The organism is Achromobacter aloeverae, from assembly GCF_004121055.1.
GTDB lineage: Bacteria > Pseudomonadota > Gammaproteobacteria > Burkholderiales > Burkholderiaceae_B > Bordetella_C > Bordetella_C aloeverae.
The window spans coordinates 170,476-396,941 of sequence record NZ_PYAL01000009.1; the positions used below are offsets into that span (position 1 = coordinate 170,476).

Genomic DNA, 226,466 nt, shown 5'->3' on the forward strand with positions numbered 1-226,466 from the left:
GCCTATGTCACCTTCGCCATGCTGGTCGTGTTCCCGGTGATGTGGCTGATCGATACGGGCATACCCGTGCTGTTCTGGCTGGCGATGGCGTTGGGACTGGGCGTGGCCAACTACGGTCAATATGGATCGGTGTCGGCGTACTTCGCCGAACTGTTCGATACCAGGGTGCGCTATTCCGGCGCCTCCATCGGCTATCAGTTCGGCGGCGCGATCTTCAATGGCACCGCTCCGCTGGTGGCCACGGCGCTGACGGCCTGGTCGGGTTCGATCTGGCCCATAGGCGGGTTTATCGCCTTGTCGGCGGTGGTCAGCCTGGCAACGGCCTGGCTGTCGCCGGAAACCGCTCGCCGCGACATCACCGTGGACGCGCCGGACGGCCCCGCACGGTCTGCCGACCTGGGGGCGGGCCATGTCCTTGGCCGTTGACCCGGTTGTCGCCGCGGGCGGCATTGCCGCCTACCAGCGCGCACTGCGAGCGGGCAGCCTGACCGCGACCGCGGCGGTGGCAGCCTACCTGGCCCGTATCCGCGCAGTGGACCGGCAAATCCGCGCCTACGAATACGTGGACGAGAAGGCGGCCCTGGAGGCGGCCCGCGCGGTGGACAGCGCCTTGGCGGCAGGGCGGGACCCCGGGCCGCTGGCGGGCCTGCCGGTATCCATCAAGGACAACTTCGCCGTCGCGGGGATGCCGGCATACGCCGGCACGCGCGTCGATATCGGCGATTTGATGCCGCGCGAGGAAGGCAGCTTCGTCCGGCGCTTGCGCGAACTCGGTTGCGTCATCCTGGGCAAGACCCGCAGCGTCGAGTTCGCGCTGGGCATTACCGGCTCCAGCACGCCGCGCGGCACGCCACGCAATCCCTGGGATTCAGGACTGGAGCGGGTCACGGGCGGTTCCAGCTCGGGAGCCGCCGCGGCCATGGCCGCGGGTCTTTGCGCGCTGGCCGTCGGCACCGACACGGGCGGCAGCGTGCGCGTGCCGGCCGCGCTGTGCGGGCGGGTGGGACTGAAGACCGGGTCGGGCCGTTGGCCCCTGGACGGTGTCCTGCCGCTTTCCCATGCCCTGGACACCATCGGGTTGATCACCGCCAGCGCCGCGGACGCCGCGCTGGCATATGCGGCGGTGCAGGGCGACGCGCCTCCCGCACCGCAGGCCCTGGCCGGCGTGGCGTTCGGCCTGCCGCGCACGTATTTCTGGCGCGACCTGGCGCCGGAGATTGCCGATGCGACGGCGTCCGCGCTGGATGCGCTGGTGCGGGGCGGCGCGGTGCTGCACGACATCGATGTACCCGAGGCCGCGGGCCGCGATGCCTATTTCCCCGTGGCCCTCCCGGCCAGCTTGATCCGCTTGCTGGGCGCCGCGCGCTTTCGTGCCGAACGTGGCCGCATGGACCCGCTGGTCGCCGCGCGGGGCGATGCCGGTCTCGATGTGACCGAGGCGCAAGTCGCGGCGCTGGAAAACAGGCGGACGGCGCATGCCGCCGCGGCCGCGCGGCGCTTCGCGAACTGTGCCGCATGGATCACGCCGACGACGACCGTGACGGCGCCCACGCTGGCGGAGCTGGGGGACAAGGAGAGGAACTGGACGCTGGCGATGGGCATGACGCAGTGCTCACAGCCGGTGAACTACCTGGGCCTGTGCGCGGTCAGCGTGCCGCTGCCACGACCCGGTGCCATGCCGGCGGGGCTGCAGGTGGTCGTTCCGCACGGCGAGGAAAGCCGCGCGCTGGCATTGGCGCAGGCGATCGAGGCCTGCCTGGGCGCGCAGCCCGGCGCGGATATGGAGGCCTACATTCATGGAGGCTTGCATTCATAGAGGCTTACATTCGCCCGTCGGAAGTAGGGCGCAAGCAGCGGGCAGAGGCGTGAGCAGAAGCGAAAGCGAAGGCATGACCAGGAGCGGCGGCGGCCGTTGCGGCAGCAAGGATATCAAGAACCATGGTACGCCGTGGAACCGGCGGCAGCGATCAGGAGAATCGAATTGAGCAGTGCACAACCCAAGACCGTTTATCGCCCTCGCCAGGAGGGTTTGTACTTCCCCAGGTATCCGGAGCACGCGTCCGTCGAGGCCGAAAGGCGTCACCGCAAGGAGCGCCTGGCCGCCGTATGCCGCGTGTTCGCGCGCTATGGCTATGAATACGGCTTCGCCGGCCACGTCACCGTGCGCGATCCGGAGCATCCCAATCTCTACTGGACCAATCCCTTCGCCATGGATTTCGGCCGGGTGCGTGTTTCGGACCTGTTGCTGGTCGACCATGAGGGAACGGTCCTGGAGGGCAGCTGGGCGGTCAATCGCGCGGGTTTCGTGTTGCATGCGGCGATACACGAGGCCAATCCGCAGTTGGTCGCATCGTGCCACGCGCATACCACGCATGGCATGGCCTGGGCCGCACTCGGTCGTCCGCTGGATCCTATCACCCAGACGGCGGCATGCTTCTTCGAGCAGCATGCGCTGATCACGGAGGAGGCAGGCGCCGTGGTTGTCGAGCGCGACGCCGGCCATGCGGTGGCGCAGGCGTTCGGCAACAGCAAGATCGCCATCCATCAGAACCATGGCCTGTTCTCGGCGGGCCGGGAAAGTGTGGACGAGGCTGCCTGGTGGTTCATCGCCGCCGAACGCGCGTGCGAGATCCAGCTGAAGGCGGAAGCCACCGGGTCACCCGTACGGTCGATGAATGAGGCTGCCGCGCGTCATTCCGCCAAGCACCTGGGCACCCCCTTCATGGCGTGGCTGCATTTCCAGCCCATCTACGATGCGGTGACGCGTTCGGATCCGGACCTGTTCGACTGAGCGCGGCATATGGGGGATAAGGGGCGGCCGCGGCCGCCACGGTTCCCGGCCGCTCGCATGGCGTATTATCGGCGGTTGTCACTCCAACCGATCGCCGGGCGGGCACCGCGCCCGGCGGGGGCTTATTCATGAACCCCGAAGACCTCAAGCTGCTCGTCACCTGGACCATGCCATTCGGCAAGTACAAGGGCCGCCTGCTGGCCGACCTGCCGGGGCATTACCTGACGTGGTTCGCGCGCGAGGGTTTTCCGCCGGGGCAACTGGGCCAGTTGCTGGCCCTGATGCACGAACTGGACCACAACGGGCTCAAGCCCTTGCTGGATCCGCTGCGCGCCGGCGGGGCGCCCAGGCGCCAGGCATGACGCCGCGCCCGCGCCGCGCCCGGGGCTGATCTTTCGCCTACGCGTTTCGCGGCGCCATGGCCTGCATGCGTGTTTCGAGCAGGGCCTGGAATTCGTCGGCCAGCGCCATGGGGACGGCGTTTTCCGGCCGCATGCAGGCATATTGCGAGTGCAGCCTTTCCTTCAGCGGCCTTTGCACGATGCGCGCATCATCGTTCGGCATGGGCGTCCAGGCCGACACCAGGCCGACGCCCGAGCCTTCCGCCACCAGGGCGCAGACCAGGGGCGATGTCGGGGTCTCCGCGACCACGTCCGGAGTAATGCCCTGGCGATTGAAGGCATCGTCGATCTGGTAGCGCAGATAGCTTTGCGGGGAGGGCAGCACAAGTCGCTCGCCGGCCAGGTCGCGCAATGCGATCCGGTCCTGTCCTGCCAGCCGGTGGCGCGCCGGCAGGACCGCGACGATGCGGCTCGCTGGCAGCGGCCGCACGCTGACCCCCGACTTGGACATGGGCAGTTCCACCACGCCGATATCGAACTGCCTGGTCGCCACAAGCTCGGCGATCTGGGTCGAAGGCAAGGTCTGCACGAAGACGCGGACCTTGGGGCGCGTTTCCAGGAACAGGGCGATCAGCCTGGGTATGAACCATTGCGCCAGGGCCGGCAGGGTGGCCACGCGCAGGGCGCCGGCGCGGTGATGGCCGATGTCGTAGGCGACCTGGGTGATGCGGTCGATGCCGACGTAGAGATGCTCCACCTCGCGATACAGCGCCTCGGCCTCCGGCGTCGGCACGAGCCGGCGTCCCTTGCGCTGGAACAGGGCGTACCCCAGCCGTAGTTCCAGCAGCCCGATCGTGCGGCTGACGCCGGGCTGCGTGACGTTCAGCAGCCTGGCTGCCCCCACGACGCTGCCGGAAATCATGACGGCCCGGAACGCCTCGATGTGGCGCATGTTCATTTCAATTTTCATCTATACCTCAAAGGCATAAGCAGGCATCGATTCTTCACTATTTCACAGACCAGGGCGTGATTAACATTTGAATACCCCGCCTTGCTTTCGAAGAGAAGTGAAGAATATTTCGGCCATGATGCCGATGCCAAATTATGCTGACAAGTAATGATTCGAGGTTTTCAGCGACTGAACCCGCGACTGAACCCGCCACTGGATCCGCAACCGCCCCGGCCACCCGGATGGCGCTTCGGCTTGGGCGCTACGTTGCCGACCTGGACCCTCGGGATATCGATGCTCGTACCAGGGAAGCTGTATTGCGCTGCATCCTGGACGCCCTCGCCAGCGCGGGCGCCGCGCTGGACCTGCCCGCCGTGAAGGCGACCCAAGAGGCCGCGCGCACACTGTATGGCGACGGCCGGACGCCCATGTGGTTTACGGGCCAGGCGGTCAGCACCGCCGCCGCCTTGTTCGCCAACAGCGCGGCGACGGCCGCGCTCGACCTGGACGACGGCTACCGGCAGGCGCGTGGACATCCTGGCGCGGCGGTCATTCCCGCCGTTCTCGGCTTGGCGGGCGAGCGCCCCGGCCACACGGTGGCGGACCTGGTCGCGGCGGTGGTGGCCGGTTACGAGGTCGGCTTGCGCCTGGCCATGTCCCGGCCGGCGTACGCGCCTTCCGGCGCGTGGTCCGGCTACGCCGTGGTGGCGGCCGCCGGAAAAATGCTGGGCCTGGACCCCGGCGTCATCGCGCATGCCCTGGCGATCGCCGCGCAGACCGCGCCCGCCCTGCCTGCCCTGGCCGGTCTTGCCGGGTCGGACGTGAAGGAGGGCATCCCGGCCGGCGTCGCCGGCGGGTGGGCGGCGCTGCGCCTGGCCATGGCCGGGTATGCGGGCCCGGTCGCCGTCCTGGACGACGCGCGGCTATTCGATCCGCGCGTGCTGCTGCAGGACCTGGGCGGGACGCCCTTGATCCATGGCGTCTACTTCAAGCCGTTCGGATGCTGCCGCCATATCCATGCGCCATTGGAAGCATGGCTGCATTTGCGGGCCCGGCACGGGCTGGACGCGCGGGACATCGTGGAGATGAAGGTCCGCACCTATCGCGCCACCTTCAACCTGGCCAACCGTCCGGCCCCCGGCACGCTGGTGGAGGCCCAATACAGCGTTCCCTACTGCCTGGCCTTGTGCGCGGTGCACGGCGGCGATGCCCTGTTGCCGCTGTCCGCGGACCACCTTGGCGACGCCACGGTGCGCGAACTGGCGGCGCGGATCGCGGTGGAGCACGACGCCGATATCGAACCGCTTTTTCCCGCCCGCTCGCCGGCCAGCGTCGCCGTGGTGCTCCGCAACGGCCGGCGCCTGGCCTCGCCGGTGATGGACCCCCGGGGCGACCCGGGCACGCCGCTGGACTGGGGCGACCTGGAACGCAAGTTTCGCGTGGCCACGCGGCTGCGGCTGTCTCGCGCGAGCCAGCAGGGGGTGCTCGACGCGCTCGGCGACCTGCGCGCCGGCGACAGCGGCCCCTTGCTGCGTGCATTGGGCATGGCCGGACTGGCCGCGCCGTGACGGCGCGGCGCCTACCTGGATTACTCACAACGACATTTCAAGGGATAGGGACCATGAACATCATGACCAACGATATCGACCCTCGCCGGCGCACGGTGTTGCGTTCGACCCTGGCGCTGGGCGCCTTGGCCGCGTCGGGCGCCAGCCTGGCTGGGGACTTTCCCGCCAAGCCCATCCGGCTCATCGTGCCGGCGCCGCCGGGCGGAGGCACGGATGCCATGGCGCGGTTGATGGCCAGTGCCCTCGCGGAGTCCGCCAAATGGAACGTGATCGCCGAAAATCGTCCCGGCGGCGGGGGGAATATCGGGTTCGACCAGGCCTTCCGGGCGCCGCCGGACGGCTATACGCTGGCCTTGGGCGAATCCAGCAACATGATCGTCAACGAGTTCCTGTATCACCGGATCCCGTACGATATCGAGAAGGACATGCAGCCCATCGCCTTGCTCGCCAAGGTGCCGCTGGTGCTGCTCACGTCGCTTGATGGCCCCCATGAGGGGGGGCCCTATGACAGCGTGGAGAAACTCGTGGCGGCGGGCAGGAAGGGGACGATATCGTTTGCCTCCTCCGGCAACGGGACCTTGGCGCACCTGGTCGGCGAACTGTGGAAAAGCCAGGCCCGCCTCAACATGCTGCACGTTCCCTATCGCGGTGCGGCGCCGGCATTGACCGACCTGATCGGCGGCCAGGTGGATATGTTCTTCGCATCGGTGCCGGTGGCGTTGCCCATGATACAGGGCGGCAAGGTGCGCGCCCTGGCGGTGACGGCGCCGGAGCGGCTGAGCGCGCTCAAGGATGTGCCCACCATGGCGCAGGCCGGCTACCCGGGCATGGACGCAAGCGTCGTGTTCGGGCTGGTCGGGCCCGCCGGCATCCCCGCCGCCGTCGCGGCTGAACCCAACGGGCAGGTGAACAAGGCGATGCAAAGCCCCGCGGTGGCCAGGCAGCTGCTGGTCATGGGTGTGGACCGCGCGCCCGGCACGTTCGGCGGCGACCCCGCGTCCTTTGCCGCCCTGCTGCGCGAAGAGCGCGCCAAATGGGCGCCCGTGGTCAAGGCGTCGGGCGCACAGGTCGACTAGCAGGACGTAGCGCCGTCCGCCTCGACGCACCCGTTTCCCTTCCCGTTTCCCTTCCCGCATCCCTGCCTTCCTGGAGCCTGCGCCATGCATGCCACGTCGACCCTCGCCCCTACGCCCGACCCGCGCCGCACCCACTGCCGCACCAGGCGCCGGCATACGCGCCTTCGCCTCGCGGCGAGCACGCTGGCGCTTGCCGGCCTCCATGCCACCGCATGGGCGGCGGGCATGCCGCCCGGCAAGATCGTGGCGATGAGTTTGCCGCAGTTGCGCGCCGCGCTGGACAGTGGCGCCCTCAGCGCCGAGGACCTGGTCGGCGCCTATCTGGCCCGCATCGAAGCCGGCGACCGTCGTGACCAGGGACCGCACGCGGTGATCGAAATCAATCCCCACGCCATGGCGCAGGCCAAGGCGTGGGACGCTGGACGCGGGCAGCGCGGCGCGGTCCAGCCGGGCGCCGCCCTGGGCGGCATCCCTTTCCTGGCCAAGGACAACTACGATGCCGCGGGCATGCCCACGACGGGCGGCTCCCTCGCACTGCGCACATCGGCGCCGGCGACGAACGCCTTCGTGATACAGCGCCTGCTGGATCAAGGCGCCATCCTGCTGGGCAAGACCAATTTGTCCGAGTTGGCGGCTTCCTATGGCTGGTATGGGTACAGCTCGGTGGGAGGCCAGACATTGAACCCCTACAACCCCCTGCGGACGGCGGACGGATCCAGCAGCGGCTCGGCGGCCGCCGTGGCCGCCGGGTACGCGCCCTTCGCGCTGGGGACCGACACGACCGGGTCCATACGCGCGCCCGCCAGCGTCACCGCGACGGTGGGAATGCGGACCACCCTGGGCCTGGTGAGCCGTTCGGGGATCATTCCCATGTCGCTCACCTCGGATGTGGCCGGCGTGATCACCAGGACCGTGGACGACCAGGCCATCGTGCTCGACGCGATCCAGGGCGAGGACAAGGACGATGGCGCCACGGTCGATGTCCCGCGTTCGCCGGGCCGCCTGTCGGCAGGGCTGGCCGGCGCCGTCCTCGCCGGCAAGTCGATCGGCGTGGTGGACAACTTCGACGGCGGCAGCGCCGACGTGGACGAGGTCAAGCGCAAGGCCGTCGCCGCGATGGAACGGGCTGGCGCCCGCATCGTCCATATTCGCCTTCCGGCGGACTATGCCACCTTGCAGCCGGACCTGCTGGGCCCCATCGGGCTGGCCGAATTCCGTCCGCAGTTCGAGGCCTACCTGGCGCGCCTGCCGGTCGGGCAGCCCCGCGACCTGCCGTCATTCCTGCGCGTGCTGGACGGCCTGACGGGGCAGGGAACGACGGTGATCAATCCGGGCCGCTACAAAGGGCTGGTGGAAAACCTGGAGACGCATACGACGGATTCGCCAGCCTACATCAGGATGCTGAGCGTGGTCATCCCCGCCTTGAAAGGCCGCCTGCTGGCGTTGATGGACCAGGGAGGCTACGACGCGCTGGTCTTTCCCACGCTCGCCTGCACGGCGCCCGTCGTTCCGGGCAAGGCCGATCCGACCTTCGTCTGCAAGACCTACGCCTACGCGGCGGGGAAGATCTCGTCCGCGACCGGTTTTCCCGAGATCACCGTGAACGGGGGCTGGGCGCCGGGCAATATGCCTGTCGGCATTTCCTTCCTGGGCCGGCCCGGCGATGACGCGAAGGTGCTGGCGCTGGCCGCCGCGTTCGAGCGCAGTGACGCCGGCGCGTCGGCCCGGCGCCAGCGTGAACGCAAGGCGGATCAGGAGTAGAGGGGTTCGGCTCAGGGTCGCTTGTGATGGGCGCGCAAGGTATCCAGGAAGGCCGTCAAGGCGCTGGACACGTAGGCATCCTGGCGGCGCACGAACTGCGTCTCGACCCTGGCCTGTTGCGGCGGCAACTTGTGCAGGCTTACCCGTCCCGCCTTGGCGGCGTCCGCCACCACCAGCCGCGGCAGCAGGGTCACGCCTATGCCGGCCGATACGCAGCTCACGATCGTGTCCAGCGACCCGAACTCCAGCGGCTGCGTGGCCACGATGCCTCTTTCGGCGAGAAAGGCCTCCAGACGCTGCCGATAGGAGCAGCCCGCCTGGAATACGATCGTGCGCAAGTCGGGCAGGCCCGCAAGGTCCTTCAAGGACTTCAGCGCGGGGCAGGCGACCATGACGAGCTCCTCGACGAAGACCGGCGTGGCCGCCAGGCCCGGATGATGGACGGGGCCGGCGACGAAGGCGCCGTCGTAGCGATAGTCGATGACATCCTGCACGAGTTGCGCGGTGGTGCCCGTGGACATCACCAATCGCACGTCGGGATAGGCACGGGCATAGGCCGTCAACGCGGGCGACAGCCGCAGGGCCGTGGTCGTCTCCAGCGCCCCCAGCGTCAACGTCCCTTGCGGCCGGCCGTCGTCGCGCGCCGCCGTACCCGCTTCCGCCAGCAACCGGGCGATACGCCCCGCATAGGGCAGCACGCGCTGGCCCGCGGCCGTCATGGCGACGCCGCGCGGGTGCCGCTGGAAGAGCGGCAGCCCCAATTCTTCCTCCAGCGCACGGATTCTCGCCGTGACGTTGGATTGGACGGTGTGCAATTCCGCCGCGGCCTTGTTCATGCTGCCGTGCCGCGCGACGGCTTCGAAGGTCTTGAGATCAGCCAGGTCCATGGTATTGCTCGTATAAAGTGCGTTGGTCCGCGACGGCCGCTACCGTCGCTGTTGTCGCTCACCGCTCACTGCTCACTGCTCACTGCTCGGCGCTCGGCGCTAGCGTCACCACGTTAACGCGCCGACGCCTGTCGCGGGCATATCATAAATACAGATAGCCACAATCAAATATATTCGCTTCTTCAGATAAATGATGGCGCGTAAGCTGCACCTATCTGATTTGAAGAAGGATGTTGACCATGGACGGGTCGACGACATCGCGCTCCACCGGGGCGGCGCGCAAGGGCCAGGCAGGTGCGGCCTGGGGCATCGTGGCGGGCTTCAGCGCCAGCCTGGTGGGAATAGGGTTGGCGCGCTTCGCCTATACGCCTTTGCTGCCGGCCATCATCGACGCGCACTGGTTCGCGCCTTCGGTGGCCGCGTACCTGGGCGCCGCCAACCTCGCCGGCTACCTGGCCGGCGCGCTGGCAGGCAGACCACTGGCGGCGCGCATGTCCAGCGCCGTCATCCTGCGCGCCATGATGCTGCTGGCGACCGCCGCGTTCTTCGCCTGCGCCTATCCGCTGTCTTTCGCCTGGTTCTTCGCGTGGCGCTTTCTTGCCGGCCTGGCGGGCGGTGCGCTGATGGTGTTGGCCGCGCCTGCCGTATTGCCGCTGGTGCCGCCGTCGCGGCGCGGGCTGGCGGGGGGCATCATTTTCACGGGAGTGGGCGCAGGGGTGGCCTTGTCCGGCACGTTGGTGCCGCTATGGCTGCGCCAGGGCGTGGGCGCGACCTGGCTGGGCCTGGGCGTGCTGTCCCTGGCGCTGACGGCGATCGCGTGGAAGGGATGGCCCGCGGGCGGCAGCCAGGCTGCGCCTTCAGCGCCCTCGGCGCCCGCGCATCATCGCGCCCCGGCGGCGCATGGGCGGACCTTGCGTGCCCTTTACGCCGAGTACGCGCTGAACGCCGCCGGCTGGGTGCCGCACATGATCTTCCTGGTCGACTTCGTGGCGCGTGGCCTGGGCAAGGGCTTGCAGGCGGGGGCGCAGTACTGGGTGTTGTTCGGCATAGGCGCGACCGTGGGGCCGGTCCTGGCGGGGCTGCTGGCCGACAGGGTGGGGTTCGGCTGGGCCCTGCGCCTGGCCTTCATCCTCGAAGCCTTGGCGGTCCTCGTGCCGGCCCTGGGCTGGAGCGAAGGCTGGCTGGTCGCTTCCAGCATGGTGGTCGGGGCCTTCGTCACGGGCACCGTCCCGCTGGTGCTGGGGCGCGTGCACGAATTGCTGGCGCACCATCCGGCGCAACAGGGGCCGGCCTGGCGCACGGCGACGGTGGGCTTCGCGCTCTTCCAGGCCGTGGCCGCCTACGGTCTGTCCTTCCTCTTCTCCAGCAACGGCCATGACTACGCGCAGCTTTTCATTCTTGGGACCGCGGCCATGGTGCTGGCCTTGCTGATCGACGTGGCGGTGGCTGCCACGGCCCGCCCCGACGATGGTGCTGCCTAGGCTGCGTCGGTGGGCAGCAGGCCTTCGATGGCAGCCCACAATTCCCCCGGATGGTCCGCGCGTGCGTCGGCTTCCCACAAGGTGATGTCCTCGTCGCCGCCAAGATAGCCATAGGCCGCTGCGATGGCGGGCATCCCGGCCGCGTGCGCGGCCTGCACGTCGCGCAGGTCGTCGCCGATATAGACGCAACGATCCGGCGTATACCCCGCCGCCTTGGCGGCATGCAGCAAGGGGTCGGGGTAGGGCTTGGCGCGGCCCACGGTATCGCCGCAGACCAGGACCGCCGTGGATTGCGCCAATCCCAGGTGGGCAACGACCGGTTCGGCCAGATAGGTCACCTTGTTGGTGACGATGCCCCAGGCATGGCCGCGCGCCTCGATGTCGCGCAACAACTCCGCGATGCCGGGAAAAAGCCGGCTATGCACGGTGGAGTTGGCGGCGTAGTCCGCCAGGAAGTCGGCGCGGGTGGCCTCGAATTCCGGATGGTCCGGCAGCATGTCCAAGGCGACGCGCAGCAGGCCGCGTGCGCCTTGCGACGCCACGGGGCGCAGGATCTCGAAGGGCATCGGTTCCAGGCCGCGGCGGGTGCGTTGCCGGTTGGCCGCGGCCGCCAGGTCGGGGGCGGTATCGGCCAGCGTGCCGTCGAAGTCGAAAAGAATCAGCGATTTCATTTGCGGGTCGCCATCAGGTAGTTGACCGAGGTGTCGCCGGACAACCCGTAGACCTTGGTGAACGGGTTGTACTGCATCCCGGCCATGCGCACCGCGGCCAGGCCGGACTGCCGTACCGCGGCAGCCAGCTCGCTGGGCTTGATGAAATTCTCGTAGCTGTGCGTTCCCCTGGGCAGCAGCCGCAGGACATGCTCGGCGCCCACGATGGCGTAGAGGAAGGACTTGGGATTGCGATTCAAGGTGGAGAAAAAGACCCAGCCGCCAGGCTTGGCCAGGTCCGCGCAGGCCCGCACGATGGAGGCCGGATCCGGCACGTGCTCCAGCATCTCCATGCACGTCACGACGTCGTAGCGTTCGGGTTGCTCGCGCGCCAGGTCTTCCACCGGCACGGCGCGGTACTCGACTTTCACGCCGGATTCGAGGCCGTGCAGTCGAGCCACCTTGAGGGATTTCTCCGCCAGGTCGATGCCGGTCACGGTGGCGCCCGCCGCCGCCATGCTCTCGGCCAGGATGCCGCCGCCGCAACCCACGTCCAGGACCTGCTTGCCGTCCAGGCTGCCGGCGATTTCCTGGATCCAGTCCAGGCGCAGGGGGTTGATCGCGTGCAAGGGCGCGAATTCGCTGTCCGGATCCCACCAGCGCGCCGCCAGGGCACTGAATTTGGCCAACTCGGCCTGGTCAACGTTCACGCGGGATTCAGTAGAGGTGCTCATCGCTATCCGGGGAATAAATCAGCCACTAATTATATAGAGCGTATATAGCGAGGCGCCGGGGCCCGCACCGCGCGCGGGTGTCGCGGGGGAAAAAGGGCCAGGCGGGCCAGAAGGGCCAACAGGAGCAGAAAGCATCTTCCTGGGGCGGCCCCCTGCCGCGCAATAAAAAAAGGCCTCGCAATCGCGAGGCCTTTGATTCGTAGCGACCAGCGCTACGGCGGTAGTCGCAATTACTTGCGGGTACCGACGATTTCGATTTCCACACGGCGGTTCTGAGCACGACCTTCCTTGGTCTTGTTCGTCGCCACGGGCTGGCTCTTGCCCTTGCCTTCCGTGTAGATACGGTTGGGATCGATGCCCTTGCTGACCAGGTACGACTTGACCGCGGCGGCACGGCGCTCGGACAGCTTCTGGTTGTAGGCAACGGTACCGATCGAGTCGGTGTGACCAACGGCAATGATGGTTTCCAGATCGATGCTGCGAGCTTGCGTAGCAACCTGATCCAGCAACTGACGGCCTTCCGGCTTCAGCGTCGCCTTGTCGAAGTCGAAGAAGGTGTCGGCGTTGAAAACAACCTTGCTCGCCATCGGGGTCGGAGCGGCCGGCTTGGCAGCTTGGGCGACCGGCACGCCATCACAACCGGGGATGCCGGTCGCGGGAGTCCAGAACGCATCGCGCCAGCACAGTTCGTTCGTGCCGTTCTTCCAGACGTTGCCGAAAGGATTGCGCCAGTTGTCCACGGTCTGGGCCGAGGCTGCACCGGAGGCCGTGACGGCGGCAAAGGCAAGCGCCAGAGCGAATTTGGAGGGTTTATTCATGTTTCTCCTCGTTGAGCTTGAAGCTGGATAAGTGACTCGCAGCGAACCCCCGCCGCATATCAGGAAAACGGGGCCAGTATAGCAACGCCAAGAACGACTTCAAAGGAATCGCGACTGGGTTTCCTGCGTGCTGGAAACAATCTTAAGGCATTTGTCGTGCCCTGGCAGGCGCATTCATGCCCTAGACGGCCATTTCCCCGCCCATGGCTGGCGCGATGTTGGTTTTAGACAACAGGAACAACGGGCAAGCGGCGGGCGGGCGCTGCGGTCATTTCGTTACAGATGCGGCCACGGCAGGGCGCGCAGTGTGACACGTCCGACAGCCGCTGGAAAGGGGGCGGGCGGGGCGCACGCGGTACGTCGCCGCCTCCGTCGAAGGGCGGCGGGAGGGCCGGGGACGAGGCGCGATTTTGGGGAGTGATAGAATTTCCTGTTTGCCGCCCCTCGGGCGCGCGCCCGCCTTTTACGCTTCCGTCCCTACGTATATATATATGGATTCCTTCGCCAAGGAGACGCTTCCGGTATCGCTGGAAGAAGAGATGCGCCGTAGCTACCTCGATTACGCCATGAGCGTGATCGTGGGGCGGGCACTACCAGATGTACGCGACGGCCTGAAACCCGTGCATCGCCGGGTCCTGTTCGCGATGCATGAGCTGAACAACGATTGGAACCGGGCCTACAAGAAGTCCGCCCGTATCGTCGGCGATGTCATCGGTAAATATCACCCGCACGGAGACCAGGCCGTCTACGACTCCATCGTTCGCATGGCGCAGGATTTCTCCATGCGCTACATGCTGGTGGATGGCCAGGGCAACTTCGGGTCCATCGACGGCGACAACGCCGCCGCCATGCGTTACACCGAAATCCGCCTGGCCAAGATCGCCCACGAGTTGCTGGCCGATATCGACCAGGAAACCGTCGATTTCGGTCCCAACTACGACGGCAGCGAAAAAGAACCGCTGCTGTTGCCGTCGCGCCTGCCCAACCTGCTGGTCAACGGCAGTTCCGGCATCGCGGTGGGCATGGCGACCAATATCCCGCCGCACAACCTGTCGGAAGTCGTCGACGGCTGCCTGTACTGCCTGCGTAATCCTGAGTGCTCCGTGGATGAGCTGATCGAACTGATCCCCGCGCCGGACTTTCCCACCGGCGGCATCATCTACGGCATGTCCGGGGTGCGCGAGGGTTACCGCACCGGCCGCGGCCGGGTGGTCATGCGCGCCAAGACGCACTTCGAGGACATGGAGAAGGGCAACCGCCAGGCCATCGTGGTCGACGCCATCCCCTTCCAGGTCAACAAGAAGTCCTTGCAGGAACGCATCGCCGAGCTGGTCAACGAGAAGAAGATCGAGGGCATTTCCGATATCCGCGACGAGTCGGACAAGGACGGGATGCGCCTGGTCATCGAGCTCAAGCGCGGCGAAGTGCCCGAGGTGGTGCTCAACAACCTGTACAAGAACACCCAGCTGCAGGACACCTTCGGGATGAACCTGGTGGCGCTGGTCGACGGCCAGCCGCGCCTGCTCAACCTGAAGCAGATGGTGGAGTACTTCCTCCAGCACCGGCGCGAGGTCGTCACCCGCCGCACGGTGTTCCAGCTGCGCAAGGCGCGCGAGCGCGGCCACGTGCTCGAAGGCCTGGCGGTAGCGCTGGCCAACATCGACGATTTCATCGAAATCATCAAGGCGGCGCCGACGCCGCCCGTGGCGCGCCAGGAGTTGATGGCGCGCTCCTGGGATTCGTCCCTGGTGCGCGAGATGCTGCAGCGGGCCGACGGCGACACCCCGGGAGGCATCGCCGCCTACCGTCCGGAAGACCTGTCCCCGTCCTATGGCATGCAGGCCGACGGCCTGTATCGCCTGAGCGACACGCAGGCGCAGGAAATCCTGAACATGCGCCTGCAACGCCTGACCGGGCTGGAGCAGGACAAGATCGTCGGCGAGTACAAGGATGTGATGGCGAACATCGCCGATCTGCTCGATATCCTCGCCAAACCGGAGCGTATCACCACGATCATCGGCGACGAGCTGCAGGCCATCAAGGCCGAGTTCGCCACTGGGGCCAAGGACGAGCGCCGTTCGGAAATCGAACTGAACGCAACCGAACTGGACACCGAAGACCTGATCACGCCCACCGACATGGTGGTGACGTTGTCGCATGGCGGCTACATCAAGAGCCAGCCCCTGTCCGAATACCGGTCGCAGAAGCGCGGCGGCCGTGGCAAGCAGGCCACGGCAATGAAGGACGACGACTGGATCGACCAGTTGTTCATCGCCAACACCCATGACTACCTGCTCTGCTTCTCCAACCGCGGCCGGGTCTACTGGCTGAAGGTATGGGAGGTGCCGCAGGGCACCCGTTCGTCGCGCGGCAAGCCCATCGTCAATATGTTCCCGCTGGCCGACGGCGAGAAGGTCAACGTGGTGCTGCCGGTCAAGGAGTTCAGCGACGATCACTACGTGTTCATGGCAACTTCGCGCGGTACCGTGAAGAAGACGCCGCTGTCCGACTTCTCCAACCCGCGCAAGGCCGGCATCATCGCCGTGGACCTCGACGATGGCGACTTCCTGATCGGCGCCGACCTCACCGACGGCAAGCATGACGTCATGATGTTCTCGGATGCCGGCAAGGCCGTGCGCTTCGACGAAAACGACGTGCGCCCGATGGGCCGCAACGCCCGTGGCGTGCGCGGCATGATGCTGGAGGACGGCCAGGCGGTGATCGCCATGCTGGTCGCCGGCGACGAAGCGCAGAGCGTGCTGACCGCCACCGAGAACGGCTACGGCAAGCGCACGCCCATTACCGAGTACACCCGGCACGGGCGCGGCACCAAGGGCATGATCGCCATCCAGACCACCTCGCGTAATGGCAAGGTGGTAGGCGCGGTGCTGGTCGATACCAGCGACGAGATCATGCTCATCACCACCGGCGGCGTGCTGGTGCGCACCCGGGTTTCGGAAATCCGCGAAATGGGGCGCGCTACCCAGGGCGTGACGTTGATCAGCGTGGACGACGGCAGCCATCTGTCCGGCGTGCGGCGCGTGGTCGAAAGCGATGCGGACGTGGATGTCGAGGCGGAAACGGAAGTGGACGCGGATGCTCAGGCCCCGGCGGCCGACGACGCGGCAAGTAATGCCGCGGACGGCGACGTGCCGGATACCGATCCTTCGGAACCTACGGAAGAATGATGAGTCGTCCCTGGAATTTTTCGGCGGGACCTTCGGCTTTGCCGGAGGCGGTGTTGCGGCAGGCGGCCGAGGAAATGCTCGACTGGCACGGCAGCGGCATGTCGGTGATGGAAATGAGCCATCGCGGCAAGCAGTTCGTGCAGATCTGCGACGAGGCGGAAACCGACCTGCGCGAACTGCTGGGCGCGCCCTCCGACTACGCCATCCTGTTCATGCAGGGCGGGGCATCGGGCGAGAACGCCATCATCCCGATGAACCTGATCAATCGGCGCGGCAGCGGCAAGGCGGATTTCGTGCTGACCGGCCAGTGGTCGGTGAAGTCGCAGAAGGAAGCCGTCCGCTATGGCGATATCGCCATAGCCGCCAGCGCCGGCAGCGAGACCACGCTGGACGGCCAGGTCTTCAAGCCCTGGACCTGGGTGCCGGCGGTCGACACCTGGAAGGTGCGCAAGGACGCCGCGTATCTGCACTTTTGCAGCAACGAGACCATAGGCGGCGTCGAGTTCAACGACTGGCCCACGCCGGAGAGCCTGGGCGCGCCCGACGTGCCGCTGGTGGTCGACGCCTCGTCGCACTTCCTGTCGCGTCCCATGGACGTCACCCGCGCCGGCCTGGTATTCGCCGGGGCGCAGAAAAACGCGGGGCCGGCCGGCGTGACCATCATGATGGTCAGGCGCGACCTCATCGGCCACGCATTGCCCATCTGCCCGTCGGCCTTCGATTACGTCAACGTGGCGGCCGACCATTCGCGCTACAACACGCCGCCCACCTACGCGATCTATATCGCGGGCCTGGTCTTCAAGTGGATCAAGGCGCAGGGCGGGGTGGAGGCGCTGGAAAAGGCCAATATCGCCAAGGCCGAGCTGCTGTACAACTACCTGGACAGCACGTCCTTCTATCGCAATCCGGTCCACGGCCCGGCGCGCTCGCGCATGAACGTGCCGTTCATCCTGCACGACGAATCGCTCAACGACGCCTTCCTCAAGGGCGCCGAGGCGGCCGGCCTGCTGGCGCTGAAGGGGCACAAGAGCGTCGGCGGCATGCGCGCGTCCATCTACAACGCCGTGCCGCTGGAGGCGGTCCAGGCCCTGGTGGCCTACCTGCGTGATTTCGAGCAACGCCATGGATGAAAACCTCGCCGCCAAGCTCAAGCCCCTGCGCGAGCGCATCGATGCGCTCGATGCGCAGATCCTGGAACTGCTGACGCAGCGGGCGCGCACGGCGCAGGAAGTCGGCGACGTCAAGCACGCCTTCCACGCCGACGGCCCGGTGCTGCGTCCGGACCGCGAGGCCGAAGTCATCCGCCGCCTGCAGTCTCTGAACCAGGGGCCCTTGCCCGCGGGCGCGGTCTCCGCCTTGTGGACGGAGATCATTTCGGCGTGCCGTGGACTGGAGCAGGGCCTGACCGTGGCCTTTCTCGGCCCGGAGGGTTCCTATTCGGAGCAGGCCGCGATGGAGCAGTTCGGCCATGCGGTCAACAAGCTGCCGTGTCCGTCGTTCGACGAGGTCTTCCGTGCCGTCGAGGCGGGGCAGGCCGATGTCGGCGTGGTCCCGGTGGAGAACTCCACCGAAGGCGCCGTCAATCGCACCCTGGACCTGTTGCTGAACACGCCGCTCAAGGTGATGGGCGAGCGTTCGCTGCTGATCCGGCATTGCCTGATGAGCCAGAGCGGTTCGCTGGACGGCGTGCGTACCATCATGGCCCATCCCCAGTCGCTGGCGCAATGCCAGGGCTGGCTCAACCGCAATTGCCCGCAACTGGCGCGCGCCGCCGCGTCCAGCAATGCCGAGGCGGTGCGCGTGGCATCGCAGGATCAGACCGTGGCGGCCATCGCCGGCGAGTCGGCCGCCGCGACCTGGGGCGTGCGCATCATCAGCGCCGGCCTCCAGGACGATGCGCAGAACCGCACGCGCTTCCTGGTCATCGGCAATATCGCATCCCTGCCCACCGGCAAGGACAAGAGCAGCCTGATCCTGGCGGTGCCCAATCGCGCGGGCGCGGTGTACGACATGCTGGCGCCGCTGGCCGAGAACAAGGTGTCGATGACGCGCTTCGAATCGCGGCCGGCGCGCACGGGGCAGTGGGAATACTATTTCTACGTCGATGTGCTGGGGCACGTCGGCGAGCCCCATGTGGCGCAGGCCTTCTCGGCCTTGCAGGCGCAAGCGGCATTCTTCAAGCTGCTCGGGTCCTATCCGGCGCAGTAGTGCCCTATTTGGTTCTGTCCGTTCCTCCCTACGCAGCAAGTCCATGACGACCGATAACAAAACCTACGACGCCCCCGCGCATGTCACCGCCATCGCTCCCTACCAGGCGGGCAAGCCCATCGAGGAACTGGCGCGCGAATTCGGGCTGGACCCGGCTCGCATCGTCAAGCTGGCGTCCAACGAGAATCCGCTGGGCATACCCGAGTCGGCTCGCCAGGCCATGCTCAAGGTGGCGGGCGGCCTGGGACGCTATCCGGACCCCAACGGCTTCGACCTGAAGTCCGCGCTGTCCCAACGCTACAACCTGCCGCTGGAATGGCTCACGCTGGGCAATGGCTCCAACGACATTCTCGAACTGGTGGCGCTGGCCTTGCTGGACGAGGGCACGTCCGCCGTCTATGCGCAGCACTCCTTCGCGGTCTACCGCCTGGCCACGCAAGCGCGCGGCGCCCGCCACATCATGGTGCCGGCACGCGACTATGGCCACGACCTGGATGCCATGCTGGCGGCCATCGAGAGCGATACGCGCGTCGTCTTCATCGCCAATCCGAACAATCCCACCGGCACATTCCAGCCGGCCGCGCGTATCGAGGCCTTCCTGGAGCAGGTCCAGGCGCGCCACGGCAACCATGTGGTGGTGGTGCTGGACGAGGCCTACAACGAGTACCTGGATCCGGAACTGCGCTTCGACAGCACCATGTGGGTCAAGCGCTTCCCCAACCTGGTGGTGTCGCGCACCTTCTCCAAGGCCTATGGCCTGGCGGGCCTGCGGGTGGGCTTCGCCGCCGCGCAGCCCGGGCTGACCGACATCCTCAATCGCGTGCGGCAGCCTTTCAACGTGAACTCGCTGGCGCAAGCCGCCGCGATCGCGGCCCTGGCGGACATGGACTTCCAGGCGCGCTCCTACCAGGTCAACAGGGAAGGCAAGGCGCAGCTTTGCAAGGCCTTCGATGCGCTGGGCCTGAAGTACGTGCCCAGCTACGGCAACTTCGTGCTGGTGCGCGTGGGCGACGCCGCGCGCATCAACCTGGAGTTGCTCAAGCGCGGCGTGATCGTGCGTCCGGTGACGGGCGACGGCCTGCCCGAGTTCCTGCGCGTGAGCATCGGCCTGCCGGAAGAGAACGAAACGTTCATTGCGGCGCTCAAGCAGATCCTGCAATCATGAGCAGCGCCGCCCAGCCGCCCGCGGGAGTCGCCATCAACCATGTCGCCGGCGCTGAACCGGAGCGAGGGCGGATAGTCGAACCCACGGGCGCGACCGCCGCCAAGGCCGCCACGGCCGCCACCGTCATGGGGCCGGCGATTCCGGTGCTTGCTGTCGTGGGCGTCGGACTGATCGGCGGCTCGTATGCCGCGGCCTTGCGCCGCGCCGGCCACGTCGGCCGGGTGCTGGGCGTGGGGCGCAACGCGCAATCGCTGGCGCGCGCCTACGAACTGGGCCTGATCGACGATACCGCCACGGCGGTCGAGGCGGCGGCGCAGGCCGACGTCATCATGCTGGCGGCGCCGGTCGGCGCCATGGCCAAGGTGTTGGCGGAAATGCGCCCCCATTTGAAGCCCGGCATCGTCATCACCGACGCGGGCAGCACCAAGGCCGAGGTCGTGCAGGCGGCGCGCGCCGCGCTCGGCGACCGCATCGACTGCTTCGTGCCGGGCCATCCCATCGCCGGCGGCGAGCGCGTCGGTCCGGACGCCGCGGACGCGGATCTCTATGCCGGCCGCAATGTCATCCTCACGCCCTTGCCGGAAAATGCGCCCCGCGATGTCGCCCTGGTGCGCGCATCCTGGGAAGCCTGCGGCGCCCACGTGCGTGAAATGGACGTGCAGGCGCACGATCGGGTCCTGGGTTCCATCAGCCACATGCCGCATTTCCTCGCCGCGGTCTACGTCGCGCAGGTCGCGCGCAGCGGGGACGCCGCCGAGCGCCTGGCGCTGGCCGGTTCCGGGTTCCGCGACTTCACGCGCATCGCCGCCGGCTCGACGGAAATGTGGCGCGACATCTTTCTTTCCAACCGCGAGGCGATGCTGACCGAGCTTGCCGCGCTGCGCGCGGTGCTGGACAGCGCCGAGCAGGCCCTGGAGCGGCGCGACGGCGCGGCCATGGAAGCCTTGCTGGAGGAGGCCGCGGTCTGCCGGCGCGGTTGGAAACTGGGAAATACGAAATGAGCAGTCAGTCTTATCTGGACCTGCCGCGTGCCGTCCAGGCCCGCGGCGTGGTCGCCATGCCGGGCTCCAAGAGCATTTCGAACCGGGTGCTGCTGCTGGCCGCGCTGGCGCAGGGTTCGACCGAGATCACGGGCCTGCTGGACTCCGACGATACCCGGGTGATGCTGGCGGCGCTGCGCGCGCTGGGCGTCGACGTGAAGGAGCAGGGCGGGGGGCAGGTGACGGTGCAAGGCGCGGGCCGCTTTCCGGTGGCGTCGGCGGACCTGTTCCTGGGCAATGCGGGCACCGCCATGCGGCCGCTGACGGCGGCGCTGGCCCTGATGGGTGGCGACTACCGCATGTCCGGCGTGCCGCGCATGCACGAGCGCCCCATCGGCGACCTGGCAGAATCCCTGCGCGGCCTCGGCGCCACCATCGAATACACCGGTCAGGAAGGCTATCCGCCATTGCGCATCGGCGCCGCCCATCTGCGCGCCGGCCAGGCCGCGCGCATGCCCGGCAACGTGTCCAGCCAGTTCCTGACCGCCTTGCTGCTGGCCGCGCCCATCCTGACCGCGACCACCGGCCAGCCCCTGGTCATCGACATCGTCGGCGACCTGATCTCCAAGCCCTATATCGAGATCACGCTGAACCTGATGGCGCGCTACGGCGTGCGCGTGGAGCGCGAGGGCTGGAGCCGCTTCACCGTGCCGGCCGAGGCCCGTTACGCCAGCCCCGGCCGCATCGCCGTCGAAGGCGACGCCTCGTCGGCGTCCTATTTCCTGGCCCTGGGCGCCATAGGCGGCGGTCCGGTACGGGTCACGGGCGTGGGCCGCGACAGCATCCAGGGCGACATCGCCTTCGCCGATACGCTGGAAGCCATGGGCGTGCGCATCGAGGCCGGTCCGGACTGGATCGAGGCCAGCGGGGTGCAGGCCGCGCGCGGCGGCAGGCTGCGCGCCTTCGATGCCGACTTCAACCTGATACCCGACGCCGCCATGACGGCCGCCGCGCTGGCCCTGTTCGCCGACGGGCCTTGCCGGCTGCGCAACATCGGCAGCTGGCGCGTGAAGGAGACCGACCGCATCCACGCCATGCAGACCGAACTGGAAAAGGTCGGCGCGACGGTCGAATCGGGGCCGGATTGGCTGCGCGTGACGCCGCCCGCGCAAGGCGCCTGGCGTGACGCGCGGATCGGTACGTGGGATGATCACCGGATGGCCATGAGCATGTCCCTGGCCGCATTCGGGCCGGCCGCTGTGCGCATCCTGGACCCGGGCTGCGTCAGCAAGACCTTCCCGACGTATTTCGACGTCTATGCCGCCCTGGTGGGCGGCGCGGCGACATCCGGGGGGCAATCATGAACGACGGACTCGTACCTGTCATCACCATCGACGGCCCGACGGCGTCGGGCAAGGGAACCGTGGCCCATGGCGTCGCGCGGCGCCTGGGGTTCGCCGTGCTGGACAGCGGCGCGCTCTATCGGCTGACCGCCCTGGCCAGCCTGCGGCGCGGCATCGTCGCCACGGATGAGCAGGCCGTGGCGGCCGTGGCCGAGGCGCTGGACGTGCGTTTCGACGGCGGCCACATCTACCTGGAGGGCCATGAGGCCGGCCACGACATCCGCCAGGAGCAGGTCGGCAACTTCGCCTCGCAGGTCGCCGCCTTCGGTTCCGTGCGCCAGGCGCTGCTGGCGCGCCAGCGCGCGTTTCGCCGGCCGCCGGGCCTGGTGGCCGACGGGCGGGATATGGGGACGGTCGTTTTTCCGGACGCCGTCTTGAAAGTGTTCCTGGTGGCGGACGTCAACGCGCGCGCGGAAAGACGGCGTAAGCAGTTGATGGAAAAGGGTATTTCTGCTAAATTGCAAGACCTGCTGCGCGATATGCGAGAGCGCGACGCGCGTGATACGCAGCGAGCCGTGGCCCCGCTGGCCCCGGCGGCCGATGCCCATACGCTGGATTCTTCCAGGATGACTGCCCAGGAAACCGTGCAGGCCATCATGGAGCTCTGGCAGGCGAAAGCCAAGGCCGAGGCCTGATTTTCCGGGCCAGGATTTTCAAGGCTTGAATAGCTCAAGCCCCGATTTTTGCAGTACATGGCAGTACCCGCCCCGTTCGCGGCATGTCCGGCATGGCCGGCCGCCAAGGATGGAATTGTTTAACTCCGCTGTCCCGGATGTTGCGTGACGGCGTGTTCTCAACCTGGCCCAATCCCGGGCCTATGGACCTAACCTTAATGTCTTCTCTTCCCAACACCACCGGCGGCGAAAGCTTTGCCGACCTGTTCGCTCAAAGCCTCCAGAACCAGGACATGAAGTCCGGCGAGGTCATCAGCGCCGAAGTCGTTCGCATCGACCACAATTTCGTCGTCGTCAACGCCGGCCTGAAGTCCGAAGCGCTGATCCCCCTGGAAGAGTTCCTGAACGACCAGGGCGAACTCGAAGTCCAACCGGGCGACTTCGTCTCGGTGGCGATCGACTCGCTTGAAAACGGCTACGGCGACACCATCCTGTCGCGTGACCGTGCCAAGCGCTTGTCGGCCTGGCTGCAACTGGAACAAGCCCTGGAAAATGGCGAACTGGTCACCGGCACCATCACCGGCAAGGTGAAGGGCGGCCTGACGGTCATGACCAACGGCATCCGCGCCTTCCTGCCCGGCTCGCTGGTCGACCTGCGTCCCGTCAAGGACACCACGCCGTACGAAGGCAAGACCCTGGAATTCAAGGTCATCAAGCTCGATCGCAAGCGCAACAACGTCGTGTTGTCGCGCCGCCAGGTGCTGGAAGCCAGCATGGGCGAAGAGCGCCAGAAGCTGCTGGAAACCCTGCACGAAGGTGCGGTGGTCAAGGGCGTGGTCAAGAACATCACCGACTACGGCGCGTTCGTCGACCTGGGCGGCATCGATGGCCTGCTGCACATCACCGACATGGCCTGGCGCCGTGTCCGCCACCCCTCCGAAGTCCTGCAAGTGGGTCAGGAAGTCGAAGCCAAGGTGCTCAAGTTCGACCAGGAAAAGAGCCGCGTCTCGCTGGGCGTCAAGCAGCTGGGCGAAGATCCGTGGGTCGGCCTGGCCCGCCGCTATCCGCAAGGCACCCGCCTGTTCGGCAAGGTCACCAACCTGACCGACTACGGCGCGTTCGTCGAAGTGGAAGCTGGCATCGAAGGCCTGGTGCACGTTTCGGAAATGGACTGGACCAACAAGAACGTCGATCCGCGCAAGGTTGTCACCCTGGGCGAAGAAGTCGAAGTCATGGTCCTGGAAATCGACGAAGACCGTCGCCGCATCTCGCTGGGCATGAAGCAGTGCCGCCAGAATCCGTGGGAAGAGTTCGCCACGAACTTCAAGCGCGGTGACAAGGTTTCGGGCGCGATCAAGTCGATCACCGACTTCGGCGTGTTCGTCGGCCTGCCCGGCGGCATCGATGGCCTGGTGCACCTGTCCGACCTGTCGTGGACGGAAACCGGCGAAGAAGCCGTGCGCAACTTCAAGAAGGGCGACGAGATCGAAGCCGTGGTCCTGGGCATCGATACCGACAAGGAACGCATCTCGCTGGGCATCAAGCAGCTGGAAGGCGACCCCTTCAACAACTTCGTCGCGACCTACGACAAGGGCGCCGTGGTTCCGGGCACCGTCAAGTCGGTCGAAGCCAAGGGCGCCGTGGTGACCCTGTCGGTGGACGTCGAAGGCTACCTGCGCGCCTCGGAAATTTCCTCGGGCCGTGTGGAAGACGCGACGACCGTGCTGAACGCCGGCGACAACATCGAAGCCATGATCATCAACATCGACCGCAAGACGCGTTCGATCCAGTTGTCGATCAAGGCGCGCGATAACGCCGAAACCGCCGATACCTTGCAGCGCATGTCGGATGCCAGCGCTTCGTCGGGCACCACCAACCTGGGTGCCCTGCTGAAGGCCAAGCTGGACCAACAGCGCAACGACGGTTAATGCGACGTGACCAAGTCGGAGCTGATCACCGCCTTGGCGGCCCGCTATCCGCAATTGGCCGCGCGTGACATCGTTTACGCCGTCAAGACCATGCTGGATGCAATGGCCCAGGCCTTGGCCTCGGGTCAGCGCATCGAGATCCGTGGGTTTGGCAGTTTCTCGTTGTCGCAGCGGTCGCCGCGGGTGGGCCGTAATCCGAAATCCGGCGAGCAAGTGCTGGTGCCTGGCAAGCAGGTGCCGCACTTCAAGGCCGGCAAGGAATTGCGCGAGCGCGTCGATCTGGTCGCCGATCCCTCCGCGTCGGACGACAAGCCTTCTTCGGAAGGCCCGTCCAATTCGGTCCGGTCGGACCTGGATCTTCACGTCATGCATTGAACAGGTGGCGTAGCCCTAACGGCTGGTCCGCCCCCGTCTTGTCGTCTAAAAGCCAAAAGACCCCGATGGGGTCTTTTGGCTTTTTCTTTTGGCTTTTTAAGCGCGTTCAATGCCCAAGTGTTTCAGACCCGGCCCCGGTATACCCGCTTCGCTTACAATCACGGGTTCCGCTGTTTCCTGGAGCATGCGTCATGCGCTACCTGGTCTGGGCCCTGAGATTGATCGTGTTCGTCGTGGTGCTGATGTTCGCGCTGAAGAACACCAATCCGGTCGCCGTCAATTTCTATAACGACTACGTCGTGCAGGGTGTGCCGCTGATCGTGGTCATGCTGATCACATTCGTCGTCGGCGCCATATTCGGCCTGCTGTTGACGGTGCCCGCGTCGATGCGCCGGCGCCGCGAGGCGCAACGCCTGCGCCGCGAGCTGGATCGTATCCAGGCGGCCGTCAACGGCCAGCAATCTCCGGCCGAGGTCGCGCCGGAAACCATTGCGCCGATGTCGCCGCTTTGATGGCGGCCAGCCCCGGCCTCGGCCTTTTCCCGCGGCGCACCGGCGCGCGCGTGGTCCTTTTTTGTTGCGAGAGCGCGCATCGTGGATTTTGAACCCTGGTGGCTGATTTTCGTCCCCGTCCTGTTTGCCCTGGGCTGGCTGGCGGCGCGGTTCGATATCCGGCAAATGCTGTCGGAAACGCGGGTGCTGCCCGACTCCTATTTCCGCGGCCTGAATTTCCTCCTCAATGAAGAGCCGGATCGGGCCATCGATGCCTTTGTCGAGGTGGCCAAGCTCGACCCGGAAACCACCGAATTGCACTTCGCCCTGGGCAGCCTGTTCCGGCGCCGGGGCGAAATGGAACGGGCCATCCGCGTCCATCAAAGCCTGCTGAATCGTGCCGACCTGCCCACGGCGGAGCGCGAGCACGCCCAGAACGAGTTGGCGCAGGACTTCCTGAAGGCGGGCATGCTGGATCGCGCCGAAGCCGGATTCAAGGCCTTGGCCGATAGCCGCTACGCCCTGGACGCCTTGCGGTCGCTCATCCGCATCTACGAATCCGAACATGACTGGCCGCGCGCGATCGACGCGGTCAAGACCTTGCGCGGCCTGGTCGACGAGCCGGTGCCCCAGCTGGTGCACTACCACTGCGAGCAGGCGCAGGCCGCGCTGGCGCAGAAGCCGTCCGATACCGATGCCGCGCAGGTGGCGCTGGATGCCGCCGATCACGCGGCCGGCCTTTCCGCCAAGGGCCTGCCCGCCAGCAAGGCGTCGCACGTGCGCATCGCCATGTTGCGGGCCGCCTTGGCGCGCCTGGAAGGCAACACCAAGCTCGAACGCATGCACCTGGAGTCGGTGCTGACCGACGAGCCGGACTACGCGGGGCTGGTGGCCGAGGCGCTGCTCGAGAGCTATCGCCAGGCCGGCGAGTCGGCCACGGTGCTGGACCTGCTGCAGAAGCAGTACGCCAAGCATCCTTCGCTGGACCTGTTCAACATCATCTTCCGCGAACTGCGGGCCCAGCAGGGCTCGGGTCCCGCCTGGGCATTCGCGCGCGGGGCCTTGCGCCTGCATCCCTCGCTGCTGGGCCTGGATCGCCTGCTGGAGGCCGAGCTGAGCGCGCCCGGGGATGACGGCGAGGCCAGTCCCGTGCCGGGCGCGGACCTGACGCTGCTGCGCAGCCTCATCCACAAGCACACCCAACGCCTGGACCGCTACGCTTGCCGCAATTGCGGATTCCAGGCGCGCCGGTACTATTGGCAGTGCCCCGGCTGCAATGCCTGGGAAACCTATTCGCCACGCAGGCTGGAAGAACTGGAATGAGCACGTTTCCCGTGGACGCCATAGCCCGCCGCCGCATCCTGGTGGTCGGCGATGTGATGCTGGACCGTTACTGGTTCGGCGAGGTCGACCGTATTTCGCCTGAAGCGCCGGTGCCCGTGGTGCGCGTGGCGCGCCGCGAGGACCGCCTGGGCGGCGCCGCCAACGTGGCGCGCAATATCGTGGCGCTGGGCGCGCAGGCGACCCTGGTGGGGATCGTCGGCGCCGACGAAGCGGGCGCCTGCATCCACAGACTGGCTGGCGAGGCGGGCATCCAGGCCGCGCTGGTCGCCGATGCCGGTCATCCCACCACGCTGAAAATGCGCGTGCTGGGCCGCCAGCAGCAGTTGCTGCGCGTCGATTTCGAGGAACATCCCGGCGCCGTCGCGCTGGACGGCGTCGACGCCGAGGTGGCGAGCCACCTGGCCGGCCACGACGTGGTGGTCCTGTCGGACTATGCCAAGGGCGCGCTGACGCGCGTCCAGGGCCTGATCGCGGCCGCGCGCGCCGCCGGCGTGCCGGTGCTGGTCGACCCCAAGGGCGACAACTACACCCCCTACATGGGCGCCACGCTGGTGACGCCCAACCGTTCGGAAATGCAGCAGGCGGTGGGGCGCTGGCAGTCCGAAGCCGACCTGGACGCACGCGCCCAGCGCTTGCGCGGCGAACTGCAATTGGAGGCCTTGCTCGTGACCCGTTCCGAGCAGGGCATGACCCTGTTTACCGGCGCGGGCCGCGAGCACGTGGACGCCCAGGCGCATGAGGTGTTCGACGTGTCCGGCGCGGGCGACACCGTGCTGGCCACGCTGGCCGTCACGCGCGCGGTAGGCATGGATTGGCCCGACGCCATGCGCTGGGCCAACCGCGCGGGCGGCATCGTGGTCGGCAAGCTGGGCACGTCCACCGTCAGCGCGCAGGAATTGGGAGAACTATCATGATCGTAGTGACCGGCGCGGCCGGCTTTATCGGCAGCAACCTGGTGCGCGGGCTGAACCGCCGCGGCATCCGCGACATCATCGCGGTCGACGATCTGACCGAGGGCGACAAGTTCGTCAACCTGGTCGATTGCCAGATCGCCGACTATCTCCACAAGGACGAATTCCGCCGTCGCGTCGAGGGCGGCGACCTGCCCGAGCTGCGCGCCGTGCTGCACCAGGGGGCCTGCTCGGACACCACGGAGCGCAACGGCCATTACATGATGGACAACAACTACCGCGTGACGCGCGAGTTGTTCGAGTACTGCCAGGGCCAGTGCGTGCCTTTCCTCTATGCGTCGTCGGCGGCCACCTATGGCTCGCCCCAGGCCTATGTCGAGGAGCCCGCCAACGAAGCGCCCCTGAACGTCTATGGCTACTCCAAGCTGTTGTTCGACCAGGTCTTGCGCACTCGCCTGCACGCGCTGACCGCGCAGGTGGTGGGCTTGCGCTATTTCAACGTCTACGGTCCCCACGAGCAGCACAAGGGCCGCATGGCGTCCGTGGCCTTCCACAACATGAACCAGTTCCTGGCCGAGGGGCATGTGCGCCTGTTCGAAGGCTGGGATGGCTACGAGAACGGCGGGCAGAGCCGGGATTTCATTTCGGTCGAGGATGTGGTGGCGGTCAACCTGCATTTCCTCGACAACCCCGACAAGTCCGGCATCTTCAACTGCGGCACGGGCCGGGCCCAGCCGTTCAACGACGTGGCGGCGGCGGTGGTCAATGCCTTGCTGGCCGAGCAGGGCCACGCGCCCCAGCCGCTGGAAGCGCTGGTGGCGCAGGGCTTGATCCGCTATATCCCATTCCCCGAGGACCTCAAGGGGCGTTACCAAAGCTTCACGCAGGCCGATACGTCGCGCTTGCGCGCCGCCGGTTTCACCCAGCCCATGCGCGATGTGCAGACGGGCGTGGCGGAATACGTGCGCTACTGGCGTGAGCGTGGCAAGGCCGGCAAGGCTGCGTAGTCTCCCGCATGGATGTTTTGCTGACCGGCGGCCTCGCGGACCGTCCGGCCGGCGCAAGATGGATGGACGGCGCGCGCCCGTGCGCGACGGTTTTTCTTCCACCCTTGCGGGGCATGCCCCAGGCATGCCCAGGAGACATTCATGAATCCCTTCCTGCACAATCCTGTCGCCAGCGCGGCCCCGGCTCCGATCCCGATCCCGATCCCGATCCAGGCCCCGATGCCCAACGCTATCGATACCCCCCGCCAGGAGCCCGCTGCGCGCCATTGGGGACGCCGGTTTGGCGCCCTGGCCCTGGCGGCTGGCCTGTCGCTGGCCGCCGCGCCCGTGGCGGCGCTGGACGTGAACACCGCGACCGCCGAGCAGTTGCAGACCTTGCGGGGCGTGGGACCCAAGACGGCTGCCGTCATCGTCCGGGAGCGCCAGCGTGGGGGCAACTTCCAGTCCCTGGAAGACCTGTCCGACCGCGTGCGCGGCATAGGTGCGAAAAAGGCGCGTGCCCTGCAGGACGCGGGCTTGAGCATCGGCGGCGGGACGGGCAGTGCCGGCGCCGGCAAGCCCGATGCCTCGTCCGGCGTCAACGCGGCCGGGCAGGGCAAGCCCGCCGGCAGGCCGGGACGGCAGGGGAGCCGGCGAGGCTCCGACCGTCCCTGAGCGCGCGCGGAGCCGGAGCGAGGGGCAGGGCCGGCGCCGCGGCCTTGGCGGCCGCAGGCCAAGACGGGCGGGGCAGGCGGGGCAGGCGGGACAGACACGACAGGAACGATAGCCGCGAACGCCCTGGCGACTGGCGGGGTATCCCTGGCCGCCGTGCGGCCATGTCTTGCGTCATGCCCGGAGGGCGTTATATTTCCGGCATGAACACCGCCACCTACCCCACTATCGAACAAACCGTCGGCAATACGCCGCTGGTTCGTCTGCAACGCATCCCGGGCGCCGACAGCGACGCGCGCGGCAACGTCATCCTGGCCAAGCTGGAAGGCAACAACCCGGCCGGCTCCGTCAAGGACCGTCCGGCCTTGTCCATGATCCGCCACGCCGAGGCGCGCGGCGAGATCCGTCCTGGCGATACGCTGATCGAGGCCACCAGCGGCAATACCGGCATTGCCCTGGCCATGGTGGCCGCCATGCGCGGGTATCGCATGATCCTCATCATGCCGGACAACCTGTCGCTGGAGCGCCGCGCCGCCATGACCGCCTATGGCGCGCAGCTCATCCTGACGCCCGCCAGCAAGGGCGGCATGGAATACGCGCGCGACCTGGCACTGGCCATGCAGAGCGAAGGCAAGGGCAAGGTGCTGGACCAGTTCGCCAACCCCGACAACCCGCGCGCCCACATCGAAGGCACGGGCCCGGAACTGTGGACGCAGACCGGCGGCCGCATCACGCACTTCGTCAGCGCCATGGGCACCACCGGCACCATCATGGGCGTCTCGACGTACCTGAAGTCGCAAAACCCGGCGGTGCAGGTTATCGGCGCACAACCGGCCGAGGGGTCGCAGATCCCTGGCATCCGCAAATGGCCGGAAGCGTATCTGCCCGCCATCTTCGACCGCAGCCGCATCGATGGCTATGAGTCCATCGAGCAGACCGAGGCCGAGTCCATGGCGCGTCGCCTGGCGGCGGAAGAGGGCATCTTCGGCGGCATTTCCTCGGCGGGCGCGCTGGTCGCCGCCCTGCGGGTGTCGGCACGCGTGGAAAACGCCACGATCGTGTTCATCGTCTGCGATCGCGGCGACCGCTATCTGTCCACCGGGGTGTTCAATACCTGAGCGCTTGCCGCGCGGGCCGCGCAAGTGGCGCGACCCCGCGACCCGCGAATCCGTTTCAGTCGGGTTTCTGATGCTGCCCATGCAGGCGCTCGACCGACTGGCGCGTCACCTGCGGCGCCAGGATCTCGATGAACGCGTAGGCATACGCACGCAGGTGGTGCTTGCGATTGAGCACGATAAACGTGGTGCTGGTGGAAAACAGGTGGTCCACGTTGATGGCCCGCAGGCCGCGATCGCGCTCGGGGTCGAACACCAGCTCCGGCAGCACGCACACCCCGAGCCCTTGTTCCACATAGGCCTTGACGACATCCGCATTGGTGGCCTTGAGCACTGACGGGGCCTGCTTGCCCAGGCGTTCCAGGGTATTGAGTACCACGGTGCCGGTCTGCGAGGGCTCGTACAGGACGATGGGGTAGCGCGCGATATCGTCGAAGCCGGGACGCTCCACCTTGAGCAGCGGATGGCCCGTCGCCACCAGCAATAGGCGCCTGTAGGTCTGGAAGGGAATACCGAACAGGTCCCCATGCAGGTCCTTGGCCGAACTGAGGATGCCGATGTCGGCCTGGCCCGCGCGCAAGGTGTCGGTGATCTGGCGCCCGCTCTCCGGCCGGATGGTGATATGCACGCGCGGATAGCGGTCCGCGAATTGGCGCAGGGCCGCCGGCAGGCGAAAGCGCGCCTGTGCATGGCTGGCGGCTATCGTCAGCGTGCCGCTGTCGTCGGCGCTGTGGGCGCTGGCCAACTGGCGGATCTCATCGATTTCCATCAAGGCGCGCTGCGCCCGCTCGATGATCTCGCCTCCCACCGGCGTGATGGCCGTCAGGCGGTTGCGCTGGCGGGTAAAGATGGTCAGGCCCAGTTCTTCTTCCAACAGGCGGATTTGCGTGCTCACGCTGGGCTGCGAGATATGCAGCAACTCCGCCACCCGCGACACCTTGAGATCGCGGCGGGCGACTTCGCAAATGAAGCGCAGTTGCTGCAGGTTCATGCTTTCTCCTTGCGTTCCGTCCATCGCCGCCGCCGCTGGCGGGACGCTGCGCGCGCGCGTCAGTATAGGATTTTCGAATACTCGATCATAAATAAATATTATGAGTTTACCGAGGTGCTTGCTACCTTCTCGTCATGCCCGCGTCACCTCCCCTTGATAGCGCGCGGGCAGCCAACCGGGCAGGACAGATATGGACGCCAGATTCGCAGCGCCGCGCCAGCGGGCCGCGCGCAAGGAAGACAGCGGTTCGGAGCGACGTGGTCCAGGCCGCGGCGATGCCGCGGCGGCGGACACGGCCACGCCTCAGTCTGCCGGACCCCGGACGGTCGGGCCGGCGCAACTGCGTGCCATGCTGGACGACGGCGGCGAGTTCGCCGTGCTGGATGTGCGGGAGGAGGGCGTGTTCGGGCGCGATGGCCATCTTCTGCTGGCGTCCAATCTGCCGCTCAGCCGCCTGGAGCGCCTGGCGCCGGCCATGCTTCCCCGCCGCGAGGTGCGCATCGTCGTCTGCGACGGCGGCGACCGTGACAATGCCTTGGCCCGCGCCGCCGCCGAACGCCTGGTCGCCGGCGGCTACCGCCGTGTCCATGTGCTGGCGGGCGGCACCGCCGCATGGCGGGGGGAGGGATACGCGCTCTACGGCGGCCTGAACACCTATAGCAAGGCCTTCGCCGAACAACTTGCCCATGCGCGAGAGCTGCCGCAGGCCACGGTCGCCGACCTGGCGGCCTGGCAGGCGCAAGGGCGGCGCGTGCATATGCTGGACTGCCGTCCCGCCGCGGAGTTTCGCCGGATGACCATACCCGGCGCCATCAACTATCCGGGCATGGAGCTGGCCTATCGCGCGGCGCAGTTGGCGCCGGCGGACGACATCGTCCTGGTGAACTGCGCCGGCCGCACCCGCAGCCTGATGGCGACCCGGACCTTGCTGGAGGTCGGCCTGCGCAATCCGGTCTACGCCTTGCAGGGGGGCACCATGGGCTGGGCCCTGGACGGCAGGGAACTGGCGCATGGCGCGGTTTCCGCCTGTCCGCCGCTGGCGCCCGCCGCGCGCGCGGCCGCGGCCGAGTCGGCGCAGCGGCTGGCCGACCGCCATGGTCTCTCGTACATGGACCTGCCCGGCCTGGAGGCGCTGCGCGCGGACGCCGGCCGCACGGTGTACTTGTTCGATGTCCGCACGCCGGAGGAGTACGCCGCCGGCCATCTTCCCGGCGCGGTGGGCATAGGGGGCGCCCAGCTGGTGCATGCGCTGGATGTCTGGGCGCCGGTTCGCAATGCGGTCGTCGTGCTGTCCGACGACGACGGTGCGCGTGCCGTCTTCACCGCCATGTGGCTGAAGCAGATGGGTTGGCATGATGTGCGCGTGCTGCGCGCCGCGGCCGCCGAGTTCAGCGAACGCGGCGCGGCGGCGCCCCATGCTCCGTTGAATATCGCGCGCGTCCGGCCGGCGTTGCGCACGCCGGGCGTGGCCGCCGCCCTGATGGCACGCGGCGACGCCACGATCATCGATATCGAGGACAGCATGACCTACAAGCGGTCGCACATCGCCGGCGCCTGGCATGCGGTGCGCGCGCGGCTGGCCGACAGCCTGCCGGTGATCGCCTCCGGCGCGCCGCCGCGCGAATGGATCCTGACCTGCGCGGATGGCCTGCTGGCGCGCATCGCCAGCGCGGAACTGCAGGCCCTCACCGATACGCCGGTGAGCGTGCTGGAAGGCGGCACGGCGGCCTGGGTCGCGGCCGGCCTGCCGCTGGCCGAGGGCGCGGAGCGCCTGAGCGGCGCGGACGACGACGTGTGGCTGCGCGCTCACCAGCGCGCCGGCGACACGCGCAAGGCCATGCTGGAGTACCTCGATTGGGAAGAGGGCCTGGTGGCCGCCGTCGCGGCCGACGCCGACTTCCGTTTTCGGGAATGCCTGCGTTGAGGGCGGGCCATCCCGGGCGGGCATGACCGTGCCGGGGTCGCCGCGCTCCACCGTCGACCGGACCGTGCGACGCCTGGCCTTCCGGGCGTGGCGCGTTCCCTGAACCTTATCGCTGTATTTGTCGTTTTCGCAGGAGATGGATCCATGGCAAGCCGGCAGTTCTCCCAGCATGGCGCAGCGGCCGAGAGCGCCGGCCGCGTCCTGCTGGCGGTCGATATCGGAGGCTCATTCACCGACGCTGTGCTGATGGCGGATGGGAAAATGCACACGACCAAGGTGCTGACCACTCCCGCGCAGCCGGAGTTGGGCGTCATGCAGGGCGCGCGGGAGGTCCTGGACCAGGCGGGCCTGCATCCGAGCGACGTGGCGCTGTTCATCCTGGGAACGACGTTGGCCACCAATGCGTTGATCGAACGCAAGGGCGCGCGCACCGCCTTGCTGACCACCGAGGGTTTTCGCGACGTGGTCGAGATTGGCCAGGAGAATCGCTACGCGCAATACGATATTTTCCTGGAGAAACCCGTCCCGCTGGTGCCGCGCGACCTCCGCTTCGGTATTCCGGAGCGCATGGACGTGCATGGCCGCGCGTTACTGCCGCTGGACGAGGATGCGGTGCGCCACACGGCGGGACTGCTGCGCGAGGCCGGCATCGAAAGCGTGGCGATTTCCTTTCTTCACAGCTATGTGAATCCCGCCCACGAAGCGCGCGCGGCGGCCATCCTGGCCGAGGCCTTGCCGCAAGCCTGGATCACCGTCTCCGCCGATGTCTGTCCCGAGGTGCGGGAGTACGAGCGTACCTCCACGGCCTGTGCCAATGCCTATGTGCAGCCAGTGGTCGCACGGTCGCTGCGCGAGTTGGAAAGACTGATGCGCGAGGCCCGCCTGGCTTGCCCGATCTACCTGATGACTTCGGGCGGTTCGTTGACCTCGCTGGAGCTGGGCGCCCGCCAACCGGTCAAGCTGGTGGAGTCCGGCCCCGCCGGCGGCGCCATTCTTGGCCGGCAGGTCGCGGAGCATTGCGGCGAACGGCATGTGCTGTCCTATGACATGGGCGGCACGACCGCGAAGATCTGCTTCATCGACGACTATACCCCCCAGCTGTCGCGCAGCTTCGAGTTCGGCCGCATGTACCGCTTTCTCAAGGGCTCGGGTCTGCCCATACGCATCCCGGTGATCGAGATGGTGGAAATCGGCGCCGGCGGCGGTTCCATGGCCCATGTCGATGCCTTGGGCCGGGTGCAGGTAGGGCCCGATAGCGCGACGTCCGATCCGGGGCCTGCCTGTTTCGGGCGCGGCGGCACGCGGTCCACGGTGACCGATGCGAACTGCATGCTGGGCTTGCTGGACCCGTCGCGCTTTGCCGCGGGCAAGGTCGCGCTGGCGCCGGACGCGGCGCGCGCGGCGATCGCCCGCGATGTCGCCGGACCGCTGGGCATGAATCCGGAGATGGGAGCGCTGGCGATCAGCGAGATAGTCGCGGAGAACATGGCGGGCGCGGCGCGCGTGCATGGCATAGAGCTGGGCAAGGATATCGAGCGCTACACCATGATCGCGTTCGGTGGGGCCGCCCCGCTGCACGCGGCCCAAATGGCGTCCAAGCTGGGGATAGACCGGGTTATCGTCCCGGTCGCGGCGAGCGTGGGATCGGCGCTGGGTTTCCTTTGGGCGCCGGTGGCCTACCAGGCCTTGCGCAGCTTCTACCAGGCGGCGGAGTCGCTGGATCCCGCCGCGGTCAATCTCATCCTGGCCGGGATGCGCGAGGAGGCGAGCGCGGCCGTGCGCGCGGCCGCGCCCAAGGGCAGCCGGCTGGAGACGCGGTGCGTGGCCTATATGCGCTATCGGGGCCAGGGGCATGAAATTCCCGTCGCACTGCCGGCCGCGCGCCTCACCGAGGCACTGGCGGCCCGCCTGCCCAAGCTGTTCGAGCGCGAGTACCGCAAGCTGTATGACCGCGTCATTCCGGGCGTGCCGGTCGAGATTCTCACCTGGACGGTGACCGTATCCACGCGTCGCGCCGCGGCCGGGGACCCGCCGCGCCGTGCCGCGCCGGCCCGCAAGCCAGTACCCAAGGCGCGCCGCCCCGTCTTCGACATGGCCCGGGCGCGCGCGGTCGACATCCCCGCCTACGACCGCCTCGACCTGGCGGAATCGGACCACATCGAGGGCCCGGCGCTTATCGTCGAGGACCAGACGACGACGGTCGTCCCGGCCGGTTTCACGGCCAGGGTCGACGCGCGCCATTATCTGGTGCTGGACCGCCGCGGTCGGACAAGGACGCAAGGAGGCAACGCATGAACGCTACGCGGTCGAACCAGTCGGCGACAGCCGTCATACGTAACCAGATCCTCTGGGATCGCCTCATCGCGGTGGTCGAGGAGCAGGCCCAGACCATCATCCGCACCGCATTCGGCGCCGCCGCGCGCGAGGCGGGCGACGTATCGGCCGGCCTGTTCCTGCCGGACGGCCGGATGATCGCGCAGGCGGTCACCGGCACGCCCGGCCACGTCAATTCGGTGGCCGAGTCCTTGCGCCATTTCCTCGCCGAGTTTCCCGCGGCCACCATGCGGCCGGGCGATATCTACATCACCAACGATCCCTGGAAAGCCACCGGCCACCTTTTCGATATCACGGTGGTGACGCCCGTATTCCTGGGACGCAAGCTGGTGGCGCTATTCGCGTCCAACACCCATGTGGTGGACATCGGCGGCGTGGGCGTGGGACCCGATGCCACGCAGATCTACCACGAGGGCCTGTTCATTCCCATCGCGAAGCTGGCCGACCGCGGCGAGATGAGCAAGACCGTGCTGGACTTCCTGCGCGCCAACGTGCGCGATCCGGTGCAGGTGGTGGGGGACGTCTACGCCCTGGTGTCCTGCAATGACGTGGCCGGCAGGCGGCTGACCAGCATGATGCGCGAATACGGCCTGAAGACGCTCACGCCGCTGGGCGAGCACATCATCGCGCAGTCCCGCGCGGCCATGCTCAAGGCCGCCGCCGCTTGGCCCGCGGGCACCTGGCGCCACGAAATGACCATAGACGGCTACGAGGCGCCCATCCACTTGAAGGCGGCGCTGACCGTGTCGGCGCGCGGCATCGAGGTGGATTTCGCGGGCAGTTCCGGCACCGTCCAGCGGGCGTTGAACGTGCCGAAGTCGTACACGGATGCCTACACGTCGTTCGGCGTGCGCTGCATCATCGGCGCGGACGTGCCCAATAACGCTGGCTCCTTGGGCGTGGTCAAGGTCAAGGCCCCCGAGGGCAGCATCGTCAATGCCTTGCCGCCTTGCGCCGTCACGTCCCGCGCCATCGTCGGCATGATGCTGCCGGACCTGGTTTTTGGCTGCCTGCGCCAGGTCCATCCCGACCGCGTGCCGGCGGAAGGGGCCTCCAGCCTCTGGAATATCCGCCTGGTGGGCGGACAGCCCATGGCGGGCGCGCCGTCCGAGGATTTCCTTGCCGGCCGGCGCTTCACGCAGGTGTCCTTCACCACCGGCGGTACCGGCGCGCGCCCGCGCCAGGACGGCTTGTCGACGACCTCCTTTCCCAGCGGCGTGCGCAATACGGCGGTGGAGATCTCCGAGACCATGGCCCCGCTCGTGTTCTGGCGCAAGGAATACCGACGCGATTCCGGCGGCCCGGGCAAGTACCGCGGCGGCCTGGGCCAGGTCGTCGAGGTGGCTCATGCCGGACACGTTCCCATGATCCTGGCCGCGACCTTCGACCGCATCAAGTATCCGGCGCGCGGCGCGCTGGGCGGACATGAGGGAGCCGCGGGGCGCGTGCGGCTGAAGTCGGGCCAGGTGCTCAACGGCAAGGGGCGGCAGCTGGTGCCGGCGGGCGACCGGGTCATCATCGAAACGCCTGGGGGCGGCGGCATCGGCGATCCGCGCGAGCGCGCGCGGGAGTACGTCGAGCGCGACGTGCGCCATGGCCTCGTCGGCGCCGATGCGGCCCGGGAAATATACGGACAGTCCTAGGAGGCCCATTCCCGCAGGCGTGGGGATGCGATGCCCATCCAGGCCAGGGGTGGCGGAGACAATGCCAGCCAACCTATGAACTAGCGGACCCGCATGGTCCGGCAGGAGTCGAACATGAGACGTTTGCCGTGGATGCTGTTGTTTTGCCTGAGCTGTTTTGCCGGCGCCGGACACGCGGCGCCTTTCCCGGATAGGCCGATCACCCTCGTCGTGCCGTATCCGCCGGGCGGCGGCGTGGATTTCGTCGGCCGCGTGCTGGCCACGGGTTTGTCCGCGCGGCTGGGCCAACCGGTGATCGTGGAAAACCGCGCGGGCGCCGGCGGCACGATCGGGGCCGCCTATGTCGCGCATGCGGCCGCGGACGGCTACACGCTGCTGGTCGGCGGGACGGGCCCCTTGTCGGTCGGTCCCCTGCTGTTCAAGAGCCTGTCCTATGCGCCCCTGAAGGACCTGGCGCCCGTGTCCCTGGTGGTCCTGATTCCGCAAATCCTGGTCGTGCGCCCATCGCTGCCGGCGCATGACGTGGCCAGCCTGCTGGCGCTGGCGCGCGCCAGGCCGGGTACGTTGACCATGGGTTCGGGCGGAACGGGCACGGGCCAGCACCTGGCGGGCGCCATGCTTGTCGCGCAAGCGCATGTGGATATCCAGCACATCCCGTACAAAGGCACGTCGCTGGCCATCAACGACCTGCTGGGCGGGCACATCGACATGATGTTCGCCGATCCTTCCGTGGTGCCCATGATCAAGTCCGGCCAGTTGCGCGCGCTGGGCCTGACCACGCCGCAGCGTTCGCCCATCATGCCCGCGGTGCCCGCCATCGGCGAGACCGTGCCCGGCTACGCCATGCAGAGTTTCTATGCCTTGACGGCGCCGGCGGGCACGCCGGCCGCCGTGATGGACCGGCTCAACGGCGCCCTCGCTGCCGTGCTGGCCGAACCGGACGTGCAGCAAAAATTCGCCGCCGAGGGCATGTCGGCTTCTCCCACCACGCCGCAGGCCGCGCGCGACTATATCGCCGGCCACACGGCGCATGCCGCGCAACTGCTTGGCCTGGCGTCTTCCTCCACGCAGTCGCCCGCTGCATCCCTTCCCTCCGCCCACGCATCGAAATGAAAAACGACACTTTGCTGGTACACGCAGGACGCGATCCACAGGCCCATGCGGGCATGGTCAACACCCCGGTCTTCCGCACGTCCACCGTCATCTTCCCGACGCTGGCGTCCTACCAGGACCGCAAGTCGCACGGCGACAAGTTCGTGCGCTATGGACGCCATGGCACGCCCACCACCTATGCCTTCGAGGAAGCCGTGGCCAGCCTGGAAGGCGGCTACAAGACCGCGGCGGTCCCCAATGGGCTGGCGGCCATCGTCGCCAGCCTCACCGCCTATGCGCGGCCTGGGGCCCACCTCCTGATGCCCGACTCCGTGTATACCCCCGCCCGCCGCTTTTGCGAAGGGCGCCTGGCCAGCTGGGGCGTGCGCACCGAGTTCTATGCGCCGCGCATAGGCGCTGGGATCGCCGGCCGCCTGACGCCCGACACCGTGGCCGTCTATTGCGAGTCTCCGGGCTCGCAGACCTTCGAGGTGCAGGATATCCCGGCCATCGCCGCCGCCGCGCATGCCCGCGGCATCCCGGTCATCGCCGACAACACCTGGGCCACGCCTTACTTCCTGCGGCCCTTCGAACTGGGCGTCGACGTCTCGATCCACGCGGCGACCAAGTACATCGGCGGCCATTCCGACCTGATGATGGGCGTGATCACCGCCAACGAGACGCACTGGGACGCCATCCACAAGGCCGTCGACGACCTCGGCTACAGCGTCAGTCCGGACGACTGCTACCAGGGCTTGCGCGGCCTGCGCACGCTGGGCGTGCGCCTGCGCCAGCAGATGGGCAATGCGGTCGAAGTGGCTCGTTGGCTGGAGCGCCAGCCTCAGGTGGCGGCGGTGAACTATCCCGCGCTGGAAAGCCATCCCGACCATGCCCTTTGGCGGCGGGACTTCGGCGGCGCCGCGTCGCTGTTCGCGGTGGAATTGCGGCCGGAGTGGGGCGGTCGCGTGCAAGCCCTGGTGGACAGCTTGACGCTGTTCGGCATCGGTTCGAGCTGGGGCGGCTATGAAAGCCTGGTGAACCTGGTCCAGGCCGGCGCGTCGCGCACGGCCACGGCGTGGACGCCCGCCGGGCCGGTGCTGCGCCTGCATGTCGGCATGGAGGATCCGCAAGACCTGATCGCCGATCTGAAGCAGGGATTTTCGGCGGCGGCGTCCTAACCTGCGCCATCGAACTTCCATTTTCTCCAGCCGTGTCCGTTCGCAGTCCTGCCGTTGTTCGACCTTCATTCCTGAAACAGGGGGCCCTGACATGCCTACGCCTTCGCACCACGCTTTCCTCCTTCATCGCCTTGCCGCGGCGGGACTGTGCGCCGCGGCCTTGCTGGCGGCCGCGCCGGCCCATGCCGACCGGCTGGCCGATATCAAGTCGCGCGGCACGCTGATCTGCGGCACGCAGAATGCATCTTCCCCGTATGCCTTCCAGGATCCGGACACGCGGTCCTACATGGGGTATGACGTCGACATGTGCAAGGCCGTGGCGCAGGGCCTGGGCGTGAAGCTGGAGCACAAGCCGCTGTCGACCGAGGCCCGGATTCCCGAGCTGAAGATGGGACGCGTGGACATGGTCGCCGGCTCGATGGCCTACCTGCCCGAGCGCGCCAGGCAGGTCGACTACAGCTTGCAGTACCTGCAGGACGACATCCGCCTGCTGGTCAAGAAGAAATCCGGCATCACCAAGCTGTCCGACCTGGATGGCCGCAAGGTGTGCACCAGCAAGGGGTCCAGTTCGTCGGCCGTGGCGCAGCGGGTGCTGACCAAGTCGCGCATGCTGAATTTCCAGGACGTGTCTTCCTGCTACCTGGCGCTGCAAAGCGAGAAGGTCGATGCCTTGCCGGGCGGCGACCTGGGCCTAATCCGCTTTCGCATCGAATCGGAGAAGCAGGGCGATCCCACGGTGATGCTGGACGAGCCCATTTTCACGGAGCATATGGGGCTGGTCGTCGACAAGGGCAATCCGGAACTGCTCGCCGCCATCAACAAGGTGATCCAGGACATGGACCGGCGCGGCGAGTTGAGCGCCATCTACGACAAATGGATGGGCGCCAATTCGCCCTACAAGCTGGTGCGCACGTTCAAGGTCGAGCCGGTGGACCTGCACCGCCAATAGCCATGGGGCGGGCCCGCGCGGCCCGGGACACGATGCATTTCGACTTTTCCTTCCTGACGTCCCCCGACGTGCTGGCGGCGCTGGCGCTGGGCGTGGCCACCACGCTGCGCCTGTTCGCCGGCGCCTGGGTGTGCGGCTTCGGCCTGGCGGTGGTGCTGGTCGGCCTGGGCGCCATACCCCTGAGACCCGTGCGCGCCGTCTTGCGGCTGTTCATCGAGTACCACCGCAACGTGCCCACGGTGGTGCAGATCATGGTGTGGTATTTCGGCATGCCCGAGATCCTGCCCACGGGCCTGCGCCTGTGGATCAATCATGGCAACAGCGAGTTCCTCTTCGCCCTGGTGGCGCTGTCGCTCAATTCCAGCGCCTACATGGCGGAAGACATCCGCTCCGGGTTTCGCGCCATTCCGGGGGCGCAGCACGAGGCCGCCCGCTCCGTCGGCCTGAGCGCCTTCGGCGCCCTGCGGTACGTCACCTTGCCGCAGGCCCTGCGCATAGGCGTGCCGCCGTTGGTGAACCGGTCCTTGATCCTGTTCAAGGACACCAGCCTGGCCATGGCCATCGGCGTGACGGAGCTGACCAACCAGGCCCGCGCCATCGAGAACCTTACCTTCCGCGCCTTCGAGGCATTCGCGGTGGCAACGGCCTTCTACCTGATCGTCTCGCTGTGCCTGATGACGTTCGGCAACTGGTTCGGGCGGCGCTATCCGCCCACGTTCAAGGGGTGACGGGGATGCTGGACATCATACGGAAGTACGGCATGCTGCTGCTGGTGGGGCCATGGCCGCACGGTCCCCTGGGCGGCATCGTGGCCACGCTCATCCTGGCCGCCCTGGGCCTGGCGCTGTCCTTTCCGGTGGCCTTGCTGCTGGGATTGGCGCGCACCAGCTCCTGGCGGTGGCTGCGCTGGCCGGCCAGCGCGTGGGTCCATGGCCTGCGCGGCATTCCGCTGGTCATGATCATTTTCTGGGCGTACTACCTGTTGCCCCTGTTGATCGGCGACACCATTTCGCCGTTCGCCACGGCCTTGTGCGCCATCGTCTGCTACGAGGCCGCCTTCATGGCGGAGATCGTGCGTGCGGGCATCCAGGGCCTGCCGGCGGGACAGGCCGAGGCGGCGCGAGCCGCCGGGCTGACCTATGCCCAGGCCATGGTGCATGTGATCCTGCCGCAGGCCCTGGTCAACATGCTGCCGTCCATCGTCAACCAGTTCATTTCCACCATCAAGGCCACGTCCATCGTGTACATCATCGGCGTGCAGGAGGCGACTTTCGCCGCCCAGGAGATCAATAGCGTGGAGATGACGCACGCGCTGCAGACCTATCTGCTGCTGGCATGCATCTATTTCCTGCTCTGCTACGGGCTGTCGTTCGCGGCCGCCGCGGTGGAGCGGCACTTCCGATTGCGTCAAGCGGCCGGCGCCGCGGCGTCCGCCGCGGTGGCCGCATCAGCAAGCTGACCAGGAGATTGCGATGATCGATTTCAAGAACGTACACAAATGGTATGGCGCCTACCATGCGCTGGACGACGTGAGCGGCACGGTGGCCGATGGCCAGGTGGTCGTCGTCTGCGGACCGTCCGGCTCCGGCAAGTCGACCCTGATCCGCACGGTCAATGCGCTGGAACCCATCCAGGGCGGCGCGGTGCTGGTCAAGGGGCGCGACGTGCATGCCAAGGGCAGCAATCTCAACGCGCTGCGCGCCGGCATCGGGTTCGTGTTCCAGCAGTACAACCTCTTTCCGCACCTGTCCGTGCTGGAGAACATCATGCTCTCGCCGCGCAAGGTCGGCGGCATGCTGCGGCAGGAGGCCGAGACGCTGGCGCGAGACCTGCTGGGCAAGGTGGGGCTGGCCCACAAGGCCGATGCCATGCCCGCCAGCCTGTCGGGCGGCCAGCAGCAGCGCGTGGCGATCGCCCGTGCGTTGGCCCAGCGTCCGCCGCTCATCCTGTTCGACGAACCGACCAGCGCGCTGGATCCGGAGATGGTAGGCGAGGTCCTCGCCGTGATGAAGCAGCTGGCGGGCGAGGGCATGACCATGGCCATCGTTACCCATGAGATGGGGTTCGCGCGCGAGGTCGCGGACCGCATCTGGTTCATGGACGGCGGGAAAGTGCTGGAAGACGCCGATCCCCGCGTTTTTTTCGAATCGCCCTCCCATCCCCGCGCGCGCCGCTTTCTCGCCGACATCCTGCGGCCCGGCCCGTCGCCAGGCGCGCCGGGCGACGGCGCCCATGCCGGGCCGGCCCGTGCCGCCCTGGCTTGAACTTGCTGGTCTCTTTCCTGGTCTCCACTTTTCTATCGGTATCTCACATGGAATCCTTTCCCGTAATGGATGCGGCCGCGTTGAAGGCGGCCCTGGCCGGCGTGTCGCGCGCGGCGGCGCATGGCGCCGAACTGGCCTTGCTGGACGTCAGCGAAGAGGGCGAGTTCGGCTTTGGCCATCTGCTGCGCGCCGTCAACGTGCCCTATAGCCGCCTGGAGCTGCTGGTCGAACCCCTGGTGCCGCGCAAGACCTGCCCTGTCGTCCTGATGGACCAGGGCAACGGCATCGCCATGCGCGCGGCCGCCAGGCTTGCCGCGCGGGGGTATCGGGACATCCGTGTCTTCCCGGGCGGCAAGGCGGCCTGGGCGCAAGCGGGCGGTGAACTGTTCGCCGGCGTCTACGTGCCCAGCAAGGCTTTCGGCGAGTGGGTGGAGCATGCTTTCGATACGCCCCACATCGATGTCGAGGAATTGGCGCGCCTGGTCCAGGCGCGCGCGGACCTGGTCATCCTGGATCCGCGCACCGAGGCCGAGCATGCGGCCGGCCACGTGCCGACCGCCGTCAATTGCCCGGGCGGGGAACTCGTCTATCGCTTCGACGACCTGGTGCCGAGTCCGGAGACGTTGGTGGTCGTCGCATGTGGCGGCCGCACGCGCGGCATCGTGGGGGCCCAGGCCTTGATCAACGCGGGCGTGCCGAATCGCGTGGTGCACCTGGCCGACGGTAATCACGGCTGGCGCCTGTCGGGCCGGGAACTGGAGCGCGGATTGGCCCGGCGCGCCCATATCACGCCGGCTGGCGCGGATGTGGCGCGCGCGCGGGCGCGGACCTTGGCCGCGCGTTTCGCTGTCCCTACGGCGAGCGAGGCGCAACTGGCCGCGTGGCAGGCCGATCCGGCGCGGACCACCGTCGTCTTCGACGTCCGCACGCCCGCGGAATATGCGCGGGGACATCATCCCCTGGCGCGCAATGCCCCCGGCGGCCAGCTGGTCCAGGCCACCGACCAATGGCTGGGAACCCTGGGCGCGCGCGTGGTCCTGGTCGACAGCGACGGCGTGCGCGCGGTTGTGACCGCGCAGTGGTTGCTGCACATGGGATGGGACGTCCACGTACTGGAAAGGACGGCTGACGCCGACGACGACCTTGCCCCGGCGGCGACGGACGAGTCGAGCATGGGCGTCCTCGGCCCCGACGAGGCGGCACGGGTCCAGCGCGAACTGCGCGGCGCCATCCAGGCCGCGCCCGAGATCGATGTCCGCGCCGCCCAGGCCGCCATGCTGGCGGGTGCGCTGGCGGTATCCCTGGACCGCAGCGTGGAATACCTGGCGCTGCATCCCGCTGGCGCCGTGTGGGCCAACCGCGCACGGCTCGACGCGCTGGACGCCGAGATCGCCCGGGGCCGTGCGCTGGTGCTGTTTTCCGAGGACGGCCGCGTGGCCCAGCTGGCCGCGCTGGACCTGCTGGAGCGCGGCGGCGGCAAGGCCCACGTCAGCGTGGCGCACGGCGGGCTCCATGCCTGGCGCGCCGCCGGCCTGCCGGTCGCGTCCGCGAACGAGGACGCGCTGCCCGCCGCCGACCGTATCGATTTCCTGCAATGGGCGCCCGGCCGCCGGCAAGGCAACAAGGATGCCATGCAGGCCTACCTGAACTGGGAAAAGAACCTGTTGCGGCAAGTGGCCGCGGAAGGGTTTCATTACGGCCCTGCCTGAGCCGGGCCGCCGCTTTTTTCCGACGCCGTGCGTCGACAACTCCAAGGACTTACACGATGACCCTGAAAACCGAACGACAGGCCCTGGTGCAGGAAACCATGGCGGACATCCAGCGCATCCTGGGCGAGGGCCAGCCGAACCGCGCCACCCTGGTGCGCGTCAGCGAAAGGCTGCAGCCGCTGGCGGCACGCACCGACCTGTTCCCCGTGCAGGATTTTCCCGCCCCGGCGGCGGACTCGGGCGCGACGTCCTCGCGCTATCTGTTGGCGCAGCAGCCGGATGACAGCCTGGCGCTCTACATCAACGTCATCATTCCGGGCAAGTCGACCAAGCCCCACAACCACGGCACCTGGGCGGTCATTGTCGCGGTCAGCGGCCAGGAGCTGAACCGCATCTACGAGCGCCGCGACGACGGCCGCGATCCGGATCGCGCGGACCTGGAGCAGGTGCGCGAATACGTGGTCCAGCCCGGTTCGCCCATCAATTTCATGCCGCAGGACATCCACAGCATCCACGTCGACGGCACCGAGACCGTGCGCCATTTCCACCTCTACGGCAAGGCGCTGGAAACGCTGACGGACCGCCTGGGCTTCGACCTGGATACCGGCAAGGTCTACAACTACAACAAGAATTTCATGCGGCCGACCGTTGGGCGCGACGCCTGAACGCCGTGCAACGCAACACCAGGAGAGGGTCGATATGATCGAAGTCTGGGGCAGGTCTTCCTCGTCCAATGCCGCCAAGGTGTTCTGGACGCTGGATGAATTGAAGCTCGACTATGCCTTGCACAAGGCCGGCGGCGAGTTCGGCGGGCTGGAAGCGCCGGCCTATCTGGCGATGAATCCCAACGGCCGCGTGCCGACGCTGGTCGACGACGGCCTGGTCCTGTGGGAGTCCAATGCCGTGGTGCGCTACCTCGCGGCCCAGTATGGCGCGGGCAGCTTGTGGCCCGTCGCGGCGCGCGAGCGAGCCCTTTCCGACAAGTGGATGGACTGGGCGACCGTGAATTTCGCGGCGGCCCTGGCGCCCTTGCGCCAGAAGCGAACGACGGGCGGTGCGGATACCGGACTGGCCGCGGCGGCCGACCGCGTCGACCGGTTGGCCGGCATGCTGGACCGCACGCTAAGCGCCAGCCCGTATATCGGCGGCGTCGGCCTTGGGATAGGCGATGTGGCGCTTGGACCGCACGTCCATCGCTGGACCCTGCTGGATATCCCGCCCGACCGCCATCCCGCCTTGCGCAGCTACTACCTGCGGCTGTGCACGCATGGCGCCTACAAGAGGCACATCGTGGACAAGCTCGCCTGAGCGGCTGGCGGCCGGTGGCCATCGCCCAGCCTATGGCCGGTGGCCATTGCCCGGCCTATGGCCGGCAGCCGTTGCTCGGCCTATAGCCTACGGCCGGTGGCCGGCCTATCTGCCCGCCACCAGGTTCATCCGTTGCCGCACGGCTTCGGCCAGGTCAGCCACCGATGCGGCATAGAAGTAGCTGTGGTTGTACTGCGTGATGGCGAAGAAATTCGGCGTGGCGGTGCGGTACTCGGCCGTCCCGGCGGATTCCTCGGGCAGGTCGACGACCCCTAGCGGCGCCTGCTGCCACGCCGCCGTATCGGCGGCCGTGGCGTTGACGGGGCGGGCCACCGCGCCGGCGGCTTGCAGCCTCGGCCAGTCGCGCTGGGGCGCCAGCCCGCCGTCGACCAGCGCCGCCGGATTGGCCGGCAGCGTCACCGGCGCGAACACGGGCAATCCGCGCAGCCAGCCATGCTGCATGAGATAGTTGCCGACCGACAGGATGGCATCGTTGGCGCTGTTGGCCAGGTCGATGTGGCCGGAGCCGTCGCCGTCGATGGCGTAGCGCATGATGCTGCCGGGCATGAATTGCGGCATGCCGATGGCCCCGGCGTAGGACCCGCGCGTCTGCAGGTCCAGCTTGCCCTGCATTACCAGGGTCAGGAAATCGCTCAGCTGGTCGCGGAACATCCGCGCGCGATCGGGCTTGGATGGGTCCGGGTAATCGAAGGCCAGCGTGGACAATGAATCGAGCACGCGGAAACTGCCCATATTGCGGCCGTAGCGGGTTTCCACGCCGATGATGCCGACGATGATGGACGCCGGCACGCCGAAGCGTTGGGCGGCGCGGTTCAGCGCGTCCTGGTTTTCCTGCCAGAACGAGACGCCCCAGCCTATGGTCTTGGGCTCGACCACGCGCGAGCGATAGGTGATCCAGCTGCGCGAGATTTTCTTGCCGGGCGGCGGCGCGATCAACCGCGCCACGGTCTCGCTGTAGCGGGCCCCGGACAGGGCGCCGAGCAGGGCGTCGACCGGCAGGCCGCGGTCGGCCGCCAACTGCCGGGCATAGGCATCCACCTCCGGCCGCAGCTGGCCCGACGGGGCAAGCACCGCCGACGGCGCTTCGTCGGGCTCGCTGTCCATGCCGGCCTGGGCGCCTTGCGCGGGCGGTGGCCCGATGCGGATGCGGGTGACCTCGCCATTGGCGTCCGCCGGCTGGGAGACAGCCGGGGCGGTGGCCGAGCCGGCGCGCGGCGGGGTGCTGGCACAGCCCGCCAGGACGGACGTCGCCAAGGCGATTTGCAGGAATCGTCGACTGATGAACATAATCTTCCCTATGGAGACCCTGTATCTTACCCACCCCTCCTGCCGCCTGCATGAAATGGGGGATTGGCATCCGGAGAGCCCGCAGAGGCTCGGCGCCATCAACGACCAGCTGCTGTCCAGCGGGATCATGCCCTATCTGGCGCAGGCCGAGGCCGCGCCGGCGGGCGACGAGGCCATCCTGCGCGCGCATACCGCCGCGCACCTGGAGCGGCTGCGGCGCCATGTCCCCGCGACGGGGTACTACACGCTGGATCCGGACACCCTGATGAACCCGCACACGCTGGACGCGGCCCTGCATGCCGCCGGCGCGGGCATCCAGGCCGTCGACGCGGTGATGGCCGGCCAGGCGCAGACCGCGTTCTGCGCGGTGCGCCCGCCGGGGCATCACGCCTGCCGCGACCGTGCCATGGGGTTCTGCTTTCTCAACAATATCGCCATCGCGGCGCTGCATGCGCTGGCGCGCCACGGCTTGAACCGCGTGGCCATCATCGATTTCGACGTCCATCACGGCAACGGCACCGAGGACATCCTGGCGGGTGACGACCGGGTGCTGATGTGCAGTTTCTTCCAGCACCCGTTCTATCCGAACTGCGGCGTCGAAAATCAGGCTCGTAATATGTTGAACGAGCCGGTGCCCGCCTATACCGATGGCGCCCTGGTGCGGAAATTGGTGAGCGAGCATTGGCTGCCCCGCCTGGACGCCCACCGGCCCGAGCTGATCCTGGTGTCGGCGGGCTTCGACGCCCACCGCGAGGACGACCTGGGGCAGATGCGGCTGGTCGAGGCCGACTATGCATGGATAACGGAGCGCCTGGTGGAAGTGGCCGCGCGCCACGCGGGCAACCGCATCGTCAGCATGCTGGAGGGCGGATACAACCTTTCCGCCCTGGGGCGCAGCGTGGTGGCGCACATCCGCGCGCTCGGTGGCCTATGATTCTGGCCTGCGGCGCCGCGCTGCCGCATCGGCCTGTGATCCAGCCCGTGATTCCGGCCCGTGATTCCGGCCTGTGATTCCGGCCTGTGATTCCGGCTTTTGACCCCGTCCCGTGCCCCGCCGGCCCCCGTCCGCCGGCCCCCCTTCGTCCTCCCGTAGGCACGGCCGCGCTTAAGTCCCCCTTCAGTAACTGCGAAGTTTTCGCGAGCCCGTAGCGTGGCCAAGTGCGCCGCGCCTGGACGCGATGGGCGTCAACAGGCTGTAGAATCAAGGGGTTTGTCGGGCTGCGCAGCGCCCGGGCGGCGCCTGGCCGCCGTGTCGCGCGCATCCCGCCGCCATGAATAATCGTTTCGCCAATATAAGGCAATCACCCCTGGAGGCTGCTGGATGAAGGTCCTGGTACCTGTAAAACGCGTCGTTGATTACAACGTCAAGGTTCGCGTGAAGTCGGATCAAACCGGCGTGGACATCGCCAACGTGAAAATGTCGATGAACCCGTTCGACGAAATCGCGGTGGAAGAAGCCACGCGCCTGAAGGAGAAGGGTACGGCGACGGAAGTGATCGCCGTGTCCGCTGGCGTGCAACAGAGCCAGGAAACCTTGCGTACGGCGATGGCCATCGGCGCCGACCGCGGCATCCTCATCCAGACCGACGCCGAGCTGCAGCCGCTGGCGGTGGCCAAGCTGCTGAAGGCGGTGGTGGAGAAGGAACAGCCGCAGCTGGTCATCCTGGGCAAGCAGGCCATCGACGACGATGCCAACCAGACCGGCCAGATGCTGGCCGCGCTGCTGGACTGGCCGCAGGCCACCTATGCCAGCAAGGTCGAGGTCGCCGGCGACAAGGTCACGGTCACGCGCGAAGTCGACGGCGGGCTGGAGACGCTGACGCTGAAGCTGCCGGCCATCGTCACCACCGACCTGCGCCTGAACGAGCCGCGCTACGTCACGCTGCCCAACATCATGAAGGCCAAGAAAAAGCCGCTGGATACCGTGACGCCGCAGGACCTGGGCGTGGATCCCGCGCCGCGCCTGAAGACCTTGAAGGTCTCCGAGCCGCCGGCGCGCAAGGCCGGTATCAAGGTGCCCGACGTGGCCACGCTGGTGGACAAACTGAAGAACGAAGCGAAGGTGGTCTGAAGATGACGACTCTGGTTATTGCCGAACACGACAACGCCCACCTGAAGGGCGCGACCCTGAACACCATCGCCGCCGCCGCCAAGATCGGCGGCGACGTGCATGTCCTGGTGGCCGGCAGCAATGCCAAGGCGGTGGCCGACCAGGCGGCGCAGGCGGCCGGCGTGTCCAAGGTCTTGCTGGCCGACGCGCCGCAACTGGCCGATGGCCTGGCGGAGAACCTGGCGGCGCAGGTGCTGGCCATCGCAAAAGACTATAGCCACATCCTGTTCCCGGCCACCGCGTCGGGCAAGAACGTGGCCCCGCGCGTGGCGGCCAAGCTGGACGTGGCGCAGATCTCCGACATCACCGCGGTGGAGTCGGCCGACACCTTCCAGCGTCCCATTTACGCGGGTAACGCCATCGCCACGGTGCAGTCGGCCGATGCGGTGAAGGTGATCACCGTGCGCACCACCGGTTTCGATGCGGTGGCCGCGACGGGCGGCTCGGCGGCCGTCGAAAGCGTGGGCGCGGTGGCCGACTCGGGCTTGTCCTCGTTCGTGGGCAGGGAAGTGGCCAAGAGCGATCGTCCGGAACTGGCCGGCGCGCGCGTGGTGGTGTCGGGCGGTCGCGGCCTGGGCAGCGCCGAGAACTTCAAGATCCTGGACCCGCTGGCCGACAAGCTGGGCGCGGCCCTGGGCGCTTCGCGCGCCGCCGTCGATGCCGGCTATGCCCCCAACGACTGGCAGGTGGGCCAGACCGGCAAGATCGTGGCGCCGCAGCTGTATGTGGCCGTCGGGATCTCGGGCGCCATCCAGCACCTGGCCGGCATGAAGGACTCCAAGGTCATCGTCGCCATCAACAAGGACGCCGAGGCGCCGATCTTCGGCGTGGCGGACTACGGCCTGGTGGGTGACCTGTTCGAACTGGTGCCGCAACTGGCGAGCGCGCTTTAAATCCAGCGCTCTAGATCCAGCGCAGCGCCATGACAACGCCCCGACCCTGTGTCGGGGCGTTGTCGTTTGCGCGGCGCCCGCCGGCCATCGAACCGGACTGGCCCGCGCAACGGCATCGTAAAACGTCCGGCCGGGTTCACGACTGCTATCCTGCTGCCGTGTTGGCGTAGACTGGCGCCTAGGCAGAAAAAACAGAGCGTGCCGGCTACGCCGTAGCCGCCCGCGCCCATGCAGCCGTTTCGGAGACGACATGACGTATACCGTACCGCTCGCGGACATCCGCTTCGTTCTCAAGTCGCTGGCGGGCCTGGACGAGGTCCTGGCCCAACCCGGTTTCGAGGATGTTTCCCCGGACCTGGTCGACGCCGTCCTGGAGGAGAACGCCCGCTTCGTCGAGGGCGTGGTGGCGCCCCTGAACCGGTCCGGCGACATGCATCCACCCACCTGGCAGGATGGCGCGGTGACGACGTCTCCCGGCCATGTGCAGGCCTTCAAGGCCTATGCCGACGGTGGCTGGCAGGGCTTGCAGCATCCCGCGCAATGGGGCGGCCAAGGACTGCCCAAGGTGGTGGCGGCCTGCGCCAATGAAAACATCAATGCCGCCAGCCTGGCGTTTTCGCTGTGTCCGCTGCTGACCGACGGTGTCATCGAGGCCTTGCTGACCGTCGGCGACGAGCGTCTGCGCCAGGCCTACGTGCCCAAGCTGGTGGCGGGCACCTGGACCGGCACGATGAACCTGACCGAGCCGCAGGCCGGTTCGGACCTGGCGCAGGTGCGTACCCGCGCCGTGCGCCAGGACGATGGCAGCTATCGGCTGAGCGGCCAGAAGATATTCATCACTTACGGCGAGCACGATCTGGCGGAGAACATCATCCATCTGGTGCTGGCGCGCACGCCGGACGCGCCATCCGGGGTCAAGGGCCTGTCCTTGTTCGTCGTGCCGAAGTTCCTGCCGACAGCGGACGGCGGGATAGGGCCGCGCAACGATGTATGGTGCGCGTCGCTCGAACACAAGCTGGGCATCCATGCCAGCCCGACGGCCGTGCTGCTGTACGGGTCCGGCAAGGGCGACGTGGGCGAGGGCGCGGTCGGCTACCTGGTGGGCGAGGAAAACCGCGGCCTGGAATACATGTTCATCATGATGAATGCCGCCCGCTATGCCGTCGGCCAGCAGGGCATCGCGGTGTCCGAGCGCGCCTACCAGCAGGCGCTGGCGTACGCGCGGGAGCGGGTGCAGGGCCGCGCGGTCGAGGGGTCGGCGGGACCGGTCACCATCGCGCATCATCCGGACGTGCAGCGCATGCTGCTGACGATGCGCGCGCTGACCGAGGCGACGCGCGCCATCGCCTATGTGGCGGCGTCGGCGCGCGACCTGGCCGTCCACCATCCCGACGAGCAGGTCCGGGAGCGCAACCAGGCCTTCTACGAGTTCCTGGTGCCCGTGATCAAGGGCTTTTCCACGGAATGCGCGGTGGAGGTCGCCTCGCTGGGCGTGCAGGTGCACGGCGGCATGGGATACATCGAGGAAACCGGCGCCGCCCAGCATTACCGCGACGCCCGCATCCTGCCCATCTACGAGGGCACCACGGCCATCCAGGCCAACGACCTGATCGGCCGCAAACTGCTGCGCGACGGCGGCGCCACGGCGCAGGCCATGCTGGAGGCGATGGGCCGGACCGCCGCCGAGCTGGACGCCGAGGCGGCCGCGGCGCAAGCGTCCCGGCAGGAGGCCGACGCCGCCGCCATCGGCCTGCTGCGCGATAACCTGCGGCGCGCGATGCACGCGCAGGCCGAAGCCCTGGGATTCATGCGGACGCAGGCGGCGGGCAATCTGCGCGCCGTCTTCGCCGGCAGCGTTCCTTTCCTGATGCTGACGGGCGTGCTGCATGGCGGCTGGCAGATGGCGCGCGCCGTGCTGGCCTGCCGCAGGATGGCCGGGGAGCAGGGCGGCGATACCGCCTTCCTGCAGGCCAAGCAGGCGACGGCGTTTTTCTATGGCGCGCACATCCTGCCGCGCGCCGGCGCGCTCGGGGCGGCCGTGCGTGCCGGCGAAATCGTCGACATCTGGGCCGCGCGCGCCAATATTACTTAGGGTTATATAAATCCCTGGCTATTCTTGTTTTACCGTCCTGACGAAATGATGAAGAATGCGCCCACGAGGGAGCTTTTTGCCTTGGGACCCGACGGCGGAAGGAAGTCCGCCATCCAGGCAGTCCCGGGGGCTGCCGCTTAACTTTTACTTGATGAGGATCACCATGAGCCAATTGCGCCTGGGCGACACCGCGCCCGACTTCGAACAGAAATCGTCCATCGGTCCTATCCGTTTCCATGAATACCTGGGCAATAGCTGGGGCGTGCTGTTCTCGCACCCGGCGGACTTCACGCCCGTCTGCACCACCGAACTCGGCTATACGGCCAAGCTGGCCGACGAATTCGCCAAGCGCAACGTCAAGGTGCTGGCCCTGTCGGTCGATCCCGTCGATTCCCATACCAAGTGGATAGACGACATCAACGATACGCAGAACACCAAGGTCAACTTCCCCATCCTGGCCGACGACGACCGCAAGGTTTCCGAGCTGTACGACATGATCCACCCGAACGCCAACGCCACGCTGACCGTGCGTTCCGTGTTCGTCATCGACCCGAACAAGAAGGTGCGGCTGACCATCACGTATCCGGCCAGCACCGGCCGCAATTTCAATGAAATCCTGCGCGTCATCGACTCGCTGCAACTGACCGACAGCCACAGCGTGGCCACGCCGGTGAACTGGCAGGACGGCGACGACGTGATCATCGTGCCGTCGTTGAAGGACGAGGAAGTCATCAAGCAGAAATTCCCCAAGGGCTACAAGGCCGTGCGTCCGTATCTGCGGATCACCCCGCAGCCCAACAAGTAAGCGCCAGGGCAGTTTCCCCGGGCAGGCCGATGCGGACTGTCCCGTGGGGCCGCCCCGCCCGGACGGGTTTCCCGTGCCGAACGCCGGCATCCGCAAGGATGCCGGTTTTTTTTTCCCGCCGCTTTTGTCTCCGCTTCCGTCGCCGGTTATCCCAAGGTAAGCCCCCTCACACCGCCCCGGCGGTATTTCGTCCAGGAATAAAGAACAAAGATCTTATTCGTTGGGAATGAAGGGGGCGCCCTTCACAATGCCGTACGGCTAATGCCTTGCATGCATGAAAAACCCATATCGACACGACTGCGGGAAATGATGAAAAACAGCTCGAACAACAAGCGCGTGTTCCTGAAGCAATCCCTCGCCCTCGGCGCGGCGGCGGCCAGTGGCGGCCTGGGCATTCTTGGCGGCATCGCCACGGCACGCGCCGCCGACACGCCCAAGCCCGTCGAGCTGCTGAACGTCTCCTACGATCCCACCCGCGAACTCTACGCCCAGTACAACCCGGTCTTCGCGAAGTACTGGAAAGCCAAGACCGGCCAGGACGTGATCATCAAGAACTCCCACGGCGGGTCGGGCGCGCAGGCGCGCACGGTCATCGACGGCGCGCCCGCCGACGTGGTGACGCTGGGCCTGGCGCCCGATGTCGAGGCGCTGGTCACGCATGGCGGCTGGGTCAAGGAAGGCTGGCAGCAGCGCCTGCCGCACAATTCCTCGCCCTATACCTCGACCATCATCCTGCTGGTGCGCAAGGGCAATCCCAAGAACATCAAGGATTGGGATGACCTGGTCAAGCCGGGTGTATCCGTTATCACCCCCAATCCCAAGACCTCGGCCGGCGCCCGCTGGAACTACCTGGCGGCGTGGGAATACGGCCGCCGCAAGTTCGGCGGCGATGCCGGCGCCAGGGACTTCGTGTCCAAGCTGTTCAAGAACGTGCCCGTGCTGGATTCGGGCGCGCGCGGCTCGACCATCACCTTCGCCCAGCGCGGCGTGGGCGATGTGCTGATCTCCTGGGAAAACGACGCCTTCCTGGCCTTCAATGAATTTGGTCCGGGGCAGTTCGAAATCGTGGCGCCCAGCGTCAGCATCCTGTGCGAACCGACGGTGGCCGTAGTGGACAAGAACGTCGACCGCAAGGGTACGCGCACCGTGGCCGAGGCCTATCTGAACTATCTCTATTCGGATGCGGCGCAGGACCTGATCGGCCGTAATTTCTATCGTCCGACCGGCGAGCAGGCCAAGGCCAAGTACGCCAAGCAATTCGCCCAGATCGACCTGGTCACCATCGACAAGAACTTCGGCGGCTGGCCCGCGGCCAACAAGACCCATTTCGCGGATGGCGGCGTTTTCGACCAGATCTATGTCAAGCAATAAGCCAGGAACATTGCGCGGGGCCGCCCCGGGCGGCTGCCGCGGAGGAAATCCATGACCCAGGCGCCTGTCGATACCCTGGAGGCCGCCGTGCTCGCGCACCGCGGCCTGGGCGCCGTGGTCACGCCGCCCGCGGGACCGTCGGCTTCCGGCCGGCGTGGCCGCCGGGTGCTGCCCGGCTTCAACCTGACCTTGGGCCTGACGCTGTTCTACCTGGGGCTGCTGGTCCTGTTGCCGCTGTCCGCGCTGTTCATCAAGTCCTTTGCCCTGACCTGGCCGCAGTTCGTCACGGCGGTGTCCTCGCCGCGCGTGCTGGCCGCCTATCGCGTCACCTTCGGGTCGTCGCTGATCGCCGCGGTCATCAACCTGGTGTTCGGACTGCTGGTGGCCTGGGTGCTGGTGCGCTACCGCTTTCCGGGCAAGCGCATACTGGACGCCCTGGTGGACCTGCCTTTCGCGCTGCCGACGGCCGTGGCTGGCATCTCGCTGGCCGCGCTGCTGGGCCCCAATGGCTGGATCGGCCAACATCTGGTGCCGCTGGGCATCAAGCTGGCCTACACGCCGGCGGGCATCGTGGTGGCCCTGACCTTCATCGGCCTGCCTTTCGTCGTGCGCACCGTGCAGCCCGTGCTGGAAGACGCGGAAAAAGAACTGGAGGAGGCGGCTGCCAGCCTGGGCGCCACGCCTTTCCAGATTTTCCGCAAGGTAATCCTGCCCTCGATCGCGCCCGCGCTGCTGACCGGCTTCGCCATGGCGTTCGCGCGCGCGGTGGGCGAATACGGGTCGGTGGTGTTCATCGCCGGCAATATGCCCATGGTCTCGGAGATCACGCCCTTGCTCATCCTGGTCAAGCTCGAGCAGTTCGACTATGCCGGCGCCGCCGCCTTGGCGTCCGTGCTGCTGGCGACGTCTTTCCTGTTGCTGCTGGCGATCAATGGCCTGCAGTTCTGGCAGCGACGGTTGCTGGGGGGGCGGCCATGAGCGGCTCCAAGCCCGTATCCTCCCTCGGGGAGGAGGTCGTGGGACGACAGGAGGGTCCGGCCCGCGCGGCCATATCGGCGGCTCCCGCCACGGCCGCCGCGAGGACCTTGTCGCGCCGCGGCGAGGCGGGCTGGGTGCGCGTCGCGCTGATCGCCGTGGCGGTGGTTTTCCTGCTGTCCTTCCTGGTCCTGCCCCTGGGCGTGGTCTTCGCCGAGGCGTTCCGCAAGGGCGCGGGCGCCTATTTCGGCGCCCTGGCCGATGACGATTCGTGGGCGGCCATCCGCCTGACGCTGCTGACGGCCGCCATCGCCGTGCCCCTGAACGTGGTGTTCGGCATCGCCGCCGCCTGGGCCATCGCCCGTTTCGACTTCCGCGGCAAGTCCGTGCTGGTCACGTTGATCGACGTGCCGTTCTCGGTGTCGCCGGTGGTCGCCGGCCTGGCCTACATGCTGGTGCTGGGCGCGCAGGGCTGGATAGGCCCCTGGCTGATGGATCACGACCTGAAGATCATCTTCGCCGTGCCGGGCATCGTCCTGGTGACGACCTTCGTCACCTTGCCCATGGTGGCGCGGGAACTGATCCCGCTGATGCAGGCCCAGGGCAGCGAGCAGGAAGAGGCCGCCGTGGTGCTGGGGGCCAGCGGCTGGCGGACATTCTGGCATGTGACCTTGCCCAACATCCGCTGGGGGCTGATCTACGGCGTCATTCTTTGCAATGCGCGGGCAATGGGCGAGTTCGGGGCGGTTTCGGTGGTATCGGGGCACATACGCGGGCTGACCAATACAATTCCGCTGCAAGTCGAGATTCTCTACAACGAGTACCAGATCCAGGCGGGCTTCGCGGTGGCGTCGCTACTGGCCTTGCTGGCGCTGCTGACCTTGTGCGTGAAGTCCTTCCTGGAGTGGCGCCACGAACGGCGCGTCCGGCAATGGACCCACGCCGCGGCGCAAGTGCCGCCGCCGGCCGCGTCCGCGCCGGCCGGCGTACCGGCGCGGGCCCCGGCATGAGGGGACAAGCCCCGACCCAGGCAGGCGATCGCGCCGTGTTGCGCAAAGAACAGACAGGATAGACATGGATATCGAAATCAAGGCAGTCAACAAGCGCTTCGGCAATTTCCAGGCTTTGCGCGACATCAACCTGCATATCGATTCGGGCGAGCTGGTGGCCTTGCTGGGGCCGTCCGGCTGCGGCAAGACCTCGCTCCTGCGCATCATCGCGGGCCTGGAAACGCCCGACAGCGGCAGCGTGTATTTTTCCGGCGAGGACAGCACGGACGTGCACGTGCGCGACCGCCAGGTCGGCTTCGTCTTCCAGCACTATGCGCTGTTCCGCCATATGACGGTGTTCGAGAACGTCGCATTCGGCCTGCGCATCCGGCCGCGCGCCCAGCGTCCGTCGGAAGCGGCCATCCAGGAAAAGGTCCATGCCCTGCTGAACCTGGTGCAACTGGACTGGCTGGGCGACCGCTATCCCGCCCAGTTGTCCGGCGGGCAGCGCCAGCGCATCGCCCTGGCGCGCGCGCTGGCGGTGGAACCCCGCGTGCTGCTGCTGGACGAACCCTTCGGCGCGCTGGACGCCAAGGTGCGCAAGGAACTGCGACGCTGGCTGCGCCGCCTGCACGACGAGCTGCACGTGGCCAGCGTGTTCGTGACGCACGACCAGGAAGAGGCGCTGGAAGTCGCCGACCGCGTGGTGGTGATGAATGCCGGCCGCATCGAGCAGGTCGGGACGCCGCGCGAAGTCTGGGAGCAGCCCGCCACGCCTTTCGTCTACGGATTCCTGGGCGACGTCAACCAGATCGCCGGCCATGCGGCCGGCGGCATCTGGCGCGCCAGCGGGATATCGCTGCCGGCGCCGTCCTTCGAGGGGCTGGACGAGCAGCGTGCGGTGGCCTATGTGCGGCCGCATGAGCTTGAGGTGTTGCGCTACGCGCCCGCCACCGACGGCATCGCCGTGCGGCTGAACCATGCCTACCTGGCCGGTCCCAGCGCTTTCCTCGAACTGTCGCGCGAGGACGGCGGGCTGCTGGAGGCCCAGGTGCCCGAAGAGGACTTCCGCGCGCTGGGCCTGGCCGAAGGCGAGCAATTGCTGGCGCGTCCGCGCCGCGGCCGTATTTTCGCCGCCGAGCACGAAGCGCGGCGCGCCTAGGACTTGGGAGGAGTACGCAGCATGCAGCCCGTTTCGACATCGGACCTCGCCCAGGAAGGGCAGGCCGATAAATTACCGACCGATAAATCGCCGACCGGGAAGTTGACCGAGAAGTTGCCAACCCGGAAATGGCAGGCGCTCACCCTGCGCCTGGCCGATATCGCGCGCCGCTACCCTGATGCCGTGCTGGCTTCGTCGCTGGCCGCCGAGGACATGCTGTTGACGCATGCGATCCTGGAAGGGGGCAGCGGGCTGGGCATTTTCACGCTGGACACCGGCCGCCTGCACGCGGAAACCCTGGCGCTGCTGGACGTGATCGAGGCGCGCTACGGCCGCCGGCCGGATGTCTTCCGCCCCCATGAAGAGGCCGTGCGGGAACACGTCCAGGCGCATGGCGCCTACGCGTTCTATGAAAGCGTGGCGCTGCGCAAGGCCTGTTGCGAGATCCGCAAGGTCGAGCCGCTGCGTCGCGCGCTGGCGGGACGCAAGGCCTGGATCACCGGCCAGCGGCGCGCCCAATCCGCCACGCGCGCGGACCTGCCCGACGAAGAGCAGGACACCACGTTCGGCCTGTACAAGTTCAACCCGCTGGCCGACTGGAGCGAGGCGGAAGTCTGGGCCGCGATCCGCGCCTTCGATATCCCCTACAACCCGCTGCACGACCAGGGCTATCCGTCCATCGGATGCGAGCCCTGTACGCGGGCCATTCGTCCTGGCGAGGACGTGCGCGCCGGTCGCTGGTGGTGGGAGTCTTCCGATTCCAAGGAGTGCGGTCTGCACGCCGGCAACCGTTTTTCGATCAAGCCCGAGGCAGTGCGGTCCTAGATCCCCAAGGCCGCCCGATCGCGTCAGGTTCTTCTCCAGGTTACATGGATCCGATTATGTCCACCCTACAACACACCCGCAGCCACCTGGATTGGCTGGAATCCGAAGCCATTTTCATCCTGCGCGAAGTCGCCGCCGAATGCGAGCGACCCGTGCTGCTGTTTTCTGGCGGCAAGGATTCGTGCGTCCTGCTGCGCCTGGCGGAAAAGGCGTTCCGCCCTGGACGTTTCCCGTTTCCCCTGCTGCATGTGGACACGGGCCATAACTTCGACGAGGTGATCGCCTTTCGCGACGCCCGCGCCGCCGAACTGGGCGAGCAGCTGATCGTGCGCAGCGTCGAGGATTCGATCGCGCGCGGGTCGGTGGTGTTGCGCCGCGAAACCGATTCGCGCAACGCGGCGCAGGCCGTGACGCTGCTGGAGGCGATCGCCGAATTCGGTTTCGACGCCTGCATCGGCGGCGCGCGCCGCGACGAGGAGAAGGCGCGCGCGAAGGAGCGTATTTTTTCCTTCCGCGACGAATTCGGCTTGTGGGACCCGAAGAACCAGCGCCCAGAGGTCTGGGACCTGTACAACACCCGCGTCCACCGTGGCGAGAACATGCGCGTGTTCCCCATCTCGAACTGGACCGAACTGGACGTCTGGCAGTACATCGAACGCGAGAAGCTGGCCCTGCCGTCCATTTATTACGCCCATCGTCGCGACGTGGTGCGGCGCAGCGGCCTGCTGGTGCCGGTGACGCGCCTGACGCCGCCCAAGGAAGGCGAGCAGGTCGAGAACGTGTCGGTGCGCTTCCGCACGGTGGGGGATATCTCCTGCACCTGCCCCGTGGCGTCGGACGCGACCGACAACGCCGCCATCATCGCCGAAACGGCCATCAGCGACATCACCGAGCGCGGCGCGACGCGCATGGACGACCAGACTTCCGAGGCGTCCATGGAGCGCCGCAAGCGTGAAGGCTATTTCTAAGCAGGCTATCGACCGGAATCGAATATCACCATGAACGCCATCAACGAATCCTTCCTGCCGTCCACCGACGGCGGCGTTATCCGCCTGATCACCGCGGGCTCGGTCGACGACGGCAAGTCCACGCTGATCGGCCGCCTGCTGTATGACAGCAAGGGCGTGTTCGCCGACCAGCTCGATGCCATCGCGCGGGCCAAGCACAAACGCGTCAGCGGCGACGGCATCGATTTCTCCCTGCTGACCGATGGGCTGGAAGCGGAGCGGGAGCAGGGGATCACCATAGACGTAGCCTATCGCTACTTCGCGACGCCCCAGCGCAAGTTCATCATTGCCGACGCGCCCGGCCATGAGCAGTACACGCGCAATATGGTGACCGGCGCGTCCACGGCCGACGTCGCCGTCATCCTGATCGACGCCACGCGCGTCGCCGACGGCCAACTGCTGCCGCAGACCAAGCGCCACAGCATGCTGGCGCACCTGCTCGGCATCCGCCATATCGTGGTGGCGGTCAACAAGATGGATCTGGTCGATTGGGACCAGGCGGTGTTCGCGCGCATCGACGCCGCCTATGCCGACCTGGCGCGCCGCATCGGCATCGAGCGCTACCAGGCGCTGCCGATCTCCGCGCTGCGCGGCGACAACGTGGTGAACCGCAGCGACGCGGCGCCGTGGTACGACGGCCAGCCCTTGCTGCCCCTGCTCGAGGCGCTGGACACCCGCGACGCTTCCGCCGACGCGCCCCTGCGTTTCCCGGTGCAATGGGTGGCGCGTCACGACGGCGATACGGCCACCGACTTCCGAGCCTATGCCGGGCGCGTCGCCAGCGGCGTCTTGCGCGTGGGCGATGAGGTCGTGGTGTTGCCGGCCGGCGCGAGCGCGCGCGTGCGCCGCATCCTGGCGCACACGCAGGCGCGCGAGTGCGCGTACGCGGGCGACTCCGTCATGGTCGAACTGGATCGCGATGTCGACGTGTCGCGCGGCGATGTGCTGGCGCACGCCGATGCGCCAGCGCGTGTCGAGCGCGAGTTCGAAGCGGAGCTGTGCTGGTTCGATACGCAGGCCTTGAATCCCGCGCGCAAGTACCTGCTCAAGCACGGCACGCGACTGACCGCGGCGCGCATCAAGCAGGTGCGTACGCGTCGCGACATACACGAGCTCGATGAGATCGAAGCCGAAGGCACTGCGTTGTCGATGAACGATATCGGCCGCGTCGTGATCGCTACGCGCGATGCGTTGACGGTCGATCCTTATGCGGAAAATCCGGCCACGGGCGCGTTCATCCTGATCGACGAGACCACGCACCAGACAGCGGCCGCGGGCATGGTGCGGTGAACGCCGGCGGGGCGGTTTGTCAACCCCCGCACGCGCGTGGCTGAAGTGTCTACTTTCGCTTTAAGCCTTTATTTATGAGGGTTTTGCGGTAAAGCCACAGCGGAAAAATTTTGCTCCGCACGCATCGTGGTCTTGGAGTAAAGTGAACCGTCGTCGCAAAACGACGTTCAGTGGGTTGCATAAAGTACTGGATGCTTGTACAGTACTTTCATGGAACGCACCGATCATTTCGTTTCCGCCGGTTCTGGGTCCCCGGCTGCCGCCCCCGCCGCCTTGCGCGGTCGGGGTGCGGTTACTAATGTCGGACATCGCTTCCAGAAAGACGAGCGCAACGCCGCCGTCGACCACGACCCCGCTCAAACTGTCCCTGTTTATTTCCAACCGCCACGCGGACTGGCCACGACCGTGGCGGTCGAGCAGGCGCGCCGCATACTTTCCCGTAACGATTCCCCGGATATCGGTTTCGACCAGGCCATCAATCCCTATCGCGGGTGCGAGCATGGATGCGTGTATTGCTACGCCCGGCCTACCCATGCGTACCTGGGCTATTCGCCGGGGCTGGATTTCGAGACCCGGCTGGTCGCCAAGGCCAATGCCGTCGAGGCCTTGCGCGCCGAGCTCGCGCGGCCGGGGTACCGGGTGTCTCCGGTCAACCTGGGGTCGGCCACGGATATCTACCAGCCTATCGAGCGTGACTGGCGCCTGACGCGCGGCCTGCTCGAATTGCTGCTGGAAACCCGCCATCCGCTGACCCTGGTCACCAAGAACGCCCTGGTCGAGCGCGACCTGGATCTGCTGCGGGAACTGGCGCAGCGCAACCTGGTGGCGGTCTACATCAGCATCACGTCCCTGGACAATGAACTCTCCCGCACCCTGGAGCCGCGCGCCTCGGCGCCGCAACGGCGGCTGGAGGCGGTGCGCACGCTGGCCGAGGCGGGCGTGCCGGTTGGCGTCCTGGTCGCGCCTGTCATTCCGTTCATCAACGACGTCTACCTGGAACGCATCCTGGAAGCCGCGGCGGCGGCCGGCGCCTATTACGGCAGCTACACCGTCGTTCGCCTGCCCTGGGAGGTGAAGGATGTGTTCGAACAGTGGTTGCAGACCCATTTTCCTGATCGTGCGCAGCGCGTGCTGCACCGTATCGAGGACATGCGGGGCGGTAAGCGCAACGACCCTCGTTTCGGCACCCGCATGAGCGGGACGGGCGCCTGGGCCGACCTGCTGCGCCAACGTTTCCAGCTGGCCGTGCGCAAGCATGGCTTGAATCGCCAGCGCTTGCCGCTGGACACCCACCAATTCGTCGCGCCGGCCCCGGCGGGCGGCGCGGCGGGACGGCAAAACCGGGCGCCGTCCCCGCAATTGAGCTTGTTCGACCAGCCCGGCCCCGCTGTCTCATCCGCCGCGCGGACGCCTACGCGCTAGCCAGGAGCCCATCATGACTGTTGCCGTTCAGCCGCAATTTTCCGTCCCTTTCTCCCATGACTTGTCCGGTACTGTCGCCGGCACTTTCGGATCGATCGCCGGCGCTACGCCGGGCACGCCCTCCGGCGGCAAGCGCGCGGGCAAGCTGCCGACCAGGCTGGCGGGCAGGCTCACCGGGAAATGGCCTTTCCGTCCGGCGCCGCAGGATCAGGCGCCCACGGGGCGTGGCGCCGACGACCAGCGGGTACGGCCGACGCCCGAGGCCATGCCGGCCGAGCGCCTGGCCAAGCCGGGGGACGTCAGTGTCCGCCAGATGGTGACGGATATCCTCCTCGTCGGCATGTGGGGCGCCATGATCCCCGGCCTGATGTGGCTGGGTTCGGCGCTGGGATTCTGAGCGGGCCGGTCCCGAGGTTTACGTAACTGGCTGATTTATTGTAGAATTGCTGGTTTGCCAAATCTCATCCTCTACGTGCGGCCAAATTGGGTCCTCTGGATCCGTTTCGGGGTTTATCCCCGGGCATCACAAGATCGTGGCGAATTTGCCGGCAAGACATCGAGGCGGTCCTCCGTCGCGGTGGCCACGAAACCCGCACAGATATGATGACTCTGGAGTTCACATGAACCTCATCGCTATCCTGGAACAGGAAGAAATCAAGCGCCTGCTCGGCGACAACAAGACGCTGCCCGAGTTCGCCCCCGGCGACACCGTGGTGGTCAACGTCAACGTGGTTGAAGGTAACCGCAAGCGTGTCCAGGCCTTCGAAGGCGTGGTCATCGCCAAGCGCAACCGCGGCTTGAATTCGTCGTTCATCGTGCGCAAGATCTCGTCGGGTGAAGCCGTCGAGCGTACGTTCCAGTTGTACTCCCCGCAAATCGCCTCGATCGAAGTCAAGCGTCGTGGCGACGTGCGTCGCGCCAAGCTGTACTACCTGCGCAATCGCTCGGGCAAGTCGGCTCGCATCAAGGAAAAGCTGGTCAGCCGTCAGGCTGCCGCCCAGTCGGCCAAGGCCGCGTCCTGATCGCGATGTCCGCATCCGGTATGCGAGGCGGGCCTAGCGGCTTGCTTGCGTACCGGGATGCGGCGGAGAGCTCGGCGGCAGTATGCCGCGCCCTCCGCGATGTATCGGCAAAGCCCGTGGGAAAGACCCCATGGAAAGGCACCCTGCAGGGTGCCTTTTCTATTCCCCGATGGCCAGACCGCTTGGAACAGCCGGGCTATCCGTACTCTCCGCAGCACGCTGACCATTCTTAACGGGCTATCCTCCATAGGCTATTCTCCAGGGGCTTATGTCTGATTCCTCCTCTTCCTCGCGACCGCGCCGTCCCGCCGTGCGGCCGTTCTTCGACCCGGCTGCCCAGCCCTGGGTGGTGGCCGATGATGGCTTGCCACCGCTGCCGCCCGAGCGTTTGACGGAACAGGCATTGCGCGAACGCCTGGCCGGGCCCAGGTCCTGGTCCGTGCAACTGCCGCTGAACGACGACACCCGTTATCCCGGACGCGAGGGGCCTCCTGTGCTGGCCGCCGTCCTGGTCCCGCTGGTGACGCGGCCCGATGGCGTGCATGTGATGCTGACCCAGCGCGCGGCGCATTTGCACGACCACGCGGGACAGATCAGCTTTCCCGGCGGACGTATCGAGGACACCGACGCCAGCCCCCAGGCCGCCGCCCTGCGCGAGGCGCAGGAGGAGACCGGCCTGGCTCCCGATTACGTCGAGGTGCTGGGCAGCATGCCGTCCTATATGACGGCCACCGGTTTTTCCATCACCCCCGTCGTCGGGCTGGTGCAGCCCGGGTTCACGCTGGCGCCCGATGCCTTCGAAGTGGCGGAGGTGTTCGAAGTGCCGCTCGGCTTCATCGTGAATCCGGCCAACCATCGCCTGCATCGCGCGGAGCTGGCCGATGGCAGGGTGCGGCAGTACTACTCCATGCCCTGGCAGCAGTATTTCATCTGGGGCGCGACCGCCGCCATGCTGCGCAACCTGTACTACCTGTTGGGCGGCGGGCACGAATAGGTGCCGGATACAGGAGCCAGACACAGGCCAGGCGCCGGATACCCCTCAATACCTCGCCTGTGCCGCGTTTTCCTCGACGATGCGCTGGTAAAGCGCATGCCGTGCCGGCTCGATCATGCCTTCGCGCAGGGCAGCCAGCACGCCGCAGCCGGGTTCATGCAGGTGCGTGCAGTTATAGAAGCGGCAGTGCGCCACGAAGGGCGCGAATTCCGGGAAGCCACGCACGATGTCCTCGCCCGAGAGATGTCCCAGGCCGAAGGCCTGGAAACCCGGGGAATCGATCAAGTCGCCGCCGCTGGGCAGGTGGTATAGCCGCGTGCTGGTGGTGGTGTGCTTGCCCATGTCCAGCGCGGTGGAGTGTTCGCGCGTGGGGGCGTCGGCCCCCGGCACCAGGGCATTGAGCAGGGTGGACTTGCCCATGCCGCTCTGGCCCAGCAGCAGATTGGCATGGCCCGTCATGTGCGGCGCCAGCACGGCGCGGGCATGGTTTGGGTCTTGCGCGCTGACCTCCAGCACCGGAACGCCCAGGCGCGCGAGGGGCGCGAGCCGCGCGCGGGCTTCGGCGAGGCCCGCTTCCAGGTCCACCTTGTTCAGGACGAGATAGGGCTCGATGCCGGCGCTGCAGGCGCCGGTCAATGCACGGCCGGCGAGGTCGTCGGAGAAAGTCGGCTGCACGGCGACCACGATGAACAGCCTGTCCACGTTCGCCGCGAACTGCTTGCTGCGCATCTCGTCGGAGCGGTAGAGCAGGTTCTTGCGGGGCAGGATGGCGTCGATGGCGCCCTCATCCCGTCCCTCCGGAGACACGGTCACGCGGTCGCCGACCGCCGCGCCGGCCTTCTTGCCGCGGGGAAAGCACAGGCGCTGCGTGCCATCCTCGAATTCGACCAGGAAGTGCCGCCCATGGGCGCCGATGATGCGGCCCTGGAGTTGTTGCGGGCGGTTGGCCGGGACGGGACTGCCTTGCTGGCGGCCCCTCATGGCTGGACTGCCACCGCCGGCGCGGCGGGCGCCAGGTTCAGGTGCCGGATGCGTATGGCCGCCGGCGGGTGGCTGTCGTAAAAGGCGGAATGGACCGGATCCGGCGTCAGCGTGGCGGCATTGTCGTCGTACAGCTTGACCAGGGCGGACACCAGCTGCTTGGCGGAGCTCTGCTCGGCGGCATAGCGGTCGGCCTGGAATTCATCCCGGCGCGAATACCAGCTCGCCAGCGGCGTGAGCAGGAAGGTGAAGACCGGCACCACCATGAACAGCAGGAGCAGGGCCATGGCGTCATTGCGGCCCCCCAGCTGGGGCGCCACGCCCAGTTGCAGGTAGAACCAGGGTTGTCCCGCCAACCAGCCGAGCAGGGCGAAGAAGCCGAGCGCCAGCACGAAGCTCATGACGATGCGCTTGACGATATGGCGGTGGGCGAAATGTCCCAGCTCGTGCGCCAGCACCGCTTCGATCTCGGGGCCATCCAGGCGCGCCAGCAGGGTATCGAAGAAGACGATGCGGCGGGATTTGCCGAAACCGGTGAAGTAGGCATTGCCATGCCCGGACCGGCGCGACCCGTCCATGACGAACAGGCCGTTGATGGCGAAGCCGCAGCGCTGCGCCAGCTGCTGGATGCGGCTGCTCAGGTCGGCGTCGTCCAGCGGCGTGAATTTATTGAAGAGCGGAGCAATCAACGTGGGCGCCAGCAGCAGGGTGAGCAGGCTGAAGCCGACCCAGAGGGCCCAGGCCCACAGCCACCAGTAGGCGCCGGCCCGCGCCATCAGCCACAGTACGGCGGCCGCCAGCGGCAGGCCGATGATCGCCGTCAGGACCAGGCCCTTGACCGCGTCGCGGAAAAACAGCCCCGGGGTCATGCGGTTGAAGCCAAAACGGCCTTCCAGGTGGAATTGGCGCCAGATCGTGAAGGGCAATTCCAGCAAGCCCAGCAGCAGGCCCACCACGGCGATCAGCGCCAGCTGGCGCAGGAAGTCGTTGTCGGTCAGGCCGGAAACCCAGGTCGAGATGGCTTGCAGGCCGCCCAGCAGCGTCAGCCCGATAAGCACGGCGGCGTCGAAGAAACGCTCCTTGAGGCCCAGCCGTACGCGCGCCACCGTATAGTCCGCCGCGCGCTGGTGACTGGCCAGGCCGATGCGGGCGGAAAATTCCGGGGGCACAGCGTCGCGATGGCGCGCCACGTGCCGGATTTGCCGGCTGGCCAGCCAGACCCGGACGATGATGCCGGCCAGCAGCAGGGCGACGAACAAGAGTGTAAGCATGGGAACGATGGGCAGCCGGTGTGAGAAAATCGCGTTTTTATAAGGCAAATTATATGGCTCTGAACGAGAACCGCCTGGTTTGGCTCGACATGGAAATGACCGGACTGGATCCGGAGAAGGAACGCATCATCGAAGTGGCCGTGGTCGTGACCGAGCCCGACCTCACGGTGGTGGCCGAGGGCCCCGTGATCGTCGTCCACCAGCCCGACAGCCTGCTCGACGCGATGGACAACTGGAACAAGTCCACGCACGGCAAGAGCGGCCTGATCGACAAGGTCAAGGCGTCGACCGTCAGCGAGTCGCAGGCCGAGGATATCCTGCTGGCCTTCCTGGCGCAGCACGTGCCGGCGGGCAAGTCGCCGCTGTGCGGCAACACCATCAGCCAGGACCGCCGCTTCATGTTCGCCTACATGCCGCGGCTGGAGCAATTCTTCCACTATCGCAACCTCGACGTCAGTACCTTGAAGGAACTGGCGCGCCGCTGGCGGCCCGAGGTCTATCGCGGCTTCGACAAGAAGAGCCGCCACGAGGCGCTGGCCGATATCTACGAGTCGATCGCCGAGCTTGCCTATTACCGCGAGCATTTCCTGAAGGTATGACCCACGGGGCGGGCCGCCTGGCCCGGACCCGCGCGCGAGGAAAAAGGGCGAATCTGCCCGGAGGAGACCCACAAGAATGTCGTATCAGGACATCCAGTTCCAGATCGAGGCCGGCGTTGCCCGCCTTACCCTGAACCGCCCCGACAAGCTGAACAGCTTCACGGCGGCCATGCACGAGGAAGTCCGCGACGCCATGAGCCGGGTCGAGGCGGGCGAAGGCGGCGCGCGCGTGTTGCTGCTGACGGGCGCGGGCCGCGGGTTCTGCGCCGGCCAGGACCTGGGCGAACGCAAGCGCGAACCCGGGGGTGCCCCCGTCGACCTGGGCGAGACCCTGGGCCAGAACTACAATCCGCTGATCCGCCGCCTCGACGCGCTGGCCATGCCCGTGCTGGTGGGCGTGAACGGCGTGGCGGCGGGCGCGGGCGCCAATCTGGCGCTGGCGGGCGACATCGTGATCGCCAAGGCATCGGCGAGCTTCATCCAGTCGTTCTGTCGACTGGGCCTGTTGCCGGACTCGGGCGGCACCTATGTCCTGCCGCGACTGGTCGGCCGCGCCCGGGCGATGGGCATGTCCTTGCTGGGCGACCGCATCAGCGCACGCCAGGCCGAGGATTGGGGCATGATCTGGCAATGCGTTCCCGACGACGAGTTCGACGCTACCCTGGACCGGCTGGCTCGCCAGCTGGCGCAGGCGCCGACCAAGGGGCTGGCCTATACGCGTCGCGCCTTGCGTGCCAGCGTGGACAACAACCTCGCGCAACAGCTGGAGCTGGAACGCGGCATGATGGCCGAGCTGGGCCGTAGCGAGGATTACGCCGAAGGCGTGGCCGCCTTCATGGCCAAGCGCGAACCCGTCTTCAAGGGCCGCTGACGCCTTCTCGCCCATGCGATTCAGCCTGCGCCAGATGGAGGTGTTCCGGGCGGTCATGCTGACCGGCTCCATCAAGGGGGCATCCAAGCTGCTGTTCACGTCGCAGCCCGCCCTCAGCCGCATCGTCGCCCATACGGAAAACACCTTGGGCCTGGCGCTGTTCCGGCGCGTCAAGGGCAAGTTGGTGCCCACGGTGGAGGCCGAGGCCCTGTATCGCGAGGTCAACCACTGCTACGAGCACGTGCTGCGCATCGATGAGTTCGCGCGTGGCCTTGCCAGCGGCCAGTCCGGGACCTTGAACCTGGCTTGCAGCCCGGCTTTGAGCCGTGGCGTGGTGGCCGCCACCATCACCGCATTCGTGCGCGAGTATCCCAATATCCAGGTGAACTTCGTCCAGACCCTGCTCAATGGCATGGCGCAGGAAGTGCTGAGCAAGAAAGTCGACCTGGCGATTTCGGTGCTGCCCATCGAGCATCCCAACCTGCGCGTCGAAACCTTCCTGGAAGGGCGCATGGTTTGCGTGGTGCCGCGCGGCCATGTCCTGGCGCGCAAGCGCCGGGTCAGCCTGGCCGACCTGGGCGGTCATCCGCTGATTGCCCATCATCCCAATATTCCCTTCGGGCAATTGGTGGCGTCGGCTTTCGACAAGGCGGGCGTGGCGATGCGGGTGTCCGTCCACATCCACCAGACGGATATGGCGTGCAGCCTGGTGCGCGCGGGCGCGGGGGTGGCCGTGGTGGACGAGTTCACCATGGCCGGCATGGCCTGGCCCGACGTCCAGGTCCTGCCGCTGGCGGAAGATATCCTGCTCTATCCCAGCATCGTGCGGTCGGTCTTCGATACCGGCAGCAGTCACGCCGACAAGTTCATCGAACTGCTGCGCAAGCCGTGAGCGGGGAGCTAGTACAGACTGCTGCCCGTGGCGTCGCGCCGATGCCGGTCAGATCTCTTCCAGGAAGCGCATGCGGAAGCGGCGCCCCTTGATGTTGCTGTTGGAGATGCGTGAGTAGGCCTGCTTGGCGATCTGCCGATCCAGGGCGACATACGCATTGAATTCGGTGATGTTGATCTTGCCCACCTGCTCGAACGCCAGGCCGCCGTCGCCGGTGAGCGCACCTAGCAGGTCGCCGGGCCGCAACTTGTCTTTCTTGCCGCCCTGTATGCACAGCGTGACCATGGGAGCCCGCAGGGGGCGATCGGCCTTGGGGCGCAGCGACTTGATGTCGGCCCATCTCAGCGGGGCGCCCTGGTATTGCTCGATGAGGTTGGCCCAGCGCATTTCCTCCGGCGAGCACAGGCTCAGTGCCAGTCCCTTCTGGTCGCCGCGGCCACTGCGGCCGATGCGGTGCACGTGAACCTCGGTGTCCTTGGTCACGTCCACATTGATGACGGCGCCCAGGTTCTGGATGTCCAGCCCGCGGGCGGCGACGTCGGTGGCCACCAGCACGGCGCAGCTCTGGTTGGCGAACTGGATCAGGATTTCGTCGCGCTCGCGCTGCTCCAGGTCGCCGTTGAGCGCCTGGGCGCTGATGCCCCGGGCTTGCAGGTGCTCGACTAGGTCGTGGCTGCGGATCTTGGTGTTGCAGAATGCCAGCGTCGAGACCGGCCGGAAGTGGGCCAGCAGCGTGGCCACGGCTTCCAGCCGCTGGGCTTCCTCGATCTCGTAGAATATCTGTTCGATGTGGCTGGCGTCATGCTGGGCCTCCACCTTCACCTCGGCCGGGTTGCGCAGGAAGCGTGCGCTGAGCTTGCGGATGTTGTCGGGATAGGTGGCCGAGAACAGCAAGGTCTGCCGCTTGGCCGGGCAGTGCGACGCGATGGCGACGATGTCGTCATAAAAGCCCATGTCCACCATGCGGTCGGCTTCATCCAGCACCAGGGTGTTCAGGGCGGACAAGTCCAGGCTGCCGCGTTCCAGATGGTCCTGGATGCGGCCCGGCGTGCCGACCACCAGGTGGGCCCCGCGCGCAAGGGATTCAGCCTGGGGCCGGGCCGCGGCGCCGCCGACCAGCGTCAGCACCTTGACGTTGGGGATCAGGCGGGCCAGCCGGCGCAGTTCCTGCGCCACCTGATCGGCCAGTTCGCGCGTGGGGCAGACCACCAGTCCTTGCGGCACCAGGCGATTGACGTCCAGGTTTTGCAACACGCCCAGGCCGAACGCCGCGGTCTTGCCGCTGCCGGTCTTGGCCTGCGCGATCAGGTCGCGGCCTTCCAGGATCAGCGGCAGGCTGTGCGCCTGGATGGGCGTCATCCGCTCGAAGCCCAGGCTTTGCAGGTTGTCCAGCAAGGCGGGCAGCAGGGGCAGGGAAGAAAAGGGCTGGGAAGACAGGGGCTGGGAAGGCAAGGGGGGCTGGGTCACGGTATGGCCACGGTAGGGCGGTTCGCAAGAACCGCTGAATGGGGCATCAAGTTGCGGGATCGACCGACAGTGTATTGCCTTTGGCGGCGTGCGCAGCGGCGTGCGCAGCGGCGAGGGCAGCGACATACCCCACCTCATCGCGCCCCAGCCGTCGATTAGCTTCAGGTTATACCCCATCGCCGATTCAGCACTCGCCACCGTGGGCGCCCCTGTCTAGGATGCAGGCAGAGGGATCCGCATCGGGATCCCCGCGCATCGTTGGAGCGAGACTGAGATGAAACTGGGCTTGATCGGGGTCGGCAACATCGGCCGCCATTTCGCGCAACGCCTGCTGGACGCGGGCCATGAACTGCTGGTGCATGACCGGTCGGAAACGGCCCAGGCGCGTGCGGTGCAGGCGGGCGCGCGGGGCATGGACAGCGTGCGGGCGCTGGCCGCCGAGACGCCGGTGGTGCTGCTTTGCCTGCCCATGCCTGCCATCGTGGCCGACGTGGCGCGCGAGCTGGCGGACGTCAAGGGGCTGCGCATCCTGGTCGACATGTCGACCACCGGGCCGTCGGTGACCAAGGAGGTCGAGGCCATATTGTCGGCGCACGGCGTGACCACCATAGGCGCGCCCGTCAGCGGCGGCACGGTGGCGGCGGAGAAGGGCACCTTGGCCGTCATGGCGGCAGGTCCGCGCGCGGCCTTCGAGGAAGTGGAGGCCGTGCTGCGCGTCATCGGCAAGAACCTGTTCTACCTGGGCGAGGACGCCAGCCTGGGCCAGACCACCAAGATCATCAACAACACGCTGTACGCCACCAGCATGATCGCCAGCTGCGAAGCGCTGGTCTACGGTGTCAAGGCCGGCCTGGACCCGCGCACGCTGCTGGACGTGCTCAATGTTTCCAGCGGCCGGTCCTTCGCCACGCTGGAACGCATTCCGCAGTGCGTACTGGATCGCAGCTTCCCGGTGCGCTTCACCACCGAGCTGCTGCACAAGGACGTCAAGATGTGCCTGGACGAGGCCGAGAAGCTGGGGGTGCCCATGCGGGTCAATCCCGCCGCGCGCCAATTCCTGGCCTTCGCGCTGTCGCAGGGCGACGGACCGCGCGACAACGTCGAGGTCATACGCCATATCGAACGCTGGGCCGGCGCCGAGTTCGGCGCCGAGCCGGCCGCCTGAGGTTGTCGGAGGGCATCCGTAGGTATCCGGGATCACCCGGCGCCACCCAAGCCCGCCGCGACCTAGCGGTCCCGTCGCATACGCCTATCGCAGTCACTACCCCATCATCCCGGAAGGAGCCCGAGACATGCCCGTGGAAATCCGCAAGAAACTGCTGACCGTCGAGTCCATCTATCACGAGGGGGGGCCGCCGCGGGATGAGCCGGTCAAAATGGCCTGCATCGCCGTGGTGCTGAAAAATCCCTATGCGGGGCGTTACGTGGCGGACCTGTCCGGGCTGGTCGAGGACGCCAAGGTGCTGGCCAAGGCCATCGTGCCCGAGCTGCTCGCCGCGGTCGGCGGGGCCGACAAGGTGCAGGCCTACGGCAAGGGCGCCATCGTCGGCGTCAACGGCGAGCTCGAGCACGGCGCCATCTGGCATGAGGCCGGCGGTTGGTCCATGCGCGCCGAATTGCCGAGGGCCAAGTCCATCGTGCCGGCCGCCAAGGTCGTGGCGTCGGCCGGGACCCGCCTGCAGATTCCGCTGCATCACATCGAAGCGGCATACGTGCGCAGCCATTTCAGCACCATGGACGTGGGCGCCATCGACAGCCCGCGGCCCGACGAACTGCTTTATGCGTTGGTGGTGTCCACTGGCGCGCGCGTGCACGAACGGCTGGGCGGCTTGCGTCCCGACCAGATCAGCGTCGGCGACGGGCAGCGTTGATGGGCGGCGGCGCGGCCGAGGGCAAAGCCGCCGCCCTGGCCGATGCCGTCGATGATCGTGCAGCAGTGGGCTGGCGGCCGCCTCGCGCCGATGCATCAGCGGGCGGCGCGCGCACCGCTTCCGTTAGGCACCCGATAGAGCGGGCACGATAGTCCGCCGGAGGAGACACGATGAAAACCTCGATCACAACCGCGATCAAAACCCCGGCCAGGACCTCGATCCCGACGCGATACGCCGCCGCTTGCGCGGCCTTGGCCTGTTCGCTGGCACTGCATGCCACCCAGGCCGCCCCGTCCGCCCCGTCCGCCGATGCCTGGCCGGCGCGCCCGGTGACGCTGGTCGTGCCGTTGGCACCGGGCGGCAGCACGGATTCCACCGCGCGCTTGCTTGCGCAGCGCCTGCCGCACTATCTGGGGCAACCCGTGGTGGTGGAAAACCGGGCCGGTGCAGGCGGGAATGTCGGCGCGGATCACGTGGCCAAGTCGGCCGCCGATGGGTATACCTTCCTGTTTTCGACGACCACGTTGATCGCCAACGTGACGCTGTACGCGAACATGCCCTTGAACGTGCAGAAAGACCTGCAGCCGGTGTCGCGCGTGTCGTTGATTCCCAATGTGCTGATGGTCAACACCAAGTTGCCCGTGACGTCGCTGAAGTCCTTCATCGAGTATGCGCGGGACAGCAAGACGCCGGTCTACTACGGGTCGGCGGGCAATGGGACGTCGCAGCATCTGTCTGGTTCGCTGTTCAACGAAATGGCGCACCTGAGCATGCATCACGTGCCCTACAAGGGTGGGGCGCCAGCCAATATGGATCTGTTATCGGGGCAGATCCAGGCGGTGTTCTCGCCGTTGGTTGAAGTGCTCCCCTTCATCGACAGCGGCAAGCTGCGGCCCTTGGCGGTGACCACGGCGCAGCGTTCCGCGCGGCTGCCGGATGTGCCGGCCGTGGCGGAAAGCCTGCCGGGTTATGAGATCGTGCTGTGGAATGGCGTGTGGGCGCCGGCTGGAACGCCGGTTCCCATCGTCGACAAGATGAACAAGGCCATCAACGCCGTACTCGCCGAAGCGGACGTCAGGAAAACCCTGGCCGACCAGGGTTCGACGCCGGCCGGCGACAGTCCTGCGGCATTCCGCAAACTGGTCGATGCCGAGATCGTCAAATGGGGTAATCTGGTGCGCGCCTCCGGCGCGAAAGTAGAGTAGTGCGGCCGCCAGGTCGCCTGGGTCCCTCCAAATTCTGGGAAATAGAAGGAATCGTAGACGCATGAAACCCGTTTTACTCGTGCTGGTGTTTCTCTCGGAAGAACACCGCGCCCTGGTCGCCGAACGCTTCGACATGATCTACGCCCCCAATGCGCAACTGGGCGCCGACCGCGGCAATGGCGAAGCGCAGATCAAGGCTCGCGGCCACGAGATCGAGGTGGTCCTCACCAACGGCACCAACGGCCTGCTGGCTGGTGAGATCGACCGCCTGCCCAGGCTCAAGCTGATATCCACGGTGGGCGTGGGCTATGAAAACGTGGCGGTGGAGCGCGCCAGGGAGCGAGGCATTCCCGTGTCGAACGCTGCCGGAACCAATGACGACTCGGTGGCCGACCACGCCATGATGCTGCTCCTGGCGGCCGTGCGCCGCCTGCCTTTCCTGAACAGCGGCGTGCGCCACGGCCTGTGGCGCGACGACATCCCGCGCCCGCCGCAGGCCTCGTTCCGCCGGCTGGGTATCCTGGGCATGGGGGCCATCGGCAAGAAGATCGCGCGTCGCGCGCTGGGTTTTCACATGGAGATCGGCTATCACAACCGGCGCCGCCGCGAAGATGTCGATTTCACCTATTTCGAGGACCTGGCCAGCCTGGCACGCTGGTCTGATTTCCTGGTGGTGGCGGCGCCGGGCGGCGCGGCGACTTACCACATCATCGATCGCGCCATCATCGATGCCCTCGGCCCGCAGGGCGTCCTGGTCAATATCGCGCGCGGCACGCTGGTGGACACGGACGCCGTGGCCGAGGCCTTGCGCGAAGGCCGCCTGCATGCGGCCGCGCTGGATGTCTACGAAAACGAGCCCACGCCGCCAGCGGCGCTGCTCGGCTTCGACAATGCGGTGCTGACCCCGCACATCGCCGGCATTTCGCCGCAAGCCATCGATGCGTCGGTGCGCAAGTTCCTGGAGAACGCCGAGTGCTTCTTCGCCGGCAAGCCGCTGGTCACGCCGGTGTATTGATCCGGCAGGGTCGTGCAGCGGCTTCACGAAAACCGCTGCACGACCGCGGCTACGCCACGGCCGCCACACCACGGCCGCTTCATTTCAGGAAAGGAACCCGCGCTGCCCTGCGATAAGGCCCGTAGGCAACCGGGACCCATGTAAAGCGCTCGCCGTGCTGCGTCACATGGCCTATCCCGGGAAAGGGAAGATGCGCGGCGGCCAGCCATTCTCCCGCGCGGGCCAGGGTGGTGAACGCCTGCCGGCGCGCCTGGACGGCCTCCTGGGCATCGACATCGAAGCGCACGGACACGTAAGGGTGGTCGAACTGCACCCCCGCGCTATGTATCAGGTCGCCGATGAAGCTGATGGCGGCGCCGTCCGAGGCGAATCGATAGATCGCGCTGCCCGGCGTATGACCGGTCGCATACGAGGTCTCCACCTCGGGGATGGGCGCCTGCGGCGGCGAGAAAGTCTGGAAGCGTCCCGCGGCCCGATAGGGCGCAAGCGCCTCGCGGGCGGCGTCGAAGTGTTTCTTCGCGCCCTCCGGCGCCTGCGCCTGGTTGTCGGGGTTCAGCCAGAAATCGGCCTCTTTCCGAGTGGCATGGACGGTCGCGTTCGGGAAGAGGGCCTTCCCCGCCGCGTCCGTCAAGCCGCAGACATGATCCAGGTGCAGATGGGTCAGGAGCACAGTGTCGATTTGCTCGGGCCGGTAGCCTGCGGCGATGATGTTCGTGATCAACTGCCCCGCCGTGTCCGGCATGCAATGGCCTGCTCCGCCATCTATCATCACCAGGTGCCGCCCCGTGTTGACAAGGAAGACGTTGAAGCTCGCCGGCATTTTCTCGCCATGGATCGCCTGGCGGGCCAGCAGTTCGCGCACTTTTTCGGGAGGCAGCCCTTGCAGCAGGCCGGACGACAGGTCGGTATAGCCATCGAAGAGCGCGGTCACTTCATAGCGCCCCACGGCAAGTCGTTGATAGCCGGGCGCCTGCTGGCGGACCTGGGCCGGCGGGGCGGCGCAGGCATGGGTCGCCACCATCAGGTTCAACAGGCCAAGCAGCTTGGTTTTCAGACGCATCATCCATCTCGGTTGGGAGTGAAGCATGCAGTCTAGGCGCCGTGTCCGGCGAGGAGGGAGCAGCGTTTTGCAGGTTGGGTGCTGCATATTCGCGGCACCCGCCCCAGGCATGGAATGCGGCGTAGATGCCGGCTTGGTGGCCGGGGCCGTCGGTGCGCTACGGGCCGGGCCGGCGCGCCGACCCGGTCACGCGAACCGCGCGGCAATGGCGTCGATCAGCGCGCGCAGCCGCGCCGTGTGGCGCAGGTCCTGGTGCGTGACCAGCCAGACGCCGTAGCCGCCGGGCCGCTCGCGAGTGGGAAACACGCGCACGAGACCGTCGCGTTCGGCCAGCGGCACGGACAGTTCCGCCATGCCGACGCCCGCGGCGACAAGGCGCCGCAAGACCCGGCTGGAGTTGGCGGTAGCCGTCACGCGGCCGCGTCCGGCGTCCAGGCCGACCAGCACCTGGCCTTCCTTTTTCAGGTACGGGGTATAGAAAACGAGATCGTGCCCGGCGAAGCCGTCGTCGTCGCCGGGCATGCCCTTGCGTTGCAGATATCCGGTGGAGGCGTACAGCCCCACGGGCCAGTCGGCGAGCTGCCGCACGACGAGGTCCGGGTTTTGCGGCCGGACATTGCGGATGGCGATATCCGTTTCCCGTTGGGTGAGGCTGGCCATTTGCGTCGATATGCTCAGGTGCACGCGCACGTCGGGATGCCGAACCTGGAGTTCGCGTATGGCGGGCACGATATATTCCTCGGCCAGCGAGTCCGTGGCCGTGACCTTGATATCTCCCGCCAGCTTCCGGTCCGTTCCTTGCGCCCGGCGCACCAGGTCGTTGGCCGATTTTTCCATCGCCTTGGCGGATTCCAGCACGCTTGCCCCCGTGGCGGTAAGCACGTAGCCCGATGGCGTGCGCAGGAACAACGTCGCGCCCAACGCGTGTTCCAGCGACGCCAGCCGCCGGCTGACCGTGGCCTGGTCCACGCCCGCCACCTTGGCCGCCCGCCTGAGCGACTTCTCGCTTTCGAGCGCAAGAAAGATGCGGGTGTCGTCCCAGTTCATGGCGCGGTTCGCAGGGCGCCCTGGCCGCTCACGATGCGCCAGTACCAGGCGTGCAGCAGCGCGGCCGACAGCCCCAGCCCCACCATGGCCATCAGCCACATGGTGCCGGCGCCGCGCGGCGAACCGGGGATCAGCGCATTGCGCAGCCAGTCCAGGCCGCCCGCGCCGGGGCCGAAGCCCAGCCACCAGCCGCCGATCAGTCCCACCAGGCCCAGCGCCAGGACTTGCAGCAGCAGGGGCACCACCGCCACCTTGTAGGCGCGCAGCAGGTAGCTGTTGATGCACTGCATGGCGTCGAAGAGATGGAAGACAGGGATGACGTAAAGCAGGCTGGCCGCCACGGCGGCCACCTGGGGATTGTCCGTGTACGCGGCGATGATCAGCGGCTGCCCGGTCCACAGCACCACGGCGGTCAGGATCGCGCCCATCATTCCCAGCGCGAGTCCCGCCAGGCCGGTGCGGTGCGCCAGCTGGAGCTGGCGCGCGCCCACCGCCTGCGCCGTCAGCGCGGCGGTGGCCACGCCCAGCGCCATGGGCATCATGTAGCAAAGCGCGGCGAGGTTGGACATGATCTGGTGTCCACCGCTGACCAGCGTGCCCTCGCGTGCCACCAGCAAGGCCATGAAGGTGAAGGCGCAGACTTCGACCAGGTAGGAACCGCCCATGGGCAGGCCCAGGCGCAGCAGCTCCTTGAGCGGCGCCCAGCGCGGCCGTCCCAGGCACAGGTGAAAACGGGCGTAGTAGCGGTCGGCGTGCAGCATCCACAGCCCCGGGCCCAGGCTGACCCAGGACACGATGGCGCTGGAAAGCCCGGCGCCTGTCGCGCCCAGGGCCGGCAGGCCCAGCTTGCCGTAGATCAACACCCAGTTCAGCAAGGCCTTGAGCGCGACCCCGGCCAGGTTGATGCCCATCACCAGCTTGGGCCGCGAGACCGCCGTGCCCAGCGCATAGATGGTGCGAAAGACCAGGGCCGCGGGCAGGGCGAGAACCAGTGCCTGCAGATAGGAGGCGATGCGCTCGCGCACCTGGGGCGCCACGTCGCCCGACAGCGAAAGCCACATGTCGGGGAACAGCATCAGCGCCGCGCCCACCACGGACAGGCCCAGGGCCAGCCATATGCCCTGGCCCCAGGTCGCGCCGACCTCGCGCATGCGGCCGGCGCCGTAGTGCTGGGCCAGGATGGGAATGAGGGCATGGACCACGCCCATCAGCCCCACGAACACGGTGATGTAGACCGACGCCGAAAGCGACATGGCAGCCAGGTCGTCCGGGCTGGAGTGGCCGGTCATGGCGGTGTCCAGCACGCCGAAGGCGATACCCGCCCACTGGCTGATCAGGACCGGCCACGCCTGGCGCGCGATGGCGCGCAGCGCCGCGCCGAAGGAGGCGGCGGGCTGTAGGGGCGTGTTCATCGGGCGCCGGCGGGGAGGGGAGGAACGCGCAGCAGGCGGAAGACTTCCGTGCGATCGGCGAGACGGCCGCCCTGCCAGAGCACTTCGGCGCCATCGCTGTAGGCGGCCGTGCCGTCCTTCAGGCTGTTGCGCGTCGTTTGCTGCAGCACCACCGTGCACCTGCTGTCGTAGGGAAAGTTCAGGTTGTCGAAGACCAGGAAGGAGGCGCGCTGGCCGTTGCCCAGGCCCAGGCCGCGTACGCACTCGCCGGGCCGCACGTTCTGCGCGATGGCCTGCGCCAGCTCGTGGGACGCCACGCGATAGCTGCGCGCGTAGTCGACCGGCGGCTGCCACAGCAGCACCAGCAGTATCCAGGTCGAGGCCAGGCCCGCCGCCGACATGACGGTCCCGCGCCACAAGGCGGTGGGCCGCACGCGCAGGCGCCAGATGACCAGCGCGACCCAGCCGGCGGTGACCAGCAGGCTCAGCAGGGTCGCCGGCCAGGAAATTTCCGCGACGTAGCCGGTGGTCTGGCGCGCGATGTTATGGGCGATCTTGGGCGGAATGCCGAAATTCAGGGCCACCCATCCCAGCCAGACGGTCGCGGCCGTCAGCGAGAAGCACATCACCGCGAACCAGTCCAGGGTGTTGACCACGGCACGGCGCAGGGTGGGCAGGGAGAAGGCCGCCAGCACCGCGCAGGGCACCGACAGCATCACGAACTCGGATTCACTGGGCTCGTCGATGAACACCAGCAACAGCACGCCGCAGATCAACAGGCACAGGGGCAGCCAGACGTGGGGCGAGAAGCACCACGCGCGCCAGCGCCAGAGCGCCAGCAGCGCCAGGGGCCACGTCGGCCACAGGTACCAGGGCAGGTCGCGCAGGGTGCGCAGCAGGTCGGGCGCATCGGGCCAATCGAAATTGTTGAGGTTCCACAGCTTCCAGTTGCGGATCCAATATTCGCTGGCATGCGTGGCCGGTATCCACCACGCCAGGATCAGCAAGGCGGTGATGAGGGCCACGAGCGGCAGCCAGCGGCGCCGCGCCCAGAGCGCGCTGCGGGGATAAAAGGCCAGCAGCGCGGCCAGCATGGTCGGCGCCCCGCCGACCCAGCCGCGCGTGAGGAAGCAGGCGGCCAGCGACAGGGCCAGCGTCACGGCGCCGGTCCGGGGGCGGTCCAGCATGCGGGCCAGGGAGTAATACACCGCGGCCTGGCCGGCGATGATGGCCGGGATCTCGGACGTTTCATGCACCCGTTGCAGGATGCCCACCGTCGCCAGGAACAGCAGCAGGGCGGCGTCGGCCAGCATGCGGCCGTAGTCGCGCACGGTGGGTTCGCCGCCGAACGGCAAGGCCAGCGGCTGCGCTTCGGCCCGGCGGCCCAGCAGGTAGGTGCCGTACCACACGCAGCACGTGGTGATGCCGAACCACAGCAGATTGGGCAGGCGGCCGGCGGAGATATCGCCTATCCAGGGGCCGAACACGCGTACCGCGGCAGCGCCCACCCAGGTGATCAGCGGACCCTCCTCGGCATGGGCAAGATGGCCGACCTGCGGCAGCAGCCAGGCGCCGTCGCGCACGGCGGTCAGCATGGTGGCCAGGCCGACGACGTCATCCGATTTCCACGGATCGCGCATGAACAGGCCCGAGACGATATAGGCCAGGGCCAGGCCGATCAGGACCAGGCGGGGAAGTTTGACGGTGGCGGGGGCGGTCAGCCGTGCCGGCGTGGTTCGTGATATTGGTGACACGTACGTAATTTACCGGATAGTCTCTTGGACTGCGCCCGGGCTAAGGGAAGCTGGGCGGACAAAAGTAACCGAAATTGATATCCCCTGCGCGAAATGCCACGGGGGCGCCACAGTCGTGACGGCAGATGTCTCGCTGGCCGGTCGTGCATCGCCACGGGATGTCATGACGTCCCGGCTGGCCCGGCGATAAAAAAAGCAGCCCGCAGGCTGCTTTTTTTGCGCGTGCGCCTTGGTGTATCAGGCACCAGCGCCGGGCTTGGCTGCGCCGGCGGTGCGAGCGAAACGGGCACGGAACTTTTCCACGCGGCCGGTTTCAACGATGCGGGTTTGCGCGCCGGTGTAGAACGGGTGCGAATCCGACGTCACGTCGCACTTGAACAGCGGATAGGTCTTGCCATCGATGTCGATGGTTTCGCGGGTGCCGATGGTCGAGCGGGTGATGATCTTCTTGCCGGTCTGGACGTCCAGGAACACCACTTCGCGATAATCGGGGTGAGTGTTTTCTTTCATTTGCTTCCTCAGGGGTTGGGCGGGTCGCCAGCCGGCGCGACTGCTGTGCGCTTGCTTGCCGTCGCTTGCCTGCCGTTTCCGTCCCTGCCGATGACTGCCGGCTGGGATAGACCAGAGTCTGGGGTACCGATTCCGGGGGGTAATAAAACCTAATAAAACCCCCTGAGGTACCAAACCAAACCCTGGTGTCTTTCGGATGCGGCAGGCGTGACGAAAAGAGGCCACGTATCCAAAAAGTAACTCACGATTCTAGCCTGAATTCGGGAAGAAGGGCAAGCACTAGCCCAGCTTGCCGTGTTCCGCCAGCGACATCACCACGCCGCCGGCCACGATCAGATGGTCCAGGAGATGGATTTCCACCAGGGCCAGCGCACGCCGGATATGCCGCGTCAGGCGCAGGTCCGCCTCGGACGGTTCGGCGCGCCCGGAGGGGTGATTGTGCGCCAGGATGAGGGCCGCCGCGTGGTGCCGCAGGGCATCGCGCACGATTTCACGAGGGTAGACGGCGGTCTTGTTGAGCGTGCCGCGCGAGACTTCGCCGGTGGCGATCAGGCGCAGGCCGCTATCCAGATAGAGGGCCAGGCAGTGCTCCACCTTGTGGTGGCCAAGCAGGGTCACGCAATACTGCTTGACCCGGTCGGGCTGGTCCAGGGCGCGTCCGTGCGCCAGTTCTTCATGGATGGCGCGGCGCGCCAGCTCCATGACGCTAAGGACCTGGCAGGTCTTGGCGGGACCCAGCCCCGGGGTGGCCCGCAGGGTGGCGGGCGCCGCCGCCAGCAGGCCGCGCAAGCCGCCGTAATGGTGGATGATCTGTCGCGCCAGCGCCATGACGGGACGGCCGGGCAGCCCGGTGCGCAGCACCACCGCCAGCAGCTCGGCGTCGTTGAGGGCAGCCGGCCCATCGCGCAGCAGCCGTTCACGTGGCTGCTCCGTCGGCGTGTCGTTGGAGCCGTCGGCGGGACTTCCCGGCGGATAGTCGCGCGGCGGTACGAGTTGTCCGGCTGCAGGACCCGTCCCGTGGTCGGGGACGTATCCGGAGCCGGGATGATGAGCGTCTAGGGGCAGGGTCATGGGCGGGCGGGGCGACACTTTGAAGAAAGCTCTAAAATCACGGTTTTGCATTTCGCCTTAACGGTGACAGACCTTGAGCGCCGCAGCTGATTCCACGCACGTTTTTGTCCGTCCGGACTCCTACCTGACCCTGCACTACCGTATCGTGCTGGCGTCCGGCCCGGCCGAAGGATCCACCTTTGCCGATACCTTCACCGGCCGGCCCGCCACCCTGCAAATGGGCATGGGCCAGTGGGCTCCGGGCATGGAGGCCGCGCTCCTGGGCCAGGCCGAGGGCAGCGTCTTCAGCAAGACGCTGGCGCCGGCCGAGGCCTACGGCGACCGCAACCCGGACCTGATCCAGCGCGTCACGCGCGCCATGCTGGCAGAACACGCGGGCGCCGACGCCACTTTCGAGCCGGGCGACCTGGTCGAATTCAAGGCGCCCAACGGCGGCCGCTACTCCGGCATACTCAAGAGCCTGGACGACACCGGCGCGGTGTTCGATTTCAATCATCCCCTGGCCGGCACGGCCCTGCGCCTGGACGTCGAAATCCTGGGGGTGTTGTGATGCGCGCCGCCGTCACCCCGGTCACCGCGCTGGATGCCGAGGTGCTGCTGGCGCAGCCGCGCGGCTTTTGCGCGGGCGTGGATCGCGCCATCGATATCGTCGAGCGCGCGCTGGAGCTGCATGGCGCGCCCATCTACGTGCGCCACGAGATCGTCCACAACCGCTACGTCGTGGAAGACTTGCGCGCCAAGGGAGCGGTCTTCATCGACGAGCTCGACGATGCGCCTGCCGGCAGCATCGTGGTGTTTTCGGCCCATGGCGTATCCAAGGCCGTGCGCGCCGAGGCCGAGGCCCGCGGGCTGCGCGTCTTCGACGCCACGTGTCCGTTGGTGACCAAGGTCCACGTGGAGGTCGCGCGCATGCGCGGCGCGGGCCGCGAGGTGGTGATGATCGGCCACAAAGGGCACCCTGAAGTCGAAGGCACGCTGGGCCAGGCGGCCGGCGGCATGTACCTCGTGGAGACGGTCGAGGACGTGGCCGCCTTGTCGGTGAAGGATCCTGAAAACCTGGCCTACGTGACCCAGACCACGCTGTCGGTCGACGATGCCGCGGCGGTCGCCGGCGCGTTGAAGGCGCGCTTCCCGAATATTGCCGAGCCGCGCAAGAGCGATATCTGCTACGCCACGCAAAATCGCCAGGATGCCGTCAAGGTGCTGGCGCCGGAGTGCGACCTGGTGCTGGTGGTGGGCAGTCCCAACAGTTCGAATTCCAATCGCTTGCGCGAAGTGGCCGAGCGCAAGGGCGTGGTCGCCTATCTCGTGGACGGCGCCGGCTCCATCGAGCCCGCCTGGCTGGAAGGGCGCCAGCGCATCGGCATCACGGCCGGCGCGTCGGCCCCCGAAGTCCTGGTGCAGCAGGTCATCGACCGCGTCAAGGAGCTGGGCGCGGTGTCCGTGCGCACCATGCCGGGACTGGAAGAAAGCATAGCTTTCCCGCTGCCCAAGGAGCTGTCGCGCAAGCTGACGGCGGAGTGATGAAGGCCGAGCAATGCTGGCCTAGCAATGATGGCCGAACAATGACGGCCGAGTGATCCAGGAGTCTTTCATGCCGCTGTCCCAGGTTTCCATCCCCGTATTCGTGCGCGGCCTGAACGTGCTGGCCGCATTGCTGCGCAAGGGCGAAGCCCATGCGCGCGAGCAGGGCTTGCCGCCCGAGCAGCTATTGCAGGCCAGGCTCGCACCCGATATGTTCAATCTGGTGCGTCAGGTGCAATCGGTCAGCGACGCAGCCAAGGCGGGCGGCGCACGGCTGGCGGGCGTGCCCGTTCCCGGCATGCCCGATACCGAGACGACGTTCGCCGAGTTGCAGGAGCGTATCGCCAAGACCGTGCGATTCCTGGAAAGCCTTTCCCCGGCCGATGTCGACGCCGACATGGAACGGCCGATCGAGGTCAAGGCGGGCAGCATCGTGTTGAAGTTCACGCCGGTGCCGTACCTGACGACCTTCGCGCTGCCAAACTTCTACTTCCACATCACCACCGCCTACGACATCCTGCGCAACCAGGGCGTGCCCCTGGGCAAGATGGATTATCTGGGCGACCTGTCCTTCGCCGCGCCGGCCTGAGCCGCATCCGTCACGCCGCGTCCGCTCCACGCGGGACGCGGCAGCCCACCGGCCATGGGCGGGGTCGCGGCGGCCCGTAGCCTCAGGTCACTGGCGCCGGGTTGAACAACGCCAGCGCATTGTGCAGGCCCAGCGCTTCGGCGCGCGTCTTCTTGCGGCCGCTGGCGACGTCCAGCATGTAGTGGAACAGTTCCCAACCCACATCGGCGATGGTGGCATTGCCGGTGGCGATGCTGCCGGCGTTCACGTCCATCAGGTCGAACCAGCGCCGCGCCAGGTCGTCGCGCGTGGCCACCTTGATCACCGGCACTTCGGCCAGGCCATAGGGGGTGCCGCGCCCCGTCGTGAAAATGTGCAGGTTCATGCCCGCGGCCAATTGCAGCGTGCCGCAGATGAAGTCGCTGGCCGGCGTCGCGGTGTAGATCAGGCCCTTGGTCTTGAGCTTTTCGCCGGGCGCCAGCACGCCGGAAATCGCCGAATGTCCCGACTTGGCGATCGACCCCATGGCCTTCTCGACGATATTGGACAAGCCGCCCTTCTTGTTGCCCGGCGACGTGTTGGCGCTGCGGTCCGCCATGCCGCGCTGCAGATAGCGGTCGTACCAGTCCATTTCGCGGATCAGCGCTTCGGCCACTTCGGGCGTGGCCGCGCGCGCCGTGAGCTGGGCGATGCCGTCGCGGACTTCGGTGTTCTCGGAGAACATCACCGTGCCGCCGGCGCGCACCAGCAGGTCGCTGGCGAAGCCGACCGCGGGGTTGGCGGTCACGCCGGAGAAGGCGTCGCTGCCGCCGCATTGCACGCCGACCACCAGGTCGGAGACCGGACAGGTGACGCGGCGCCGCTGGTCCAGCGTTTCCAGGTGGCGTTCGGCCGTCCGCATGATGTGCGCGACCATGGATTCGAAGCCGACATGGGCTTCGTCTTGCAGCGTTACCGTATCGACACGATGGCCGCGATCGAGCAGGGGAATGCTGCCGGGCGGCAACAAGCGGTCGGGTTGCAGCTTTTCACAGCCCAGGCTGACCATCATGGCCGTACCGCCAAAGTTGGGGTTCTGGCTGATGTTGCGCAGGGTGCGGATGGGGATGATGGCGTCGGGAGCGTCGATGGCCACGCCGCAGCCGTAGGTGTGCTCGATGCCGACCACGTCGTCGACGTTGGGGTAGCGCGGCAGCAGTTCGGCGCGTATGCGCTTGACCGCATGTTCGACCACGCCCGACACGCACTGCACGGTGGTCGTGATGGCCAGGATGTTGCGCGTGCCCACCGAGCCATCGGCGTTGCGATAGCCCTCGAAGGTATAGCCTTCCAGCGGCGGCGCGGGCGGCGGCACGCGGGTGGAGATGGGCAGGGCGTCCAGGCCGGGAGCGGCGGGCATGGTGGTCACGCGCTCGTTGACCCAGCTGCCGCGCGGCAGTTCCTGCGCCGCATAGCCTATGGTCACGTGATAGCGGATGATGGCGTCGCCGGGCGCGAGATCGCGCAGGGCGACCTTATGGCCTTGCGGAACATGCTCGAGCAGCACCAGGCCGTCGGGGAACTCGGTGCCGACGGGAAGGCCGCCGTCATTGACGACGATGGCCACGTTGTCGTCGTCGTGGATGCGGATGTAAAGCGGGGCGGGCTGGGCTTGAGGCTGGACTTGCATGACGGCCTGCGTCTCCTGGGCGGTTCGCGATATGTTTGTCATCGTACAACCAGGGCCGGCCATCCAGCCCGTGTTTCGTACGGACGCCAGACAATATAAACCGATTGGACGGACCTTGCTTGTAAAAAACAGCGCCACGTGCAAGTTTCTAGTCATATGATGACGTACAACTTTGATGGCATACGGCGTGTTTGGCTCGCCACGTGCATGCGGGGAACGTGTCCCCTACCGGCGCCCCACGGGCGCGGCTACTCAATTATTGGCCACGTGTTCCTGACCCAGGTATTCATAGGCGTCGGTATTCACATGGGAGACGCGCCATTCCACCGGCATGCGGTGATACGAATACGCGACGCGGCGGATTTGCAGCAAGGGCTGGCCTTCGGGCACGCCCAGCCATTGCGCGTGCGTCGGGTCGGCCAGGCCGGTGCGCAAGCGTTCGTCGGTGCCGATGACGTTCACGCCGAACGCATCCTGGTACAGGCTGTACAACGTGCTGGGGCGGTCGCGCAACTGCTGTTCGGTCATGCCAGGAAAGAGCGCCTCGGGCAGGCAGATCTCGTCGACCATGACGACATCGCCATTGAGCGATAGCACGTTGTTGAACTCGAAGACATGCGCGCCGCTGGCCAGTCCCAGCTTTTCGCGCACCAGGGCAGTCGCGCGGGCGCGCCGGAAGCGCATGAGCTGCGTGGTGGGATAGGCTTTCTTGCCGTCCTGCCGCACGATGCGGAAGAACTTGAAAAAGTGCGGATTGCGCGTATGCACCGCGACGTAGGTGCCGCGGCCTTGATGCCGCACCAGGATGTTCTCCGCCGCCAACTCGTCGATGGCCTTGCGCAAGGTGCCTATCGACACGCCGAAGCGTTCCGCCAGGACCTTTTCCGGAGGAATGGCGTCGCCTTGCTTCCATTCGCCGTGGGCCAGCGCCGCCAGCAAGGCATGCTTGATCTGTTCATACAGGGGGCTGCCCAGCGGCATGGCGAAAGAAGACAGGTTATTCATAAAGCACGTTCCGGGATCACAGCGGAATTGTACCGCAAGGAGGCCATCACTTATATATATCATATAAATGAATATCGAACGGCATATTCAATGGCCTGTTCCACCCGTGCGGGTCGACAAGGCCGGCTTCCGCATAATCCGCCGAAGTTTCGGTATCATGGGTCGGCTTGCCGCTTTTGCCTTTTCCTTGCGCATCGTCGCAGTCCAGGTGTACGGCCTGGTTGCCCATCGACGGATCGACCGAACATATGTCGCCAGTCCGCAGCAGCAGCGTGACCCCGTTCTCCGTTCGACTTGGTATCGCCGGCATGCTCGCCACGGGCCTGCTATCGGGCTGCGTGTCGCTGGCGCCCGAATATCGCCAGCCGCCCTTGCCGGTGCGCGCCAGCTGGGACGTGCCGGCCGCGCCCGGCGATGCCGTCGCCACCCTGGGCTGGTCCGACTATTTCGGCGATCCACGGCTGCGCGCGCTCATCGAAAACACCCTGGCCAATAACCGCGACCTGCGCATCGCCGCGGCACGGGTCGAGCAGGCGCGTGCCGCGTATGGCATACAGCGGGCCGACCTGTATCCGTGGTTCGCCGCCGGCGCCACCGGCACCCGCCAGCGCGTGCCGGGCGATCTGAATCTGTCCGGCCAGCCGCAGGTGTCCAGCCAATACCAGGTGGCGCTGGGCATGTCGGAATGGGAGCTGGACCTGTGGGGGCGGGTGCGCGACCTCAGCACGGCGGCCTTGCAGGATTATTTCGCCGCCGACGATACGCGGCGCGCCGCGACGCTCAGCCTGATCAACCAGACCGCGCAGAACTACCTCGGCTTGCGCGACTTGCAGGAACGCCTGGACCTGGCACGGCAGACCGTCGCGACCCGCGCCGAAAGCCTGCGTATTTTCGAGCTGCGGCATCGCGTGGGGTCGGCTTCCAAGCTGGAGCTGACGGAGACCATGACGCTTTGGCAGCAGGCTCGCGCGCTGGTGACGCAGCTTGAACAGCAACGCGCCGCGCAAGCGCATGCGCTGGAGCTCCTGACCGGCTCGCCGGTTCCTGTCGACTATGCGCAGGGGCCCGGCGACGACGAAGGCATGATGCGCGACCTGGCGCCCGGCCTGCCTTCCGCGCTGCTGGAGAACCGTCCGGATATCGTGGCGGCCGAGCACCAGCTCAAGGGGGCGCATGCCAGCATCGGCGCCGCCCGCGCCGCGTTCTTTCCCCGCATCGCCTTGACCGGCGCGGCGGGCACGGCCAGCGCCGACCTCGACGGCCTGTTCAAGGGCGGCAGTGGCATGTGGACCTTTACGCCCAGCATCACGCTGCCCATCTTCCAGGGCGGGGCATTGCGCAACAACCTTGATCTCGCGCAGGCGCGCCGGGTCGAGGCCGTGGCCCAATATGAGAAGACCATACAGGCGGCTTTCCGCGACGTGGCCGACGCCTTGTCCGCGCGCGACTGGCTGGCGCGGCAGGTCGAAATCCTGGGCGCGACGCACGCGGCCCAGGCCGAGCGCGCGCGCCTGGCCAAGCTGCGCTACGACCACGGATCTTCCTCCTTCCTCGAAGTGCTGGACGCCCAGCGCGACCTGCTCGCCGTGCAGCAGCAGGAGGTGGAGAGCCGGTATGCCTTGTTGATCAGCCGGGCGAATCTCTATGCCGCGCTGGGCGGCGGCAGCCTGACGCTGGCGCCCGCGGATGCGGCGACGCCCGCCGATGGCGGCGGCGCCGGCGCGCCGCCGGATGCCGCAACGCGCGCCGACGTGGAAAAAACCTCGGGGATGACGCCGCCGGCCATGACACCCATGACACCCATCACACGGTAGCGGCCCCCAGTGCAGGAGCATGCGTATGAAATTGTCTTCCAAGGTCGTATTGCCCGTGTTGGCGGTCCTGGTGCTTGGCGGCGTCGGGTGGTATGCCTGGCGCGCCTTGAACCCGGGCGGCCCCGGACCCGGTTTCGCCAGCGGCAATGGCCGCATCGAGGCGACCGAGGTCGACGTCGCGACCAAGCTGGGCGGCCGGCTGGAGGCGCTTTATGTCAACGATGGAGACTTCGTCACCAAGGGGCAGACGCTGGCCCGCATGCAGATCGATACGCTGACGGCTCAACGCGCCGAGGCCATGGCGCAGTACCAGCAGACCTTGAATACCGTGGCATCGATCGAGGCCCAGGTGGCCGCGCGGATCAGCGACAAGGTGTCGGCGGACGCGGTGACGGTTCAGCGGGAGGCCGAACTCGACGCGGCGCAGCGCCGGCTCACGCGTTCGGAAACGCTCGCCAAGGAGGGGGCGTCCTCGGCCCAGGAACTGGATGACGACCGGGCCCGCGTGCGCAGCGCGCGCGCCGCCGTGCAGGCGTCGAAGGCGCAGGCGGCCGCGGCCCAGTCGGCCGTGGTGGCGGCCCAGGCCCAGGTGGTGGGCGCGCGGTCGACGGTCGACGCGGCCAAGGCGACGGTGGCCCGCATCGATGCCGACATTGCCGACAGCGAACTGCGCGCGCCGCGCGACGGCCGCGTGCAGTATCGCGTGGCGCAGCCAGGCGAGGTCCTGGCCGCGGGGGGCAAGGTGGTGAACCTGGTCGACCTTTCCGACGTGTTCATGACTTTCTTCCTGCCACAGGGCCAGGCCGGCCGCCTGGCCATCGGCGCCGAGGCGCGCATCGTCCTGGATGCCGCGCCGCAGTTCGTGATCCCGGCAACGATTTCCTTCGTGTCCAGCACGGCGCAGTTCACGCCCAAGACGGTGGAGACGCAAAGCGAGCGCGAGAAGCTGATGTTCCGCGTCAAGGCGCAGATCGACCGCGACCTGCTGCTGCGCCATTTGAAGCTGGTCAAGACGGGGCTGCCCGGCGTGGCCTGGGTCAAGGTGGACTCCCAGGCGCAATGGCCGCCCGAACTCGCCGCCAAGGTGCCGGAGTAAGCCATGGCCGGCGCCGCGCCCGATCAGGACCGAAGCGCGCACGCTGTCAGCCTGCGTGGCGTCTCGCTGCGCTATGGCAGGACACTGGCGCTGGACGCCGTCGACCTCGATGTGCCGGCCGACCTCATGGTGGGCCTGATCGGCCCGGACGGGGTGGGCAAGTCCAGCCTGCTGTCGCTGGTGGCGGGCGCGCGCGCCGTGCAGGAAGGGTCGGTGCGGGCGCTGGGTGGCGACATGGCCAGCAAGGCGCATCGTGACGCGGTCTGCCCGCGCATCGCCTATATGCCCCAAGGGCTGGGCAAGAACCTCTATCCGACGCTGTCGGTGGAGGAGAACCTGCAGTTCTTCGCGCGCCTGTTCGGTCACGACGCGGCGGAACGGCGCCGCCGTATCGACGACCTCACCCGCAGCACGGGCTTGCATCCCTTCCTGGCGCGCCCGGCGGGCAAGCTGTCGGGTGGCATGAAGCAGAAGCTGGGACTGTGTTGCGCGCTCATCCACGATCCCGACCTGCTGATCCTGGACGAACCCACCACCGGTGTCGATCCGCTTGCCCGCGCCCAGTTCTGGGACTTGATCGCGCGCATACGGCGGGAGCGCGCGGGCATGAGCGTCATTGTTGCCACGGCCTATATGGACGAGGCGCAGGGTTTTGACTGGCTGGTGGCGATGGACGACGGCAAGGTGCTGGCCACGGGCACGCCCGCGGAACTGCTGGCGCACGCGGGCCGGGACAGCCTGGAAGAGGCCTTCATCACCTTGCTGCCGGAAGAGAAAACACGCGGGTACGAACCGGTGGTGATTCCGCCGCTCGCGCTGGGCGGCGACGACGACATCGCCATCGAGGCCAGGGACCTCACCATGCGCTTCGGCGATTTCGTGGCCGTCGATCATGTGAATTTCCGCATCCGCCGTGGCGAGATCTTCGGCTTCCTGGGGTCCAACGGCTGCGGCAAGTCCACCACCATGAAAATGCTGACCGGCTTGCTGGCGGCCTCCGACGGCCAGGCGTGGCTGTTCGGGCACGAGGTGGATTCCAACGATATGGCTACCCGTCACCGCGTGGGTTATATGTCGCAGGCCTTCTCCCTGTATAGCGAACTGACCGTCCGGCAGAACCTGGTGCTGCATGCCCGGCTGTTCCATGTTCCTCCCGCCGAGGTCGGCCAGCGGGTGGGGGAGATGCTGGACCGCTTCTCCCTCGCCGGGGAGGTCGACAGCCTGCCCGACGACATGCCGCTGGGAATGCGCCAGCGCCTGTCGCTGGCGGTCGCCATGGTGCACAAGCCGGAACTGCTGATTCTCGACGAGCCGACGTCCGGCGTGGATCCCGTGGCGCGCGACAACTTCTGGCGCCTATTGATCGAACTGTCGCGGCGCGACCGCGTCACCATCTTCATCTCCACCCATTTCATGAACGAAGCGGCCCGCTGCGACCGCATCTCGTTGATGCACGCCGGCAAGGTGCTGGTCAGCGATACGCCGGACGGCATTACCGCCAGCCGCCAGGCCGCGACACTGGAAGAGGCCTTCATCGGCTACCTGGTCGATGCCGGCGCCGGCACCGCGCCCGAGCCGCTGGACGCGAAGGCCGGGACGGCGGGGCAGGCCGCGGCCGCCACGGCGCCCGCCCCGCCGGCGCACCCTGATGGTCCCCGGCGGCGCTTCTCCTTTGGCCGGCTGTACAGCTATCTGTGGCGCGAGGCCCTGGAACTGCAACGCGATCCGGTGCGTGCCACCCTGGCCCTGGTCGGGTCGGTGGTGCTGATGTTCGTCATGGGGTTCGGCATCAGCATGGACGTGGAGGATTTGCGCTTCGCCGTGCTGGACCGCGACCAGAGCGGCGCCAGCCAGAACTACGCGCTCAATATCGCGGGGTCGCGTTATTTCACGGAGACGGCGCCGCTGTTGGATGACGCCGACCTGGACCGGCGCCTGCGCAGCGGCGATATCGCCGTGGGCATAGAGATTCCGCCGGGCTTCGGGCGTGACGTCGCGCGCGGACGCAAGGTCGAGATCGGGGCCTGGATAGACGGCTCCATGCCCAGCCGCGCCGAAACCGTGCAAGGCTATGTCTCCGGCATGCACCAGGCCTGGCTGGCGGACCAGGCTCGCCAGCGCGGCATGCGCGACAGCACCAGCGTGTCCATCGAGACGCGCTTCCGCTACAACCCCGACGTGACCAGCCTGCCGGCCATGGTGCCGGCGGTGATACCCATGCTGCTGATCATGCTGCCGGCGATGCTGACGGCGCTGTCGGTGGTGCGGGAAAAGGAACTGGGGTCCATACTCAACCTGTACGTGACGCCGGTCACACGCACCGAGTTCCTGTTGGGCAAGCAGTTTCCCTATGTGGTGCTGGCCATGGTCAATTTCCTGCTGATGGCGCTGCTGGCGGTCACCGTATTCGGCGTGCCGGTCAAGGGCAGCTTCTTCACCCTGCTGGCGGCGGTCTTCATCTACAACGTCGTGTGCACCGGCATCGGCCTGCTGGCGTCGACCTTCACCCGCAGCCAGATCGCGGCGCTGTTCTTCACCATGGTGGGCACCATGATCCCGACGGTGCAGTTCTCCGGCATGACCACGCCGGTGTCGTCCATGGAGGGCAGCGGACGTGTCATAGGCGAGATCTACCCGACCACGCACATGCTGATCGTCAGCCGCGGCGTGTTCAACAAGGCCCTGGGCCTGCACGACCTGCTGCCGTCATTCTGGCCCATGCTCATTGCCGTGCCGGTGGTGCTGGGGCTGACCATCGCGCTATTGAAAAAGCAGGAGCGGTAATGGCGACACCGGCGACGGGGCAGGCCCGTTCCCATTCCTCCAAGTCCACCCCCAAGTCCAAGACCAGTAAGCGGTCGTCCCTCGCGCTGGCCGCATTCCTGGCCAATACCTGGCGCCTGGGCGTGAAGGAACTATGGAGCCTGGTGCGCGATCCGATGATGCTGGCCCTGATCGTCTTTACGTTCACGGCGTCGGTCTACTCGGCGGCCACCGCGCAACCGGACACCCTGCACCTGGCGCCCATCGCCATCGTGGACGAGGATAGCTCGCCGCTGTCGGCGCGCATTGCATCGGCCTTCTATCCGCCGCAGTTCACCCATCCCGTGATGACCAATGTCGCGGATGCCGATGCCGGCATGGACCGTGGCGTGTATACCTTCGTCCTGGACATCCCGCCCAACTTCCAGCGCGACATGCTCGCCGGCCGCGCCACCTCGCTGCAGCTCAATGTCGACGCCACGCGCATGAGCCAGGCCTTCAGCGGCAGCGGCTACGTGCAGCAGATCATCGGCGACGAGGTGAGGGAGTTCATGCAGCGCTATCGCGCCGGCGCCGAGCCGCCGGTCGGCCTGGTCCTGCGCGCGCGCTTCAATCCCTCGCTGGAAAAAACGTGGTTTGGCGCGCTGATGCAGATCATCAACAACATCACCATGCTCTCCATCATCCTGACCGGCGCGGCCCTGATCCGCGAGCGCGAACACGGCACCATCGAGCACTTGCTGGTCATGCCGGTGACCCCGGCGCAGATCATGCTGTCGAAAGTCTGGTCCATGGGCCTGGTGGTGCTGGTGGCGGCGACGATGTCGCTGTACCTGATCGTGCGAGGCGCGCTGCACGTTCCCATCAATGGGTCGGTTGCGTTGTTCCTGGCGGGGGCGGCGCTGCATCTGTTCGCGACCACGTCGATGGGAATATTCCTGGCCACGCTGGCGCGGTCGATGCCGCAGTTCGGCATGCTGCTGGTGCTGGTCCTGTTGCCGTTGCAAATGCTGTCCGGCGGCAATACGCCGCGCGAGAGCATGCCGCCCTTCGTGCAGGACATCATGCTGGCCGCGCCGACCACGCACTTCATCCAGCTCAGCCAGGGCATTCTTTTCCGGGGCGCCGGCTTCGGCATGGTGTGGGGCTGGTTCGCCGCCCTGGCCGTGATCGGGGCGGTGTTCTACGTGCTTTCGCTCAGGCGTTTCCGGCGGACGCTGAGCCAGATGGCGTGAGTAGGTTCGTAGCGCTACGTTCGTAGCGCTACGACAAGCAAAGTTTTTTGTCGGAAGGGCTGTGCAGGCCAATTTGTTGTGCTATAGTTGCGGGCTTCTGACGAACGGTGCCGGGCAGCGATGCCAGGGTAAGCCGATCGGCAGGACGGATAGAAAGCTGGCTTGGTTTTCCAGCGGACGAGTCCAGGTTAAGCCGCTTTAGCTCAGTTGGTAGAGCAGTTCATTCGTAATGAAAAGGTCGCCAGTTCGAATCCGGCAAGCGGCACCAAATTGAAAGTGAGAAGGGCAACCCCACGGGTTGCCCTTCTTGTTTTTATGCCTTGCTCATGCCCGCGCTTCGCGCATGTCCCGGCGTGCGAGGTTTATCACTGCTGCCTGTCCCGGTTCGATTGCGGCGCCAGCTGGCTGGTATCGATCTGCGTGGAGAGGGCATAGCCCTGTCCACGGACCGCATGCAAGGGCAGGTCGACGCCGTCGGCGGCCGCCTTCTTGCGCAAGCGGCTGATCATGACCGACAGCGCCGCCGTGTTGTAGTGGTCCGATCCCAGCGTATCGTTGATGGCATGGACCAATTCGTCGCGGGTCATCTGTCGCGTGGGGTGACAGGCCAGGGCTAGCAGCAGCGCTCTTTCAGCATTGCCCAATTGCAGCTTGCGACCGTCCGGCGTGGCCAGGATCCAACCTTCTTCCGAAAACCGCCAGCCCGCTTGGGGGCGTGGTTCAAGGTGCTGCCGCAGATGCTCGAGCGCGTTATTGATCATGCGCAGGCCAGCGTCGAGCTGAATGACCGTGGCGCGTAAATCAGGAGTCATACTCGTACTCTACATAAACCGAAGAAACTGCCGGGATCACTCCCCGGCTTTAATGCGCCATGTAGGTATGTTACTTCTTAAATACAAGAAACGTATCTCTATTTCGTGTAACTTGACGCGAAGCCGGGCACAAAACGTCATGATCTGGGTTTTGCTGAAATAGTGCGGCATATGACATGAATCAGTTGCCCGAATATTGCGGCGGACGTGCTGGGGCGCCATGCGAACGTCGTTATCGCGCCACTTGCGCCGGATAATGATCATGGGGCGGGGCCGGCGATCGGGGCCCTATCGCGTGGCCCAAAATAATCCGCGTAGCCACAAAAGCAAAAACCGCCTTGCGGCGGTTTCTGTTGTCGGTACTGCGCTTTAGTGCGGTTTTGGCTCCCCGAGCTGGGCTCGAACCAGCGACCTGCGGATTAACAGTCCGTCGCTCTACCGACTGAGCTATCGGGGACCTGCGCTAAAGAAGTAAGACTATAGCACGTATTTTTTGGGGTGCGCAAGTCGGTGTGCGATTTTTTTCGAAAAGACCGCGGATTTTTTTCTCGTTGGCGAGGCGTTGATCAGGAATTGCGCAGTTTGATTCCGGGTTTGCGCAATGCTTGAGCAAATTCCACCAATTGGAAATGCCCCCTGTCGATTCCGCGTCCCTCGCTCTAAGCTTTCGGCACGTGGCCTGGTTCCCATGGGCCTCGAAAAAAAAAGCCCGGCCCGGGCCGCGATGGAGACATGAGCATGACGCTAGGATGGATGCGCAAGCGGTGGGCTTGCACGGTGCTGGCATTGTCGGCGTGCGGCCTTGCCCACGCTGCCGTGGCTGCGTTTCCCGATAAACCGATACGGCTGGTCGTGCCGTTCGCGCCTGGCGGCGGGACGGACACGATTGCCCGCGCGCTGGGCGCCGGCATGGGCAAGGCGCTCAAGGTCTCCGTCATCGTCGACAACAAGCCGGGCGCCGGCACCATCGTGGGCACCGACTACGTCGCCCAGAGCGCGCCCGACGGCTACACCATCGACATGGCGTCGTTCGCGCACGCGGTGAACCCCAGCCTGCAACCCAGCCTGCCCTACGACTACCAGACCGCGTTCGCGCCGGTGGCCTTGATCGGGACCGGCCCGAACGTGATGGTGGTCCCCGCCGACAGTCCGTACCACAGCGTGCAGGACGTCATCGCCGCCGCCCAAGGCAAGGAAAAAGGCAAGGAAAAAGGCCTGACCTACGCGTCCCAGGGCATAGGAACGTCGGCTCACCTGGCCGGAGAGCTGTTCGCCAATCTTGCCAAGGTACCGATGACGCACGTGCCTTACCGGGGCGCGGGGCCGGCCATCACGGACCTGCTGGGGAATCGCATCGATGTGATGTTCGCGACCGCCGCCGCGGTTTCCGGCTTCGTCCAGGGCGGGAAGCTGCGGGCGCTGGCGGTCACCAGCCCACGGCCCTCGCCGGCATGGCCGGGCGTGCCCACCGTCGCCGCGACCTTGCCGGGCTACTCGGTGGAGAGCTGGTATGGACTCTACGTCCCCGCGAAAACGCCGCAGGCCGTGATCCAGCGGCTGAACGCGGCAGCGCGGGAGGCGACGCAGTCGGAGGATTTTCGCAAGCGCATGGAACAGGAAGGCCTGGCCGTGCGCACGGGCGATCCCGCCGAGCTCGATACGTATGTGCGCGCGGAGGAAGCGCGCTGGCGCAAGGTCGTCAAGGAAAACAACATCAAGCCTGAATAAGCGTGACGCTTTTTTCGAGAACCCGATGACATACTCACTGATAGATTTCCAGGTCGCCTCGTCGATCGCAACGATCACCTTCAATCGTCCCGAAAAACGCAACGCGATGAGCGACGACTTGCGGACTGAATTCATCGATGCGCTGGAGCGGGTCACCGCGGACACCGCCATCCGCGCGCTGGTATTGACGGGCGCCGGCAAGGCTTTCTGCGCCGGCGGCGACATCGCCGGCATGGAGAAGCGCCTGAACGCACCCGCCGGCGAAGTGGGCATCAACGGCTGGCGCCGGCAGCAGCGCGTGCATCGCGTGCAGGCCCTGCTGCATACCATGCCCAAGCCCGTGATCGCCGCGGTCAACGGCGCTGCCTCGGGGCTCGGCGCCGATACGGCCCTGGCCTGCGATTTCATCATCGCCAGCGAATGGGCGAGCTTCACCTGGTCGTATATCAACCGCGGCATCATTCCCGATGGCGGCGGCATGTACTTCCTGCCGCGCCGCGTCGGGCTGGCGCGCGCCAAGGAACTGATCTTCACGGGCCGCAAGGTCGACGTGCAGGAAGCGCTGGCGCTGGGCATCGTCGACCGGCAGGCGCCTGGCGCCGCCCTGGTCGAGCAGGCGCAGGCCTGGGCCGCGGAACTCACCAAGGGCTCGGCCACGGCGCTGGCCCTTGGCAAGACCATACTCAACCAGAGCTTCGAGCTCTCGTCCCAGCAGGTGTTCGCCCAGGGCAGCCAGGCCCAGGGCATCTGCTACACCAGCACCGAGCATCGGGAGGCGGTGATGGCCTTCCTGGACAAGGCGCAGGCCGCCGCGCCGAAGGGATAAGCCGGCGTGGCGACCCGGCAGGGTCAGGCGGCCGCGGCGACCGGCGCGCAGGGCGCCAGGCAGTCGCGCAGCCGCAGCACGGCGGCGTTCGCGCCTTCGCGATGCGTGACCAGGGACAGGGCCAGCGCTCCCTGCGCGCGCGGGTCGGTCAAGGGCACGAAGGCGACATGCGGCGTGGTGTAGACGCGCGCCACGCCAGGCACCAGTGCCACCCCCATGCCGCTGGCCACGAGGCTGACCACGGTCTGCACCTGGATCGCCTCCTGGCCGATGCGCGGCGAGAATCCCGCGCCGCGGCACAATTCCTGGATCACGCCATGCAAGCCCGGCACCATCTTGGGCGAATACACGACGAAGGACTCCCCGCGCGCCGCGGACAGGGGCACGGCTTCGGCCCGGGCCAGCGGGTGGTCGCGCGGCACCGCCAGGATCAGGTCATCGCGTTCCAGGGCCCAGCTCGCCAGCAAGGGGTCCTCCGCCGCGGGGCCGCGCACCAGGGCGGCGTCGATTTCGCCGCTGCGCAACATGGCCAGCAGTCCCACCGTGCTGTCTTCCCGTAATTCCAGGGCGACTTCCGGGCACGTGGCGCGGAAGGCGGGCAACAGGCGAGGCAGCAGGGTGTAGGTCGCGGATCCCACGAAACCCAGCCGCAGGGTGCCCCATTCGCCAAGCCCGACGCGGCGCGCGGCCTGGCGCGCCTGGTCGGCGTGATAGAGCGCCCGGCGGGCGTCGGCGACCAGGGCTTGCCCGGCGGCCGTGAGCGTGACGCCGCGCGTTCCGCGCTCCAGCAATTGCACGCCCACCAGGTGTTCCAGTTTTTGTATCGAGACCGACAGCGCGGGTTGGGCGATGTGCAGCACTTCGGCGGCTCGGCGATAACTGCCTAGCTCGGCGATGGTGACCAGCTGACGCAACTGACGCAAATCCATGACCATTATCGAATCCCGTATCACCCAATACGAAACGTTTATTAGACCGTGCGCAAGCGCCACCTTAGCATGTGCGGCAACCACCGCCTCCAGGAGATCGCCAGCCCCGATACCTCCACGCAAGCCCCAGTCGGCGCGCACCGCGCCGGGACGCGGGCCACCATCCCGCCACCCATACCAATAATCAGGATTCCGTTCCGGCGTGGCGCCGGCCCGGGGGAGACAAAAATGGGCAACTCTTTCCGTAGCATCGTCGTTCGCTGTTCCGGTCTTCCTGTTCGCTATCCAGGCCTGGCTTGTGCGGGGCCGGCTTCGCGCCTCCCGGGTTTTTTCAGGCCGCCCCGTCGTGCCGGCGGGCTGGCCGTGCTTGCCGCGGCCGTGGCGCTGGCCTGCGCCGCCACCGCCATCCCCGCCGCCGCCGAACCGGCGGGCGATGTGGTTCGCATCGGCGTTTCCAATGACCGCAGCGGCATCTATGCCGACGTGGGCGGTCCGGGCTCGGAAGCCGCGACCCGTTTGGCGGTGAAGGATTTTGGCGGCCAGGTCCTGGGCAAGCGTATCGAGGTCATCGGCGCCGATACGCAGAACAAGGCGGACGTGGCCTCCGCGGTGGTGCGGCGCTGGTTCGATACGCAGAACGTGGTCGCGGTGGTCGACGGCGGCGCGAGTTCCACGGGGCTGGCGGCCGCCTATGTCGCCAAGGAAAAGAATGGCACGGCGCTCATCAGCGGCGGCTTTGCCGGGGATTTCAGCGGCAAGCAGTGCTCGACCGTCACCACGCAGTGGGCGCCGGACACCTATGCCCTCGCCAACGCGGTCGTGCGGGGCGCGGTGGACCAGGGGGGCAAGAGCTGGTACTTCATCACCAGCGACTACGTGTTCGGCAAGTCCTTGGAAGCCAACGCCAGCCATTTCGTGGAGCGGGCCGGCGGCAAGGTGCTGGGCAGCGCGCGCCACCCGCTGGGTGCGACCGATTTTGCGTCCTTCATCCTGCAGGCGCAGGCTTCGCAGGCCCAGGTCATCGGCCTGGCCAGCGCGGGCGGCGACCTGGTCAACCTGATCAAGCAGGCGCAGGAATTCGGGCTGGCCGGATCCAGGCAGCGCATGCTCACATTCCTGACGTTCATCACGGACGTTGCCGCGATGGGGCTGCCCGTGGCGCAGGGCCTGATCTTCCCGGACGCCTTCTACTGGGATGCCGACGACGACACCCGCGCATGGACCCGGCGCTGGCAGAAGGAAGCCAACTGGGACCGCGTGCCATCGATCGTGCATGCGCTAAGCTATGTCGCGACCATGCACTACCTGCAGGCGGTACAGGCGGCAGGCACGTTCGATGGCGAGGCCGTGAACCGCAAGTTGCGGGAATTGCCCGTCACGACCAGGCTGATCAAGAATGCACGGGTGCGTCCCGAGGACGGCCGTGTCATCATGGACCTGTACCTGGTGGAGGTGAAAAAGCCGGCGGAATCGCGCTATCCGGGCGATTTCTATCGCATCCTGTCCACGGTGCCCGGCGACAAGGTCTTCGTGTCGCTGGCCGACAGCGAGTGCCCGCTCGCACGCAAGTAATCCGCAAGCTAGCCGCAAGTAATCCTTCTGGTCCTGGAAAACAAGAACGGAGAGACATGCCATGAAATGCTATTGCGTCGTCGATTTCCACCAACCCTTGCAGTTGCGGGAGCAGCCCATCCCCGACGTGCGGGATGCCGAGGTGCTGCTGAAGGTGCGGGCGGCCGGGGTATGCCACAGCGACATCCACCTGTGGGAGGGCGGATATGACCTCGGCCAGGGCAAACGGCTGTCGCTCAAGGATCGCGGGGTCACGCTGCCCCTGACGTTGGGCCACGAGACGGTGGGCGCGGTCCACGCGGCGGGGCCGCGCGCCACGCAGGTCCAGGCCGGGCGCAACTATCTCGTCTATCCATGGATAGGCTGCGGCGCATGCCCGGCCTGCGCCGGCGGCCGCGAAAACCACTGCACCGCGCCCCGCTACCTCGGCGTCTACCGTCCCGGCGGCTACGCGGAATATCTGCTGGTGCCCGACGAGCGCTACCTGATCGACATCGGCGACCTGGACCCCGCCACGGTGGCGCCCTATGCCTGCTCGGGCCTGACCACCTATTCGGCCCTGCGCCAGATCGGCCCCGAAATTTATCGCGACCATCCCATCGTCATCTTCGGCGCGGGGGGGCTGGGCCTGATGGCCGTCGAGATCCTGCATGCCCTGGGCGGCAAGGGCGCCATCGTGGTCGACATCGATCCCGCCAAGCGGCAGGCGGCCTTGGCCGCCGGCGCCCTGGCTGCCATCGACGGCGGCGCGCCCGACGCGGCGCAGCAGATCGTCAAGGCCAACGGCGGCCGGCCCGTGCAGGCCGCGCTCGACCTGGTCGGCGCGCCGGCGACGGCGGGCGCCGCCTTCGATACCCTGGTCAAGGGCGGCAAGCTGGTCATCGTGGGCCTGTTCGGCGGCGGCGCGACCTGGCCGCTGGCGCTCATTCCCATGCGGGCGCTGTCCATCGTCGGCAGCTATGTGGGTAGCCTGCAGGAACTGCGCGAGCTGATGGCGCTGGTGCGCGAGGGCAAGGTCAAGCCGATACCGGTGCATCGCTACCCCCTGGCCGACGCCGATGCGGTGCTGGCGTCGCTGGTGGACGGCAAGGTCGTGGGTCGCGCGGTACTGACGGCTTGAACCATCCACGCCGCGCCGGTTCCGGAACGCCATAAACATGTGGTATCGCGTCATACCAAAGCCGTATTAGACGCGCGTGGCGGCCGTCTTTAGGATGGCCTGCCATGAACCCCGCATATTCCCCAAGGCAGGCCGCGCTCGGCGGCCTGCGCATACTCGACCTGACCACTGTGGTCTTCGGCCCCTATGCCTCGCAGATATTGGCGGACTACGGCGCCGACGTCGTCAAGATCGAGGCGCCGGGCGGCGATTCCACCCGTCGCACCGGGCCGTCACGCGAAGCGGGCCTGGCGGCCATCTTCCTGGGCATCAATCGCAACAAGCGCAGCGTGGTGCTGGACCTCAAGCAGCAGGCGGCCCGCGCGGCGCTGCTGACCCTGGTGGACGGCGCGGACGTCCTCATGCACAGCATGCGGCCGTCCAAGATGGCCAAGCTGGGCCTGGATCCCGCCTCGTTGTGCGCGCGCAATCCCCGGCTGGTGTACGCGGGGCTGTATGGTTTCGGCAGCGGAGGCGCCTACGAGGGCCAGCCTGCCTACGATGACGTCATCCAGGGCCTGTCCGGCGTGGCCGACCTGATGCGGCGCCAGACCGGGACGCCGCAGTACCTGCCCACGATCGCGGCGGACAAGACCTGCGGCCTGGTGGCCGCGCACGCCATCCTGGCGGCGCTGTTCCAGCGCGAGCGCACCGGGAGGGGACAGGCGCTGGAGGTGCCGATGTACGAGTCCATGACCTCGTTCCTGATGGTCGAGCACCTGTATGGCGGACACCTTGGCGGCCCGCCGTCCGAGGCGCCCGGGGGCATGGGCTATCCGCGCGTGCTGGCACGCTGGCGGCGACCGTACGCCACCGCCGATGGCCATGTCTGCATGATGCCCTATACCGATGTCCACTGGCAGCGCTTCTTCGCGCACAGCGGGCGCGCGGACCTGGCCGCCGATACGCGTTTCAAGGACATCGCGGCGCGGACCAGGCATATCGAAATCTTGTACGCGCTCACGGGCGAGATCGTGGCGCGGCGCGATACCGCGCATTGGCTGGCGCTGTGCCGTGAACTGGAGATACCTGCCGCGCCGGTCAACCGCCTCGAAGACCTGCCGGACGACCCGCATCTGCGCAGCGTGGGCCTGTTCGTCGACATCGACGATGGCCATGGCCAGGCCTACCGCTATACCCGCAACCCGGTGCGCATGGCCGACAGCGACGTGGCGCCGGCCATGGCGCCGCGCCTGGGCGAGCATACCCGCGAAGTGCTGCGCGAGGCTGGCTTGAGCGAGGCGGCCATCGCCGAACTGGCCGCGCAGGCATGACGGGGAAGGCGCGCGCCGGCAACGTTTCCCGCGCCATGGATCAACTTCAGGAGATCCGCGACTCAATCACATCGATCCGTCATATCCCACCCGTCGCATCCTATCCATGACATTCCAACCGGTGATATCACAACCCATGACATCCCAACCGCCATTGCTGGGCCAGGGCTACTACTGGCAGGACCTGAAGGAGGGACAGCGCTTCCATACCTTCCGCCGCACCGTCACCGAGACGGACATCGTCAACTTCATCAGCGTGACCGGAATGCTGGAGGCCATCTTCATCGACACCACGTACGCGCATGGCGCGATACGCGGACGGCCAGCGCCCGGCGGCCTCACCTATGGCCTGATCGAGGGGATGCTGATGCAGACCATGTGCCAGGGCACGGGCCTCGCGCTGCTGGAAGTCCACAAGAAGATGCTGGGGCCGGTCGTGGCCGGCGACACCATCTGGGCCGAGGTGGAGGTCACTGGCGTACGGCCGACGTCCAGGCAGAACCGGGCGGTGGTGACGTCGGCGATCACGGTCCGCAAGCAGGATGGCACGGCCGTCATGGAATACACCGCGGTGCGCCTGCTGGCCGGCAGGCCGGGCTGACCGCGCGGGCATCGCCAGGCTGCACGCCGCGGCCGCATGCGCATCGCGGCAAACGAGATGAAAAAAAGAACGAGGAGACTATCATGGTTCTACGTACTGCATGGGCCGCCGTGGTGGCGGCCTGCATGGTCCTGGCTGCCGTCGCGCCGGCCCCCGCGCTGGCGGCCGACTGGCCCCAGCGACCCGTCACCCTGGTGGTGCCTTTCCCGCCGGGCGGCCCGACCGACCTGGTGGCGCGGGTGCTCGCTCGTCAACTGACCGAGCAGATCGGGCAGACGATCGTGGTGGAGAATCGCGGCGGCGCCAACGGCAACATCGGCATGCAGCATGTGGCACAGGCGGCGGCGGACGGCTATACCTTGCTATACAACACGTCGTCCATCGCACTGAGCCCGAATCTGTACGCCCGGCTGGGCTTCGACCCGCAGCGCGATTTCCAGGCCGTGACGTCGACGGCGGTGATCCCGCTGGTGTTGCTGGTGCATCCGTCCGTCCCCGCCAAGGACATGTCATCCTTCATCGCCTACGCCAAGGCGCAGGGCGGCAAGCTTTCCTATGCCTCGGCCAGCACCGGCAACGTCACGCACCTGGGCGCGCTGATGCTGCTGCGCGCCGTCGGCGCCCAGGCCATGCACGTGCCGTACCGCGGCAGCGCCCCCGCCATGACCGACCTGGTGGGCGGGCAGGTGCAGTTCATGACCAATACGCTGAACGATTCCCTGGCCTTCATTCGCGACGGCAAGCTGCGGGCGCTGGCGGTCACCGGAAGCACGCGCAGCCCATTGCTGCCGGAGGTGCCCACCGTGGCGGAGACGGCCGTGCCTGGCTTCGAGGTAGGCGCCTGGCAGGGCATCGTCGTGCCCAAGGGCACGCCGCCGGACATCGTGGCGCGCCTCAATCGCGAGGTCCTGAAGGCGCTGGGGACGGAGGCGGTGCGCAAGCAACTGACGGCGCAGGGCGCGCAGGCGCTCGGAAGCACGCCGCAGGCCTACCAGCGCTACATCGCCGACGAGACCCGGCGCTGGGGCGAGGTGATCCGCGAGGCCGGGGTGAAGCTGGACAGCCCTTAGTCCTGTTGATCTGGTCGGGGCTGACTCAGTTGCCGCTGACCCTGTTGCCGCTGACCCTGTTGCCGCTGCCCTAGATCCCGCTGAACCAGTTATAGCCCTGGTCCTCCCAATACCCGCCAGGATAGGTATTGGTGACGAAGAGCGCCATGATGTGCTTGGGGTTCTTGAACCCGAGCTTGGTCGGCACCCGCAGCCGCAGCGGGTTGCCGAAATCGGGCGGCAGGGCCTCGCCGCCGAAGTCCAGCGCCAGGATGGTCTGCGGATGCAAGGCTGTCGCCATGTCTATGCTGGAGTAGTAGCGGTCGGCGCACTTGAAACCCACATAGCGCGCGGTCAGGTCCGCGCCGATGCGTTGCAGGAAGGTCTTCAGGGGAACGCCGCCCCACTGGCCGATGGCGCTCCAGCCTTCGATGCAGATGAGGCGCGTGATCTGGCTGGCCTGCGGCAGCCGGCGCAGTCCCTCCAGCGTCCACGGCGTCTTGTCCGCCACCAGGCCGGACACTTCCAGCTGGTAGTCGGACAGGTCGATGTCCGGCACGCTGTACTCGGGATAGAAGGCGTTGAAAGGGAAGGGCTTGGTGATGTCGCCGGCGGCGTAGGTGGGGGCCAGCCGGTTTTCGCGGAACAGCCACGCCTGCACCTTGTCGTTCCAGCGGGACATGGCCCACAGCACCTTGTCGAAGGTATCGCCGTCCTGCAGGTTGCAGCCGGTCAGCATGGCCACCCCGCCCAGCGTCAGGCCGCCGCGCAGCAGCAGGCGACGCCGCGCGTTGGCCAGCGTGGTGCGTTGCGCCGGTTCCAGCACCAGCCGGGTGTGCTTGCGTTCAGGCATCGCGACCTCCCTCGGGGACATGCCGCGGCGCCCGGCCGGTGATCATGGGCGGCAGCGTGCGGGGCACCAGCAGCACCATCGACACGTGCACGACCACGAACAGGGCTACGCCCGCCATGGCGATGAAATGCACGACGCGGGCCGCCGCGAAGCCGCCGAACAGGGCGGTCAGGCCCTGCAACTGCACGGGCTTCCAAATCGCCAGCCCCGACAGCACCAGCAGCAGGCCGAGCAGCAGCACGCCCAGGTACATCGCCTTCTGCACGGCGTTGTAGCGTCCGGCGCGATGGTCCAGCCGCAGGCGCAGGGCCGCGGCCATATCGCGCCGGATATCCGCTCCCCGGACGCTTAGCAGGTCGCGCCGCAGATGGCCGTCGAACAGGCTAGCCAACAGGTAGAGCAGCCCGTTGGCCACCAACAGCCACATCACGGCGAAATGCCAGATCGTGGCCGCGCCCAGCCATCCGCCCAGGGTGGCCCATTCCGGAAAGCTGAAACCGAAAATGGGGGAGGCGTTGTAGATGCCCCAGCCGCTCATGAACATGCAGCCCATGGCATAGGCATTGACCCAGTGCGTCAGGCGCACCGGCAGGGTATGGACCCGCGCGCGGCCGGGCGGGCGTGAAGATGTGGAAGTGTGCACGGGGGATATCCTGGATCGGTGCGGCGCGCGGCATTGCGCACCGAGGGCGGGCAGGCGGCGCGGCAGGACGCGCGCCGCCTGGCCGGGACTACATCGGCGGTATGGTGCCGTCCTTGCCGATCACCACGGTCAAGGCCGACAGCGCCCCGCCATCGCCCTTTTGCGCGAAGACCAGCGCCGGCGCGCCGACCTTCATCAGGCTGGCATCGCCCGGTTCCAGGTAGACGACGGGCACGTCCGGCGGCACGATGACCGTTTTTTCCCCTTCCTTGTATTTCACCTTCATCGTGGTGCCGTTGGTCGTCACCACGCTACCCACGGTCCCGTTGGTCATGGATCCCTTCTTGCCTTCGGCGCCTTCCCACGGCCGGTTGCCTTCGCCCGAACCGCGCAGGGACGCGGCGAAGACATGGACTTCCAGCGCTTTCAGCGTGCCGTCGGGTTGAGGCACGGCGGCCGTCCCGACGAAACTGTCGGGCTTGATATCGGTGAGCTTGGCCACGGACACCGCGCGCACCGGCACGTTGGCCGGCAGCGCGATGGTGGATTTCGCGCCGTTGCGCGCCGTGATCTCCAGCGCGTTGGCGCTGACCTGGTCTATCGTGCCCCGCAGGGTCGTGCGCACGGGTTGCGCGGATTGCGCGTGGGCGGCGGCCAGTCCGCCGGCCAGGAGCAAGCTGGCAGTGAGCGCGCGTATACGGAAAAGGGTCATCGTCTGTATCTCCACTAGGCTGGGGGCCCGCCGATGCGGCAGGGCGGGTAGGCAGTGCATCGCCGCGTAGCAGCTGGAGGGATGATCCGCCCCGGCTGGGGACGCCAACATGACCCGCGGATGACAAAAATGTCATTAAGCGTCCGGCGCGGGATCGCTAGAATGCAGGCTTGAGACAGAGGTGATGCGTGCGGATATTGGTCGTCGAGGATGATGCGAGAACGGGGGAGTACCTGAAAAAGGGCCTGGCCGAGTCCGGATACGCCGTCGACTGGACGCGCAACGGCGCCGACGGCCTGCACATGGCCCTGGAAACATCCTATGACCTGGTGGTGCTGGACGTCATGCTGCCCGGCCTGAGCGGGTGGCAGGTGATGGAGGCGCTGCGCGCGAAGCAGGACGTGCCCGTGCTGTTCCTGACCGCCCGCGACCAGCTCCAGGACCGCATACAGGGGCTGGAGCTGGGCGCGGACGACTACCTGGTCAAGCCTTTCTCCTTCACCGAGCTTGTGTTGCGCATACGCACGCTGCTGCGCCGGGGCGTGGTGCGCGAGGCCGACCAGTTGCGCCTGGCGGACTTGCATATCGACGTTCTGCGGCGCCGCGTGACGCGCATGAACGTCGCGGTGCCGCTGACCAACAAGGAATTCACGCTGCTGCACCTGCTGGTGCGCCGGGAGGGCGAGGTCCTGTCGCGTACCCTGATCGCTTCGCAGGTGTGGGATATGAACTTCGACAGCGATACCAATGTGGTCGATGTCGCCATCAAGCGCCTGCGCGCCAAGATCGACCGGCCCTTCGAGCCCAAGCTCATCCATACCGTGCGCGGCATGGGCTACGTCTGCGAGGTGCGCGCATGCGCCGAATGCGCTCCCGCTCCCTGACGCTGCGCACCGCGCTGCTGTTCGCCTTGCTGGCCGCCGTGGTGGTCAGCGTGGCCGGCGTCTATCTCTATATGTCCATGCAGGCGAACATGGTGGCGCGCAGCGACGTGGGCCTGATCGGCCGCGTCGACCGCTATCGTTCCCTGTTGCAGGAAACCTTGCGGCTGGACGATATGCGGGCGCGTCCGCAGCTGTTCGAGAACATGCTCGGCAACGAGCAGGACATCCTCGTATTCCGCCTGCCCGGGCATGCGCCGCTGGTGAACGTCAATCCCAGCGGCCAGGCGCTGCCTGACCTGACGCCCGCGCCGCTGCACCAGGACCTGACGGCGGCGTCGGTCCACGGGCTCGACAGCACGTTGGGCGTGCCCATCCGCTGGGTGTCGGCCATGACGGCCACCGCGCTGGAGGTGGTGGCCGGACACGTGATGCTGGGGGAGACCCGCATGCTGCGCCAGTACCGCGCGCAGATCGCGCTGGCCGTGCTGGCGGCCTTCCTGTCGATCGCCGTATTGGGCTATGCCGCATTGCGGCGGGGATTGAGGCCCTTGCGCACCATGGCGGCGCAAGCCGCGGGCATCACGCCGGGCAGCCTGGACCGGCGGCTCAATACGCACGACACGCCGCATGAACTGCGCGAGGTCACCGCATCCTTCAACGACATGCTGGACCGGCTGGCGGACGGCTACGAACGCCTGGCGCAGTTCTCCGCCGACCTGGCCCATGAGATCCGCACGCCGATCGGCGCCCTGCTGGGAAATTGCCAGGTGGCGCTGTGCCAGCCCCGCAGCCCGGAGGAGTACGAGGGCGTGCTGGCGTCCAGCGTGGAAGAGCTCGAACGCATCGCGCGCCTGGTCGAGAACATCCTGTTCCTGGCGCGCGCGGACAACGCGCAGTCGGCGTTGAGCTATGCGTGGCTGGACCTGCCCGTGGAGTTCGACCGCATCGCCGAGTATTTCGAGGGCGTGGCGGAGGAGCGCGGCATCCGCCTGGTGGCTCGCGCCCAAGGCCGGGTGGAGGCCGATCCCATCCTGTTCCGGCGCGCGTTGGGCAACCTGGTGGCCAATGCCGTGCGTTATGCGGATGCCGACAGCGTAGTCACGCTGAGCGCCCAGGAAGGCCCCGACGCGATCATGGTGCATGTGGACAACGTGGGGCCCTTCATCGACCAGGAGCGCCTGCACAAGCTGTTCGACCGCTTTTACCGAGCCGATTTCTCCCGCAGCGCCGACTCCGATGCCAGCGGCCTCGGCTTGTCCATCGTGCGCGCCATCATGGCCCTGCACGGCGGCAGCGCCACCGCCGAATGCCTGGCCGCCGCGCCGGGCGAGACCTCCGCGCGGGTCCGCTTCACGCTGGCGTACCCGCGCGCGCGAGGCGGCCTGCCGGGCGTGGGGCCGGCACCATGAGACAGGGCGGGGCAGGGGGCGCCCGGGCCGCCGGTTTTGCGGTATGGTGCAGGCCGCGTCCTTTTCCGCAATCCCCACTTCGACTCGCATGGAGGCCCGCATGGCCAGGTTTGCCGCCAATCTGAGCATGATGTACACGGAGCACGATTTCCTCGACCGCTTCCAGGCGGCGGCCGACGATGGCTATGACGCGGTCGAGTTCATGTTCCCGTACCCGTGGCCGGCGTCCGGGATCGCGGCCCGGTTGCGCGCGGCGGGCTTGCGGCAGGTCCTGTTCAACGCGCCGCCGGGCGATTACGCGGCGGGTGAGCGGGGCCTGGCGGGCCTGCCTGGCCGCCGCGAGGATTTTCGCGACAGCATCCTGCGCGCGCTGGAGTACGCGGAGGAGCTGGATTGCCCGCGCCTGCACGTCATGGCCGGCGTGGTACCGGCCGGCGCCGCGCGGGAATCCGTGGAAGATGTCTATCGCGAGAACCTGGCGTGGGCCGCCGCCCAGGCGGCGCCGGCGGGCCGCGATCTGCTGATCGAGCCCATCAACACGCGCGACATGCCCGGGTATTTCCTCAATCGCCAGGCACAGGCGCATGCCATGGTCGAGGACGTCGGGGCCGCCAACCTGAAAGTCCAGATGGACCTCTACCACTGCCAGATCGTCGAAGGCGACCTGGAGACGCGACTGCGCGCCTATCTGCCGACGGGCCGCGTGGGCCATGTGCAGATTGCCGGCGTGCCGCGGCGCCAGGAGCCCGATACCGGCGAGGTGAACTACCCCCATCTTTTCGGCGTCCTGGACGAGCTGGCCTACGACGGATGGATAGGTTGCGAGTACCGCCCCCGCGCCGGAACGTCGGCCGGGCTGGGCTGGCTGCGCGCCTGGCAGGCCGGCGCAGGGCGGGCGGCCGGCTGATCCTGGCGTTGTCCCGCAGGGGGCGACGCCCTCTTCTTTGCAAGCGTCGATTGCAACGCGCGGCGCACGGCTCGGCAGGATCGGCCGGCGTGGGGCACCATTGGTAACACCCCGAAAGAGCCTGCATTTCACTGATCCGCCATTTGCGCGAGCATGTAGCCATGAACGTCCCGGAGGAGGGAGCTGTGATCAGATGGCATCATGTCGCGCGCGGCGTCATACGCGGCCGTGCGTTCGCGATCGAAATCGCGTCGGTGGAGGCAGGGTTCGTGGCCCGTGCCCTGGTCGACGGCGTGCCGCCCATGGGCGATCGGTCGGTGTCCCACTCCGAACAGGTGGCGGTGGGCAAGGCGATGAGCCTGGCCTATGCGTATGCGCATGGCCAGGCGACACGCGGTAGCGGCGGCGGCCTGGACGACAGGTCGGCCGGCGCAACGTCGGCCGAGGTGCAGAGGCGGGCCGCCTGAACGGAATTGAAGGAAGCGGTGCGAGGGCGGGGCACGGACCCCGGCCAGGGCTTGTCCGATATAGTCCTGTCTCCAGGCTAGCGGACCCATCCAATGACCGAACGTATCGAAGCGCCTCGTGCGCCCTTGCCGGCAGAAGTTAATCCTGCCGCGATGCCGGCCGACACGCGCATCGGCGTCACCGTGTTGACCGGTTTCCTGGGTAGCGGCAAGACTACCTTGCTCAATCGCCTGGTGCGCACGCCCCGCTATGCGGGCGCGGCCGTCGTCATCAACGAGTTCGGCAGTGTCGGCATGGACCACCACCTGGTGCGCGGCAGCGCGGATACGGTGTCGGTGCTGGAGGGCGGATGCATCTGCTGCCTGGTGCGCGGCGCCTTGGCCGATACCCTGCGGGACCTCTTCATGCAGGCGCTGCGGCGGTCGATCAAGCCGTTCCGGCACCTGATCATCGAAACCAGCGGCCTGGCCAGCCCGGCGCCGATATTGTTCACGTTGCGGCACGAGCATTTCCTGGCGGAACGCTATGCCTACGAGGGCACGGTGGCCGTCGCCGATGCGCGCCAGTTGGCGGCTTCCGCGCCCTTGCCCCCCGAAATGACGCAGCAACTGGCGCTGGCGGACCAGGTGGTGGTGAGCAAAGTGGACCTGGCATCGGCGGACGAAGCCGCGCGGGCGCGCGCACGGATCGCCGCCGTGAATCCCGCGGCCCTGGTGCATGTTCTGGCGCCGCAAGGGGATCTGCCTGCCTCGCTACTTGCGGAAGGGGGATACCGAAGATCGTCAGCCGCCGCGCAGGCGGCGCCGGCCGTCGCGGCTGGCTGGCTGAGCCGGCTGGCGCCTGTCGCGGGCAGCGCCGGCGAGGGTGGAGGCGGCGCCGCGCATGACGTGGCGGTCTGGACGTATGTGTACTCCGATGCGCCCGCGCGGCCGTCGTTCCTGCGGGCCATGTCGTCCCTGCAGGAATCGCTGGGCGAGTCCCTGCTGCGGGTCAAGGGGCTGGTTTCCTTCGCCGATGGGACAGGGCCCTGGGTGGTCCATGGCGTGCACCGGGAGCTCTATCCCCTGGTCGCCCTGGGCGCCTGGCCGGATGCGGACTCTCGTTCGCGGCTGGTTTTTATCGTGCGCGGGATGCGCGCCGAGGCCCTGGCCGCCATGCTGCGGACGGCGCTGGCATAGGCCGGGCGGGTCTGCGCCGCCTCCTGGTTAATTGCGTCCCGGTTTTTTCCTTTTCAGGATAATGGCGCGTATAATCGTTTGAATACCTGCAGCGCGGTCCGGGTTCTCAAAGCTGGGTTTTCGAAGCCGGGTTTTTAAAGCAGAATCCTCAAAGCCGAGTTCTCAAGCCGGGTTCTCTAGGTCGGGTTCTCTAAGCCGCTTCGTTGCCCGGGCCTGCCGCGGGGGAACGCTCGCGATGTCCGGCGTCCGGGCCCTCTTGAGCGTCCCTCTTGAGCATGCTTGTCGCCGCATGGTCGCGTTGCGGTTCCTGCGCCGTATTCCGTATGGTGGCCAGTGCCGTATCCGATGTGCATGCATGCGGTGCACGCATAGAGACGCGCGTCGTTGCCCCGCTGGTCCAGGATTGCATTCCAGATCGAAATTTGGCGCAGCCCGGGACTGTATCCACGGATGACGGTTGTCGGAATCCCGCTGCATGGCCGGCGGGTTTTCGCCCGGTGTTTCGCCTGGGTTTTCACCCAATTTTTCCTGTTTTCGTTGTCTTGTCCAGCCTTGTTGGTCGAGGTCTTTTTGCAAGCTTCCCATTCGTCCATGCCGTCCTCGATGCCGGCGATCAACGCCCTTGCCTTTGCCTGTGCCATTACGCGCGGCGCAACATTCGCTGCCCCGGCGGCATGCTCGGTCGTGGCCGAAGGCCTTGGCGGGGAGGGTGGGGAAATGGGCGTGGCGCCGGCTGCTGTGAGCGGCAATGGCGCTGTCGTGCGCATGAATGGCGCTGCAGCCCTTGGCATGCCCTGTGTCGGCGCAACGATTTTCACGCCGGAAATCAGGGTGTTGGAAAAACAAAAAAGGCTTGGCGGTTTCGCCAAGCCTTCTCTGGATATCTGGTTGCGGGGGCAGGATTTGAACCTACGACCTTCGGGTTATGAGCCCGACGAGCTGCCAGACTGCTCCACCCCGCGTCTGAGAAAAGAATATTAACCCTATTTTTGATTCATGGCAAGTCATTTGTCTGTTTTTTAGAAAAGTTGAACCTATCGATGAACGAAAGCGAGGCAATAATCATCATCGAAGCCGCGTTGCTCTGCGCAACGCAGCCGATGCCGCGCGGTGAAATCCGCAAACTGTTCAACGATGACGACGACATCGACGACGCAAGGCTGGGCAGCCTGCTGGAAGCACTGCAGGAGGCGTGGACGGGCCGCGGCCTGGAGCTCGTATCGCTGGCCAGCGGCTGGCGTTTCCAGAGCCGGCCCCATATGCAGCGCTACCTGCAACGGCTGGATCCGGAGAAACCTCCCAAGTATTCGCGCGCGGTCATGGAAACGCTGGCCATCGTGGCCTGGCGCCAGCCGGTCACGCGCGGGGACATCGAGGATATCCGCGGCGTGACGGTGTCGTCGCAGATCGTCAAGACATTGGAGGATCGGGGATGGATCGAGGTCATCGGCCATCGCGATGCGCCTGGGCGTCCCGCCTTGTTCGGGACGACACGGCAGTTCCTTGACGATCTGGGATTGCGGGCCCTGGATGAGTTGCCGCCGCTGGAGGCCCAGGGCGCCGCCGCGGCGCTCGCGGGGCTGGATCTCGGCGGGGTCGAGATCGAGGAAATCGTCGCCGCCGAAGGGCAGCCTGCCGGCGACGACGGCGCCTTGCCCGAAGGGGGGCAGGCCGGGTTGGCCGATACCGCCGAGGCCGCCGGGGGCGACGCCGCTGACGTTGACGCGCCGGGCGCGGGTTCCGCGGCGGGCGGTGCGGATGCGCCAGCCTCCAGCGCTGAACTCTCCAGTGCGCAAGCAGCGGAAGCACCGGAGGCATCGGCCGGGAATCCCGGCGACGACAGCCGGGCGAATGTGGTTTCCGCGTCCGGCCAGGACGCTGGCGAGGAAGGAATTGTGGATATTCCGGACGGGGATGATGCACGGGCGCCGGCATCTGGCGTAGAATCTCCCTTATCGCCAGCCGCTGACGATGCCGCGCACGATGTGCGCCAGGCGACGGAGCGGACCGGCGCGGCCCGCGCGGATACGGATATCGATGCCGCGGAGGATTCCGAAACTACCGGAAACGCGGCCGCCGCCGATTTGTCCATCGATCATGAAAACGAGCAGGTGTCCGCCTTGGCGGCGCCCGTTGCCGGCCGGCCAGATATGCCGCCGCCTGGGCACGACACCATAGATCAGCCCGGCGACGGGGCGCAGGTCCCTCAACCTGCACGTACACCTGAGATAACGCCTCCCAGCATCGCGCCGGAAATCGAGCCGCGGAGCGGGGAGCCTGAAATTCCGTCACCCACGCCGGACGCCGTCGCCGAACGCCCGTCCGAGCAGCCTGACGATGAGGACGCGCACGGCGCGTCTCGCAAAGATAGAAATCCGGAGTAGTTCTAGTGACCATCAATAAGAAAGCGCAGGACGAAGTCGTTCCCGTGAATGAAGCCGTGAATCCCGCCGGCGCGCAGGATGACGCCGCGACGCCGGCGCGCAAGCCGCGCGCACGCCGCGTGACGCGCGCCGAGGGGGCCGAGTCGGTGGCTGGGCAGGCGGCTGAGACCGCCGTGGCCGCCACGTCCTCTCAGGACACGGTGGACGCGCCGCGTGCGCGCGCGCCCCGCAAGACGACACGCGCCAAGGCCGCCGTGACCGGGGACGCGCTGGAGACGGCGGGGCGGACGGAGACGAATCAGGCCGCGGCGGGCGCCGCCGAAGTCAATGCGGCTGCGGCCACGGACTCGGCTGGCGCCGCGCCGGTCAGGAAGCCGCGTACGCCCCGTGTCCCGCGCGCGCAAGGCGCTGCGAGCGAGGCCGATGCGGCCGCCGCCGCGCCCATGCAGGTTGAAACCCGACGCGCCACATCTTCGCGCAAGTTGGCGACGGCCGTGGAACCCGCGGCCGCGCAAGCGCCGTCGGTGACCGCCCCGGCGACACCCGCCGCCGCGCCTACGGCTTCCGCAACGATCGCATCCGCTTCGGCTGCGCCGGTTTCGGTGCCCGCGGCATCGCCGGCGCCTGTGGCATCCGGGTCCCCAGCGTCCGCGACCTCGACGTCCGCGACCGCGACGGCTCCGGCCGCCGAGACGGCGCAGGTTCAGGCTGGCTCTGATGGAACCCAGGCTGCGCGCGCCCGGACCCGCCGCCGTAACGGCGCCGCCGAGACCGCGGGCGCCGAGACGTCCGCCGCAGCCGCCGTGGCGGATGGGGCGCAGACCGCTTCCGTGTCCGCCCAACGCGAGCGGGGCGGCAAGCCTGCCCGCAATCGCTCCGCCCGCGCGGCGGATGCCCAGCCGGGCAATGACTACGCGCCAGCCGCGATGCGCGGCGATGGCGATGCGCCGCCGGCGACGACCCGCGGCCAGAGCGGCGACCTCTTCGCGGCGCCAGCCCCGGCCTTCGAGCCGGTGGCCGACGCCTATGGCGAAACGGCCGGCGCCGCCGCAAGCCAGCCGCAAGGCGGGGAAGGCGAGGGCGGCGCCCGCACGCGCGGCCGCAAGCTGCGCACGCCTTTCCGTCGCCGTCGCGGCGACGCGGCGGAGAATGCCGGCGGCCATGGCGCCGCGGGTGGCGATGCAGGCGACGGCCAGGCCGGCGCGGAGCAGCGCGGCAACGACCGTGGCAATGAACGCGAGGCCGAGCAGGCGCTGGCCTACCTGGAAAAAAGCGCGCGCATGGAGCAGCGGCTGGGCAAGTACCTGAACAGCGAGGTCGTGATGCCCAAGCTGCACAAGGTGCTGGCCGACGCCGGCATCGGTTCGCGTCGCGAAATGGAAGAGTTGATCGTCGCCGGCCGTGTCTCGGTCAACGGCGAGCCGGCCCATATCGGCCAGCGTGTGGCCGCCAACGACCAGGTGCGCGTCAATGGCCGCGTCATCACGCGCATGAATACGCGCAAGCCGCCGCGCGTGATCCTGTATCACAAGCCGGCCGGCGAAATCGTCAGCCATGACGATCCCGGCGGTCGCGCCAGCGTATTCGCCCGGCTGCCCAAGCTGCGCACCGGCAAGTGGCTGTCGGTCGGCCGGCTGGACTTGAACACGGAAGGCCTGCTTATCTTTACCACCTCGGGGGAGATGGCCAACCGCATCATGCATCCCCGCTATGGCACGGAACGCGAGTACGCGGTGCGTGTGCTGGGCAACATGGACGATGCGCAGCGCGCGGCGCTGGTCGAGGGCATCGACCTGGAAGACGGCAAGGCCGCTTTCGGTTCCCTGGATTTCATCGGCGGCGACGGCAGCAACCGCTGGTATCGCGTCACGCTGCAGGAGGGCCGCAATCGCGAGGTCCGCCGCATGTTCGAAGCCATCGGCGTCACGGTGAGCCGCCTGATCCGTACGCGCTTCGGCGATATCGTGCTGCCGACGACCTTGCGGCGCGGTCGCTGGGAAGAGCTGGATCCGAATCTGTGCACGGCGCTGATGGTGCAGCTGGGCCTGCTGCGCGACGATGACGACGGCGATGGCCGACGCCGTTCCAAGCAGCCCGAATCGCATGACAGCGCGCTGCCTCCGGGCTTCGGCACGCTGGAAAACAATGGCATGAACGGGGCGCGCATCGGCCGCCGCGGCAAGTTGCAGGGGGGCAAGCCCGGCCGTAGCGGCCAGACCGCTTCCTCGCCTTCCGATCCTTTCGGCACCGGCCTGATGTTCGCCGGCGGTTATGCCAATGGGCATCCGCTGGGGCACGACGGCGGCCGCGGCAAGGGCAATGGTGGCGGCAATGGCAATGGCGGCGGCAACGGCAAGGGCCGCCGTGGCGGCAAGCGCGGTCCCGGCCAAGGGGCGGCGCAGGGCCAAGGCCAGGGCCAGGCTCAGCAGGGCCAAGGGCAAGGCCAAGGACGGGGCAAGTCCGGCCAGAAGGCCCGCGGCCAGCAGGGCGGCAAGCATGCCAACGCCCGCAAGGGCGAGGGGCCGCGCCAGCAGCATGCCCAGCCGGGCGCCGAAGGTCAGCCCAAGGGGCCGCGCGCGGCGCGTCCTCCCAAGGGCAACCGCAGCGGCAAGCCCGCGGGCCCGCAAGGCAAGTCGCGCGGTAACCGTGGCAATGGCGGGGGCGGCGGTGGCGGCGCGCGGGGCGATGATTGGCAGCCGCGCGGCGCTTCGGCGCACGAATCGCGCATCGGCATCGCCGACCTGCGCGGCCGCGGCGGTCGCTGACGCGGCGTGGCTACGGATGCAGGATAGTTGCCCAAGACTGTCCCGTATTCCGTAACTCCTCGACGTAGCAAGCAATTTCTCGAAAATCTGATAAAATTCCGGGTTTTCGCAGGCTCGTCGTTTGTGCCTGCCTGTGCTGGCAGCTGTTTCGGCGGCTGTTCGTGCTGGATGCGCGTGGTTTTTCCTCGTGCGGCTCGCGCGGCACAGGCGGGTTTTGGCGCTTCCGCGTGGCTGGCATGGCAAGGCGGGCTTTCAATGTTCGCGGTCATGGCGCCCGGATTGCGGCGCGATGGCGAGTGAACAAATAAAGGCGGGGGACGGTGCTGTCAGGGCCGTTTTCCGCACAATACGATGGGCTGGGCGTACAGCCCATTTTTTTCGAGCATATGGCTGATTTATTCGCAATGACCCAAGAGGCGCTGGCCGGCATGGACGTCGAACTTGTCGACGTGGAACGTGCCGCCCTGGGCCTGCTGCGCGTGACCATCGATCGTCCCGGTGGGGTGCGCATCGAGGATTGCGAGCAGGTGTCGCGTCAGCTGTCGCGCGTGTTCGAGGTCGAGAATATCGATTACAAGCGACTGGAAGTCGGCTCGCCTGGCGTCGATCGCCCCTTGCGCAGCGAGTCCGACCTGCGTCGTTTCGCCGGCGAGCGCGTGGAAGTCAAGCTGCGCCAGGCGGTCGAGGGCCGCAAGGTCTTCAACGGGATCCTGGTCGCCGACGAGGTGGCCGAGGACCAGAAGGCCACTTTCGGTGTGGAATTTGAGGCAAAGAAGGACGATATACAGGTGGTGCGTTTCACGTTCGACGATGTCGAACGCGCCAAGCTGGACCCCGTTCTGGATTTCAAGGGCAAAAAGCGATGAGTCGCGAAATTCTTCTGTTGGTCGACGCCTTGGCGCGCGAAAAGAACGTTACGCGCGAGGTTGTGTTCGGAGCGCTCGAAAGTGCGCTGGCTTCGGCCATGAAAAAGCGGTTCAAGGACGATGCGGACATCCGTGTTTCCATCGACCGTGAAACCGGCAGTCACGAAGGTTTTCGCCGTTGGCTGGTAGTGCCCGACGAGGCCGGTCTGCAGGAACCCGACAAGCAGGAAATGCTTACGGACGCCCGCGAAATCGTGCCCAATATCGAAGTCGGCGAGTACATCGAAGAGCCGCTCGAACCCATCGAATTCGGTCGTATCGGCGCGCAGGCGGCCAAGCAGGCCATCTTGCAGAAGATCCGCGACGCCGAGCGCGAGCAGGTGCTCAACGACTTCCTGGATCGTGGCGAGACCATCGTGTCCGGCACGGTCAAGCGCATGGACAAGGGCGATGCCATTATCGAGACCGGCAAGATCGAAGCCCGCCTGCCGCGCTCCGAGATGATCCCCAAGGAAAACATCCGCGTGGCCGACCGCGTGCGCGCTTATGTGCTGAAGGTCGATCATGCCGCGCGCGGCCAGCAGGTCATCCTGTCGCGCACGTCGCCGGAGTTCATCCGCCAGTTGTTCGAAAACGAAGTGCCGGAAATCGAGCAGGGCCTGCTGGAGATCAAGGCGGCGGCGCGTGACGCCGGCGTGCGCGCGAAGATCGCCGTGGTTGCCTACGACAAGCGTATCGATCCCATCGGCACCTGCGTCGGCATGCGCGGTTCGCGCGTGACCGCCGTGCGCAACGAACTCGGCGGCGAGCAGGTCGACATCGTGCTGTGGTCGGAAGAGCCCGCGCAGTTCGTCATCGGCGCGTTGGCGCCGGCCAATGTCGAGTCCATCCTGGTCGATGAAGACAAGCACGCCATGGACGTGGTGGTCGACGAGGAAAACCTGCCCAAGGCGATCGGCGCCAAGGGCCAGAACGTGCGCCTGGCGTCCGAGCTGACCGGCTGGCAGATCAACATCATGACGCCGGAAGAAAGCCAGAACCGCCAGGAGACCGAGCGGTCCGCGCTGCGCGCCACGTTCATGAGCAAGCTGGACGTGGACGAGGAAGTGGCCGACATCCTGATCGATGAGGGTTTCGCGGGCCTGGAAGAAATCGCCTACGTGCCGATGCAGGAACTGCTGGAGATCGAGGCCTTCGACGAGGACACGATCAACGAGTTGCGCACCCGTGCCCGCAATGCCCTGCTGACCGAGGCCATCGCCCAGGAAGAAGCCGTGGAAACGGCGCAGGATTTGCTGTCGCTGGAAGGCGTGACGCCGGAGCTCGCCGCCAAGCTGGCCGAGCGCCAGGTCCACACGCGGGACGACCTCGCGGAGCTGGCCACCGATGAGCTGGCGGAAATCTCCGGCCTGGATGAGGAGGCTTCCAGCGATCTGATCATGCGCGCCCGCGCGCATTGGTTCGATGAGAAGGAAGGGGGGTAGGCCGCGGAGCGGCCCGCCTGGTAATCGTTTTATTGGATTGCGCTAGTCATATTGTTAGATCGCCGTACACAGGAAGAACGCCTAATGTCGAGCAACACCGTCGCCCAGTTCGCTTCCGAGCTGAAAATGCCTGCCAATGTGCTACTGGAACAGTTGCGCTCGGCTGGCGTTGAACTCAAATCGGTAGACGACGCCGTCACCGACAGCGACAAGGCGAAACTGCTCGACTCGCTGCGCCGCGCCCACGGCGCCGCCGCGGAGGGCAAGAAAATCACCTTGACCCGTCGTCAGACCTCGGAAATCCGCCAGGCTGACGCGACCGGCCGCTCGCGCACCATCCAGGTGGAGGTGCGCAAGAAGCGCGTATTCGTCAAGCGTGATCCAGCCGAGCTCGCCGCAGAAGCGGCAGCCGCCGCGCAGGAAGCGGCGGAGTCCGCCGACGAGCAGGCCGCGCAGGCGCAGGCGCCCGCCGCCGGCGCCACGCCGCCCGTCCAGCCCGCCACGCCTGCCGACGCGGCCGCATCCGCCGCACCGACGCCCGCCGCCGCGACGCCGGAGCCCGCGCCTGCCGCGCCGGCGCCCGAGGCCACGCCGGCGCCCGCCGCGGAATCGACTGGCGCAAGCACCGAGGCCGGTGCGGCTGACGCGGCCAGTATTGCTGGCGTTGCTGGCGTCGCCCAACCCGTTGCCGGCACCCCCGCCGACGCTGCCGCCGCGCCCGCGGCGTCCGCGCAGGCCAAGCCGGCCGAGCCCGTGGCCGAAGCCAAGCCGGCCGAGGCCGCCCAGAAGACCGCTGACGAGACGCCGGCGGCCACCGAAAAACAAGCAGAACCTGTTTCCCGACAGCCGGAACCCGAACACGAGGCATCCGCGGCACCCGCCGCCGGCCCCGCCGCCGAGCCGGTCGCCGCCGTTGCCCAGCAAGAGCCCGTGAAGATTTCCGAACCCGTCGTGGCTGCGCAGCCTTCCGCCGCAGCTCCTTCCTCCAAGCCGGCCGCCGAAAGCGCCGCCAAGCCTTCCTCGCCGGTCGCCCGGCCCGCCGCCAATGTGCCGCCCGCCGCCTCGCGGCCCGGTACGCAGCAGGGGCCGCGTGGTCCGCGTGCGGGCGAAGCCCGTCGTGGTCCGCCGCCCGTCGCCGCATCGGCCGCCGCCACGCTGACGTCGGCCCAGCGCGACGACGCGCGCCTGCGCGCCGAAGCCGAGGCCGCCGCCCTGCGCGAGATGCTGAATCGTCCGCGCAAGGTGCTGCGCGCGCCCGAGCCGGAAGCGCCGGCCAACGCCAACCTGTCCGGCACGCTGCACAAGCCGGCCGGCAAGGCCGCGGGCGTCAAGAAGGACGCCAAGCCGGGCGCCGCTGGCGCACCGGGAACGAAGAAGACCATCAAGACCACCGAGGTTTCGTCCTCCTGGTCCGACGACAATCGCGGCAAGAAGCCCGCCGAGAAACCCGCCACTCCCGCCAGCCGTGACGGCTGGCGCGCCGGCGGCAAGGGTGGCGGCAAGGGCGGCGGTCGTCGCGGCCAGCAGGATCGCCGTGGCGGTGGCGCGCAGCAGGAAGCCGCGTCGCAGGAGTTCATCTCCCGCGAAGTGCACGTGCCGGAGACCATCTCCGTCGCCGACCTCGCGCACAAGATGTCCGTCAAGGCCGCGGAAGTCATCAAGCAATTGATGAAGCTGGGACAGATGGTCACCATCAACCAGGTGCTGGACCAGGAAACGGCCATGATCGTGGTCGAGGAACTGGGCCACAAGGCGATTGCCGCAAAGCTGGACGATCCGGAAGCCTTCCTGGACGAAACCGCCCCGGGCGAAGAAGCGGAACTGCTGCCGCGCGCCCCGGTGGTTACCGTCATGGGCCACGTCGACCACGGCAAGACCTCGCTGCTGGACTACATCCGTCGCGCCAAGGTCGCCGCGGGCGAAGCCGGCGGTATCACGCAGCACATCGGCGCCTATCACGTCGAGACCGATCGCGGCATGGTCACCTTCCTGGACACCCCGGGCCACGAAGCCTTCACGGCCATGCGTGCCCGCGGCGCCAAGGCGACCGATATCGTCATCCTGGTGGTGGCGGCGGATGACGGCGTGATGCCGCAGACGCGCGAAGCCATCCACCACGCCAAGGCCGCCGGCGTGCCGCTGGTGGTGGCGGTGAACAAGATCGACAAGCCGGATGCCAATCCCGAGCGCGTCAAGCAGGAACTGGTTGCCGAGCAGGTCGTGCCGGAAGAGTACGGCGGCGACGTGCCTTTCGTGCCGGTGTCGGCCAAGACCGGCGCGGGTATCGACGACCTGCTGGAAAACGTGCTGCTGCAGGCGGAAATCCTGGAACTGAAGGCGCCCGTCGACGCCCCGGCCAAGGGCCTGGTCATCGAAGCGCGCCTGGACAAGGGCCGCGGCCCGGTCGCGACCATCCTGGTGCAGAGCGGTACGCTCAAGCGCGGCGATGTCGTGCTGGCCGGCGCCAGCTTCGGTCGCGTGCGCGCCATGCTGGACGAGAACGCCAAGCCGGTACAGACCGCGGGCCCGTCCATCCCGGTGGAAATCCAGGGCTTGACCGAAGTGCCGGCCGCCGGCGATGAGCTGATGGTGCTGGGCGACGAGCGCAAGGCGCGCGAAATCGCGCTGTTCCGCCAGGGCAAGTTCCGCGACGTCAAGCTGGCGCGCCAGCAGGCCGCCAAGCTGGAATCGATGTTCGACAACCTGGGCGAAGGCACGCAGACCCTGGCGCTCATCGTCAAGACCGATGTGCAAGGTTCGCAGGAAGCCCTGGTGGCGGCGCTTACCAAGCTGTCGACCGAGGAAGTGCGCGTGCAGGTGGTGCATGCGGCCGTGGGCGGTATTTCGGAAAGCGATATCAACCTGGCCATCGCGTCGAATGCCGTCGTCATCGGCTTCAACGTGCGCGCCGAACTCAGCGCCAAGAAGCTGGCCGACAACAACGGCATCGACCTGCGCTACTACAACATCATCTACGACGCCGTGGATGAGGTGAAGGCGGCGATGTCGGGCATGCTGGCCCCGGAGAAGCGCGAGGAAATCATCGGCCTGGTCGAGATCCGCGAGGTCTACTCGATCTCCCGCATCGGCAACATCGCGGGTTGCATGGTGCTGGACGGCATCGTGCGCCGCGACTCGCAAGTGCGCCTGCTGCGCAACAACGTGGTCAGCTGGACCGGCCACCTGGATTCGCTGCGCCGCTTCAAGGACGACGTGCGCGAGGTCAAGGCCGGTTTCGATTGCGGTCTTACCCTGCGCGGCAACAACGACATCCAGATCGGCGACCAGCTGGAAGTCTTCGAGATCAGGGAGATCGCGCGCACGCTGTAAGGCGGGCGAGGCGTATCGGTGATCATGAGCCGTCACAAGTCCAAAGCCATCCCCGGCCGCAACCTGCGGTTGGCCGACCAGATCCAGAAGGACCTGGCCGTGCTCATCCAGCGGGAAATCGACGTCGCGCGCGGCGGCCTGATTACGCTGTCGGGGGTGGAACTGTCGCAGGATTATGCCCATGCCAAGGTGTATTTCACCGTCATGGGCGCGGAGCCGGAAACGGCGACCGCCCTGCTCAACGAAAAGGCGGGCTGGCTGCATTCGCAGCTGTACCGCATGCTGCACATCCATACCGTGCCCACGCTGCGCTTCTTCCATGATGCGCAGATCGCGCGCGGCATCGAGATGTCGCAGCTGATCGATCGTGCCAACCGTCCCGATTCCTATCGCGACAAGCCCGACGAGCCTGAAGACCAGTCCTGAGCGGCTGTCGTCACTGCTTTTTTTCCTGGATTACGACGATGGCCAAACGACGCGGGCAGGTGCTCGACGGAGTAGTGCTGCTGGACAAGCCTGAAGGCCTGTCCAGCAATCATGCATTGCAGCGGGTGCGGCGGACGCTGGACGCCGCCAAGGCGGGGCATACGGGGACGCTAGATCCCTTCGCCACCGGCTTGCTGGTGTGCTGCATGGGCAAGGCCACCAAGATAGCCGGCGCGATGTTGAACGCCGACAAAGGCTATGTCGCGACGCTGTGTTTCGGCGAGGAGACCGATTCGGGCGACCTGACCGGCAATGTGGTCGCGCAGGCGCCGGCGGATTTTGCCGGCGTGGACGAAGCCGCCTTGCGCGACGTGCTGTCACGTTTCGTCGGCACCATCGAGCAGATTCCGCCGATGTATTCGGCGCTCAAGCGCGATGGCAAGCCGTTGTATGAGTACGCCCGCGCCGGCATCGAACTGGAGCGGCCACCGCGCCAGGTGACGATATACCGCATCGAACTGCTCGCCTGCGACGGCATGAGCGCGCGGATCGATGTGGCGTGCAGCAAGGGGACATACATCCGTACGCTGGCCCAGGATATCGGGCGCGCGCTGGGATGCTACGGCCACCTGTCGGCGCTGCGGCGCACGCAGGTGGGACCGTTTTCGCTGACGCGCGCGGTGGCGCTGGAAGCTTTGCAAGCAATGCCTGATCCCAAGCAGGCCTTGCTGCCCATGAATGAATTGCCGGCGGGCCTGGCGCCCGTCATACATTAAAGGATCCGTTATGAGTCGCGCTCTGCGCAACGTCGCCATCATCGCCCACGTCGACCACGGCAAAACCACGCTGGTCGACCAGCTGCTGCGCCAGTCGGGCACCTTCCGCGAAAACCAGGCCGTGGCCGAACGGGTCATGGACTCGAACGACCTGGAAAAGGAACGCGGCATCACCATTCTCGCGAAGAACTGCGCGGTGGAATATGCCGATACCCATATCAACATCGTCGATACCCCGGGGCACGCCGACTTCGGCGGCGAAGTGGAGCGCGTGCTGTCCATGGTCGATGGCGTGCTGCTGCTGGTCGACGCGGTCGAAGGCCCGATGCCGCAGACCATCTTCGTCACCCGCAAGGCGCTGGCGCTGGGCCTGAAGCCCATCGTGGTCGTCAACAAGATCGACCGTCCGGGCGCGCGTCCCGACTTCGTCATCAACGCCACCTTCGAACTGTTCGACAAGCTGGGCGCGACCGAGGAGCAGCTGGATTTCCCGGTGATCTACGCGTCGGGCCTGTCGGGCTATGCAGGCCTGACGCCTGACGTGCGCGAGGGCGATATGCGCCCGCTGTTCGAGGCCATCCTCAAGTATGTGCCGCAGCGCGATGACGATCCCAACGGCGCCCTGCAACTGCAGATCATCTCGCTGGACTACAGCAGCTACGTCGGCAAGATCGGCGTGGGTCGGGTGAACCGCGGCCGCATCCGCAGCGGCATGGACGTGCAATACCGCTTCGGCCCGGACGGCGAGAGCGGCAAGGGCCGCATCAACCAGGTGCTGAAGTTCAAGGGCCTGGAGCGTGAGGTCGTTCCCGAGGCGGAAGCCGGCGACATCGTGCTGATCAACGGCATCGAAGGCCTGGGCATAGGCTGCACGGTGATGGATTCCGCGTCGCCGGCGACCGAGGCGCTGCCCATGCTGCGCATCGACGAGCCGACGCTGACGATGAACTTCATGGTCAACACGTCGCCCCTGGCCGGTCGCGAAGGCAAGTTCGTCACCAGCCGCCAGCTGCGCGAGCGCCTGGACCGGGAATTGAAGTCCAACGTGGCCCTGCGCGTGCGCGATACCGGCGACGATACGGTGTTCGAAGTGTCGGGCCGTGGCGAACTGCACCTGACCATCCTGCTGGAAACCATGCGCCGCGAGGGCTACGAGCTGGCCGTGTCGCGCCCGCGCGTGGTGTTCAAGGAAGTCGACGGCGAGCGCCAGGAACCCTATGAATTGCTGACCGTGGACGTCGAGGACGCGCACCAGGGTGGCGTGATGGAAGAATTGGGCCGCCGCAAGGGCGACCTGCTGGACATGCAGCCGGACGGCCGCGGCCGCACCCGGCTTGAATACCGCATTCCGGCGCGTGGCCTGATCGGCTTCCAGAACGAGTTCCTGACCATGACGCGCGGCACGGGCTTGATGAGCCATATTTTCGACGAGTATGGCGCCGTGCGCGAAGGCAGCATCGGCGAGCGTCGCAACGGCGTGCTGATCAGCCAGGACAACGGCGACGCCGTGGCCTATGCGCTGTGGAAGCTGCAGGATCGCGGCCGCATGTTCGTGAGCCCGGGCGAACCGCTGTACGAAGGCATGATCATCGGGATCCATAGCCGCGACAATGACCTGGTGGTCAACCCCATCAAGGGCAAGCAGCTGACCAACATCCGCGCGTCGGGCACCGACGAAGCGGTGCGCCTGGTGCCGCCGATCCAGATGTCGCTGGAGTACGCGGTGGAGTTCATCGACGATGACGAGCTGGTCGAGGTCACGCCGAAGTCGATCCGCCTGCGCAAGCGCTACCTGACGGAAAACGAGCGCAAGCGCATGGCGCGCGCCGAGCAGGCGTAAGCACGCAGGATCGCGCTTGCGAGAGCCCGCCGTCTTGCGGCGGTTCGAAAAAAAACCTGTGCAATTTGATTGCACAGGTTTTTTTCATGGTGCGTCCGGCCGTTGCCGGCGCGGGCCGGCAACTCAGCGGACAGGGGGCGGTTCGCCGCTGGGTTTGAACACGAAGATGGCGATGCGGTCGCGCACGTACACCCGGTACGAGGCGCGCACGATGTCGGGCTTCTCGCCGGCCAGCGCGGCGGCGGTTTCCGGCGCGATGGGCCGCATCGGCGGAACACGGCCGAACATGCGTAGCTGATCTTCGGCCCACCCCCAGCCTTGCGTCAAGTGCACGGGCAGCAGCTCCGCGAGGATGGGATGCTTGCGCAGGTTGTGCTTGACGATGGGCGGATGGCCGGCCTGGCCGACCAGGGCGATGCCCTCCAGGGGCATGCGTGCGCGCAGGGCGGCGACGTCGTCCACCATGTTGCCGGACAGGTTGTCCTCGTAGGCTTTCTGCTGTTCAAGGGAGTTGCCGTAGACCGAGGCGATCACCACCATGACGGCCGCCGGCAGGATCAGCAGGCCGATGACGTGACGGCGATCGCCGCGCAGCAGCGGCACGGCGGTGGACAGGATCAGCGCCGATACGGTCATCAGGGCGCCGAAGCCCATCATCACGCGGGGCGCGAATACCGGCTGCGCCAGCACCAGCATGGGCCCCCAGGGCGCGACCAGCAGCGACAGCGGCAGCAGCGGCACCGCCAGGCAGAGCGCGACGCGCACGCCGGCGCCGGCGCGCGGCCACTGCCGAACGGCGTAATACAGCGCGCCCAGCAGCGTTACGGGCACGGATATCCCGGCCAGGGCCAGCAAGACCCAGCCGCGCATGGTGGTCAAGGTCACCCAGATGTAGCGCCAGAACCGGCGCAGGTTTTCGAAGAAGATCGCGGGATCGATAGCGCTGTGCGAGGCGGAATAGCCGCCGCTCACCGTGTGCTTCAACACCATGACATAGAGGATGCAGGCGAGCATCGTGCCGCCGAGCTGGCTGGCGACCTGGCGCAGGAGTTCGGTGGGCTCCAAGTTGCGCAACTGGCCTATGATCACCTGCGCGATGACCAGCAGGACATAGACATTGGCCGCGGGCTGGTAGAGGCACAGCGCCATCAGCAGGAACAGCATTTTCCGTGGTACCTGCCACCAGCCGCCGCGCATCGGGTCCAGCGCCGCGATGGCCGCCAGCGTCATGGCGGTGGTCATCGTCAGCACATCGAATTTATAGGACAGGTTTTCCAGGTAGTAGGGACTGCCGGCCAGCGGCAAGGCGCACAGGGCGGGCAGCCAGCTGCCCTGCAGGTTCAGGCGCCGCGCCAGCAGCGCCGCCAGCGCGGCCAGCAGCAGCAGGGCGCCCAGCTGGGGGATGGGAGTGATGTCGGTAAGGGGCGTTCCCGCGTTGATGACTTCCATCATCACATTGGCCAATGGCCGGCCATCGGAGCCCCAGCCGAGATAGCCGTCGCTCGCGCGTCCCATGTCGTCGATATAGAGGCGATCCGCGTGCAGGATGGGCCAGAGGATCAGGCCGAAGAGTATGAGGGCGGCCGAGAAGGGACGCCGGGGAAACGAGCGGGACATGAAACCGAAGAGGGAACGTGGAGGTAGTGGCTTTCGGCCGGGATGGCGGGGCAGGGCCGCGCGTCTCCTTTGGAGCACCGGCGCATTGTGATGGTTCGTCCACGATGTGTCTATTTTTCTTCAATATTTGATGAAAATTTGACGGTAAAAGGCGGGGACGCGAGCGGGCATGTCCCCTGGCCGGCAGCGACATGCCGTGCCGGACTCCTGCGTCCCGGCTACTTCAACTGCTGGATCCGGATCATGTTGCCGGCGGGATCGCGGACGGCGAAGTCGCGGACGCCGTAGGGCTGGTCCATGGGCTCCTGGACGATCTCGGCATCGCCGGTCTGCATGCGCTGGAACGCCGCGTCCAGGTCCTTCGCGCCCAGCAGGAGCATCGCGAAGGTGCCCTTGGCCATCATCTCCGCGATCATGCGCTTTTCATCGTCCGTGAGGCCGGGCGTGGCGTTGGGCGGATAGAGCACGATGGCGGTGTCGGGCTTGCCCTTGGGGCCGACGGTGACCCAGCGGTTGCCGCCATAGGCGACATCGTTGCGGATCTCGAAGTCCAGCGTGTCGCGGTAGAAAGCGAGGGATGCCTCGGGATCGCCGTGAGGCAGGAAGGTCGAGTGTATGGTGATATCCATGGTCAGTCTCCGTCGTTGCGTCGTTGATGGGGGGCGGCGGCCATGGTCATCCGGTCGCCGCATGTATTCCAGGGGCTCCATGTCCACCGTTGACATGCCTGCATGCCGGGTCCGACACCGCCTGCGACAGTCTAGGTCCGTGTCTTGGCCGGCGCTTCTCGATTCCTGATCGGTCTCGTCACCTGCCGGGCAACGCACGAGGGCATGCCGGCGGTGGCCCCCGCATGGTCGCGCCGATAGGCGCTGGGCGTAAGGCCGACCAGCGCCGTGAAGCGGGTACTGAAGGTGCCCAGGGACGCGCAACCGACTTCGAAGCAGACTTCCGTCACGCTCAGGTCGCCGCGGCGCAGCAAGGCCATCGCGCGTTCGATCCGGCGTGTCATCAGGTAGGAATAGACGGATTCGCCATAGGCGACGCGGAACTGGCGGCTGAGGTGGCCGGCCGACATGTGCACGCCGCGCGCCAAGGCATCGACGTCCAGCGCTTGCGCGTAATCGCGGTCGATGCGGTCGCGCACGCGGCGCAGCCTGGCGAGGTCGCGGAGCGTGGTGTCGAGGGAGGCGGCCATCGGGCAATGTTGCCATGGGCCGCCGGGCAGCTCAATCGCGCGCTGGCCGCTCATGGAGTGGGCCGTGGCGCGAAAGGGATCCGCATGGGAAATTCCGCCTCGACCAGGATGGACCTCCTTGTCTTGGAGGCCCAATTGGTTCATGTTCTTCGGCCCAAAAATGCGGAATGCCGCCATCATCTCATGTAATTTGGTCCCTGTTTGGTATATTCTTAGCGACACTAAACAAATTTAATATACCAATTGGTCCGTGTGTGCCAGCGACGCCACCGAAGCAGGGTGGCGCCGACGCCGGACACGCATCGGACATCGCCGAAAGGCGGCAACACCAACCAAGGCCGGCCGCAACGTACGGCGGGCCAGGAGGAGACTGACATGGCATTGCATCCCTGGGCCAAGCACATGGCCGCCGCCGCACTGTGCCTGGCCGCCACGGCGGCCGCCGCCGAATATCCGGACCACCCCATCACCATGATCGTGCCATTCCCGCCAGGCGGCGTGGCCGATGTCGTGGCGCGGCCCTTGGCCCAGGCGCTGGGCGAGAGGCTGGGCGAGCCGGTCATCATCGAGAACCGCGGCGGCGCCGGCGGGGCCGTCGGCATAGGCCAGGTGGCCCGCGCCAAGCCGGATGGCTACACGATCCTGATGAGCCTGTCGTCCATCTCCATCCTGCCCGAGGCCGACAAGGTGCTGGAACGCAAGCCGGCCTATCAATTGGACCAGTTCGTGCCCATCGCACGGATCACCGCTGACCCGACCGTGCTGGTGGTGCGGGCCGACAAACCGTGGAACAGCGTGCGCGACCTGGTCGAGGCGGCGAAGCAACAGCCGGGCAAGCTCAGCTATGGCAGCTCGGGTATCTACGGCACCATGCACGTGCCGATGGCCATGCTGCAGAACGCCGCCGGCATCAGCATGCTGCATGTTCCGTTCACGGGCGCGGGGCCGGCGGTGCAGGCCATGCTGGGCGGCCAGGTGGATGCCGTCGCCACCGGGCCCTCGTCGGTCGCGCAACTGGTCCAGTCGGGGCGCGTCAAGGCCTTGGCGCATTGGGGCGACGAGCCCTTGGAGAGCATGCCGCGGGTGCCCACGCTGAAGTCGCAAGGCTACGACGTCACGTTCGTGCAGTGGTCCGGCGTGTTCGCGCTGGCCGGCACGCCGCCGGCGGTGCTGGACCGGCTGCGGCAGGCCGTGAAGGACGTGGCCACCGACGAGAAGGTCAAGGCCTTGATCGCGGGCACGGGCAGTCCCGTGCAATACCTGGACGCCCAGGCTTTCGACGCCTACTGGCGCAAGGACTCGGCGTCGCTGGCCCTGGCCGTGCGGAAGATAGGCAAGGTGGAGTAGGGCGGCTAGGCCGCCAGCAGGCCGCGCTTCTCGATGAAGGCGACGATGTCGGCCAGGCCAGCGCCGGCCTTCATGTCGCTCATGACGTAGGGGCGACCGCCCCGCATCTTGCGGGTGTCCTCTTCCATCACGGGCAGCGATGCGCCCACCAGCGGCGCCAGATCGGTCTTGTTGATGACCAGCAGGTCGGACTTGGTGATGCCCGGTCCGCCCTTGCGCGGGATTTTCTCCCCGCCGGCCACGTCGATGACGTAGAGCGTAAGGTCGGATAGTTCGGGGCTGAAGGTGGCGGCGAGGTTATCGCCGCCGGATTCGATGAAGACGATGTCCGCGTCGGGAAAGCGCGACAGCATGCGGTCGACGGCCTCCAGGTTGATGGAGGCGTCCTCGCGGATGGCGGTGTGCGGGCAGCCCCCGGTCTCCACGCCCATGATGCGTTCGGCCGGCAGGGCGCCCGCGACCGTGAGCAGGCGCTGGTCTTCCTTGGTGTAGATGTCGTTGGTGATGACCACCAGGTCATACCTGTCGCGCATGGCCTTGCACAGCATCTCGGTAAGCGTGGTCTTGCCTGAGCCCACCGGGCCGCCGATGCCGACGCGCAGGGGAGGATTCTTCTTGGTGCGGGATGTCATGCGTGGATCCTGGAAGAAAACGCGGCGGATGCGCCGCGACGAGGGTAAGCGGCATGGCGCGCCGTCATGAACGGAACAGCCTTGAGTACTGCGTCTCGTGCCGCGCGGACAGGGTGGCCAGCATGGGCGCGAAGGTCGACGCGTCGTCGGCGTGCGTGATGGCGGCGCGCGCCGCGCCGGCGGCGATGTCCGCGCGCAGGCCGAACAGGATGCGCTGTCCGGCCACCTGGCCCAGCGGGACGGCCTTGAGGGCGGCGCCCACCTGGTTCTCGGTCCAGGCGAAGAGCCAGGCCTGCAGACCCTCGTGCAGCGCCACGCCGGCGCTTTGCAAGGCATAGGCATAGGCCGTGGGCAGGCTCAGCGGGCGGATGGCGCGCAGGACGGCGCGGGCGGATTCCGGACCCCAGGCCAGGTCGTCCAGCAGGCGCGCGAGCGACCACCCCATCTGCTCGGTCTCCTGGCGCAATTCGGCCGATTCGCGCATGGCCAGCAACTCGTCGTTGCAGTCCACCAGCGCGGCGGTGTCCGCCGCCTGCCAGTTGCGGTATTGCCGGGCCAGGAACACCGCCTCGCCGCGCGCGGCCACGTCCAGGCCGGCGGCGATCCAGCCGCGCGCCGTGTCGGCGTCATGGACGAGGCCGGCGTCGATGGCGGCCTCCAGGCCCTGCGAGTAGCTGAAGGCGCCGATCGGCAGGGCCGGCGACGCCAGGTGCAGGAGGGCGAGCAGGTCAGTGCCGGTGCTTGTGGGCGCCGGCGGGCTTGCCGTGGTCGTCGTCGTGATCGTGGCCGTGGTCATGATCATGCTTGTGCTTGTGCTTGTGCTCGTGCGCATGGTCGTCGTGTCCATGCGAGTGGCCACCGTGGCCGTGGTCGTGACCGCAATGGGCATGGTCGTGATCGTGACCATGGTCGTGCGCATGCTTGTGACCATGGTCGTGATGCGCATGATCATGGTCGTGATCGTGCTTGTGGTCGTGCCCGTGGCCATGGTCATGCTTGTGATCGTGGGCGTGCCCATGCCCCTGCCCGTGCTCATGTCCATGCCCGTGCCCGTGCTCATGCCCGTGCCTGTCCTGGTAGACCTGTTGCGCCAGTGCGTAATCCTCGGCGTAGGTCTCGTCATGGCCATGCTTGTGGCCGCCGCCATAGGCGCCGGCCTCGGGCTGGAAGGGCGCCTGCACCTCGACCACCGTCAGCCCCAGGCGCAGCAGCAGATCGCGCAGCACCGGGTCGAACTCCAGTTGCATGTAATCCGCGCCCACTTCCACCGGCGTGTGCCGGTTGCCCAGGTGATAGGCGGCGCGCAACAGGATATGCGGATCGATGCAGGTCGCCCGCAGCACCGCCTGGGGCGCGGCCACCACGCGCACCAGCGTGCCATCCTCGGCCACCAGCGCGTCGCCGTCGCGCAGCACGGTGCCGCGCGGCAGGAACAGCGCCACTTCCTCCCCGTTGTCCAGTGTTGCCGCCAGACGGCTGCGGCTGCGCTGGTCGTAGGGCAGCGTCAGCGTGGCCGCGCGCCGCAGCAATGCCTTGGCGACGCCTTGGCCGGGTCCGACGATTTTCTCGATGCGTTTCATGATGCCTTGTACTTGCGGTAAAGCGCGCCGGCCGTCGCCTAGAACAGGAAGTAGCGCTGCGCCATCGGCAGCACCTCGGCCGGTTCGCAAATCAGCTCCTGTCCGTCGGCCAGCACGCGGTAGGTTTCCGGGTCAACCTCGATATGCGGCTGCCAGTCGTTATGGATCATGTGCGACTTGCGCACCCCGCGCACGCCGTGCACCGGAACCACCCGCTTGGACAGGCCGTAGCGCGCGGCCACGCCCGACTGGTACGCGGATTGCGACACGAAGGTCAGGGATCCGCGCGCCAGCGCGCCGGCGCGCGCGCCGAACATCTCCCGGTAGTGTACCGGCTGCGGCGTGGGGATAGAGGCGTTGGGATCGCCCATCAAGGCGGTGGTGATGATGCCGCCTTTCAGCACCATGTCGGGCTTGACGCCGAAGAAGGCCGGGTCCCACAAGACCAGGTCGGCCCACTTGCCCGGCTCCACCGAACCCACTTCGTGGGCGATGCCGTGGGTCAGCGCCGGATTGATCGTGTACTTGGCGATGTAGCGCCGGGCACGCGCGTTGTCCGCGCGGCCGTCACCGGGCAGCGCGCCCCGTTGCACCTTCATCTTGTGGGCGGTCTGCCATGTCCGCATGATGACTTCGCCGATGCGCCCCATGGCCTGGGAGTCGCTGGAGATCATCGAGATCGCGCCCAGGTCCTGCAGGATGTCCTCGGCGGCGATGGTCTCCCGGCGGATGCGCGATTCGGCGAACGCCACGTCTTCCGCGATGGCGGCGTCCAGGTGGTGGCACACCATCAGCATGTCCAGGTGCTCGTCCACGGTGTTGACGGTGTAGGGACGCGTCGGGTTGGTGGACGAGGGCAGGACGTTGGGCAGGCCGGCCACCTTGAGGATGTCCGGCGCGTGGCCGCCGCCGGCGCCCTCGGTGTGGTACGTGTGGATCGAGCGGTTCTTGAAGGCCGCGACCGTGGCTTCGACGAAGCCGCTTTCGTTCAGCGTGTCGGTATGGATGGCCACCTGTGTGTCGGTGCGCTCGGCCACATCCAGGCAGCAGTCGATGGCGGCCGGCGTGGTGCCCCAGTCCTCGTGCAGCTTCAGGCCGATGGCGCCCGCATCGATCTGTTCCAGCAGGGGGCCCGGCTGGCTGGCATTGCCCTTGCCCAACAGGCCGATGTTGATGGGCCAGCCGTCGACGGCGGCCAGCATGCGCTCGATGTGCCAGGCCCCGGGCGTGCAGGTGGTGGCCGCGGTGCCGGTGGCCGGCCCGGTGCCGCCGCCCAGCAGCGTGGTCAGGCCGGCGGACAGCGCTTCGTCGATCAGTTGCGGGCAGATCAGGTGGACGTGGGAGTCTATCCCGCCGGCCGTGACGATCTTGCCTTCGCCGGCGATGATCTCGGTGCCGGCGCCGATGACGATGGTCACGCCGGGCTGGATGTCCGGATTGCCCGCCTTGCCGATGGCCATGATGCGGCCGTCCTTCAAGGCGATGTCGGCCTTGACGATGCCCCAGTGATCGAGAATCACGGCATTGGTGATGACGGTATCGGCGACGTCGCCGCCGAAGCGCTGGGACTGGCCCATGCCGTCGCGGATAACCTTGCCGCCGCCGAATTTCACTTCCTCGCCATAAACCGTGTAGTCGCGCTCGATTTCGATGAGCAATTCGGTGTCGGCCAGGCGCAGGCGGTCGCCGGTGGTGGGGCCGAACATTTCCGCATAGGCGCGGCGGCCGATTTTCAGGGTCATGCCAGGCTCCGTCGTTGCGCGAGGCGCGGGGGTAGGTGGTCGTGGTTGTATTCGTGCCTGGCCGCGGCCATGGCGCGCGCCGCGCTGGCGGGCCCTGCCGGACATCGCGCCGGCGACCGGGGCGTTGATAAGCGCATCACAGCTTCCCCATGATGCGGCCCGCAAAGCCGTACACCTCGCGCTTGCCGGCGAGGGCCACCAGTTCGACGGTGCGCCGCTGGCCCGGCTCGAAGCGCACGGCGGTTCCCGCGGTGATGTTCAGGCGAAAGCCGCGCGCCTGGTCGCGATCGAAGCGCAGCGCGTCGTTGACCTCGAAGAAATGAAAGTGCGAACCGATCTGCACCGGCCGGTCGCCGGTGTTTTCCACGGTCAGCGTGAGGGTCTCGCGGCCGGCGTTCAATTCGATCTCGCCGTCGTCGACCAGCAGTTCTCCAGGGATCATGGTGGGTTCCTGTTCTGCGTTGCCGGGAAGTGCGTTCAGGCGGCGAGGAGCAGCACGCCATAGGCGGCCACGCCCAGGCCGGTGGCGCGCGCAAGCCAGGCGCCGCGCGACCGCAGGGCCAGGCCGGCGGCGATGCCCGCCGCATGCAGGGCGACGGTCGCCACCATGAAGCCGGCGATGTACGGTAATGCGATGGCGGTCTCGGGCAGCTCATAGCCGTGCGCGTGGCCGTGGAACAGCGCGAAGCCGCCGGCCACCAGCGCGCCGGCGACTTCGGGCAGGCGCGCGCGCGTGGCCGTGAGCAGGCCCAGCACCAGCAGGGACACGGCGATCATCGGCTCCACCGCGGGCAGCGGCACGCGCGCCAGGCCCAGCAGGGCGCCGAGCAGCAGCACCGACGCAAAGGCCAGCGGCGCCAGCCAGGCGCGGCGGCTGGTCAGGGCGCTCCATACCCCCAGGACGATCATGGCGCACAGGTGGTCGGCGCCGGTGAGCGGATGCAGGAAACCTTCGGTGGCGCTGGCGGCCCAGCCGGCCGCCTCGGCGACGTGTTCATGGCCGGGATGGGCGCGGGCGGCGCCAGCCGCGAACAAGGCCAGCAGGGCCGCGGCGCGGGCGATATGGGATCGTTGCATGGTGTCCTCTTTCCAGGGGCGTCTGACTACGGGATAGGGTGGTGCACGGTGACCAGCTTGGTGCCGTCGGGGAAGGTTGCCTCGACCTGCACGTCGGGAATCATTTCGGGCACGCCGTCCATGACATCGTCGCGAGTGAGCAGCGTGGCGCCGTAGTCCATCAGTTCAGCGACGCCGCGGCCGTCGCGCGCGCCTTCCATCAGCGCGGCGCTGATGTAGGCGACGGCTTCCGGATAATTCAGCTTGAGGCCGCGCGCCTTGCGCCGTTCGGCCAGCAGGGCGGCGGTGAAGATCAGCAGCTTGTCTTTTTCTCGGGGCGTAAGCTTCATTGGGATTCCGGGGGAAGAGGTTGGGGAAGCGGTCCGGTCGTCATGTGGCCCACAGGCGTAGCGGCCTGCCCGGCACGCCATGCACCAACGGCCGCAGGCGTAGCCAGAGGTCATTGAAGAGCAGGCGTATCGGTTCGATGTTGTCGGCCACCGCGCGCACCAGCAGCAGGCCCGGGACGGGGCTGGTGATGCCGGCATGCAGGGCTTGCGTCGGCGCCGCGGGACGGTCGGCCAGCGTGGGCGCCCAGGCCTGCGCCAGCGCGCTGTCGCAGGCGGGCGCGACGGCCCACAGGGTGCCGTAGGCGGGCAGTCCGCCCAGGCCTTGCGGCGCCTGGCGCAGCGCGGCATCCGCCTGCAGGACCTGGCGTTCGGTCCACAGGAGCCGCCCGGCGGCATCCCGCAGCCGCGTCAGCGCGCGCAGGGAGCCCGCGCGCCAGGTCTCGCCGGACGCCTGGCGGCCCAGCAGGGCCGCATCGCAGCCTATCGCGGTGGCGCCTTCGCCCATGCGCAGGTCCAGGCTCAGGCAGGCCTCGCTGTGGTCGAAATGGATGTTCTCCAGGGGCAGCCAGTCCAGGCGCGCACCGCGGCCCAGGGTGATGCGGACATCCTGGCGGGCCGGGTAGTCGGGGCTGGACTTGTACCACTTGGTCGCGCCGGGTGTGGTCACCACGGCGTGGCTGCCGGCTTCCAGCGCCAGGTCCAGCGCCAGCCGGTCGCCGCCGGCCAGGCCGCCGGGCGGATGCAGCAGCGTGAGGTGGCAGATCGCCGGGTCGGGTTCGGGATAGAGCGGCTTCTGCACGTTCAGCGGGCCGCTGTGCGAGCGGCTTGCGAGGACCGTGCGCAGGCCGCGTCGTTCCAGGCGCAGGGCCAGCGTGGCGCGCCAGCCGCCCGTGTGGGGAGCGCCTGGCCGAGGTATGAAGCCGTTCATGCGGTCGGACAATAGGGCGGCGCGCCGCCGGTTGAAAATCGGGGACGCGTCGTCTTGGCGCGTCAACCGACCGCATGCAAAATGTGTGCCATATTGCCCCGTGCACCGCCCCGGGGCAGGCTGCGGCGGGGTGCTCGCGGGAGCCCGAAAACGGGGCGGAGGATGCACCAATTCGGTGCGCGTGAGGCCTGGATGCGCGGGAATGGTGCGCGCGGGGGGCGCGTCGTGCCGGCCGCCAGGCCCCTTCGCCGGGCCGACCCTCCAAGGCCGACCCGCTACGCCGACCCGCTACGCCAGCCCGCTACTCCGGCCCGCTACTCCGGCCCGCTACTCCGGCCCGCTACTCCGGCCCGCTACCCCGGCCTGCTGCGCCAGCCCGCCAGCCCGCCAGCCCGCCAGCCCGCCAGCCCGCCAGCCCGCCAGCCCGCCAGCTCAGGCCGCCAGCGCAGGCGGCCAGCGCAGCGGCCAGCGCAGGCGGCCAGCCCGGCCGGCCGCGCCGGCCCACTATGCCAACCCGCGACTCAGGCCGGCAGCGAGGGCTTGTAGCGTTCCTGCGAGAGCAACGCCGTGTGGAAGTCGACGATGTGCTGCACCACCTTGGCCGGATCGTCCTCGATGATGAACAGGTCCAGGTCGCGCCGGCCTATCATCCCGTTGCCGAAGACCGTCTTCGCCAGCCACTTGACGGCCCCGTGCCAGAATTCGCTTCCCATCAGCACGATGGGGGCGGGCGGCACCTTGCCGGTCTGCACCAGCGTCAGCGCCTCGAACAGTTCGTCCAGCGTGCCGAAGCCGCCGGGCAGGGCGACGTAGGCGAAGCTGTGCATGAAGAACGTCGCCTTGCGCGAAAAGAAGTACTCGAAGTCCAGCCCTATGGTCTGGTAGGCATTGTTGCTGGCTTCGTGCGGCAGCTTGATGTTCAGGCCGACGCTGGTGCCCTGGGCTTCGAACGCGCCCTTGTTGGCGGCTTCCATGATGCCGGGGCCGCCGCCGGCAATGACCGCGAAGCCTGCCTGCGTGAGCGCGCTGGCGACGGCGCGCGCCTTTTCGTAGAACGGCGATTCCCGGCTGATGCGGGCGCTGCCGAATACACTGACCGCCGGACCGATATTGCTCAGTTTCTCGGCCGCGTTATGCAACTCTGACATAATCACCGGTATTTGCGTACCGGCAGGAGTCTCCTTGCCATCTGCCACTTTCAACATGAATAAAACCCTGTTATTGGTTGACGGTTCCAGCTACTTGTACCGTGCCTATCATGCCATGCCGGACTTGCGTAACGCGCAGGGCGAGCCCACCGGCGCGCTGTATGGCGTGATCAATATGCTGCGCAAGCTGGTCCAAGATCATAAGGCAGAGTACGCCGCGTGCATTTTCGACGCGAAAGGCAAGACTTTTCGTGACGAGATCTATCCTGACTACAAGTCGCACCGGCCGCCCATGCCGGAAGACCTGGCCGCGCAGATCGAGCCTATCCACAACGCTGTCCGCGCGCTGGGCTGGCCCGTGTTCGCCGTGGAAGGCGTGGAGGCCGACGATGTCATCGGCACGCTGGCGCGCATCGCGACCGAGCATGGCCTGAAAACAGTGGTATCCACTGGTGACAAGGATCTCGCGCAACTGGTGGACGACCATGTGACGCTGGTCAACACCATGAGCGGCGAAGTGCTGGACCCCGCCGGCGTGGTCAGGAAGTTCGGCGTGCCGCCGGAGCGCATCGTCGACTACCTGATGCTGGTCGGCGATACGGTCGACAATGTGCCTGGGGTCGACAAGGTCGGGCCCAAGACCGCCGTCAAATGGCTGACCGAGCATGGCAGCATCGACAAGTTGGTCGAGGCCGCCGAAGGCATCAAGGGCGTGGCGGGCAACAACCTGCGCACGGCCATCCCCAATTTCCCGATGACGCGCCAGTTGCTGTCGGTCAAGTGCGACTGCGACCTGGGCGGCGACATCATCGCGCCCGAGCAACTGCTGCCGCGCGAGCAGGACAAGGAATCGCTGCTGGCGTTGTACGAGCGCTATGGCTTTCGCACCTGGCTGCGCGAACTCAGCGGGGAAACCGAACGGGTGCCCACCGGCGACTCCCGCGTGGTCGAGGACGCGCCCCAGCCGCCCGCCGAGACCGATTACCAGGTTGTGACGGACTGGCCCGCCTTCGAGCGGTGGCTGGCGCTGATCCAGGCCGCGCCGCTGGTGGCGCTGGATACGGAAACCACGTCCCTGGACGAAATGCAGGCGCGGCTGGTGGGTATCTCCCTGAGCGTGACGCCGGGCACGGCCTGCTATATCCCGGTGGCCCACCGCGGCCCCGAGGCGGGCGAGCAGCTGCCCAAGGACGAGGTGCTGGCGCGCCTGCGGCCCTGGCTGGAGAACGCGGACGCAGGCAAGCTGCTGCACAACGCCAAGTACGACGCGCATGTCTTCGCCAACGAGGGCATACGCCTGGCGGGCGTGCGCGAGGACACCATGCTGCAGGCCTATGTGCTGGAGTCGCATCGCGCCGTCAGCCTGGCCGACCTGGCCCAGCGCTGGCTCGGCCGCAAGGGCGTGACCTACGAGGACCTGTGCGGCAAGGGGGTCAACCAGATCTGCTTCGATGAAGTGGCGGTGGAGAAAGCGGGCTTCTATGCCGCCGAGGACGCGGATTTCACCATCCAGATGCACGGCCTGCTGCGTCCACGGGTCAGCGCCGATCGCGGGCTGGACTTCATCTACAAGCTGGAATTGCAGGTGGCCGAGGTGCTGCTGCAAATCGAGCGCACCGGCGTGCGGGTCGATGCCGAGGAACTGGGTCGCCAGAGCCATGCCCTGGGACAGGAGATGCTGGCGCTGGAGGCGCGCGCCTACGAACTGGCGGGGCAGCCCTTCAACCTCAACTCGCCCAAGCAGCTCGGCGAAATCCTGTTCGGCCGCATGCAGCTGCCGGTGGTGCGCAAGACCGCCAGCGGCGTGCCATCCACCGACGAAGAGGTGCTGACAAAGCTGGCGCAGGACTATCCGCTGCCGCAGGTCCTGTTGCAGTACCGTGGCCTGGCCAAGCTGAAGTCCACTTATACGGACAAGCTGCCGCGCATGATCAATCCGGCCACCGGCCGCGTGCACACGCATTATGCGCAGGCCGCGGTGATTACCGGCCGGCTGGCGTCGTCCGATCCCAACCTGCAGAACATTCCGGTGCGCACGCCGGAAGGCCGGCGCGTGCGCGAGGCCTTCGTGCCGCAGCGCGGGGTGCTGGTGTCGGCGGACTACTCGCAGATCGAGCTGCGCATCATGGCGCACGTGTCGGACGACGCCAATCTGCAGCAGGCTTTCGCGGCGGGCGAGGATATCCACCGCGCCACCGCCGCCGAGGTGTTCGGCGTGCCGCTGGCGGACGTGGCGGCCGAGCAGCGGAGGGCGGCCAAGGCCATCAACTTCGGCCTGATCTACGGCATGGGCGTGTTCGGCCTGGCCTCAAACCTGGGCATCACCCGCGACGCGGCGCAGGCGTATATCGACCGCTATTTCGCCCGCTATCCGGGCGTAGCCCAGTACATGGAGTCCACCCGCGTGCTGGCGCGCCAGCAGGGCTATGTGGAAACGGTGTTCGGCCGCCGCCTGTGGCTGCCAGAGATCAATGGCGGTTCGGGCCCGCGCCGCCAGGCGGCCGAGCGCGCCGCCATCAACGCGCCCATGCAGGGCACGGCCGCGGACCTGATCAAGATGGCGATGGTGGCGGTGCAGGACTGGATCGCCACGGATGGGCTGGACAGCCGCATCATCATGCAGGTGCACGATGAACTGGTGCTGGAAGTGCCCGACGGCGAACTGGAGCGCGTGCGCGAGCGCCTGCCCGCGCTGATGTGCGGGGTGGCCCAGCTGCATGTCCCCTTGGTGGCCGAAGTGGGGGTGGGCAGGAACTGGGAGCAGGCGCACTGATGGCCAGGCCAGGCCGGCCGCGCTCCAGTTGCCGGTCAGCCTGCCGCAGGCATAATCAGGGCTTCCCCCCGCGCCCCGGGCTGCCTGGGACCCGCTCTGCCGCGGGCCCTGGTCGGCAAGCCCTGGTCGGCAAGCCCTGGTTCGCATGGCGACCGGTAGGCGCGCAAGGCGCGGGGCACCTCCACCCACGACAAGGAATCCGTCATGAGTTTCGCTCCCGCCGCCGGTACCGTGCAGCCCACGGTCATCCACACCAGTCCGCAAGGCCTGACCCATGGCCTGATCGACCTGCCCGTCAAGGACGGCACGGTGCAAGCCTATTACGCCTTGCCCGAAGGCAAGGCCGACCTGCCCATCGTGCTGGTGGTGCAGGAAATCTTCGGCCTGCACGAGCATATCCAGGATGTCTGCCGCCGCGTCGCCAAGGAAGGCTACTTCGCCATCGGCGTCAACCTGTATGAACGCCAGGGCGATGCCTCGGCCTATACCGATATCCCCAAGCTGGTCGCCGAGATCGTCTCCAAGGTGCCCGACGAACAGGTCATGTCCGACCTGGACGCCAGCGTCGCCTGGGCGGCGCAGCATGGCGGCGATCCCAAGCGCGTGGGGATCACCGGGTTCTGCTGGGGCGGCCGCATCACCTGGATGTATGCCGCGCACAACCCCGACGTCAAGGCCGGCGTGGCCTGGTACGGCAAGTTGACGACGGGACACGGCCCGCTGATCAAGAAGTTCGTCGTCGACATCGCCGACAAGGTGCATGGTCCTGTGCTGGGGCTCTATGGCGCCAAGGACGAAAGCATTCCGCTGGATACGATCGAGCAGGTCAAGGCCAAGTTGGCGCAGGGCAATGCCCAGGCCCAGGCGTCCAGGTTCGTGGTCTATCCCGACGCCGGCCATGCCTTCCTCGCGGACTATCGTCCCAGCTATCGCGAGGCCGAGGCCAAGGACGGCTGGAAGCGCATGGTGGACTGGTTCGCCCAGTACTTGAACTAAACGGCCCAGGCCTGGGTCAGGGCGTCGCCTCGTCGGCGCTTTCGCGCAGCCGGTTCGGCAGCAGTTCGCCTTCCTTGGCCAGCACCGGGTAGGCGGCCGCGCCGACCAGGTACGAGTTGACGTTCTTGACGTCGCGCAGGAGGTCCAGGTAGAGCTGCCCCACCTCGGCGGCATCCACCTGGCCGGACTTGATCTTGTTCAGGTGGGCTTCCGAGGCGGCGATCTCCAGCCCTCGGAACCTTTCCTTTTCTCCCGCCAGGGAGCGCGCCTGGCGCAGGTCCGCATTGACGAAGAGGGCGGCGGTGCGGCGTTCGTTGGCGAGCAACTGGCCGAGGGCCTCGTCCAGTTCCTCGCGCTGTTCCGGCGCCAGCGCCCAGCCTTGCTTGCGCAGCTTGTTCGCCTGCGACAGCAGGCCATGATAGGCGACGTCGCCGGCGTGGCCGATATTGCTGGCGAAGGCCAGGATTTCCTCCATGCGTTGCACATCCTCGCTGGTCATGTTCTCGCGGTCCAGCGTGGCCAGGTAGAGCGTGATGGCGGTTTCCAGCTTGTCCAGCGCGGTATCCATCTGGCGCGCCTGCATCAGGCGGTGGCGGTTGTCGCGCTTGAAGCCGGCGCGCGCCAGCAGCAGCAGGGTCTGCAGCATGTCGGCCATGCGCAGCGCCTCGCGCGAGGCATTGCCCAGCGCCACCGCGGGCACATCGTGCGCTGCCTCGTCAAGGTAGTGGGGCAGCGAGGGATCGTCGGGGTCGGCGCGCTTGGGCAGCCAGCGCGTCAGCAGCGCGCCGTAAGGCGCCAGCACCGGCAGGAAGACCAGCGCGATCACGGCGTTGAACAGCGTGTGGAAATTGGCGACGGCGCGGGCCGGGTCGTTGGAAAGCCCGTTCATCCAGGGCTCGATCCAGGGCAGCACCAGCAGTCCGACGACCACCCCCGCCAGGCGGGTCAGCAGGTTGCCCAGGGGCAGGCGGCGCGCCGCCGGATCGTCGCCGGACACGCCTTCGATGATGGGATTGATTGCCGTGCCCAGGTTGGCGCCCAGCACCATGGCGAAGGCGGCCGGTCCGTTCACCAGATGATGGGTGGCCATGGACATGATCAGCACCACCACGGCCACGCTGGAATGGGCCGCCCATGTCAGCGCGGCGGCCAGCAGCATGGCGGCGACGGGCTGGGTGGCCAGCGCTTCCAGGATGGTGCGCAGCAGCGGGGCCGTCTGGAAGGGCGTGAACAGCTCGACCAGGGCATGCAGCGACATCAGCAGCAGGCCCAGGCCGATGAAGACGCGGCCCAGGTCGCGCGTGCGTCCGGGCGGGTAGCGGCGGAACATCCAGACGCCGGCGAGGATCAGGATGGGCGCCAGCGCCGTGAGGTCGAAGGACAGCAGTTGCACGATCAGCGTGGTGCCGACATTGGCGCCCAGCATGGCGGCGAGCGCGGGCACCAGGGCCACCACGCCGCCCGCGGCGAAGCCCGTGATCATCAGGCCGGTGGCGGTGCTGCTTTGCAATGCCGCGGTGATGGCAAGGCCGGCGCAGAAGGCGCGCAAGCGCGTGCCCAATGCCCGCCCCAGCGCCGCGCCCAGGGCCGCGCCGAATGCACGCTGGACTCCCGTCTGGACCATGTGCACCCCCCATAGCAACAGGGCGACATAGCCGGCGAAGTCGAGTAGCGTGATGATTCCGGACATAGGCAGATGAAAGTGGGGTAAGCGCTCATGGTGGCGCGGATCGGCGGCGCGGAACGCGCGACCATGATAGTTCAGATGGAAGGGGACGCTGCCATCATCGCACGAGAAGTTACCAGGGGTCGAAACAAAAATGAAAACGTTCTCATAAAAGTATTTATGGTCCCCATAACCCATTTTTTGAGGTAAGTGCGCGGGCGGGGTGCCCAGCCACGGGTACGGGCCGCGAGGTGACGCCGCCGACCGCCTTTCCGCGCAGGCTGGGGGTATATGATGTGGGCACTGATGTGAGCACGACGGCCAGCAGCCGCGGACGGCGGCATGGGCCCGGGCGCGCACGCACATCGCCGCAACGGAACGTGGGGTTATCTTGGCTGTTTCTGTCTTTGATCTCTTCAAGATCGGCATTGGTCCCTCCAGCTCGCACACCGTGGGGCCCATGCGGGCTGCCTTGCTGTTCGCGTCGGGACTCAAGCGCGACGGCCTGCTGCCGGCCGTGGCCGGCGTGCGGGCCGAGCTCTATGGCTCGCTGGGCGCGACGGGCAAGGGCCACGGCACCGACAAGGGAGTGCTGCTGGGACTCATGGGCATGGCGCCCGACACGGTCGACCCCGACGCCATCGCGGGCCTCATCCAGCAGGTGCGGGCCGACCGGCGCCTGGTCCTGCTGGGCGAGCACGCCGTGCCTTTCACGGAAAAGGAACACCTGTTGTTCTACCGGCGGGAGGCGCTGGCGGAGCATCCCAACGGCATGAAGTTCCATGCCTTCGACGCCCAGGGCGCCAGCCTGCGCGAGGCGCGCTACCTGTCGGTGGGCGGCGGTTTCGTGGTGACGGCCGGCGCCTCGAACAGCCAGGTCATCGCGGCGCACGACCAATTGCCCTATCCCTTCCGCACGGGACGCGAGCTGCTGCGCATGGCCGAGGACGCGGACCTGTCCATCGCCGACCTGATGTTGCGCAACGAGCAGACGTGGCGCACGGAGGATGAAGTGCGGGCCGGCCTGGACAATATCTGGCGCGTGATGCAGGACTGCGTGACACGCGGCTGCGGCATCGCGCATCCGGAGGCCGATGGCGAATTGCCCGGGCCCCTGAGGGTGCGGCGGCGCGCGCCCGAGCTCTATCGGAACCTGACTCAGCGGGCGGAACGCGCCTTGTCGGATCCGCTATCCGTGATGGACTGGGTCAATCTCTACGCCATGGCCGTCAACGAGGAAAACGCGGCAGGCGGCCGGGTCGTCACCGCGCCCACCAATGGCGCGGCCGGCATCATTCCCGCGGTGCTGCATTACTACGACCGCTTCGTGCCGGGCGCCAACCGTGAAGGCGTGCATGCGTTCCTGCTGACCGCGGCGGCCATCGGCCTGCTGTACAAGTACAACGCATCGATCTCGGGCGCGGAGGTCGGCTGCCAGGGCGAGGTGGGCGTGGCCTGTTCGATGGCGGCCGGCGCGCTGGCCGCCGTGTTCGGCGGCAACGTGTCGCAGGTCGAGAACGCGGCCGAGATCGGCATGGAACATAACCTGGGACTCACTTGCGATCCCGTGGGCGGCCTGGTGCAGATTCCTTGTATCGAGCGCAACGCCATGGCGTCCGTGAAGGCGGTCAATGCCGCCCGCATGGCGCTGCGGGGCGACGGCCATCACTATGTTTCGCTGGATTCGGTGATCAAGACCATGCGCGAGACCGGCGCCGACATGAAGACCAAGTACAAGGAAACGGCGCGCGGCGGCCTGGCGGTGAACATCGTCGAGTGCTGAGCGCGGAGAGGCCGGGCAGCGCGGCGTTCAGCGCACGGGTGTTCAGCGCACGGGGGTTCAGCGCACGAGCTGGTTGATCTCCAGGATGGGCATCATCACCGCCAGCACGATCATCAGCACGAAACCGCCCATCAGCAGGATCATGGCCGGTTCCAGCAGGGCCGTCATCGCCATGGCGCGGCGCTCCAGTTCGCGCGCCAGCGTGGACGATGCTCGTTCCAGCATGTGCGGCAGCGTGCCGGTCTTCTCGCCGCTGGCTGTCAGGTGTATCAGCAAGGAAGGGAACACGCGCTGCACCTGCAGCGAGGACGCCAGGGTGGCGCCTTCGCGCACCCGCGCGGTGGCGTCGTCCACGGCATCGCGCAGCCTGTCGTTGCCCAGGGTCTGGCGCGCCGCGTCGAGCGCGCGCAGCAGCGGCACGCCGCTGCCGGAAAGGATGGCCAGCGTGGAGGCGAAGCGGGCCACGTTCACGCCCAGCACGAAGCGGCCCGCCAGCGGCAGGCGCAGCACGCGCGCATGCCAGGCCAGGCGCGCGGCGGGCAGGCGCAGCGCGCGGCGCCAGGCCAGCACCAGCGCGGCGACGACCAGGCCTGTCAGCCATCCCCATTGCCGCACATAGTCGCTCAACGCCAGCATGGCGCGCGTGAGGAAGGGCAGCTGCTGGTGGGTCTGGCTGAAGGCCGACACGACCTGCGGCACGACATAGCCCAGCAGGAAGATCACGATCACCACGGACACGCAGCCGACCACGCCGGGATAGATGAAGGCCGTCAGGATCTTGCTGCGCAGCGCGTTGCGGTCTTCGATATGGACGGCCAGCTTGTCCATCACCGTGGACAGCTCGCCGGACTCCTCGCCGGCCGTCACCAGCGCGCGGTAGATCTCCGGAAAGTCGCGCGGCCGCGCCGCCAGGGCCTGCGCCAGGCGGTGACCCGCGCGCACGTCGGCGCGCACGCCGGCAAGCACTTCGGCCACGTGCTTGCGCTCGGCCTGGTCCTGCGCCGCGCCCAGCGCCGCGTCCAGGGGCAGGCCGGCGGCCAGCAGGCTGGACAGCTGGCGGGTCAGCCAGGCCAGGTCGGCATCGCTCAGCCTGGGCCCGAACAGGGCGCGGCCCGCCCCCGCCCCTGCGTCCGTGGTCCTGCCGCCGGCCGGCTCGGTCGACAAGGGCAGCAGGCCGCGCGCGCGCAGCTGGTTGCGAGCGCCGCGCGCGGTGTCGGCGTCGATCAATCCGCGCACGGTCTTGCCGAGCGCGTCGGTGGCGGTATAGCGAAAGGAAGGCATGCGGAAACGAGGGGTTCTCAGGGCATCGCGGCGGTATCCGCAGCCCGCTACCTTGCGGGTCGAATATGACCGTAGTGTTGCAGTGCCCCCCCGTATACTCGCCGCGTTTCAAGTCATAAACACGATGGATCATGCGACGCGTTCTGCAACGACTGGCGGCCTGTGCCCTGTCCCTCTCCCTTTGCGCGGGCTTGCCGGCCACGGCCTACGCGCAGCCGTCCGTGCGCGGCGCGGACGACAAGGTGTCGCTGAATTTCGTGGACGTCGACATCGCCGCGGTGCTGCGCGCGATGTCGCTCTTCACCAAGCGCAATTATCTTTATGATCCCCGGGTCAAGGGCAAGATGACGCTGGTGTCGGACCAGCCGGTCGATCGCCAGACGGCGATGAACATGCTGGCGGGCTCGCTGCGCCTGCAGGGCTATGCCATCGTCGAAGTGGGCGGCGTGACGCGCGTGGTGCCCGAGGCCGACGCCAAGCTGCAAGGCAGCGCCATGTCGGTGGAGGAGTTCGATCGCCGCGGCCGCGGCGCCGCGCCTGGTGCTGCCGGTGCTGCCGGTGGTGTGGGGTCGCCGCGCGCCTCGGGCGGGGAAGTGGTCACGCGGGTGTTTCCGCTGAAGTACGAGAACGCCGCCAACCTGGTGCCGGTGCTGCGCCCCATGGTGCCGCCGAACAATCCGGTGAACGCCTATCCCGGCAACAACACGGTGGTCGTCACCGACTACGCCGACAACATGGAGCGCATCGCGCGCGTGATCGCCAGCATCGACGTGCCGACGTCGATAGACACCGCGGTGGTGCCCGTGCGCTACGCCATCGCGTCGGACGTGGCGGCGCTGGCGTCGCAGCTGCTGGATGCACAGCAGAACAGCGCCGATGCGTCGCAGCGCATTGCCGTGGTCGCCGACCCGCGCACCAACAACGTGGTGATCCGCGCGGGCAGTCCCGCGCGCACGGCCCTGGCGCGCGACCTGGTGGTGAAACTGGATACCCAGCAGGCCAATGCGGGCAACCTGCACGTGGTGTACCTGCGCAACGCGCAGGCCGTGCGGCTGGCGGCGGTGCTGGGCGGCTTGCTGTCCGGCCAGGCCAGCACCGCGCCCGGCGCCAACGGCAATGGGGCCGCGGGCGCGCAGGGCAACCGCGCGGCGGGACAGCAGGGCGGGCAGCAGAACACCGGCGGCGGCAACATGTATACGCCGACCGGCATGGGCGGCAACGGCACCACGGGGACGTCGTCGAGCGGCAATGCCGGCCTGGGTTCGGGGCAGCAGCAGGCCATCGCGCGCGTGGACGGCAGCAACAACATGCAGCCGGTTTCCTATTCGGGCAACGGCGCGACGGTGCAGGCGGACCCGGCGACCAATACCCTGATCATCTCGGCCACGGAGCCGCAGTACCGCAGCCTGCGCGAAGTCATCGACATGCTGGACCAGCGCCGGGCCCAGGTGCTCGTGGAAAGCATGATCGTCGAGGTCACCGAGGACCAGGCCGCGCAGATCGGCATCCAGTGGTTCGGCGCCACCAATGGCCTGGGCACCAACGGCGCGTCCGTGATCGGTGGCACCAACCTGGGCGGATCCAGCATCAACACGTCCGCCGCGACCACCATCGACGCCTTGCCGTCGGGCCTGAACATCGGCCTGATCCGCGGCACCACCACGATTCCCGGGATCGGCCAGATCCTCAACCTTAACGTGCTGGCGACCGCGTTGAAGACCAATGGCGGCGCCAACATCCTGTCCACGCCCAACCTGATGACGCTGGACAACGAGGCGGCCAGCATCATGGTGGGCAAGACCGTGCCCTTCGTGACGGGGCAATACGTGACCTCGGGCAGCGGTTCCAGCAGCAATCCCTTCCAGACCATAGAGCGCGAGGATGTCGGCCTGAAGCTGAATATCCGGCCGCAGATATCCGAAGGCGGGTCCGTCAAGCTCGACATCTACCAGGAGGTCAGCTCCATCGACACCGCCAGTTCCACGTCGACCAGCGGCATCGTCACCAACAAGCGCGCCATCGATACCAGCGTGCTGATCGACGACGGCCAGATCATCGTGCTGGGCGGCCTGTTGCAGGACAGCGTGTCGACCACCAACCAGGGCGTACCCGGCCTGAGCTCGATCCCCTTGCTGGGCGCGCTGTTCCGTTCGGACACGCGCAGCCGCGAGAAGACCAACCTGATGGTTTTCCTGCGTCCGCACGTGATCCGCAATAGCCAGGACAGCATGGGCGTCACCCTGGACCGCTACAACTATATGCGCCGTGCGCAGAGCGCCGTGCAGCCCGGCGAGCACTGGGCGCTGCCCGGCATGACCGCGCCCATCCTGCCGCCGGCCAATGTGCGCGGCGTGCCGACGGGGGCCTATGACCTGCGGCCGGCCGCCGCGGCCGAGACGATGAGGCAGGCGCCGCCGCCCGTCACGCAGTCGTACTCGGTGCGGCAGCTGCCGGAGACGCCACGTCCCCCGGACGAGGTGATACGGGCCAACGTGCCCATAGGCGTGACCATCGCCACCGATCCCTCCGCGCTGTACGGGGAAACGGATACGACCAAGACCACGTTGCAGTTCGCGCTGGCCGACGCGCGGGAGCAGGCCGACAGCATCGCGGGGCGCGTGCGCATGAGCGGCCTGGACGCCTACAGCCAGCCCGGTCCCGGCGGCCAGGGCTATGTGGTGCGGTCGCAGGTGCCGCGCGATGCGCGCAGCGTCGATACCGCGCTGTCCCTGCTCAAGCAGCTGGGCTACAAGCCTGAACTGGTGACGCAGCCATGAGTGCCTTGCGTCGCGCCGACAGGAGGGGCGCCCGGTGAGCGCCTTGCCTTCGCTACCTTATGCCTGGGCGCGCGCGCAGCGCGCCGTGCTCGCCACGCGCGCCGGCCTGCCGCGCCTGACCGTCAGCCCGCGCACGCCATCCTGGGCGCTGGCGGAAATACGCCGGCGCTATGGCGAGCTGGCGGTGGAGACCGTGGACGACGATGTGCTGGAGACCCTGCTCACGGCGGCCTATAGCGACACCGGCGACGCCGCGACGGTGATGGGCGCGGCCGAGAACGAGGTCGACCTCGACCGGTTGATGCAGGACATTCCGGAGGTCGCCGACCTGCTGGAAGCGCAGGACGACGCGCCGGTGATCCGCATGATCAACGCATTGTTCACCCAGGCGGCGCGGGACGGGGCCAGCGACATCCACATCGAGCCCTTCGAGACGCACTCGGTGGTGCGCTATCGCGTCGACGGGACGCTGCGCGACGTGGTGTCGCCGCGCAAGGCGCTGCACGCGGCGCTGATATCGCGCATCAAGATCATGGCGCACCTGGATATCGCGGAAAAGCGCCTGCCGCAGGACGGCCGCATCGCCCTGCGGGTGGGCGGCCGGCCGATCGACGTGCGGGTCTCGACCTTGCCGACGGGGCATGGTGAACGCGCGGTGTTGCGCTTGCTGGACAAGGAGGCCGGACGCCTGCAACTGGAAAAGCTGGGAATGGGCGCGGCGCTGCTGGCGCGGCTCGATGGGCTGATCCGCCAGCCGCACGGTATCGTGCTGGTGACGGGGCCCACCGGCAGCGGGAAGACGACCACGCTATACGCGGCGCTGGGGCGCCTGGACGCCAGCACCAGCAATATCCTCACCGTGGAAGACCCCATCGAATACGACCTGCCGGGGATCAGCCAGACCCAGGTCAACAGCAAGATCGACATGAGTTTCGCCCTGGCCCTGCGCGCCATCCTGCGCCAGGATCCGGACGTGATCATGATCGGCGAGATACGGGACCTGGAGACGGCGCAGATCGCGGTGCAGGCGTCGCTGACGGGCCACCTGGTGCTGGCCACGCTGCACACCAACGATGCGGTATCCGCGGTGACGCGCCTGACTGACATGGGTGTGGAGCCGTTCCTGCTGGCGTCCTCGCTGCTGGGAGTGCTGGCGCAGCGGTTGGTGCGCCGGCTGTGCCAGCACTGCCGGGCGCCGCATGAAGAGGACGGAAGGGTGGTCTATCGGCCTGTCGGCTGCGCGCACTGCAATCACACGGGATATAGCGGGCGCACCGGCATCCATGAGCTGTTCGTGGTGGACGAGGACGTGCGCCGCTTGGTGCACGAGGGACGCGACGAGCAGGCCCTGCGGCAAGCGGCCGTGGCGGCCGGCATGCGGTCGATGCGCGAGGACGGCGAACGCTGGATCGCCGCCGGCGTGACGGCGCCGGAGGAGATCGTGCGGGTGACGCGGGACCATTGATGCATCGATGGCCGCTGGCTGCACCTTTGACGATAGCCACGGGTGCGGCCACTGGCCCACAACGTCGCCTTATCGCGTTCCAAAAATGCTCTGGCCGCCACTGCGGCGCCCCAGCGCGGACAGCAAGGCGTCGAGTCCCTCGCGCACGTTTTCGGGGCTGCCCGCGGCCGCTTCGGCGGTGCCGTGCAAATCCAGCTTGCGGCCGTCCCAGGTGCCTGTCGCCTGTACGCGCAGGGGACCGGAGAGGGTGCCGAGCGTCAGGTTGATCACGCCACCCGTCGCACCACCAATCGCACCACCCCTGGCGCCGGCCTTGGCGCCCTTGCCGTCGGCCGCCGTCGCCTGCAACCGATAGGAACCCAGGGGGCGCACGCTGGACAGGGCGGATGAGGCATCGCGCCATTCAAGCTGCCACAGCGTGGGTGCGCGCGTGACGCCGGCTTCATAGTCCGGCCAGCTCAGCGCCAGGCTGCCGCCGGGCGCAAGGGTGTTCAACGGCGCGCCCAGCGCCGCCAGCATGTCCGCCGGCAGGCTTAGGGTCTGGCCCGACAGGGATAAGGACGGTGTGGCGAGGCCGCGCCACGCCGGCGACAGGCGGACGTCGCCGCCCAGCCAGGGATGGCGCAGGACGACGCCTTGCCAGGTCCAATGCCAGCTCAGCGGCTGGGGCAGCGTGCGGCGCGCGCCCGGCGGTCCCAGCGCCAGCAGCGCGGCGCCGTTCCATATCGTGCCCGAGGCATCGACGATGGCAACCATGGCCTGGTCATCGCCCAGGCGCATCAGCCACCGGGCCGGCAGCACGGCCAGGGCGGCGACCACTGCCACCAGCAGGGCGGCCAGTGGGAAACCATGGCGACCCAGGCGCGATCCATGGACGTGGGGGAGGTGGGGGACGTGGGAGGGCGCGCGCCGCGCGCGCCAGGCATGCAGCAGTTGCATTCAACGATCCGTCGCGGCGGCGAGCCGCAGCATGCCATCGACCTTGCCCGGGATAGGCCGGCCATACTCGGTGCTGGCGCGTGTCAGCTCGGCGCTGGCCACGCGCAGGCGCAGGTCCGCCGCCACGGTGTCGCTCCAGCGCATGAGCGCCGACGACGATGCCTCCTTGACATCGATGCGCCAGCTGGCCGGCTTGCCGGCGGCACCGCCTTCCTGCGTCGTGCGCCAGCTGTCGGGCGCCAGGCCGGCGCGGCGCAGGCTGGCGTCGATGTCCGCCGGCGCGAGGGGCGTGTTCGATGCGCGTCCGCCGCGTTGGCGCAGGCGCAGCGCTTCGTTGGCGAGGCTGGTCACGGTGGCGGCCTGGGCGCGCAGCGCGGGCAGTTCGTTGCGTGCCCGCGCGATGGCGGTCCAGGCCGGATCGATGGCGACCGTGAAAACGAGATAGAGCGCCAGCGCCGCGCCGCCAGCATGGACAAGGCGGCGTTCGCGCGACGTCAGCGCCGCATGCCAGGCGGCCAGCGGACGCAGGCCTTGCCGTGCGCGCGCGGACCAGGCGGCGGCGCGCGCGCCCAGATCGGGACGCTTCATGGTTGACTCCGGGTGATGCGCCATGTCGACGGCGCGTCCTGCTTTTCGATGCGCACGCCCAGGGCCGTGGCGGCCTGGGCCATGGCGGGAGCTTGCGCCAATTGATCGGGATCCTTGCCATCCGCGCCGTCCAGCTTGATGGTGACGGCGCCGTCGGCATAGCGCAGCACCGCCGTGTGGCCGGCGGCGAAGGGCAGGGCGCCGGCCGTGGCCAGCGCCAGCGGCACGAAGTCGGTGGGACTGCTGGCGCCCTGGCCGGTCAATAGCGCGTTGCGGCCCTGTTCGGCCTGGCGCAGCGGATCTACCACCACGGGGATGTCGGGAAAGGCCGCCCGCACCTGGGCTTCCATGCGCGTCCGCAAGGCCGTGGCCTCGCCGCGCAGCCGCGCGGCATGGATATTCAATCCCACGATCCATACCGCGGCGGCGGCCGCCGTCCACCACAAGGGCGCGCGCCAGGGCGAACGCTGGCGCGGGCTCAGCGCCGGCAGGGCCAGCGACCAGCGTGGCGCGTCGCGGCGCCAGCGCGCGTCCGCGGGCAAGGCCAGCGCCTGGTCGGGCGTGGCATCGTCCTCCGGCAGCACCAGCTGCGCCGGCAACAAGGCATCGACGCGCAAGCCGGCCTGTGCCAGCAGGCGCCAGGCGCGGGCCAGCGGATCGCGCGCGGCCCAGGCGACGGTCACCGTGCCGTCGGCCGCGCGCGGGCCGTGCCCGACCGCCAGGTCGTCCATATCGCTCAACAGCAAGGGTTCCATGGCGCCATGCACGGCGGCCGTCAGCATGCGCTTGGGAACGGCGGGCACCTGGACGGTGGTGACGATGGCGTCGGACGGCGCCAGCACGGCTTCGGCGCGGGCGCCCGGGAAGGCCGTGGCCAGCGCGGCGGCGGCCAGCTCGCCGCTGCGCGCGCAGCGACCCTGGCGATCGAACCAGGCGTAGGCGAGGGGGGCCGTGGCGCTAGCCTCGGCCAGGCCGGGAAGGGCGATGCGTAGGGTGTTCTTCAATGGATTTCCCGTCTCCAGACGATGTCGGTGGATTGGTCGGCGGCGCTCTGGATCAAGGCCCGCATGACGAGGTGCGCCCGTTCGTAGACCACGGTGCCGGTGGCGGAGAACCACGCGCTGGTGGCGCCGATGCCAGCCGGCGTCGTGGCCACGCCCAGGCCGGCAAGGCGATTGGCGAAATCGGCGGCGTCGTTGAACCAGGCGCCACGCTCGCGTTCGCCGATCAGCACGCGCGCCTGCGCCAGCGTCATGTCCGGCGCCAGCGCGGCCAGCACCTCCGGCGGGGCGGTGTTGACGTTGATGGTGGTGGTGGTGGGCAGGTAGGTCAACGTACGGGCCAGGTCGCGTCGCAGCGCGGGCGCCAGGTCCAGTGTGCCCAGCAGGTCGTCCAGGCCGCGCGGCATAGGCGCGCGCGCCGGCGTCGACGCCGCGATGATGGCGCCGTTGGCGTCGGTCACGGCCTTGGCCGGCTGCGTCAGCGCCACCCGCTGCGCCAGCGTCCGCGCCAGGCTGTCCTGGTTGCCGAGCATCGCCAGCAGGCGTTGCAGGATACCCACCTGGTCGGGCAGCATCAGGCCGTTGCGCGCCACGTTGTAGAGGTTGAACTTGCCCTGTTCGTCTTCGACGTAGCCGGAGAACACCGCCACGCGGCCATCGCCCGGACGTTCCAGCCGCGTATCGCGCACGGGCACGCTCCATAGCTGGCCGGCGTGGACGGTGGCTTCGCGGCGCAGGCTTTCGCGCACCACCAGGCGCGCCCAGTCCAGTCCGCCCAGCAGTAGCCAGCGGGCCTGGGCGCGCGATTGTTCGTTTTCCACCTGGCGCAGCGCGGCGGTCTGACGCATGAACAGCCCGGAGGTCAGCGCCGCTACCACGGCGACCACGATCAGGGCGCTGACCACCGCCATGCCGCGCTGGCGGGTGTGCTGCCGCGCACCCAGGTCTGCGGGGCGCGATGCCGGGCCGTGCGATGCCCGATGGCACGATGACCGGCCATAGGCCGGCCGCCGGCGCGACGCCGGCGGCCGCGGACGCAAGGCGACTGTCCTATTCATCGCAGCACCACCACGCGCGTGTAGCGTTCGCGCTGGCCGTCGTGATTGCGCTCGACCGCGATCTCCACGCCGCTGGCCTTGCCGACGCCGGCGGTGCCCGGCAGGACCCAGCCTTGTCCGGGTATCCAGAAACGCACGCCCAGCGCGGCCACGCCGGCCATGACCTCGGCGCCGGCCTGCGCCGGGGGCAGGGGGTAGCGCAGGCCGGCCGCCCCGGTATAGCGCCACAACGCGCCATTGCGGATGCGCCAGATCACGGCCTGCCAGGCGCCGTCGCCGGCCGGGGACGCGCGCACGATCTCCAGTTGCAGCGGCTTGCCGGGTTCCTGTGCCACGGCGACGCCGCCCACGGGCAGCCCGGGGCGTGCCGCATCGTCGCTGTTGTGGCCATCGTCGGACAGGGTCAGGTCGCGTTCGAGCTGGCCCAGGGTACGCACCACGACGGCGTTGTCCGCGGCGTCCCGCTCCAGCCACGCGCGGGTGTCGGCGACCCGGCTGATGCCGCGCCAGGCAAGCAGGCTGACCAGGGCCATCAAGGTGATGGCCACCAGCACCTCGATCAGGGTGAAGCCGGCCTGGTCGCCCGCGCCGCCGGCAGGGGTGTGGGGTGGCGTCGAGGGCCGGCCCATGGTCCGCTGCAAGGGTCGGTTCCGGGCCCGGTCCAGAGTCCCGGTGCGGGTCCGGACGCCGATGCCGGCATGGTCAGCGCCTTGCTTCATCGTACGTTCGCCAGCAGGCCCGACAGTTCGGCCAGGGTCATGCCCGGCTGCCCGCGCGGGTACACGCGCACCGACACCTGTCGGAAGGCGCGATTCAAAGAGTAGGTGTAGGTGCTCTCGCACACCATGTCCAGGCGTCCTTGTGGACAGGGCGTGTCCTGCTTGCCGGGATCCGGCAGCACCTGCGACAACCGCAACTCGGCCATGCGGTTCTCGGCGGCGACCAGGGCCAGCGTCTTGTCGCGCAGCGCGTGGTTGTTCTGCGCCAGCACGCCGGTGGCGCGCAGGGCCGCGGCCAGGGCCACGGCGATGATCGCCAGGGCCACCAGCACCTCGATCAGGGTGAATCCCCCTTGTGGGCGTCGCGGGGCGTGGCGCATGTCATCGCACCGCATAGGCGCCGCCGGCGTCGCGCGTGAGGGTGATGTCGCGGCCGCCGGCGCTGAGGGTCAGTTGCATGGGGTCGGCCATCCATTCCGTGTCGAACACGATCCAGCCCGCCCGGCCCGCCGGCGTGACCGCCACGGGGCCGGCCGACCAGGGTTGCGGACGCAGCACCGGATCGTCATGGAAGTCATCGGGCGGCAACGGCGCTTCGTCGTCGGCATCGCCCGTGCTCGCTGCCCGGCGTCCGGGCCGTTCGAACCGATAACCGGAAGCCGAGGCGCGCCAGGTGATGACGCGGCCATCGCTGCGCGCTTCGCTCTGCGCGACGGCGAAGGCCTGCAGCAGGCGCTCGCCGTCTTCATGCAGGCGCCGGTCCGGCGCGGCCACCGCGGAAATGCCGACCATGCCGGCCGCGATGCCGATGATGACCAGCACCACCAGGAGCTCGATCAACGTGAAGCCGCCTTCGCGGCGCCTCGAAGAGCGACGGCGTCGGCGCGGGCGCATAAGCCGGGCAGGGCGTTCAGAGATCCCAGGAGCCGATGTCCGCATCGTTCTGTTCGCCGCCGGTCTTGCCGTCGGCGCCGAAGGAGAACACGTCGACTTCCCCTTTCACTCCGGGGCTGAGGTACTGGTAGGGATGGCCCCAGGGGTCGTTGGGCAGGCGCTCCAGATAGGGACGCCAGTTGGGCGTGCTGTCGGGCCGCGCAACCAGCGCCTGCAGGCCTTGCTGCGTGGTCGGATAGCGGCCATTGTCCAGGCGGTATAGCTTGAGCGCCTGCATCAGGCCGCCGATGTCCTGGCGCGCCGCGACCTGGCGGGCCTGGTCGGGGCGGTCGAGCACGCGCGGCACGATCAAGGCGGCGAGGATGCCCATGATCACTACCACCACCATGATTTCAATCAGGGTGAAACCTTGCTGGCGTGCCCTGGCGGCACTGCGTCGACGATGCACAACTCACTCCGTTCTTCCGGGAAACGGGCAAGTGTGACGGTGCAATATGACAGCAATATTGAGTGGGGCGCGCCGGCGGGAGAGGACGCGGCGGACGCCGGATGCGCCTGGGACGCTGGTTCGCGGGCGAACAGGTACTCCGGGACGCGTCAGACCAGGCGGACGCGTCAGACCGGGCGGACGCCTCAGGCTACCGGACGCGTCAGCGCGGCGCGTCGATGATGCCGGCGGGCGCGGCCGGCAAGGGCGGCGCGGCGATCGTGGTCGTGGCGCCGTTCTGGTCCAGCACGACCGCGTTGTTGCCTATCCGCGCCACGCGCAGTCCTGGGGAGATTTCCTGGCCTGCGCGCCAGGCCTGGGCCGGGCCGCCGTCCACGCTGAGGATGACGGCGCCGTCGGTTCCGTCGGCGATCATGCCGGTTACGGTGACCTGCGTCTTCAACGTGCCGTCCTTGCCGAACAGCAAGGCGGCAGGGGCGGTGTCCACGGCGCGCGCGGCCGCGGCGTGCAGCGCGGGTGGCGGCGCATCCGGACGAGGCGCGAGCAGGATGGCGCCCCAGACGCCCAGCCCGGCGGCCAGGCCGAGGATGGCGAGTGCCTGGAGCAGGCGTGGCGGAGAAACGCGGGGCAAGGTAAGCATGGCAGTCGGACGACGGGCCGCCCGTTCCATGTCGGACGGACGCGGCGCGGGTTTCATGGCCGCCCATGGCGGGCGTGCCCGAAGGGCGGCCCCGAGTATAGCTGCCCGGAATTCACGGGACAGTCATGGTCATGTCGTGAGCGTCATGTCGTCAGGGCGCTCGTGCCCGGCTACGAACCCCGCCGCCGCACGCGACGGGCCGAGGCGCCGCCGAGCGGCCAGGATCCGGCCGTGCGGGGCAGGGCTCGGCTCAGGCTGCGCCGCGCGCGGCTCAGGCGGCGCCGCGTTGCAGCGCGGCGATGCGCTGCTGGATGGGCGGGTGCGACGCGAACAGGGCGCTGACCGCGCCGCGGCCGCTGATGCCCGACGCCTCGAAGGACTTGGGCAGCTCGCCCGCTTCCAGGCCGCCCAGGCGGGCCAGGGCGCGGATCATCGGATCGCGCGAGCCCAGCAGCTGGGCCGAGCCGGCATCGGCGCGATATTCCCGCTGGCGCGAGAACCAGGCAACGATGATGGACGCGGCGATGCCGAACAGGATTTCACAGACGATCACGGTAATGTAGTAGCCGGCGCCCAGGCCGCGTTCGTTGCGCAAGACCGTGCGGTCGATGAAGTAGCCGACCACGCGCGCCAGGAATACCACGAAGGTGTTGACCACGCCCTGGATCAGCGTCAGCGTCACCATGTCGCCATTGGCGACGTGCGCCACCTCGTGGCCCAGCACGGCGGCCACTTCTTCTTCCGTCATGCTTTCCAGCAGCCCCGTGCTGACGGCGACCAGGGAGTCGTTCTTGAACGCGCCCGTGGCGAAGGCGTTCGGCGCGCCGTCGTAGATGGCCACCTCGGGCCGGCCGATGCCGGCGCGGTCGGCCAGTTGGTGCACGGTGTCGACCAGCCAGGCCTCGCGCTGGTCGCGCGGCGCGCTGGGGTCGATCACCTGGGCGCCGGTGCTCCACTTGGCCATCGGCTTGCTCATGAACAGCGAGATGATGGAACCGGTGAAACCGACGATGACCGAGAAGACCAGCAGCTGCGATATGTTCAGGCCATTGGCCATCAGGAAGCGGTCGACGCCGAAAATACGGAGCGTGGCCGACAGCACCAGCATGACGGCCAGGTTGGTCAGCACAAAAAGAATGATGCGTTTCATGATTGTTATGGATCCTCTGCGAGCGGATGTAGCTTGGACGTGACAAGCCGGCCAGGGTTCCCGGCGGCCCGCACCGCCGGTTCCGGCGGGCTCCCCCGTCGTGACAGCGAGTATATTATCGGTTCCACCCCCACCCTTACGGAATTTCGCAGGTCTCATGCAGGCTCTTTGGATGTTGTTGGCGGCGCTCATGTTCGCCATCATGGGTTCTTGCGTGAAACTGGCCGCCGAGCACGAGGCCTCCCTGGCGCAAGTCGTGCTGTTCCGGGGCATGCCCTCGGTGATCCTGATCCTGGCGTGGGCACGGGCCGGCCGTCACTCCATCGTGCCGACCCGCTGGCGGCCGCACCTGTGGCGCAACCTGGCCGGCGTCTCGTCGATGTGGCTGGGCTTCTATGCGCTATCCCATCTGCCCTTGGCCACGGCCACCAGCCTGAACTACACCTCGCCGCTCTTCATCGCCGGCTACATGCTGGGGTGGGGCGGCGTGCAGCGCGATCCCGTGCGCATCACGTCCGTGGCGCTGGGCTTCCTGGGCGTCATCGCCGTGCTGCGGCCCAGCATCGGCGACGATCAGTGGCTGCCGGCGCTGCTGGGCCTGGGCGCCGGCGGCGCCGCGGCCATCTCGATGATGCAGATACGCGAACTGGGGCGCATCGGCGAGCCGGAATGGCGCACCGTGCTGTTCTTTTCGCTGGCGGTCAGCCTCAGCAGCATCGTCGGCCTGTTCATCCACGGCTGGGGCCAGGCCGACCTGGCCGGATACGCCGCGCTGTTCGGCATCGGCCTGTCGGGCCTGTGCGGCCAGCTTGCGATGACGCGCGCCTTCGGCCTGGGCTCGGCCCTGTTGACGGCCGCCTTGCAGTACACGACCATCATCTTCGCCGCCTGCCTGGGCATGGTGTTCTGGCACGATCATCTCGATGCCATCGCCTGGTCCGGCATGGGCCTGATTATCGCGGCCGGCTTGCTGTCGGTCTGGCGGACCATGCGCGAAAAGCGCCCCCTTACCAAGACTGCCCGGGAGAATGCCGTATGACGATGACCTTGATTTCCGTATCCGAACTGGCCGCGCGCCTGGGCGATGCCGACCTGCGCGTGTTCGACCTGCGCCATGACCTGATGGACCACGCCGCCGGCCGTCGCCAATACGAGCAGTCGCATATCGCGGGCGCCCGCTACCTGGACAACGAGACCGAACTCGCCGCGCCGCGCACGGGCAGGAACGGCCGCCACCCCTTGCCGGACCGCGCCGCGCTGGCCGCGCTGCTGTCCAGCCATGGCGTCACGCCCGCCACCTTGGTGGTCGCCTACGATGCCAGCGGCGGCCAGTTCGCCGCGCACCTGTGGTGGATGCTGCGCTGGCTGGGCCACGATCGCGTGGCGGTGCTCGATGGCGGCTGGCAGGCCTGGTCGGCCGCTGGCCTGGCGGTGGAGAGCGGCGCCGGCCCGCAGGCGGCGCCCGCCGGCGCGGGCGGCGGCCTGGTCCCGCGTCCTCCCCTGACCGAGCCGGTGGACGCCGACAGCGTCCTCGCCAATATCGCGCAGCCGGCCTACACGGTGCTGGATGCCCGCGCGGCAGCCCGCTACCGGGGCGAAATGGAGCCTATCGACCCGGTGGCCGGGCATATTCCGGGGGCCTTGAACCGGCCCAATACGGAAAACCTCGCCGCCGATGGCCGCTTCAAGTCGCCGCAGGAACTGCGCAAGGAATTCGAGGCCGTGCTGGGCAAGCGCGCACCCGACACCATCGTGCACCAGTGCGGGTCGGGGATAACCGCGACGCACAACCTGCTGGCGATGGAAGTGGCGGGCCTGGCCGGATCGCGCCTGTATCCCGGCTCGTGGAGCGAGTGGATCAGCGATCCTTCGCGGCCCCAGGCCAAGGGCTGACCGCCGGGGGGCGGATCAGGGCGCCCGGCCATGCCGCCGGATGGCGCGGCGTCGCCCGCGGCGACGCGCCCAGGCGGGGCGGCCGCATGGCCTGGTGCTGTTGCGACACCTGGGCGGCGATTTCCATGAAATAGGACAGGGGGGGCGGCGGCTCGACCCCTATGCGGCTGGCTTGGTCGTCCCAGCGGCGCAGGCGGATGGCCTCCGGCGCCCAGGGAATGGCGGAAAATTCGCTGGCCTGGGTCGCGTCGAAGATGCCGCCCGCGAGATCGAGCGCCCGGCGCGCCGCGCTGTTGCTCGGTCCCAGGTAGTCGGGCTCGACGAAGCACAGGTAGCGGTGCGCCTCGACATGCAGGCGGATGGGTTCCAGCACGTCGGGCCCGAACAGGTCGCGCAGGAAGGGCAGGACGAAATATTGGTGCTTGTAGTCGGCGCCCTCGATGCGCACGGCATCGGGGTGCTGGATGATGAGGTGGCCGAGGTCATGTAGCAGGGCGGCGGTCACCAGCGAGGGGGCGGCATTTTCGGCCAGCGCCAGCGCGGCGGTCTGGCGGGCGTGCTCGGCTTGCGTCACCGCGGTATCGCCGTAGGGCAGGTTACCGGTGAGGTGGAAGAGGTTTGCTATCTGGTCCAGAGTCAGTCCCATGGCCTTGCTCCTTACGGTCGCGCAGCATGGCGCGCGCTGTGGTGGTCCTTTTCAGTTGACCAGCGCGACTTGATTTTTTCATGACGGCGGAGCGGAGAATCGCAGGCGTTGAGTAACGGTCTGTGTAGTGGTCTGCGTAGAGACCTGAGTAGTGGCCTGAGTAGTGGCCTGTAGGGCCTGTTTAGCGCCTGTTAGCGGCCTGTGCGGCGCCGCCCCTCCTGCGTGGACGGGCTGTGCGCGCGGTTCTCCCTGGCGAGAGTGGCCCGCGCGCACGGCAGGGCATTACGGATGGGGTTCCGTTTCCGCCATTATGGTTCTGTACCACTCATGGAAATGTTGCATGCCATCTTCCATGGGTGATTGGTACGGACCCGCTTCGGTGACGCCGCGCAGCATCAACGCCTTGCGGCCGGCGTCCATGCGTTCGGCGATCTCGTCGTCCTCGATGGCCGTTTCCATGTAGGCCGCGCGTTGCGCCTCGACGAACTCGCGCTCGAAGGCGGCGATTTCCTCGGGGTAGTAGAACTCCACCACGTTGACCGTATCCTGCGGACCGCGCGGGTGCAGGGTCGACAGCACCAGCACGTGGGGATACAGCTCGATCATGTGGGTGGGGAAATACGTCGCCCAGATCGCCCCGAATTCCGGCGCGTCGCCCGCCCGGTATTGCATCAGGTTGTCGTGCCACTTGCGGTAGACGTCCGAACCGGGTTGCGCCAGGGCATTATGCACGCCCACGCGCTGCACGCTGTGCCAGTTCCCGAATTCCCATTCCAGGTCGTCGCAGGTGACGAAATGGCCCAGGCCCGGGTGGAAGGGCGCGACGTGGTAGTCCTCCAGGTAGACCTCGATGAAAGTCTTCCAGTTGTAGTTGCACTGGTGGACTTCGACATGGTCCAGCACATAGTCGCCGAAATCGAACTCGGGCCGGTTGAACAGCGTGGCCAGGTCCTTGGACGGATCGCGCGGGCCTTCGAACAGCAGCCCGTGGCAATCGCGCAGGCGGAACCGCGGAAGGTCCATGCAGGGCGTGGCGGCGAACTGGGGCGCGCCCAGCAACTGGCCCTGCTTGTCGTAGGTCCAACGGTGCAGCGGGCAGACGATATTGCCGCCGGTGGCGCGCAGGTTGCCGGCGGTGTTGACGTTGCCGGATACGTTGCCGGTGGCGCCGCCCAGCATCAAGGCCTGGCGGTGGCGGCAGACATTCGAGATGAGTTCTATGCCTTCCTGGTTGCGCACCAATACGCGTCCGCCGTTTTCCTGGACGAGCGTGCGCCAGTCTCCTACCTCGGGAACCATCTTCTGGTTGCCGACGTACAGGGACGACTGTTTGAAAATGATTTCTTGCTCGCGCTGAAAACGTGCTTCGTCAAAATAGGCGCTGACGGGTAGCTGCGTGCGAGCCGGCACAAATTGCGCCATCCGACCGACGTCGGTCATGATTCCCTCCGCTCGGATAAAAAAGCCAGGACGGCACGGATCCGTTCTGGCGCGAAGAAAAATCGGGCTGGCCGATCAAAACGTCGATTGTACCCCAGGGGGAGGCGCGGGCCAAACCCGCCCTCCCGCGGTCTTGTTCGGTGGCTGCTTCGTTGTTCCCCAGTGCCGCGCGGCTACCGCGGCACCGTCACTGCAGTACCACGTTCGCCTGCTTCACCAGTGCCTGGACCACCGGCAATTCCGCCTTGATCTGGGCGGTCAGCGCCTGCGGCGTGCCGTCGCTGGGCTGGATGCCCATCTCCAGCATTTTCTTGCGTACGGTCTCGTCCTTGAGCGCGGTGGCCAGCGCGCCCTGGAGCTTGTCGAGCACTTCCGGCGGCGTGCCCTTGGGCGCGACGAAGCTGAACCAGGCGGCCATGTCGAACTTGGGATATCCCTGCTCGGCGATGGTGGCCAGCTTGGGTTCGCTGTCCAGCCGCTGCTTGCTGGTGATGCCGAAAACCTGCACCTTGCCCGCGTTGGCTTGGGGCATGCCCGTGGCGACCATGTCGAAGAACAGGTCGACGTCGCCGCCGATCAGGGCGGGCAGGGCCTGGTTGGCGCCCTTGAAGGGGACATGCAGGATGTCGATGCCGGTCTGGGACTTGAAGAGTTCGGCGGCCAGGTGCGAGGAGGTGCCCGGGCCGAAAGTCGCGAAGGTCAGCTTGCCGGGGTTCTTCTTCGCGTAGGCGACCAGTTCAGCGGTGTTGTGAAAGGGCTCCTTGGGGCCGGCCAGGAGGACCAGGGGGCCGATGCCCACCATGCCGATGGGCGCATAGCCGTCCGGGTCGTAAGGCAACTCCTTGTACAGGTACCGGTTGGTCACCAGGGTTGAATTGGTGGCCATGAGGACGGTGTACCCGTCCGGGGCTTCGCGCTGGACATAGGACGCGCCGATGGCGGTGCCCGCGCCGGCGCGGTTTTCCACGATGATCGAGGCCTTCAGGTCCTTGCCCATGCGTTCGGCCAGCAGGCGGGTCAGCACGTCGGTGGCGCCGCCTGCCGGGAAGGGCGAGACCACCCGGATGGGCCGGTCCGGGTATTGGGCGCTGGCGGCGCCGCAGGCGCCCGCCAGCGCCAGGGCGGCGAAAAATACCCCCAGGCCGCCCGGCTTGCGCCGCTTGCTGCCCCCAAGGGGGCACTCTTTGCCGCCGGGCCGTCCCAAGGCAAAAAACTTGAGCCAATGTCGCATGAATAAATCCCCAGGAAGATGAGCGGTTGAAAAAAACACCGCGACTTATTAAATTCCGTATATCGGAATTAAATTTTGTATTACGGAATTCAATATAAAAAGGGATCTCGTCGAATGCAATCCTTTCGCGCTCAAGGAAAACCCGAGGTGACGCCTGCCGCCGAGACCGAGCGCGCCGGCGACGCGCCCGTGGCCGCTGTGGGGCGGGATCGGGCGGGGCGACGACGGCGCTCGGTGGCGGCGGAGGGAGGGAAGGGGGCGGAGCGGTCGGCCGATTTCATTACCGCCCTGGCGCGCGGGCTGCAGGTCCTGCGTTGCTTCCAGTCGGGCAGTGGAGCCTTGGGCAACCTGGAATTGGCGCGGCTGACCGGGCTGCCCAAGGCCACGCTCAGCCGCATTACCTACACCCTGATGGAGCTGGGTTATCTGCGGTATGACCGCGACAGCGGCCGTTATGCGCCGGGGCATGGCGTCCTGGCGCTGGGCCTGGGCCTGTTGTCGGGGCTGGAGGTGCGCCAGCTGGCCAAGCCGGCCATGCAATCCCTGGCGCAGCAGACGGGCGCGGCGCTGGCGTTGGGCACTTGTGATGGCGACGCCATGGCCTATGTCGAGGCCATCCATGGCTCTTCGGCCTTGTACCTGCGCCTGCCGGTCGGTTGTCGCGTGAGCATGGACAGTGCCATGGGGCGCGCCTACCTGGCCTTGCTGGCGCCCGCCGCGCGGCGGGACCTGTTGTTGCGCCTGGGGCCGCTGGCGCCTTTGCCCGACGTCGTCGACCGTTGCGTCGCCGACCTGGCGGCCACGGGTTGCTGTTTCGCGATAGGCGAATGGCAGTCCGGCATCAACGCCGCCGCCGCGCCTTTCGAGTCCGCCACGGGCGAGGGCATCTTCGTCATCAGCTGCGGCGGTCCCGCCACCTTGCTCCCCGAATCCGTCCTCCGCGACGAGGTCGCCCCCATCCTCCGCCGCACCGCCCAGTCCCTGTCCCGCCCACCCCAGTAATTCGCTCAACTCCCACCCCCCCCCCCCACCGCACCCGTGTTAAGAACCCCACCCCCATCGGGGAAACCGCGGATCCGGGTACCCCGGTCCGCCGGTTTCGCCCCCTGGGGGGCCCGCGTAAGCGGGTAGGGGGGGGCCTTTCCCCTTGCTACAATCGTCGGATTCTTCTCACGCATTCCGGAGATCCGCTTGGCGTCCAGGCAAATCCCCCCCGTTCCTCCCGAGGCCGACCCGGCCGATGCCGCTGCGCTGCCGCAGGATTTCGAAGGCGCGCTGGCGCAATTGGAGGACCTGGTCGCTTCGATGGAAGACGGTTCCCTGCCGCTGGAAGCCTCCCTGGCCGCCTACAAGCGCGGCGTCGCGCTGACGCGGATCTGCCAGGAACGCCTGGCCCAGGCCGAGCAGCAGGTGCGGGTACTGGAAGGCGACTTGCTGCGCCCGCTCGAACCCGGGGCGTTGGACGACGACACGAACGGATGAAGCAGAACCACCTCGCCTTCGCGGACTGGCTGACGGCCCGCGCGCAACACATCGAGCAGACCCTCGACGAGCTCCTGCCGCCGGTCGACGCCGTGCCGTCGCGCCTGCACGAAGCCATGCGCTATGCCGTCCTGGGCGGCGGCAAGCGCGTGCGCGCCGCACTGGTCTACGCCGCCGGCCAAGCCTGCCCGTTCAGCGGCCATGCCATGGCGATGGAAGCGTCGCTCGATCGCGCCGCCGCCGCCGTCGAGCTGATCCACGCCTATTCCCTGGTGCACGACGACCTGCCCTGCATGGATGACGACACCTTGCGGCGGGGCCAGCCGACCGTGCACGTGCGCTACGACGAAGCCACCGCCATGCTGGCCGGCGACGCCTTGCAGCCTCTGGCGTTCCAGTTCCTGGCGGACATGCCCATCGCCCCGGCCCTGGTGGTGCAGGCGACCCAGGCGCTGGCGCGCGCCGCCGGCAGCCGCGGCATGGCGGGCGGCCAGGCCATCGACCTGGCCAGCGTGGGACGCACCCTCACGCGCGACGAACTGCAGCAGATGCACGGCATGAAGACCGGCGCCATGCTGTCCGTCAGCGTGGCGCTGGGCGGCATCGTGGCGGGCGCGAGCTCGGTGGCCCGCCGCGCGCTGGACGACTACGCCCAGGCCATCGGCCTGGCCTTCCAGGTGGTGGACGACATCCTGGATGTCACCGCCGACACGGCAAGGCTGGGCAAGACCGCGGGCAAGGACGCGGCCGAGAACAAACCGACGTATGTTTCCTTGCTGGGACTGGACGAGGCGCGCCGTTTCGCTTCGTCCTTGCGTGATACCGCCCTGCAAGCGCTGGCGCCGCTGGGCGAGGGCCGCCAGCGCCTGGCGGAATTGGCCGATTTCATCGTTTTGAGAGACCGTTGACGTTCGTCCGGCCCGGCGTCGCCGGACTGGACGATGTGCATCCGATCGCACGCGGGACTATCCTTTACAGCATGACCACAGAACTCCTGGACACCATCGCCAGTCCGGCCGACCTCAAGCGCCTGGACCGTCGCGAGCTGAAAAAACTGGCCGACGAATTGCGCGCCTTCGTGCTGGAGTCCGTCTCCAGGACCGGCGGCCATTTGTCCTCCAACCTGGGCACGGTCGAGCTGACGCTGGCCCTGCATCACGTTTTCGATACCCCGCACGACCGCATCGTGTGGGACGTCGGCCATCAATCCTATCCGCACAAGATCCTCACCGGTCGGCGCGCGGAGATGGCCACGCTGCGCCAGGAAGGCGGGATCTCCGGCTTTCCCCGCCGCTCCGAGTCCGAATACGACGCCTTCGGCACCGCGCATTCGTCGACCTCGATTTCGGCGGCGCTGGGCATGGCCGTGGCGTCCCGCAATGCCGGCATCGCGCGCCAGCACATCGCCGTGATCGGCGACGGCGCCATGTCGGCGGGCATGGCCTTCGAGGCCATGAACAATGCCGGCGTCACGCCCAACATCAACCTGCTGGTGATCCTGAACGACAACGACATGTCGATCTCGCCGCCGGTGGGGGCGCTGAACCGCTATCTGGCACGCCTCATGTCGGGCCGTTTCTATGCCGCCGCCAAGAACGTCGGCCGTGCGGTGCTGCAGCACGTGCCGCCGGTGCTGGAACTGGCCCGCCGCATCGAGGAGCATGCCAAGGGCATGGTCACGCCGGCCACGCTGTTCGAGGAGTTCGGCTTCAACTACGTCGGCCCCATCGACGGCCATGACCTCGACGCGCTGGTGCCCACGCTGCAGAACCTGCGCGAACTCAAGGGCCTGCAATTCCTGCACGTGGTCACGCGCAAGGGGCAGGGCTACAAGCTGGCGGAGGCCGATCCGGTGCTTTACCACGGCCCGGGAAAGTTCGACCCCGCCGTCGGCATCGTGCCCGCCAAGTCGCCCGCCAAGGTCACGTTCACCCAGGTCTTCGGGCAGTGGTTGTGCGACATGGCGGCGGCCGACGAGCGCCTGGTGGGCATTACGCCGGCCATGCGCGAAGGCAGCGGCCTGGTGGAATTCGAGCGGCGATTCCCATCCCGTTATTTCGATGTCGGCATCGCCGAGCAGCATGCGGTGACATTCGCCGCCGGCATGGCCTGTGAACGGCAAAAGCCGGTGGTCGCCATCTATTCGACCTTCCTGCAGCGCGGCTATGACCAGCTGGTCCATGACGTGGCCTTGCAGAACCTGGACGTCACGTTCGCGCTGGACCGGGCCGGCCTGGTCGGCGCCGACGGCGCCACCCATGCCGGCAATTACGACACCGCCTTCCTGCGTTGCATCCCCAACATGGTCGTGGCCACGCCTTCGGACGAAGCCGAGGCGCGCTTGCTGCTGACCACCTGCTATCGCTATCCGGGCCCGGCTTCCGTGCGCTACCCGCGTGGCGGAGGCAGCGGCGCCGTGGTCGGAACCGACCTTAGCGATGTGCCGCTGGGCAAGGGCGTCGTCCGGCGCGAGGGCGGCGGCCGCATCGCCTTCCTCGTCTTTGGCACGCTGCTGCCGGCCGTGTTGCGCGCCGCCGAGGCGCTGGACGCGACGGTGGCCGACATGCGCTTCGTCAAGCCCCTGGACCGTGACCTGGTGCTGGCGCTGGCCGCCCGCCACGAGGCCCTGGTGACCGTCGAGGACGCCGCCATCATGGGCGGCGCCGGCAGCGCGGTGGCGGAAGCCCTGAACGAAGCGGGCGTGCAGTCTCCGCTGCTGCAACTGGGCTTGCCGGACCGTTTCATCGACCATGGCGACCAGCAGGCCCTGATGGCCGGCGTGGGCTTGAGCGCCGCCGGCATCGAGGCCTCGGTGCGGGAGCGGTTTGCCGCCCTGCTGGCGGCCGAGGCGCCGCGTGGCCGGGCCGTGGCCGGCTGAGCAGGATCCAGGTAAGGGCGGTGAGGTAGGGGCGGTGAGCCGGGATTTGTGGCCGCGCGGCCACGTCGTCCGGCTCCTCGTGCTATCGCTTACCTATCGCTAATAGGGTTTTCACGGGTTTTGCATGGTTTTTACGCAATAATGCAAGTCCTTCAGCTATTTGGGGCGGTCGCCGCGCGGCCGCTCGCGGCAGGTAAACCAATATGAATTCCCCGATCGACCCCGCCATCGTGATGCCGGACGTGCAGAGTTCGGCCGATACCCGTCATATTCCCATCCAGCGCGTGGGCATCCGCGGCGTGCGCCATCCCATGCTGGTGCAGGCCGGCGACGGCAGCGCCATGGCCACGGTGGCCAACTGGACGCTGACGGTGGCCTTGCCGGCGGAAGAAAAGGGCACCCATATGTCGCGTTTCGTGGCGCTGCTCGAAAAGTATCGCAGCACCCCCATGACGCCGACCCTGTTCCGCGCCATGGCGCGTGAAATGCTGCCGCTGCTGCACGCGGAAACAGGCGATATCACCGCCGCGTTCCCGTATTTCATCAACAAGTCGGCGCCGGTTTCCGGCGTGCAGAGCCTGATGGATTACGAGGTCCAGTGGATCGCCCGCGCCAGCGGCGACGACGTGGAATTCGAACTGGTGGTGCAGGTGCCCGTCACCAGCCTGTGCCCGTGTTCCAAGGCGATTTCCGAGTACGGCGCGCACAACCAGCGGTCCCATGTCACCGTCACGGCCATCCTGGGCGACGACGTGGGCATGGAAGACGTCATCCGCGCGGTCGAGGAAGAAGGCTCGTGCGAACTGTGGGGCCTGCTCAAGCGTCCGGACGAAAAGTACGTGACCGAGCGCGCCTACGACAATCCCAAGTTCGTCGAGGACCTGGTGCGCGACGTCGCCGCGCGCATGGCGGCGCGCCAGGGAATCAAGCGCTACCGCGTCGAGGCCGAGAACTTCGAATCCATCCACAACCATTCCGCGTACGCGGTGGTGGAAGGCTAGGGCCTGGCCTGCGTCGGGCTGCCCCGGAATCCGGGGTGTTGTCTCGCCATCGCAACGCCTGGCGGGCGATGGGCTGGTCTCGCCCGCCCGATTTGACAGGTGATTTGCACTATCTGTCGGTTCCGGCGATAATATAAGGCTTTCCTGCTCGACTCCTGATCGTTGGGGGCGGGCTGACCCTGGTTCGAGCCCTGCCCGTCCTCGCGGCGTGGTGGACGTATCGCGCCAGATATCCACTAGGAGTTTTACCCATGCGTCACTACGAAGTAGTGTTCATCGTCCACCCCGACCAGAGCGAGCAGGTGCCCGCCATGGTCGAGCGGTATCAGGCGCTGGTCACCGGCCAAGGCGGCACGGTGCATCGCCTGGAAGACTGGGGTCGCCGTCAACTGGCCTACCCCATCCAGAAGCTGGTCAAGGCCCACTACGTGTGCCTGAACATCGAATGCGGCCAGGCCACCCTGGACGAGCTCGAACATTCCTTCCGCTACAACGACGCCGTGCTGCGCCACCTGGTCATCAAGACCAAGAAGGCCCAGTCGGGCGCCTCGATCATGATGAAGTCGGTCGAGCGTGAAGAGGCCCGCAAGGCCTCGGCGGAAGCGGCTGCGGCTCAATCCGAATAAACGGCCAGGCGGACCGTGGCGCGCGCGCCCAGTCCGCATGCGCACCGGGCCCTTCATCGGGACGCTTCATGAACCAGGTCGTACTCAGCGCGCAGGTCCTCGAAAGAGAAGCCTTGCGCTACACCCCGGCGGGTTTGCCCGCGCTGGAGATGTTGCTGGGTCACCAGTCCGAAGTGATCGAGGCCGGACATCCCCGTCGCGTCGAATTGACGATCGCGGCGGTGGCGCTGGGAGACCTGGCGCTGTTGTTGGCGGATGTCGGCCTGGGGGCGCAGCTGCAGGTCCAGGGTTTCCTGGCGCCGGTACGCAAGGATGCGGTCAAGCTGAAGCTGCACATGCAGCAGGCGACGCGTCTTGCGGGCAGCGATCCGGTCACCGTTTAGTTTTGGATAAACAGGCGGCCTGGGGTTGATCCAGGTCACACGTAAAGAATTCGGGTCCACGGACCCCTGCAAATTAAGAGGCACATCATGGCTTTCTTTGGCAAGCGCAAGGAAAAACGCAAATTCCCGCAGCAGAACCCGCTGTTCAAGCGTCGCAAGTTCTGCCGCTTCACCGCCGCTGGCATCGAAGAGATCGATTACAAGGATCTGGACACGCTGCGTGATTTCATTCAGGAAAACGGCAAGATCATTCCCGCTCGCCTGACCGGCACCAAGGCGCACTACCAGCGCCAGCTCGACACGGCCATCAAGCGCGCCCGCTTCCTGGCTCTGTTGCCGTACACCGACAACCACAACTGATCCGGGGCCAGACATGCAAGTTATCCTGCTCGAAAAAGTCGTCAACCTGGGCAACCTGGGTGAAGTGGTCCGCGTGCGTGATGGCTACGCCCGCAATTTCCTGATCCCGCAGAAGAAGGCTACCCGCGCCACCAAGGCCGCGCTGGAAGCCTTCGAAGCGCGCCGCGCCGAACTGGAAAAGGTCCAGGCCGAGCGCCTGGCTGCCTCCCAGGCCGTGGGCGAGCGCCTGAACGGCTACCAGCTGAAGCTGTCGCAGAAGGCTGGCGTGGACGGCCGCCTGTTCGGTTCGGTCACCAACGCCGACATCGCCGAAGCCCTGCGCAAGGCGGGTTTCGATTCCGTTGAAAAGGGCTTCGTGCGCCTGCCCAACGGCGCCCTGAAGGCGGTCGGCGAGTACCCGGTGCAAGTTGCGCTGCACGCCGACGTCGTCAGCGACATCAGCGTGGTGGTCGAAGGCGAAATGGCCTAAGCAAGGCGCATGGAAGCGGCTGCCCCAGGCGGCCGCTTCCCGATGTGCCGCCGGCCCAGCCGGCGCACGATCGAAAAATTGCGTTACCAGAGCCGGCCGGGTGCCGGCTCTGGTCTTTTGTCGGGCCCCAATCCGGCCCTCATCCGCCCCCCCTCCGACCCCATCCGGCCCCCTTGTCCAAGGTCCCGCATTGATCTCTACACCCGCACACCAGTCGCCACCGCCCGATCTGCAGGCGTGGCTGGAAACGACCGCGCCGCGGCCGCTTCCGCAGGTGCTGGAGACCGAGCTGGACGGCGTCCATTTCGTGGTCAAGCGCCGGCGGGCCAGCGTGGGCGGCGGCATCAGCTATGCGTTGCGCTACCTGCGCGCGCTTTTCCTGGGCGTAGGCTGCAAGCTGTTCCTGGGCGAGTTCCCGCGCCCCGGCATCCTTTTGCGTAATGGCCTGGATTTCGAGGCGCAGCGGCTGCGCGTGCTGCTGGCCGACGGCTGCAGGGTGCCCGCCATCTGGTACGAGGCGCCCGGCCTGCTGGTGCTGGAGCACGTGGGCGAGGACCTGTCGTCCGTGATTCGGCACGGTAGCGATGAAACGCGCAGCCATTGGGCGCGCCTGGCCGGGCGCGACCTGGCTGAGTTCCATCGACGCGGCCATTGCCATGGCGGGGCCCAGATCCGTAACCTGACGATACGGGACAACGAGCTCTGGCGCATCGATTTCGAAGAAAATATCGGCGAGGCCTTGTCGCCGCCCTTGGCCCAGGCCTACGATCTGTTCCAGCTGGTCGCATCGCTGGTGTCCTTGCGCAAGCTGCCCGTGGAGATCATGCCCAGGCTGGCGCGCGATATGGTGCAAGGTTATTTCGACGTCAATCCGGATGCGCGCGTGCGCGCCCGCCTGACGCGCCTGGGGCGTGTGCTGGGGGGACTGGCGCGCGTGCTGCGCCCGCTGCTGGGCCGGCTGTCGTCGCGCGATATCCAGGGTTTTTTCCGGGTTGCCGACGTGTTGCGGGGCCTGACCCAGCCCTGATTCCCGCCACTTTGAGCGCACGCCTTCATGAACTCGCCCACCGCCGCCAATAGCAACGACACTTCCCTCGAATACCTGCGCGTGCCGCCGCACTCCATCGAGGCCGAGCAATCGGTGCTGGGCGGCCTGCTGCTGGACAACGCCGCGTGGGACCGCGTTGCCGACGTGCTGGTGGAGGAAGATTTCTATCGTCACGACCACCGCCTGATCTGGCAGGCCATGGCCAAGCTGATCGGCCTGTCGCGCCCCGCCGACGTGGTGACCGTGCACGAGGCGCTGATCACCAACGGCAAGTCCGAGGACGCCGGCGGCATCGCGTACCTGAACTCGCTGGCGCACAACACGCCATCGGCGGCCAACATCCGGCGCTATGCGGAAATCGTGCGCGAGCGCGCCACGCTGCGCAAGCTGGTCACCATCGCCGACGAGATCTCGTCGGCCGCGTTGAACCCGCAGGGCAAGGAGGCGCGCCAGATTCTGGACGAAGCCGAGTCCAAGGTCTTCAAGATCGCACAGGAAGGCCAGCGCGGCGCCGCCGGCTGGCACGAGATCCAACCGCTGCTGACGCAGGTGGTGGAGCGCATCGACGAGCTTTACCACCGCGATACCGAATCCGACGTGACCGGCGTGCCCACGGGCTTCACCGATCTCGACAAGATGACGTCCGGCCTGCAGGGCGGCGACCTGATCATCGTGGCCGGCCGCCCGTCCATGGGCAAGACCACCTTCTCCATGAACATCGGCGAGCACATCGCCATCGAGCAGGGCCTGCCGGTGGCCGTGTTCTCCATGGAAATGGGCGCGGTGCAGCTGGCCATGCGTATGCTGGGGTCGGTCGGCCTGCTCGACCAGCATCGCATGCGGACCGGCAAGCTGACGGCGGAGGATTGGCCGCGCGTCACGCACGCCGTCCAGATGATGCAGGACGCCCAGGTCTATATCGATGAAACGCCGGCCCTGAGCGCCATGGAAGTGCGCGCGCGCGCGCGTCGCCTGGCGCGCCAGTGCGGCCAGCTGGGCCTGATCATCATCGACTACATGCAGCTGATGGCCGGCAGCGGCAGCAGCGAGAACCGCGCGACCGAGATTTCGGAAATCAGCCGTTCGCTCAAGGGGCTGGCCAAGGAGCTGAATTGCCCGTTGATCGCGCTGTCGCAGCTGAACCGCAGCCTGGAACAACGCCCCAACAAGCGTCCCGTGATGAGCGACCTGCGCGAGTCCGGCGCCATCGAACAGGATGCCGACCTGATCCTGTTCATCTATCGCGACGAGGTCTACAACCCCGATTCGCCGGACAAGGGCACGGCCGAGATCATCATCGGCAAGCAGCGTAACGGGCCCATCGGCACGGTGCGCCTGACCTTCCAGGGCATGAGCACGCGCTTTCTCAATTTCTCCGGACAGCAGTCCTACTGACCGTGTGGCGGCGGCCTGCGGGGCAGGCCGCTACGCTAGGGCGTCCATGGCACATCCATGGCGTCCGCGGTGTCCGCAGTGTCCGCGGCGTCTACAGTCGATCCGACGCCGCTCTCGGAAAATTCCCAGGAATCCCCGGCGCTCCTGGCCCACTCATCGTTCGTTCATACCGCGGATGCGCATGTGCGTGTCCGTGTTCAACCACGATGAGGAGATACTCAATGGGAGTTTCCGTGAATGTGTCGCCGTCCGCACCCGCCTATTTCCATAATCCCGGTTTTGTCGGCGACCAGGATGCGTCCGACATCGCCGGCGGCGCCGGGGCAAGTCCAAGCCGGGCGGAGCAGTTCAGCGCCGCGCCAAGCCGGGCACAGCGGGCGCGCGCCAGCCGCCGAGAGCGCAGGGCGAATAACCCGTCCCGGTATTACGTCAATCAGGACGCCGACCCCGCGGCGCGACGCTGCAGGTTGGCCGAAGCGCTGCCCTACTGCGAATTGGCGGAGTCCATCGGCAGCGGCTCCGTTCCCCAGCCGTGGGTGCGCGTCACTCGGTTCAACGAAGCCTTGGTTGACAAGCTGACCCAAGGCCAAGGCAGGTATCCGAAGATCTACGTTGATGACGGTGTCATCAAGGACGGCGCCAGCGGGTTTTCCGCGCAAGTGGTCAGGCACAAGGACAAGAACGAATATGTGCTGGTCTTCGGCGACAGCGGGAAGGGGTGGGCCAAGCCTCGCAGCCTGGTCGATAAGGTCGTGGGGCTGGCCACGCCTTTTGCCAAGGGCATAACGGCCGGTCTTTCGGCGGTCGGCCTATCGATGCGCAGCTACGACCAGGCCAAGGTAACCGCGAGCGAGCTGCAACGCCTGCTCGGTAGGACGCTGGCGGGCAAGTCGCACACGCTCACGCTGGTCGGACGAGGGCAAGGGGGCGCCGACGCACAGTTCGCGGCCCTTCATGCCACTCCGGCCTTGCGGGCGAAGGTATTTGCCTCGACGCAGCACAATTTCGCCTGGTTCGGCAACGCGCCGTCGGACAACCTGGACAGAAGCAAGGACTTGATCGAGCAGTACTCGGTGCGTGGTGATCCGGTTCCCGCATTGCGCGGCCTTCTGGGAAGCAACGAGGGGTTTGGCACCGCCTATCACTTCGACGGCGATACGACCAAGGGCTTCTTCCACAAGCACGAGCGTGTCGCGGCGCACATGAAGTTCCAGATCGAGGGCGATCGATCCACACATTCGGCGCCCGCCACGTCCCGTATCGCTATCGGCTAAGCCGGCCGCCGTCACGGCGCGGACCGGCGGCGATCAGTGGTGGTCGTCTTTCTCGTGGGGATCCACTGGGCGGTTCGCCCAGCGGCTGGCCAGCACGGCGCAGACCATCAACTGGATCTGGTGGAACAGCATCAAGGGCAGCACCACCGCGCCGACCGCGTGGCCGGCGAACAGCACCTGGGCCATGGGCACGCCGCTGGCCAGGCTCTTCTTCGAGCCGCAGAACAGCAGGGTGATGCGGTCAGGCAGGTTGAAGCCGAAGATGCGGCCAAGCAGGGTGGTCGCCAGCAGGGCCACCGCCAGGATGGCGGCGCAACTGACGACCAGGCCCGCCAGGGCGTCCAGCGGCGTGTTGTGCCACAGGCCTTCGTTGACGGCTTCGGAGAAGGCTGTGTAGACCACCAGCAGGATGGAGCCCTGGTCGACGAACTTCAGCATGGCCTTACGCTTGTGCACCCAGGCGCCGATCCAGCGGCGCATGATCTGGCCGACGATGAAGGGCAGCAGCAGTTGCAGCATGATCTTCACGACCGCGTCGAAGGACACCGGGGCGCTGCCCGCGTTGGCGATCACCAGGCCCACCAGCACCGGCGTGACGAAGATGCCCAGCAGGCTGGACGCCGACGCGCTGCACACCGCGGCCGGTACGTTGCCGCGCGCCATCGACGTGAAGGCGATGGCGGACTGCACGGTGGCGGGCAGGCAGCACAGGAACAGGATGCCCAGGTAGAGCTCGGGCGTCACCAGCGGTTGCAGCACCGGGCGCAGCAGCAGGCCGATGATCGGGAAGAGGATGAAGGTGGTCGAGAAAATGACCGCGTGCAGGCTCCAGTGCGTGAAGCCCTTGATGATGGCCTCGCGCGAGAGCCGGGCGCCGTGCAGGAAGAACAGCAGGCCGACCGCGAAGTTGGTCAGGTTGCTGAAGAACTTGATGCCCTGGCCATGCGCGGGCAGCAGGCTGGCGATAAGGACGGTGATGACGAGGAAGAGGGTAAAGCGGTCCGGCAGGAGACTTACGAGACGTTTCATTGGAGATGGCTTGCCGCCGGCGCTGCCGGGCGCATGGGAACACCCGGGGTCGCATCCCGGCGGGGATCGAGGGATGGAAGGAAATCGGTTGCCGGGCATTGTACTTCGCTGACGGCATAAGGGCCGATCCAGGCTCCAGCCGCCCGGCTCAGCAAGCGCCGGCCGACAGCCGGGCTACCTCGCCCGCATCCGGCAGCCGCGCTACATCCCAGCACGCTTGCGCCAGGCGCGCCGTCCGCCCGGCCGGCAGCAGATCGCCGATCAGCCCGTTGAATTTCTCTTCCAGGTCCGCATCGCTCATCGGCCGCGCCAGCGTGCCCAGCGCTTCGGGCACATGGCGGTCCAGCTGGCGGCCGTCTTTCAATGTGATGCGCACGCGGCCTTCCAGCTTGCGCATATCCGGGTCCAGTTCGGTGGTCACGCGGCGGCGCAGCGCCACGACGCGCGGATCCAGCACGGCGGCGGTACCGAACTGCGTTTCTCCGGCAGCGCCGAACACCAGGGCGGCGGCCAGGGCATGGAAGACGCTGAACTTGCCTTCCAGCCCGGTACGCGGCTCGGGCTTGGAGGTGAGTTCCACTACCAGCGGTCCGACGGTGGCGTGCACCGCCTCGATGTCCTCCGGCGCCAGGTCGTACTCCCGGCGCAGCTGCAAGACGCCGTCGATCACGGCATGCTGCACCAGGCCGCAGGCGTAGGGTTTGTACATATTCCTGAGCAGTTCATAGCTGTCGCCCAGCCCCGTCGTGATGACCGCCGGGTCGAAGCGCGACGACATCACCTGGCCGAAGCCGCGCCTGGCCTCCAGGGCGCGCGTCGAGCTGGTGTAGCCGTGCTGCGCCATCAGCGCCGCGCTCAGGCCGTTCTGCGCGGCCTTGCCGGGATGCAGGCTCTTGCACATGCTGCCGAACATCTCCCGCAGGCCGGCCGATTGCGTGGCCGCGATACCCAGCGCCCAGGCCATCCGCGTTTCGTCCAGGCCCAGCAGCTTGCCGGCGGCCGCGGCCGCGCCGAAGACGCCGGCGGTGCCCGTGATGTGCCAGCCACGGTCGTAATGCTCGGGAAACACCGATAGCGCGATGCGGATTTCCGCTTCCACGCCCAGGACATAGGCGAGCACCAGTTCGCGGCCGCTGCAGCGTTTCCATTCGGCCAGCGCCAGGATGGCCGGCAGCACCGGCGCGCTCGGATGCACCGCGCGATAGTGCGTGTCGTCGAAGTCCAGCACGTGCGAACTGATGCCGTTGATGAGCGCGGCGTGCAGGATGTCGGCGCGTTGCGCGCGGCCGGCGATCTGCGCCTGCGGCGGGCCGAAGAAGGGCGTCTGCGCGTCCAGCACGGCCTGCACGGTTTCATGGCGCGCCGCGCCCAGGGCGCAGCCCATCCAGTTCAGCAGGCCGCGCGAGGCCTCGTGGATGACGGCGGGAGGCAGGTCTTCATAGCGCGCCTGGACCAGGTAGCGGGCGAGGGTGAGGGTGACGTCCTGGTCGGCTTGTCGCGGGGTGGCGGTTTGCATGGGGTGTCAGTCGATGTGGATATGGGCGGCCGCGACGATGGCGGCGGATTTGTCGATTTCCCGCTTGACGTAGGCGTCCACCTCGGCCGGCGTGCCATGCCCCGCGGTGGCGCCTTGCACTTGCAGCGTCTTCCGCACGTCGGGCAGTTGCATGATCCTGGCCACGGCCTGGTTCAGCTTGTCGATGATGGGGCCGGGCGTGCCGTTGGGAACCATCAGCACGAACCAGGTGTTCGATTCGAAGTCGGCCACGCCCGCCTGCCGCATGGTGGGGAGTTCCGGCGTGTTGGGGTCGGGTTGGGCGCTGGTGGTGGCCAGCGCCCGCAACTGCCCGGTGCGCACTTGCGGCAGGACGGACAAGGCATTGGCGAACATCATGTCGACCAGGCCGGACATCAGGTCCGTCATGGCGGGCGCGGAGCCGCGATACGGCACGTGGCGCAACTGGATGCCGGTGTCGGAGGCGAACATCTCCGCCGTCAGCTGCGGCGAGCTGCCGTTGCCGGTGGATGCGTAGGTGAGCGTGTCGGGCTTGCCCTTGGCCAGGGCGACCAGCTCGGACACCGTCTTGGCGGGCACCTTGGGATTGACCACCAGGATGAAAGGCACGGTGGCCATCAGGGCCACCGATCGAAAATCCTTCTCGACCTTGAAGGGCAGGTTCCGGTACAGGCTCTGGCTGATGGCGATGGATGACGGCGCGGCCAGCAGCGTGTAGCCGTCGGGCGCCGTGCGGGCGGCCTCGCCGGCGCCCACGTTGCCGCCCGCGCCCGAGCGGTTCTCGACGATGAAGGTCTGGCCCAGCTCCGTGGTCAGCTTGGCCGCGACCAGGCGGGTGACGATGTCGACGCCCGCGCCAGGGGGGAAGGGCACGATCACCCTGACCGGCTTGGTCGGGTAGGTGTCGGCATGCGCGGGCAGGCCGATGGCCGTCGTGGCGGCCAGCAGCGCGGCGCGCAGGACCGGCATGAATCGGTGGGTCATGGTTGTCTCCTCGTTGGGCACGGCGGCATGGGCTCATGGGGCTCATGGGGTTCATGGAACCCATGGCGCTCATGGCTCATATCGCATGCGGGGCACGCGGGGCCCCGTCGCGGCGCTGATTACAGCCCGGCTGGTGCCTGGGGACAATTCGAAAGATTGTTTGAATTCATAAGCTCAGCGTATGAATCCGGCAGGTTCAGGATGGGATGACGTCCGTTTCCCGTCGTGGCGTGTCGCGCAGCATCTGGCACAGGCGCGCGGCCGCCGGCGACAGCGCATGGTCCGCATGGCGGCACAGGCAGATCTCGCGCAGGGGCTGCGGCGCGCGCAGCGGCCGGCAGGTGACGCCGCGCAGGTTCAGTTCGGGCAGCGCGATGAGGGGGACGATGGTGATGCCGAAGCCCGCCCGCACCATGCTCAGCGCGGTGACGGTATTCAGCACTTCATGGTCGGCCTGCTTGGCGATGCCGTTGTCGGCGAAGGCCTGGCGGATGAGATCCGATTGCGCCTGCAGCCAGATCAGCGTCTGCGCTTCCAGCATGCGCCAATTGAGCGTGCGGCGGCGCGCCAGGGCGTGGCCGCGCGGCAGGACGGCGACCAGCTCGTCGTCGAAGAGGCGTTCGAACACCAGGGGATGGGGCGATTCGAAGCGGGAGCAGATGGCGAAGTCCACTTCGTAGTTGAGCACCAGGTCGGCGATGTGCGGGCTGCGCGCCTCGTGCAGGCGAACCCGCACGTCGGGGTATGCGTCATGGAAATCGGCCAGCGCGTCGTTGACCAGCCCCAGCGCCAGGGACGGCAGCACCGCCAGCGACAGCCGGCCCTGCTTGAGCTGCGTGATGGCGCGGGCGTTGTTGCAGGCGGTGTCGATCTCCAGCAGCCCGCGCCGCATCTGGTCGCGCAACTGCGCGCCGATGTCCGTGATGCGCACGCGGCGGGTGCTGCGGTCGAACAGCTTGACGTCCAGGGCGCCTTCCAGGTCGCGGATCAACTGCGAGAAGGCCGGCTGCGTCATGCCGATTTTCTCGGCGGCGCGCGAGAACGACAGCGAGTCGGCCGCCGCCAGGAAACCCTCGATCTGCCGCAGCTTGACGCGCATGTCCGGTGCCCGGCGCTAGGGAGCGGCCGCGCCGGTATGTTGCGGCGTCATCGCCAGCGCCACGTCGAAAGCCGTGACCAGGGACCGGTGATCGGCCACGCCGCGCCAGGCGATGTCGAAGGCCGTGCCGTGGTCCACGCTGGTGCGCACGAAGGGCAGGCCCACCGTGACGTTGACGCCTTCGTCCACGCCCAGGTACTTGACCGGGATCAGGCCCTGGTCGTGGTATTGCGCCACCACGATGTCGAAGTCGCCGCGCCGCGCCCGCATGAAGACGGTGTCGCCCGGCCAGGGGCCGCTGGCGTCGATGCCGTCGGCGCGCGCATCGGCGATGGCGGGGGCGATGATGTCCAGGTCCTCGCGGCCGAACTTGCCGTTCTCGCCGGCGTGCGGGTTCAAGCCGGCGACGGCGACGCGGGGGCGGGCGATGCCCATCTGGCGGCAGGCGTGGTCGGCCAGCCGCATGGCGCGCAGTTCCGCGTCGCGCGTGATGCCCGCGAAGACATCGGCCAGCGCGACGTGGATGGTCACCAGCAGGACCCGCAGCTCGCGGTTGGCGAGCATCATCGCGAAATCCTGCGTGCCGGACCGCTCCGCCAGGATTTCCGTGTGGCCCGGATAGTCGGCCCCGCCGGCGTTCATGGATTCCTTGTTCAACGGAGCCGTCACGATGGCGCGTATGCGTCCGGCCTTGGCGTCGTCGATGGCCGCGCACACGTAGTCATAGGCGGCGCGGCCCGCCGCCGCGCTGACCTGGCCGGCCGGCAGGTCGGCGGGCAGGGCGGGAGAACAGGCGATCACGGGAATGACGTCGGCCGCGCGCGACGCGATCCCGGCCGGGTCGGCGATTTCCTCGACCCGCAGGCGCGCGCCCACCAGGGCCACCGCCCGCCGCAGCGCGCCGGCGTCGCCATAGACGACGGCCGGTGCGCCCAGGCCCTGCGCATAGGCCTTGACGATGATTTCGGGACCGATGCCGGCGGCATCGCCCATGGTGATGCCCAGCGGCAGGGAGGAGGAAGCGACGGCGGTCATGGGGGCATGCGTGGCGGGACGAGTGGCTACAGGACATCCCCCGCGTAGTCGGCCAGGCGCGAACGTTCGCCGCGTTGCAGGGTGACGTGCCCCGAATGCGGCCAGCCCTTGAAGCGGTCGACCACGTAGGTCAGGCCCGAACTGCCCTCGGTCAGGTAGGGCGTATCGATCTGGGCGATGTTGCCCAGGCAGATCACCTTGGTGCCGGGGCCCGCGCGGGTGACCAGCGTCTTCATCTGCTTGGGCGTCAGGTTCTGCGCCTCGTCGATGATGAGGTACTTGTTCAGGAAGGTGCGGCCGCGCATGAAGTTCAGCGACTTGACCTTGATGCGCGAACGGATCAGGTCCATGGTGGCGGCGCGGCCCCAGTCGTTGTTGCCCTCGCCGTCCCCCATGTTCAGCACGTCCAGGTTGTCCTCCAGCGCGCCCATCCAGGGCAGCATCTTCTCCTCTTCCGTGCCCGGCAGGAAACCGATGTCCTCGCCCACCGGCACGGTGACGCGGGTCATGATGATTTCCGTGTAGCGCTTGGTTTCCAGCACCTGCGTCAGGCCGGCCGCCAGGGCCAGCAAGGTCTTGCCGGTGCCGGCCTGGCCCAGCAGGGAGATGAAATCGATCTCCGGGTTCATCAGCAGGTTGAGGGCGAAGTTCTGCTCGCGGTTGCGCGCGGTGATGCCCCAGACGTTGTTCTTGCCGTGGGTATAGTCGCGCAGCGTCGCCAGCACCGCCGTCTTGCCGTTGACCTCGCGCACTTGCGCGTACAGCGGCATCTGCCCTTCGAAGTAGACGAACTGGTTGACCACGAACTGGGCGCACAGGGGCCCATGGACCCGGTAGAAGGTGGTGCCGCCTTGCTGCCACGACTCGACGTCCTTGCCGTGCTTGTTCCAGAAGTCCTCCGGCAGCTGCATGACCCCCGTGTACAGCAGGTCGGAATCCTCCAGGACATGGTCGTTGAAGTAGTCTTCCGCGGCCATGCCCAGGGCGCGCGCCTTCAGGCGCATGTTGATGTCCTTGGACACCAGCACCACCTCGCGCCCGGTGTATTTCTCCTGCAAGGCGCGAACCACGCCCAGGATCTGGTTGTCGGCCTTGCCCATGGGCAGGTCGGACGGCAGGGTGCTGTGGATGGCGGTGGTCTGGAACAGCAGGCGCCCGCTGGCGTCCTTGTTGCCCAGCGCGTTCAGCGGCAGGCCCAGGTCCAGCTGGCCGGCCTCGGCCACCAACTGGTCCAGCGAGCGGCTGACCTGGCGCGCGTTGCGGGCCACTTCCGACATGCCCTTCTTCTGGTGGTCCAGCTCTTCCAGCGTCATCATCGGCAGGAAGATGTCGTGCTCCTCGAAGCGGAAGATCGAGGTGGGGTCGTGCAGCAGCACGTTGGTGTCCAGCACGAACAGCTTGCGCGATGCGCTGTCGGCGCGCGTGCGCGACTTGCGTTCGTTCCTGGCGGTCGCCTTGGAGATCGGCGTCGGCACGGCGGCCGGCGCGGCGGCGGGCACGGCAACCGGGGCGGCGTCGGCGATGACATTGGCCGGCTTGCGCGCGGCGGTCTTGCGCGCCGGGGGCTGCTGCTTGGCGGGAGCGGCGTCGCCGCGGGCTTCGGCGGGGGCGTCGGCTCGGGCTTCGGGATGCTTCTCGGGGCGATGGGCGGGGCGGGCAGGCGCGATGCCCGCCAACTCCGGCTGGAGGGCGACGGATTCGACGGCGGCGGGCTTGGCCGCGGGTGTTGCCGGACGGGCGGTTTCGCCCGTGGGGAAGGTCAGGATAGCGGCGGGGCGGGTGGGCAACTTCGGAAGCGGCATGAGCGTCACTCTCCTGTGGGTAGCCGGCGGCGCCGTGAAGCGCGCCGGCAACAAATCAACCAATACTCTTGGCGGCCTGCAGGACTTCCTTGGCATGGCCCGGCACTTTCACGCCACGCCATTCCTGGACCAGCAAACCATAGGCATCGATGAGAAAAGTGCTGCGTTCGATGCCGCGCACCTGTTTGCCATACATGTTTTTCTGCTTGATGACGTCGTACAGAGTGCAGACGGTTTCGTCGGCGTCGGTGATGAGCGGGAAGGGCAGGTCGTACTTGCAGCGGAAGTTCTCGTGCGATTTCAGCGAGTCGCGCGAAATGCCCACCACGACGCAGCTGGCCGCCAGGAAGTCGGCGTGCATGTCGCGGAAATCCTGGCTTTCCGTCGTGCACCCCGGCGTGTTGTCCTTGGGGTAGAAATAGAGGACCACGGCGCGTCCGCGGCACTGTTCGAGGCTGATGGGGCCTATCGTGCTGTCGGCGGTGAAAAGCGGTGCGGGCTTGCCGATGATGGGTTTCATCAGGTCGGTTCTCCTTGGGGAATCAGGGCGACGACCACGCGCCGGCCTTCTGACATCAGGATGTTGTAAGTTCGGGCGGCTGCCTGGGTGTCCATGACCTCGATGCCGATCCCCGACGTCAGCAGCGGCTGCAGCACCTCGGGCCGCAGGAAGCGCTGGCGCGCGCCCGTGCCGATGAGCAGTACCTCGGGGGCGCCGGGGGGCAGGGGCGCGGGGGCGCCCTCGGCCTCGTCCAGGAAGGCAAGGGGGTCGCGCGGCGTTTCCGGCAATCCGGCCGCCTGGCGCAAGAGTTGGGGGGTGATCTGGTCTGGCGCCTGGACCGGCCAGTGGGAGACCGGGCCTTCGGGGCCGAAGGCGACCGCGTGGGAAAAGCGTACCTGGTTGACTTCGATATAGCCGTCGCCATAGGCGGTGACGGTATTCAAGGCAGCCGACGCAGGATCAGTATGCAGCTTCAATAAATGGCTCCGGCTTGTTGGGTGGATGATAGCGCATCGGGATGCCCGCATGTTGCGCGGGATCGACAGGGGAAAGCACGGGGGAAGGATCCCATTTCACCCAATTTGCCCCGGTGGCCGCGTTAGGCTAGATTATCGGGTTCCGCCCTGTCCCCCTCTCCCCCGCCCCAAGGATTTACGTCATGAGGAAGTTCTCGCGCATCGAGCGCCTGCCGCCCTACGTATTCAACATTACGGGCGAGCTGAAGATGGCGGCGCGGCGCAGGGGCGAGGACATCATCGACATGTCCATGGGCAACCCGGACGGCGCCACGCCCGCCCATATCGTCGACAAGCTGGTCGAGGCCGCCACCCGGCCCGACACCCATGGCTACTCGGTGTCCAAGGGGATCCCGCGCCTGCGCAAGGCCATCTCGACCTGGTACCAGCGCCGCTACGCGGTGGACATCGATCCCGACACCGAAGCCATCGTCACCATCGGGTCCAAGGAAGGCCTTGCGCACCTGATGCTGGCCACGCTGGACCAGGGCGACACCGTGCTGGTGCCCAATCCCAGCTATCCCATCCACATCTATGGCGCGGTGATCGCCGGCGCCAATATCCGCTCGGTGCGCATGACCCCGGGCGTGGACTTCTTCGAGGAACTGGAGCGCGCCGTGCGCGAATCCATACCCAAACCGAAGATGATGGTGCTGGGCTTTCCCAGCAATCCCACCGCGCAGTGCGTGGACCTGTCCTTCTTCGAGCGGGTGGTGGCGCTGGCCAGGGAGCACGACATCCTGGTGGTGCACGACCTGGCCTATGCCGACATCTGCTTCGACGGCTACGTGGCGCCGTCCATCATGCAGGTGCCGGGCGCGCGCGACGTGGCGGTCGAATTCTTCACCATGAGCAAGAGCTACAACATGGCCGGCTGGCGCATCGGCTTCATGGTGGGCAACCGGGAACTGGTGCATGCGCTGGCGCGCATCAAGAGCTATCACGACTACGGCACGTTCACGCCCATCCAGGTGGCCTCCATCGCCGCGCTGGAAGGGCCGCAGGATTGCGTCGACGCGGTGGTCGAGCAGTATCGCAGCCGTCGCGACGTGCTGGCCCGCGGCCTGCACGAAGCCGGCTGGGACGTGGAAGTCCCCAAGGCCTCCATGTATATATGGGCACGGATTCCCGAGCCCTATCGGGCCATGGGCTCGCTGGAATTCTCCAAGCGGGTGCTGGCCGACGCCAAGGTGGCGGTTTCGCCTGGCATAGGTTTCGGCGAATACGGCGACGAGTATGTCCGTTTCGCCCTGATCGAAAACGAGCAACGCACGCGTCAGGCCGTGCGCGGCATTAAGGAAATGTTCCGCAAGGACGGATTGCTGAAATGAATCCCATGAAGGTAGGCCTGCTGGGCCTTGGCGTGGTGGGTGGCGGTACCTGGACGGTGCTGTCGCGCAACGCGGAAGAAATCGCGCGCCGCGCGGGTCGGCGCATCGAAGTCACGCATATCGCCGTGCGCGATACCCTCAAGGCGGCCAGCCGCGTGGGCGGCGGCGCGACGATTACCACCAATCCCCACGACGTGGTGCGGGATCCCAGCATCGATATCGTGGTCGAGCTGATCGGCGGCGATACGCTGGCGCGCGAACTGGTCCTGGAGGCCATCGCGCAGGGCAAGCACGTGGTCACCGCCAACAAGGCGCTGCTGGCCAAGCACGGCAACGAAATCTTCGCCGCCGCGTCCGCGCGCGGCGTGATGGTGGCCTTCGAGGCCGCCGTGGCCGGCGGCATTCCCATCATCAAGGCCATGCGCGAGGGCCTGACCGCCAACCGCATCCAGTGGGTGGCCGGCATCATCAACGGCACCACCAATTTCATCCTGTCGGAAATGCGCAGCCGCGGGCTGGCTTTCGCCGAGGTGCTGGCCGAGGCGCAGCGCCTGGGCTATGCCGAGGCCGATCCCACGTTCGACGTCGAGGGCGTGGATGCCGCGCACAAGCTGACCCTGCTGGCCTCGCTGGCGTTCGGCGTGCCGGTGCAGTTCGACAAGGCCTACATCGAAGGCATCTCGCAGCTCGCGCAGGAAGACATCGCCCATGCCGAACGCCTGGGCTATCGCATCAAGCTGCTGGGCATCACCCGCCGCCGGCCCGAAGGTATCGAGCTGCGCGTGCATCCGGCGCTGGTGCCCAGCACGCGCCTGCTGGCCAATGTGGAAGGCCCGATGAACGCCGTGCTGGTGCGCGGCGACGCCGTCGGCCCCACGCTGTACTATGGCCAGGGCGCGGGCGAGGAGCCCACCGCGTCGGCCGTGGTGGCCGACCTGGTCGACGTGACCCGCCTGCACACCGCCGATCCGGGCAACCGCGTGCCGCACCTGGCCTTCCAGCCGGACGCCATGTCGGACCTGCCCATCCTGCCGATCGAGAAAGTGTCGACCTCGTACTACCTGCGCCTGCGGGTGGACGACCAGCCGGGCGTGCTGGCCGATATCGCCCGCATCCTGGCGGAGCGTTCGATCTCCATCGGGTCCATGATCCAGCAGCCTTCGAACATCGGCGGCGCCGACATCATCTTCCTCACGCACGAAGCGGTGGAAGGCGACGTCAACCAGGCCATCGCCCGTATCGAGTCCCTGGCTTTCGTGCGTTCCAAGGTGACGCGCATCCGCATGGAGACCCTGGCATGAACTACGTATCCACCCGCGGCGGCATGGCGCCGCTGCCTTTCTCCGACATCCTGCTCGAAGGCCTGGCGCCGGACGGCGGCCTGGCGGTGCCCCAGACGCTGCCCAAGCTGACCGCCGCGCAACTGGAAGGCTGGCGCGCGCTGTCCTATGCCGACCTGGCATTCGAGGTGCTGTCGCTGTTCATCACCGACATTCCCGCCGACGACCTGCGCCGCCTGACGCGCGCCGCGTACACGGCCCGGATCTTCGGCAGCGAGGACATCGTGCCGCTGCGCCCGCTGGACGGCAAGCTGAGCCTGCTGGGCCTGTCGGAAGGCCCGACGCTGGCGTTCAAGGACATGGCCATGCAGTTCCTGGGCCAGGCTTTCGAGTACGTGCTGGCCAAGCGGGGCACCACGCTCAACATCCTGGGCGCGACCTCCGGCGATACGGGTTCGGCGGCGGAATACGCGCTGCGCGGCAAGAAGGGCGTGTCGGTCTTCATGCTTTCGCCGCATGGCCGCATGAGCGCCTTCCAGCGCGCGCAGATGTATTCGCTGCAGGACCCCAACATCCATAACATCGCCGTGCGCGGCGTGTTCGACGACTGCCAGGATATCGTCAAGGCCCTGGCCGGCGACCTGGAATTCAAGTCGGCCTGCCATCTGGGCGCGGTCAACTCGATCAACTGGGGGCGTATCGCCGCCCAGATCGTGTACTACGTGCATGGCTGGCTGCGCGCCACCACCAAGGCTGGCGAGCAGGTGTCGTTCGCGGTGCCGTCGGGCAACTTCGGCAACATCCTGGCCGGCCACATCGCGCGGCGCATGGGCCTGCCCATCCGCCGCCTGGTGCTGGCGACCAACGAGAACAACGTGCTGGAAGAGTTCTTCCGCACCGGCATCTATCGTCCGCGTTCGGCGCAGCAGACCCACGCCACGTCCAGTCCGTCGATGGATATCTCGCGCGCGTCGAATTTCGAGCGCTTCATCTTCGACCTGGTCGATGCCGACGGCGCCCGCGTCAAGGCCTTGTGGGGTCAGCTGGCGCAGGACGGCTATTTCGACCTCTCGTCCCATCTGGGCGAGTTCGGCGGCAAGTACGGTTTCGTGGCCGGCGCCAGCTCTCACGCCGACCGCCTGTCGACCATACGCGCGACCTATGATGCCTGCGGCGTGCTGATCGACCCCCATACCGCCGACGGCGTGAAGGTGGCGCGCGCATTTGTCGAGCCGGGCGTCCCCATGCTGGTGCTGGAGACGGCCTTGCCGGCCAAGTTCTCGGAGACCATCGAGGCCGCCCTGGGCCGCCCGGCCCCGCCGCCGGCCGCGCTGGCGGGCCTGGAGTCGCTGCCGCAGCGGGTCGAGGTGATGGACAACGACGTGGAAGCGGTGCGGCGCTACGTGCGGGAGCACGCGGCGCTGTAAGGGCGCCTCGTCCCGTGTCGGTAGGGAGCCCAGTTCACGCCGAGGCTCCCTTTTTCGTTTCGCGCGTTCCTGTCGTGGAGCGCGTGGAGAATGTGTGAATACGTGGCGTGGGCGTCGCGCGCGTCCACCTACGCGTTGACGCGCGCCGGGGGCTGGCGATAATGAGGCCTTTGCGCTCGACAAAGGAACGGCATGCCGTCGATGTTATCGCCCATCAGTTTTGTCGCCATCGGCCTGGGCGCCGCGCTGGGCGCGTGGTTGCGCTGGGGCCTGGGGCTTGCGTTCAACCGTCACGAGGCACTGCCTTGGGGTACGCTGGCCGCCAATCTCGGCGGCGGCTACCTGATCGGCGTCATGGTGGCCCTGGTGGCCGCGCATCCCGAATGGCCGGCCTGGATACGGCTGGCCTGCATCACGGGCTTCCTGGGCGGCCTGACCACCTTTTCGACATTTTCGGCGGAAACCGTGGGCATGCTGGAGCGCGGCGAATACGGCGGCGCCGTGCTGTATGCCGGCGTCAGCCTGGCCGGGTCGCTGCTGCTGACGGCAGCGGGCCTGTTCACCGTGAGGGCCCTGGCCTGAACCATGGGCTCCACTTCATCGGCGCCGCATGGCCGGCGCCGGCCATCGAGGGCAAGCCTTCAAGCACAGCGTTGCAACGACATCCCGGCAGCGTAGGGGGGCGTATGCGCGACTATCGGCTTGCGGCGATCAAGGCCGCCGCGCGTTGCCCGCTGCGCACGGCGCCTTCCAGTACGGCCGGGTAGCCGGTGTCGGTCCAATCGCCCGCCAGGCATAGCGTGGGCCAGGGCGTGGCGTTGCCTGGCCGCGCCAGGCCTGGCGTGGCCAGGAATGTCGCCCGCTTGTCGACCAGCAATTCCGCGTGCGCGATGGCCGGAAGGGGGGCAAGACCGCCCCGGGAGGCTTGTTCGCGGACTTGGTCGACCAGCGGCGCCACGCTGGCGTCGCGGCCATCCCGCGCAAGACGGTCGGCCAGCCGCGCCGCCGCGCTGACGACCACGGACAGTTCGCCGCGTGACGGTTCGCCCGCCAAGGCCGCGCGATCGAACAGCCATTGGCCATCGTGGCTGCGCGCCGGATCCTCGCGCAGCATCATCATGGGTAGCGGCAGTCGCCATGGCGCGGCCAGTCGCAGGTTCAACGTTGCGATAGGCGAGTATTCGAATCCGGCCAGGCGCGCGGCCAGGTCGCCGGATGTCCCGGTGGATGTGCCGCTGAATGTGCCGCTGAATGTGCTGCTGGAAAGCGGCCTTGTCGGCACAACTGCCGTCCTCGTCGCTTCGGCATGCAATGCCGCGCCTAGCAGCCGTGCCGCATTGGCCGGCGGGACGGCCAGGATGGCGGCGTCGTAGTGTTCGCCATCGAGACGTACGCCCTCGGCCGACGGCTCGACGGAGCGTACCGTCACGCCGTAGCGCATATCGCACAGTGCGGCGGCGGCATCGGGCCACAGGGCCGACAGGTCCGCGCGGGGCAGCAAGAGGTCCGAGGCGGCGCGGCTGCCGGCCAGGCTGTCGCGCAGGACATGGGCGAAGAGCTGGGCGTCGGCTTGCGTCGTGGGGGTGTTCAAGGCCGCGAGGCATAGCGGTTCCCAGAGCCATCGCACGGCGCTTTCGGGCTGGCCATGCCGGGCCAGCAAGGCGGCCACGGTGCCGCCGCTTGCATCGATAGCGCTGCCGCGTGCATCAACGCTGCCGCGCGGATCGACAGCGCCGCCGCCTGCATCGATAACGTTGCCGCGTGCGTCCCCATCGCTGTCACACACATTGCCCGGCGCAGTGCCCGCCGCGCCGTCGTCCGCCGCTTCCACGCGCCAGTCCGCCCGCTGCAAGGCCCGCATCAACCGCAAGGCGGCCATGCGCGCGGCGCCGTCCAGCCCGCGCGCCAGCAGCAGGGCCGCGGCCGCATGCAAGGGCGCCGGCAGGCGCGGCGCACGCAGCCGGAACGCGCCGTCCAGGCTGGCCAATGCCAGCGGCAGCCGCGCCAGCAGCCAAGCGGGATCGCGGCCCAGGCGCCGCATCAGGGCCAGCGTGTCCGTATAGGCGCCCAGCAGTATGTGCTGTCCGTTGTCCAGGGGCGCGGCGAAGTCCGTGTGCACGACCCGGCGCGCACGGCCGCCCGGCGTATGCCCCGCCTCGAATACGGTCACCGCATAACCGCGATCATGCAGGGCCACGGCGGCCGCCAGGCCTGCCCAGCCCGCTCCCACCACGGCAACGCGTGGCGAGGTGGAAGTGTCCATGCCCACGCCCCCGGCCGCGGCGGCCTTCATTTCGACAGTCGCCGCACCAGCCCGCGGCCGCCGCCGACCCACGTCTTCCAGGCCAGCCACAGCTTGCGCAGCGGCGTCAGCGAAAGCCGCTGGTGCAGCACCTGCCAGTTGTCGCGCTCGATTTCTTCGAGCAAGGCATGGTAGATGGCCGCCATCATCAGCCCCGGCCGCTGCGCGCGCCGGTCGGATTCAGGCAGCGCCCGCATGGCCTCGCGGTACAGCTCGCGGGCGCGCTGCGCCTGGAACGCCATCAGCGCGGAAAAGCCCTCCGAATACTTGCCGTTCAGGATGTCCGCCGCCTTCACGTTGAAGCGCTGCAATTCATCGACGGGCAGGTAGATGCGCCCGCGCCGGGCGTCGTCGCCGACGTCGCGGATGATGTTCGTCATCTGGAACGCCAGGCCCAGCTTCTCCGCATAGACCAGCGTGGCGGGATCGCCGTACCCGAAGATCGACGCCGACAGTTCGCCCACCACGCCTGCCGCGTGCCAGCAGTACTTGCGCAGGCCCGGCCAGTCCAGGTAGCGCGTCTGGTCCAGGTCCATCTCCATGCCGTCGATCACCGCCAGCAGGCGCTCGCGCGTGATGCCGTAGGGTTGCAGGTGCGGCTCCAGCGCGCGCGTCACCGGATGGTCGGGCGCGCCGCCGTACATGCGATCGATCTCGGTGCGCCACCAGGCCAGCTTGATACGCGCCACCGAGGGGTCGCTCACCTCGTCCACGACGTCATCCACTTCACGGCAGAAGGCGTACATCGCCACGATGGCGCGGCGCCGTTCCGGCGGCAGGAACAGGAAGGCGTAGTAGAAACTGGACCCGCTCTTGGCGGCCTTGTCCTGGCAGTATTCGTCGGGAGTCATATCGGTTGGGCAGGGGCGGGCCGGTGCCCGTGTCGCCGGTAGCGTTGTGGATCAGTGCATGCCTCGGGGCATGCGGTACGGACGGAAAGCGGAACGGGACGCGCGCGCGTTCAGGCGGGAAAGCGCCCGGACAGGGCGCGCCACAGCATGACGCACCAGTCGCGTCCGCCCAGTTCCGGACGGTTCATGAAGACATCGTAGCGGGCCTGCTCGATACGTTCCAGGATGCGCAGCCCGCCGTGCACCACCAGGCGCAGCTCCAGGCCGATGCGGCCGGGCAGGCGCCGGGTCAGCGGCGCCCCGGAGTGTAACAGCGCCCGCGCCCGCGCCACCTGCTCGCCCAGCAGCGCCCGCCATTGCGGCGTCAGGCGGCAGGCCGCCAGGTCTTCCTCGCTGACGCCATGGCGGCGCAGGGCATCCTGCGGCAGGTAGACGCGGTCCTTGCGCCAGTCGATGCGGACGTCCTGCCAGAAATTGACCAGTTGCAGCCCGGTGCAGATGGCATCCGACTGGCGCAGCGCATCGGCGTCGGTCACGCCGTACAGGTGCAGCATCAGGCGGCCGACCGGATTGGCCGAGCGGGCGCAGTAGTCGAGCAGGGCGGCTTCGTCGGGATAGCGCGTGACGGTCACGTCCTGTTCGAAGGCCGACAGCAGGTCGAGAAAGGGCGTGATGGGCAACTGGTGGCGCGCGATGGTCGCGGCCAGCGGCACGAAGATGGGGGCCAGGCGGTCGGCGGCGGCGGAATGGCTTCCCACGCTCGCGATGCGGTGCAGCTCCGCCCGATAGGCAGCCAGCTCGGCAAGCCGCTGCGACGGCGTGGCGTCGCCTTCGTCCGCGATATCGTCGGCGCTGCGCGCGTAGCGGTAGATGTCGGTGACCGCCCCACGCAGGCGGCGCGGCAACAGGACGGAAGCGACCGGAAAGTTTTCGTAATGATCGACAGGCATGGGGTATGGGGTATGCGCAAAATCGCCGCAATGGAATCGCCGCTATTTTAGTGAGGCCGTCACGGCGCATCGGGTAGACTAACGCCGATCGCCAAAATGGCGATCGTCCTACCCCGCGCCTGCCATGCCACGCCCCATTACCGCCACGATTTCCGTCGACGCCCTCGCGCACAATCTCGAGGTCGTTCGTAATCATCTCCACCAGGCCGCGCTGGCCGCAACCACGGCGCAAGGGCAGCCCCTGTCGCCGCCGTCGATCTGGGCCGTCATCAAGGCCAATGCCTACGGCCACGGCATCGAGCAGGCGGTGCGCGGTTTCTGGCAGGCCCAGGGCCTGGCCATGCTGGACCTGAACGAAGCAGTGCGCTGCCGCGAAGCCGGGTGGGGCGGGCCCATTCTGATGCTGGAGGGTTTTTTCGAGCCGTCCGACGTGGAGGTGCTGGACCGCTACCACCTGACGACTTCCGTGCATTACGCGGACCAGCTGGCCATCCTGGCCGAAGGCCGCCGGTCGCGCCGGCTGGACATCTTCATGAAACTCAATTCCGGCATGAACCGGCTGGGTTTCGCGCCGGACGCCTATCGCGCCGCCTATCAGCAGGCCCTGCGACTGCGCGACGACGGCGTGTTGAACCATGTCGGCAAGATGACGCACTTCGCCAACGCCGACGCGCCCGAAGGCATAGCCAGCCAGATGGACGTGTTCAACCGCGTCACGGAAGGCTTGCCCGGACCGGTCAGCGTTTCCAATTCCGCGGCCACCCTGCGCTATCCCACGGTCGCGCTGGCGCGCGACGACCATGGCGCCTGGGTGCGTCCCGGCATCTGCCTGTATGGTGGCAGTCCTTTTGCGGACGCCGACGCCGCCAGCTTCGGCCTGCGTCCGGCCATGACCCTGGCGTCGCGCATCATCGCCGTGCAGCAGGTGCGGGCCGGCGACGCCGTGGGCTACGGCAGCCTGTTTCGCGCCGACGGCCCGATGCGCATCGGCGTGGTGGCCTGCGGGTATGCCGATGGCTATCCGCGCCACGCAGGCACGGGGACGCCTATCACGGTGGCGGGCGTGCGCACGCGGCTGCTGGGCCGGGTGTCCATGGACATGCTGGCGGTCGACCTGACCCCGGTGCCGGCCGCGGGCGTCGGCGCCCCGGTGGTGTTGTGGGGCGAGGGCGGACCGTCGGTGGACGAGGTGGCCCAGGCGGCTGAAACGATAGGCTACGAATTGCTATGCGCCTTGGCGCCCCGGGTGCCGGTACACGGCCGGGATAACTGACACCGAACGTCGGCCGAGGGTCGGTCGAACGCCGGCCGCCGCCAGCCAGCCCCCGGGACAGGCCGGTGCGCGGGCCCCGGGCGTGCCGTAACACGGTGAAACGGCAGCCCCCGTACCGCAGGGCAAAAGCAAGACAGCCACGCCCGGATGGTGTCTACTTGGTGCTTCTCTTCAATGCAGATTCGAGGTTGTTCCCATGAAAGACAAATGCGTGCTGGTCACCGGCGCTACCAAGGGTATAGGCTGGGCGCTCACGCGCCGTCTGGCCGATATGGGCTGTCACGTGGTGGGAATCGCCCGGAATACCAACGACGTCGATTTTCCGGGGTATCTGTACGCCTGCGACCTGGCCGATGCCGGCAAGACCGAGGACGTGCTGCGCGAAATCCGTGAAAAATTCCCCGTCGATGCCATCGTCAACAACGTCGGCCTGGTGCTGCCGCAACCCCTGGGTTCGGTGGAGCTGGCGTCGCTCTATAACGTGCTGGACCTGAATGTGCGCGTGGCGGTGCAGGTGGTGCAGACCTTCGTCGAATCGATGAAGACTCGCCGCGCGGGCCGCATCGTCAACGTGGTCAGCCGCGCCATCCACGGCAGCCAGGACCGCACCAGCTACTCGGCCGCCAAGGCCGCGCTGGTCGGCTGTACGCGCACCTGGGCGCTGGAACTGGCCGAATATGGCATTACGGTCAATGCCGTCGCGCCCGGTCCGGTGGAAACCGAGTTGTTCCGCGCCACCCGGCCCGTCGGCAGCGAGGGCGAAAAGCGCGTGTTGTCCGGCATCCCGATGAGGCGCCTCGGCAGCCCCGCGGAAGTGGCGGCGGCGATTGCCTTCCTGCTGTCCGACGATGCCGGTTTCATCACCGGGCAGGTGCTGGGCGTGGACGGCGGCGGCAGTCTCGCCGGCCGCAGCTAGGACAGCGGCGGCCAGATGGTCGCCGGGGGCGTCACCTGAGAGTCCCCTCGGCGTTCCCTGAGCGTCCCCTGATGGTCGCGCTGTGGTCCACCACACAGTCGCCGCGTGCCATGCCCATTCGCTAAACTGCGGGCATGGCCAAATCACGAACCGTCTACGTCTGTGCCGAATGCGGCGGCACCAGCCTGAAGTGGCAGGGCAAGTGCCCCCATTGCAACGCCTGGAACACCCTGGAAGAAACCGTGGAAAGCGCCGCCCCCGCGGCAGCCGCGCAGCATCGCTACGCGCCGCTGGCGGCCGCCAGCCCGGTGCGCAGCCTTGCCGAGATCGAAGCGCGCGAGGTTCCACGCCAGCCGACCGGGCTGGAGGAATTCGACCGCGTCCTGGGTGGCGGCCTGGTGGCGGGCGCGGTGGTGTTGATCGGGGGCGATCCGGGCATCGGCAAATCCACCTTGCTGTTGCAGGCGCTGGCCTCGATGTCGGCGGGCGCCAAGGTGTTGTACGTGACCGGCGAAGAGTCGGCCGAGCAGGTGGCCTTGCGCGCGCGCCGGCTGGGGCTGGCCACCGGCAATGTCGACCTGCTGGCCGAAATCCGGCTGGAAGCCATCCAGGCCGCCGTCGCCGGGCAGCGGCCCGTGGTCGCCGTCATCGATTCCATCCAGACCCTCTACAGCGGGGAATTGACGGCGGCGCCCGGCTCGGTGTCGCAGGTGCGCGAATGCGCGGCCCAGCTGACCCGCCTGGCCAAGCAGACCGGCATCGCCATCGTGATGATCGGCCACGTCACCAAGGACGGCGCGCTGGCCGGTCCCCGGGTGCTTGAACACATCGTCGACACGGTGCTCTATTTCGAGGGCGATACCCACTCCTCCTATCGCCTGGTGCGGGCGTTCAAGAACCGCTTCGGCGCGGTCAATGAACTGGGCGTGTTCGCGATGACGGATCGTGGCTTGCGCGGCGTGGCCAATCCGTCGGCCCTGTTCCTGTCCCAGCACGACCGCCAGGTCGCCGGCTCCTGCGTGATGGCCACGCAGGAAGGCACGCGGCCCCTGCTCGTGGAAATCCAGGCCCTGGTCGACGCCGCGCACGCGCCCAATCCCAAGCGCCTGACGGTGGGCCTTGAAAGTAACCGCCTGGCCATGCTGCTGGCGGTGTTGCATCGCCATGCGGGGGTGGTGACCTCGGACCAGGACGTCTTCGTCAATGCGGTGGGCGGCGTGCGCATTACCGAGCCGGCCGCTGACCTGCCGGTGTTGCTGTCCATCATGTCGTCGCTGCGCGACCGGCCGCTGCCGCGCGGGCTGGTGACGTTCGGCGAGGTGGGCCTGGCCGGCGAAATCCGCCCGGCGCCGCGGGGGCAGGAACGCCTGCGCGAAGCCGCCAAGCTGGGTTTCAACATCGCGCTGATTCCCAAGGCCAACGCCCCGCGCCAGCCTATCGAGGGCCTGCAGGTCTGGGCTTGCGACCGCCTGGAGGACGCCCTGGAGAAGTTGAAGGAAGCCTGATGGGTGGCGGAGGGCTTTGCCTCGTAAGGATACGGGAAGACGCGGGGAAGAAATCCTGGGAGAAAGCGCCGACCTCGGCAGGGCGGCAGGCGGCGGATCCGCGCGGCGTGGGGGCCTTTGATTATCCGGCGCCGCGCGCCGGATAATCTCTTCGCGCGCCGGGCTGGATTATCCGGGTAATCAGCGGGGCTGGTGCGCGGATTATGTGCGCGCGTTTTGCCAATATCAAAAAGCCGCGATTTATTTTAAGAAAAATGAAAGCTTCCATTTAAGAAAGCGACCGAAATCCCCGGGTTTTCCCCAGAAAAATCGCGTATTCGCATTACGTTGCATTGGGTATGAATTTTTTTTGGGATCGCATGCAACCTTCCATGAACTCCCTGCTCAAACGCAGTACGGGGAACGCGGCAAGATCGCCGTGCCCGTGGAATCAAGGCCCGGTGGCCTTATTAATTCTGGAGTCATTCATGACCACTCGCTCCCGCATTGCTGCTTTTCTGTCCGTCTCCGCGCTGACCCTCGGCCTGGCCGCGGCGCCGGCGGCATTCGCTGCCGACGCTTCGACGACCGCCAAGCCCAAGTCCACGCAAACCCACAAGCACAAGGCCAAGAAGTCCGGTGCGAAGTCGTCCGCCAAGGCGGCTCCCGCCACGACGCCGGCCAAGTAATTTCGCGGGTGCAGGGCCCAGGGCGAAGCTTCCGGGAGGGAGCTTCGCCTTTTTCTTTTTCCGGGCGCCATGCGCTGGCCCCGGCGCCCACGATTTTTCCTTCCGGATCGCCAGACTATCGTCAGGTTTAGGTACGATACGCCCATGCCAGAATCCTCCGCCGCTGCCCGCCTCACCGCCGCGCCGCCCGCCGCCGCCCGCGGCCTGCTGCATACATGGCGCCTGGGCGTGCGCGCCTTGCTGCGCGACACCCGCGCCGGCGAATTGCGCCTGCTCGTCATCGCGTTGATCGTCGCGGTGGCGGCCGTCACCAGCGTGGGTTTCCTGGCGGATCGGGTCGGGCGCGCGCTGGAGCGCGACGCCGCGCAGATGCTGGGCGCCGATGTGGTCCTCGACGCCGATGCGCCGCTGCCGCCCGCCTTCGAGCAGCGCGCGTTGCAGGAAGGCCTGCGGCTGGTGCACACCTGGCAGTTCCCCTCCATGGCGGGCGCGGGCGATAACGCGCAACTGGTGTCCCTGAAGGCCGTCGAGCCGGGCTATCCCTTGCGGGGCAGCCTGCGCACGGCCGACGCGCCGTTCGGCGCCGATGCGCCGACGCGCGACGTGCCGGATCGCGGCACGGTATGGGTGGACCCGCAACTGCTGGGCATGCTCAATGTCGCGGTGGGCGATATGTTGACGCTGGGCGACGCCCGGTTTCGCATCGCCCGCGTGGTGACCTACGAACCCGATCGCAGCCTGCAATTCGTCAACGTCTCGCCGCGCGTCATGATGCGCGCCGATGACCTGCCGGCCACGCACCTGATCGCGCCCGGCAGCCGGATCGGCTATGCGCTGCTGGCGGCGGGCGATCCCCCCGCCGTGGCGGCCTATTCGGCCTGGCTGGGTGAAAACCTGCAGCGGGGCCAGCGTATCGCCACCGTCGAGTCCGGCCGGCCCGATGTGCGCCGCGTGCTCGATCGCGCCCAGCGTTTCCTGTCGCTGGTGGCGCTGCTGGCGGTGCTGATTTCCGCAGTGGCGGTGGCCATGGCGGCCAACCGCTTCATGCAGCGCCATCGCGATGGCGTGGCCGTGATGCGTTGCCTGGGCGCGCCGCAGTCGGACATTACGCGCATGCTGGCCGTCGAGTTCATCCTGGTCGGCATCCTGGCCTCGCTGGCCGGCGGCGTGGCGGGTTATGCCGTGCACGAGGGGCTGGTGCGCGTGCTGGCCAGCCTGATCGACACGGCCTTGCCCGCGCCGTCCGCGCTGCCCGCCGCGCAAGGACTGGCCACCGGCCTGTGGCTGCTGCTGGGGTTCGCGCTGCCCGCGCTGGAGCGGCTGCGACACGTCCCGCCGGCGCGCGTGCTGCGGCGGGACGATACGGGCCTGCGGGCCGGCAGTACGCTGGGCTATGTCGTGGGCGCGGCCGGCTTCGCCTTGCTGATCTGGTGGTTCGCCGGCAATGCCCGGCTGGGCGCCGTCGTCGCTGGCGGCTTCCTGGCGGCCTTCGCCGCCTTCGCCGCGCTGGCGGGGCTGTGCGTGGCCCTGCTGGCGCGCCTGCGCCATGCCGCCGCCGGGCTGCCCGCGCTGCGTTTCGCGCTGGCGGGCGTGGTGCGGCGACGGGCCGCCACGATCACCCAGGTCTGCGCGCTGGCCATCGGCCTGATGGCCTTGCTGCTGCTGGCCATGACGCGCACCGACCTGATCGCCGGCTGGCAGCGCACCTTGCCGGCCGACGCGCCCAACCGGTTCCTGATCAACATCCAGCCGGACCAGCGCGCGGCGGTGGCCACGCGGCTGGCGCAGGGCGGCATCGGGCAGGCCGATCTCCATCCCATGGTCCGCGGCCGCATGGTGGCCATCAACGGCCGCGCCGTCTCCGCGGCGGACTACGAGGACGATCGCGCCAAGCGCCTGGTGGACCGGGAGTTCAATCTCTCGTATGGCAAGCAGATGCCGACCTACAACCGCCTGGCCGAAGGGCGCTGGATGGCGCCGGTCTCCCGCGAGGTTTCCATGGAGTCGGGCATCGCCAGGACCCTGGGCGTGAAGATGGGCGACAAGCTGACGTTCGATATCGCCGGCCAGACCGTGGATGTCGATGTCACCAGCCTGCGGGCGGTCGATTGGGACACGATGCGCGTGAACTTCTTCGCCATGCTGTCGCCGTCGGTGCTCGCCGATGCGCCGCAGAGCTGGATCACGTCCTTTCACCTGCCCGACGACAAGCCGCGGCTGCTGCCGGACCTGGTGCGCGATTTTCCCAACCTGACCGTTTTCGATGTCGGCGCCATCCTGAAGCAGCTGCAAGCCGTGCTGGACCAGGTGGTGCAGGCGGTGCAGCTGCTGTTCGTCTTCACCCTGGCGGCGGGCGTGCTGGTCCTGGCGGCGGCGCTGACCGCCACGCGCGACGAGCGCGTGCGCGAAGCCGCGGTATTGCGGGCGCTGGGCGCCACCCGGCGTCAGCTTGCGCGCGCGCAGCGCCTGGAACTGCTGGCGGTGGGCGGGCTGGCCGGACTGCTGGGCGCGGCCGGCGCCGCCGCCGTGGCCTGGGCGCTGTCGCGCTATGTTTTCGATTTCCACATCACACTCAGCCTGTGGCCCTGGCTGGCGGGTCTCGCGGCCGGCATGCTGGGCGCCTGGGGCGGCGGCGCCCTGGCCCTGCGTGGCGTCCTGCGCACGCCGCCGCTGGTTATTTTGCGAGAAGCCTTATGACAACGACGACGCGGGTCGAACCGATATTCGAGCCGATCGACCACACGCGCAGCATCTTCGACCAACTCGGCGGCGAGCCTGGCGTGCGCGCCCTGGTCGACCGTTTCTATGACCTGATGGACGTGGACGCCGACCTTGCCGACCTGCGCGCCGCGCACGGCCCCAGCCTGGACAGCGCGCGCGACAAGCTGTTCTGGTTCCTGTGCGGCTATTTCGGCGGCCCCGACCATTACGTCGAGCGTTTCGGCCATCCGCGGCTGCGCGCCCGCCATCTGCCGTTTTCCATCGGCACGCGGGAGCGCGACCAATGGGTGGTCTGCATGGGCCGGGCGATGGCCGACCAGGGCCTGGACCAGGCATTGATGGATCGTTTGCTGCATTCCTTCTACGGCACCGCGGACTGGATGCGCAATCGTGAGGGTTGAGACCGCCAGGCTGGCGTGGGAAACGACGCCCGCGGGCGTGATGCTGTACGATGCCGCGCGCATCAGCCGGCCCGGTCCGGACCTTTTCGATCCCGCGGCCTATGGCGACCGTGCCGAAGCCGTCGCGGCGGGAGGGCGCCAGGCCGCGTGGTTCGTGCACGGCGAGTTCGGCGAGGGCGTGTTGCGCCATTACCGGCGCGGCGGGCTGGTCGCGCGGATCAGCGACCGCGGCTATTTCTGGCTGGGCGGCGACCGCACCCGCAGCTTCATGGAGTTCCGTCTGCTGGAGTCGCTGTCGGCGCAGGGGCTGCCGGTGCCCGCGCCCGTGGCCGCCGCCTACTGGCGTCGCGGGCTGAACTACGAGGCCGCCATCATCGTGGAGCGCCTGCCCGACGTGCGGCCGCTGGCGCTGCTGCTGGACCGCGAGGTCTGGGACGCCGCGGCCGGCGCCGTGGCGCGCCTGCACCAGGCCGGCGTCTGGCATGCGGACCTGAACGCCTACAACATCCTCATCGACGGCGAGGGCAAGGCCTGGATCATCGATTTCGATCGGGGGCGGCAGCGCGGCGCCTCGACCGGCGCGCGCCTTGGCAACCTGCGCCGCCTGCGCCGGTCGCTCGAAAAAGTGGGCGGGGCGCAGGGCCTGGCCTTCTACGACCGGCTCGCGGCCTCCTACCGGCGGCACATGGCCAGCCAACCCGACTGACGCGGCTCGTAAAAACCAATTATCATTTTGCCTTTGGCGCGCCAGGGGAAATCGGGCTGCGGCAGGTCTACAAACTTTCTAGGCAAGGGGCCCTGGATGAGAATCAACGCGGGTATCCGCTACGCAATGGGGGCGGTACTGGCGACCGCGGTCATGGTGACGGCCCATGCCCAGAACAAGGTCGTCAACGTCTACAACTGGGCCGAGTACACCGCGCCCGACACCATACCCGGCTTCGAGAAGGCGACCGGCATCAAGGTCCGCTACGACGTCTACGATAACAACGACACCCTGCAGGCCAAGCTGCTGACCGGCAAGTCCGGCTACGACGTGGTCGTGCCGTCGACCCACTATGCCGCGCGCCAGTTGCAGGGCGGGCTCTTCCAGAAGCTGGACAAGTCCAGGATTCCCAATTGGCAGTACCTGGACCCCGACCTGATGGCGCTGGTCGCCACGGTCGATCCCGGCAACCAGTACCTGGTGCCCTGGGGCTACGGCACCAACGGGCTGGGCTACAACGTGACCAAGGTCCAGCAGATCCTGGGCAAGGACGCGCCGCTGGGCAGCTGGGACATGCTGTTCAAGCCTGAGAACGCCGCCAAGCTGAAGGACTGCGGCATCTCCATGCTGGACGAGGCGGCGCAGGTATTCCCGGCGGTCCTGCATTACCTGGGCAAGGATCCCAACAGCAGCAATCCGGACGACTACAAGGACGCGCTGGAACTCTTGAAGAAAATTCGTCCCTACATCCGTCAGTTCAGTTCGTCGGGCTATATCGATGAGCTGGCCGTGGGGGACCTGTGCATGGTCTATGGTTTCTCGGGCGACGTGATGATCGCGCGCAAGCGCGCCAAGGACGCCAAGCAACCGTATGACGTCAACTACTACATTCCGCAGGGCGGCGCGCCTGCCTGGTTCGACGTGATGGCCATCCCGAAGGATGCCCAGCACGTGGACGAGGCGCTGGCCTTCATCAACTACATCGAGACCCCGCAGGTGCACGCGGCCATCACCAACACCATGTTCTACCCCAACGCGAACAAAGAGGCGCGCAAGTACGTGGTGAAGGACGTCGCGGACAACCCCATGATCTATCCGCCGCCGGAAGTCGCCAAGACGCTTTATGTGATCAAGCCGCAGCCGGTGAACATCCTGCGCCTGCAGACCCGCATGTGGGCTGAACTGAAGTCCGGAAGATAAGCAAAATGAGTGACAGCCGTTATCCGGCGCAGCTTCCGGCGGATCCGGACGAGTTCGTCCGGGTTTCCGACCTGGTGAAGATCTTCGGCGACACGGTCGCCGTCCGTTCGGTCAACCTGAACGTCAAGCGCAACGAAATCTTCGCGCTCCTCGGCAGCTCCGGCTGCGGCAAGTCGACCCTGCTGCGCATGCTGGCGGGCTTCGAGGAAGCGACGTCCGGGCAGATCCTGCTGGATGGCGAGGACATCACGGCCGTGCCTCCCTACCGGCGCCCGGTCAACATGATGTTCCAGTCCTACGCCTTGTTCCCGCACATGTCGGTCGAGGCCAATGTCGCTTTCGGCCTGAAGCAGGAAGGCGTGGATCGCGCCGAAATCCACGACCGGGTATTCGAGGCGCTGAACCTGGTGCAGATGGCGGGCTATGCGCGGCGCAAGCCGCACCAGTTGTCGGGCGGCCAGCAGCAGCGCGTGGCGCTGGCGCGCAGCCTGGTCAAGCGTCCCAAGCTGCTGCTGCTTGACGAGCCGATGTCGGCGCTGGACAAGCAGATCCGCCAGAAGACCCAGATCGAGCTGGTGCGCATCCTGGAGCAGGTCGGCGTGACCTGCATCATGGTGACGCACGACCAGGAAGAGGCCATGACCATGGCGCACCGCCTGGCGGTGATGACCGAAGGCCAGATCATCCAGTGCGGCACGCCGCAGGATGTCTACGAGTTTCCGAACTCGCGCTTCGTCGCCGGCTTCATCGGCAGCACCAATCTGTTCACGGGCACCATCGTGGTCGACGAGCCCGACCACATCGCCATCGAAAGCGAGGCGCTGTCGCGCCCGCTTTATGTCAACCATGGCGTGAGCGAGCCGCTGGGCATGCAAGTGCACGTGTCCATACGGCCGGAACGCATCGTCGTGTCGCGCGAGCGTCCGCAGACCGAGCACAACTGGGCGCACGGCATGGTCACGCACATGGCGTGGATGGGCAGCTACGCGCTGTACCAGATCCGCCTGGACTCCGGCGCGCAGATCGAGGCCAGCGTGCCGCGCCGCGTGCTGGCGCAAAGCGACGCGCCCGCGGTGGGCGAGGAGGTCCACGCCAGCTGGGGCGCCGACAGCGCGACGGTGCTGCCCTCATGATGCGCCGCCTCCTGCCGTCGGGGCGCGCGCTGGCGGTGGTCCCGCCGTTTCTATGGCTGCTGTTGTTCCTGCTGCTGCCGTTCCTGCTGGTCCTGAAGATCAGCTTCGCCGATCTCCAGTTCGGCATCCCGCCCTATACGTCCCTGCTGGAATACAAGGAACAGGCGCTGCAGTTCAGCCTGCACCTGCGCGGCTACGCGCTGTTGTTCACCGACAGCCTGTATTTCGCCACGTACCTGAATTCGGTGAAGATCGCCGCCATCAGTACGCTGGCCTGCGTGCTGATCGGCTATCCGATGGCGTACTACATCGCCCGGTCGGCGCCCGCCACCCGCAATATCCTGCTGCTGGGCGTGATCCTGCCGTTCTGGACCTCGCTGCTGCTGCGCGTCTATGCCTGGGTGGGCATCCTGCGCAACGACGGCTTGCTCAACAAGTTCCTGATGGCCCTGGGCATCATTTCCCAGCCCATGGAGATCTATCGCACGGACCTGGCGGTCTATATCGGCATGGTCTATTCCTATCTGCCGTTCTTCATCCTGCCCCTGTACGCCAACCTGGTGAAGATGGACCTGCGCCTGCTGGAGGCCGCCTATGACCTGGGCGCCAAGCCGTGGCAAGCCTTCTGGCAGATCACCGTGCCGTTGTCGCGGCCGGGCGTGATCGCCGGCGCCATGCTGGTCTTCATTCCGGCGGTCGGCGAATACGTGATTCCGGAAATGCTGGGCGGGGCCAATACGCTGATGATGGGCCGCGTGATGTGGAGCGAGTTCTTCAACAATGCCGATTGGCCCATGGCGGCCTCCGTCACCTGCGTCATGGTGCTGCTGCTGCTGGTGCCGTTGGCGCTGTTCCAATACAACCAGGTCAAGCAGGCCGACGCGACGCGGGAGGGCAAGCGATGATGCTGCGTCCCAATCCGGTCTTGCGGGCCCTGGCCCTGGGCCTGGGCTTCCTGTTCCTGTATGTGCCCATCCTCAGCCTGGTGGTGTTTTCCTTCAACGATTCGCCGCTGGTGACCGCGTGGTCGGGCTTTTCCTTCAAGTGGTATGTCTCGCTGTTCCATGATGATGCGCTGCTGAGCGCGGCCTGGCTGTCTTTCCGGGTGGCGGCGCTGTCGGCCACGGCGGCCACCGTCATCGGCACCTGGGCCGGCTATGTGCTGGCCCGCATGGGCCGCTTCCGCGGCTTTTCGCTTTACCTTGGCATGCTCAGCGCGCCGCTGGTGATCCCGGAAGTGGTGGTCGGCATTTCGTTGCTGCTGATGTTCGTCGAGGTGCGCAGCCTGGTGGGCTGGCCCGACAACGGCGTGTTCACCATCTGGGTCGGCCACACGACGTTCGCCATGGCCTTCGTGGCCGTGATCATCCAGTCCCGCGTGCGCGACCTGGACCGGTCGCTGGAAGAGGCGGCGCTGGATCTCGGCGCCACGCCGTTGAAAGTGTTCTTCCTCATCACGCTGCCGCTGATCGCGCCGGCGCTGGCGTCGGCGTGGCTGCTGTCCTTCACGTTGTCCCTGGACGACGTGATCCTGTCTTCCTTCCTGTCGGGCCCGGGCTACACCACGTTGCCGCTGGAAGTGTTTTCGCGGGTGCGTCTGGGCCTGAAGCCCGAGGTCAACGCGCTGGCCGCCTTGTTCATCCTGGCTGTCGGCATTTGCGTGATCGTCGCTAACCGCCTGCAACGCCGCAAGGAGTTTTCCGCATGACCCAAGTCGTTCTCTATGGCCTCAAGCAGTGCAGCACGTGCGTCAAGGCGCGCACGTGGCTGGGCGAGCACGGCGTCAGCCACGAATTCATCGACTATCGCGACCATCCCGTGGCGCCGGCCCTCCTGAAGGACTGGGCCGCGCAACTGGGCGGCTGGGAAAAGCTGGTCAACCGGACCTCCATGACGTGGCGCGCCCTGCCGGAGGAGCGCCGCGGCGCGTCCACCGACGCGCAATGGCTGGCGCTGATCAAGGAATTTCCCGCCCTGGTGCGCCGTCCCGTCAGCGTCACGCAGGACGGCGCGGTGGCGGTGGGCTTTTCCGAAAAGCGCTACGGCGAGCGCTTCGTCTGAGGCCGCGTCGGCTTGCCACGATCCATGGCGCGCACTCCCGGCGAAAATGAGACGGACGCCGCAGGCTTGAAAGCCATGCAAGCCACGGACGCCGCCTACGCCTATCGTGCCGACTCGGTTGTCGGTCGCGCCTTGCCCGACGCCTTCTTCAACCGCGACGCGCGCCAGCTTGCCCGCGAATTGATAGGCATGGTGCTGCGACGGCGTTACGGCGATGTGTGGCTGGCGGCGCGCATCATCGAAACCGAAGCCTATTACCTGGTCGAGAAGGGCAGCCATGCCTCCCTGGGATATACGCACAAGCGCCGCGCCCTGTTCATGGATGGCGGCGTCATCTACATGTACTACGCGCGGGGCGGCGATTCATTGAATTTCAGCGCGGGCGGGCCTGGCAACGCGGTGCTCATCAAGTCGGCCCATCCCTGGGTGGACGATGTATCGGGCGAGGATGCGCTGGCGCGGATGCAGGCCCTGAACCCGGACGCCCGCGGCGCGGCGCGGGCGCCGCAGCGCCTGTGCGCGGGCCAGACCCTGCTGTGCCGCGCCCTGGACCTTAAGGTGCCGGAGTGGGATGGGCAGGGCTTCGATCCCGGCCGCCTGTTCGTCGACGACGTCGGCGCGCGGCCGGCCCGCCTGTTGCGCACGACGCGCCTGGGGATTCCGCCGGGACGCGACGAACATCTGCCTTATCGCTATGTGGACCCCGCCTATGCGCCTTTCTGCACGCGCAACCCGCTGCGACGGGGGCAGGTGGAGGGCAGGGACTATACCTGGGTGACGCGGGGCGGACGGCCTTGCAGGGGCCAGGCCTCTTCGACCTGACCCCGTCCGGCCTATGTCTCGGCGCTTCGCGCTCTTTCCCTACTCGGAGGTCTCGGCAAGCTGGGCACGCTGCGCGCGCAGGGTGCGCGCCTTCAGGCGCTCGATCATCGCGTCCACCTTGCGTTGGATGCGGCGGCGGTTCAAGGCCTTGCTGAGGATATATATCGGTACGGCCTGCTTGGAGCCGAAGCCGTCGATGAGATACAGCCCATGCCTGCCCTGGGCGTTTTCGCCCATGACGATGTTGCGCGCGGAAATATCGTTGAGGATGATGTGATGGTCGGCCAGCGAATCGAAGAAGAACGCCAGTTGCCGGGCCAGCTCGGGCTCCAGTTGGCCGGCGCGCTTGACGATTTCCTCCACCGTGGGGGCCAGGCCGCCTTCGCCGTCGGAGATTTTTTCCACCAGCACGCCCAGGCCTTGCGAGGTTTCGGCCAGGCCCACGACGCGCGCCATCGGGATCTGCCAGCGGCCGTCCGCGGCATTGTGCGCGGCCGCGTATTCGGCCAGCTCATGGATGTAGGCGCTATAGGCGCCTTCGCGCTGGAACAGCGCCTTGCTCAGGCGGCGCCAGGGGTGCTTGTTCATGGTGGCCGCGAAGGCGCGGCGATTCACCACCTTGACCAGCAGGTTGGGCTCGTAGGGGTGCTGGTAGACGCTGCGCTCCGTGCCGGACGCGATGGGGACGAGTTCGTCCAGCTGCAAGGCGTTAAACGGCAGTCCGTGGCCCGGCACGAACGCAGGAGGGGGAGCGGTCTGGGCGGCCGGTCGATGCCGCTGCAGTGGAACTATGCTCATAGAAGCCCAGTGTGATCAGCGCAACAAAAGTGCACTGCCACCTGTTTATGACGAAAATTCAACGGTGGTCGTAGTTTGAACTCGATGTCGCCCTAGGTGAAGGGATTTTTCACAATTCTGTGGCGTCCTATCCACATAATCGCGCCAATATCAGCGAATTTACCGTTGGAATAGGTGTAATTATTCCGATTGTTCCATTTTGGAGGCCATTTGCCTAAGTTTTCCTTGGATACCGTGATGTGGCTGTGCCTGGCCGCGTCCATGTTGGCGGCCTTGCTGGCGGCCCTGGCCTGGCGCCGGCGTCCCGCCGCCGACGGGCGGATGGACCAGTTGCTGGCCGGGCTGGAGAGAATCGAAAAGACGCTGCGCACCGACCTGGCCGACCACCAGCGCGGGCTGCGCGAGGAGTTCAGCGCGGCCGATCGGGCCCTGCGGCAGGAGCTGGCGCACAGCCATGAGGCCTTGCGCGGGGCGCTGGGTCGGGACGCCCAGGCGGCGCGCGTGGAGACGGCGGAGTCGCTGGACCGGTTCGCCGGCCAGTTGCGGCAGGAACTGCGTAATCTCATCGACCTCAATGACCGCCGCCTGCTGGAAGTGCGGCAGGCCGTCGAGCAGCGGCTGGCGGCCTTGCAGGCCGAAAACGCCGCCAAGCTGGAGGAAATGCGGCGCACGGTGGACGACAAGCTGCACGCCACGCTGGAGCAACGGCTGGGCGCGTCCTTCAAGCTGGTGTCGGACCGCCTGGAGGCCGTCCACAAGGGCCTGGGCGAAATGCAATCCCTGGCCGCCGGCGTCGGGGACCTCAAGCGGGTGCTGACCAACGTCAAGTCGCGAGGCACCTGGGGCGAGGTGCAACTGGCCCGGCTGCTGGAGGACACCATGACGGCCGAGCAATATGGCCGCAACGTCAAGCCCGTGCCCGGCAGCGATGCCATCGTCGAATTCGCCATCCGGCTGCCGGGGCGGGGCGAGGGCGGCGAACCGGTCTGGCTGCCCATAGACGCCAAGTTTCCCAAGGAGGAATACGAACGCCTGACCGCGGCCGAGGAAGCCGCCGACGCCGAAGGGGCGCGGGCAGCGGGCGCGGCGCTGGCGCGGGCCGTGGAAGTCCAGGCCCGGCTGATCGCCGACAAGTACATCGCGCCGCCGCACACCACCGATTTCGCCATCATGTTCCTGCCTACCGAAGGGCTGTACGCCGAAGTGCTGCGGCGCCCGGGCGTGCTGGACCGCCTGCATGACCTGCGGGTCAACGTGGCCGGTCCCAGCAACCTGGCGGCCTTGCTCAACAGCCTGCAGATGGGGTTCCGCACCCTGGCGATCGAGCGCCGTTCGTCCGAGGTGTGGCAGGTCTTGCGGGCGGTGAAGACGGAATTCGGCCGTTTTGGCGAGTCGCTGGCGGCGGTCAAGCGGACCCTGGAGACCGCGGGCAACAAGATAGGGCAGACGGAGGTGCGCACGCGCGCCATGTTGCGCAGCCTGAAGACCGTGGAGGCCTTGCCGGACGCGCAGGCCGCGCGTCTGCTGGGCGATGGGGATGCCGAGGGCGGGGAGCAGGGCCTGGAGGAGGGGGAGCAGGAGAGGGAGCGGGCGCCCGGCGGCGCCTAGCCCGGGCCGGGACGTCCCGCGATTCTGCTAAATTGCGGGCTTGCGGTCCGCGTCGCGGACGCGCCGTCCATCATTTCCGTTTCTTGAGTCCCCGCCCATGCTTTCCCAGCAAGAATTGAAGCAGCAGGCCGCCGACGCGGCCCTGGAAATCGTCGAACAGGTTGCCGGTCCCGACGTCATCATCGGTGTCGGCACCGGTTCCACCGCGGACCTGTTCATCGACGGCCTGGCGCGCTTCAAGGGGCGCGTGCGCGGCGCGGTCGCCAGCTCCGAGCGCAGCGCCAAGCGGCTGCAAGCGCACGGCCTGGCGGTGTTCGACCTGAATGATGTCGATCACATGCCCATCTATGTCGATGGCGCCGACGAGATCGATGGCCGCCTGCACATGATCAAGGGTGGCGGCGGCGCGCAGACCCGCGAGAAAATCGTCGCATCGGTGGCCGATCGCTTCATCTGCATCGTCGACGAATCCAAGCTGGTGGAGCGCCTGGGCGCCTTCCCGCTGCCGGTCGAGGTCATCCCGATGGCCGTCGCCGCGGTGTCGCGCACGCTGGCCCGGCTGGGCGGCCGCCCGGCCGTCCGCCAGGGGTTCACGACCGACAATGGCAATGTCATCCTGGACGTATCCGGACTGACGATCGCCGACGCGCCGGCCCTGGAGCTCGAGATCAACAATATCCCCGGCGTCGTGACCTGCGGCCTGTTCTCGCGTCCCGGCGCGGACCTGGCGCTGCTGGCCACGCAGCAGGGCATCCGGCGCCTGGCCCGGCCCTGACGCGGCCCGGGCCTCCGGAGGCCGATCGGTTCATAATCCTGTCATAAACAAGTCATAACCTTCCGGGCGACGCTGATACACGGCAGCCAAGCCCGGCTGCGCGCGAGGCGCATGACACCAAGTCGTTAAACCGCTGGGAGCCCGGATGACCGAGCATACAAACAAACAATTCGACGCCGATCTGGAAGCCGTCCGTTCGCAATTCCTGGCGATGGGCGGGGTCGTCGAGGTCATGATCCAGGAGTCCATCGACGCGCTGACCAGCGGCGACACCTTGCTGGTCGAAAAAGTGCGCGAGCGCGAAAAGGAAGTCAATCGCTACGAAGTCGATATCGACCAGCGCATCAGCCAGATCCTGGCGCGCCACCAGCCTACCGCGATCGACCTGCGCACGCTGATGGCCGTGTCCAAGATGCTGACCGACATGGAGCGTTGCGGCGACGAAGCGGAAAAGATCGCCACGGTGGCCCGCCGCATCCATGACGACGAAGTGCGCTACACGCCCAGCGTGGACCTGCGCCACATGGCCGATGCCGTGCGCGAGATGCTGCGCCAGGCGCTCGACGCCTTTGCCCGCCTGGATCCCGTCCAGGCCGCCGCGGTGGTGCGCAGCGACAAGGGCGTGGACAAGGAGTGGAAGGCCGCGCTGCGCCAGCTCATCTCGTTCATGATCGAGGATCCGCGCACCATTTCGCCGTCCATCGACGTGATCTTCGTGGCCCGCGCGCTGGAGCGCATCGGCGACCATGCCAAGAACATGTCCGAGCGTGTCATCTATATGGTGCGGGGCGCCGATGTGCGTCACACGGGCGCCAAGAACACGGAGCGCCAGGCTCGCGGTGAGGATGATGACGGCAGGGGCGAGGACGACGCGCAGGCTTGATCGTGGCAGGGCTGCGGGCCGCGGCCTGCAGCACGCACCTTGTGGGCATGAATGAAGACACCCCGGCGCGGGACGCGATGTCCTTCGCCGGGGTGTTTGTTTTTGTCCGCGATTTGTTCGCGTTTCGTCCGCTTTTCGTCCGCGTTTTGGGCGTCTTGCGGTCGCGCTGCCCCGCGGTCTTGACCCGCCGCGAGGCCGGCCCGGTTCAGGTCGAAGGCGGCACGAAGCCCTGCGCCTCGACGGCGCCGTCCTCGAACAGGAAGCGCTCCATCTGCTGTTGCAGGTACTTGCGGGCGCGCGCGTCGGCCAGGTTCAGGCGGTTTTCGTTGACCAGGCGGGTCTGCACGCCTTTCCACTCTTCCCACGCTTCCTTGGAGACGCTTTGCCAGATGCGGGTGCCGAGTTCGCCGGGGTAGGGCGGAAAGTCCAGCCCTTCGGCTTCACGCTTGAGTTTGACGCAATTAACGATACGGGCCATGACGAGATTGCCTAAAAAAGTGAATAGGGCGATTTTAACCGACCTGGCCGCGCGGCCGCGCTAAAGGCCCCGGCGTCGTGGGGTTTGCGCCGCCGGCGGCGTCTGCCGGACAGGCGCATGGGCAGGTGGACGGCAGAGGGCCGCGGGGGCACCTGCCGCCACGTCGTTCCGCGCTACAGGCGCTTGATGAAAATCAGGCTATTGCGCGACCGGTTGTAGTTCTGCTGCTTTTCCTTGGGCAGGTCCGCGATGCCGCCGGTGACGAACCCACGCTTGAGGAACCAGTGCGACGTCCGCGTGGTGAGCACGAACAGGCGCTTGGCGCCCAGCGCGCGCGCCCGCGACTCCATGTGGCGCAGCAGGATCTCGCCTTCCCCAGACCCCTGCCATTCCGGATGCACGATCAGGCAGGCCATCTCGGCCATCTGCTCTTCCGGGAAACGATGCAGGGCCGCGCATCCGTAGATGACGCCGTCGTGCTCCAGCACGGTGAAGTTCTCGACATCGCGCTCCACCACGCTGCGCCCGCGCGGCACCAGCGTGCCGTCGGCTTCCAGTGGTTCGATCAAGCTGAGTATTGCCCCGACATCGTCGATCGTGGCGGCACGCAGGTCGTCCAGCGTGTCCTCCACCACCATCGTGCCCACGCCATCGTGCGTGAAGATTTCCAGCAGCACGCCCCCGTCCAGCGAGAACGGCACGATATGCGCCCGCGCCACGCCCCGCTTGACCGCCAGCGAGCTGTACTGGAGAAACGTCGACGTGTCCTCGTCCAGCTCGCCCGCCGCCAGCAGCGCGTCGGCATCGACACGCGCCAGTTCGGTATCGACCGTGCCGTCGTCATTGCGCACGCCGTCGGTGACCGACAGGAAGATCAGTTTCTCGGCCCGCAAAGCCACCGCCACGCTGGTGGCCAGGTCTTCCATGGCCAGGTTGAAGGCCTCGCCGGTAGGGGAGAAGCCCAGCGGCGACAGCAGGATGACCGAACCCTGCTCCATCGCCTGGCGCATGGCGTCCACGTCCAGCTTGCGAACCTGGCCGGTGTGCCTGTAGTCCACGCCATCGATAACCCCGGAAGGACGGGCGGTGACGAAGTTGCCGGAAATCACGCGGACGTGCGCATGCGACATGGGCGTATTGGGCAGGCCCTGGCTGAAGGCCGCCTCGATGTCCAGGCGTATCTCGCCCGCCGCTTCCTTGGCGCATTCGAGCGAAGCCGCATCGGTGGGCGACAGGCCGCGGTCGAATTGATGCGTATAGCCCTTCAGCCGCAACTGCTCGTTGACTTGCGGCCGCGAGCCGTGCACCAGCACCAGGCGTATGCCCAGCGCCGACAGCAGGGAAAGGTCCTGCACCAGCACGTTCAGCGCGCCGGCCTGCACCAGCTCGCCGCCGAAGGCGACCACGAAGGTCTTGCCTCGGAACGCGTGGACATAGGGCGCGACTTCGCGAAACCAGCGGACGAACTGGGCGGGCGCGAAGCCCGGGGCTTCCAGCGCGGAGACGGTGTCTTGATCCTGGTCGGACATGATGCGGGGGGAGTTCCTGGGGGAGGAAGAAAAAAGCGAACTCGAAATTATAGGACCGGTAGCCGTAAACACGCTGTGTAGCGGCGCGGGCCGGCGCCATGCCGTTGGAGGAAGGCCGCGGGAAGGCCGCGCCCCGCTGGCGCGGCCAGGGACCCTCTGCTACAGCGTGCCCGGGTAGGCGCCGCCGTCCAGCACCAGGTTCTGCCCGGTGATATAGCCGGACCGCGCGCCGCACAGGAAGGCGCAGGCATCCCCGAACTCCGCCGGATCCCCGAATCGCTTGGCCGGATTGCGCTGCCTGCGGGCGTCCAGGAGCTGCTCCGCCGTCTGGGTGGCCGTGGCCGAGGCCTTGGCCGTATTCAGCAGCCGGTCCGTCTCGAACGGACCGGGCAGCAGGTTGTTGATGGTGACATTGTGGGCCACTACCTGGCGCGCCAGGCCCGCGACGAAGCCGGTCAGGCCGCTGCGGGCGCCGTTGGACAGGCCCAGGTGGTCGATGGGCATCTTCACCGCCGCCGACGTGATGTTGACGATGCGGCCGAAACGGCGCTCGATCATGCCGTCCACGGTGGCGCGGATCAGTTCGATGGGCGCGAGCATGTTGGCGTCGAGGGCGGCGATCCAGTCGTCGCGGCTCCAGTCGCGGAAATCGCCCGGCTTGGGACCGCCGGCGTTGTTGACCAGGATATCCGGGTGCGGGCAGGCGGCCAGCAGGCGGGCGCGGCCTTCGGCCGTGGCGACATCCGCGGTCACCGTGGTCACCTGGGCGCCGGTTTCGGCGCGGATGGCCGCGGCGGCCTGTTCAAGTGCCTCCGCGCCGCGCGCCGACATCACCACGTGCACGCCTTCACGCGCCAGCGACAGCGCGCAGGCGCGGCCCAATCCCTTGCTGGACGCGCATACCAAAGCGGTTTTTCCTGCTAGACCCAGATCCATGGATATGTTCCCTTAACGTTAGAAAAATTTTGTATCGCGAGGTGGAAAAGGTGGAAAATGATATTAATATTTTGAAATAATTGCCGTTCTTGGCCACCACGCATTCTATGCCGTGCCGGACCCCGAAGAGGATGTCGGCGCGCATGGGAGGCGGCAAGTCGATCATATTTGGGGACGTACGCACTGTGGAGCAACGCTATTGGTTGACCCTGGACCCGCAGACCCACGAACTGCGCGCGGGTTTCCGCGCCGGCGTGGACGCCGATCCGCCTAGTGTCGACATGCTGGAAACCGTGGTCGCGACCCGGGGCTGGACCGCGGACGCCCTGGACACCGAGGCCGTCGCGCGCTTCATCGACCGATGTTGCGAAGCCGCCGCGCGCTATGCGGGCGGCATGGCGACGGCCACGCAGGGGACCGACGAGGGCGGGGCGCTGGTCAACGAACTGGCCGCCATCGAGTCCGCGGCGGCGCACCTGGGCGCGGTGGTCGAACTGGCCAGCGCCCAGGAAGCCCCGGACGCCCCGGGCGCGCCCGCCGCTGCCGGCGGGGATGCCGTCGAAGGGCTGCCCGAGGGCGACCCTGACGTGGTCGAACTGGTGGTCGGCGAAGTGCATGACGGCGAGTTCGAACTGTCGTTCGAGGACGATCACATGCAGGTCCTGCTGACGCTGCGGCCTCCGCGCGGCGGCCGGCCTGTCGTCCTGGCCGAGGTGCGCGCCGTCCTTGCCGAGCACAAGGTGGTGTTCGGCCTGCGGGAGGACGTGTTGTTGCAGGCCCTCGAAGTGGGTTTCTGCGAAGACCTGGTCGTCGCCCAGGGCATCCCCCCCGGCGACGGCGAACCGACCGTATTCAAATCCCTGCTGGAGGCGTCCGCGCAGCATGCCCAGGTCGATGACCGGGCGCTGGTCGACTATCGCACCCTGGGCAACCTGGTGCTGGTCAAGCCGGGCATGCGCTTGATGCGCCGCATCCCCGCCAAGCGGGGCAAGGACGGCATCAACGTCCTGGGCCACCCGGCGCCGGCGCCGGAACCGGAAGACATTCCCTACGACCCCGAACTGACCGGCGTCGCGCGCGATCCCGCCGATCCCGAGGTGCTGGTGGCGGCGATTGCCGGCGCGCCGTCCATCCCGGCCCACGGCCATGGCATCTCGGTCAATGCGGTGGTCCAGGTCGAAGCGGTGGACCTGTCCTCCGGCAATATCGACTTCGACGGCACGCTGCAGGTCAACGGCGACATCACCACCGGCATGCAGGTCAAGGTGACCGGCGACGTGGTGGTCAGCGGCACCATCGAAGCGGCGCAGATCGATGCGGGCGGCAACGTGGTCGTCAAGGGCGGGATCCTCGGTGCGGCCGAGGGCGGCGCGGCGATGGGCAGCGAGCCCGTCATGCGCAGCGCGCATGTCGTCGCCAAGGGCTCCGTGCAGGCGCGCTTCATCGGCAATGCCACCATCAGCGCCGGCAAGGACGTGATCGTGGGCAGCGAGATCCGCCAGAGCGACGTGGCGGCCGGCGATAGCGTGACGGTGGGGGGCAAGGGCGCCAGCCAGGGCAGTATCAACGGTGGCCAGGTGCGCGCGCTGCGCGCCGTGCGCGCGGTAACGCTGGGCACCATGGCTGGCGTCAAGACCTTCGTGCAGGTGGGCGTGAACCCGCACGCGGAAATGCAGAAGCTGGCCCTGGAACGGACCCGCGTGCGCCTGACGGAGGAAAAGGACAAGCTGGAGCAGCTGCTGGTGTTCCTGCGCAAGCATCCCGAAAAAGGCGCCAACGGCATCGGTGCGCGGGCCTTGCAGACCCATGCCAAGCTGACGCGCGACCTGGCGGCGGTGGCGACGAAGGAAGCGGAGCTGGCCGCCGAAAAGGACGCCACCGAAGGCGCGGTCATCGAGGTCAGCAAGAAGATCTACGGCGGCGTCGACCTGCAGATCGGCAACCGCCGCGAGGAGATCATCGAGGACCGGGGCGGCGGCAAGGCCACCTTGAGCGACGGCAAGTTCACCATGCGGTAAGCGCGGGCCGCGCGGCCCCTGGCTGGGGCGCTGGGCCCGGGTCGCGGCCTGCATAAGCCTTCAGGCCGGCCTCTATAATCCTGGCAATGACCGTCAAGCATCCGCCTTCCTCGCCGCGCCCCGCCGCTCCGCCGACCGCTACCCGACCCGCCGAAACCGCCGAAACCGCCGAAACCGCCGCCGCGCAAGGCGTGCCGGCAAGGCCGTCGCGGCCGGATCGCGGCCGGGCCGGAAGGCAGGAACCGGGCGGGGAAACGCGCCCGCGCCGCGACCACGGCGCGGATACGCCAACGGGCCGCGGCCCTGGCGCGGAGACGCCCCCGCGCCGCGACCGCGGCCCGGACACGCAAGCGCGCCGCGATCAGCGCGCGGACGCGCCCCCGCGCCGCGATCGTGATCGCGGGCAGGCGGCCCCGCCTCCGCGCGACATCCCGCCCATCCATTACCCGGAAGACCTGCCCGTCAGCGCCCGTCGCGACGAGATCGCGCGCGCCATCGCCAGCCATCAGGTGGTCATCGTCAGCGGCGAGACCGGGTCGGGCAAGACCACCCAGCTGCCCAAGATCTGCCTGGACGCCGGCCGCGGCCGTCAGCGCATGATCGGCCACACGCAGCCGCGCCGCCTGGCCGCCACGTCCGTGGCCAAGCGCATCGCCGAGGAATTGAACACGCCGATGGGCGAGCTGGTCGGCTACCAGGTGCGCTTCAACGACCGCACCGGTCCGAACGCCGCCATCAAGCTGATGACCGACGGCATCCTGCTGGCGGAGTCGCAGCGCGATCCGCTGCTGCGCCGCTACGACACCATCATCATCGACGAAGCGCACGAGCGCAGCCTGAACATCGACTTCCTGCTGGGCTACCTCAAGCAGCTGCTGCCGCGCCGCCGCGACCTGAAGGTCATCATCACGTCGGCCACCATCGATGCGCAGCGCTTCGCCCAGCATTTCGCCGCGGACGACGGCACGCCGGCGCCGGTCATCGAAGTGTCCGGCCGGCTCTATCCGGTGGAGATCCGCTACCGTCCGGTGCGCCAGGACGAAACCGAGGACGACATCGACGAAAGCGCCGCGCGCCGGCCGCGCGCGGGCAGCCGCGACCGCTCCGGCGACGAAGAGCGCGACCTGATCGACGCCATCGTCGACGGCGTCGACGAGTGCGCGCGCCACGGCCCGGGCGACGTGCTGGTCTTCCTGCCAGGCGAGCGCGAAATCCGCGAGGCCGCGGAAGCCCTGCGCAAGCATCATCCGCCGGGAACGGAAATCCTGCCCTTGTTCGCACGCCTGTCGCAGGCCGAGCAGGAGCAGATATTCCGCCCGCGTGGCAATGCGCGCCGTATCGTCCTTGCGACCAACGTCGCCGAAACCTCGCTGACCGTGCCCGGCATCCGTTTCGTCATCGACAGCGGCCTGGCGCGCATCAAGCGTTATTCGTGGCGCAACAAGGTAGAGCAGCTGCGCATCGAGCCGGTCAGCCGCGCGTCCGCCAACCAACGGGCCGGCCGTTGCGGTCGCGTGGGCCCGGGCGTCTGCATCCGCCTGTACGCGGAGGACGATTTCAATGGGCGGCCGCCCTTCACCGACCCGGAAGTGCTGCGCTCGTCGCTGGCTTCGGTGATCCTGCGCATGAAGTCGCTGCGCCTTGACGACATCGAAAGCTTTCCCTTCGTCGAGGCGCCCCCGGGACGGGCCATCGCGGACGGCTATCACCTGTTGCAGGAACTGGGGGCCATCGAGCCGGAACGCGAGGAAAGCGGGGCGGACGCCGACGGCGAAGGCGCCGCCGCGGCCCCGGCCGCCGCGGCTACCCGCAATGGCGACGCGACCGAGCCGCCGCGCGGGCCGCGCTTCGTCCTGACCCGCACGGGCCAGGAACTGGCCCGCCTGCCCGTGGACCCGCGCGTGGGCCGCATGATCCTGGCCGCGCGCGAACAGCAGTGCCTGACGGAGATGCTGATCATCGCGTCGGCGCTTTCCGTGCAGGACGCGCGCGACCGCCCCATGCACGAGAAAGAGGCCGCCGAGAACGCGCACGCCAAGTTCGCCGACGACAAATCGGAATTCGTGTCCTATCTGAAGCTGTGGCGCTGGTATCACGAGCAGGTCGAGCACAAGGCCTCGCAGCGCAAGCTGGCGGCCCTCTTGCGGCAGAATTTCCTGTCGCCGCTGCGCCTGCGCGAATGGCACGACGTGCATAGCCAGCTGTCCAGCGTGGTGGGCGAGCAGGGATGGCGGCTGAATACCGCCGAAGCCACGTTCGAGCAACTGCACCTGGCCCTGCTGTCGGGCCTGCTGGGCAACATCGGTTTCAAGAGCGACGAGGCGGGCGCGGGCGGCGGGGGCCATTACCTGGGCGCGCGCGACATCCGCTTCCTGATCCATCCCGGTTCGCGCCTGGCCAAGAAGGCCGGCCGCTGGATCGTCGCCGGCGAACTGGTGGAGACCACGCGCCTGTACGCGCGCTGCGTCGCCCGCATCGAGCCCGCGTGGATAGAGCGCGTCGCCGCCCACCTGCTGCGCCGCAACTGGGGCGACCCGCGCTGGGAAAAGAAGGCCGGCCAGGTGGTGGCCAACGAGCGCGCCACCCTGTACGGCCTGACGATCTATTCCGGCCGCCGCGTCCACTACGGGCGCATCAATCCGGAGCATGCGCGCGAACTGTTCATTCGCCAGGCCCTGGTGCCGGGCGAGATCGACACGCGCCTGCCTTTCGTGGCGCACAACCGGCGCCTGATCGCCGAGATCGAAAAGCTGGAGCACCGCGCCCGTCGTCCGGACATCCTGGTCGACGACGAACTGATCCATGCGTTCTACGATCGCCTGATCCCGGCCGGCATGAGCCAGACCGCGACCCTGGAAAAGTGGGTCAACGGCCTGGACAAGGCCGGCGCCGCGGCGCTGCTGCTGACGCGCGACGAGCTGATGCGGCACGAGGCCGCGGGCGTCACCACGGAAGTGTTTCCCAAGAAGATGGACTGGCAGGGTGTATCCATGCCCCTGGACTACCACTTCGAGCCGGGCTCGCCGCGCGACGGCGTGACGCTGTCGGTGCCGCTGTTCGCCTTGAACAAGGTCGACGCCCAGCGCTGCGAATGGCTGGTGCCGGGCATGCTCAAGGAGAAAGTCCAGCTGCTGCTGAAATCCCTGCCGCAGAAGATACGCCGCCACTGCGTGCCGCTGCCCGACTATGCCGCCGGTTTCTACGAGCGCTGGTTCGACCGCCTGGGCGATCCGCGGGAGGGCTTGCTGGACGCGCTGGCAGCCGATATGTGGGAGCAGCTCAAGGTGCGTCCGCTGGCTTCGGATTTCAAGCTGGAGACCTTGCCCGCGCACCTGTTCATGAACTTCCGGGTGGCCGACGAGCACGGCCGCATGCTGGCCGCCGGCCGCAACCTGGCCCAGCTGAAAGCGGAGCACGGCCGCCAGGCGCAAGCTGATTTCCAGCAGATGGCGGCGCGCGACAACCAGGTGGCCCAGGCCCTGGCCCAGGACGGCCTGACGGCATGGACCTTCGGCGAGCTGCCGGAAATCATGGAGATCCGGCGCAAGGGGCAGTCGGTGATCGGCTACCCGGCCCTGGTCGATCGCGGCACCCATTGCGACCTGGACGTCTACGACGATCCCGACGAAGCACGCCGCCATCACCGCGCGGGCCTGCTGCGCCTGTTCCGCCTGGGGCTGCGCGAGCAGGTCAAGTTCCTGGAAAAGAACCTCGCCGACCTGACCCGCATCAGCATGTTGTTCATGCCCCTGGGCACGCTGGAGGAGCTGCGCGACCAGATCATCGACACGGCGCTGGCGCAGGCCTGCCTGGCCGAACCCTGGCCCGCCAACGCCGCCGAATTCGACAGCCGGCGCAACGAGGGCAAGGGCAGGGTAGGCCTGCTGGCGCAGGAAGTGGCGCGCCTGGCGGGCGCCATACTGACCGAATGGGCGGCGGTGCAGCGCAAGCTGCCGCAGGCCAAGGCGCATGCGGCGGCCTATGCCGACCTGCAACAGCAATGCGGCGCGCTGGTGCATCGCTGGTTCCTGCGCGACACGCCCTATGCGCAGCTGGCGCACTTCCCCCGCTATCTCAAGGCGGCGGTGGCGCGCATCGACAAGCTGCGGGCCGACCCGGCGCGCGACCAGCGCCTGATGACGGAAATGGCGCCCTTGCTGACCCAGTACCAGCGTGCGCGCGCTGCCCTGAAGGGCGCGCCCGATGCGCGCCTGGACGAATTCCGGTGGATGCTGGAAGAGTTGCGCGTGGCCTTGTTCGCGCAAGAGCTGCGCACGCCGATGCCGGTATCGGTCAAGCGCCTGATGAAAACCTGGGAGTCCATGCAGCGCTAGAGGCCCGCCGCGCGCCGTCCCCCACGGCGGGGAGGCTGGCCGTGGCCGTCCCCGCCTTGCCGCCTGCCGGTTGCAGCAAGACTTGTCGCCTGCCGGCTACAGCCAGACAAACGCCCCCACCACCACCACGACCAGGGCCCACTTGACGGTCTTGTACACCGTCCGGTTCCAGGCCTTGAACTGCTTGCGCTTCAGGTCGAATTGGTGATGCAGGTGGGTCAGCCGGTTGATCGCCCCGGTCTTGTCGCCGCTGTCGTTCGGCGAACTGGCCGCCGACATCACCACCCGGCCGAACCAGTGGTTGAACGCCTCGGCCCAGCGCCACTTCAGCGGCCGCTCGACGTCGCAGAACAGGATGACGCGGTTGGCGCCCGAACGGTTGTGGGCTTCGTGGATATAGGTCTCGTCGAACACCACGCCTTCGCCATCGCGCCAGCTGTAGGGCTGGCCGTCCACCTCGATGTAGCAGCGGTCGTCGTTGGGCGTGGCCAGGCCCAGGTGGTAGCGCAGCGAGCCCGAGAACGGGTCGCGGTGCTTGTTCAACTGGCCGCCGTCGGGCAGTTCGGCGAACATCGCCGCCTTGATGGTCGGTATGGTCTTGAGGATGGCGACCGTGCGCGGGCACAACTCTTCCGCCGACGGATGCCGGGCGTCGTACCACTTCAGGTAGAAACGCTTCCAGCCGTACTTGAAGAAGGAATTGAAGCCGATGTCGTCGTTATTCTCGGCCGCCTTGATGCGGCGCAATTCCTGCATCCGCAGGGCCTCGTCGCGGATGATTTCCCAGTTGTCCTGCAGCTTCTGCAGTTCCGGGAACTCCCGCGTGGCGACATAGGGCGAGGTCGGCACCCGCGAGGTCAACACCATGAAGGCGTTGACCGGCGCCAGCAAGACCGAATGGTCCAGGAACACGCGTGCCCAGGACAGGCGCACCTTGCCTCTATAGTGCCCATAGAGGATGGCGGCCAGCCAGAGGCCGGGAATCAGCCATTTCATAGCGTAAAACACCGTTCAGTACGAGATAACCGCCTATTCTTGCACAGGCGGGTCGGAATCGCGCGCGAAAAAGGCGCCCTGGGTACAATCGCGGACATGTCAGAAGCCGCCGTAGCCCCGTCCCCCTTTGTCCATTTGCGTGTCCACTCCGAGTTCTCGGTGGTGGATGGACTCGTTCGTATTCCAGACCTGATCAAGCGCGTCGCCAAGCTGGGCCAGCCTGCCGTGGCGCTGACCGACCTGTCGAACCTGTTCGGCCTGATCAAGTTCTACAAGGCGGCGCGCGGCGCCGGCGTAAAACCCATCGCCGGCTGCGACATCTGGATCACCAATGACGAGGACCGGGACAAGCCCTTCCGCGTCCTGGTCCTGGTGCGCAACCGCCAGGGCTACCTCAATCTTTGCGAGCTGCTGTCGCGCGCCTTCCTCACCAACCAGCACAAGGGCCGCGCCGAGGTGCGGCGCGACTGGCTGCTGGGAAGCGAGGGCTTGATCGTCCTGTCCGGCGGCCGCGCCGGCGACGTCGGCCAGGCCCTGGAGGCCGGCAATACGGCCGCGGCGCTGGCCCTGGCGCGGGGTTGGGCGCAGGCTTTCCCGAACGCCTATTACGTCGAGCTGCATCGCGCCGGCTTCGATGGCGACGAAGCCTATACCCAGGCCGCCATGCGCCTGGCGGCCGAGGCGCGCCTGCCGGTGGTCGCCACGCACCCGGTGCAATTCCTCGACCGCGACGAATTCCAGGCGCACGAAGCGCGCGTCTGCATCGCCGAGGGCGAAATCCTCGCCAACCCGCGCCGCGTGCGCCGGTTCACCGAGGAACAGTACCTGATGGACAGCACGGAAATGGCGCGCCGCTTCGCCGACGTGCCGTCCGCGCTGGCCAATACCGTCGAAATCGCCAAGCGCTGCAACCTGACCCTGGTGCTGGGCAAGCCGCGCCTGCCCATCTTCCCGACGCCGGAGGGCGTGACCCTGGACGACTACCTGGTCCAGCTGTCGCGGCAGGGCCTGGAAAAGCGCATGGAAGTGCTGTTTCCGGACCCCGCCGAGCGCGAGTCCAAGCGCGAGCAGTACTACGGGCGCCTGGACTGGGAGTGCAAGACCATCATCCAGATGGGCTTCCCGGGCTACTTCCTGATCGTGCAGGACTTCATCAACTGGGGCAAGAACAACGGCGTGCCGGTGGGGCCTGGCCGGGGCTCGGGCGCCGGGTCGCTGGTGGCCTACGCGCTGGGCATCACCGATCTCGATCCCATCCGCTATGACTTGCTGTTCGAGCGCTTCCTGAATCCGGAGCGGGTGTCCATGCCCGACTTCGATATCGACTTCTGCCAGGACAATCGCGAACGCGTCATCGACTACGTGAAGGAAAAGTACGGCCGTGCGGCCGTCAGCCAGATCGCCACCTTCGGTACCCTGGGCGCGAAGGCCGTGGTGCGCGACGCCGGCCGCGTGCTGGACATGCCCTACCTGTTCTGCGACGGGCTGTCCAAGCTGATTCCCTTCAACCCGGCCGATCCCTGGTCGCTGGAGCGCACCCTCAAGGACGAGCCGGCCTTCAAGGAACGTTATGAGCAGGAAGAGGAAGTGCGCGGGCTGGTGGACCTGGCCCAGCCCCTGGAGGGCCTGACCCGCAACATCGGCATGCACGCGGGCGGCGTGTTGATCGCGCCCGGCAAGCTGACCGACTTCTGCCCGCTGTACTGCCAGCCCGGCCAGGAAAACAGCGCGGTGTCGCAGTTCGACAAGGACGACGTCGAGGCGGCCGGCCTGGTGAAGTTCGACTTCCTGGGCCTGCGCAACCTGACCATCCTGGACTGGGCCGTGCGCTACGTGCGCCAGTTCAACGAGACCAAGCGCGACTTCGACATCATGACCGTGCCGCTGGACGACCCGGCGGCCTACAAGGTGCTGACCGACGCCAACACCACGGCCGTGTTCCAGCTGGAATCGCGCGGCATGAAGGAGTTGCTGAAAAAGCTGCGCCCCAGCAACTTCGAAGACATCATCGCCATGCTGGCGCTCTACCGGCCGGGGCCGCTGGAGTCCGGCATGGTGGACGACTTCGTGAACCGCAAGCATGGCCGCGCGCCGGTGGACTATTTCCACGACGACCTGGAAGCGACCCTCAAGAGCACCTATGGGGTCATCGTCTACCAGGAACAGGTGATGCTGATTTCGCAGATCATCGGGGGCTATTCGCTGGGCGGCGCCGACTTGCTGCGCCGCGCGATGGGCAAGAAAAAGCCCGAGGAAATGGCCAAGCACCGGGAGCTGTTCCAGAAAGGCGCGCAGGAAAAGGGCCACGATCCGGACCTGGCGGTCAAGCTCTTCGACCTGATGGAAAAGTTCGCGGGCTACGGCTTCAACAAGTCGCACTCGGCCGCGTACGCGCTGATTTCCTACCAGACCGCGTGGCTCAAGGCCTATCACCCGACCGAATTCCTGGCCGCGACCATGTCGTCCGATATGGACGACACCGACAAGGTGCAGATCTTCTGCCGCGACGCCATCGACAACGGCGTGACGGTGCTGCCGCCGGACGTCAACGCGTCCGGCTACCGCTTCCAGCCGGTCGAGGACGACCACACGGCCAAGGGGCAGCCGCCCCGCACCATGCGCTACGGCCTGGGCGCGGTCAAGGGGACCGGGCAGGGCGCGGTCGAGGAAATCATCCGCGCCCGCGAACAGGGTGGACCGTTCAAGGACCTGTTCGATTTCTGCCGCCGCGTCGACAAGCACTCGGTCAACCGCCGCACCATAGAGGCCCTGATCCGCGCCGGCGCGTTCGACGCCATCGAGTCCAACCGCGCGGCCATGCTGGCGTCCGTCCCGACGGCGATGGAAGCCGCGGAGCAGGCGGCCCGCAGCGCCAACCAGGTTTCGCTGTTCGGCGACGACAGCAGCGACGTGGTGGCCAGCGAACTGTCCAAGGTCGCGCCGTGGAACCTGCATACCAAGCTGTCCGAGGAAAAGCAGGCGCTGGGCTATTTCTTCAGCGGCCACCTGTTCGACGCCTGGCGCGACGAGGTGCGCCGCATCGTGCCGATGACCCTGGCGCGCCTGGAACCCCAGCGCGATCCGCAATGGATGTGCGGCGTGCTGGCCGGCGTGCGCGTGATGATGACCCGGCGCGGCAAGATGGTGTTCGCCGTGATCGACGACGGCACCGCCCAGGTGGAGATCTCGGTCTTCAACGAGCTGTACGAAAAGCACCGCAACCGCCTGCGCGAAGACCAGCTCATCATCGTGCACGGGAAGGTCAGCAACGACGAATACTCGGGCGGCATGCGCATCGTGGCCGAATCCCTGTACGACCTGCAACTGGCGCGCGAGGCGCGCGCCCGCGTACTGCGCGTGCGCCTGAACGGCAACGCCAACGCGGAGCAATTGCGCAAGCTGCTCAATCCCTATCGCGCTGAACCGGAGAACGGCATCCCCGGCATTCCGGTCGAAGTCGAATACAAGAAGGACAACTTCCGCTGCACGGTGCGCCTGAGCGAGGAATGGCGGGTGCGCATGGCGGACACCTTGCTGGAACAGCTGGGTGAGTGGGCGCGTCCGGACGGCGTGGAGATTTCTTACTGATGCAACCCTTGCGCATTCTTCATTCCGAGGCCGCCACGGCTTTCGGCGGCCAGGAGCACCGCATTTTCAAGGAAATGGTCGCCATGCGCGAGCGCGGCCACCACATGGAAGCGGTGGTCCAGTCGCGCGCGCAGCTGGTCGAACGCCTGGGCGACGCCGGCTTCACGGTGCACAAGGTCGACATGGCCGGCGTGCGCAACTATTTCAAGGGTATCGCGGCCATCAAGCGCATCCTGCGCGCCGGCCACTACGACGTGCTCAATACCCACAGCCGTCGCGACACGGTGATCGCCGCGCCCGCCGCGCGGCTGGCCGGCACGCCGCCGCTGATCGTGCGCACCCGCCACCTTGCCAGCAAGGTCGGGTCGATGTGGTCGTACACCTGGCTGCCGCACCGCGTCACGACCGTCAGCGACCATGTGCGGGAATACCTCATCACGCGGGGCGTGCCGCGCGACCGCATCGCCACGCTGTATTCGCCCATCGTGCCGCCGCCGCCCATCGAGAAGTCGACGCTGCGCGAGGAGCTGGGCCTGTCCGCCAGCGACATCGTGGTCGGCTGCGTGGCCGTCATGCGGCCCGCCAAGGGGCACCGTGCGCTGATCGATGCCATGCTGCCCCTGATGCGCACGCGACCCAACCTGCACCTGGTCTTCGTCGGCAGCGGTTCGCCCACGTTCGAGCGGGTCCAGGCCTATATCGCCGAACTGGGGCTGCAATCGCGCATCCACCTGATGGGCACCCGCCGCGACGTCCCCAACCTGCTGGCCGGCTTCGACCTGTTCGCCCTGGCCACGGAGCAGGAGGCGTCGGGCACCGTCTACGTCGAAGCCCAGGCCAGCGGCCTGCCGGTGGTGGGCACCAATGTGGGCGGGGTGTCGGAAATGTTCCGCGACGGCGTATCGGGTTTCCTGGTGCCCTTGCATGACCAGCCGGCGCTGACCGATGCGTTGCAGCGCCTGATCGACGATCCGGCGCTGCGCAGGACCATGGGCGAAGCGGGGCGGCGCATGATACGCGAGGAAGGAATTTTTTCGCCGCAGCGGCTGGCCGAGCGCACCGAGGCCGTCTACCGCAAGTGGCTGGCGGAGCGCGGCGCATGAAGGACGTGATCAAGGACCCGCTAAGCGTGGCGCCCATCAAGCCCGCGCACAATGTGCCGGTGCTGATGTACCACCACATCACGCCGGCCGGCGGCATGATCAATACCACGCCGGCCAACTTCGAAAGCCAGATCGCATGGCTGGCGCGCAACGGCTATACGTCGTTGACGGCGGAACGCTTCGCCGGTCATCTGGCGGGGCGTCCGGTGCCCGACAAGTCGGTGTTGATCACCTTCGACGACGGCTATCTCGACAACTGGGTCTACGCGCATCCGGTGCTGCAACGCTACGGCATGCATGCCGTGCTGTTCGTGATCACCGGCTGGATAGGGGACGGGCCCGCGCGGCCCTACGAGGGCCTGGACGGCATGCCCGCGGCCAGCCTGCCGGCCGCCCCTGACCACGATGCCTGCAAGAAGCTGATCGAGGCCGGCCGCCATGACGACGTCATGCTGCGCTGGAGCGAAATCGAGGCCATGCGCGCCGCCGGCAGCTTCGAGTTCCACAGCCATACGCACACGCATACGCGCTGGGACCAGGTATGCGGCCCCGACACGGCGTCCAAGCGGGCGCACGTCGCCAAGGAACTGGCTGATTCGCGCGCGACGCTGCAGGCGCGGCTGGGCGAGGCCAGCGACCACCTGTGCTGGCCGCAAGGCTATTTCGACGACGACTACCTGCAGGAAGGCCGGACGGCGGGCTTCCGTCATTTCTACACCACCGATCCTTTCGGGCAGAACGTGGCCGCCGGTACGCCGGGCGCCGCGGGGCCGGAGCATATCTATCGCTTCGCCGTGCGCAACCAGCCCGGCGCCTGGCTGGCCCGGCGCCTGTGGTGGGCGGCCCATCCGTTCTGGGGGCCGCGCTACAACGCCTGGAAGTCCTGGAAAAGGTCTTGGAAGAAGGGGCTGCGCGCGCGCCTGCGGGGCCGCCGTCCATGAAACTGTCGGTCATCGTCATCACCAAGAACGAAGCGGCCCATATCGTCGAGTGCCTGGCGTCGGTGAGTTTCGCCGACGAGTTCATCGTGGTCGACTCCGGCAGCAGCGACAATACGGTGGAACTGGCGCGCGGCATGGGCGCCACGGTCGAGCAGACCGCCGACTGGCCGGGCTTCGGCCCGCAGAAGAATCGCGCGCTGGCGCTGGCCGAAGGCGAGTGGGTGCTGTCCATCGATGCCGACGAGCGGGTCACGCCCGAGCTGGCGCAGGAGATCCGCCGCGTCATCGAGGCGGGTGACAAGGACGCCTACGAGATTCCGCGCCTGTCCGAGTTCTGCGGGCGTTTCATCCGCCATAGCGGGTGGTGGCCGGATCCGGTGCTGCGGCTGTTCCGGCGCGGCGCGGGACGTTTCACCGATGCCGCCGTCCACGAAAAGGTGGTGCCGTTGACCACCTGGCGGACGGGCCGCCTGAAGGCCCATTTCATCCACTACTCCTATCCCGACCTGGACGCGCTGATCGCCAAGAGCAATCGCTATTCGTCCGACGCGGCCGCGATGATGCACGCCCGCGGCAAGCGCGCGTCCATCTTCAGCGCCCTGGGCCATGGGTTCTGGACCTTCGTGCGCATCTATCTGATCCGGCGCGGCTTCCTCGACGGCCGCCAGGGCGTGGTGCTGGCGGTGACGGCGGCCGCGGGCAGTTTTTCGCGCTACGCCAAGCTGATGTTCCTGGGCGACCAGGACAAGCGTCGATGAAGATCCTCTACACGAACTTCCACCCGCGCAATGGCGGCGGGCATGTCACCTACCTTCTCAACCTGGCGCGCGGGCTGGCGCCGGCGCATGACATTACGGTGGCCACGCCGGGGACCAGCCGGCTCTTCCGCTACGCGGGCGCCATTCCCGGCGTCAAGGTGGTGGACGCGCGCTTCAGCACGCGCGCCTCGGCGTTCTTCGGGGAGCGCGCGGCCCTGCGCAGCCTGATCGCGCGGGAGCGCTATGACATCGTGCATGTGAACGGCTCTTCCGACCATCGCCACGTCATGCTGGCCACGCTGGGCATGCGACGCCCGCGCATCGTCTTCACCAAGCACAACGACCTGCCGCTGGATACGCTGGGGCATCGCTTGCGCGCCCGCTATGCCACGGATCGGGTCATTGCCGTCAGCGACTACGTGGCCCGGCTCCTGCACACATCGCCGTATCGGAACCTGCCTATCGCCACCATACGCCACGGCATCGACACCGAGTACTTCTCGCCGCCGTCGTCCGCGCTGCACGAGTCCTTGCGCGAACGCTATTTCGGGCCGGCCTGGCGCGGCAAGATCCTGCTGGGCAGCGCCGGGGGCACCGACTACGACAAGGGATGGCTGGACCTCATGGCGGCCCTGGCCGCGCTGCCGCCGGAACAGCGCGAGCGTTTCCGCGTGCTGGTGGCGGGAGATCCCCCCAATGACGTGAAGATGGCGCGCGTGCGCGAACTGGGCGTGCAGGACCTCGTCGTCTTTCCCGGCCTGCTCGACGACGTGCGGCCGGCGCTGGCCGCTTGCGATGTCGGCTTCGTCCTTTCCTATCGCGAGGCCTTGTCCTTCGCCTGCCGCGAAGTGATGGCGCTGGGCCTGCCCGCGCTGGTGACATCGGCGGGCGGCCTACCGGAAAACGTCATCGACGGTGTCGACGGCTGGATCGTGCCCGTGCGGGCGCCCGACGCCATCGCCCACGTGCTGCGCGGCATCCTGGACGATCCGGGCCGGGTCGCCGCGATGGGCGCCGCCGCGCGCGAACGCAGTGCCCGCGAGTTCAGCCTGGCGCCTTTCGTCGCCGGCACCTTCGGCGTCTACCTGGCGGCGCTGGCCGGCCCGCTTAAGCGCTGAGAGGGTGAAGGGCCGGCACGGCAGCGAGACGACGGGCCGGGCGCCGATATAATCCGCCCATGCCGATCCCCATCCTCATGTATCACCAGATCGGCGACCCCGCGCCGCCGGGATCGCCGTACCGCGGCCTGACCGTGCATCCGGCGCGCTTTCGCCGCCAGATGGCGTGGCTGCGCCGTTTCGGCTATCGCGGCCTTTCCATGCGCGATCTCATGCCTTATGTACGGGGCGAGCGCCAGGGCAAGGTCTTCGGCATCACCTTCGATGACGGCTATCGCAATGTGCACCGGAACGCCTTGCCGGTCCTGCGGGAACTGGGCTATACGGCGACCAACTACTTCGTCGCGCGCCAGTTCGATGGCTCCAACGTCTGGGACGCCGACAAGGGCGTGCCGGCCTCGCCCTTGATGACCGTGGAAGAGATGCGGGAATGGGCGGCCGCCGGCATGGAGGTAGGTTCGCATACCCTGGACCACGTCCACCTGCCGCGGCTTGAGCCCGACGAGGCCCGGCGCCAGATCGCCGTCTCGCGCCATGAACTGGAGGCGGCGTCGGGCCAGCCGGTCACGGCCTTCTGCTATCCCTACGGGGAGTACACGGAAGACCATTGCCGCATGGCGCGCGAAGCCGGTTATGACAACGCCACCGTGACGCGGCGCGGGCTGGCGCATGCCACCGACGACCCCTTTGAACTGAAGCGCGTCCTGGTGGCCGGCGGTACCAGCCTGTTCAGTTTCCTGCGCAAGACGCTCACCGCCTACGAGGACAAGCGCCGGCGCGGTTGAACGCGCGCCGGCGCTTGTCCGCCGCCACCACCGCGGCCGGCCCTGGGCGCCCAGGGCCGACTGCTCAATAACGCCAGCCCAGTCCCGCTTGCACGCTCTGGTCCTTGCCGCGGCTGCCGAAGGCGCCGCCATAGCCCAGCCTGAGCGAGCCGTTGCGGCTGAAGGCCCACGTGGCGCCGGCGCGCACGAGCAGCGCGTCGCGGTCTCGCGGCAAGCCCTGCGTGGTGAACGTCGCCGAGTCACCCAGGCGCATGCGGGTCTCCGGCGTGAGATTGCCGTAGGCATGTTGCCAGGCCGCCTGTCCATGCAGGCCGAGCTGGCCGTTGGCTCCCATCGACCATGCCTGTCGCGCCCGTACGCCCAGGGTGCTGCTGGCATTGCCCTGGCTTGCCCCCTTGCCGCGGAGGTCGGCCGGGCCGCCGCCGGATTCGGTGAACCCCTTGCCATGCGCATGGTCATAGGCGAGGCCGGCGTAGGGCTCGACCGTGGCGCCGCCCAGCACGGTAGGCAGGCCTGCCTCTCCGAAAATTTGCGCCGTCCAGGCTTGGTACCTGGCGCGGGCAGTGCCGAAGTCCGTATTGCGGCGGGTCTTGATCGCATTGCTGCCCACGCTGGCGCCGTAGCTCAGGCGGGCCGTGCCAGCCAGGGTGGATCCATAGCCCGATAGCGAGACACCGCCGATGTCGGCCCGCTGGCCGGCCCCCGCCCCACGCGTGTTGACGCGAGTATCGCCGAGGGCCAGCGCCCCCCCGAGTCGCGTGGTGGACGATACGGCGGTGTCGGCGCCGAAGATCAGGCCGGCGCCGCCGCGGCTGAGCGCGGCCGCGCTGCCATCGCTGGAGAGGTTGCCGCGATAGTTGAACGCCTGGCCCCACACATGGCTATCACCGCCATGGCTATCACCGCCATGGGTATCACCGCCATAGGCATCGCCGCCATGGCCGCCGGCGGTTTGGCCGCCAGCGCGGCCGCCGCCGTCCTGCGGCGCCGAGGCGTCGTGTCCGCCGGCACGCGCCCGGTCCAGCACGCTGGCCCGGACGCGCGACTGTTGTTCGGCCAGCGTTCCGGTGACGCTGGGATGGATGTCGCCGACCAGGCGGGTGAGGCTGTTGCGGGCCGTCCCGGCATCCCTGGTGTTGAACAATTGCTCGAAAACAGGATTGCCTGGCTTCAGCGTGTCCGCGGCCCGGCCCACGGCGCGTTGATTGCGGGTCCTGGCCACGGCGCCAAAGCCGCCCGGATTGCGGTCGACGGAGGCCACCAGGCGTTGGCCCTGCACCGACGTGGTCACCGCGGCGAATAGCGGCGGGGCATCGCTTTGTACCTGGTTGAAGTTGCCCGTCACCCCTTGCCACGCGTCGATCACCGCGAACTGCCCGCCCAGTTGCGACGAAGTGACGCCGGTGACTTGCAGGGCGCCGCCTTGCACTTTGGCCGTGCCCGTGACCACGAGGTGGTTGAGCGTGTCGTCGCTGGACAGGGCAGTGCGAATGACGCCTTGCGGCCGCAGGGTGAAGTCGCCCGCCACGGTCAAGGCCTTGCCGCCGGCGCCGCCGGGGACGACGATGCCCTCGGCGACGGTGCTGCCGACCGTGCCGGACCCCGTCAGCGTGGCGCCTTGCTGCACCAGGGTCCTGGATCGCGTGGTGGAGCCGCTTACGCGCAGCGTGCCGCCGGCCACCCGGGTGTCGCCGCTATACGTATTGGCGCCGCTCAGTTCCAGCGTGCCGGCGCCGCGCTTGGTCAGGCCTCCTGCGCCCTTGATGTCGTTCGAGAAGACGCCGTCGTGGCCCTTGGTGTCGACGTCGAAGAAGCGGCCGTAGCCGGCGGCGCCGAACTCGCCCGGGCCGCGGGCCGCGCGCTCGGCGTCCAGCAGTCCGCGGCCGTAGATGGCTCGGTCCGCCAGGTGACCCGCGCGGTTGGCGGTGGTGAGTATGACCTCCTGGGTTTGCGAGGCGGTAAGGAAGGGAAATTCGCCGCGCACGATCGCGGCCGCGCCGGTTACGTGAGGCGCCGCGCCGGATGTCGCGCCGATCCCGACCTGTCGTTGTCCGCCTTCGCCGATCAACCGGTAGCCGCCCGGCTTGCCGGTTTCCTCCCCTTCCTTCGCGTCGCCCCCGGGGGCGGCGATGCACCATTGCCACGCATCGCCGCAGCGATTGCTGTAGCTCGCGATCCTGTCGGCGCGATCGGTCGCCACCACGGTGATCACGGATGATTGCAAGTGCGAATAATCCAGC

200 protein-coding genes, 3 tRNA genes and 1 pseudogene (2 of these 204 only partly in view) are annotated in these 226,466 nt (G+C 67.5%); 134 read left to right on the plus strand and 70 right to left on the minus strand.

All coding sequences use genetic code 11. The features are described from left to right. The 4 genes from C7R54_RS26265 to C7R54_RS26280 all read left to right on the plus strand — a co-directional run. Nucleotides 1-426: the 3' portion of an MFS transporter gene (locus tag C7R54_RS26265; protein ID WP_129153870.1), read on the plus strand. The gene continues 918 nt to the left of window position 1, outside the view; 426 of the gene's 1,344 nt are visible here — the last part of the coding sequence; the start codon falls outside the window, past its left edge; its stop codon occupies nt 424-426. Next, the gene (locus tag C7R54_RS26270) at nt 410-1,816 is read left to right on the plus strand and encodes an amidase (protein WP_129153871.1); all 1,407 of its coding nucleotides are present in this window, start codon (nt 410-412) and stop codon (nt 1,814-1,816) included. Before C7R54_RS26265 ends, C7R54_RS26270 begins: the two co-directional genes overlap by 17 nt. A gap of 165 nt (nt 1,817-1,981) precedes the next feature. Then, complete coding sequence (locus C7R54_RS26275; RefSeq protein ID WP_129153872.1) at nt 1,982-2,791, plus strand: class II aldolase/adducin family protein; 810 nt, start codon at nt 1,982-1,984, stop codon at nt 2,789-2,791. A 128-nt stretch (nt 2,792-2,919) separates the two neighbouring features. Next, entirely contained in the window at nt 2,920-3,153 is a 234-nt protein-coding gene (locus C7R54_RS26280) for a DUF3820 family protein (protein WP_129153873.1), read from the plus strand. Nucleotides 3,154-3,190: 37 nt separating this feature from the next. Here the strand turns inward: C7R54_RS26280 and C7R54_RS26285 are convergent, their stop codons facing one another. After that, complete coding sequence (locus tag C7R54_RS26285; RefSeq protein WP_240039726.1) at nt 3,191-4,090, minus strand: LysR family transcriptional regulator; 900 nt, start codon at nt 4,088-4,090, stop codon at nt 3,191-3,193. A 233-nt stretch (nt 4,091-4,323) separates the two neighbouring features. On the opposite strand from C7R54_RS26285, the gene C7R54_RS26290 reads away from it, so the two are divergent. From C7R54_RS26290 to C7R54_RS26300, 3 genes are all read left to right on the plus strand, one after another. After that, nucleotides 4,324-5,649: an MmgE/PrpD family protein gene (locus C7R54_RS26290; protein WP_129153875.1), complete on the plus strand. Its 1,326-nt coding sequence runs from the start codon at nt 4,324-4,326 to the stop codon at nt 5,647-5,649. Between the two features lie 53 nt (nt 5,650-5,702). Next, nucleotides 5,703-6,725 carry a Bug family tripartite tricarboxylate transporter substrate binding protein gene (locus C7R54_RS26295; RefSeq protein WP_129153876.1) on the plus strand — a complete coding sequence of 341 codons (1,023 nt, stop codon included), beginning with the start codon at nt 5,703-5,705 and terminating at the stop codon, nt 6,723-6,725. A gap of 84 nt (nt 6,726-6,809) precedes the next feature. Next, entirely contained in the window at nt 6,810-8,486 is a 1,677-nt protein-coding gene (locus C7R54_RS26300; protein WP_129153877.1) for an amidase, read from the plus strand. 11 nt (nt 8,487-8,497) lie between these two features. Here C7R54_RS26300 and C7R54_RS26305 read toward each other — a convergent pair whose 3' ends face one another. After that, nucleotides 8,498-9,373: a LysR family transcriptional regulator gene (locus C7R54_RS26305; protein WP_129153878.1), complete on the minus strand. Its 876-nt coding sequence runs from the start codon at nt 9,371-9,373 to the stop codon at nt 8,498-8,500. A gap of 239 nt (nt 9,374-9,612) precedes the next feature. Between C7R54_RS26305 and C7R54_RS26310 the strand changes: the two genes are divergently transcribed. Next, on the plus strand, nt 9,613-10,854 hold the full coding sequence (locus C7R54_RS26310) for a YbfB/YjiJ family MFS transporter (RefSeq protein WP_129153879.1): 1,242 nt from the start codon (nt 9,613-9,615) through the stop codon (nt 10,852-10,854). Here the strand turns inward: C7R54_RS26310 and C7R54_RS26315 are convergent. The 3 genes from C7R54_RS26315 to ompA form a co-directional block, all read right to left on the minus strand. Next, complete coding sequence (locus C7R54_RS26315; RefSeq protein WP_129153880.1) at nt 10,851-11,525, minus strand: HAD-IA family hydrolase; 675 nt, start codon at nt 11,523-11,525, stop codon at nt 10,851-10,853. The two genes, C7R54_RS26310 and C7R54_RS26315, sit on opposite strands and share 4 nt — an antisense overlap. Beyond that, on the minus strand, nt 11,522-12,238 hold the full coding sequence (gene ubiG, locus C7R54_RS26320; RefSeq protein ID WP_129153881.1) for a bifunctional 2-polyprenyl-6-hydroxyphenol methylase/3-demethylubiquinol 3-O-methyltransferase UbiG: 717 nt from the start codon (nt 12,236-12,238) through the stop codon (nt 11,522-11,524). The genes C7R54_RS26315 and ubiG overlap by 4 nt, the downstream gene beginning before the upstream one ends. Nucleotides 12,239-12,468: 230 nt before the next feature. Then, the gene (gene ompA / locus C7R54_RS26325) at nt 12,469-13,056 is read right to left on the minus strand and encodes an outer membrane protein OmpA (protein WP_129153882.1); all 588 of its coding nucleotides are present in this window, start codon (nt 13,054-13,056) and stop codon (nt 12,469-12,471) included. A gap of 491 nt (nt 13,057-13,547) precedes the next feature. Here ompA and gyrA point away from each other — a divergent pair, with 491 nt between their 5' ends. From gyrA to cysM, 15 genes are all read left to right on the plus strand, one after another. Then, the gene (gene gyrA / locus C7R54_RS26330) at nt 13,548-16,244 is read left to right on the plus strand and encodes a DNA gyrase subunit A (protein ID WP_129153883.1); all 2,697 of its coding nucleotides are present in this window, start codon (nt 13,548-13,550) and stop codon (nt 16,242-16,244) included. Next, complete coding sequence (gene serC, locus C7R54_RS26335; RefSeq protein ID WP_129153884.1) at nt 16,241-17,374, plus strand: 3-phosphoserine/phosphohydroxythreonine transaminase; 1,134 nt, start codon at nt 16,241-16,243, stop codon at nt 17,372-17,374. The genes gyrA and serC overlap by 4 nt, the downstream gene beginning before the upstream one ends. Next, a complete protein-coding gene (pheA, locus tag C7R54_RS26340; RefSeq protein ID WP_129153885.1) occupies nt 17,367-18,452 on the plus strand; it encodes a prephenate dehydratase in 1,086 nt (361 codons plus the stop codon). Before serC ends, pheA begins: the two co-directional genes overlap by 8 nt. A gap of 43 nt (nt 18,453-18,495) precedes the next feature. Then, a complete protein-coding gene (gene hisC / locus C7R54_RS26345) occupies nt 18,496-19,617 on the plus strand; it encodes a histidinol-phosphate transaminase (protein ID WP_129153886.1) in 1,122 nt (373 codons plus the stop codon). Nucleotides 19,618-19,742: 125 nt separating this feature from the next. Next, nucleotides 19,743-20,618, plus strand: a complete 876-nt coding sequence (locus C7R54_RS26350; RefSeq protein ID WP_129154064.1) for a prephenate dehydrogenase — start codon at nt 19,743-19,745, stop codon at nt 20,616-20,618. After that, a complete protein-coding gene (gene aroA, locus C7R54_RS26355; RefSeq protein ID WP_129153887.1) occupies nt 20,615-21,961 on the plus strand; it encodes a 3-phosphoshikimate 1-carboxyvinyltransferase in 1,347 nt (448 codons plus the stop codon). The genes C7R54_RS26350 and aroA overlap by 4 nt, the downstream gene beginning before the upstream one ends. Continuing rightward, nucleotides 21,958-22,635 (plus strand): (d)CMP kinase, encoded by a 678-nt coding sequence (cmk, locus tag C7R54_RS26360; protein WP_129153888.1) that lies wholly within the window; start codon nt 21,958-21,960, stop codon nt 22,633-22,635. The genes aroA and cmk overlap by 4 nt, the downstream gene beginning before the upstream one ends. Before the next feature lie 182 nt (nt 22,636-22,817). Then, a complete protein-coding gene (gene rpsA / locus C7R54_RS26365) occupies nt 22,818-24,542 on the plus strand; it encodes a 30S ribosomal protein S1 (RefSeq protein WP_377814800.1) in 1,725 nt (574 codons plus the stop codon). A 6-nt stretch (nt 24,543-24,548) separates the two neighbouring features. Beyond that, nucleotides 24,549-24,917: an integration host factor subunit beta gene (locus C7R54_RS26370; protein ID WP_129153890.1), complete on the plus strand. Its 369-nt coding sequence runs from the start codon at nt 24,549-24,551 to the stop codon at nt 24,915-24,917. Nucleotides 24,918-25,108: 191 nt separating this feature from the next. After that, nucleotides 25,109-25,429, plus strand: coding sequence for a LapA family protein (locus C7R54_RS26375; protein ID WP_129153891.1), 321 nt, complete (start codon nt 25,109-25,111; stop codon nt 25,427-25,429). 81 nt (nt 25,430-25,510) lie between these two features. Beyond that, nucleotides 25,511-26,731 (plus strand): lipopolysaccharide assembly protein LapB, encoded by a 1,221-nt coding sequence (gene lapB, locus C7R54_RS26380; RefSeq protein WP_129153892.1) that lies wholly within the window; start codon nt 25,511-25,513, stop codon nt 26,729-26,731. Next, complete coding sequence (gene rfaE1 / locus C7R54_RS26385) at nt 26,728-27,666, plus strand: D-glycero-beta-D-manno-heptose-7-phosphate kinase (RefSeq protein ID WP_129153893.1); 939 nt, start codon at nt 26,728-26,730, stop codon at nt 27,664-27,666. The genes lapB and rfaE1 overlap by 4 nt, the downstream gene beginning before the upstream one ends. Next, complete coding sequence (gene rfaD / locus C7R54_RS26390; RefSeq protein WP_129153894.1) at nt 27,663-28,670, plus strand: ADP-glyceromanno-heptose 6-epimerase; 1,008 nt, start codon at nt 27,663-27,665, stop codon at nt 28,668-28,670. Before rfaE1 ends, rfaD begins: the two co-directional genes overlap by 4 nt. A gap of 141 nt (nt 28,671-28,811) precedes the next feature. Beyond that, nucleotides 28,812-29,324 (plus strand): ComEA family DNA-binding protein, encoded by a 513-nt coding sequence (locus C7R54_RS26395; RefSeq protein ID WP_129153895.1) that lies wholly within the window; start codon nt 28,812-28,814, stop codon nt 29,322-29,324. Nucleotides 29,325-29,524: 200 nt separating this feature from the next. Next, nucleotides 29,525-30,439 carry a cysteine synthase CysM gene (gene cysM / locus C7R54_RS26400; protein WP_129153896.1) on the plus strand — a complete coding sequence of 305 codons (915 nt, stop codon included), beginning with the start codon at nt 29,525-29,527 and terminating at the stop codon, nt 30,437-30,439. A 55-nt stretch (nt 30,440-30,494) separates the two neighbouring features. Here cysM and C7R54_RS26405 read toward each other — a convergent pair whose 3' ends face one another. Further along, complete coding sequence (locus C7R54_RS26405) at nt 30,495-31,427, minus strand: LysR substrate-binding domain-containing protein (RefSeq protein ID WP_192903750.1); 933 nt, start codon at nt 31,425-31,427, stop codon at nt 30,495-30,497. Between the two features lie 190 nt (nt 31,428-31,617). On the opposite strand from C7R54_RS26405, the gene C7R54_RS26410 reads away from it, so the two are divergent. From C7R54_RS26410 to C7R54_RS26465, 12 genes are all read left to right on the plus strand, one after another. After that, nucleotides 31,618-33,351, plus strand: a complete 1,734-nt coding sequence (locus tag C7R54_RS26410; protein WP_129153898.1) for a rhodanese-like domain-containing protein — start codon at nt 31,618-31,620, stop codon at nt 33,349-33,351. A gap of 144 nt (nt 33,352-33,495) precedes the next feature. Beyond that, nucleotides 33,496-35,646 (plus strand): hydantoinase/oxoprolinase family protein, encoded by a 2,151-nt coding sequence (locus C7R54_RS26415; protein ID WP_129153899.1) that lies wholly within the window; start codon nt 33,496-33,498, stop codon nt 35,644-35,646. Further along, nucleotides 35,643-37,328: a hydantoinase B/oxoprolinase family protein gene (locus C7R54_RS26420; RefSeq protein WP_129153900.1), complete on the plus strand. Its 1,686-nt coding sequence runs from the start codon at nt 35,643-35,645 to the stop codon at nt 37,326-37,328. The genes C7R54_RS26415 and C7R54_RS26420 overlap by 4 nt, the downstream gene beginning before the upstream one ends. A 114-nt stretch (nt 37,329-37,442) precedes the next feature. After that, nucleotides 37,443-38,441, plus strand: coding sequence for a Bug family tripartite tricarboxylate transporter substrate binding protein (locus C7R54_RS26425; RefSeq protein ID WP_129153901.1), 999 nt, complete (start codon nt 37,443-37,445; stop codon nt 38,439-38,441). Next, on the plus strand, nt 38,438-39,598 hold the full coding sequence (metC, locus tag C7R54_RS26430; RefSeq protein WP_129153902.1) for a cystathionine beta-lyase: 1,161 nt from the start codon (nt 38,438-38,440) through the stop codon (nt 39,596-39,598). The genes C7R54_RS26425 and metC overlap by 4 nt, the downstream gene beginning before the upstream one ends. 91 nt (nt 39,599-39,689) lie before the next feature. After that, the gene (locus C7R54_RS26435) at nt 39,690-40,547 is read left to right on the plus strand and encodes an ABC transporter substrate-binding protein (RefSeq protein WP_129153903.1); all 858 of its coding nucleotides are present in this window, start codon (nt 39,690-39,692) and stop codon (nt 40,545-40,547) included. 32 nt (nt 40,548-40,579) lie between these two features. Continuing rightward, the gene (locus C7R54_RS26440; protein WP_129153904.1) at nt 40,580-41,275 is read left to right on the plus strand and encodes an amino acid ABC transporter permease; all 696 of its coding nucleotides are present in this window, start codon (nt 40,580-40,582) and stop codon (nt 41,273-41,275) included. A gap of 5 nt (nt 41,276-41,280) precedes the next feature. Then, nucleotides 41,281-42,006 carry an amino acid ABC transporter permease gene (locus C7R54_RS26445; protein ID WP_129153905.1) on the plus strand — a complete coding sequence of 242 codons (726 nt, stop codon included), beginning with the start codon at nt 41,281-41,283 and terminating at the stop codon, nt 42,004-42,006. A 13-nt stretch (nt 42,007-42,019) separates the two neighbouring features. Further along, nucleotides 42,020-42,811, plus strand: coding sequence for an amino acid ABC transporter ATP-binding protein (locus C7R54_RS26450; protein ID WP_129153906.1), 792 nt, complete (start codon nt 42,020-42,022; stop codon nt 42,809-42,811). 47 nt (nt 42,812-42,858) lie between these two features. Next, nucleotides 42,859-44,520, plus strand: a complete 1,662-nt coding sequence (locus C7R54_RS26455) for a rhodanese-like domain-containing protein (protein WP_129153907.1) — start codon at nt 42,859-42,861, stop codon at nt 44,518-44,520. Nucleotides 44,521-44,576: 56 nt separating this feature from the next. After that, on the plus strand, nt 44,577-45,185 hold the full coding sequence (locus C7R54_RS26460; protein ID WP_129153908.1) for a cysteine dioxygenase family protein: 609 nt from the start codon (nt 44,577-44,579) through the stop codon (nt 45,183-45,185). A gap of 34 nt (nt 45,186-45,219) precedes the next feature. Then, complete coding sequence (locus C7R54_RS26465; protein ID WP_129153909.1) at nt 45,220-45,828, plus strand: glutathione S-transferase family protein; 609 nt, start codon at nt 45,220-45,222, stop codon at nt 45,826-45,828. A gap of 105 nt (nt 45,829-45,933) precedes the next feature. Here C7R54_RS26465 and mltB read toward each other — a convergent pair whose 3' ends face one another. After that, nucleotides 45,934-47,136 carry a lytic murein transglycosylase B gene (gene mltB / locus C7R54_RS26470; protein WP_129153910.1) on the minus strand — a complete coding sequence of 401 codons (1,203 nt, stop codon included), beginning with the start codon at nt 47,134-47,136 and terminating at the stop codon, nt 45,934-45,936. Nucleotides 47,137-47,146: 10 nt separating this feature from the next. On the opposite strand from mltB, the gene C7R54_RS26475 reads away from it, so the two are divergent. The 16 genes from C7R54_RS26475 to C7R54_RS26550 all read left to right on the plus strand — a co-directional run bounded on the left by C7R54_RS26475 (nt 47,147) and on the right by C7R54_RS26550 (nt 64,093). Then, nucleotides 47,147-48,070: a histone deacetylase family protein gene (locus C7R54_RS26475; protein ID WP_129154065.1), complete on the plus strand. Its 924-nt coding sequence runs from the start codon at nt 47,147-47,149 to the stop codon at nt 48,068-48,070. 387 nt (nt 48,071-48,457) lie between these two features. Then, entirely contained in the window at nt 48,458-49,207 is a 750-nt protein-coding gene (locus C7R54_RS26480; RefSeq protein ID WP_129153911.1) for an electron transfer flavoprotein subunit beta/FixA family protein, read from the plus strand. A gap of 2 nt (nt 49,208-49,209) precedes the next feature. Further along, nucleotides 49,210-50,139 carry an electron transfer flavoprotein subunit alpha/FixB family protein gene (locus C7R54_RS26485; protein WP_129153912.1) on the plus strand — a complete coding sequence of 310 codons (930 nt, stop codon included), beginning with the start codon at nt 49,210-49,212 and terminating at the stop codon, nt 50,137-50,139. 250 nt (nt 50,140-50,389) lie between these two features. Further along, nucleotides 50,390-52,231: an acyl-CoA dehydrogenase gene (locus C7R54_RS26490; protein ID WP_129153913.1), complete on the plus strand. Its 1,842-nt coding sequence runs from the start codon at nt 50,390-50,392 to the stop codon at nt 52,229-52,231. 163 nt (nt 52,232-52,394) lie between these two features. Then, a complete protein-coding gene (locus tag C7R54_RS26495; RefSeq protein ID WP_129153914.1) occupies nt 52,395-53,036 on the plus strand; it encodes a peroxiredoxin in 642 nt (213 codons plus the stop codon). A gap of 306 nt (nt 53,037-53,342) precedes the next feature. Continuing rightward, complete coding sequence (locus C7R54_RS26500; RefSeq protein ID WP_240039727.1) at nt 53,343-54,407, plus strand: sulfate ABC transporter substrate-binding protein; 1,065 nt, start codon at nt 53,343-53,345, stop codon at nt 54,405-54,407. A 105-nt stretch (nt 54,408-54,512) separates the two neighbouring features. Then, the gene (gene cysT / locus C7R54_RS26505) at nt 54,513-55,385 is read left to right on the plus strand and encodes a sulfate ABC transporter permease subunit CysT (RefSeq protein ID WP_377814887.1); all 873 of its coding nucleotides are present in this window, start codon (nt 54,513-54,515) and stop codon (nt 55,383-55,385) included. Then, nucleotides 55,382-56,392 carry a sulfate ABC transporter permease subunit CysW gene (gene cysW / locus C7R54_RS26510; protein ID WP_129153916.1) on the plus strand — a complete coding sequence of 337 codons (1,011 nt, stop codon included), beginning with the start codon at nt 55,382-55,384 and terminating at the stop codon, nt 56,390-56,392. Before cysT ends, cysW begins: the two co-directional genes overlap by 4 nt. Nucleotides 56,393-56,456: 64 nt before the next feature. Continuing rightward, nucleotides 56,457-57,533 (plus strand): sulfate/molybdate ABC transporter ATP-binding protein, encoded by a 1,077-nt coding sequence (locus C7R54_RS26515; RefSeq protein ID WP_129153917.1) that lies wholly within the window; start codon nt 56,457-56,459, stop codon nt 57,531-57,533. Between the two features lie 21 nt (nt 57,534-57,554). Further along, nucleotides 57,555-58,358, plus strand: a complete 804-nt coding sequence (locus C7R54_RS26520; RefSeq protein ID WP_129153918.1) for a phosphoadenylyl-sulfate reductase — start codon at nt 57,555-57,557, stop codon at nt 58,356-58,358. 56 nt (nt 58,359-58,414) lie between these two features. Continuing rightward, nucleotides 58,415-59,326 carry a sulfate adenylyltransferase subunit CysD gene (gene cysD / locus C7R54_RS26525; RefSeq protein WP_129153919.1) on the plus strand — a complete coding sequence of 304 codons (912 nt, stop codon included), beginning with the start codon at nt 58,415-58,417 and terminating at the stop codon, nt 59,324-59,326. Nucleotides 59,327-59,356: 30 nt separating this feature from the next. Next, nucleotides 59,357-60,655 carry a sulfate adenylyltransferase subunit 1 gene (locus C7R54_RS26530; protein WP_129153920.1) on the plus strand — a complete coding sequence of 433 codons (1,299 nt, stop codon included), beginning with the start codon at nt 59,357-59,359 and terminating at the stop codon, nt 60,653-60,655. 210 nt (nt 60,656-60,865) lie between these two features. Then, the gene (locus tag C7R54_RS26535; protein ID WP_129153921.1) at nt 60,866-62,077 is read left to right on the plus strand and encodes a PA0069 family radical SAM protein; all 1,212 of its coding nucleotides are present in this window, start codon (nt 60,866-60,868) and stop codon (nt 62,075-62,077) included. Nucleotides 62,078-62,090: 13 nt separating this feature from the next. After that, nucleotides 62,091-62,474: a hypothetical protein gene (locus tag C7R54_RS26540; RefSeq protein ID WP_129153922.1), complete on the plus strand. Its 384-nt coding sequence runs from the start codon at nt 62,091-62,093 to the stop codon at nt 62,472-62,474. Between the two features lie 223 nt (nt 62,475-62,697). Next, on the plus strand, nt 62,698-63,099 hold the full coding sequence (gene rplS, locus C7R54_RS26545; protein ID WP_094852574.1) for a 50S ribosomal protein L19: 402 nt from the start codon (nt 62,698-62,700) through the stop codon (nt 63,097-63,099). Between the two features lie 268 nt (nt 63,100-63,367). After that, on the plus strand, nt 63,368-64,093 hold the full coding sequence (locus tag C7R54_RS26550; protein ID WP_129153923.1) for a CoA pyrophosphatase: 726 nt from the start codon (nt 63,368-63,370) through the stop codon (nt 64,091-64,093). Between the two features lie 45 nt (nt 64,094-64,138). On the opposite strand, the gene rsgA is transcribed toward C7R54_RS26550, so the two are convergent. Together rsgA and C7R54_RS26560 are read right to left on the minus strand one after the other, a co-directional pair. Continuing rightward, nucleotides 64,139-65,074: a ribosome small subunit-dependent GTPase A gene (gene rsgA / locus C7R54_RS26555; protein ID WP_129153924.1), complete on the minus strand. Its 936-nt coding sequence runs from the start codon at nt 65,072-65,074 to the stop codon at nt 64,139-64,141. After that, nucleotides 65,071-66,345 (minus strand): M48 family metallopeptidase, encoded by a 1,275-nt coding sequence (locus C7R54_RS26560; protein ID WP_129153925.1) that lies wholly within the window; start codon nt 66,343-66,345, stop codon nt 65,071-65,073. The genes rsgA and C7R54_RS26560 overlap by 4 nt, the downstream gene beginning before the upstream one ends. A 53-nt stretch (nt 66,346-66,398) precedes the next feature. Here C7R54_RS26560 and orn point away from each other — a divergent pair, with 53 nt between their 5' ends. From orn to C7R54_RS26575, 3 genes are all read left to right on the plus strand, one after another. Beyond that, nucleotides 66,399-66,944: an oligoribonuclease gene (gene orn, locus C7R54_RS26565; protein ID WP_129153926.1), complete on the plus strand. Its 546-nt coding sequence runs from the start codon at nt 66,399-66,401 to the stop codon at nt 66,942-66,944. 76 nt (nt 66,945-67,020) lie between these two features. Next, the gene (paaG, locus tag C7R54_RS26570; protein ID WP_129153927.1) at nt 67,021-67,815 is read left to right on the plus strand and encodes a 2-(1,2-epoxy-1,2-dihydrophenyl)acetyl-CoA isomerase PaaG; all 795 of its coding nucleotides are present in this window, start codon (nt 67,021-67,023) and stop codon (nt 67,813-67,815) included. Nucleotides 67,816-67,828: 13 nt separating this feature from the next. Then, nucleotides 67,829-68,707: a LysR family transcriptional regulator gene (locus C7R54_RS26575; protein WP_129153928.1), complete on the plus strand. Its 879-nt coding sequence runs from the start codon at nt 67,829-67,831 to the stop codon at nt 68,705-68,707. Nucleotides 68,708-68,755: 48 nt separating this feature from the next. On the opposite strand, the gene dbpA is transcribed toward C7R54_RS26575, so the two are convergent. Further along, on the minus strand, nt 68,756-70,144 hold the full coding sequence (dbpA, locus tag C7R54_RS26580; protein ID WP_129154067.1) for an ATP-dependent RNA helicase DbpA: 1,389 nt from the start codon (nt 70,142-70,144) through the stop codon (nt 68,756-68,758). Nucleotides 70,145-70,448: 304 nt separating this feature from the next. On the opposite strand from dbpA, the gene C7R54_RS26585 reads away from it, so the two are divergent. From C7R54_RS26585 to C7R54_RS26600, 4 genes are all read left to right on the plus strand, one after another. Further along, a complete protein-coding gene (locus C7R54_RS26585; RefSeq protein ID WP_129153929.1) occupies nt 70,449-71,339 on the plus strand; it encodes an NAD(P)-dependent oxidoreductase in 891 nt (296 codons plus the stop codon). A 127-nt stretch (nt 71,340-71,466) separates the two neighbouring features. Further along, nucleotides 71,467-72,045: an amino acid synthesis family protein gene (locus C7R54_RS26590; protein WP_129153930.1), complete on the plus strand. Its 579-nt coding sequence runs from the start codon at nt 71,467-71,469 to the stop codon at nt 72,043-72,045. A gap of 170 nt (nt 72,046-72,215) precedes the next feature. After that, the gene (locus C7R54_RS26595; RefSeq protein ID WP_129153931.1) at nt 72,216-73,250 is read left to right on the plus strand and encodes a tripartite tricarboxylate transporter substrate binding protein; all 1,035 of its coding nucleotides are present in this window, start codon (nt 72,216-72,218) and stop codon (nt 73,248-73,250) included. A 61-nt stretch (nt 73,251-73,311) separates the two neighbouring features. Continuing rightward, nucleotides 73,312-74,265 (plus strand): 2-hydroxyacid dehydrogenase, encoded by a 954-nt coding sequence (locus C7R54_RS26600; protein ID WP_129153932.1) that lies wholly within the window; start codon nt 73,312-73,314, stop codon nt 74,263-74,265. A gap of 79 nt (nt 74,266-74,344) precedes the next feature. Here the strand turns inward: C7R54_RS26600 and C7R54_RS26605 are convergent, their stop codons facing one another. The 6 genes from C7R54_RS26605 to radC all read right to left on the minus strand — a co-directional run bounded on the left by C7R54_RS26605 (nt 74,345) and on the right by radC (nt 81,098). Next, entirely contained in the window at nt 74,345-75,328 is a 984-nt protein-coding gene (locus C7R54_RS26605) for an MBL fold metallo-hydrolase (RefSeq protein ID WP_129153933.1), read from the minus strand. Between the two features lie 183 nt (nt 75,329-75,511). Then, nucleotides 75,512-76,372 carry a LysR family transcriptional regulator gene (locus C7R54_RS26610; RefSeq protein ID WP_129153934.1) on the minus strand — a complete coding sequence of 287 codons (861 nt, stop codon included), beginning with the start codon at nt 76,370-76,372 and terminating at the stop codon, nt 75,512-75,514. Further along, on the minus strand, nt 76,369-77,784 hold the full coding sequence (locus tag C7R54_RS26615; RefSeq protein WP_129153935.1) for an MATE family efflux transporter: 1,416 nt from the start codon (nt 77,782-77,784) through the stop codon (nt 76,369-76,371). Before C7R54_RS26615 ends, C7R54_RS26610 begins: the two co-directional genes overlap by 4 nt. Continuing rightward, nucleotides 77,781-79,517: an ArnT family glycosyltransferase gene (locus C7R54_RS26620; RefSeq protein ID WP_129153936.1), complete on the minus strand. Its 1,737-nt coding sequence runs from the start codon at nt 79,515-79,517 to the stop codon at nt 77,781-77,783. Before C7R54_RS26620 ends, C7R54_RS26615 begins: the two co-directional genes overlap by 4 nt. A gap of 237 nt (nt 79,518-79,754) precedes the next feature. Then, nucleotides 79,755-80,027, minus strand: coding sequence for a type B 50S ribosomal protein L31 (locus C7R54_RS26625; protein WP_129153937.1), 273 nt, complete (start codon nt 80,025-80,027; stop codon nt 79,755-79,757). 279 nt (nt 80,028-80,306) lie between these two features. Beyond that, entirely contained in the window at nt 80,307-81,098 is a 792-nt protein-coding gene (gene radC / locus C7R54_RS26630) for a RadC family protein (RefSeq protein ID WP_129153938.1), read from the minus strand. A 73-nt stretch (nt 81,099-81,171) separates the two neighbouring features. Between radC and C7R54_RS26635 the strand changes: the two genes are divergently transcribed. The 3 genes from C7R54_RS26635 to C7R54_RS26645 all read left to right on the plus strand — a co-directional run bounded on the left by C7R54_RS26635 (nt 81,172) and on the right by C7R54_RS26645 (nt 83,211). Further along, the gene (locus C7R54_RS26635) at nt 81,172-81,648 is read left to right on the plus strand and encodes an FKBP-type peptidyl-prolyl cis-trans isomerase (RefSeq protein ID WP_129153939.1); all 477 of its coding nucleotides are present in this window, start codon (nt 81,172-81,174) and stop codon (nt 81,646-81,648) included. Continuing rightward, complete coding sequence (gene ispH / locus C7R54_RS26640; RefSeq protein ID WP_129153940.1) at nt 81,648-82,622, plus strand: 4-hydroxy-3-methylbut-2-enyl diphosphate reductase; 975 nt, start codon at nt 81,648-81,650, stop codon at nt 82,620-82,622. Before C7R54_RS26635 ends, ispH begins: the two co-directional genes overlap by 1 nt. Before the next feature lie 70 nt (nt 82,623-82,692). Then, nucleotides 82,693-83,211, plus strand: coding sequence for a DUF1993 domain-containing protein (locus tag C7R54_RS26645; RefSeq protein ID WP_129153941.1), 519 nt, complete (start codon nt 82,693-82,695; stop codon nt 83,209-83,211). An 82-nt stretch (nt 83,212-83,293) separates the two neighbouring features. Here the strand turns inward: C7R54_RS26645 and garD are convergent, their stop codons facing one another. The 3 genes from garD to C7R54_RS26660 all read right to left on the minus strand — a co-directional run bounded on the left by garD (nt 83,294) and on the right by C7R54_RS26660 (nt 86,093). Further along, a complete protein-coding gene (garD, locus tag C7R54_RS26650; RefSeq protein ID WP_129153942.1) occupies nt 83,294-84,859 on the minus strand; it encodes a galactarate dehydratase in 1,566 nt (521 codons plus the stop codon). 252 nt (nt 84,860-85,111) lie between these two features. Then, entirely contained in the window at nt 85,112-85,864 is a 753-nt protein-coding gene (locus tag C7R54_RS26655) for a GntR family transcriptional regulator (RefSeq protein WP_129153943.1), read from the minus strand. A 46-nt stretch (nt 85,865-85,910) separates the two neighbouring features. Then, the gene (locus C7R54_RS26660; RefSeq protein ID WP_129153944.1) at nt 85,911-86,093 is read right to left on the minus strand and encodes a hypothetical protein; all 183 of its coding nucleotides are present in this window, start codon (nt 86,091-86,093) and stop codon (nt 85,911-85,913) included. 19 nt (nt 86,094-86,112) lie between these two features. On the opposite strand from C7R54_RS26660, the gene C7R54_RS26665 reads away from it, so the two are divergent. From C7R54_RS26665 to C7R54_RS26685, 5 genes are all read left to right on the plus strand, one after another. Further along, entirely contained in the window at nt 86,113-87,678 is a 1,566-nt protein-coding gene (locus C7R54_RS26665; protein WP_129153945.1) for an efflux transporter outer membrane subunit, read from the plus strand. A gap of 25 nt (nt 87,679-87,703) precedes the next feature. Next, nucleotides 87,704-88,774: an HlyD family secretion protein gene (locus tag C7R54_RS26670; RefSeq protein ID WP_129153946.1), complete on the plus strand. Its 1,071-nt coding sequence runs from the start codon at nt 87,704-87,706 to the stop codon at nt 88,772-88,774. Between the two features lie 3 nt (nt 88,775-88,777). Next, the gene (rbbA, locus tag C7R54_RS26675) at nt 88,778-91,558 is read left to right on the plus strand and encodes a ribosome-associated ATPase/putative transporter RbbA (RefSeq protein ID WP_129153947.1); all 2,781 of its coding nucleotides are present in this window, start codon (nt 88,778-88,780) and stop codon (nt 91,556-91,558) included. Continuing rightward, the gene (locus C7R54_RS26680; RefSeq protein ID WP_129153948.1) at nt 91,558-92,772 is read left to right on the plus strand and encodes an ABC transporter permease; all 1,215 of its coding nucleotides are present in this window, start codon (nt 91,558-91,560) and stop codon (nt 92,770-92,772) included. The genes rbbA and C7R54_RS26680 overlap by 1 nt, the downstream gene beginning before the upstream one ends. A 192-nt stretch (nt 92,773-92,964) precedes the next feature. Then, a tRNA-Thr gene (locus C7R54_RS26685) sits at nt 92,965-93,040 on the plus strand. A gap of 97 nt (nt 93,041-93,137) precedes the next feature. Here C7R54_RS26685 and C7R54_RS26690 read toward each other — a convergent pair. Further along, the gene (locus C7R54_RS26690; protein ID WP_129153949.1) at nt 93,138-93,584 is read right to left on the minus strand and encodes a winged helix-turn-helix domain-containing protein; all 447 of its coding nucleotides are present in this window, start codon (nt 93,582-93,584) and stop codon (nt 93,138-93,140) included. Between the two features lie 381 nt (nt 93,585-93,965). After that, nucleotides 93,966-94,041: transfer RNA gene (locus C7R54_RS26695), tRNA-Asn, on the minus strand. 281 nt (nt 94,042-94,322) lie between these two features. Here C7R54_RS26695 and C7R54_RS26700 point away from each other — a divergent pair. Continuing rightward, a complete protein-coding gene (locus C7R54_RS26700; protein WP_377814827.1) occupies nt 94,323-95,312 on the plus strand; it encodes a tripartite tricarboxylate transporter substrate binding protein in 990 nt (329 codons plus the stop codon). A 25-nt stretch (nt 95,313-95,337) separates the two neighbouring features. Next, nucleotides 95,338-96,138: an enoyl-CoA hydratase/isomerase family protein gene (locus C7R54_RS26705; protein ID WP_129153950.1), complete on the plus strand. Its 801-nt coding sequence runs from the start codon at nt 95,338-95,340 to the stop codon at nt 96,136-96,138. A gap of 23 nt (nt 96,139-96,161) precedes the next feature. On the opposite strand, the gene C7R54_RS26710 is transcribed toward C7R54_RS26705, so the two are convergent. Beyond that, nucleotides 96,162-97,067, minus strand: coding sequence for a LysR family transcriptional regulator (locus C7R54_RS26710; RefSeq protein ID WP_240039728.1), 906 nt, complete (start codon nt 97,065-97,067; stop codon nt 96,162-96,164). Between the two features lie 357 nt (nt 97,068-97,424). Here C7R54_RS26710 and C7R54_RS26715 point away from each other — a divergent pair, with 357 nt between their 5' ends. From C7R54_RS26715 to C7R54_RS26735, 5 genes are all read left to right on the plus strand, one after another. Next, nucleotides 97,425-98,639 (plus strand): ABC transporter substrate-binding protein, encoded by a 1,215-nt coding sequence (locus tag C7R54_RS26715; protein ID WP_240039741.1) that lies wholly within the window; start codon nt 97,425-97,427, stop codon nt 98,637-98,639. Between the two features lie 61 nt (nt 98,640-98,700). Beyond that, nucleotides 98,701-99,759 (plus strand): alcohol dehydrogenase, encoded by a 1,059-nt coding sequence (locus C7R54_RS26720; protein ID WP_129153953.1) that lies wholly within the window; start codon nt 98,701-98,703, stop codon nt 99,757-99,759. Between the two features lie 104 nt (nt 99,760-99,863). Then, a complete protein-coding gene (locus tag C7R54_RS26725; RefSeq protein WP_129153954.1) occupies nt 99,864-101,072 on the plus strand; it encodes a CaiB/BaiF CoA transferase family protein in 1,209 nt (402 codons plus the stop codon). A 136-nt stretch (nt 101,073-101,208) separates the two neighbouring features. Beyond that, entirely contained in the window at nt 101,209-101,673 is a 465-nt protein-coding gene (locus C7R54_RS26730) for a MaoC family dehydratase (protein WP_129153955.1), read from the plus strand. Between the two features lie 83 nt (nt 101,674-101,756). Continuing rightward, nucleotides 101,757-102,743, plus strand: a complete 987-nt coding sequence (locus C7R54_RS26735) for a Bug family tripartite tricarboxylate transporter substrate binding protein (RefSeq protein ID WP_129153956.1) — start codon at nt 101,757-101,759, stop codon at nt 102,741-102,743. Nucleotides 102,744-102,813: 70 nt separating this feature from the next. Here the strand turns inward: C7R54_RS26735 and C7R54_RS26740 are convergent, their stop codons facing one another. The 3 genes from C7R54_RS26740 to C7R54_RS26750 all read right to left on the minus strand — a co-directional run bounded on the left by C7R54_RS26740 (nt 102,814) and on the right by C7R54_RS26750 (nt 104,930). Beyond that, nucleotides 102,814-103,575 carry a molybdopterin-dependent oxidoreductase gene (locus C7R54_RS26740; protein WP_129153957.1) on the minus strand — a complete coding sequence of 254 codons (762 nt, stop codon included), beginning with the start codon at nt 103,573-103,575 and terminating at the stop codon, nt 102,814-102,816. Continuing rightward, the gene (locus C7R54_RS26745) at nt 103,568-104,218 is read right to left on the minus strand and encodes a cytochrome b/b6 domain-containing protein (protein ID WP_129153958.1); all 651 of its coding nucleotides are present in this window, start codon (nt 104,216-104,218) and stop codon (nt 103,568-103,570) included. Before C7R54_RS26745 ends, C7R54_RS26740 begins: the two co-directional genes overlap by 8 nt. 88 nt (nt 104,219-104,306) lie before the next feature. Continuing rightward, nucleotides 104,307-104,930, minus strand: coding sequence for a hypothetical protein (locus C7R54_RS26750; RefSeq protein WP_129153959.1), 624 nt, complete (start codon nt 104,928-104,930; stop codon nt 104,307-104,309). A 188-nt stretch (nt 104,931-105,118) separates the two neighbouring features. Between C7R54_RS26750 and C7R54_RS26755 the strand changes: the two genes are divergently transcribed. The 5 genes from C7R54_RS26755 (at nt 105,119) to C7R54_RS26775 (ending at nt 109,776) form a co-directional block, all read left to right on the plus strand. Further along, nucleotides 105,119-105,814, plus strand: coding sequence for a heavy metal response regulator transcription factor (locus C7R54_RS26755; protein ID WP_129153960.1), 696 nt, complete (start codon nt 105,119-105,121; stop codon nt 105,812-105,814). Next, nucleotides 105,796-107,223 (plus strand): heavy metal sensor histidine kinase, encoded by a 1,428-nt coding sequence (locus C7R54_RS26760; protein ID WP_240039729.1) that lies wholly within the window; start codon nt 105,796-105,798, stop codon nt 107,221-107,223. Before C7R54_RS26755 ends, C7R54_RS26760 begins: the two co-directional genes overlap by 19 nt. 100 nt (nt 107,224-107,323) lie before the next feature. After that, entirely contained in the window at nt 107,324-108,130 is an 807-nt protein-coding gene (otnI, locus tag C7R54_RS26765; RefSeq protein ID WP_129153962.1) for a 2-oxo-tetronate isomerase, read from the plus strand. A gap of 185 nt (nt 108,131-108,315) precedes the next feature. Further along, on the plus strand, nt 108,316-108,597 hold the full coding sequence (locus C7R54_RS26770) for a hypothetical protein (RefSeq protein WP_129153963.1): 282 nt from the start codon (nt 108,316-108,318) through the stop codon (nt 108,595-108,597). A 93-nt stretch (nt 108,598-108,690) separates the two neighbouring features. After that, nucleotides 108,691-109,776: a CobW family GTP-binding protein gene (locus C7R54_RS26775; protein ID WP_338026256.1), complete on the plus strand. Its 1,086-nt coding sequence runs from the start codon at nt 108,691-108,693 to the stop codon at nt 109,774-109,776. Between the two features lie 885 nt (nt 109,777-110,661). Here the strand turns inward: C7R54_RS26775 and C7R54_RS26780 are convergent. Beyond that, nucleotides 110,662-110,738, minus strand: a tRNA-Met gene (locus C7R54_RS26780). A 78-nt stretch (nt 110,739-110,816) separates the two neighbouring features. Between C7R54_RS26780 and scpB the strand changes: the two genes are divergently transcribed. The 8 genes from scpB (at nt 110,817) to typA (ending at nt 123,647) form a co-directional block, all read left to right on the plus strand. After that, a complete protein-coding gene (gene scpB, locus C7R54_RS26785; RefSeq protein ID WP_129154070.1) occupies nt 110,817-112,160 on the plus strand; it encodes an SMC-Scp complex subunit ScpB in 1,344 nt (447 codons plus the stop codon). Nucleotides 112,161-113,086: 926 nt separating this feature from the next. Beyond that, nucleotides 113,087-114,925, plus strand: a complete 1,839-nt coding sequence (gene rluB, locus C7R54_RS26790) for a 23S rRNA pseudouridine(2605) synthase RluB (RefSeq protein ID WP_129154071.1) — start codon at nt 113,087-113,089, stop codon at nt 114,923-114,925. 386 nt (nt 114,926-115,311) lie between these two features. Beyond that, nucleotides 115,312-115,791: a ribosome maturation factor RimP gene (gene rimP, locus C7R54_RS26795; protein WP_129153964.1), complete on the plus strand. Its 480-nt coding sequence runs from the start codon at nt 115,312-115,314 to the stop codon at nt 115,789-115,791. Next, nucleotides 115,788-117,275 (plus strand): transcription termination factor NusA, encoded by a 1,488-nt coding sequence (gene nusA, locus C7R54_RS26800; protein ID WP_129153965.1) that lies wholly within the window; start codon nt 115,788-115,790, stop codon nt 117,273-117,275. The genes rimP and nusA overlap by 4 nt, the downstream gene beginning before the upstream one ends. 84 nt (nt 117,276-117,359) lie before the next feature. After that, nucleotides 117,360-120,605, plus strand: coding sequence for a translation initiation factor IF-2 (gene infB / locus C7R54_RS26805; protein ID WP_129153966.1), 3,246 nt, complete (start codon nt 117,360-117,362; stop codon nt 120,603-120,605). 24 nt (nt 120,606-120,629) lie between these two features. Next, on the plus strand, nt 120,630-121,031 hold the full coding sequence (rbfA, locus tag C7R54_RS26810) for a 30S ribosome-binding factor RbfA (RefSeq protein ID WP_129153967.1): 402 nt from the start codon (nt 120,630-120,632) through the stop codon (nt 121,029-121,031). Nucleotides 121,032-121,069: 38 nt separating this feature from the next. Beyond that, a complete protein-coding gene (truB, locus tag C7R54_RS26815) occupies nt 121,070-121,807 on the plus strand; it encodes a tRNA pseudouridine(55) synthase TruB (RefSeq protein ID WP_129153968.1) in 738 nt (245 codons plus the stop codon). Nucleotides 121,808-121,817: 10 nt separating this feature from the next. Beyond that, nucleotides 121,818-123,647, plus strand: a complete 1,830-nt coding sequence (gene typA, locus C7R54_RS26820) for a translational GTPase TypA (protein ID WP_129153969.1) — start codon at nt 121,818-121,820, stop codon at nt 123,645-123,647. A 123-nt stretch (nt 123,648-123,770) separates the two neighbouring features. Here typA and C7R54_RS26825 read toward each other — a convergent pair whose 3' ends face one another. The 3 genes from C7R54_RS26825 to C7R54_RS26835 all read right to left on the minus strand — a co-directional run bounded on the left by C7R54_RS26825 (nt 123,771) and on the right by C7R54_RS26835 (nt 126,462). Next, nucleotides 123,771-125,264, minus strand: a complete 1,494-nt coding sequence (locus C7R54_RS26825) for a glucosyltransferase domain-containing protein (RefSeq protein WP_129153970.1) — start codon at nt 125,262-125,264, stop codon at nt 123,771-123,773. 218 nt (nt 125,265-125,482) lie between these two features. Next, complete coding sequence (locus C7R54_RS26830) at nt 125,483-125,893, minus strand: VOC family protein (RefSeq protein ID WP_129153971.1); 411 nt, start codon at nt 125,891-125,893, stop codon at nt 125,483-125,485. A 131-nt stretch (nt 125,894-126,024) separates the two neighbouring features. Then, on the minus strand, nt 126,025-126,462 hold the full coding sequence (locus tag C7R54_RS26835; RefSeq protein ID WP_129153972.1) for a helix-turn-helix transcriptional regulator: 438 nt from the start codon (nt 126,460-126,462) through the stop codon (nt 126,025-126,027). Between the two features lie 375 nt (nt 126,463-126,837). On the opposite strand from C7R54_RS26835, the gene C7R54_RS26840 reads away from it, so the two are divergent. Next, complete coding sequence (locus C7R54_RS26840) at nt 126,838-127,809, plus strand: tripartite tricarboxylate transporter substrate binding protein (protein WP_129153973.1); 972 nt, start codon at nt 126,838-126,840, stop codon at nt 127,807-127,809. 5 nt (nt 127,810-127,814) lie between these two features. Here the strand turns inward: C7R54_RS26840 and ureG are convergent, their stop codons facing one another. From ureG to C7R54_RS26885, 9 genes are all read right to left on the minus strand, one after another. Continuing rightward, nucleotides 127,815-128,441 (minus strand): urease accessory protein UreG, encoded by a 627-nt coding sequence (gene ureG / locus C7R54_RS26845; RefSeq protein ID WP_129153974.1) that lies wholly within the window; start codon nt 128,439-128,441, stop codon nt 127,815-127,817. 64 nt (nt 128,442-128,505) lie between these two features. Further along, complete coding sequence (locus tag C7R54_RS26850; RefSeq protein WP_129153975.1) at nt 128,506-129,237, minus strand: urease accessory protein UreF; 732 nt, start codon at nt 129,235-129,237, stop codon at nt 128,506-128,508. Then, on the minus strand, nt 129,170-130,021 hold the full coding sequence (ureE, locus tag C7R54_RS26855; protein ID WP_129153976.1) for an urease accessory protein UreE: 852 nt from the start codon (nt 130,019-130,021) through the stop codon (nt 129,170-129,172). The genes C7R54_RS26850 and ureE overlap by 68 nt, the downstream gene beginning before the upstream one ends. Before the next feature lie 38 nt (nt 130,022-130,059). Beyond that, a complete protein-coding gene (gene ureC / locus C7R54_RS26860) occupies nt 130,060-131,763 on the minus strand; it encodes an urease subunit alpha (protein WP_129153977.1) in 1,704 nt (567 codons plus the stop codon). Between the two features lie 136 nt (nt 131,764-131,899). Then, the gene (locus C7R54_RS26865; RefSeq protein ID WP_129153978.1) at nt 131,900-132,205 is read right to left on the minus strand and encodes an urease subunit beta; all 306 of its coding nucleotides are present in this window, start codon (nt 132,203-132,205) and stop codon (nt 131,900-131,902) included. 35 nt (nt 132,206-132,240) lie between these two features. Further along, entirely contained in the window at nt 132,241-132,840 is a 600-nt protein-coding gene (locus tag C7R54_RS26870) for a HupE/UreJ family protein (protein WP_129153979.1), read from the minus strand. A 26-nt stretch (nt 132,841-132,866) separates the two neighbouring features. After that, nucleotides 132,867-133,169, minus strand: a complete 303-nt coding sequence (gene ureA, locus C7R54_RS26875) for an urease subunit gamma (protein WP_129153980.1) — start codon at nt 133,167-133,169, stop codon at nt 132,867-132,869. A 40-nt stretch (nt 133,170-133,209) separates the two neighbouring features. Then, on the minus strand, nt 133,210-134,097 hold the full coding sequence (locus tag C7R54_RS26880; protein WP_129153981.1) for an urease accessory protein UreD: 888 nt from the start codon (nt 134,095-134,097) through the stop codon (nt 133,210-133,212). Nucleotides 134,098-134,618: 521 nt separating this feature from the next. Beyond that, on the minus strand, nt 134,619-135,245 hold the full coding sequence (locus C7R54_RS26885) for an LOG family protein (RefSeq protein ID WP_129153982.1): 627 nt from the start codon (nt 135,243-135,245) through the stop codon (nt 134,619-134,621). A gap of 55 nt (nt 135,246-135,300) precedes the next feature. Between C7R54_RS26885 and polA the strand changes: the two genes are divergently transcribed. After that, nucleotides 135,301-138,018: a DNA polymerase I gene (gene polA, locus C7R54_RS26890; protein WP_129154072.1), complete on the plus strand. Its 2,718-nt coding sequence runs from the start codon at nt 135,301-135,303 to the stop codon at nt 138,016-138,018. A gap of 204 nt (nt 138,019-138,222) precedes the next feature. Further along, nucleotides 138,223-139,014 (plus strand): dienelactone hydrolase family protein, encoded by a 792-nt coding sequence (locus C7R54_RS26895; protein ID WP_129153983.1) that lies wholly within the window; start codon nt 138,223-138,225, stop codon nt 139,012-139,014. Nucleotides 139,015-139,030: 16 nt separating this feature from the next. On the opposite strand, the gene C7R54_RS26900 is transcribed toward C7R54_RS26895, so the two are convergent. Continuing rightward, nucleotides 139,031-140,704 (minus strand): Na/Pi cotransporter family protein, encoded by a 1,674-nt coding sequence (locus C7R54_RS26900; protein WP_129153984.1) that lies wholly within the window; start codon nt 140,702-140,704, stop codon nt 139,031-139,033. A 367-nt stretch (nt 140,705-141,071) separates the two neighbouring features. Here C7R54_RS26900 and C7R54_RS26905 point away from each other — a divergent pair, with 367 nt between their 5' ends. After that, the gene (locus C7R54_RS26905) at nt 141,072-142,463 is read left to right on the plus strand and encodes an L-serine ammonia-lyase (protein ID WP_129153985.1); all 1,392 of its coding nucleotides are present in this window, start codon (nt 141,072-141,074) and stop codon (nt 142,461-142,463) included. A gap of 57 nt (nt 142,464-142,520) precedes the next feature. Here the strand turns inward: C7R54_RS26905 and gspF are convergent, their stop codons facing one another. Continuing rightward, on the minus strand, nt 142,521-143,744 hold the full coding sequence (gspF, locus tag C7R54_RS26910) for a type II secretion system inner membrane protein GspF (RefSeq protein WP_129153986.1): 1,224 nt from the start codon (nt 143,742-143,744) through the stop codon (nt 142,521-142,523). Nucleotides 143,745-143,875: 131 nt separating this feature from the next. On the opposite strand from gspF, the gene gspD reads away from it, so the two are divergent. Next, nucleotides 143,876-146,521 carry a type II secretion system secretin GspD gene (gspD, locus tag C7R54_RS26915; protein WP_129153987.1) on the plus strand — a complete coding sequence of 882 codons (2,646 nt, stop codon included), beginning with the start codon at nt 143,876-143,878 and terminating at the stop codon, nt 146,519-146,521. 34 nt (nt 146,522-146,555) lie between these two features. Then, nucleotides 146,556-147,986, plus strand: coding sequence for a type II secretion system ATPase GspE (gene gspE / locus C7R54_RS26920; protein WP_204524389.1), 1,431 nt, complete (start codon nt 146,556-146,558; stop codon nt 147,984-147,986). A 69-nt stretch (nt 147,987-148,055) separates the two neighbouring features. Here the strand turns inward: gspE and C7R54_RS26925 are convergent, their stop codons facing one another. The 10 genes from C7R54_RS26925 to htpX all read right to left on the minus strand — a co-directional run bounded on the left by C7R54_RS26925 (nt 148,056) and on the right by htpX (nt 155,423). Next, entirely contained in the window at nt 148,056-148,925 is an 870-nt protein-coding gene (locus C7R54_RS26925) for a type II secretion system protein N (protein ID WP_240039730.1), read from the minus strand. After that, nucleotides 148,926-149,513 carry a type II secretion system protein GspM gene (gene gspM, locus C7R54_RS26930; protein ID WP_158021286.1) on the minus strand — a complete coding sequence of 196 codons (588 nt, stop codon included), beginning with the start codon at nt 149,511-149,513 and terminating at the stop codon, nt 148,926-148,928. Further along, nucleotides 149,510-150,517, minus strand: a complete 1,008-nt coding sequence (gene gspL / locus C7R54_RS26935) for a type II secretion system protein GspL (RefSeq protein WP_129153989.1) — start codon at nt 150,515-150,517, stop codon at nt 149,510-149,512. The genes gspM and gspL overlap by 4 nt, the downstream gene beginning before the upstream one ends. Further along, the gene (gspK, locus tag C7R54_RS26940; protein ID WP_240039731.1) at nt 150,514-151,572 is read right to left on the minus strand and encodes a type II secretion system minor pseudopilin GspK; all 1,059 of its coding nucleotides are present in this window, start codon (nt 151,570-151,572) and stop codon (nt 150,514-150,516) included. The genes gspL and gspK overlap by 4 nt, the downstream gene beginning before the upstream one ends. Continuing rightward, nucleotides 151,569-152,291: a PulJ/GspJ family protein gene (locus C7R54_RS26945; protein ID WP_129153990.1), complete on the minus strand. Its 723-nt coding sequence runs from the start codon at nt 152,289-152,291 to the stop codon at nt 151,569-151,571. The genes gspK and C7R54_RS26945 overlap by 4 nt, the downstream gene beginning before the upstream one ends. After that, nucleotides 152,288-152,671 carry a type II secretion system minor pseudopilin GspI gene (gene gspI / locus C7R54_RS26950; RefSeq protein ID WP_240039732.1) on the minus strand — a complete coding sequence of 128 codons (384 nt, stop codon included), beginning with the start codon at nt 152,669-152,671 and terminating at the stop codon, nt 152,288-152,290. The genes C7R54_RS26945 and gspI overlap by 4 nt, the downstream gene beginning before the upstream one ends. A gap of 1 nt (nt 152,672) precedes the next feature. Next, nucleotides 152,673-153,230 carry a GspH/FimT family pseudopilin gene (locus C7R54_RS26955; RefSeq protein ID WP_129153992.1) on the minus strand — a complete coding sequence of 186 codons (558 nt, stop codon included), beginning with the start codon at nt 153,228-153,230 and terminating at the stop codon, nt 152,673-152,675. Beyond that, complete coding sequence (gene gspG / locus C7R54_RS26960; protein ID WP_158021287.1) at nt 153,202-153,633, minus strand: type II secretion system major pseudopilin GspG; 432 nt, start codon at nt 153,631-153,633, stop codon at nt 153,202-153,204. Before gspG ends, C7R54_RS26955 begins: the two co-directional genes overlap by 29 nt. A 202-nt stretch (nt 153,634-153,835) precedes the next feature. Next, nucleotides 153,836-154,273 (minus strand): general secretion pathway protein GspC, encoded by a 438-nt coding sequence (locus C7R54_RS26965; RefSeq protein ID WP_129153993.1) that lies wholly within the window; start codon nt 154,271-154,273, stop codon nt 153,836-153,838. Nucleotides 154,274-154,544: 271 nt separating this feature from the next. After that, nucleotides 154,545-155,423 (minus strand): protease HtpX, encoded by an 879-nt coding sequence (htpX, locus tag C7R54_RS26970; RefSeq protein WP_129153994.1) that lies wholly within the window; start codon nt 155,421-155,423, stop codon nt 154,545-154,547. A gap of 157 nt (nt 155,424-155,580) precedes the next feature. Here htpX and C7R54_RS26975 point away from each other — a divergent pair, with 157 nt between their 5' ends. Both C7R54_RS26975 and C7R54_RS26980 read left to right on the plus strand, forming a co-directional pair. Next, on the plus strand, nt 155,581-156,462 hold the full coding sequence (locus C7R54_RS26975; protein ID WP_129153995.1) for a DMT family transporter: 882 nt from the start codon (nt 155,581-155,583) through the stop codon (nt 156,460-156,462). Further along, nucleotides 156,459-157,316, plus strand: a complete 858-nt coding sequence (locus C7R54_RS26980; protein WP_129153996.1) for a sulfurtransferase — start codon at nt 156,459-156,461, stop codon at nt 157,314-157,316. The genes C7R54_RS26975 and C7R54_RS26980 overlap by 4 nt, the downstream gene beginning before the upstream one ends. Before the next feature lie 103 nt (nt 157,317-157,419). Here the strand turns inward: C7R54_RS26980 and C7R54_RS26985 are convergent. The 3 genes and pseudogenes from C7R54_RS26985 to C7R54_RS26995 all read right to left on the minus strand — a co-directional run. After that, nucleotides 157,420-157,962: pseudogene (locus C7R54_RS26985) on the minus strand (HD domain-containing protein); the annotation flags it as partial. 282 nt (nt 157,963-158,244) lie between these two features. Next, entirely contained in the window at nt 158,245-159,402 is a 1,158-nt protein-coding gene (locus C7R54_RS26990; RefSeq protein WP_129153998.1) for an aromatic ring-hydroxylating oxygenase subunit alpha, read from the minus strand. 187 nt (nt 159,403-159,589) lie between these two features. Further along, nucleotides 159,590-160,633, minus strand: a complete 1,044-nt coding sequence (locus C7R54_RS26995; RefSeq protein WP_129153999.1) for a Bug family tripartite tricarboxylate transporter substrate binding protein — start codon at nt 160,631-160,633, stop codon at nt 159,590-159,592. Nucleotides 160,634-160,708: 75 nt separating this feature from the next. Between C7R54_RS26995 and C7R54_RS27000 the strand changes: the two genes are divergently transcribed. The 12 genes from C7R54_RS27000 (at nt 160,709) to C7R54_RS27055 (ending at nt 171,549) form a co-directional block, all read left to right on the plus strand. Further along, the gene (locus C7R54_RS27000; protein WP_377814853.1) at nt 160,709-161,635 is read left to right on the plus strand and encodes an IclR family transcriptional regulator; all 927 of its coding nucleotides are present in this window, start codon (nt 160,709-160,711) and stop codon (nt 161,633-161,635) included. Nucleotides 161,636-161,824: 189 nt separating this feature from the next. Next, nucleotides 161,825-162,115, plus strand: a complete 291-nt coding sequence (locus C7R54_RS27005) for an exodeoxyribonuclease VII small subunit (RefSeq protein ID WP_240039733.1) — start codon at nt 161,825-161,827, stop codon at nt 162,113-162,115. Next, nucleotides 162,112-163,023, plus strand: a complete 912-nt coding sequence (locus tag C7R54_RS27010; protein ID WP_129154001.1) for a polyprenyl synthetase family protein — start codon at nt 162,112-162,114, stop codon at nt 163,021-163,023. Before C7R54_RS27005 ends, C7R54_RS27010 begins: the two co-directional genes overlap by 4 nt. Nucleotides 163,024-163,094: 71 nt before the next feature. After that, the gene (dxs, locus tag C7R54_RS27015; RefSeq protein WP_129154002.1) at nt 163,095-164,993 is read left to right on the plus strand and encodes a 1-deoxy-D-xylulose-5-phosphate synthase; all 1,899 of its coding nucleotides are present in this window, start codon (nt 163,095-163,097) and stop codon (nt 164,991-164,993) included. Between the two features lie 203 nt (nt 164,994-165,196). Further along, nucleotides 165,197-165,994 carry a GTP cyclohydrolase FolE2 gene (folE2, locus tag C7R54_RS27020; RefSeq protein WP_129154003.1) on the plus strand — a complete coding sequence of 266 codons (798 nt, stop codon included), beginning with the start codon at nt 165,197-165,199 and terminating at the stop codon, nt 165,992-165,994. Between the two features lie 251 nt (nt 165,995-166,245). After that, on the plus strand, nt 166,246-166,620 hold the full coding sequence (gene rpsF / locus C7R54_RS27025) for a 30S ribosomal protein S6 (RefSeq protein WP_129154004.1): 375 nt from the start codon (nt 166,246-166,248) through the stop codon (nt 166,618-166,620). Between the two features lie 68 nt (nt 166,621-166,688). Further along, the gene (gene priB, locus C7R54_RS27030; protein WP_129154005.1) at nt 166,689-167,003 is read left to right on the plus strand and encodes a primosomal replication protein N; all 315 of its coding nucleotides are present in this window, start codon (nt 166,689-166,691) and stop codon (nt 167,001-167,003) included. A gap of 87 nt (nt 167,004-167,090) precedes the next feature. Next, nucleotides 167,091-167,363, plus strand: coding sequence for a 30S ribosomal protein S18 (gene rpsR / locus C7R54_RS27035; protein ID WP_129154006.1), 273 nt, complete (start codon nt 167,091-167,093; stop codon nt 167,361-167,363). A gap of 13 nt (nt 167,364-167,376) precedes the next feature. Next, nucleotides 167,377-167,832, plus strand: a complete 456-nt coding sequence (gene rplI / locus C7R54_RS27040; RefSeq protein WP_129154007.1) for a 50S ribosomal protein L9 — start codon at nt 167,377-167,379, stop codon at nt 167,830-167,832. A gap of 190 nt (nt 167,833-168,022) precedes the next feature. Beyond that, on the plus strand, nt 168,023-168,859 hold the full coding sequence (locus C7R54_RS27045; RefSeq protein WP_129154008.1) for a BUD32 family EKC/KEOPS complex subunit: 837 nt from the start codon (nt 168,023-168,025) through the stop codon (nt 168,857-168,859). A 27-nt stretch (nt 168,860-168,886) separates the two neighbouring features. After that, a complete protein-coding gene (locus C7R54_RS27050; RefSeq protein WP_129154009.1) occupies nt 168,887-170,275 on the plus strand; it encodes a replicative DNA helicase in 1,389 nt (462 codons plus the stop codon). A 233-nt stretch (nt 170,276-170,508) separates the two neighbouring features. Continuing rightward, nucleotides 170,509-171,549 (plus strand): hypothetical protein, encoded by a 1,041-nt coding sequence (locus C7R54_RS27055; protein WP_192903751.1) that lies wholly within the window; start codon nt 170,509-170,511, stop codon nt 171,547-171,549. A gap of 33 nt (nt 171,550-171,582) precedes the next feature. Here the strand turns inward: C7R54_RS27055 and C7R54_RS27060 are convergent, their stop codons facing one another. The 8 genes from C7R54_RS27060 to C7R54_RS27095 all read right to left on the minus strand — a co-directional run bounded on the left by C7R54_RS27060 (nt 171,583) and on the right by C7R54_RS27095 (nt 179,992). Further along, nucleotides 171,583-172,578, minus strand: a complete 996-nt coding sequence (locus C7R54_RS27060) for a bile acid:sodium symporter family protein (RefSeq protein WP_129154011.1) — start codon at nt 172,576-172,578, stop codon at nt 171,583-171,585. Between the two features lie 148 nt (nt 172,579-172,726). Further along, the gene (locus C7R54_RS27065) at nt 172,727-174,094 is read right to left on the minus strand and encodes an MmgE/PrpD family protein (RefSeq protein ID WP_129154012.1); all 1,368 of its coding nucleotides are present in this window, start codon (nt 174,092-174,094) and stop codon (nt 172,727-172,729) included. Nucleotides 174,095-174,100: 6 nt separating this feature from the next. After that, complete coding sequence (locus C7R54_RS27070) at nt 174,101-175,078, minus strand: tripartite tricarboxylate transporter substrate binding protein (protein WP_129154013.1); 978 nt, start codon at nt 175,076-175,078, stop codon at nt 174,101-174,103. A gap of 196 nt (nt 175,079-175,274) precedes the next feature. Next, a complete protein-coding gene (locus tag C7R54_RS27075; protein ID WP_129154014.1) occupies nt 175,275-176,177 on the minus strand; it encodes a LysR family transcriptional regulator in 903 nt (300 codons plus the stop codon). A gap of 15 nt (nt 176,178-176,192) precedes the next feature. Next, on the minus strand, nt 176,193-177,212 hold the full coding sequence (gene pdxA / locus C7R54_RS27080; RefSeq protein ID WP_129154015.1) for a 4-hydroxythreonine-4-phosphate dehydrogenase PdxA: 1,020 nt from the start codon (nt 177,210-177,212) through the stop codon (nt 176,193-176,195). Between the two features lie 26 nt (nt 177,213-177,238). Then, entirely contained in the window at nt 177,239-179,014 is a 1,776-nt protein-coding gene (locus tag C7R54_RS27085) for a PhoH family protein (protein WP_129154016.1), read from the minus strand. Between the two features lie 55 nt (nt 179,015-179,069). Beyond that, on the minus strand, nt 179,070-179,534 hold the full coding sequence (locus tag C7R54_RS27090) for a peroxiredoxin (RefSeq protein WP_129154017.1): 465 nt from the start codon (nt 179,532-179,534) through the stop codon (nt 179,070-179,072). Beyond that, nucleotides 179,534-179,992, minus strand: a complete 459-nt coding sequence (locus C7R54_RS27095) for an Mth938-like domain-containing protein (RefSeq protein ID WP_129154018.1) — start codon at nt 179,990-179,992, stop codon at nt 179,534-179,536. Before C7R54_RS27095 ends, C7R54_RS27090 begins: the two co-directional genes overlap by 1 nt. Nucleotides 179,993-180,174: 182 nt before the next feature. On the opposite strand from C7R54_RS27095, the gene alaC reads away from it, so the two are divergent. The 4 genes from alaC to crcB all read left to right on the plus strand — a co-directional run bounded on the left by alaC (nt 180,175) and on the right by crcB (nt 184,651). Next, nucleotides 180,175-181,362, plus strand: coding sequence for an alanine transaminase (gene alaC, locus C7R54_RS27100; RefSeq protein WP_129154019.1), 1,188 nt, complete (start codon nt 180,175-180,177; stop codon nt 181,360-181,362). Then, complete coding sequence (locus C7R54_RS27105) at nt 181,359-182,663, plus strand: homoserine dehydrogenase (protein ID WP_129154020.1); 1,305 nt, start codon at nt 181,359-181,361, stop codon at nt 182,661-182,663. The genes alaC and C7R54_RS27105 overlap by 4 nt, the downstream gene beginning before the upstream one ends. Then, complete coding sequence (thrC, locus tag C7R54_RS27110; RefSeq protein ID WP_129154021.1) at nt 182,660-184,069, plus strand: threonine synthase; 1,410 nt, start codon at nt 182,660-182,662, stop codon at nt 184,067-184,069. Before C7R54_RS27105 ends, thrC begins: the two co-directional genes overlap by 4 nt. 201 nt (nt 184,070-184,270) lie before the next feature. Continuing rightward, nucleotides 184,271-184,651, plus strand: a complete 381-nt coding sequence (gene crcB / locus C7R54_RS27115) for a fluoride efflux transporter CrcB (protein WP_129154078.1) — start codon at nt 184,271-184,273, stop codon at nt 184,649-184,651. A 112-nt stretch (nt 184,652-184,763) separates the two neighbouring features. Here the strand turns inward: crcB and C7R54_RS27120 are convergent, their stop codons facing one another. The 3 genes from C7R54_RS27120 to hpnC form a co-directional block, all read right to left on the minus strand. Next, nucleotides 184,764-186,332, minus strand: a complete 1,569-nt coding sequence (locus C7R54_RS27120) for an FAD-dependent oxidoreductase (protein WP_240039734.1) — start codon at nt 186,330-186,332, stop codon at nt 184,764-184,766. Nucleotides 186,333-186,358: 26 nt separating this feature from the next. Then, complete coding sequence (hpnD, locus tag C7R54_RS27125; protein ID WP_129154022.1) at nt 186,359-187,222, minus strand: presqualene diphosphate synthase HpnD; 864 nt, start codon at nt 187,220-187,222, stop codon at nt 186,359-186,361. A 110-nt stretch (nt 187,223-187,332) separates the two neighbouring features. Continuing rightward, the gene (gene hpnC, locus C7R54_RS27130; RefSeq protein ID WP_129154023.1) at nt 187,333-188,172 is read right to left on the minus strand and encodes a squalene synthase HpnC; all 840 of its coding nucleotides are present in this window, start codon (nt 188,170-188,172) and stop codon (nt 187,333-187,335) included. A 124-nt stretch (nt 188,173-188,296) separates the two neighbouring features. Between hpnC and alr the strand changes: the two genes are divergently transcribed. From alr to C7R54_RS27195, 13 genes are all read left to right on the plus strand, one after another. Continuing rightward, entirely contained in the window at nt 188,297-189,445 is a 1,149-nt protein-coding gene (gene alr / locus C7R54_RS27135) for an alanine racemase (protein ID WP_129154024.1), read from the plus strand. A 196-nt stretch (nt 189,446-189,641) separates the two neighbouring features. Then, nucleotides 189,642-190,361: an SDR family oxidoreductase gene (locus C7R54_RS27140; protein ID WP_129154025.1), complete on the plus strand. Its 720-nt coding sequence runs from the start codon at nt 189,642-189,644 to the stop codon at nt 190,359-190,361. A gap of 134 nt (nt 190,362-190,495) precedes the next feature. Then, on the plus strand, nt 190,496-191,866 hold the full coding sequence (gene radA / locus C7R54_RS27145; RefSeq protein ID WP_129154026.1) for a DNA repair protein RadA: 1,371 nt from the start codon (nt 190,496-190,498) through the stop codon (nt 191,864-191,866). A 467-nt stretch (nt 191,867-192,333) separates the two neighbouring features. Next, a complete protein-coding gene (locus tag C7R54_RS27150; protein ID WP_129154027.1) occupies nt 192,334-192,534 on the plus strand; it encodes a hypothetical protein in 201 nt (66 codons plus the stop codon). Between the two features lie 144 nt (nt 192,535-192,678). Beyond that, nucleotides 192,679-195,231 carry an ABC transporter permease gene (locus C7R54_RS27155; protein WP_129154028.1) on the plus strand — a complete coding sequence of 851 codons (2,553 nt, stop codon included), beginning with the start codon at nt 192,679-192,681 and terminating at the stop codon, nt 195,229-195,231. Next, nucleotides 195,228-195,656, plus strand: a complete 429-nt coding sequence (locus tag C7R54_RS27160; RefSeq protein ID WP_129154029.1) for a group II truncated hemoglobin — start codon at nt 195,228-195,230, stop codon at nt 195,654-195,656. Before C7R54_RS27155 ends, C7R54_RS27160 begins: the two co-directional genes overlap by 4 nt. Beyond that, nucleotides 195,646-196,362, plus strand: coding sequence for a 3-deoxy-D-manno-octulosonic acid kinase (locus C7R54_RS27165; RefSeq protein ID WP_275669709.1), 717 nt, complete (start codon nt 195,646-195,648; stop codon nt 196,360-196,362). Before C7R54_RS27160 ends, C7R54_RS27165 begins: the two co-directional genes overlap by 11 nt. A 96-nt stretch (nt 196,363-196,458) precedes the next feature. Beyond that, entirely contained in the window at nt 196,459-197,562 is a 1,104-nt protein-coding gene (locus C7R54_RS27170) for a polyamine ABC transporter substrate-binding protein (protein WP_129154030.1), read from the plus strand. 5 nt (nt 197,563-197,567) lie between these two features. Continuing rightward, nucleotides 197,568-198,695, plus strand: a complete 1,128-nt coding sequence (locus C7R54_RS27175; RefSeq protein WP_129154031.1) for an ABC transporter ATP-binding protein — start codon at nt 197,568-197,570, stop codon at nt 198,693-198,695. After that, nucleotides 198,692-199,600: an ABC transporter permease subunit gene (locus tag C7R54_RS27180; protein ID WP_377814869.1), complete on the plus strand. Its 909-nt coding sequence runs from the start codon at nt 198,692-198,694 to the stop codon at nt 199,598-199,600. Before C7R54_RS27175 ends, C7R54_RS27180 begins: the two co-directional genes overlap by 4 nt. Continuing rightward, on the plus strand, nt 199,600-200,403 hold the full coding sequence (locus tag C7R54_RS27185; protein WP_129154082.1) for an ABC transporter permease subunit: 804 nt from the start codon (nt 199,600-199,602) through the stop codon (nt 200,401-200,403). The genes C7R54_RS27180 and C7R54_RS27185 overlap by 1 nt, the downstream gene beginning before the upstream one ends. Next, the gene (locus C7R54_RS27190; protein WP_129154032.1) at nt 200,400-200,756 is read left to right on the plus strand and encodes a Spx/MgsR family RNA polymerase-binding regulatory protein; all 357 of its coding nucleotides are present in this window, start codon (nt 200,400-200,402) and stop codon (nt 200,754-200,756) included. Before C7R54_RS27185 ends, C7R54_RS27190 begins: the two co-directional genes overlap by 4 nt. A gap of 75 nt (nt 200,757-200,831) precedes the next feature. Continuing rightward, entirely contained in the window at nt 200,832-201,578 is a 747-nt protein-coding gene (locus C7R54_RS27195; RefSeq protein ID WP_129154033.1) for a DNA-3-methyladenine glycosylase, read from the plus strand. A gap of 39 nt (nt 201,579-201,617) precedes the next feature. Here C7R54_RS27195 and C7R54_RS27200 read toward each other — a convergent pair whose 3' ends face one another. Beyond that, nucleotides 201,618-202,376, minus strand: coding sequence for a YrbL family protein (locus C7R54_RS27200; protein WP_129154034.1), 759 nt, complete (start codon nt 202,374-202,376; stop codon nt 201,618-201,620). A gap of 237 nt (nt 202,377-202,613) precedes the next feature. On the opposite strand from C7R54_RS27200, the gene C7R54_RS27205 reads away from it, so the two are divergent. From C7R54_RS27205 to phoU, 3 genes are all read left to right on the plus strand, one after another. Next, nucleotides 202,614-203,984, plus strand: a complete 1,371-nt coding sequence (locus tag C7R54_RS27205; RefSeq protein ID WP_129154083.1) for a DNA recombination protein RmuC — start codon at nt 202,614-202,616, stop codon at nt 203,982-203,984. A 97-nt stretch (nt 203,985-204,081) separates the two neighbouring features. After that, nucleotides 204,082-204,759: a ribose-5-phosphate isomerase RpiA gene (gene rpiA / locus C7R54_RS27210; RefSeq protein WP_129154035.1), complete on the plus strand. Its 678-nt coding sequence runs from the start codon at nt 204,082-204,084 to the stop codon at nt 204,757-204,759. A gap of 145 nt (nt 204,760-204,904) precedes the next feature. Beyond that, nucleotides 204,905-205,642 carry a phosphate signaling complex protein PhoU gene (gene phoU, locus C7R54_RS27215; RefSeq protein ID WP_129154036.1) on the plus strand — a complete coding sequence of 246 codons (738 nt, stop codon included), beginning with the start codon at nt 204,905-204,907 and terminating at the stop codon, nt 205,640-205,642. A 205-nt stretch (nt 205,643-205,847) separates the two neighbouring features. Here the strand turns inward: phoU and C7R54_RS27220 are convergent, their stop codons facing one another. From C7R54_RS27220 to C7R54_RS27230, 3 genes are all read right to left on the minus strand, one after another. Beyond that, nucleotides 205,848-206,120 carry an oxidative damage protection protein gene (locus C7R54_RS27220; RefSeq protein WP_129154037.1) on the minus strand — a complete coding sequence of 91 codons (273 nt, stop codon included), beginning with the start codon at nt 206,118-206,120 and terminating at the stop codon, nt 205,848-205,850. Nucleotides 206,121-206,293: 173 nt separating this feature from the next. Continuing rightward, nucleotides 206,294-207,649, minus strand: a complete 1,356-nt coding sequence (argA, locus tag C7R54_RS27225; protein WP_129154038.1) for an amino-acid N-acetyltransferase — start codon at nt 207,647-207,649, stop codon at nt 206,294-206,296. Between the two features lie 159 nt (nt 207,650-207,808). Beyond that, nucleotides 207,809-208,585 carry an SDR family oxidoreductase gene (locus C7R54_RS27230; protein WP_129154039.1) on the minus strand — a complete coding sequence of 259 codons (777 nt, stop codon included), beginning with the start codon at nt 208,583-208,585 and terminating at the stop codon, nt 207,809-207,811. Between the two features lie 185 nt (nt 208,586-208,770). Between C7R54_RS27230 and C7R54_RS27235 the strand changes: the two genes are divergently transcribed. Continuing rightward, a complete protein-coding gene (locus C7R54_RS27235; protein ID WP_129154040.1) occupies nt 208,771-210,603 on the plus strand; it encodes a DUF342 domain-containing protein in 1,833 nt (610 codons plus the stop codon). Between the two features lie 428 nt (nt 210,604-211,031). After that, nucleotides 211,032-214,937, plus strand: a complete 3,906-nt coding sequence (gene hrpA / locus C7R54_RS27240) for an ATP-dependent RNA helicase HrpA (protein ID WP_129154084.1) — start codon at nt 211,032-211,034, stop codon at nt 214,935-214,937. Nucleotides 214,938-215,033: 96 nt separating this feature from the next. Here hrpA and lpxO read toward each other — a convergent pair whose 3' ends face one another. Further along, the gene (gene lpxO, locus C7R54_RS27245) at nt 215,034-215,933 is read right to left on the minus strand and encodes a lipid A hydroxylase LpxO (RefSeq protein ID WP_129154041.1); all 900 of its coding nucleotides are present in this window, start codon (nt 215,931-215,933) and stop codon (nt 215,034-215,036) included. A gap of 96 nt (nt 215,934-216,029) precedes the next feature. On the opposite strand from lpxO, the gene dnaE reads away from it, so the two are divergent. From dnaE to C7R54_RS27275, 6 genes are read left to right on the plus strand one after another with little or no spacing between them, the layout of a single operon-like run. Next, the gene (gene dnaE, locus C7R54_RS27250) at nt 216,030-219,521 is read left to right on the plus strand and encodes a DNA polymerase III subunit alpha (protein ID WP_129154042.1); all 3,492 of its coding nucleotides are present in this window, start codon (nt 216,030-216,032) and stop codon (nt 219,519-219,521) included. After that, nucleotides 219,521-220,624, plus strand: coding sequence for a glycosyltransferase family 4 protein (locus tag C7R54_RS27255; protein WP_129154043.1), 1,104 nt, complete (start codon nt 219,521-219,523; stop codon nt 220,622-220,624). The genes dnaE and C7R54_RS27255 overlap by 1 nt, the downstream gene beginning before the upstream one ends. Before the next feature lie 35 nt (nt 220,625-220,659). Next, nucleotides 220,660-221,565, plus strand: a complete 906-nt coding sequence (locus C7R54_RS27260) for a polysaccharide deacetylase family protein (protein WP_192903754.1) — start codon at nt 220,660-220,662, stop codon at nt 221,563-221,565. Then, nucleotides 221,562-222,323 (plus strand): glycosyltransferase family 2 protein, encoded by a 762-nt coding sequence (locus C7R54_RS27265; RefSeq protein WP_129154045.1) that lies wholly within the window; start codon nt 221,562-221,564, stop codon nt 222,321-222,323. The genes C7R54_RS27260 and C7R54_RS27265 overlap by 4 nt, the downstream gene beginning before the upstream one ends. Then, complete coding sequence (locus C7R54_RS27270; protein ID WP_129154046.1) at nt 222,320-223,441, plus strand: glycosyltransferase; 1,122 nt, start codon at nt 222,320-222,322, stop codon at nt 223,439-223,441. Before C7R54_RS27265 ends, C7R54_RS27270 begins: the two co-directional genes overlap by 4 nt. A gap of 59 nt (nt 223,442-223,500) precedes the next feature. Beyond that, the gene (locus tag C7R54_RS27275; protein ID WP_129154047.1) at nt 223,501-224,226 is read left to right on the plus strand and encodes a polysaccharide deacetylase family protein; all 726 of its coding nucleotides are present in this window, start codon (nt 223,501-223,503) and stop codon (nt 224,224-224,226) included. 64 nt (nt 224,227-224,290) lie between these two features. On the opposite strand, the gene C7R54_RS27280 is transcribed toward C7R54_RS27275, so the two are convergent. Continuing rightward, on the minus strand, nt 224,291-226,466 hold the 3' portion of the coding sequence (locus C7R54_RS27280) for an autotransporter serine protease (protein ID WP_129154048.1). It continues 929 nt past the right edge of the window; only the last 2,176 of its 3,105 coding nucleotides appear in the window; its start codon lies beyond the right edge, outside the window; its stop codon occupies nt 224,291-224,293.

What these genes read in the sequence shown, in the direction of transcription:
- C7R54_RS26270 (WP_129153871.1), top strand. Translation starts at nt 410, where the DNA reads ATGTCCTTGGCCGTTGACCCGGTTGTCGCCGCGGGCGGCATTGCCGCC.
- C7R54_RS26280 (WP_129153873.1), top strand. Translation starts at nt 2,920, where the DNA reads ATGAACCCCGAAGACCTCAAGCTGCTCGTCACCTGGACCATGCCATTC.
- C7R54_RS26285 (WP_240039726.1), bottom strand. Translation starts at nt 4,090, where the DNA reads ATGAACATGCGCCACATCGAGGCGTTCCGGGCCGTCATGATTTCCGGC.
- C7R54_RS26290 (WP_129153875.1), top strand. Translation starts at nt 4,324, where the DNA reads ATGGCGCTTCGGCTTGGGCGCTACGTTGCCGACCTGGACCCTCGGGAT.
- C7R54_RS26295 (WP_129153876.1), top strand. Translation starts at nt 5,703, where the DNA reads ATGAACATCATGACCAACGATATCGACCCTCGCCGGCGCACGGTGTTG.
- C7R54_RS26300 (WP_129153877.1), top strand. Translation starts at nt 6,810, where the DNA reads ATGCATGCCACGTCGACCCTCGCCCCTACGCCCGACCCGCGCCGCACC.
- C7R54_RS26305 (WP_129153878.1), bottom strand. Translation starts at nt 9,373, where the DNA reads ATGGACCTGGCTGATCTCAAGACCTTCGAAGCCGTCGCGCGGCACGGC.
- C7R54_RS26310 (WP_129153879.1), top strand. Translation starts at nt 9,613, where the DNA reads ATGGACGGGTCGACGACATCGCGCTCCACCGGGGCGGCGCGCAAGGGC.
- C7R54_RS26315 (WP_129153880.1), bottom strand. Translation starts at nt 11,525, where the DNA reads ATGAAATCGCTGATTCTTTTCGACTTCGACGGCACGCTGGCCGATACC.
- ubiG (WP_129153881.1), bottom strand. Translation starts at nt 12,238, where the DNA reads ATGAGCACCTCTACTGAATCCCGCGTGAACGTTGACCAGGCCGAGTTG.
- ompA (WP_129153882.1), bottom strand. Translation starts at nt 13,056, where the DNA reads ATGAATAAACCCTCCAAATTCGCTCTGGCGCTTGCCTTTGCCGCCGTC.
- gyrA (WP_129153883.1), top strand. Translation starts at nt 13,548, where the DNA reads ATGGATTCCTTCGCCAAGGAGACGCTTCCGGTATCGCTGGAAGAAGAG.
- serC (WP_129153884.1), top strand. Translation starts at nt 16,241, where the DNA reads ATGATGAGTCGTCCCTGGAATTTTTCGGCGGGACCTTCGGCTTTGCCG.
- pheA (WP_129153885.1), top strand. Translation starts at nt 17,367, where the DNA reads ATGGATGAAAACCTCGCCGCCAAGCTCAAGCCCCTGCGCGAGCGCATC.
- hisC (WP_129153886.1), top strand. Translation starts at nt 18,496, where the DNA reads ATGACGACCGATAACAAAACCTACGACGCCCCCGCGCATGTCACCGCC.
- C7R54_RS26350 (WP_129154064.1), top strand. Translation starts at nt 19,743, where the DNA reads ATGGGGCCGGCGATTCCGGTGCTTGCTGTCGTGGGCGTCGGACTGATC.
- aroA (WP_129153887.1), top strand. Translation starts at nt 20,615, where the DNA reads ATGAGCAGTCAGTCTTATCTGGACCTGCCGCGTGCCGTCCAGGCCCGC.
- cmk (WP_129153888.1), top strand. Translation starts at nt 21,958, where the DNA reads ATGAACGACGGACTCGTACCTGTCATCACCATCGACGGCCCGACGGCG.
- rpsA (WP_377814800.1), top strand. Translation starts at nt 22,818, where the DNA reads ATGGACCTAACCTTAATGTCTTCTCTTCCCAACACCACCGGCGGCGAA.
- C7R54_RS26375 (WP_129153891.1), top strand. Translation starts at nt 25,109, where the DNA reads ATGCGCTACCTGGTCTGGGCCCTGAGATTGATCGTGTTCGTCGTGGTG.
- rfaE1 (WP_129153893.1), top strand. Translation starts at nt 26,728, where the DNA reads ATGAGCACGTTTCCCGTGGACGCCATAGCCCGCCGCCGCATCCTGGTG.
- rfaD (WP_129153894.1), top strand. Translation starts at nt 27,663, where the DNA reads ATGATCGTAGTGACCGGCGCGGCCGGCTTTATCGGCAGCAACCTGGTG.
- C7R54_RS26395 (WP_129153895.1), top strand. Translation starts at nt 28,812, where the DNA reads ATGAATCCCTTCCTGCACAATCCTGTCGCCAGCGCGGCCCCGGCTCCG.
- cysM (WP_129153896.1), top strand. Translation starts at nt 29,525, where the DNA reads ATGAACACCGCCACCTACCCCACTATCGAACAAACCGTCGGCAATACG.
- C7R54_RS26405 (WP_192903750.1), bottom strand. Translation starts at nt 31,427, where the DNA reads ATGAACCTGCAGCAACTGCGCTTCATTTGCGAAGTCGCCCGCCGCGAT.
- C7R54_RS26410 (WP_129153898.1), top strand. Translation starts at nt 31,618, where the DNA reads ATGGACGCCAGATTCGCAGCGCCGCGCCAGCGGGCCGCGCGCAAGGAA.
- C7R54_RS26415 (WP_129153899.1), top strand. Translation starts at nt 33,496, where the DNA reads ATGGCAAGCCGGCAGTTCTCCCAGCATGGCGCAGCGGCCGAGAGCGCC.
- C7R54_RS26420 (WP_129153900.1), top strand. Translation starts at nt 35,643, where the DNA reads ATGAACGCTACGCGGTCGAACCAGTCGGCGACAGCCGTCATACGTAAC.
- C7R54_RS26425 (WP_129153901.1), top strand. Translation starts at nt 37,443, where the DNA reads ATGAGACGTTTGCCGTGGATGCTGTTGTTTTGCCTGAGCTGTTTTGCC.
- metC (WP_129153902.1), top strand. Translation starts at nt 38,438, where the DNA reads ATGAAAAACGACACTTTGCTGGTACACGCAGGACGCGATCCACAGGCC.
- C7R54_RS26435 (WP_129153903.1), top strand. Translation starts at nt 39,690, where the DNA reads ATGCCTACGCCTTCGCACCACGCTTTCCTCCTTCATCGCCTTGCCGCG.
- C7R54_RS26440 (WP_129153904.1), top strand. Translation starts at nt 40,580, where the DNA reads ATGCATTTCGACTTTTCCTTCCTGACGTCCCCCGACGTGCTGGCGGCG.
- C7R54_RS26445 (WP_129153905.1), top strand. Translation starts at nt 41,281, where the DNA reads ATGCTGGACATCATACGGAAGTACGGCATGCTGCTGCTGGTGGGGCCA.
- C7R54_RS26450 (WP_129153906.1), top strand. Translation starts at nt 42,020, where the DNA reads ATGATCGATTTCAAGAACGTACACAAATGGTATGGCGCCTACCATGCG.
- C7R54_RS26455 (WP_129153907.1), top strand. Translation starts at nt 42,859, where the DNA reads ATGGAATCCTTTCCCGTAATGGATGCGGCCGCGTTGAAGGCGGCCCTG.
- C7R54_RS26460 (WP_129153908.1), top strand. Translation starts at nt 44,577, where the DNA reads ATGACCCTGAAAACCGAACGACAGGCCCTGGTGCAGGAAACCATGGCG.
- C7R54_RS26465 (WP_129153909.1), top strand. Translation starts at nt 45,220, where the DNA reads ATGATCGAAGTCTGGGGCAGGTCTTCCTCGTCCAATGCCGCCAAGGTG.
- mltB (WP_129153910.1), bottom strand. Translation starts at nt 47,136, where the DNA reads ATGTTCATCAGTCGACGATTCCTGCAAATCGCCTTGGCGACGTCCGTC.
- C7R54_RS26475 (WP_129154065.1), top strand. Translation starts at nt 47,147, where the DNA reads ATGGAGACCCTGTATCTTACCCACCCCTCCTGCCGCCTGCATGAAATG.
- C7R54_RS26480 (WP_129153911.1), top strand. Translation starts at nt 48,458, where the DNA reads ATGAAGGTCCTGGTACCTGTAAAACGCGTCGTTGATTACAACGTCAAG.
- C7R54_RS26485 (WP_129153912.1), top strand. Translation starts at nt 49,210, where the DNA reads ATGACGACTCTGGTTATTGCCGAACACGACAACGCCCACCTGAAGGGC.
- C7R54_RS26490 (WP_129153913.1), top strand. Translation starts at nt 50,390, where the DNA reads ATGACGTATACCGTACCGCTCGCGGACATCCGCTTCGTTCTCAAGTCG.
- C7R54_RS26495 (WP_129153914.1), top strand. Translation starts at nt 52,395, where the DNA reads ATGAGCCAATTGCGCCTGGGCGACACCGCGCCCGACTTCGAACAGAAA.
- C7R54_RS26500 (WP_240039727.1), top strand. Translation starts at nt 53,343, where the DNA reads ATGATGAAAAACAGCTCGAACAACAAGCGCGTGTTCCTGAAGCAATCC.
- cysW (WP_129153916.1), top strand. Translation starts at nt 55,382, where the DNA reads ATGAGCGGCTCCAAGCCCGTATCCTCCCTCGGGGAGGAGGTCGTGGGA.
- C7R54_RS26515 (WP_129153917.1), top strand. Translation starts at nt 56,457, where the DNA reads ATGGATATCGAAATCAAGGCAGTCAACAAGCGCTTCGGCAATTTCCAG.
- C7R54_RS26520 (WP_129153918.1), top strand. Translation starts at nt 57,555, where the DNA reads ATGCAGCCCGTTTCGACATCGGACCTCGCCCAGGAAGGGCAGGCCGAT.
- cysD (WP_129153919.1), top strand. Translation starts at nt 58,415, where the DNA reads ATGTCCACCCTACAACACACCCGCAGCCACCTGGATTGGCTGGAATCC.
- C7R54_RS26530 (WP_129153920.1), top strand. Translation starts at nt 59,357, where the DNA reads ATGAACGCCATCAACGAATCCTTCCTGCCGTCCACCGACGGCGGCGTT.
- C7R54_RS26535 (WP_129153921.1), top strand. Translation starts at nt 60,866, where the DNA reads ATGGAACGCACCGATCATTTCGTTTCCGCCGGTTCTGGGTCCCCGGCT.
- C7R54_RS26540 (WP_129153922.1), top strand. Translation starts at nt 62,091, where the DNA reads ATGACTGTTGCCGTTCAGCCGCAATTTTCCGTCCCTTTCTCCCATGAC.
- rplS (WP_094852574.1), top strand. Translation starts at nt 62,698, where the DNA reads ATGAACCTCATCGCTATCCTGGAACAGGAAGAAATCAAGCGCCTGCTC.
- C7R54_RS26550 (WP_129153923.1), top strand. Translation starts at nt 63,368, where the DNA reads ATGTCTGATTCCTCCTCTTCCTCGCGACCGCGCCGTCCCGCCGTGCGG.
- rsgA (WP_129153924.1), bottom strand. Translation starts at nt 65,074, where the DNA reads ATGAGGGGCCGCCAGCAAGGCAGTCCCGTCCCGGCCAACCGCCCGCAA.
- C7R54_RS26560 (WP_129153925.1), bottom strand. Translation starts at nt 66,345, where the DNA reads ATGCTTACACTCTTGTTCGTCGCCCTGCTGCTGGCCGGCATCATCGTC.
- orn (WP_129153926.1), top strand. Translation starts at nt 66,399, where the DNA reads ATGGCTCTGAACGAGAACCGCCTGGTTTGGCTCGACATGGAAATGACC.
- paaG (WP_129153927.1), top strand. Translation starts at nt 67,021, where the DNA reads ATGTCGTATCAGGACATCCAGTTCCAGATCGAGGCCGGCGTTGCCCGC.
- C7R54_RS26575 (WP_129153928.1), top strand. Translation starts at nt 67,829, where the DNA reads ATGCGATTCAGCCTGCGCCAGATGGAGGTGTTCCGGGCGGTCATGCTG.
- C7R54_RS26585 (WP_129153929.1), top strand. Translation starts at nt 70,449, where the DNA reads ATGAAACTGGGCTTGATCGGGGTCGGCAACATCGGCCGCCATTTCGCG.
- C7R54_RS26590 (WP_129153930.1), top strand. Translation starts at nt 71,467, where the DNA reads ATGCCCGTGGAAATCCGCAAGAAACTGCTGACCGTCGAGTCCATCTAT.
- C7R54_RS26595 (WP_129153931.1), top strand. Translation starts at nt 72,216, where the DNA reads ATGAAAACCTCGATCACAACCGCGATCAAAACCCCGGCCAGGACCTCG.
- C7R54_RS26600 (WP_129153932.1), top strand. Translation starts at nt 73,312, where the DNA reads ATGAAACCCGTTTTACTCGTGCTGGTGTTTCTCTCGGAAGAACACCGC.
- C7R54_RS26605 (WP_129153933.1), bottom strand. Translation starts at nt 75,328, where the DNA reads ATGATGCGTCTGAAAACCAAGCTGCTTGGCCTGTTGAACCTGATGGTG.
- C7R54_RS26610 (WP_129153934.1), bottom strand. Translation starts at nt 76,372, where the DNA reads ATGAACTGGGACGACACCCGCATCTTTCTTGCGCTCGAAAGCGAGAAG.
- C7R54_RS26615 (WP_129153935.1), bottom strand. Translation starts at nt 77,784, where the DNA reads ATGAACACGCCCCTACAGCCCGCCGCCTCCTTCGGCGCGGCGCTGCGC.
- C7R54_RS26625 (WP_129153937.1), bottom strand. Translation starts at nt 80,027, where the DNA reads ATGAAAGAAAACACTCACCCCGATTATCGCGAAGTGGTGTTCCTGGAC.
- radC (WP_129153938.1), bottom strand. Translation starts at nt 81,098, where the DNA reads ATGACCCTGCCCCTAGACGCTCATCATCCCGGCTCCGGATACGTCCCC.
- ispH (WP_129153940.1), top strand. Translation starts at nt 81,648, where the DNA reads ATGCGCGCCGCCGTCACCCCGGTCACCGCGCTGGATGCCGAGGTGCTG.
- C7R54_RS26645 (WP_129153941.1), top strand. Translation starts at nt 82,693, where the DNA reads ATGCCGCTGTCCCAGGTTTCCATCCCCGTATTCGTGCGCGGCCTGAAC.
- garD (WP_129153942.1), bottom strand. Translation starts at nt 84,859, where the DNA reads ATGCAAGTCCAGCCTCAAGCCCAGCCCGCCCCGCTTTACATCCGCATC.
- C7R54_RS26655 (WP_129153943.1), bottom strand. Translation starts at nt 85,864, where the DNA reads ATGAATAACCTGTCTTCTTTCGCCATGCCGCTGGGCAGCCCCCTGTAT.
- C7R54_RS26660 (WP_129153944.1), bottom strand. Translation starts at nt 86,093, where the DNA reads ATGGGCAACCAGGCCGTACACCTGGACTGCGACGATGCGCAAGGAAAA.
- C7R54_RS26665 (WP_129153945.1), top strand. Translation starts at nt 86,113, where the DNA reads ATGTCGCCAGTCCGCAGCAGCAGCGTGACCCCGTTCTCCGTTCGACTT.
- C7R54_RS26670 (WP_129153946.1), top strand. Translation starts at nt 87,704, where the DNA reads ATGAAATTGTCTTCCAAGGTCGTATTGCCCGTGTTGGCGGTCCTGGTG.
- rbbA (WP_129153947.1), top strand. Translation starts at nt 88,778, where the DNA reads ATGGCCGGCGCCGCGCCCGATCAGGACCGAAGCGCGCACGCTGTCAGC.
- C7R54_RS26680 (WP_129153948.1), top strand. Translation starts at nt 91,558, where the DNA reads ATGGCGACACCGGCGACGGGGCAGGCCCGTTCCCATTCCTCCAAGTCC.
- C7R54_RS26690 (WP_129153949.1), bottom strand. Translation starts at nt 93,584, where the DNA reads ATGACTCCTGATTTACGCGCCACGGTCATTCAGCTCGACGCTGGCCTG.
- C7R54_RS26700 (WP_377814827.1), top strand. Translation starts at nt 94,323, where the DNA reads ATGACGCTAGGATGGATGCGCAAGCGGTGGGCTTGCACGGTGCTGGCA.
- C7R54_RS26705 (WP_129153950.1), top strand. Translation starts at nt 95,338, where the DNA reads ATGACATACTCACTGATAGATTTCCAGGTCGCCTCGTCGATCGCAACG.
- C7R54_RS26710 (WP_240039728.1), bottom strand. Translation starts at nt 97,067, where the DNA reads ATGGATTTGCGTCAGTTGCGTCAGCTGGTCACCATCGCCGAGCTAGGC.
- C7R54_RS26720 (WP_129153953.1), top strand. Translation starts at nt 98,701, where the DNA reads ATGAAATGCTATTGCGTCGTCGATTTCCACCAACCCTTGCAGTTGCGG.
- C7R54_RS26725 (WP_129153954.1), top strand. Translation starts at nt 99,864, where the DNA reads ATGAACCCCGCATATTCCCCAAGGCAGGCCGCGCTCGGCGGCCTGCGC.
- C7R54_RS26730 (WP_129153955.1), top strand. Translation starts at nt 101,209, where the DNA reads ATGACATCCCAACCGCCATTGCTGGGCCAGGGCTACTACTGGCAGGAC.
- C7R54_RS26735 (WP_129153956.1), top strand. Translation starts at nt 101,757, where the DNA reads ATGGTTCTACGTACTGCATGGGCCGCCGTGGTGGCGGCCTGCATGGTC.
- C7R54_RS26740 (WP_129153957.1), bottom strand. Translation starts at nt 103,575, where the DNA reads ATGCCTGAACGCAAGCACACCCGGCTGGTGCTGGAACCGGCGCAACGC.
- C7R54_RS26750 (WP_129153959.1), bottom strand. Translation starts at nt 104,930, where the DNA reads ATGACCCTTTTCCGTATACGCGCGCTCACTGCCAGCTTGCTCCTGGCC.
- C7R54_RS26760 (WP_240039729.1), top strand. Translation starts at nt 105,796, where the DNA reads ATGCGCTCCCGCTCCCTGACGCTGCGCACCGCGCTGCTGTTCGCCTTG.
- otnI (WP_129153962.1), top strand. Translation starts at nt 107,324, where the DNA reads ATGGCCAGGTTTGCCGCCAATCTGAGCATGATGTACACGGAGCACGAT.
- C7R54_RS26775 (WP_338026256.1), top strand. Translation starts at nt 108,691, where the DNA reads ATGACCGAACGTATCGAAGCGCCTCGTGCGCCCTTGCCGGCAGAAGTT.
- scpB (WP_129154070.1), top strand. Translation starts at nt 110,817, where the DNA reads ATGAACGAAAGCGAGGCAATAATCATCATCGAAGCCGCGTTGCTCTGC.
- rluB (WP_129154071.1), top strand. Translation starts at nt 113,087, where the DNA reads ATGCGCGGCGATGGCGATGCGCCGCCGGCGACGACCCGCGGCCAGAGC.
- rimP (WP_129153964.1), top strand. Translation starts at nt 115,312, where the DNA reads ATGGCTGATTTATTCGCAATGACCCAAGAGGCGCTGGCCGGCATGGAC.
- nusA (WP_129153965.1), top strand. Translation starts at nt 115,788, where the DNA reads ATGAGTCGCGAAATTCTTCTGTTGGTCGACGCCTTGGCGCGCGAAAAG.
- infB (WP_129153966.1), top strand. Translation starts at nt 117,360, where the DNA reads ATGTCGAGCAACACCGTCGCCCAGTTCGCTTCCGAGCTGAAAATGCCT.
- rbfA (WP_129153967.1), top strand. Translation starts at nt 120,630, where the DNA reads ATGAGCCGTCACAAGTCCAAAGCCATCCCCGGCCGCAACCTGCGGTTG.
- truB (WP_129153968.1), top strand. Translation starts at nt 121,070, where the DNA reads ATGGCCAAACGACGCGGGCAGGTGCTCGACGGAGTAGTGCTGCTGGAC.
- typA (WP_129153969.1), top strand. Translation starts at nt 121,818, where the DNA reads ATGAGTCGCGCTCTGCGCAACGTCGCCATCATCGCCCACGTCGACCAC.
- C7R54_RS26825 (WP_129153970.1), bottom strand. Translation starts at nt 125,264, where the DNA reads ATGTCCCGCTCGTTTCCCCGGCGTCCCTTCTCGGCCGCCCTCATACTC.
- C7R54_RS26830 (WP_129153971.1), bottom strand. Translation starts at nt 125,893, where the DNA reads ATGGATATCACCATACACTCGACCTTCCTGCCTCACGGCGATCCCGAG.
- C7R54_RS26835 (WP_129153972.1), bottom strand. Translation starts at nt 126,462, where the DNA reads ATGGCCGCCTCCCTCGACACCACGCTCCGCGACCTCGCCAGGCTGCGC.
- C7R54_RS26840 (WP_129153973.1), top strand. Translation starts at nt 126,838, where the DNA reads ATGGCATTGCATCCCTGGGCCAAGCACATGGCCGCCGCCGCACTGTGC.
- ureG (WP_129153974.1), bottom strand. Translation starts at nt 128,441, where the DNA reads ATGACATCCCGCACCAAGAAGAATCCTCCCCTGCGCGTCGGCATCGGC.
- C7R54_RS26850 (WP_129153975.1), bottom strand. Translation starts at nt 129,237, where the DNA reads ATGACCACGGCCACGATCACGACGACGACCACGGCAAGCCCGCCGGCG.
- ureE (WP_129153976.1), bottom strand. Translation starts at nt 130,021, where the DNA reads ATGAAACGCATCGAGAAAATCGTCGGACCCGGCCAAGGCGTCGCCAAG.
- ureC (WP_129153977.1), bottom strand. Translation starts at nt 131,763, where the DNA reads ATGACCCTGAAAATCGGCCGCCGCGCCTATGCGGAAATGTTCGGCCCC.
- C7R54_RS26865 (WP_129153978.1), bottom strand. Translation starts at nt 132,205, where the DNA reads ATGATCCCTGGAGAACTGCTGGTCGACGACGGCGAGATCGAATTGAAC.
- C7R54_RS26870 (WP_129153979.1), bottom strand. Translation starts at nt 132,840, where the DNA reads ATGCAACGATCCCATATCGCCCGCGCCGCGGCCCTGCTGGCCTTGTTC.
- ureA (WP_129153980.1), bottom strand. Translation starts at nt 133,169, where the DNA reads ATGAAGCTTACGCCCCGAGAAAAAGACAAGCTGCTGATCTTCACCGCC.
- C7R54_RS26880 (WP_129153981.1), bottom strand. Translation starts at nt 134,097, where the DNA reads ATGAACGGCTTCATACCTCGGCCAGGCGCTCCCCACACGGGCGGCTGG.
- C7R54_RS26885 (WP_129153982.1), bottom strand. Translation starts at nt 135,245, where the DNA reads ATGTCAGAGTTGCATAACGCGGCCGAGAAACTGAGCAATATCGGTCCG.
- polA (WP_129154072.1), top strand. Translation starts at nt 135,301, where the DNA reads ATGAATAAAACCCTGTTATTGGTTGACGGTTCCAGCTACTTGTACCGT.
- C7R54_RS26895 (WP_129153983.1), top strand. Translation starts at nt 138,223, where the DNA reads ATGAGTTTCGCTCCCGCCGCCGGTACCGTGCAGCCCACGGTCATCCAC.
- C7R54_RS26900 (WP_129153984.1), bottom strand. Translation starts at nt 140,704, where the DNA reads ATGTCCGGAATCATCACGCTACTCGACTTCGCCGGCTATGTCGCCCTG.
- gspF (WP_129153986.1), bottom strand. Translation starts at nt 143,744, where the DNA reads ATGCCTTCCTTTCGCTATACCGCCACCGACGCGCTCGGCAAGACCGTG.
- gspD (WP_129153987.1), top strand. Translation starts at nt 143,876, where the DNA reads ATGCGACGCGTTCTGCAACGACTGGCGGCCTGTGCCCTGTCCCTCTCC.
- C7R54_RS26925 (WP_240039730.1), bottom strand. Translation starts at nt 148,925, where the DNA reads ATGCAACTGCTGCATGCCTGGCGCGCGCGGCGCGCGCCCTCCCACGTC.
- gspM (WP_158021286.1), bottom strand. Translation starts at nt 149,513, where the DNA reads ATGAAGCGTCCCGATCTGGGCGCGCGCGCCGCCGCCTGGTCCGCGCGC.
- gspK (WP_240039731.1), bottom strand. Translation starts at nt 151,572, where the DNA reads ATGAATAGGACAGTCGCCTTGCGTCCGCGGCCGCCGGCGTCGCGCCGG.
- C7R54_RS26945 (WP_129153990.1), bottom strand. Translation starts at nt 152,291, where the DNA reads ATGAAGCAAGGCGCTGACCATGCCGGCATCGGCGTCCGGACCCGCACC.
- gspI (WP_240039732.1), bottom strand. Translation starts at nt 152,671, where the DNA reads ATGCGCCACGCCCCGCGACGCCCACAAGGGGGATTCACCCTGATCGAG.
- C7R54_RS26955 (WP_129153992.1), bottom strand. Translation starts at nt 153,230, where the DNA reads ATGCGGACATCGGCTCCTGGGATCTCTGAACGCCCTGCCCGGCTTATG.
- C7R54_RS26965 (WP_129153993.1), bottom strand. Translation starts at nt 154,273, where the DNA reads ATGCTTACCTTGCCCCGCGTTTCTCCGCCACGCCTGCTCCAGGCACTC.
- htpX (WP_129153994.1), bottom strand. Translation starts at nt 155,423, where the DNA reads ATGAAACGCATCATTCTTTTTGTGCTGACCAACCTGGCCGTCATGCTG.
- C7R54_RS26975 (WP_129153995.1), top strand. Translation starts at nt 155,581, where the DNA reads ATGCAGGCTCTTTGGATGTTGTTGGCGGCGCTCATGTTCGCCATCATG.
- C7R54_RS26980 (WP_129153996.1), top strand. Translation starts at nt 156,459, where the DNA reads ATGACGATGACCTTGATTTCCGTATCCGAACTGGCCGCGCGCCTGGGC.
- C7R54_RS26990 (WP_129153998.1), bottom strand. Translation starts at nt 159,402, where the DNA reads ATGACCGACGTCGGTCGGATGGCGCAATTTGTGCCGGCTCGCACGCAG.
- C7R54_RS26995 (WP_129153999.1), bottom strand. Translation starts at nt 160,633, where the DNA reads ATGCGACATTGGCTCAAGTTTTTTGCCTTGGGACGGCCCGGCGGCAAA.
- C7R54_RS27010 (WP_129154001.1), top strand. Translation starts at nt 162,112, where the DNA reads ATGAAGCAGAACCACCTCGCCTTCGCGGACTGGCTGACGGCCCGCGCG.
- dxs (WP_129154002.1), top strand. Translation starts at nt 163,095, where the DNA reads ATGACCACAGAACTCCTGGACACCATCGCCAGTCCGGCCGACCTCAAG.
- folE2 (WP_129154003.1), top strand. Translation starts at nt 165,197, where the DNA reads ATGAATTCCCCGATCGACCCCGCCATCGTGATGCCGGACGTGCAGAGT.
- rpsF (WP_129154004.1), top strand. Translation starts at nt 166,246, where the DNA reads ATGCGTCACTACGAAGTAGTGTTCATCGTCCACCCCGACCAGAGCGAG.
- priB (WP_129154005.1), top strand. Translation starts at nt 166,689, where the DNA reads ATGAACCAGGTCGTACTCAGCGCGCAGGTCCTCGAAAGAGAAGCCTTG.
- rpsR (WP_129154006.1), top strand. Translation starts at nt 167,091, where the DNA reads ATGGCTTTCTTTGGCAAGCGCAAGGAAAAACGCAAATTCCCGCAGCAG.
- rplI (WP_129154007.1), top strand. Translation starts at nt 167,377, where the DNA reads ATGCAAGTTATCCTGCTCGAAAAAGTCGTCAACCTGGGCAACCTGGGT.
- C7R54_RS27050 (WP_129154009.1), top strand. Translation starts at nt 168,887, where the DNA reads ATGAACTCGCCCACCGCCGCCAATAGCAACGACACTTCCCTCGAATAC.
- C7R54_RS27060 (WP_129154011.1), bottom strand. Translation starts at nt 172,578, where the DNA reads ATGAAACGTCTCGTAAGTCTCCTGCCGGACCGCTTTACCCTCTTCCTC.
- C7R54_RS27065 (WP_129154012.1), bottom strand. Translation starts at nt 174,094, where the DNA reads ATGCAAACCGCCACCCCGCGACAAGCCGACCAGGACGTCACCCTCACC.
- C7R54_RS27070 (WP_129154013.1), bottom strand. Translation starts at nt 175,078, where the DNA reads ATGACCCACCGATTCATGCCGGTCCTGCGCGCCGCGCTGCTGGCCGCC.
- C7R54_RS27075 (WP_129154014.1), bottom strand. Translation starts at nt 176,177, where the DNA reads ATGCGCGTCAAGCTGCGGCAGATCGAGGGTTTCCTGGCGGCGGCCGAC.
- pdxA (WP_129154015.1), bottom strand. Translation starts at nt 177,212, where the DNA reads ATGACCGCCGTCGCTTCCTCCTCCCTGCCGCTGGGCATCACCATGGGC.
- C7R54_RS27085 (WP_129154016.1), bottom strand. Translation starts at nt 179,014, where the DNA reads ATGCCGCTTCCGAAGTTGCCCACCCGCCCCGCCGCTATCCTGACCTTC.
- C7R54_RS27090 (WP_129154017.1), bottom strand. Translation starts at nt 179,534, where the DNA reads ATGAAACCCATCATCGGCAAGCCCGCACCGCTTTTCACCGCCGACAGC.
- alaC (WP_129154019.1), top strand. Translation starts at nt 180,175, where the DNA reads ATGAGGAAGTTCTCGCGCATCGAGCGCCTGCCGCCCTACGTATTCAAC.
- C7R54_RS27105 (WP_129154020.1), top strand. Translation starts at nt 181,359, where the DNA reads ATGAATCCCATGAAGGTAGGCCTGCTGGGCCTTGGCGTGGTGGGTGGC.
- thrC (WP_129154021.1), top strand. Translation starts at nt 182,660, where the DNA reads ATGAACTACGTATCCACCCGCGGCGGCATGGCGCCGCTGCCTTTCTCC.
- crcB (WP_129154078.1), top strand. Translation starts at nt 184,271, where the DNA reads ATGTTATCGCCCATCAGTTTTGTCGCCATCGGCCTGGGCGCCGCGCTG.
- C7R54_RS27120 (WP_240039734.1), bottom strand. Translation starts at nt 186,332, where the DNA reads ATGGACACTTCCACCTCGCCACGCGTTGCCGTGGTGGGAGCGGGCTGG.
- hpnD (WP_129154022.1), bottom strand. Translation starts at nt 187,222, where the DNA reads ATGACTCCCGACGAATACTGCCAGGACAAGGCCGCCAAGAGCGGGTCC.
- hpnC (WP_129154023.1), bottom strand. Translation starts at nt 188,172, where the DNA reads ATGCCTGTCGATCATTACGAAAACTTTCCGGTCGCTTCCGTCCTGTTG.
- alr (WP_129154024.1), top strand. Translation starts at nt 188,297, where the DNA reads ATGCCACGCCCCATTACCGCCACGATTTCCGTCGACGCCCTCGCGCAC.
- C7R54_RS27140 (WP_129154025.1), top strand. Translation starts at nt 189,642, where the DNA reads ATGAAAGACAAATGCGTGCTGGTCACCGGCGCTACCAAGGGTATAGGC.
- radA (WP_129154026.1), top strand. Translation starts at nt 190,496, where the DNA reads ATGGCCAAATCACGAACCGTCTACGTCTGTGCCGAATGCGGCGGCACC.
- C7R54_RS27150 (WP_129154027.1), top strand. Translation starts at nt 192,334, where the DNA reads ATGACCACTCGCTCCCGCATTGCTGCTTTTCTGTCCGTCTCCGCGCTG.
- C7R54_RS27155 (WP_129154028.1), top strand. Translation starts at nt 192,679, where the DNA reads ATGCCAGAATCCTCCGCCGCTGCCCGCCTCACCGCCGCGCCGCCCGCC.
- C7R54_RS27160 (WP_129154029.1), top strand. Translation starts at nt 195,228, where the DNA reads ATGACAACGACGACGCGGGTCGAACCGATATTCGAGCCGATCGACCAC.
- C7R54_RS27170 (WP_129154030.1), top strand. Translation starts at nt 196,459, where the DNA reads ATGAGAATCAACGCGGGTATCCGCTACGCAATGGGGGCGGTACTGGCG.
- C7R54_RS27175 (WP_129154031.1), top strand. Translation starts at nt 197,568, where the DNA reads ATGAGTGACAGCCGTTATCCGGCGCAGCTTCCGGCGGATCCGGACGAG.
- C7R54_RS27180 (WP_377814869.1), top strand. Translation starts at nt 198,692, where the DNA reads ATGATGCGCCGCCTCCTGCCGTCGGGGCGCGCGCTGGCGGTGGTCCCG.
- C7R54_RS27185 (WP_129154082.1), top strand. Translation starts at nt 199,600, where the DNA reads ATGCTGCGTCCCAATCCGGTCTTGCGGGCCCTGGCCCTGGGCCTGGGC.
- C7R54_RS27190 (WP_129154032.1), top strand. Translation starts at nt 200,400, where the DNA reads ATGACCCAAGTCGTTCTCTATGGCCTCAAGCAGTGCAGCACGTGCGTC.
- C7R54_RS27195 (WP_129154033.1), top strand. Translation starts at nt 200,832, where the DNA reads ATGCAAGCCACGGACGCCGCCTACGCCTATCGTGCCGACTCGGTTGTC.
- C7R54_RS27200 (WP_129154034.1), bottom strand. Translation starts at nt 202,376, where the DNA reads ATGAGCATAGTTCCACTGCAGCGGCATCGACCGGCCGCCCAGACCGCT.
- C7R54_RS27205 (WP_129154083.1), top strand. Translation starts at nt 202,614, where the DNA reads ATGTGGCTGTGCCTGGCCGCGTCCATGTTGGCGGCCTTGCTGGCGGCC.
- rpiA (WP_129154035.1), top strand. Translation starts at nt 204,082, where the DNA reads ATGCTTTCCCAGCAAGAATTGAAGCAGCAGGCCGCCGACGCGGCCCTG.
- phoU (WP_129154036.1), top strand. Translation starts at nt 204,905, where the DNA reads ATGACCGAGCATACAAACAAACAATTCGACGCCGATCTGGAAGCCGTC.
- C7R54_RS27220 (WP_129154037.1), bottom strand. Translation starts at nt 206,120, where the DNA reads ATGGCCCGTATCGTTAATTGCGTCAAACTCAAGCGTGAAGCCGAAGGG.
- argA (WP_129154038.1), bottom strand. Translation starts at nt 207,649, where the DNA reads ATGTCCGACCAGGATCAAGACACCGTCTCCGCGCTGGAAGCCCCGGGC.
- C7R54_RS27230 (WP_129154039.1), bottom strand. Translation starts at nt 208,585, where the DNA reads ATGGATCTGGGTCTAGCAGGAAAAACCGCTTTGGTATGCGCGTCCAGC.
- lpxO (WP_129154041.1), bottom strand. Translation starts at nt 215,933, where the DNA reads ATGAAATGGCTGATTCCCGGCCTCTGGCTGGCCGCCATCCTCTATGGG.
- dnaE (WP_129154042.1), top strand. Translation starts at nt 216,030, where the DNA reads ATGTCAGAAGCCGCCGTAGCCCCGTCCCCCTTTGTCCATTTGCGTGTC.
- C7R54_RS27255 (WP_129154043.1), top strand. Translation starts at nt 219,521, where the DNA reads ATGCAACCCTTGCGCATTCTTCATTCCGAGGCCGCCACGGCTTTCGGC.
- C7R54_RS27265 (WP_129154045.1), top strand. Translation starts at nt 221,562, where the DNA reads ATGAAACTGTCGGTCATCGTCATCACCAAGAACGAAGCGGCCCATATC.
- C7R54_RS27270 (WP_129154046.1), top strand. Translation starts at nt 222,320, where the DNA reads ATGAAGATCCTCTACACGAACTTCCACCCGCGCAATGGCGGCGGGCAT.
- C7R54_RS27275 (WP_129154047.1), top strand. Translation starts at nt 223,501, where the DNA reads ATGCCGATCCCCATCCTCATGTATCACCAGATCGGCGACCCCGCGCCG.